Annotated in this window: 214 protein-coding genes, 1 tRNA gene and 7 pseudogenes (2 of these 222 cut by a window edge); 116 read left to right on the forward strand and 106 right to left on the reverse strand. The window is 65.9% G+C overall.

The window, feature by feature from the left end:
* Nucleotides 1-1227 carry the 5' portion of an MFS transporter gene (locus ACQCSY_RS12395; protein ID WP_427129158.1) on the reverse strand. The gene continues 249 nt to the left of window position 1, outside the view, so only the first 1227 of its 1476 coding nucleotides appear in the window; its start codon is at nt 1225-1227; the stop codon falls past the left edge of the window.
* Nucleotides 1228-1311: 84 nt separating this feature from the next.
* Here ACQCSY_RS12395 and ACQCSY_RS12400 point away from each other — a divergent pair, with 84 nt between their 5' ends.
* From ACQCSY_RS12400 to ACQCSY_RS12415, 4 genes are all read left to right on the forward strand, one after another.
* Entirely contained in the window at nt 1312-1689 is a 378-nt protein-coding gene (locus tag ACQCSY_RS12400) for a MarR family winged helix-turn-helix transcriptional regulator (RefSeq protein WP_427129160.1), read from the forward strand.
* A 181-nt stretch (nt 1690-1870) separates the two neighbouring features.
* A complete protein-coding gene (locus tag ACQCSY_RS12405; protein ID WP_427129162.1) occupies nt 1871-2248 on the forward strand; it encodes an ArsR/SmtB family transcription factor in 378 nt (125 codons plus the stop codon).
* 139 nt (nt 2249-2387) lie between these two features.
* Complete coding sequence (locus tag ACQCSY_RS12410) at nt 2388-3554, forward strand: ISAs1 family transposase (RefSeq protein ID WP_427128838.1); 1167 nt, start codon at nt 2388-2390, stop codon at nt 3552-3554.
* A gap of 20 nt (nt 3555-3574) precedes the next feature.
* A complete protein-coding gene (locus ACQCSY_RS12415; protein ID WP_427129165.1) occupies nt 3575-4072 on the forward strand; it encodes an SRPBCC family protein in 498 nt (165 codons plus the stop codon).
* Nucleotides 4073-4155: 83 nt separating this feature from the next.
* Here ACQCSY_RS12415 and ACQCSY_RS12420 read toward each other — a convergent pair whose 3' ends face one another.
* Complete coding sequence (locus ACQCSY_RS12420; RefSeq protein WP_427129167.1) at nt 4156-4368, reverse strand: hypothetical protein; 213 nt, start codon at nt 4366-4368, stop codon at nt 4156-4158.
* 374 nt (nt 4369-4742) lie between these two features.
* The gene (locus ACQCSY_RS12425) at nt 4743-5486 is read right to left on the reverse strand and encodes a TetR/AcrR family transcriptional regulator (protein ID WP_427129169.1); all 744 of its coding nucleotides are present in this window, start codon (nt 5484-5486) and stop codon (nt 4743-4745) included.
* 120 nt (nt 5487-5606) lie between these two features.
* Between ACQCSY_RS12425 and ACQCSY_RS12430 the strand changes: the two genes are divergently transcribed.
* The gene (locus tag ACQCSY_RS12430; RefSeq protein ID WP_427129171.1) at nt 5607-6332 is read left to right on the forward strand and encodes a DUF2306 domain-containing protein; all 726 of its coding nucleotides are present in this window, start codon (nt 5607-5609) and stop codon (nt 6330-6332) included.
* A gap of 1060 nt (nt 6333-7392) precedes the next feature.
* On the opposite strand, the gene ACQCSY_RS12435 is transcribed toward ACQCSY_RS12430, so the two are convergent.
* Together ACQCSY_RS12435 and ACQCSY_RS12440 are read right to left on the reverse strand one after the other, a co-directional pair.
* Nucleotides 7393-8481 (reverse strand): IS630 family transposase, encoded by a 1089-nt coding sequence (locus ACQCSY_RS12435; RefSeq protein ID WP_427129173.1) that lies wholly within the window; start codon nt 8479-8481, stop codon nt 7393-7395.
* A 47-nt stretch (nt 8482-8528) separates the two neighbouring features.
* The gene (locus ACQCSY_RS12440) at nt 8529-8762 is read right to left on the reverse strand and encodes a hypothetical protein (protein WP_427129175.1); all 234 of its coding nucleotides are present in this window, start codon (nt 8760-8762) and stop codon (nt 8529-8531) included.
* A 214-nt stretch (nt 8763-8976) separates the two neighbouring features.
* Between ACQCSY_RS12440 and ACQCSY_RS12445 the strand changes: the two genes are divergently transcribed.
* Together ACQCSY_RS12445 and ACQCSY_RS12450 are read left to right on the forward strand one after the other, a co-directional pair.
* On the forward strand, nt 8977-9570 hold the full coding sequence (locus ACQCSY_RS12445) for a DUF1992 domain-containing protein (protein ID WP_427129177.1): 594 nt from the start codon (nt 8977-8979) through the stop codon (nt 9568-9570).
* Between the two features lie 81 nt (nt 9571-9651).
* Complete coding sequence (locus ACQCSY_RS12450) at nt 9652-10353, forward strand: hypothetical protein (RefSeq protein WP_427129178.1); 702 nt, start codon at nt 9652-9654, stop codon at nt 10351-10353.
* Here the strand turns inward: ACQCSY_RS12450 and ACQCSY_RS12455 are convergent.
* The 4 genes from ACQCSY_RS12455 to ACQCSY_RS12470 form a co-directional block, all read right to left on the reverse strand.
* Nucleotides 10316-10957 carry an NADPH-dependent F420 reductase gene (locus ACQCSY_RS12455; protein ID WP_427129179.1) on the reverse strand — a complete coding sequence of 214 codons (642 nt, stop codon included), beginning with the start codon at nt 10955-10957 and terminating at the stop codon, nt 10316-10318. The two genes, ACQCSY_RS12450 and ACQCSY_RS12455, sit on opposite strands and share 38 nt — an antisense overlap.
* 62 nt (nt 10958-11019) lie before the next feature.
* Nucleotides 11020-12300: an LssY C-terminal domain-containing protein gene (locus ACQCSY_RS12460; protein ID WP_427129181.1), complete on the reverse strand. Its 1281-nt coding sequence runs from the start codon at nt 12298-12300 to the stop codon at nt 11020-11022.
* A 98-nt stretch (nt 12301-12398) separates the two neighbouring features.
* Complete coding sequence (locus ACQCSY_RS12465) at nt 12399-13742, reverse strand: S8 family peptidase (protein WP_427129183.1); 1344 nt, start codon at nt 13740-13742, stop codon at nt 12399-12401.
* 299 nt (nt 13743-14041) lie between these two features.
* The gene (locus tag ACQCSY_RS12470; protein ID WP_427135814.1) at nt 14042-15358 is read right to left on the reverse strand and encodes an ammonium transporter; all 1317 of its coding nucleotides are present in this window, start codon (nt 15356-15358) and stop codon (nt 14042-14044) included.
* Nucleotides 15359-15773: 415 nt separating this feature from the next.
* Here ACQCSY_RS12470 and ACQCSY_RS12475 point away from each other — a divergent pair, with 415 nt between their 5' ends.
* Together ACQCSY_RS12475 and mctP are read left to right on the forward strand one after the other, a co-directional pair.
* Nucleotides 15774-16097, forward strand: a complete 324-nt coding sequence (locus ACQCSY_RS12475; RefSeq protein ID WP_427129184.1) for a DUF3311 domain-containing protein — start codon at nt 15774-15776, stop codon at nt 16095-16097.
* Complete coding sequence (mctP, locus tag ACQCSY_RS12480; RefSeq protein ID WP_427129185.1) at nt 16094-17803, forward strand: monocarboxylate uptake permease MctP; 1710 nt, start codon at nt 16094-16096, stop codon at nt 17801-17803. Before ACQCSY_RS12475 ends, mctP begins: the two co-directional genes overlap by 4 nt.
* 4 nt (nt 17804-17807) lie before the next feature.
* On the opposite strand, the gene ACQCSY_RS12485 is transcribed toward mctP, so the two are convergent.
* Both ACQCSY_RS12485 and ACQCSY_RS12490 read right to left on the reverse strand, forming a co-directional pair.
* The gene (locus ACQCSY_RS12485; RefSeq protein ID WP_427129187.1) at nt 17808-19988 is read right to left on the reverse strand and encodes a transglycosylase domain-containing protein; all 2181 of its coding nucleotides are present in this window, start codon (nt 19986-19988) and stop codon (nt 17808-17810) included.
* A 112-nt stretch (nt 19989-20100) separates the two neighbouring features.
* Nucleotides 20101-20454: an IclR family transcriptional regulator domain-containing protein gene (locus ACQCSY_RS12490; RefSeq protein ID WP_427129189.1), complete on the reverse strand. Its 354-nt coding sequence runs from the start codon at nt 20452-20454 to the stop codon at nt 20101-20103.
* 206 nt (nt 20455-20660) lie between these two features.
* On the opposite strand from ACQCSY_RS12490, the gene ACQCSY_RS12495 reads away from it, so the two are divergent.
* Nucleotides 20661-21731, forward strand: coding sequence for an LLM class flavin-dependent oxidoreductase (locus tag ACQCSY_RS12495; protein WP_427129191.1), 1071 nt, complete (start codon nt 20661-20663; stop codon nt 21729-21731).
* A 10-nt stretch (nt 21732-21741) separates the two neighbouring features.
* Here the strand turns inward: ACQCSY_RS12495 and ACQCSY_RS12500 are convergent, their stop codons facing one another.
* From ACQCSY_RS12500 to ACQCSY_RS12510, 3 genes are all read right to left on the reverse strand, one after another.
* A complete protein-coding gene (locus ACQCSY_RS12500; RefSeq protein WP_427129193.1) occupies nt 21742-22728 on the reverse strand; it encodes a CapA family protein in 987 nt (328 codons plus the stop codon).
* Nucleotides 22729-22765: 37 nt separating this feature from the next.
* A complete protein-coding gene (locus tag ACQCSY_RS12505; RefSeq protein ID WP_427129195.1) occupies nt 22766-23020 on the reverse strand; it encodes a DUF2630 family protein in 255 nt (84 codons plus the stop codon).
* An 84-nt stretch (nt 23021-23104) separates the two neighbouring features.
* On the reverse strand, nt 23105-24979 hold the full coding sequence (locus tag ACQCSY_RS12510; RefSeq protein WP_427129197.1) for a Na+/H+ antiporter: 1875 nt from the start codon (nt 24977-24979) through the stop codon (nt 23105-23107).
* Between the two features lie 189 nt (nt 24980-25168).
* Here ACQCSY_RS12510 and ACQCSY_RS12515 point away from each other — a divergent pair, with 189 nt between their 5' ends.
* The 10 genes and pseudogenes from ACQCSY_RS12515 (at nt 25169) to ACQCSY_RS12560 (ending at nt 34495) form a co-directional block, all read left to right on the forward strand.
* Nucleotides 25169-25759, forward strand: a complete 591-nt coding sequence (locus ACQCSY_RS12515; RefSeq protein ID WP_427129199.1) for a type 1 glutamine amidotransferase domain-containing protein — start codon at nt 25169-25171, stop codon at nt 25757-25759.
* A gap of 170 nt (nt 25760-25929) precedes the next feature.
* Complete coding sequence (locus tag ACQCSY_RS12520; RefSeq protein ID WP_427129201.1) at nt 25930-26343, forward strand: VOC family protein; 414 nt, start codon at nt 25930-25932, stop codon at nt 26341-26343.
* 25 nt (nt 26344-26368) lie between these two features.
* Nucleotides 26369-26578, forward strand: coding sequence for a hypothetical protein (locus ACQCSY_RS12525; protein WP_427129203.1), 210 nt, complete (start codon nt 26369-26371; stop codon nt 26576-26578).
* Between the two features lie 79 nt (nt 26579-26657).
* Nucleotides 26658-27503, forward strand: a complete 846-nt coding sequence (locus ACQCSY_RS12530; RefSeq protein WP_427129204.1) for an alpha/beta fold hydrolase — start codon at nt 26658-26660, stop codon at nt 27501-27503.
* Entirely contained in the window at nt 27500-27685 is a 186-nt protein-coding gene (locus tag ACQCSY_RS12535; RefSeq protein ID WP_427129206.1) for a hypothetical protein, read from the forward strand. Before ACQCSY_RS12530 ends, ACQCSY_RS12535 begins: the two co-directional genes overlap by 4 nt.
* A gap of 46 nt (nt 27686-27731) precedes the next feature.
* Nucleotides 27732-28067 carry a hypothetical protein gene (locus ACQCSY_RS12540; RefSeq protein WP_427129208.1) on the forward strand — a complete coding sequence of 112 codons (336 nt, stop codon included), beginning with the start codon at nt 27732-27734 and terminating at the stop codon, nt 28065-28067.
* Between the two features lie 219 nt (nt 28068-28286).
* Nucleotides 28287-31022 (forward strand): magnesium-translocating P-type ATPase, encoded by a 2736-nt coding sequence (mgtA, locus tag ACQCSY_RS12545; RefSeq protein WP_427129209.1) that lies wholly within the window; start codon nt 28287-28289, stop codon nt 31020-31022.
* Nucleotides 31023-31156: 134 nt separating this feature from the next.
* Nucleotides 31157-32512: a phosphoribosyltransferase family protein gene (locus ACQCSY_RS12550; RefSeq protein ID WP_427129211.1), complete on the forward strand. Its 1356-nt coding sequence runs from the start codon at nt 31157-31159 to the stop codon at nt 32510-32512.
* Nucleotides 32513-32653: 141 nt separating this feature from the next.
* Nucleotides 32654-33526 carry an NAD-dependent epimerase/dehydratase family protein gene (locus ACQCSY_RS12555; protein ID WP_427129213.1) on the forward strand — a complete coding sequence of 291 codons (873 nt, stop codon included), beginning with the start codon at nt 32654-32656 and terminating at the stop codon, nt 33524-33526.
* Nucleotides 33527-33571: 45 nt separating this feature from the next.
* Nucleotides 33572-34495, forward strand: a pseudogene (locus ACQCSY_RS12560) (aldo/keto reductase).
* Between the two features lie 32 nt (nt 34496-34527).
* Here ACQCSY_RS12560 and ACQCSY_RS12565 read toward each other — a convergent pair.
* Nucleotides 34528-35319, reverse strand: coding sequence for a FadR/GntR family transcriptional regulator (locus tag ACQCSY_RS12565; protein ID WP_427129215.1), 792 nt, complete (start codon nt 35317-35319; stop codon nt 34528-34530).
* 139 nt (nt 35320-35458) lie between these two features.
* Between ACQCSY_RS12565 and ACQCSY_RS12570 the strand changes: the two genes are divergently transcribed.
* The 7 genes from ACQCSY_RS12570 (at nt 35459) to manD (ending at nt 42831) form a co-directional block, all read left to right on the forward strand.
* Nucleotides 35459-36748: an ABC transporter substrate-binding protein gene (locus tag ACQCSY_RS12570; protein WP_427129217.1), complete on the forward strand. Its 1290-nt coding sequence runs from the start codon at nt 35459-35461 to the stop codon at nt 36746-36748.
* 83 nt (nt 36749-36831) lie between these two features.
* Nucleotides 36832-37785 (forward strand): carbohydrate ABC transporter permease, encoded by a 954-nt coding sequence (locus ACQCSY_RS12575; RefSeq protein WP_427129219.1) that lies wholly within the window; start codon nt 36832-36834, stop codon nt 37783-37785.
* Nucleotides 37782-38672, forward strand: a complete 891-nt coding sequence (locus ACQCSY_RS12580; protein ID WP_427129221.1) for a carbohydrate ABC transporter permease — start codon at nt 37782-37784, stop codon at nt 38670-38672. Before ACQCSY_RS12575 ends, ACQCSY_RS12580 begins: the two co-directional genes overlap by 4 nt.
* 10 nt (nt 38673-38682) lie before the next feature.
* Nucleotides 38683-39831, forward strand: coding sequence for a galactonate dehydratase (gene dgoD / locus ACQCSY_RS12585; protein WP_427129223.1), 1149 nt, complete (start codon nt 38683-38685; stop codon nt 39829-39831).
* Nucleotides 39832-39836: 5 nt separating this feature from the next.
* Complete coding sequence (locus ACQCSY_RS12590) at nt 39837-40523, forward strand: bifunctional 4-hydroxy-2-oxoglutarate aldolase/2-dehydro-3-deoxy-phosphogluconate aldolase (RefSeq protein WP_427129225.1); 687 nt, start codon at nt 39837-39839, stop codon at nt 40521-40523.
* Nucleotides 40520-41527 carry a sugar kinase gene (locus tag ACQCSY_RS12595; protein ID WP_427129227.1) on the forward strand — a complete coding sequence of 336 codons (1008 nt, stop codon included), beginning with the start codon at nt 40520-40522 and terminating at the stop codon, nt 41525-41527. The genes ACQCSY_RS12590 and ACQCSY_RS12595 overlap by 4 nt, the downstream gene beginning before the upstream one ends.
* Before the next feature lie 74 nt (nt 41528-41601).
* Nucleotides 41602-42831 carry a D-mannonate dehydratase ManD gene (manD, locus tag ACQCSY_RS12600; protein WP_427129229.1) on the forward strand — a complete coding sequence of 410 codons (1230 nt, stop codon included), beginning with the start codon at nt 41602-41604 and terminating at the stop codon, nt 42829-42831.
* Nucleotides 42832-42913: 82 nt separating this feature from the next.
* On the opposite strand, the gene ACQCSY_RS12605 is transcribed toward manD, so the two are convergent.
* Complete coding sequence (locus tag ACQCSY_RS12605; protein WP_427129231.1) at nt 42914-43123, reverse strand: hypothetical protein; 210 nt, start codon at nt 43121-43123, stop codon at nt 42914-42916.
* Nucleotides 43124-43541: 418 nt separating this feature from the next.
* On the opposite strand from ACQCSY_RS12605, the gene ACQCSY_RS12610 reads away from it, so the two are divergent.
* A complete protein-coding gene (locus ACQCSY_RS12610; RefSeq protein ID WP_427129232.1) occupies nt 43542-44324 on the forward strand; it encodes a phosphatase PAP2 family protein in 783 nt (260 codons plus the stop codon).
* A gap of 116 nt (nt 44325-44440) precedes the next feature.
* Nucleotides 44441-45958 (forward strand): glycoside hydrolase family 1 protein, encoded by a 1518-nt coding sequence (locus ACQCSY_RS12615; RefSeq protein ID WP_427129233.1) that lies wholly within the window; start codon nt 44441-44443, stop codon nt 45956-45958.
* Between the two features lie 28 nt (nt 45959-45986).
* On the opposite strand, the gene ACQCSY_RS12620 is transcribed toward ACQCSY_RS12615, so the two are convergent.
* The 4 genes from ACQCSY_RS12620 to ACQCSY_RS12635 all read right to left on the reverse strand — a co-directional run bounded on the left by ACQCSY_RS12620 (nt 45987) and on the right by ACQCSY_RS12635 (nt 50125).
* On the reverse strand, nt 45987-47057 hold the full coding sequence (locus ACQCSY_RS12620; protein WP_427129234.1) for an App1 family protein: 1071 nt from the start codon (nt 47055-47057) through the stop codon (nt 45987-45989).
* A gap of 184 nt (nt 47058-47241) precedes the next feature.
* Nucleotides 47242-48120: a hypothetical protein gene (locus ACQCSY_RS12625; RefSeq protein ID WP_427129235.1), complete on the reverse strand. Its 879-nt coding sequence runs from the start codon at nt 48118-48120 to the stop codon at nt 47242-47244.
* A gap of 86 nt (nt 48121-48206) precedes the next feature.
* Complete coding sequence (locus ACQCSY_RS12630) at nt 48207-48863, reverse strand: response regulator (RefSeq protein WP_427129237.1); 657 nt, start codon at nt 48861-48863, stop codon at nt 48207-48209.
* Nucleotides 48860-50125 carry a sensor histidine kinase gene (locus tag ACQCSY_RS12635; protein ID WP_427129239.1) on the reverse strand — a complete coding sequence of 422 codons (1266 nt, stop codon included), beginning with the start codon at nt 50123-50125 and terminating at the stop codon, nt 48860-48862. The genes ACQCSY_RS12630 and ACQCSY_RS12635 overlap by 4 nt, the downstream gene beginning before the upstream one ends.
* Before the next feature lie 277 nt (nt 50126-50402).
* Here ACQCSY_RS12635 and ACQCSY_RS12640 point away from each other — a divergent pair, with 277 nt between their 5' ends.
* Nucleotides 50403-52247, forward strand: coding sequence for a glycoside hydrolase family 15 protein (locus ACQCSY_RS12640; RefSeq protein WP_427129241.1), 1845 nt, complete (start codon nt 50403-50405; stop codon nt 52245-52247).
* Between the two features lie 241 nt (nt 52248-52488).
* On the opposite strand, the gene nboR is transcribed toward ACQCSY_RS12640, so the two are convergent.
* Complete coding sequence (nboR, locus tag ACQCSY_RS12645; protein WP_427129243.1) at nt 52489-53097, reverse strand: nicotine blue oxidoreductase; 609 nt, start codon at nt 53095-53097, stop codon at nt 52489-52491.
* A gap of 134 nt (nt 53098-53231) precedes the next feature.
* Here nboR and ACQCSY_RS12650 point away from each other — a divergent pair, with 134 nt between their 5' ends.
* The 3 genes from ACQCSY_RS12650 (at nt 53232) to ACQCSY_RS12660 (ending at nt 56592) form a co-directional block, all read left to right on the forward strand.
* Nucleotides 53232-53993 carry an SDR family oxidoreductase gene (locus ACQCSY_RS12650; protein ID WP_427129245.1) on the forward strand — a complete coding sequence of 254 codons (762 nt, stop codon included), beginning with the start codon at nt 53232-53234 and terminating at the stop codon, nt 53991-53993.
* A gap of 206 nt (nt 53994-54199) precedes the next feature.
* A complete protein-coding gene (dctA, locus tag ACQCSY_RS12655) occupies nt 54200-55723 on the forward strand; it encodes a C4-dicarboxylate transporter DctA (protein ID WP_427129247.1) in 1524 nt (507 codons plus the stop codon).
* A 209-nt stretch (nt 55724-55932) separates the two neighbouring features.
* Complete coding sequence (locus ACQCSY_RS12660; protein ID WP_427129249.1) at nt 55933-56592, forward strand: Pr6Pr family membrane protein; 660 nt, start codon at nt 55933-55935, stop codon at nt 56590-56592.
* Here ACQCSY_RS12660 and ACQCSY_RS12665 read toward each other — a convergent pair.
* The 3 genes from ACQCSY_RS12665 to ACQCSY_RS12675 are packed head-to-tail and all read right to left on the reverse strand — an operon-like array spanning nt 56589 to nt 59623.
* On the reverse strand, nt 56589-56978 hold the full coding sequence (locus tag ACQCSY_RS12665; protein WP_427129251.1) for a sterol carrier family protein: 390 nt from the start codon (nt 56976-56978) through the stop codon (nt 56589-56591). The genes ACQCSY_RS12660 and ACQCSY_RS12665 overlap by 4 nt on opposite strands.
* A 2-nt stretch (nt 56979-56980) precedes the next feature.
* A complete protein-coding gene (locus ACQCSY_RS12670; RefSeq protein ID WP_427129252.1) occupies nt 56981-57997 on the reverse strand; it encodes an asparaginase in 1017 nt (338 codons plus the stop codon).
* 36 nt (nt 57998-58033) lie between these two features.
* Nucleotides 58034-59623, reverse strand: a complete 1590-nt coding sequence (locus tag ACQCSY_RS12675; protein ID WP_427129253.1) for a molybdopterin-dependent oxidoreductase — start codon at nt 59621-59623, stop codon at nt 58034-58036.
* Nucleotides 59624-59861: 238 nt separating this feature from the next.
* Here ACQCSY_RS12675 and purD point away from each other — a divergent pair, with 238 nt between their 5' ends.
* Together purD and ACQCSY_RS12685 are read left to right on the forward strand one after the other, a co-directional pair.
* On the forward strand, nt 59862-61172 hold the full coding sequence (gene purD / locus ACQCSY_RS12680) for a phosphoribosylamine--glycine ligase (RefSeq protein ID WP_427129254.1): 1311 nt from the start codon (nt 59862-59864) through the stop codon (nt 61170-61172).
* Nucleotides 61173-61174: 2 nt separating this feature from the next.
* Entirely contained in the window at nt 61175-62152 is a 978-nt protein-coding gene (locus ACQCSY_RS12685) for a phosphoribosylaminoimidazolesuccinocarboxamide synthase (protein ID WP_427129256.1), read from the forward strand.
* Nucleotides 62153-62184: 32 nt separating this feature from the next.
* Here ACQCSY_RS12685 and ACQCSY_RS12690 read toward each other — a convergent pair whose 3' ends face one another.
* Complete coding sequence (locus tag ACQCSY_RS12690; RefSeq protein ID WP_427129258.1) at nt 62185-63453, reverse strand: helix-turn-helix domain-containing protein; 1269 nt, start codon at nt 63451-63453, stop codon at nt 62185-62187.
* A 130-nt stretch (nt 63454-63583) separates the two neighbouring features.
* Here ACQCSY_RS12690 and ACQCSY_RS12695 point away from each other — a divergent pair, with 130 nt between their 5' ends.
* Entirely contained in the window at nt 63584-63802 is a 219-nt protein-coding gene (locus tag ACQCSY_RS12695) for a hypothetical protein (RefSeq protein ID WP_427129260.1), read from the forward strand.
* Between the two features lie 173 nt (nt 63803-63975).
* Here ACQCSY_RS12695 and ACQCSY_RS12700 read toward each other — a convergent pair.
* The 5 genes from ACQCSY_RS12700 to ACQCSY_RS12720 all read right to left on the reverse strand — a co-directional run bounded on the left by ACQCSY_RS12700 (nt 63976) and on the right by ACQCSY_RS12720 (nt 71394).
* A tRNA-Pro gene (locus ACQCSY_RS12700) sits at nt 63976-64052 on the reverse strand.
* A 119-nt stretch (nt 64053-64171) separates the two neighbouring features.
* On the reverse strand, nt 64172-66031 hold the full coding sequence (locus ACQCSY_RS12705; RefSeq protein ID WP_427129262.1) for an ABC transporter ATP-binding protein: 1860 nt from the start codon (nt 66029-66031) through the stop codon (nt 64172-64174).
* A complete protein-coding gene (locus ACQCSY_RS12710; protein ID WP_427129264.1) occupies nt 66028-67851 on the reverse strand; it encodes an ABC transporter ATP-binding protein in 1824 nt (607 codons plus the stop codon). The genes ACQCSY_RS12705 and ACQCSY_RS12710 overlap by 4 nt, the downstream gene beginning before the upstream one ends.
* A 300-nt stretch (nt 67852-68151) precedes the next feature.
* Nucleotides 68152-69099 carry a metallophosphoesterase gene (locus ACQCSY_RS12715; protein ID WP_427129266.1) on the reverse strand — a complete coding sequence of 316 codons (948 nt, stop codon included), beginning with the start codon at nt 69097-69099 and terminating at the stop codon, nt 68152-68154.
* Between the two features lie 3 nt (nt 69100-69102).
* Complete coding sequence (locus tag ACQCSY_RS12720) at nt 69103-71394, reverse strand: transglycosylase domain-containing protein (protein ID WP_427129268.1); 2292 nt, start codon at nt 71392-71394, stop codon at nt 69103-69105.
* 37 nt (nt 71395-71431) lie between these two features.
* Between ACQCSY_RS12720 and ACQCSY_RS12725 the strand changes: the two genes are divergently transcribed.
* Genes ACQCSY_RS12725 through ACQCSY_RS12735 form a run of 3 tightly spaced genes read left to right on the forward strand, consistent with a single transcriptional unit; the run spans nt 71432 to nt 73091 of the window.
* Nucleotides 71432-71587: a DUF4177 domain-containing protein gene (locus tag ACQCSY_RS12725; protein ID WP_009359196.1), complete on the forward strand. Its 156-nt coding sequence runs from the start codon at nt 71432-71434 to the stop codon at nt 71585-71587.
* A gap of 2 nt (nt 71588-71589) precedes the next feature.
* Nucleotides 71590-72162 carry a RidA family protein gene (locus ACQCSY_RS12730; RefSeq protein ID WP_427129270.1) on the forward strand — a complete coding sequence of 191 codons (573 nt, stop codon included), beginning with the start codon at nt 71590-71592 and terminating at the stop codon, nt 72160-72162.
* Nucleotides 72163-72179: 17 nt separating this feature from the next.
* The gene (locus ACQCSY_RS12735) at nt 72180-73091 is read left to right on the forward strand and encodes an NUDIX hydrolase (RefSeq protein WP_427129272.1); all 912 of its coding nucleotides are present in this window, start codon (nt 72180-72182) and stop codon (nt 73089-73091) included.
* A gap of 353 nt (nt 73092-73444) precedes the next feature.
* On the opposite strand, the gene ACQCSY_RS12740 is transcribed toward ACQCSY_RS12735, so the two are convergent.
* A complete protein-coding gene (locus ACQCSY_RS12740) occupies nt 73445-74122 on the reverse strand; it encodes a Crp/Fnr family transcriptional regulator (protein WP_011693220.1) in 678 nt (225 codons plus the stop codon).
* Nucleotides 74123-74367: 245 nt separating this feature from the next.
* Here ACQCSY_RS12740 and ACQCSY_RS12745 point away from each other — a divergent pair, with 245 nt between their 5' ends.
* Nucleotides 74368-75552: a MarP family serine protease gene (locus ACQCSY_RS12745; protein WP_427129274.1), complete on the forward strand. Its 1185-nt coding sequence runs from the start codon at nt 74368-74370 to the stop codon at nt 75550-75552.
* 35 nt (nt 75553-75587) lie between these two features.
* On the opposite strand, the gene ACQCSY_RS12750 is transcribed toward ACQCSY_RS12745, so the two are convergent.
* Together ACQCSY_RS12750 and aroQ are read right to left on the reverse strand one after the other, a co-directional pair.
* Nucleotides 75588-76718, reverse strand: a complete 1131-nt coding sequence (locus ACQCSY_RS12750) for a DUF2332 domain-containing protein (RefSeq protein ID WP_427129276.1) — start codon at nt 76716-76718, stop codon at nt 75588-75590.
* Nucleotides 76719-76720: 2 nt separating this feature from the next.
* A complete protein-coding gene (gene aroQ / locus ACQCSY_RS12755; protein ID WP_427129278.1) occupies nt 76721-77203 on the reverse strand; it encodes a type II 3-dehydroquinate dehydratase in 483 nt (160 codons plus the stop codon).
* A 161-nt stretch (nt 77204-77364) separates the two neighbouring features.
* On the opposite strand from aroQ, the gene ACQCSY_RS12760 reads away from it, so the two are divergent.
* Nucleotides 77365-78327 carry a hypothetical protein gene (locus ACQCSY_RS12760; RefSeq protein ID WP_427129280.1) on the forward strand — a complete coding sequence of 321 codons (963 nt, stop codon included), beginning with the start codon at nt 77365-77367 and terminating at the stop codon, nt 78325-78327.
* Nucleotides 78328-78411: 84 nt separating this feature from the next.
* Here ACQCSY_RS12760 and ACQCSY_RS12765 read toward each other — a convergent pair whose 3' ends face one another.
* The 4 genes from ACQCSY_RS12765 to ACQCSY_RS12780 all read right to left on the reverse strand — a co-directional run bounded on the left by ACQCSY_RS12765 (nt 78412) and on the right by ACQCSY_RS12780 (nt 84095).
* Nucleotides 78412-80685 (reverse strand): alpha-galactosidase, encoded by a 2274-nt coding sequence (locus tag ACQCSY_RS12765; RefSeq protein WP_427129282.1) that lies wholly within the window; start codon nt 80683-80685, stop codon nt 78412-78414.
* Nucleotides 80686-80835: 150 nt separating this feature from the next.
* On the reverse strand, nt 80836-82176 hold the full coding sequence (locus ACQCSY_RS12770; protein WP_427129284.1) for an ABC transporter substrate-binding protein: 1341 nt from the start codon (nt 82174-82176) through the stop codon (nt 80836-80838).
* 47 nt (nt 82177-82223) lie between these two features.
* Nucleotides 82224-83126 (reverse strand): carbohydrate ABC transporter permease, encoded by a 903-nt coding sequence (locus tag ACQCSY_RS12775; RefSeq protein WP_427129286.1) that lies wholly within the window; start codon nt 83124-83126, stop codon nt 82224-82226.
* Nucleotides 83127-83138: 12 nt separating this feature from the next.
* Entirely contained in the window at nt 83139-84095 is a 957-nt protein-coding gene (locus ACQCSY_RS12780; RefSeq protein ID WP_427129288.1) for a carbohydrate ABC transporter permease, read from the reverse strand.
* 323 nt (nt 84096-84418) lie between these two features.
* Here ACQCSY_RS12780 and ACQCSY_RS12785 point away from each other — a divergent pair, with 323 nt between their 5' ends.
* Nucleotides 84419-85438 (forward strand): LacI family DNA-binding transcriptional regulator, encoded by a 1020-nt coding sequence (locus tag ACQCSY_RS12785; protein WP_427129290.1) that lies wholly within the window; start codon nt 84419-84421, stop codon nt 85436-85438.
* 72 nt (nt 85439-85510) lie between these two features.
* Here ACQCSY_RS12785 and acs read toward each other — a convergent pair whose 3' ends face one another.
* A complete protein-coding gene (gene acs / locus ACQCSY_RS12790) occupies nt 85511-87559 on the reverse strand; it encodes an acetate--CoA ligase (RefSeq protein ID WP_427129292.1) in 2049 nt (682 codons plus the stop codon).
* Nucleotides 87560-87746: 187 nt separating this feature from the next.
* Nucleotides 87747-87965: a hypothetical protein gene (locus ACQCSY_RS12795; protein WP_427129294.1), complete on the reverse strand. Its 219-nt coding sequence runs from the start codon at nt 87963-87965 to the stop codon at nt 87747-87749.
* 192 nt (nt 87966-88157) lie between these two features.
* Here ACQCSY_RS12795 and ACQCSY_RS12800 point away from each other — a divergent pair, with 192 nt between their 5' ends.
* The 3 genes from ACQCSY_RS12800 to ACQCSY_RS12810 are packed head-to-tail and all read left to right on the forward strand — an operon-like array spanning nt 88158 to nt 91079.
* Nucleotides 88158-89564, forward strand: coding sequence for a hypothetical protein (locus ACQCSY_RS12800; protein ID WP_427129296.1), 1407 nt, complete (start codon nt 88158-88160; stop codon nt 89562-89564).
* A 10-nt stretch (nt 89565-89574) separates the two neighbouring features.
* The gene (gene nth, locus ACQCSY_RS12805; RefSeq protein WP_427129297.1) at nt 89575-90402 is read left to right on the forward strand and encodes an endonuclease III; all 828 of its coding nucleotides are present in this window, start codon (nt 89575-89577) and stop codon (nt 90400-90402) included.
* Nucleotides 90399-91079 (forward strand): NUDIX hydrolase, encoded by a 681-nt coding sequence (locus ACQCSY_RS12810; protein WP_427129299.1) that lies wholly within the window; start codon nt 90399-90401, stop codon nt 91077-91079. Before nth ends, ACQCSY_RS12810 begins: the two co-directional genes overlap by 4 nt.
* 21 nt (nt 91080-91100) lie before the next feature.
* Here ACQCSY_RS12810 and ACQCSY_RS12815 read toward each other — a convergent pair whose 3' ends face one another.
* On the reverse strand, nt 91101-91427 hold the full coding sequence (locus tag ACQCSY_RS12815; RefSeq protein ID WP_427129300.1) for a YegP family protein: 327 nt from the start codon (nt 91425-91427) through the stop codon (nt 91101-91103).
* A gap of 74 nt (nt 91428-91501) precedes the next feature.
* Nucleotides 91502-93220 (reverse strand): bifunctional 3'-5' exonuclease/DNA polymerase, encoded by a 1719-nt coding sequence (locus ACQCSY_RS12820; RefSeq protein ID WP_427129302.1) that lies wholly within the window; start codon nt 93218-93220, stop codon nt 91502-91504.
* A gap of 112 nt (nt 93221-93332) precedes the next feature.
* Between ACQCSY_RS12820 and ACQCSY_RS12825 the strand changes: the two genes are divergently transcribed.
* The 11 genes from ACQCSY_RS12825 to ACQCSY_RS12875 all read left to right on the forward strand — a co-directional run bounded on the left by ACQCSY_RS12825 (nt 93333) and on the right by ACQCSY_RS12875 (nt 102118).
* Nucleotides 93333-93710 (forward strand): hypothetical protein, encoded by a 378-nt coding sequence (locus ACQCSY_RS12825; protein ID WP_427129304.1) that lies wholly within the window; start codon nt 93333-93335, stop codon nt 93708-93710.
* A complete protein-coding gene (gene ssd / locus ACQCSY_RS12830) occupies nt 93671-94438 on the forward strand; it encodes a septum site-determining protein Ssd (protein ID WP_427129306.1) in 768 nt (255 codons plus the stop codon). The genes ACQCSY_RS12825 and ssd overlap by 40 nt, the downstream gene beginning before the upstream one ends.
* Before the next feature lie 119 nt (nt 94439-94557).
* Nucleotides 94558-95778 (forward strand): TadA family conjugal transfer-associated ATPase, encoded by a 1221-nt coding sequence (locus ACQCSY_RS12835; protein ID WP_427135815.1) that lies wholly within the window; start codon nt 94558-94560, stop codon nt 95776-95778.
* Complete coding sequence (locus ACQCSY_RS12840) at nt 95775-96617, forward strand: hypothetical protein (RefSeq protein ID WP_427129308.1); 843 nt, start codon at nt 95775-95777, stop codon at nt 96615-96617. The genes ACQCSY_RS12835 and ACQCSY_RS12840 overlap by 4 nt, the downstream gene beginning before the upstream one ends.
* Complete coding sequence (locus ACQCSY_RS12845; RefSeq protein ID WP_427129309.1) at nt 96614-97225, forward strand: type II secretion system F family protein; 612 nt, start codon at nt 96614-96616, stop codon at nt 97223-97225. The genes ACQCSY_RS12840 and ACQCSY_RS12845 overlap by 4 nt, the downstream gene beginning before the upstream one ends.
* Before the next feature lie 209 nt (nt 97226-97434).
* Nucleotides 97435-99282 carry a hypothetical protein gene (locus ACQCSY_RS12850; RefSeq protein ID WP_427129311.1) on the forward strand — a complete coding sequence of 616 codons (1848 nt, stop codon included), beginning with the start codon at nt 97435-97437 and terminating at the stop codon, nt 99280-99282.
* A gap of 269 nt (nt 99283-99551) precedes the next feature.
* On the forward strand, nt 99552-99734 hold the full coding sequence (locus ACQCSY_RS12855) for a hypothetical protein (protein WP_427129313.1): 183 nt from the start codon (nt 99552-99554) through the stop codon (nt 99732-99734).
* Nucleotides 99735-100125: 391 nt separating this feature from the next.
* Nucleotides 100126-100329, forward strand: coding sequence for a hypothetical protein (locus ACQCSY_RS12860; RefSeq protein ID WP_427129315.1), 204 nt, complete (start codon nt 100126-100128; stop codon nt 100327-100329).
* Between the two features lie 228 nt (nt 100330-100557).
* Nucleotides 100558-100767, forward strand: coding sequence for a hypothetical protein (locus ACQCSY_RS12865; RefSeq protein ID WP_427129317.1), 210 nt, complete (start codon nt 100558-100560; stop codon nt 100765-100767).
* 12 nt (nt 100768-100779) lie between these two features.
* Nucleotides 100780-101199: a hypothetical protein gene (locus ACQCSY_RS12870; protein ID WP_427129319.1), complete on the forward strand. Its 420-nt coding sequence runs from the start codon at nt 100780-100782 to the stop codon at nt 101197-101199.
* A gap of 607 nt (nt 101200-101806) precedes the next feature.
* Complete coding sequence (locus ACQCSY_RS12875; protein ID WP_427129321.1) at nt 101807-102118, forward strand: hypothetical protein; 312 nt, start codon at nt 101807-101809, stop codon at nt 102116-102118.
* A gap of 92 nt (nt 102119-102210) precedes the next feature.
* Here the strand turns inward: ACQCSY_RS12875 and ACQCSY_RS12880 are convergent, their stop codons facing one another.
* From ACQCSY_RS12880 to ACQCSY_RS12930, 11 genes are all read right to left on the reverse strand, one after another.
* Entirely contained in the window at nt 102211-102666 is a 456-nt protein-coding gene (locus ACQCSY_RS12880) for a hypothetical protein (protein ID WP_427129322.1), read from the reverse strand.
* Nucleotides 102667-103116: 450 nt separating this feature from the next.
* Entirely contained in the window at nt 103117-103395 is a 279-nt protein-coding gene (locus ACQCSY_RS12885; protein ID WP_427129324.1) for a hypothetical protein, read from the reverse strand.
* Between the two features lie 344 nt (nt 103396-103739).
* Nucleotides 103740-104126, reverse strand: coding sequence for a hypothetical protein (locus ACQCSY_RS12890; protein WP_427129326.1), 387 nt, complete (start codon nt 104124-104126; stop codon nt 103740-103742).
* Nucleotides 104127-104702: 576 nt separating this feature from the next.
* The gene (locus ACQCSY_RS12895) at nt 104703-104963 is read right to left on the reverse strand and encodes a hypothetical protein (RefSeq protein WP_427129327.1); all 261 of its coding nucleotides are present in this window, start codon (nt 104961-104963) and stop codon (nt 104703-104705) included.
* Nucleotides 104947-105594, reverse strand: coding sequence for a hypothetical protein (locus tag ACQCSY_RS12900; protein ID WP_427129329.1), 648 nt, complete (start codon nt 105592-105594; stop codon nt 104947-104949). Before ACQCSY_RS12900 ends, ACQCSY_RS12895 begins: the two co-directional genes overlap by 17 nt.
* Before the next feature lie 2 nt (nt 105595-105596).
* On the reverse strand, nt 105597-105800 hold the full coding sequence (locus tag ACQCSY_RS12905) for a hypothetical protein (protein ID WP_427129330.1): 204 nt from the start codon (nt 105798-105800) through the stop codon (nt 105597-105599).
* Nucleotides 105797-105943, reverse strand: a complete 147-nt coding sequence (locus ACQCSY_RS12910; RefSeq protein WP_427129332.1) for a hypothetical protein — start codon at nt 105941-105943, stop codon at nt 105797-105799. Before ACQCSY_RS12910 ends, ACQCSY_RS12905 begins: the two co-directional genes overlap by 4 nt.
* Nucleotides 105944-105945: 2 nt before the next feature.
* Nucleotides 105946-106128: a hypothetical protein gene (locus tag ACQCSY_RS12915; protein WP_427129334.1), complete on the reverse strand. Its 183-nt coding sequence runs from the start codon at nt 106126-106128 to the stop codon at nt 105946-105948.
* A gap of 94 nt (nt 106129-106222) precedes the next feature.
* Nucleotides 106223-106381 carry a hypothetical protein gene (locus ACQCSY_RS12920; RefSeq protein WP_427129336.1) on the reverse strand — a complete coding sequence of 53 codons (159 nt, stop codon included), beginning with the start codon at nt 106379-106381 and terminating at the stop codon, nt 106223-106225.
* On the reverse strand, nt 106378-107676 hold the full coding sequence (locus ACQCSY_RS12925; RefSeq protein WP_427129338.1) for a DUF3631 domain-containing protein: 1299 nt from the start codon (nt 107674-107676) through the stop codon (nt 106378-106380). Before ACQCSY_RS12925 ends, ACQCSY_RS12920 begins: the two co-directional genes overlap by 4 nt.
* Before the next feature lie 728 nt (nt 107677-108404).
* Nucleotides 108405-109847, reverse strand: coding sequence for a recombinase family protein (locus tag ACQCSY_RS12930; protein ID WP_427129339.1), 1443 nt, complete (start codon nt 109845-109847; stop codon nt 108405-108407).
* A gap of 42 nt (nt 109848-109889) precedes the next feature.
* Between ACQCSY_RS12930 and ACQCSY_RS12935 the strand changes: the two are divergent.
* The 3 genes and pseudogenes from ACQCSY_RS12935 to ACQCSY_RS12945 all read left to right on the forward strand — a co-directional run.
* Nucleotides 109890-110009, forward strand: a pseudogene (locus ACQCSY_RS12935) (DUF4244 domain-containing protein); the annotation flags it as partial.
* A 176-nt stretch (nt 110010-110185) separates the two neighbouring features.
* Nucleotides 110186-110638: a TadE family type IV pilus minor pilin gene (locus ACQCSY_RS12940; RefSeq protein WP_427129341.1), complete on the forward strand. Its 453-nt coding sequence runs from the start codon at nt 110186-110188 to the stop codon at nt 110636-110638.
* A gap of 2 nt (nt 110639-110640) precedes the next feature.
* The gene (locus ACQCSY_RS12945) at nt 110641-111042 is read left to right on the forward strand and encodes an Rv3654c family TadE-like protein (RefSeq protein WP_427129343.1); all 402 of its coding nucleotides are present in this window, start codon (nt 110641-110643) and stop codon (nt 111040-111042) included.
* Nucleotides 111043-111157: 115 nt separating this feature from the next.
* On the opposite strand, the gene ACQCSY_RS12950 is transcribed toward ACQCSY_RS12945, so the two are convergent.
* Both ACQCSY_RS12950 and ACQCSY_RS12955 read right to left on the reverse strand, forming a co-directional pair.
* Nucleotides 111158-113611: a DEAD/DEAH box helicase gene (locus ACQCSY_RS12950; protein WP_427129345.1), complete on the reverse strand. Its 2454-nt coding sequence runs from the start codon at nt 113609-113611 to the stop codon at nt 111158-111160.
* Nucleotides 113612-113676: 65 nt separating this feature from the next.
* Nucleotides 113677-114369 carry a GNAT family N-acetyltransferase gene (locus ACQCSY_RS12955; RefSeq protein ID WP_427129346.1) on the reverse strand — a complete coding sequence of 231 codons (693 nt, stop codon included), beginning with the start codon at nt 114367-114369 and terminating at the stop codon, nt 113677-113679.
* 211 nt (nt 114370-114580) lie between these two features.
* On the opposite strand from ACQCSY_RS12955, the gene ACQCSY_RS12960 reads away from it, so the two are divergent.
* Complete coding sequence (locus ACQCSY_RS12960; protein WP_427129348.1) at nt 114581-115474, forward strand: rhodanese-related sulfurtransferase; 894 nt, start codon at nt 114581-114583, stop codon at nt 115472-115474.
* Nucleotides 115475-115573: 99 nt separating this feature from the next.
* Here the strand turns inward: ACQCSY_RS12960 and ACQCSY_RS12965 are convergent, their stop codons facing one another.
* From ACQCSY_RS12965 to ACQCSY_RS12975, 3 genes are all read right to left on the reverse strand, one after another.
* Nucleotides 115574-116119 (reverse strand): hypothetical protein, encoded by a 546-nt coding sequence (locus ACQCSY_RS12965; RefSeq protein ID WP_427129350.1) that lies wholly within the window; start codon nt 116117-116119, stop codon nt 115574-115576.
* Between the two features lie 73 nt (nt 116120-116192).
* On the reverse strand, nt 116193-116555 hold the full coding sequence (locus ACQCSY_RS12970; RefSeq protein ID WP_427129351.1) for a hypothetical protein: 363 nt from the start codon (nt 116553-116555) through the stop codon (nt 116193-116195).
* A gap of 240 nt (nt 116556-116795) precedes the next feature.
* The gene (locus tag ACQCSY_RS12975) at nt 116796-117257 is read right to left on the reverse strand and encodes a hypothetical protein (protein ID WP_427129353.1); all 462 of its coding nucleotides are present in this window, start codon (nt 117255-117257) and stop codon (nt 116796-116798) included.
* A gap of 190 nt (nt 117258-117447) precedes the next feature.
* Between ACQCSY_RS12975 and ACQCSY_RS12980 the strand changes: the two genes are divergently transcribed.
* Complete coding sequence (locus tag ACQCSY_RS12980) at nt 117448-118221, forward strand: MerR family transcriptional regulator (RefSeq protein WP_427129355.1); 774 nt, start codon at nt 117448-117450, stop codon at nt 118219-118221.
* 22 nt (nt 118222-118243) lie between these two features.
* Nucleotides 118244-119926 (forward strand): DUF7059 domain-containing protein, encoded by a 1683-nt coding sequence (locus tag ACQCSY_RS12985; protein ID WP_427129356.1) that lies wholly within the window; start codon nt 118244-118246, stop codon nt 119924-119926.
* Between the two features lie 42 nt (nt 119927-119968).
* Here ACQCSY_RS12985 and ACQCSY_RS12990 read toward each other — a convergent pair.
* Nucleotides 119969-121237: pseudogene (locus ACQCSY_RS12990) on the reverse strand (MFS transporter); the annotation flags it as partial.
* A gap of 79 nt (nt 121238-121316) precedes the next feature.
* On the opposite strand from ACQCSY_RS12990, the gene ACQCSY_RS12995 reads away from it, so the two are divergent.
* The 3 genes from ACQCSY_RS12995 (at nt 121317) to ACQCSY_RS13005 (ending at nt 126096) form a co-directional block, all read left to right on the forward strand.
* Nucleotides 121317-121982 (forward strand): ArsR/SmtB family transcription factor, encoded by a 666-nt coding sequence (locus tag ACQCSY_RS12995; protein WP_427129358.1) that lies wholly within the window; start codon nt 121317-121319, stop codon nt 121980-121982.
* Nucleotides 121983-122176: 194 nt separating this feature from the next.
* Entirely contained in the window at nt 122177-124915 is a 2739-nt protein-coding gene (gene topA, locus ACQCSY_RS13000; protein WP_427129360.1) for a type I DNA topoisomerase, read from the forward strand.
* A 140-nt stretch (nt 124916-125055) separates the two neighbouring features.
* Complete coding sequence (locus ACQCSY_RS13005; RefSeq protein ID WP_427129362.1) at nt 125056-126096, forward strand: type IV toxin-antitoxin system AbiEi family antitoxin domain-containing protein; 1041 nt, start codon at nt 125056-125058, stop codon at nt 126094-126096.
* A gap of 62 nt (nt 126097-126158) precedes the next feature.
* On the opposite strand, the gene ACQCSY_RS13010 is transcribed toward ACQCSY_RS13005, so the two are convergent.
* Together ACQCSY_RS13010 and ACQCSY_RS13015 are read right to left on the reverse strand one after the other, a co-directional pair.
* Nucleotides 126159-126284, reverse strand: a complete 126-nt coding sequence (locus ACQCSY_RS13010; RefSeq protein WP_427129364.1) for a hypothetical protein — start codon at nt 126282-126284, stop codon at nt 126159-126161.
* 93 nt (nt 126285-126377) lie between these two features.
* Nucleotides 126378-127615, reverse strand: a pseudogene (locus tag ACQCSY_RS13015) (IS110 family transposase).
* 358 nt (nt 127616-127973) lie between these two features.
* Between ACQCSY_RS13015 and ACQCSY_RS13020 the strand changes: the two are divergent.
* From ACQCSY_RS13020 to proC, 5 genes are all read left to right on the forward strand, one after another.
* A complete protein-coding gene (locus ACQCSY_RS13020) occupies nt 127974-128450 on the forward strand; it encodes an SseB family protein (protein ID WP_427129365.1) in 477 nt (158 codons plus the stop codon).
* A 49-nt stretch (nt 128451-128499) separates the two neighbouring features.
* On the forward strand, nt 128500-129537 hold the full coding sequence (locus tag ACQCSY_RS13025; RefSeq protein WP_427129367.1) for a Ppx/GppA phosphatase family protein: 1038 nt from the start codon (nt 128500-128502) through the stop codon (nt 129535-129537).
* Between the two features lie 130 nt (nt 129538-129667).
* Nucleotides 129668-130009: a YciI family protein gene (locus tag ACQCSY_RS13030; protein WP_427129368.1), complete on the forward strand. Its 342-nt coding sequence runs from the start codon at nt 129668-129670 to the stop codon at nt 130007-130009.
* 87 nt (nt 130010-130096) lie between these two features.
* A complete protein-coding gene (locus ACQCSY_RS13035; protein WP_427135817.1) occupies nt 130097-131389 on the forward strand; it encodes an RNA polymerase sigma factor in 1293 nt (430 codons plus the stop codon).
* A gap of 417 nt (nt 131390-131806) precedes the next feature.
* Nucleotides 131807-132640 (forward strand): pyrroline-5-carboxylate reductase, encoded by an 834-nt coding sequence (gene proC / locus ACQCSY_RS13040; protein ID WP_427129370.1) that lies wholly within the window; start codon nt 131807-131809, stop codon nt 132638-132640.
* A 46-nt stretch (nt 132641-132686) separates the two neighbouring features.
* On the opposite strand, the gene ACQCSY_RS13045 is transcribed toward proC, so the two are convergent.
* Both ACQCSY_RS13045 and ACQCSY_RS13050 read right to left on the reverse strand, forming a co-directional pair.
* On the reverse strand, nt 132687-133325 hold the full coding sequence (locus ACQCSY_RS13045; protein WP_028277721.1) for a potassium channel family protein: 639 nt from the start codon (nt 133323-133325) through the stop codon (nt 132687-132689).
* A gap of 40 nt (nt 133326-133365) precedes the next feature.
* Complete coding sequence (locus ACQCSY_RS13050) at nt 133366-134799, reverse strand: TrkH family potassium uptake protein (protein ID WP_427129372.1); 1434 nt, start codon at nt 134797-134799, stop codon at nt 133366-133368.
* 103 nt (nt 134800-134902) lie between these two features.
* Between ACQCSY_RS13050 and ACQCSY_RS13055 the strand changes: the two genes are divergently transcribed.
* Nucleotides 134903-136126 (forward strand): acetoin utilization protein AcuC, encoded by a 1224-nt coding sequence (locus ACQCSY_RS13055; protein ID WP_427129373.1) that lies wholly within the window; start codon nt 134903-134905, stop codon nt 136124-136126.
* A gap of 126 nt (nt 136127-136252) precedes the next feature.
* Nucleotides 136253-136810: an ArsR/SmtB family transcription factor gene (locus ACQCSY_RS13060; RefSeq protein ID WP_427129375.1), complete on the forward strand. Its 558-nt coding sequence runs from the start codon at nt 136253-136255 to the stop codon at nt 136808-136810.
* A gap of 87 nt (nt 136811-136897) precedes the next feature.
* On the opposite strand, the gene ACQCSY_RS13065 is transcribed toward ACQCSY_RS13060, so the two are convergent.
* The gene (locus ACQCSY_RS13065; protein ID WP_427129377.1) at nt 136898-138214 is read right to left on the reverse strand and encodes an alpha-hydroxy acid oxidase; all 1317 of its coding nucleotides are present in this window, start codon (nt 138212-138214) and stop codon (nt 136898-136900) included.
* A 107-nt stretch (nt 138215-138321) separates the two neighbouring features.
* Here ACQCSY_RS13065 and ACQCSY_RS13070 point away from each other — a divergent pair, with 107 nt between their 5' ends.
* From ACQCSY_RS13070 to ACQCSY_RS13090, 5 genes and pseudogenes are all read left to right on the forward strand, one after another.
* On the forward strand, nt 138322-139011 hold the full coding sequence (locus tag ACQCSY_RS13070) for a FadR/GntR family transcriptional regulator (RefSeq protein WP_427129378.1): 690 nt from the start codon (nt 138322-138324) through the stop codon (nt 139009-139011).
* Nucleotides 139012-139095: 84 nt separating this feature from the next.
* Nucleotides 139096-140029 (forward strand): annotated as a pseudogene (locus ACQCSY_RS13075) (IS30 family transposase).
* A 327-nt stretch (nt 140030-140356) separates the two neighbouring features.
* Nucleotides 140357-141469 carry a 3-deoxy-7-phosphoheptulonate synthase gene (locus tag ACQCSY_RS13080; RefSeq protein ID WP_427129380.1) on the forward strand — a complete coding sequence of 371 codons (1113 nt, stop codon included), beginning with the start codon at nt 140357-140359 and terminating at the stop codon, nt 141467-141469.
* Between the two features lie 201 nt (nt 141470-141670).
* Nucleotides 141671-141883, forward strand: coding sequence for a helix-turn-helix domain-containing protein (locus tag ACQCSY_RS13085; RefSeq protein WP_427129382.1), 213 nt, complete (start codon nt 141671-141673; stop codon nt 141881-141883).
* Nucleotides 141884-142087: 204 nt separating this feature from the next.
* Complete coding sequence (locus ACQCSY_RS13090; protein ID WP_003792170.1) at nt 142088-142186, forward strand: 30S ribosomal protein bS22; 99 nt, start codon at nt 142088-142090, stop codon at nt 142184-142186.
* A 128-nt stretch (nt 142187-142314) separates the two neighbouring features.
* On the opposite strand, the gene ACQCSY_RS13095 is transcribed toward ACQCSY_RS13090, so the two are convergent.
* The gene (locus tag ACQCSY_RS13095; RefSeq protein ID WP_427129384.1) at nt 142315-143133 is read right to left on the reverse strand and encodes an HAD family hydrolase; all 819 of its coding nucleotides are present in this window, start codon (nt 143131-143133) and stop codon (nt 142315-142317) included.
* Between the two features lie 143 nt (nt 143134-143276).
* Here ACQCSY_RS13095 and ACQCSY_RS13100 point away from each other — a divergent pair, with 143 nt between their 5' ends.
* Nucleotides 143277-143537: a glutaredoxin family protein gene (locus ACQCSY_RS13100; RefSeq protein ID WP_427135819.1), complete on the forward strand. Its 261-nt coding sequence runs from the start codon at nt 143277-143279 to the stop codon at nt 143535-143537.
* A gap of 74 nt (nt 143538-143611) precedes the next feature.
* Entirely contained in the window at nt 143612-144307 is a 696-nt protein-coding gene (locus ACQCSY_RS13105) for a redox-sensing transcriptional repressor Rex (RefSeq protein ID WP_427129386.1), read from the forward strand.
* A gap of 51 nt (nt 144308-144358) precedes the next feature.
* On the opposite strand, the gene ACQCSY_RS13110 is transcribed toward ACQCSY_RS13105, so the two are convergent.
* The 3 genes from ACQCSY_RS13110 to ACQCSY_RS13120 form a co-directional block, all read right to left on the reverse strand.
* Nucleotides 144359-145144, reverse strand: a complete 786-nt coding sequence (locus ACQCSY_RS13110) for a hypothetical protein (RefSeq protein ID WP_427129388.1) — start codon at nt 145142-145144, stop codon at nt 144359-144361.
* A gap of 214 nt (nt 145145-145358) precedes the next feature.
* Complete coding sequence (locus ACQCSY_RS13115; protein ID WP_427129390.1) at nt 145359-146123, reverse strand: hypothetical protein; 765 nt, start codon at nt 146121-146123, stop codon at nt 145359-145361.
* Nucleotides 146124-146360: 237 nt separating this feature from the next.
* Entirely contained in the window at nt 146361-146909 is a 549-nt protein-coding gene (locus tag ACQCSY_RS13120) for a YceI family protein (RefSeq protein WP_427129392.1), read from the reverse strand.
* Between the two features lie 213 nt (nt 146910-147122).
* Between ACQCSY_RS13120 and ACQCSY_RS13125 the strand changes: the two genes are divergently transcribed.
* The 5 genes from ACQCSY_RS13125 to ccsB are packed head-to-tail and all read left to right on the forward strand — an operon-like array spanning nt 147123 to nt 152158.
* On the forward strand, nt 147123-147788 hold the full coding sequence (locus tag ACQCSY_RS13125) for a histidine phosphatase family protein (RefSeq protein WP_427129393.1): 666 nt from the start codon (nt 147123-147125) through the stop codon (nt 147786-147788).
* Nucleotides 147789-147790: 2 nt separating this feature from the next.
* On the forward strand, nt 147791-148408 hold the full coding sequence (locus tag ACQCSY_RS13130) for a TlpA family protein disulfide reductase (RefSeq protein WP_427129395.1): 618 nt from the start codon (nt 147791-147793) through the stop codon (nt 148406-148408).
* Nucleotides 148409-148422: 14 nt separating this feature from the next.
* Nucleotides 148423-149178 carry a cytochrome c biogenesis CcdA family protein gene (locus ACQCSY_RS13135; protein WP_427129397.1) on the forward strand — a complete coding sequence of 252 codons (756 nt, stop codon included), beginning with the start codon at nt 148423-148425 and terminating at the stop codon, nt 149176-149178.
* The gene (gene resB / locus ACQCSY_RS13140; RefSeq protein WP_427129399.1) at nt 149178-151025 is read left to right on the forward strand and encodes a cytochrome c biogenesis protein ResB; all 1848 of its coding nucleotides are present in this window, start codon (nt 149178-149180) and stop codon (nt 151023-151025) included. The genes ACQCSY_RS13135 and resB overlap by 1 nt, the downstream gene beginning before the upstream one ends.
* Nucleotides 151025-152158 carry a c-type cytochrome biogenesis protein CcsB gene (gene ccsB, locus ACQCSY_RS13145; RefSeq protein ID WP_427129400.1) on the forward strand — a complete coding sequence of 378 codons (1134 nt, stop codon included), beginning with the start codon at nt 151025-151027 and terminating at the stop codon, nt 152156-152158. Before resB ends, ccsB begins: the two co-directional genes overlap by 1 nt.
* Nucleotides 152159-152537: 379 nt before the next feature.
* Here ccsB and ACQCSY_RS13150 read toward each other — a convergent pair whose 3' ends face one another.
* Nucleotides 152538-152966: a PLD nuclease N-terminal domain-containing protein gene (locus ACQCSY_RS13150; protein WP_427129401.1), complete on the reverse strand. Its 429-nt coding sequence runs from the start codon at nt 152964-152966 to the stop codon at nt 152538-152540.
* A 130-nt stretch (nt 152967-153096) separates the two neighbouring features.
* Here ACQCSY_RS13150 and ACQCSY_RS13155 point away from each other — a divergent pair, with 130 nt between their 5' ends.
* Nucleotides 153097-153405, forward strand: coding sequence for a DUF4229 domain-containing protein (locus ACQCSY_RS13155; RefSeq protein WP_427129403.1), 309 nt, complete (start codon nt 153097-153099; stop codon nt 153403-153405).
* Between the two features lie 57 nt (nt 153406-153462).
* Here ACQCSY_RS13155 and ACQCSY_RS13160 read toward each other — a convergent pair whose 3' ends face one another.
* The 5 genes from ACQCSY_RS13160 to ACQCSY_RS13180 all read right to left on the reverse strand — a co-directional run bounded on the left by ACQCSY_RS13160 (nt 153463) and on the right by ACQCSY_RS13180 (nt 157878).
* Complete coding sequence (locus ACQCSY_RS13160) at nt 153463-154344, reverse strand: 1,4-dihydroxy-2-naphthoate polyprenyltransferase (protein ID WP_427129405.1); 882 nt, start codon at nt 154342-154344, stop codon at nt 153463-153465.
* Between the two features lie 55 nt (nt 154345-154399).
* Complete coding sequence (locus ACQCSY_RS13165) at nt 154400-155560, reverse strand: AMP-binding protein (protein WP_427129406.1); 1161 nt, start codon at nt 155558-155560, stop codon at nt 154400-154402.
* Between the two features lie 10 nt (nt 155561-155570).
* Complete coding sequence (locus tag ACQCSY_RS13170) at nt 155571-156524, reverse strand: 1,4-dihydroxy-2-naphthoyl-CoA synthase (protein ID WP_427129407.1); 954 nt, start codon at nt 156522-156524, stop codon at nt 155571-155573.
* A 21-nt stretch (nt 156525-156545) separates the two neighbouring features.
* A complete protein-coding gene (locus ACQCSY_RS13175) occupies nt 156546-156986 on the reverse strand; it encodes a VOC family protein (protein ID WP_427129408.1) in 441 nt (146 codons plus the stop codon).
* A 130-nt stretch (nt 156987-157116) separates the two neighbouring features.
* On the reverse strand, nt 157117-157878 hold the full coding sequence (locus ACQCSY_RS13180; RefSeq protein ID WP_427129409.1) for a CPBP family intramembrane glutamic endopeptidase: 762 nt from the start codon (nt 157876-157878) through the stop codon (nt 157117-157119).
* A 200-nt stretch (nt 157879-158078) separates the two neighbouring features.
* Between ACQCSY_RS13180 and ACQCSY_RS13185 the strand changes: the two genes are divergently transcribed.
* Nucleotides 158079-159542, forward strand: a complete 1464-nt coding sequence (locus tag ACQCSY_RS13185) for an amino acid permease (protein WP_427129411.1) — start codon at nt 158079-158081, stop codon at nt 159540-159542.
* Nucleotides 159543-159692: 150 nt separating this feature from the next.
* Here ACQCSY_RS13185 and ACQCSY_RS13190 read toward each other — a convergent pair whose 3' ends face one another.
* Nucleotides 159693-160463, reverse strand: a complete 771-nt coding sequence (locus tag ACQCSY_RS13190; protein WP_427129412.1) for a dienelactone hydrolase family protein — start codon at nt 160461-160463, stop codon at nt 159693-159695.
* Between the two features lie 174 nt (nt 160464-160637).
* Nucleotides 160638-160814, reverse strand: a complete 177-nt coding sequence (locus ACQCSY_RS13195; RefSeq protein ID WP_427129413.1) for a CsbD family protein — start codon at nt 160812-160814, stop codon at nt 160638-160640.
* A gap of 205 nt (nt 160815-161019) precedes the next feature.
* On the opposite strand from ACQCSY_RS13195, the gene ACQCSY_RS13200 reads away from it, so the two are divergent.
* From ACQCSY_RS13200 to ACQCSY_RS13230, 7 genes are all read left to right on the forward strand, one after another.
* A complete protein-coding gene (locus ACQCSY_RS13200; RefSeq protein WP_427128786.1) occupies nt 161020-162237 on the forward strand; it encodes an integrase catalytic domain-containing protein in 1218 nt (405 codons plus the stop codon).
* Between the two features lie 121 nt (nt 162238-162358).
* Nucleotides 162359-162832: an SRPBCC family protein gene (locus tag ACQCSY_RS13205; protein WP_427129414.1), complete on the forward strand. Its 474-nt coding sequence runs from the start codon at nt 162359-162361 to the stop codon at nt 162830-162832.
* Nucleotides 162832-163509, forward strand: coding sequence for a pentapeptide repeat-containing protein (locus ACQCSY_RS13210; RefSeq protein ID WP_427129415.1), 678 nt, complete (start codon nt 162832-162834; stop codon nt 163507-163509). The genes ACQCSY_RS13205 and ACQCSY_RS13210 overlap by 1 nt, the downstream gene beginning before the upstream one ends.
* A 159-nt stretch (nt 163510-163668) precedes the next feature.
* Complete coding sequence (locus tag ACQCSY_RS13215; protein WP_427129416.1) at nt 163669-164898, forward strand: thiolase family protein; 1230 nt, start codon at nt 163669-163671, stop codon at nt 164896-164898.
* Nucleotides 164898-165722, forward strand: coding sequence for an enoyl-CoA hydratase/isomerase family protein (locus ACQCSY_RS13220; RefSeq protein WP_427129417.1), 825 nt, complete (start codon nt 164898-164900; stop codon nt 165720-165722). Before ACQCSY_RS13215 ends, ACQCSY_RS13220 begins: the two co-directional genes overlap by 1 nt.
* A gap of 2 nt (nt 165723-165724) precedes the next feature.
* The gene (locus tag ACQCSY_RS13225) at nt 165725-166597 is read left to right on the forward strand and encodes a 3-hydroxyacyl-CoA dehydrogenase family protein (protein WP_427129418.1); all 873 of its coding nucleotides are present in this window, start codon (nt 165725-165727) and stop codon (nt 166595-166597) included.
* Nucleotides 166598-166746: 149 nt separating this feature from the next.
* Entirely contained in the window at nt 166747-167370 is a 624-nt protein-coding gene (locus ACQCSY_RS13230; RefSeq protein ID WP_427129419.1) for a GNAT family N-acetyltransferase, read from the forward strand.
* Nucleotides 167371-167377: 7 nt separating this feature from the next.
* Here ACQCSY_RS13230 and ACQCSY_RS13235 read toward each other — a convergent pair whose 3' ends face one another.
* Entirely contained in the window at nt 167378-168175 is a 798-nt protein-coding gene (locus ACQCSY_RS13235) for an SGNH/GDSL hydrolase family protein (RefSeq protein WP_427129420.1), read from the reverse strand.
* A gap of 210 nt (nt 168176-168385) precedes the next feature.
* Here ACQCSY_RS13235 and ACQCSY_RS13240 point away from each other — a divergent pair, with 210 nt between their 5' ends.
* Both ACQCSY_RS13240 and ACQCSY_RS13245 read left to right on the forward strand, forming a co-directional pair.
* On the forward strand, nt 168386-169087 hold the full coding sequence (locus ACQCSY_RS13240; protein ID WP_427129421.1) for a tyrosine-protein phosphatase: 702 nt from the start codon (nt 168386-168388) through the stop codon (nt 169085-169087).
* A 33-nt stretch (nt 169088-169120) separates the two neighbouring features.
* On the forward strand, nt 169121-171802 hold the full coding sequence (locus ACQCSY_RS13245) for a hypothetical protein (protein WP_427129422.1): 2682 nt from the start codon (nt 169121-169123) through the stop codon (nt 171800-171802).
* Nucleotides 171803-171810: 8 nt separating this feature from the next.
* On the opposite strand, the gene ACQCSY_RS13250 is transcribed toward ACQCSY_RS13245, so the two are convergent.
* On the reverse strand, nt 171811-173019 hold the full coding sequence (locus ACQCSY_RS13250) for a globin domain-containing protein (protein WP_427129424.1): 1209 nt from the start codon (nt 173017-173019) through the stop codon (nt 171811-171813).
* A 242-nt stretch (nt 173020-173261) separates the two neighbouring features.
* Between ACQCSY_RS13250 and ACQCSY_RS13255 the strand changes: the two are divergent.
* A pseudogene (locus ACQCSY_RS13255) lies at nt 173262-173495 on the forward strand (MFS transporter); the annotation flags it as partial.
* A 248-nt stretch (nt 173496-173743) separates the two neighbouring features.
* Here the strand turns inward: ACQCSY_RS13255 and ACQCSY_RS13260 are convergent.
* Together ACQCSY_RS13260 and ACQCSY_RS13265 are read right to left on the reverse strand one after the other, a co-directional pair.
* Nucleotides 173744-174682: an ornithine cyclodeaminase family protein gene (locus ACQCSY_RS13260; protein ID WP_427129426.1), complete on the reverse strand. Its 939-nt coding sequence runs from the start codon at nt 174680-174682 to the stop codon at nt 173744-173746.
* A gap of 5 nt (nt 174683-174687) precedes the next feature.
* Nucleotides 174688-175104, reverse strand: coding sequence for a PaaI family thioesterase (locus ACQCSY_RS13265; RefSeq protein WP_427129428.1), 417 nt, complete (start codon nt 175102-175104; stop codon nt 174688-174690).
* Between the two features lie 165 nt (nt 175105-175269).
* Here ACQCSY_RS13265 and paaZ point away from each other — a divergent pair, with 165 nt between their 5' ends.
* On the forward strand, nt 175270-177372 hold the full coding sequence (paaZ, locus tag ACQCSY_RS13270; protein WP_427129429.1) for a phenylacetic acid degradation bifunctional protein PaaZ: 2103 nt from the start codon (nt 175270-175272) through the stop codon (nt 177370-177372).
* A 140-nt stretch (nt 177373-177512) separates the two neighbouring features.
* Nucleotides 177513-177920, forward strand: a complete 408-nt coding sequence (locus tag ACQCSY_RS13275; RefSeq protein ID WP_427129431.1) for a VOC family protein — start codon at nt 177513-177515, stop codon at nt 177918-177920.
* A gap of 57 nt (nt 177921-177977) precedes the next feature.
* Here the strand turns inward: ACQCSY_RS13275 and ACQCSY_RS13280 are convergent, their stop codons facing one another.
* The 4 genes from ACQCSY_RS13280 to ACQCSY_RS13295 form a co-directional block, all read right to left on the reverse strand.
* Nucleotides 177978-178877 carry a DUF427 domain-containing protein gene (locus ACQCSY_RS13280; RefSeq protein ID WP_427129433.1) on the reverse strand — a complete coding sequence of 300 codons (900 nt, stop codon included), beginning with the start codon at nt 178875-178877 and terminating at the stop codon, nt 177978-177980.
* Between the two features lie 78 nt (nt 178878-178955).
* Nucleotides 178956-179561, reverse strand: a complete 606-nt coding sequence (locus ACQCSY_RS13285) for a TetR/AcrR family transcriptional regulator (RefSeq protein WP_427129435.1) — start codon at nt 179559-179561, stop codon at nt 178956-178958.
* Between the two features lie 67 nt (nt 179562-179628).
* Nucleotides 179629-180969, reverse strand: coding sequence for a phenylacetate--CoA ligase PaaK (paaK, locus tag ACQCSY_RS13290; protein WP_427129437.1), 1341 nt, complete (start codon nt 180967-180969; stop codon nt 179629-179631).
* Between the two features lie 15 nt (nt 180970-180984).
* The gene (locus tag ACQCSY_RS13295; protein ID WP_427129439.1) at nt 180985-181551 is read right to left on the reverse strand and encodes a hotdog fold thioesterase; all 567 of its coding nucleotides are present in this window, start codon (nt 181549-181551) and stop codon (nt 180985-180987) included.
* 115 nt (nt 181552-181666) lie between these two features.
* Here ACQCSY_RS13295 and pta point away from each other — a divergent pair, with 115 nt between their 5' ends.
* From pta to ACQCSY_RS13310, 3 genes are read left to right on the forward strand one after another with little or no spacing between them, the layout of a single operon-like run.
* Nucleotides 181667-183811 (forward strand): phosphate acetyltransferase, encoded by a 2145-nt coding sequence (gene pta, locus ACQCSY_RS13300; protein WP_427129441.1) that lies wholly within the window; start codon nt 181667-181669, stop codon nt 183809-183811.
* An 8-nt stretch (nt 183812-183819) separates the two neighbouring features.
* A complete protein-coding gene (locus ACQCSY_RS13305; protein ID WP_427129443.1) occupies nt 183820-185001 on the forward strand; it encodes an acetate kinase in 1182 nt (393 codons plus the stop codon).
* A 58-nt stretch (nt 185002-185059) separates the two neighbouring features.
* The gene (locus tag ACQCSY_RS13310; protein WP_427129445.1) at nt 185060-185623 is read left to right on the forward strand and encodes a GNAT family N-acetyltransferase; all 564 of its coding nucleotides are present in this window, start codon (nt 185060-185062) and stop codon (nt 185621-185623) included.
* A 74-nt stretch (nt 185624-185697) separates the two neighbouring features.
* On the opposite strand, the gene ACQCSY_RS13315 is transcribed toward ACQCSY_RS13310, so the two are convergent.
* Nucleotides 185698-186315 (reverse strand): dihydrofolate reductase family protein, encoded by a 618-nt coding sequence (locus ACQCSY_RS13315; protein WP_427129447.1) that lies wholly within the window; start codon nt 186313-186315, stop codon nt 185698-185700.
* A gap of 414 nt (nt 186316-186729) precedes the next feature.
* Nucleotides 186730-188946 carry a S9 family peptidase gene (locus ACQCSY_RS13320; RefSeq protein WP_427129449.1) on the reverse strand — a complete coding sequence of 739 codons (2217 nt, stop codon included), beginning with the start codon at nt 188944-188946 and terminating at the stop codon, nt 186730-186732.
* Nucleotides 188947-189168: 222 nt separating this feature from the next.
* Between ACQCSY_RS13320 and ACQCSY_RS13325 the strand changes: the two genes are divergently transcribed.
* On the forward strand, nt 189169-189531 hold the full coding sequence (locus tag ACQCSY_RS13325; protein WP_427129451.1) for a hypothetical protein: 363 nt from the start codon (nt 189169-189171) through the stop codon (nt 189529-189531).
* Nucleotides 189532-189537: 6 nt separating this feature from the next.
* On the opposite strand, the gene ACQCSY_RS13330 is transcribed toward ACQCSY_RS13325, so the two are convergent.
* Both ACQCSY_RS13330 and ACQCSY_RS13335 read right to left on the reverse strand, forming a co-directional pair.
* A complete protein-coding gene (locus ACQCSY_RS13330) occupies nt 189538-190617 on the reverse strand; it encodes an LCP family protein (RefSeq protein ID WP_427129453.1) in 1080 nt (359 codons plus the stop codon).
* A gap of 55 nt (nt 190618-190672) precedes the next feature.
* Nucleotides 190673-191266, reverse strand: a complete 594-nt coding sequence (locus ACQCSY_RS13335; protein ID WP_427129455.1) for a low molecular weight phosphatase family protein — start codon at nt 191264-191266, stop codon at nt 190673-190675.
* 218 nt (nt 191267-191484) lie between these two features.
* Between ACQCSY_RS13335 and paaA the strand changes: the two genes are divergently transcribed.
* Genes paaA through galU form a run of 7 tightly spaced genes read left to right on the forward strand, consistent with a single transcriptional unit; the run spans nt 191485 to nt 197276 of the window.
* Nucleotides 191485-192504 carry a 1,2-phenylacetyl-CoA epoxidase subunit PaaA gene (gene paaA, locus ACQCSY_RS13340; RefSeq protein WP_427129457.1) on the forward strand — a complete coding sequence of 340 codons (1020 nt, stop codon included), beginning with the start codon at nt 191485-191487 and terminating at the stop codon, nt 192502-192504.
* Nucleotides 192501-192812 (forward strand): 1,2-phenylacetyl-CoA epoxidase subunit PaaB, encoded by a 312-nt coding sequence (gene paaB, locus ACQCSY_RS13345; protein WP_427129459.1) that lies wholly within the window; start codon nt 192501-192503, stop codon nt 192810-192812. Before paaA ends, paaB begins: the two co-directional genes overlap by 4 nt.
* Nucleotides 192809-193738 (forward strand): 1,2-phenylacetyl-CoA epoxidase subunit PaaC, encoded by a 930-nt coding sequence (gene paaC, locus ACQCSY_RS13350; protein WP_427129461.1) that lies wholly within the window; start codon nt 192809-192811, stop codon nt 193736-193738. The genes paaB and paaC overlap by 4 nt, the downstream gene beginning before the upstream one ends.
* 2 nt (nt 193739-193740) lie before the next feature.
* A complete protein-coding gene (gene paaD / locus ACQCSY_RS13355; protein ID WP_427129463.1) occupies nt 193741-194286 on the forward strand; it encodes a 1,2-phenylacetyl-CoA epoxidase subunit PaaD in 546 nt (181 codons plus the stop codon).
* A gap of 15 nt (nt 194287-194301) precedes the next feature.
* A complete protein-coding gene (paaE, locus tag ACQCSY_RS13360) occupies nt 194302-195528 on the forward strand; it encodes a 1,2-phenylacetyl-CoA epoxidase subunit PaaE (protein WP_427129465.1) in 1227 nt (408 codons plus the stop codon).
* Between the two features lie 23 nt (nt 195529-195551).
* Nucleotides 195552-196331, forward strand: a complete 780-nt coding sequence (locus ACQCSY_RS13365) for an enoyl-CoA hydratase/isomerase family protein (RefSeq protein WP_427129467.1) — start codon at nt 195552-195554, stop codon at nt 196329-196331.
* A gap of 51 nt (nt 196332-196382) precedes the next feature.
* Entirely contained in the window at nt 196383-197276 is an 894-nt protein-coding gene (galU, locus tag ACQCSY_RS13370; protein ID WP_427129468.1) for a UTP--glucose-1-phosphate uridylyltransferase GalU, read from the forward strand.
* Here the strand turns inward: galU and ACQCSY_RS13375 are convergent.
* The 7 genes from ACQCSY_RS13375 to ACQCSY_RS13405 all read right to left on the reverse strand — a co-directional run bounded on the left by ACQCSY_RS13375 (nt 197266) and on the right by ACQCSY_RS13405 (nt 205286).
* Entirely contained in the window at nt 197266-197649 is a 384-nt protein-coding gene (locus tag ACQCSY_RS13375) for a VanZ family protein (RefSeq protein WP_427129470.1), read from the reverse strand. The two genes, galU and ACQCSY_RS13375, sit on opposite strands and share 11 nt — an antisense overlap.
* A complete protein-coding gene (locus ACQCSY_RS13380) occupies nt 197649-197816 on the reverse strand; it encodes a hypothetical protein (protein ID WP_427129472.1) in 168 nt (55 codons plus the stop codon). Before ACQCSY_RS13380 ends, ACQCSY_RS13375 begins: the two co-directional genes overlap by 1 nt.
* 26 nt (nt 197817-197842) lie before the next feature.
* Entirely contained in the window at nt 197843-199570 is a 1728-nt protein-coding gene (locus tag ACQCSY_RS13385; RefSeq protein WP_427129474.1) for a transposase, read from the reverse strand.
* 245 nt (nt 199571-199815) lie between these two features.
* On the reverse strand, nt 199816-200409 hold the full coding sequence (locus tag ACQCSY_RS13390) for an LPXTG cell wall anchor domain-containing protein (protein ID WP_427129476.1): 594 nt from the start codon (nt 200407-200409) through the stop codon (nt 199816-199818).
* Nucleotides 200410-200571: 162 nt separating this feature from the next.
* Nucleotides 200572-202317: a DUF4012 domain-containing protein gene (locus ACQCSY_RS13395; RefSeq protein ID WP_427129478.1), complete on the reverse strand. Its 1746-nt coding sequence runs from the start codon at nt 202315-202317 to the stop codon at nt 200572-200574.
* A gap of 137 nt (nt 202318-202454) precedes the next feature.
* Nucleotides 202455-203768 (reverse strand): UDP-glucose dehydrogenase family protein, encoded by a 1314-nt coding sequence (locus ACQCSY_RS13400; protein ID WP_427129480.1) that lies wholly within the window; start codon nt 203766-203768, stop codon nt 202455-202457.
* Nucleotides 203769-203831: 63 nt separating this feature from the next.
* On the reverse strand, nt 203832-205286 hold the full coding sequence (locus ACQCSY_RS13405; RefSeq protein WP_427135821.1) for a sugar transferase: 1455 nt from the start codon (nt 205284-205286) through the stop codon (nt 203832-203834).
* A 253-nt stretch (nt 205287-205539) separates the two neighbouring features.
* On the opposite strand from ACQCSY_RS13405, the gene ACQCSY_RS13410 reads away from it, so the two are divergent.
* Nucleotides 205540-206811, forward strand: a complete 1272-nt coding sequence (locus tag ACQCSY_RS13410; RefSeq protein WP_427129481.1) for a glycosyltransferase family 4 protein — start codon at nt 205540-205542, stop codon at nt 206809-206811.
* 20 nt (nt 206812-206831) lie between these two features.
* Here the strand turns inward: ACQCSY_RS13410 and ACQCSY_RS13415 are convergent, their stop codons facing one another.
* The 11 genes and pseudogenes from ACQCSY_RS13415 to ACQCSY_RS13465 form a co-directional block, all read right to left on the reverse strand.
* Nucleotides 206832-207683, reverse strand: coding sequence for a glycosyltransferase (locus tag ACQCSY_RS13415; protein ID WP_427129483.1), 852 nt, complete (start codon nt 207681-207683; stop codon nt 206832-206834).
* Nucleotides 207680-208702: a glycosyltransferase gene (locus ACQCSY_RS13420; RefSeq protein ID WP_427129485.1), complete on the reverse strand. Its 1023-nt coding sequence runs from the start codon at nt 208700-208702 to the stop codon at nt 207680-207682. Before ACQCSY_RS13420 ends, ACQCSY_RS13415 begins: the two co-directional genes overlap by 4 nt.
* 1 nt (nt 208703) lies before the next feature.
* Nucleotides 208704-209522 carry a glycosyltransferase family 2 protein gene (locus ACQCSY_RS13425; protein WP_427129486.1) on the reverse strand — a complete coding sequence of 273 codons (819 nt, stop codon included), beginning with the start codon at nt 209520-209522 and terminating at the stop codon, nt 208704-208706.
* Nucleotides 209519-210793, reverse strand: coding sequence for a lipopolysaccharide biosynthesis protein (locus ACQCSY_RS13430; RefSeq protein WP_427129488.1), 1275 nt, complete (start codon nt 210791-210793; stop codon nt 209519-209521). The genes ACQCSY_RS13425 and ACQCSY_RS13430 overlap by 4 nt, the downstream gene beginning before the upstream one ends.
* A complete protein-coding gene (locus tag ACQCSY_RS13435; RefSeq protein WP_427129490.1) occupies nt 210790-212193 on the reverse strand; it encodes an O-antigen ligase family protein in 1404 nt (467 codons plus the stop codon). The genes ACQCSY_RS13430 and ACQCSY_RS13435 overlap by 4 nt, the downstream gene beginning before the upstream one ends.
* 63 nt (nt 212194-212256) lie before the next feature.
* Nucleotides 212257-212802 carry an acyltransferase gene (locus ACQCSY_RS13440; protein ID WP_427129492.1) on the reverse strand — a complete coding sequence of 182 codons (546 nt, stop codon included), beginning with the start codon at nt 212800-212802 and terminating at the stop codon, nt 212257-212259.
* 49 nt (nt 212803-212851) lie between these two features.
* Nucleotides 212852-213949, reverse strand: a complete 1098-nt coding sequence (locus ACQCSY_RS13445; RefSeq protein ID WP_427129494.1) for a glycosyltransferase — start codon at nt 213947-213949, stop codon at nt 212852-212854.
* A 68-nt stretch (nt 213950-214017) separates the two neighbouring features.
* Entirely contained in the window at nt 214018-215157 is a 1140-nt protein-coding gene (locus tag ACQCSY_RS13450) for a glycosyltransferase (protein ID WP_427129496.1), read from the reverse strand.
* A 286-nt stretch (nt 215158-215443) separates the two neighbouring features.
* A complete protein-coding gene (locus ACQCSY_RS13455) occupies nt 215444-216955 on the reverse strand; it encodes a polysaccharide biosynthesis tyrosine autokinase (RefSeq protein ID WP_427135823.1) in 1512 nt (503 codons plus the stop codon).
* A 316-nt stretch (nt 216956-217271) separates the two neighbouring features.
* Nucleotides 217272-218024, reverse strand: a pseudogene (locus ACQCSY_RS13460) (IS1634 family transposase); the annotation flags it as partial.
* A gap of 35 nt (nt 218025-218059) precedes the next feature.
* A complete protein-coding gene (locus tag ACQCSY_RS13465; protein WP_427129497.1) occupies nt 218060-218524 on the reverse strand; it encodes an Lrp/AsnC family transcriptional regulator in 465 nt (154 codons plus the stop codon).
* Nucleotides 218525-218683: 159 nt separating this feature from the next.
* Between ACQCSY_RS13465 and pdhA the strand changes: the two genes are divergently transcribed.
* Genes pdhA through ACQCSY_RS13480 form a run of 3 tightly spaced genes read left to right on the forward strand, consistent with a single transcriptional unit; the run spans nt 218684 to nt 222614 of the window.
* Complete coding sequence (gene pdhA, locus ACQCSY_RS13470; RefSeq protein ID WP_427129499.1) at nt 218684-219886, forward strand: pyruvate dehydrogenase (acetyl-transferring) E1 component subunit alpha; 1203 nt, start codon at nt 218684-218686, stop codon at nt 219884-219886.
* Nucleotides 219883-221007, forward strand: coding sequence for an alpha-ketoacid dehydrogenase subunit beta (locus ACQCSY_RS13475; protein WP_427129501.1), 1125 nt, complete (start codon nt 219883-219885; stop codon nt 221005-221007). Before pdhA ends, ACQCSY_RS13475 begins: the two co-directional genes overlap by 4 nt.
* Before the next feature lie 2 nt (nt 221008-221009).
* Nucleotides 221010-222614 carry a dihydrolipoamide acetyltransferase family protein gene (locus tag ACQCSY_RS13480; RefSeq protein ID WP_427129503.1) on the forward strand — a complete coding sequence of 535 codons (1605 nt, stop codon included), beginning with the start codon at nt 221010-221012 and terminating at the stop codon, nt 222612-222614.
* Between the two features lie 71 nt (nt 222615-222685).
* On the opposite strand, the gene ACQCSY_RS13485 is transcribed toward ACQCSY_RS13480, so the two are convergent.
* On the reverse strand, nt 222686-223288 hold the full coding sequence (locus tag ACQCSY_RS13485) for a TMEM175 family protein (RefSeq protein ID WP_427129505.1): 603 nt from the start codon (nt 223286-223288) through the stop codon (nt 222686-222688).
* 196 nt (nt 223289-223484) lie between these two features.
* Here ACQCSY_RS13485 and ACQCSY_RS13490 point away from each other — a divergent pair, with 196 nt between their 5' ends.
* The 3 genes from ACQCSY_RS13490 to ACQCSY_RS13500 form a co-directional block, all read left to right on the forward strand.
* The gene (locus tag ACQCSY_RS13490; RefSeq protein WP_427129507.1) at nt 223485-224300 is read left to right on the forward strand and encodes an MBL fold metallo-hydrolase; all 816 of its coding nucleotides are present in this window, start codon (nt 223485-223487) and stop codon (nt 224298-224300) included.
* Between the two features lie 529 nt (nt 224301-224829).
* On the forward strand, nt 224830-224973 hold the full coding sequence (locus ACQCSY_RS13495; RefSeq protein ID WP_427129509.1) for a hypothetical protein: 144 nt from the start codon (nt 224830-224832) through the stop codon (nt 224971-224973).
* 131 nt (nt 224974-225104) lie between these two features.
* On the forward strand, nt 225105-225246 hold the beginning of the coding sequence (locus ACQCSY_RS13500; RefSeq protein WP_427129511.1) for a MinD/ParA family ATP-binding protein. 1148 nt of this gene lie beyond the right edge of the window; 142 of the gene's 1290 nt are visible here — the first part of the coding sequence; the start codon lies at nt 225105-225107; its stop codon lies off the right edge, out of view.

Below are 225246 nucleotides of genomic sequence, written 5' to 3' on the forward strand. Positions count from 1 at the left end.
GCCCTGTTCCGAATTCCGGATGCCCGCGGTGGCCTGGACGTTGATGGACGGGAAGGCCAGTGCGAAGCCGACGCCCAGCAGCAGGACCGACGGCAGAATATCGGTCACATAGTTCGGTGTGGTGCCCACGCGCAGGAACAGCACGTAGCCGAGCGCCAACGCCGCCAGGCCGGTCAGAATCAGCCGCGGGGCGCCGAACTTTTCAATGAGCCGGTCCGCGAAAGGTGCGCTCGAGGCCACCAGCAGGCCTGTGGGAAGAAGCGCCAGAGCCATGCCCAGCGGGCTCCACCCCAGCACGGACTGCAGGTAGAGCGTCAGGATGAACTGAAAACTCAGATACGAGCCGAACAGCCCCACCGCGCTGAGGTTGGCCCGGGCAACCCAGCCTTCCCTGAGGATGCTGAACCGGATCAGGGGGTGCCTGACGCGGTTTTCGATCACGGCGAACGCTGCCAGCACCGCTGCAGAGACCACGAATCCGGCGATAGTTGCCACAGATCCCCAGCCGTTCCCGGGTGCCGAAACCAGCGTGTACACAAGCCCCAGCATGCCGGCGGCTAGGGTGACCGCGCCCCAGACGTCATGCCCGCTGTCCAGGTCCTTGCCGGCGCCATTGTCCCGCGGGATGTACTTCAGGCCCAGAATCACGACGGCGACTGCCACCGGAACTGAGACCAGGAAGGTCCAGCGCCAGCTCATCGCAGTCATGAGGCCTCCGACGACCAGGCCGAGTGAGAAGCCACTAGCGCCGAAGGTGGTGAAGATGGACACGGCGCGGTTTCGTTCGCGACCCTCCGGGAAGTTGGTGGTGATGATGGAGAAACCGGCAGGAGCGGTGAACGCCGCGGCCAGTCCCTTGACGAAACGGGTGGCGATCAGCAGGGCAGGGTCATCCACGAGGCCGCCGAGCAGGGAGGCTGCGGCGAAGACGCTAAGGGCAATGAGGAAGATGCGGCGCCGGCCGAGGAGATCGGCCATCCGGCCCCCCAGCAGGAGCAGACTTCCGTAGCCGAGCACGTACGCGGAGACGATCCATTGGAGGGATTCGGTTCCAAGGTGGAGTTCGGTGCCAATCGAGGGCAGGGCCACACCGACCATGGAGACGTCCAGCGCATCGAGCGCCAGAACGGTGCACAGGACCAGGAGCAGCATCCATTGTGCACGGGTCCATCGGACGGGTGTCAGCCGTTCTCCGGCAGATCTTTCAAGGATGGAAGATGAAGTCATGGCATCAACTTATATGACACGTCATTGAATGACAAGGAATATTATGACGTGGACTTTTAATTCGTCATGAACTAGAATCGCAGCATGGCAACACCGCAGGACCACCAGCTGGTGGAGCAATGGCGCAGCATCCAGAGCACCTACTTCCGCACGGCGGCGGCGATCGACCGCGCCCTGGAATCGCGGTTCAGCATCGGACTGACTGAGTTTGAAATCCTGGATCTGGTGGCCGAAAGTGCAGACTCGGCGTGCAGGATGAAGCAGCTCGGCGAGCGCACACCCATGACCCAGAGTGCAATGTCCAAGGTCGTGGACAGGCTCGAGAAAGCCGGACTCATCTCGCGCCATTCCTGCGAAGATGACCGGCGCTCACTGTTTCTGGAACTCACCGACGCCGGCCGCGCCCTGCACGGGGAGGCCGCCGTCGAACACCGCGCCCTGCTGAAGGAAAACCTGGCCTGACACCGCCGTCAGGCTTCCGTACGAACGTCAAGTTCGAACGGAATGCAGGCTCGAGGGCGCCGAAATGCCGATAGGTGGATCGAGACGATCCGGGGTTGGGCGGTAAGCGCATTGACGTCCTTCGCGGAGAGACCCTCAAACCCATTGACACGACCCCACCACCCAGCTATCCTACAACCAAATGGTTGTATATCAGATGAGCGATGCCGAAGTTGACCGCCTGTTCCAGGCGTTCGCCGATGCGACCCGCCGGGATATCGTCTCGCGGGTCACGACGGCTGAGTATTCGGTATCCGGGCTCGCGGCCCTGTACGCCATGAGTTTCGCCGCTGTACAGAAGCACGTGGCGGTGTTGGAACGCGCCTCCCTCGTCGCAAAGGAGAAGCGTGGAAGGGAGCAGATCGTGCGGGCAAATCATGACGGCCTGCAGAATGCCCGGCGGCTGCTCGATGAGTACGAGGTGATCTGGCGGCAGCGGGCCGATCGGATCGCAGACATTCTCGCTGAAACAGACAAGACGGAAACAGACAAGACAGAAACAAAGAACGCAGAAGGATAGGAAGGGTCAGGGCTGATGCAAAGTCGTTGAGCATGCCCGGCGAGTAGGCGCTGACACGCGCTGGATGGGTGCTTTTAAAGAAGGGGAACTCCTGTTAAACAGGTGATTGTCTAGATCGCCGCTTAGCAGGAGTTCCTTCATGCCATCTTCCCCCATCCAGGCCCTCGCACGCCACTTGGAGGACATGCCGGCACAGGCGAAGCCGGCCGTGACGCCCGGCACGATGCGGGACGTCCTGGATTCCGTCCCGGATCCCAGGAAACGCCGGGGCATCCGGTACGGGCTGACGGGAATCCTGGCGCTGGCAATCTGCGCCGTCCTCTCCGGGGCGAAGTCCTTCGCCGAGATCGCCGAATGGGCGGCCGACACGGGCCGCAACCCCCTGGCCAAAGCGGGAATTGGCGTCCCGCACGTGACCACGATCCAGCGTGTCTTGGCCAGGATCGATGGAGATGCGTTCGATACCGCCATCGGGGCATGGGTCACCGCGCAGGTGAAGCCGGCCGTCATCGCCGTGGACGGCAAGGAAGTCCGCGGCGCGAAGAACGGCGGCGGCTCCCGGGTGCATCTGATGGCCGCCGTGGACCACGCCACCGGCACCGTCCTGGGGCAGGTCGACGTGGGCGTGAAGACCAACGAGATCACCTTGTTCACGACTCTTTTGGACAAGTTCACGGACCTTGACGGCATGGTGGTCACCGCCGATGCGATGCACACCCAACGCTCCCACGCCACCTACCTGCACGGCCGCGGCGCGCACTATGTCCTTTGCGTCAAGGGAAACCAAAGGAGCCTGCAGCGGCAGCTGAAAGCGCTGCCCTGGAAGGACGTACCCGTCGGGGACCGCCAGCGGTACCGCAGCCACGGCCGCACCGGTTCCCGGGTCATCAAGGTCGTCACCATCGAGGCCGGCATCCTCTTCCCCCACGCGGCCCAGGCCGCCCAAATCACCCGCCGGTCCCGTCCGCTCACCAGCCGGAAATGGAGTGTTGAAACGGTCTACATGATCACGTCCCTGCCGGCCCGGAAAGCCAGCCCCGCGCAGCTCAACGCCTGGGTCCGCGGGCACTGGACGATCGAGAACCGGCTGCATTGGACCCGGGACGTCACGTTCGCCGAGGATGGTTCCCAGGTGCGCACGGGCAACGCGCCGCGGCTCATGGCCTCGCTGCGGAACCTCGCCATCAGCCTCTACCGGATGGCCAAAACGACCAACATCGCCAAGGCCACCAGACACACCGCCAGAAACGCCCACCGGGCCCTCAGACTCGCACGAATCAGGCCATCACCAGCGACTTTGCATTAGCCCTGTAGGAAGGGTTCGTCATGACGGTTACCAGTTCGGTCAAGAATCTTGAGGCACTGAGCCTCACCTTCGTCGCCGAGTTCGACGCCAGCGTTGAGCGCGTCTGGCAAATCTGGGAGGACCCGCGCCAGCTCGAGCGCTGGTGGGGACCGCCTACCTGGCCGGCGACCTTCGCAAAGCACGACTTCGTCCCCGGCGGGGAGTCCAGCTACTACATGACGGGGCCCGAGGGCGAGAAGAGCCGGGGCTGGTGGCGTATCACCGACATCAAAGCCCCACACCACCTTGCGTTCGACGACGGCTTTGCGGACGAGAACGGCGCCCCCGTGGCCGACATGGGCACCATGCACGGAGTTGTGACACTCGAGGCAATCGGCGACCGCACCCGGATGACCGTCATGACCGAGTTCGAAGCGGAAGAGCAGATGGAGCAGATCCTCGCCATGGGCATGGAAGAGGGCATGCAGCAGGCGATGGGCCAGATCGACGCCATCGTCGCCGAACACGCCAACGCCTGACCCCGCGAGCACGCGGCACCGGGCAACAGCACAACGCAAGAGAACGACGGCGGGAGCCTCCCGCCGTCGTCCTCTTGTGACTTTTAGCGCGCAACTTCCTCGAAGGTGGCGCCCTGGGGGGCGTTGCACTTCACGCTGACCGTAAAGGTGTTGGGCCCGCTACAGGTGACCGCGATGCCGCCTTTGGAGGTGTTGGTCCGTGCCGAGAGGTCCTGTACGACTGTCTCCAGAGTGTGGTCCATTGTTGACCGGTCCCAGATCTTCAGCGTTACGGAGTGGGTGGTTTCGAACGTCATTATTCGGTGCCTTCATTCGTAAATTCGGTCACGGGCTTTCGCGACAGTGCGGAGCCCGGAAGGAGTCAATCCACGAACGCTCAGAGACCTAGTGCAGCTCGGCGAGCTCACTGGTTTGGCCTCGTTGCGTCCACCAGGTTGGGTTTATCTTTGCCTCTATGCCACTGCATCCGCTACGCGAAAGAATGAACGTTAGGGCTACTGCGGCTGGGAAATCGTGTTCCCAACCGCCCTTTCCATGATGCACGGCGCGGCACTAACGTCTCAAGCGCGGGGCCGATCATTGCGCGTGAGTCTCATCACAATGCCCAAGCGGACGACGGCGCCACCTCGCGCCGTCGTCCTCTAGCCTTTTGTTGACGGAGAGTTTCGAGCTAGGTCCCGGCCTGGCCGTGGTCCTGCTTCGCGTGCTTCGAGGTCCAGTTCTGCTGGTGAAGCCGCTCAAATCCGTCCAGGAGCAGATCGAGGGCGAACTCGAACTCAAACTGGTCGTCGCAGCCTTGGCCCACCACTGAGTCGTCGTCATGTGCGGACACTGTGGCGACCTTGAAAATATTCGGATACCGCTCTGCCATCTCCTGGAACATGGCCGCCTGCGCCTCCGGTGGCAGAGCGGCCGGGCCCTCCGCATTCTGGCTGGCGGAGTCGTCAAACAGCTCCTGCGTGAATCCCCACATCCGACTGCCCAGGGCATGCATGACGTGGTGGGTCAGGTCGACGGAGAAACCTCCGGCCAGGAACATTCCGATGAACGAGTCCATGTACTCAAGTACCGCCGGCGTCCTGTTGGTTCGGGATTCAAGCACCTGACGGGCCCAGGGGTGCCTCAGGAGCGCTCGTCTTGCCGAGAGCACTCTGAGCCGGACCGTGTTCTTCCAGTCGGCGTCGCGGGCAGGAGGATCGATCTCTCTGACGAGGGCGTCCACCATGCCGTCGAGGAGTTCCTCCTTGTTGGCGACGTGCTTGTAGAGGGCCATTGGCACCACGCCGAGCTCCTGGGCGAGCCTGCGCATGCTGAGTGACTCGATGCCCACCTCGTCGGCCAGCGCGACGGCGGCGACCAGCACGCGGTCGCGACTCAAGGGGGTCCGGCGCGCAGGCTCCATCTGCTGGTTCATCCGAACACCTTTCCCTAGCGCAGTTCTATTGACAAGTGTACGACGTACACCTACATTTAGGCGCATAAGGTGTACGTCGTACACCACGGGCTTTACGTCACATCAGCCAAGGACCAAGCCGTGACAATAAAAACCAGCAGGGCTCCCTCGCCCCGCACCGCCCGCCGAGCCCAGTGGCCCGTGCCCGCCGCCTTGATCCTGCTCAGCCTCATTCCGGTGATCGCCGGGGCGGCGCGCCTGACGGAACTGACGGGCGGTGCCGCCATCACACCGCAGAACGCGCGGTTCTTCGCCTCGCCGGTTCCCGTTGTGACGCACATTGTCAGCGTTACCACCTACTGCCTTCTCGGGGCGTTCCAGTTCGTCCCCGCACTTCGAGGCCGGCGCGACTGGCACCGCGTCGCCGGACGGATCCTGGTACCCGCCGGCCTGCTGGCCGCGCTGTCCGGCCTGTGGATGTCGGCCTTCTATCCCCTACCGCCCGGCGATGGCCCGGTTCTTTTCGTCCTTCGGCTGGTCTTTGGCTCGGCGATGGTGGCGAGCATCGTCCTGGGAGTCGTAGCGATTCTGCGCCGGGACTTCGCGGGGCACGGCGCGTGGATGACGCGCGGCTATGCAATCGGCGTCGCCGCGGGAACCCAAGCCCTTGTGAGCCTGCCTTGGATGCTCCTTGTCGGCCCGCCCGACGAGCTGACGCGGGCAGTGCTCCTTGGGTCGGCATGGGTGATCAACGTTGCGGTGGCCGAGTACGTCATCTATCGGCGCTCCCAGCTGTCCGCGAGGGCGTCCCGTCCCGCCGTGCGAACCGTCGCGCAGGGGCCCCTTACGCCTTCTGCTCGAGGATGAACTTGACGGTCTCCTCCGGCTGGTCCAGTGCGGGCAATGGCCGCAGTTCTCGAACCAGTGCAGGGTCGCATCAGGGTGCAGTGCAGTGCGGTGGCGGCCGCGGCCTCGCTGGCCGGTGTGACCCTGTCCTGCCGTCCCCAGCCGATGGCCAGCCTGCCCTTGAGCGATCCGCGTGGAGCGCCGGGCTGCCTGGGCCCATGGGCCAGCGCCTTCCGTGCCTCGTCCAGGCTGGCGAATTCTTGAAGCCGCGAAGCTCCGTCAGTACCTGCGCAGGGTCGAGTTTCCACGGCTTGGCGGAGAGCTGGGCCAGCAGGGCCGACCGACCTGCGGCGTGCCTGGCAAGGAACGGCAATGCGGGCTGGATGCGCCGCACCAGTGCGACGGACGCGGTCCAAGCAGAGGGAGGTTCGGCGTCGCCCCCTCCCGGTCGGACCGGACAGCCTTCAGAGATTGATTTGCGCGGCATTCCCCACGAGATGGCACTTCGCGGCCATGTTGGCCCGGAGAACACTGGTGTGAAGTGCCATCCCAGGGAGGCTCGGGTCGCTACGCCGTCGTCGTCGGAACAAGTCGTCGTGGCATCGATGGGTCCGCTTGCCTATGCAGCGCGGTAACGTGCGTCTAGCCTGAAGCGGTGATGCCCGAAATGAAGCCGGTGCGATTCCGCAGGCGCGGTCGCCTGTACGCTACTGGTTGCCGTCGCCATCGGGCTGATGGTCGTGGGCGTGGAGCGCACCTTGATGTTCGTGTACTCGCCGGAGCCGTTGCTCGTGGAGCGGCTTCGCGCAGGCAATTTGTTCGTGCCGGCCGGGTCAATCGCATCGCTGGCGGCAGCCGTTTGGTCCGACAGGCGGCATCACCCGCGGTGGGTCTCAATCTACGTGGCCGCGCCGGCTCTGATGGTCGGCGGAATCGCGTTAATGATGCCTGACAGCCTGATTCCGCAACTAGTCGGTCTTTTCGCCTTGCCCGCCGCCTTTGCACGGCTCCTTGGAGGCGTTTTGTCAGGCCCGGGCCAAAGCTACCGGGCCCGGCCGGAACCCGGCGCTAGTGGTGTGTCTCAGTTTTGTTTGACGGCTTCGAGTGCGACGCGGCCGCGGGCGACCTTTGCAAGGATGCTGTCGGCGGTCGCGGTCCAGACCAGGGGCTTGGGCTCGTTGTTGTGGGAGGCGAGGTAGTCCTCGATCGCTGCGATCAGATCCGGTACGGAGTGGAAGGCGCCGCGCCGCAGGGCCTTGTCGGTCAGCTCGCGGAACCACCGCTCGACCAGGTTCAACCAGGACGAGGAGGTCGGGGTGAAATGCAGGTGAAACCGGGGATGTTTGTCCAGCCAGGCTCTGACGTTGGCGTGTTTGTGGGTGGCGTAGTTGTCCAGGATCAGGTGCACGTCCAGTTCTGCCGGCACGTTCTTCTCAACCGTTTTGAGGAACGCCAGGAACTCGCCGTGCCGGTGTTTGGGCAGGCAGGATCCGATCACCTTGCCGGTGGCAACGTCCAGGGCGGCGAACAGGGTCGTGGTGCCGTTGCGCTTGTAGTCGTGGGTCATCGTTTCCCCGCGGCCCTTCTTCATCGGCAGCGAGGGCTGGGTCCGGTCCAGCGCCTGGATGGAGGACTTCTCGTCCATGCACAACACGATCGCCTGCTCGGGCGGATTCAGATACAGGCCCACCACATCGATGAGTTTCTCCTCAAACCTCGGGTCCGTGGAGAGCTTGAACGCCTCAACCCGGTGCGGCTTCAGCCCCCGGGCCGCCCAGATCCGCTGCACCTGCGCCGGGGAAACCCCGGACCTGGCGGCCATGGTCCGCACCGACCAGTGCGTCTTCCCGTCCGGCTTCGAGTTCCGCGTCAGCTCGACGATCTCGTCGATCTTGGACTGCGGGATCACCGGCTTCCGGCCCCGTCCGGCACGGACCCTGCCCAGCTTCGCCAGCCCCTCCTCCTCGAACCGGGCCCGCCACGCGCGCACCGTCCCCGGGGTCACACCGGCAACCTTCGCGATCCACTCGTTCGCCAGCCCGTCCGCGGACATCAGCAGCACCTGGGCCCGCTGCACCTCGCGATGGGAGGCCGTCTGCGACTTCGACAACACCTCCAACGCGGCACGCTGACCATCTGAGACCGAAAGGGCGGGAGCAGGATTCGTCATGCCATCAGATTAACAGACCACCCATTATCTATTTTGGAGACACACCACTAGTGCACGGCCACTCCCTGCGCGTCTTCGGGCTCGACGAAAGCGCAGGAGCCGGAATGGCGTTCCGGCAGCGTGCAGGTGCGTCCGGTGGGAAGGTGGACATTGGCGCAGCGACCTGCCATGGCGACGTCCTCGCGGACGTGGGTGACATGGGTGCTGCTCAGATCCGGCCGGTCTTCGCCGTGCTCGTGCGGATGGGGGCTTACGGGTGCGCTGTCCTCTGGGCTGTTCACGTCTGCAACTCCTCGAAGGTCTGCTGTGCAGGAGGGATGGGCCGTGCCGGGTTGATTCCGAAGCACCATCCTCGCACACACAGGTTAACAGCGGGTTGCCGGGATGTCAGATCGCGGATCGGCGGCCTTCGAGATAAGCCTTTGCCACCGGAAGACAGATCCGCATACTGGAAGACAGATCAGCGATTCGGCCAGGCGAGGACGGTGGTGGCTCATGGGCGGCGGGGCAGGCGGGACCTTCAGGCGAAGGGTGGAGCGCGCCGCCGAGCTCCGGGCCGTCAGGACCAGCGGCCTGACAGCCAGGGAGGACGCCGAGCCGACCGCCGCCGAGGAGGAACTCCGGCGGAAACGCGCGAACATCGACGACGCCGCCAAGGCCGAATACCTGATCCGCGACGCCATGGCGCAGGGGAAGTTCGACAACCTGAAATACGCCGGCAAGCCGATACCGGGGCTGGGGGACGCGTACGACCCCGACTGGTGGGTCAAGGGCCTGATCCAGCGCGAGAACATCACCGGCATGGGCCCGAAAGCCATTCTGCTCCGCACCGAAGATGACGGACTGGATGCGCGGCTCGACGCCCAGTACACCGAGAAGCAGGTGCGTGAGATCCTGGAGGACTTCAACGCACGCGTGATTGAGGCCCGGCGCCAGCTCCAAGGCGGACCGCCGGTGATCACGAAAACCCGCGACGTCGGCGTCGAACTGGAACGCTGGCACGAGCGCCGGGCGGCAGTGGCCGCCGCGGCCCCGCCGGAGCCGCTAAGCAAGCGGCCCTGGTGGCGGCGGATCTGGAGCGGATCCTGATAGAGCGGTGACGGGATGCCGGACGGGGATTTCAGGGGTGCAAGGGGCGTTCCCCCGCTACACAGGAAGACGGCAACTTGCATGGAAAGTATCAAAGCAGAAGACGGAAATACCCGGAGTCCCGCAGCGCTGGCGGGACCGGGTTCTCCCACTGGGGAAGGAAATGCGCTGCGTCTGGGCGCGACCCGGCTGTTCACCGGCGTCGTGGTGTCGCTGGTGGCCGGGCTGTTTCATGCCGACTCAGCCAGCGCGAACGACCACCCGGCCACATTCGCCGAATACGCCCGCAGCAGCATCTGGACGGGCGTCCATCTGTGCCAGTTCGCCGGCATGGCGCTGCTCATCGCGGGACTGCTGGTCCTGCTGTTCGCCCTTTACGGGCAGACACGGGCCACCGCCTGGACCGCCAGGTTTGGCGGACTCGCTGCGGTTGCGGCGCTTGCCCTCTACTGCGAGCTCCAGGCCGTGGACGGGTGGCGCTCAAGCACGCCGTGGATGCGTGGGCGGGTAATCGGTTACCTCATGGCCTTGTCCGGGGTGGCGTACATCGTCCAGGGCTGGGTGATCGGTACCCAGGGTTTCTCGGCTGCTAATACGATCGACGCCTTCGTCTGGGAGTCCAACCGAGGCGACCACGTGTGGTTCCTCGTCGACGCCCAGGAACTCGAATCAAAACTCGCGGCCCGGCGGGTAAAACAGGCTAGCATGAATCACCCTCGCCGCAGCGCCAGGCTCCGGGAACGCGTCAGATGGTGCGCGGTGCCTTGGCCAGGTTCTCGCTGAGCTTGGCGGCGTTCTGCCGCACGACGTAGGCCGGGCGGTCCCGTTCCACCCGCCAGCTCTCGGACAGCGGGCCGATGTTGACGGTGTCGAAGCCGAACTCGTCGTAGAGCCTGGTCACGAGCTCGGCCGCCGCGGGGTAGTCGCTGGCGGTGGCCAGGGCCCGGCGGTTGGGCGTGCCGGCCGGGGTGCCGTCGGTGGTGATCTGGCTGGACATGATGTGGTTGAAGCCCTTGGCCACCTTGGAGTCGGGCAGGTGTTCCTGCAGGAGCCCTGAGCTGGTGGCCTCGCCGGTGTCGAGGGCCGGGAAATGGCCGTCGCGTTCCCAGTAGTAGTTGTTGGTGTCGATCACGATCTTGCCAGCCAGCGGCTCCACGGGGATGTCCGCGATGCTCTTCAGTGGGACGGTGACGACGGCGAAATCGCCGGCCGCTGCGGCCTCGGCAGGCGTGGCGGCCCGGGCCTTCGGCCCCAGTTCCGACACTAGCCCCGCCAGGGTTTCCGGGCCCCGGGAGTTGCTGATCACGACGTCGTAGCCGAGCTGCACCGCCTTGCGCGCGAGCTGGCTGCCAATGTGTCCTGCACCGATGATTCCGATTGTTGTCATGTCCGGGCCAACACCATCACGCCCGCAGATATTTCACCCGGTGATGAGGTTGCCGATGAGGTTCAGTACGGTGCCCGGCCGCCGGGCCGGCCGGAATCCCGTTTGGGTTCCTTGCGGACGCGCAGGGCGTAGTCGCGGGACCGTTCGCTCGAGAGCGCAAGGATCAGCAGGATGTCGAGGGTCAGCCCGGGGAGGTTGGACTGCAGCGTGATGCCGGGGCCGCCGCTGAGGACGTCAAGGGCCTGGAGACAGATGGCCGATGTGCTCAGCGCCATCGTGAGGGTGCGCGCACGATTCCGCCCCAGGAACACGAACCAGGCGAGCAGCATTTCCGCCAGCGCGAATAGGGTCACCACCGCCAGCGCGACGACGAGAACGAGGTCCGCCTGGGCGGGGGCGACGCCGGAGCCGCCGCCGGGCTGGAGCAGCGGCCCCAGATGCTCTTCCCGGAAGAGGAAGATCGAGAGCGCCAGGAGGCCAGCGGCCACTGCCCGGGCCCCGACAAGGACTGCGCCGACGATCGTGGCGGCGGGACGCTTGTTCCGGCTGTCGCTCGGGGGCTCTGCGGCGGCTGCCCGCGGGGCGACGGTCTTCCGGAGATCGACGACGGGGAGATCGCCGTCGGTGATGATGGAGTCGCCCCCGCCGTTGCGCGTGTGATACCCGGTTGAGAAGTCGCGGATCACCCTGAGCCCCACCGCGGGATCGGCCCGGGTGATGCTCCCGACGATGTGATCGCGTTCGGCATCGGTGTGCTCGTCGATCTTGTGCGTGATCTGCAGGGTGAACAGCGACAGCCCGACGCTGCGGTCGTAAGTGCCGGCTGCCAGCCATTCGGACGCCAGCCCTCCGGGGAGCAGCCAGCCGGGCGGGCAGCGCCAGAAGCGGACGTGGTGGCGTTTCCCCGGGGCGCCGTCGACTTCCTGCTGGTAGGCAAAATCCTGCTGGCGGCCGAACAGGAACAGCGGACTGACCGGGGCTTCAAGATAGCTGCGGCGCAGCAGGGTGGAGGAGACGATTCTCCGGCTGCTGGCCAGGGTCACATCATCGGCCAGCGTCCAGTCGCCGGCCCGCATCACGCCGTGCACCTGAGGCTCGGATCCGAGCAAGGCGACGTTGACCGGATCGCCCAGCAGCCCGTCGCTGGTTCGGGCCCGGCCGATGAAGTAGTCGGGGACGTACACGCGGGTCAGGATGCGGTGGAGCCGGGGGAGGACCAGATAGGCGAGGAGGGCCCAGAAAATGAACAGGAACCAGAGCTGCGCCCAGCCCCACTGAAAGCTCTCCTGCAGCAGCAGAGACGTCAGCCACACAGCCGAGACGCCGCCCACCACGAAAAACACTTTGTCTAGCACCGAGTACGGAACCGCGCCGCTGAGGGCGGGGGCCTGTTCCTCTTTCAGTGTTGATCCTTCAGGACTAATCTTTCAGGGCCAATCTTTCAGAACCTGGCGACCTCGGTTAGGTACCCGTAGTAGTGCGCAGCAATCGGATGGACGGGATCGCCGGTGAAGCCGAAGTCGTGGTGCTGCTTGGTGTACGACGCAGTCAGGTCCAGGAACTGCTCCATCACATCCTCGCCTGAGCCCTTGCAGGCTTTCCGGCTGATGCACAGGGCCACCGATCCTGCCACGGCAGGGCTGGCGAAGCTGGTCCCGTTGTTGACGGCATAGCCTCCCGGCTCCGTGGACGTGGACAGCATGCAGACGCCGGGGCCGGCGACAGTGTGGGCCTTGTCCTCGGGCAGAGTGGCGAAGTTGGAGAAGAACGCCGGCTGGTCGTCCTTTTGACCCAAGCGAGTCCAGTCCTGCGCGCCGCAGACCGGGGCTGCCCGGCCGCCCGGCTTTCCGTCGAAGTCCCCGATGGCCGTTGCGGTCAGCACCTGGTCATAGGTGGCCGGTACTGTTCCGGCGAAATCCTCGCTGGCGTTGCCGGCCGCGACGGCATAGACCACGCCGGCCCTGACCGAGCGGCAGATGGCGTAGTGCATCGGGTCCGTGCCCTTGCCACAGTTCGCGGTGTCGGCACCGGATCCGCCGATGCTGATGTTCGCCACCGCGATGTCGTTGTTCCGGTCCTTGTCCTTGCGGGTCGAGGTCACCCAGTCGATGGCGCAGATCAGGCTTTCCTCGGAGATTCCGCCGGCGTCGTCAACAACGCGGACGGACCACAGCGGGGTTCCCGGCGCCGTCCCCACGACGCCGAAGCGGTTGTTCCGGGCGCCGATTACGCCCGCCACGAACGTCCCGTGGCCAAGAACGTCAACGGGGGTCACCGCCACGGGCGAGCCGGACTTGCAGTCAACGCCGCCCCGCACGTTGAGGTCCGGATGGGTGCCGTCGATTCCGCTGTCAATGACCGCGACGTTGACGTCGATGGGGTCCCGGCCGCCGTCCCGGACAATCCGGACGTCGTCCCCGGTGCCGGCGATGCGCTGCCGCCACAACGGCGTCATCTGCGTGCCCGGCGGCTGCGGATCCCGCGGCTTATGGAACTTTCGTCCCACGGTGACGAAGTCGACGCTGGGATCAGCCTGGACGTGCTGCGCCTGGGACGCCGTCATCGTGGCCGCGTAGCCACTCACCGCGTCGCGGTAGACCTTGGACGCCGCGAATCCGTAGGCGCTCTCATGCGCTGCCGCGGTGGCACCCGCGTCCACCACCGTGTCCTTCAGCACCACAATGTAGCTTTGCTCCGCCTCGGCCCCTGCGGAGGGGGCAGCGGCGGCGATCCCGCCGCCTGCGGCCAGGGCAACCGCCGCAAGAGTGGCGAGGACCCGTCGCACCCAGGGTCTGCCCGTTGAAAGATAGGCGGCACCGCGTGGCCGGTGCCTGCGCGGACCCGCGGACACAGATGTTAGCTGCGATTTTGATGCCTGACGGCGGACTTGGCTGAACATCGTGGCCTCCCATTAAGCGTCTTCGCTATTCGAGTGCCCCCCGCCCATATCTTAAGCCTGCAGCCCTGCCTTATACCCGGAACCTTGGGAAAAACTTGGGGCTGGGTTTCGGCTGCCGCAGCGCAACGGCAGGCGCAACGGCAGAGGACGACGGCGGGATGTCCCGCCGTCGTCCTCTCCGCGAGTCAGGCGAAGCTGTCTTCCTTCTCACGCTGCCCCTGCACCTCTGCCGGCACCTGGGCGTGGTGGGCTTGCGTATGGGAGGCCTGGACGTGGTGGCCGAAGGGGTTGAACCGGCTGAGGCCGAGCTCGGCGAAGGCATAGGCGGTCTCGGCGTGTTCGGAGCGGTCGACGCCGGCGATCTCGTCCTCGTGGCTGACGCGGAATCCGAGGGTCTTGTGGATGGCGAGGCTGATCACCGCGGTCCCGAGCCCGGACAGTGCGAGCGTGATGAGTACCGCGACCGTCTGCGCGATGAGCTGGTGGAGGCCGCCGCCGTAGAAGAGGCCCCCGCCGTCGCCGCTGACCGGCAGGGCGATGAAGCCCAATGCCAGGGTGCCGACGAGCCCGCCGCCCAGGTGGACGCCCACGACGTCGAGCGAGTCATCGAAGCCGAACTTGTGTTTCAGGTCCACGAACACGGCACAGGCTGCGCCGGCCAGCAGGCCCAGGCCCAGTGCGGCGAGGGGGCTGATACTGGCGCAGGACGGGGTGATCGCGACGAGGCCGGCGACGGCGCCGGACGCCGCACCGAGGGAGGTGGGGTGGCCGTGGCGGATCTTTTCGGTTACGAGCCAGCTGATCATGGCCGCGGCGGGGGCCGCCAGGGTGTTGACCCAGATCAGTCCGGCCTGCTCCGCCGTGGTGGCAGCGCCGGCGTTGAAGCCGAACCAGCCGAACCACAGGATGCCGGCGCCGAGCATGATGAAGGGGATGTTGTGGGGGCGGTGGGCCGGGTCCTTGCCGAAGCCGTGCCGGTTGCCCAGGATCAGGACCAGGACCAGTGCTGCGGTGCCGGAACTGATCTCAACGACCGTACCGCCGGCGAAGTCGATCACGTGGCCGAAGACGGAACTCACGGCCCCGCCCGCGCTCATCAGGCCGCCGCCCCAGACCATGAAAGCGAGCGGGCAGTAGACGAGGGTGATCCAGACGGGGACGAAGATCGCCCACGAGGTGAACTTGGTCCGGTCCGCGATGGCGCCGCTGATCAGGGCCACGGTAATGATGGCGAAGGTCGCGCTGTAGACGGCCTTGATCAGGTCCGGCGAACCGATGATGCTGCTCAGGCCGAAACTGGCGAACGGGTCACCGAAGACGCCGAGGACGCCGTTGCCGGTGCTCATCGAGTAGCCCCACAGGACCCAGACGACGCCGACGATGCCGACCGAGATGAAGCTCATCATCATCATGTTGAGCGAGGCCTTGGCCCGCGTCATGCCGCCATAAAAGAGGCCCAGCGCCGGGGTCATGAGCAGCACGAGCGCCGCCGATACCATCATCCAGACGTTTCCCGCGGTGAGTTGCACCTTCGTGTCCCTTCTCGTCAGTCTTCCGTACCGGGACGCGCCGCGGCCGGCCCCCCGATCCGGATTCAATCCTCGCGGAGCCGTGTTTCCGGCAATGGGGCGAAAAGTTGCGTGCAGGTTTCAGGAATTGCCGCGACGTGAAGATCACGTGACCGCCGTGTTTCAGGGATGTTAACGGGGGCTCTTTGTCTGCGGGCCCCGCCACACTTCGAAGGCGCTGGATCCCTTGAATGGCGGGGTCTGTGAGGTAATCCTGCGAAAACGGGCCGTTAGGGTCAAAAACCGAACTAGGCCAACCGCGGAAGCGCCTGGGGAGCTATAGGACAGCGGGTCGAGAAGAAGTATTCTGGAACCACCTCGAAAGGCTGCTCTATCCAAGGAGCCCCACGTGCCAACGGCGATTGACCCCCGCGATGTGCCAACCCGTGGGCCGGCGAGACCGGCGCCCTATGTTGTCAGCGGGATCCTGCTGGCACTGGGAATTGTTGTTCCGCTGATCGTGCCGATGTATGCCAGCATCGAGCCGCGTTTGGGCGGCATGCCTTTCTTCTACTGGTACCAGATGCTGTTGGTGCCGATCGAGGCCGCAGCCATCGGCATCTGCTATCTGCTTTTGACACGGGAAGACCAGCGCCGCAGGGACGTCCTCAAGCGGGACGTGTCCGGCCACGGACCGTCGGCAACGAGCCATGGCGGAGGTGACGGGCGATGAGCATGGTTCAGGGACCCGCTGTCGTGTCCTCGGCCGTGATGGCAGAGGGCCCGACCAGAAGCATTGACGGAGTGGCACTGGCAGTCGTCGTGGTACTTTTTGTGCTGGTGGGCGTCCTGGGATTCTATGCCGCCCGGTGGCGCGGCGGCGGCAAGGAGGGCCTGCACACGCTGGACGAGTGGGGCCTGGGCGGCCGCAAGTTCGGTTCCTGGGTCACCTGGTTCCTGCTGGGCGGTGATATCTACACGGCATACACGTTTGTGGCAGTGCCCGCGGCAATGTGGGCCACCGGTGCGGTGAGCGGCTTCTTCGCAGTGCCCTACACGATCGTGCTCTATCCGATTGTGTTTCTGCTGATGAGCCGGCTCTGGTCCGTCTCGCACCGGCACGGCTTTGTCACGACGGCGGACTTCGTCGGCGGCCGGTACGGCAGCAAACCACTGTCCATTGCCATCGCGCTCACTGGCATGGTGGCCACTATGCCTTATATCGCCCTGCAGCTTGTGGGCATCAAGGCCGTGCTGACTGTGTTGGGTGTGGGCAGCCCGGAGAACCCGCTGCTCAACGACCTGCCGCTGATCATCGCCTTCGTGGTTCTGGCCGCCTACACCTACACCTCCGGGTTGCGAGCACCGGCCATGATCGCCGTCGTCAAGGATGTCCTGATCTATCTGGCCGTGATCGTGGCCATCATTTATCTGCCGGCCAAGTTCGGAGGCTGGGGCCATATTTTTGATGCGGCGCAGACCAAGCTAACGGCGCTCAGCCCGGCCACGGGCAAGCCCGTTGGCGCCATCATCCCCGGCGCGGCCAGCTACTCGGCGTACTGGACGCTGGCGCTGGGATCGGCCATGGCCCTGTTCATGTATCCCCATTCGGTCACGGGTGTGTTGGCGACCAAGAGCCGGAACACCATCCGCAAGAACGCAGCACTGCTCCCGCTCTACTCGCTGGTGCTCGGTTTCCTGGCGCTGCTGGGCTACGTGGCGATTGCCGCCGGCACCAAACCGACCGAACTGGACGGCACGACGATCAATCCGCAGCTGGTGGTTCCGCAGCTGTTCCTGGACAATTTTCCGTCCTGGTTCGCCGGTATCGCGCTGGCTGCGATCGCCGTCGGAGCCCTGGTGCCAGCCGCCATCATGTCCATAGCGGCCGCAAACCTGTTCACCCGCAACATCTACCGGGACGTTTTCCGGCCCAACGTCACCCCCAGGACGGAGGCTAAAGTCTCCAAGATAGTGTCCTTGGTGGTGAAGTTCGGGGCCCTGATCTTTGTTATTGCTATGGACCAGTCAACCGCGATTAACCTGCAGCTGCTGGGGGGCATCTGGATCCTGCAGACCTTCCCGGCCATTGTGGCCGGCCTGTACACGCGCTGGTTCCACCGGTGGGCGCTCCTTGGCGGCTGGGCCGCGGGCATTATTTACGGAACCGTGGCCGCGTACAACGTGGTCAACCCGGCGACGAAACAGCATTTCGGCGGTTCGATTGCTTCGATCCCCGGCACGGATGTACAGGTGTATATCGCGGTGGTTGCCTTCGCACTCAACCTGATTGTGGCCCTGCTGCTGACCTTGATCTTCCATGCCATGAAGCTGGCGGACGGCGAAGACATCACTCGGAGCTCGGACTACGGCGCCAATGAGCTAAATCCGAAGGTCATCGAAATGTCCATCAAATTGCCGCGGACGCCGATAGCCTGAACCTTCAGCGGGAAGGACCCGGCGTCGGGCTTGGCGGCTTTGTCATGGACTCGGGCGGCGGGGGAAAAGCGGCGACCGGATACAGCGCGGCCACCTGCATCATGTAGTTGGCCCACTGCGGGCCGGCGAGCATATAACCGTCAATGGCCTTGTAGAACTTGCCGTTGATGGTGACGTTCTGGCCGGCTCGGTTCTGACCTTCCAGGGTGTCTCCGAAGAAGGAAGCGGTGGCAACGCCGGAGGTGTAGCCCACTACCCAGGTGGCGCCGTTGGTGTTGGACGTGCCCGTCTTGGCGGCCACCGGGAACTGGCTCTGGACCTTGGGGTCGATGTAGATGCCCGAACCCCGTTTCAGCACGTCCTGGAGCACGGAGTTCACGCCGCGGGCAACCTCGGGCTTGACCGTGTTGCGGCAGTTGCTGGTCTCGGCCGGAAGCTTCCGTCCCGCCGCATCGGTCACGTCCGTGATGGCGATCGGCGCGCAGTACGTGCCGTCGTTGTCGAACGTGGCAAACGCATTGGCCAGGTGGAGCGGCGCCACGCCGATGGCACCCAACAGGTTGCCCAGCTGGTGCATGTTCACCGGGGCGTTGTCCAGGCCGCTGTGGAGCCCCACGGCGTCCACCATTTTCTGGATGCCGCAGAAGTCCAGTTCGGCGGCCTCAGCGAAGGTTGCCGTGTTGATGGAGTTGTAGAGCCCGTAGTTGACGGGCATGGGGCGGTAGTACCCCTCATCGTTGTTCCGGAGATCGTCCGCGGCGCCCAGGCCGGCATTCTTCTGTTCCGTGCTGTAAGCACCGAGCACCTTTCCGCAGCTGGACTTCCACGGAAAATCCAGCGGATACGACCGCCGGGAGGCGTCCACCGGGGTAGTGATGGATTTGCCTTCATTGAGCCATTCGGCGAACGTGAAGGGTTTCATCGTGGACCCGGGCTGGAACCCGCCGGCACCGTTCAGGTCATTGCCGTGGGCGTCCTTGGAATCGACGTTGAAGTTCAGCTGGGTATCGAACTTCCCGGGTTCGGGAACGAACACGGTGTTCTGCGCCATTGAGAGGATCTTGCCTGTGCCGGGCTGTATGGAGACCAAGGACGCACCCCATTTGTCCGGGTTGGCCCCGGCCGTGGCGTCAACCTGCGCCTGCGCGGCGGCCTGCAGCCGGCTGTCCAGCGTGGTGGTGATGGTCAGGCCGCCGCGGAACAGCTTCTTCTCGCGGTCGGTAAGGTCGACCCCGTAAGCCGGGTTGTTGAGGATGAGGTGGGAAACGTAGTCGCAGAAATACGGTGCGATTTCCGCGGCGGCGCAGCCCTGCCTCCCGGCCGTGATTTTCAGGTCCACCCCGGTGGCGACGGCGGCGTCGTGCTCTGCTTGCGTGATCTTGCCTTGGCGGAGCATGTTGTCCAGCACCTGGTTGCGCCGCTGAATGGAGTTCTCCGGGTGAAGAGCGGGATCATAGAAGCTGGGGCTGTTCACCAGCCCGGCGAGCAGGGCAGCCTGCGGCAGGGTGAGGTCCTTCGCGGAGGTGCTGAAGAAGTGCCGCGCTGCGGCTTCGATGCCGTAGGCGTCCCGGTTGAAGAACACGATGTTGAGATAGCCCTCCAGGATCTGCTCCTTGGTGTACTTCTTCTCCAGCTCAATGGCGAGCTTCATCTCCCGCAGCTTGTCGCCTATGCTCTTCTGTCCGCTGAGGATCACGAGATCGCCCCTGTCCGCCGACAACAGCGACTCGTTGACCACGTTGGTGACATACTGCTGGGTCAGCGTCGACGCGCCCTGCCTGCCGCCACGGGTCAGGTTGTTCGCCAGCGCCCGGAAGATTCCCTGGGGATCCACCCCGGCATGCTCATAGAACCGGCTGTCCTCGATGGCGACGATCGCGGCCTTGATGTACGGGGACATCTCGTCCAACTTGACCTTCACGCGGTTCTCAGCGTAGAAGGTGGCGATCGGCTTTCCGTCCGAGCTCAGGACCTTGGTGGACTGCGACGGTGTCTCAACCGTCAGCTCAGCCGGGAGGTTGTTGAAGAAAGTGATCGACCTGCTGACCGTGACGCCGGCTAAAGCCACGCTGGGGACCACCAGGCTGGCGGCCAGAACGCCGCAAATGGCGCTCACTGTGAAGAATCCGACGAGCCTCCAAAGGGCCGCGGCCAGACGGGATACTATTCGGTTCTTGCGCGCCATTTTCTGTCCAGCTATCAAGCTCACACCGTGTGTCCAGAATACGCCTGCAGGCCACCCGCCAGCCAGAGGTCGACGAGCAGATGGCAGACCCAATCGGCTGATCATTGAGCGCCTACAGCCCGCGCACCGCACCGCCGTCGGGCATGGACGGCTGCGCCACGAACAGCTGCCCCGCCGGCGTACCCAGCGGGGCCACCGGCGCACCCAATGCGGCGGAGAAATCCATCGCCACCTTCGCAGCGAGTGCCCCGGCCTTCTCCAGGTGCCGGCCAAAGCGCTGCTTCGGGGCGCTCACGTTGAACGCGGCCACGATTCTCTGCTTGAAGTCGTACACGGGAGCAGAAACGCCCACTACGCCGAGCTCGAATTCCTCGTCCACCACCGCATAGCCGCGCCGCCGGATCAGGGCGATCTCAGCGCAGAGGTCCTCAAAGGTCTGGATTTTGGACGGCCGGTGGCCGGACATCTGGCCCTGACCGGATTCAAGCGCTAGTGGTGAGAGATCCTGCTGGGCCGATCCCTGGTGTTCCGCCGCTTTGGCCGCGTTGGTGTCGGGCAGATGTTCTAGGGCTGCTCGCCGGGAGCGGCCCTAAGGCGTAGCCCGTCCAAGTCCGTAAGGCAGCTACGGCTTTTGACCTGTGCCAGGAATGAATTCCAATACTTGAATGTTCAATGAATATGGACTTTGGCATCTTCACCTTTGGCGAGCTTTCCCGCAACATCAGCACCGGCAGCACGCTGTCCCCGCAGCAGCGCCTGAAAGAGATCATCGAACTGGCAAAGCTGGCCGAGCAGGCGGGGCTCGGTTTCCTGGGGCTGGGGGAGCACCACCGGCGCGACTTTGCCCTCTCGGCCCCGGAAATCGTCCTGGCCGCGATCGCCCGGGAAACCACGAATCTCCGGCTCAGCACCGCCGTCACTGTGCTCTCGACGCAGGACCCCGTGCGGCTGTTCCAGCAGTTCGCCACCCTGGACCTGATCTCCGACGGGCGGGCCGAGATCGTCGCCGGCCGGGGCGCCTTCGTGGACTCCTACCCGCTGTTCGGCCACCGGCTGGAGGACTACGACGCCCTTTTCGACGAGAAGCTTCGCCTGCTGCTGGAACTGCGGGACAACGCCGTCGTGAACTGGCAGGGGGACCTGACGCAGGGCATCCCCGGCATGGATATCGCGCCCCGCCCGGTGCAGGACAAGCTGCCGGTCTGGGTGGGGGTGGGCGGTACGCCGGCGAGCTTCACCCGGGCCGGACGGCTGGGGCTGCCGCTGTTCATAGCCCTGCTGTCCGGGCCGGCCCGCTTCCGCCGCCTCGTGGAGCTCTACCGCCAGAGCGCCGCCGAGGCCGGCCACGCCGCCGCCGGCTTGCAGATCGGGGCGGGCGGTCACTTCTATGTGGCGCCCACCTCGCAGCAGGCGCGTGACACGTTCTACCCCTATTACCGGGCCTATTTCGAGCAGAACATGCCGCGCCCGGTGGACCATTTCCCGCGCTCGACCTTCGATGAATGGACCGAGCCCGGCGGCGGACTGCTGGTCGGCAGTCCCCAGCAGGTGATCGAAAAGCTGCTGGAAATCCGCCAGGCCCTAGGCAACAGCCGGTACATGGCCCAGATCGGGCTGGGCGGCCTGCCGTTTGCGGAGACGGCGCGGTCCATCGAGCTGCTTGCCACCGAGATCATGCCCGCCGTGAACCGCGAGATCGGCACGTCCGGAAGCGGCGCTCCGGAGATCCGCGCGACCCCCTGACGGCACGCGATTACTCTCCCCGTTCCTGATCCACCCGGATCTCAAGGAAGCCGCCGGTCTCTCTCCAGGTGCTGAGGGTTCCGAGATGCTTGCTCAGCCGTTGCATCCGGCCGGCAATGTCGCGCGAGCTTCCACCCGCAAGGCGGGCCTGGAAATCTTCGATAACGGTCGGATACAGCCGGAGCGTGCGGGGTTCGTTGCCGTCCGTTTCCAGCATGAAGATGAACGACTGGTCATTGCGTTCAACGGGGTCCACGGCGTAATCGTCCACGAAGTCCCCGGCGCTGTAGATGATCGGCCGGTTCCGGTGGAGCCCGACGCCGCGGAAGATATGCGCCGAGTGTCCGAACACGACGTCGGCCCCGGCATCTATCAGCACCCGCGCCAGGTCCCGGTGCCCGGACGGGACCCCGGAGCCCCAATTGGGGCCCCAATGCGCGGAAACGATCAGCAGCTGGACGCGGGCCCTGGTTCCCCGGACAAGGTCCAGGAGTTCAGCCACCCGGCGGTCGGCGTCCGCCACGGGGACGTAGTAGATCCCGGGCGAGGTGTCGGTGGCCTCCCAGTCGGGCTGGTTGTCTGTGAAGGCAATGAAGCCGACGGCGGCTGTGCCCACCCGCCGCACCGCGGGCTGGCGGGCTGCGTCCCTGTCCGGGCCGGCCCCGGCGTGCAGGATGCCGTTGTCGTCGAGCGCCGGCAGCATTTCCCGGAATGCGTCCTCGCCGAAGTCCAGCACGTGGTTGTTGGCCAGGGAGACTACGTCGATTCCCGCGGCAAGAAGGCTTCCCACGTTGTTGAGGTCCGAGCGGAAGTGAAACACCTTGCCGGGTTCCGGCTCTCCGCCGGCCGCCAGAACGCATTCGAGGTTGGCGAACCGGACGTCGGCCTGCCGGAGGACGGCAAGGGTGTCTCCCCACGGATAGCCCGGACCGGTTGTTTTCAGGTGCTGGTTCACCAGCCGGCCCAGCATGACGTCTCCCAGCATTGCGATCTGCATGGTGCCGGCCGCACGTTGCCCGGCAGGGGCGCCGAAGCTAGCTTTGGTAGCCTTCGACCTCGCTGACCGGCCTCACTTCCGCTTCGTTGGGGTCTTCGCCATAATCCCGCTTCGCCCGCCGCTGGCGGAGCAGGTCCCAGCACTGGTCCAGCTGTTCCTCCAGCTGCTGAAGCCTGAGCACATCCGGCGCCTCCGCGGCCTTGGCCTCACCGGGCTGTGCCGCGCCTTCGCGGAGGCCGTGCTCTTCCTCCACGAGCGCCTTGATGCGCTCCAGGATGTCTCGGTTGTCCACTGTGCCCTCTTCTCCTCCGACGGCGGTCCCTTCCCAGGTCCCTTCCCAGCCTACGGAGCGGAACCGACCGTGAACAGAGCGTCCTCAGCCCAGCAGCTCGTCAGCGTAGCACCAGCGCCAGTCTTCGCCGGGTTCGATGCTCCGCATGACCGGGTGGCCGCTGGCGTGGAAGTGCTTCACAGCATGGGTTGCCGGCGAGGAGTCGCAACAGGCCACGTTTCCGCACGCCACGCACATGCGCAGGTGCACCGTCGTCGTGCCTTCCCGTGCGCAAGCGGCGCAGAAGGGATCCGGCGGAATCGCGGGGTCCGGAGCCGACTCAAGGTGCTCGCAGACGCCGCCCGGCCGGGCGATCCCCTCGCCGCCGCCACCGCCGGACATGTCCAGTTCATCGAGCGAGGCGTCGAGCATGGACTCCTCGACGTCCAGTCTGTCGAGCACCTCGCTCAGGACCTCGTGGGCGTACTCGCCGCCGCGCCGCAGTTCCAGGACTTTCGCGCGCTCCGCCTCCAGCATGGCCAGCCGCAGCTGGGCATAGCGCTGGCTGGGCGTGGCAGTTTCCGACGACGGCCGGCCGAGCCGCTCCCACGCCGCCAGCCCACGTTCCTGCGTGCGCCGTTTCAGCATCGCCACGACTTCCGGGGGATCGTTCTCCGAGCGCAGCTCCTGCAGGCGCTGCACCCCGGCGGCGGTGGCCAGCTGCATGAGCGAGGCCTGGTTCAGGGCGTCCTCGCGCTGGTCCGGACCCTTAACCCGCAACAGTCGGACCAGGGCCGGAAGCGTGAAGCCCTGCAGGGTGAGAGTGCCGCCCACCACCACCAGCGCGGCAAGGATCAGGACGGAGCGGTGTTCCAGATCGGCCGGCAGGACCAACACGGCGGCGAGCGTCACCACGCCGCGCATGCCGGCCCAGGAAACGATCGCCGGAAACTGCCAGGGCGGCGCCGGGTCCTTCCTGCGCACGGCCGGGATCAGCCGGGGCACGTAGGTCGCGGGAAACACCCAGACCGGGCGCAGCACCAGTACGGCCAGCAACACCACCGCGCAGCCGGTCCAGATCCTGGCCGGCCCCAGCGAGTCATCCTGGACGCCCTCGATGATGGTGCGGACCTGCAGCCCGATCAGGAGGAATACGGAATTTTCCAGCAGGAACTGGACAGTGTTCCAGTTGCTTCGCTGGCTGAGCCGCGCGGCCCCGTTGGGCATGGACGGCGCCTTGGTCCCCATGATGAGGCCCGTCACGACGACGGCCAGGACACCTGAGGCGTGGATGGCCTCGGCCGGCAGATAGGCGACGAGGGGTGCCATCAGGGAGGTGGAGGTGTTGATGGCCACGTTGCGGATCCGTTTGCGGAGCTCGGTGAGAACGAAGGCTGCTGCGATCCCGACCACCAGGCCACCGCCGGCCGCGAGGACGAACCCGCCGCCGATTTCCGCGGCCGAGACTGTGCCGGAAATGGCGGCGATGGCGGCGCGGAGGCAGACCAGCGCCGTGGCGTCGTTGACCAGCGATTCACCTTCCAGGATGCTGACGATCCTGCGCGGCATGCCCACCCTCCGCGCGATGGCGGTCGCAGCTACAGCATCCGGCGGCGCGATGACGGCGCCGAGGGCCATGGCGGCCGCCAGCGGAATCTCCGGAAACAGCCACCAGGCCACGAACCCGACGGCGACGGTACCGAAGATGACGTAGCCGACGGAGAGCAGGCCGATGGCGCGGCGGTTCGAACCGAAATCGAAAAGCGAGGTCTGCAGCGCGGCGGCGTACAGCAGGGGAGGCAGGAGCCCGACGAGGACCAGCTCGGGATTCAGCTCGATCCTGGGGGCGAACGGCAGGAAGGAACACACGACACCGGCCAGCACCAGCAGCAGCGGGACGGAGACGTTGATCTTCCTGCCCAATGCACTGCCGGCGCACACGATGGCCACGAGGGCCAGCAGCCCCAGAGCTACTTCCATCTGGCCATTGTCTCAGTTCCTCGGCCCGGTGCGGCCGTCCGTCCAGAGCACGGCCGCCCTGTTCATCATCAGCTTGCTTGTTATTTTGGCGCTTTCTAGAGTTGTAGTTGTCAGGCATCACAGTCTCCGCGCGGGCACCACGATGGGCTGAACGCCTTGCGGCCCCGCGCCCCGGCACGAGGAGGACACATGTCCGAGCACAACACCCGGCACAACAGCGGGCACAATATCTCAGGTAAGAAGGTCGCGTTCCTGCTGACCGACGGCGTGGAGCAGATGGAGCTGACCAGCCCGTGGAACGCCGTGATGGAAGCCGGCGGAGTGCCCACCCTTGTGGCGCCCAGGAGCGGGAAGCTGCAGGGTTACAACGGCACCGAGAAAGGCGACACTTTCGCCGTCGACCTCACAGCGGCCGAGGCCAACGCGGCCGACTTCCACGCCCTGGTGATCCCCGGTGGCGTGGTGAATGCCGACCACCTCCGTGCGGACACGGACGCCCAGGCCTTCACCCGCGCGTTCTTTGAGCAGCACAAACCGGTGGCCTCCATCTGCCACGGACCCTGGCTGCTCATCGACGCCGGGGTGGCCAGCGGCCGGAACCTGACCTCGTACCACACGCTCAAGACCGACCTGAAGAACGCGGGAGCCAACTGGACCGACGAGGAAGTGGTGGTGGACCGGGGCCTCGTCACGAGCCGGAACCCGCATGACCTTCCGGCATTCAACGACAAGCTGCTGGAAGAAATTGCAGAGGGCGAGCACGCGGGCCAGACGGCGTAGCCGCAGCCAGCTCCAAGGCCAGGGCCGACGGCGGCGCGTGCCGCCGCCGGCCCCTGCCCTCCCCGGAACACCTACCACGGCGGACCGTTTTGGGGCAGGATATGCGGTGTAAACATGCGCCGCTGCCGCAGGACACCGGGGCGGCGCCCAAGCTGCAAGGAGCCCCGCACATGACCACACTCAATCCCTACCTTGGCTTCCGCGACAACGCGAAGGAAGCCATGGGCTTCTACCAAACGGTGTTCGGCGGAGAACTGAACATGAGTACCTTCGCCGAGTACCATGCCAGCGAAGACCCTGCGGAGCAGGACAAGATCATGCATGCCATGCTGACCACCGAACTGGGCCTCGTGCTGATGGGCGCGGACACGCCCAACAGTATGGACTACACGCCCGGTAACAACTTCTCCGTGTCCCTCAGCGGCTCCGACGAGCCCGAGCTCCGGGGCTACTTCGAGAAGCTTGCCGACGGCGGCACGGTGGCCATGCCGCTGGAGAAGGCGCCTTGGGGCGACACCTTCGGAATGTGCAAGGACAAGTTCGGGGTGGACTGGCTGGTCAACATCGCCCCCGCCGCGACGTAGCGCGGGACGGCCAGAGAGGCATGCCATGACCGAGAAGCTGCACCTCACCCCCGAAGACGACTTTCCCGAGGACCTGAGCAAGGTCGAGGACAAAGAACTGCAGGTCCTCGACAGCCAGGTCCAGCGCCAGCTTGATTACGAGTACGTGGCCGAGGGCGAGCCCAACCCGGAGACCGAGTTCAGGCACTACGATCTCGACGAGGAGTTCGACGAACGGGACAAACGCCACGAGTAGTCCGCGCGGACGGAAATTATCACCATGCGAGTGCCACGCCGCGAAAGCAACCGGTCATCGCCCTGAAGTCGCGCGCGCCGTGAACACGCCCATCCGCTTCGACGTTGAGGCAGGCGGCCATCTGGGTTACGTGTTCGCCTCACGGCGGCCGGCCGGCGATGGTTCCGGCGCATCCGAATCCGGCGAAGGAAACCAGTCCGGCGGTCCTGCCAAAGCCGCACGCGCCGTCGTCCTCATCCACGGGATCGGCGCTTCGCACCGCTACCTGCGCAGGCTCCACGGGCTGCTGGCGGAGTCGGCCGACACCTACTCGATCGACCTGCCCGGTTTCGGCGCCACGCCACGGCCGGAGCATGCACTGACGGTTGCCGACCACGCCACGTACATCGCGGGCGCCATGGAGCAGCTCGGCGTGCTGGAGTTCGTGATCGTGGGGCACTCGATGGGTGCCCAGTTCGCCATAGAGGCCGCGCTCCGGCAGCCGGGACGGATCCCGCACGTGGTGCTGATGGGGCCGGTAGTGGATTCCAAGCGCCGCACCGTGACGCGGCAGGCCCTGGCGCTCGGCCTGGATTCCCTGTGCTTCGAGACTCCCTCCTCGAACTTCCTCGTCTTTACCGACTACTTCCGCTGTGGTCCGGCCTGGTACCTCGAGACCCTGCGGGTCATGATGGACTACCCCACGGCGGAACGCATCACCGGCGTGACGGCGCCGGTCCTGGTGCTGCGCGGCGCCCGCGATCCGGTCGCCACCTCGGACTGGTGCCGCCGGCTGGCCGGACGGGCCACGACGGGACGGCTCCTGGAGATCCGGGGGACCGGGCACGTGGTGCAGCACAACCGCGCCGTTGAGGTGGCCGGGGCCATCACGTCCTTCGCCGGACTTCCCGGTGCCAAGGAGGCACCCAAGGAATTCAGGGCGTGAGCAAGGTGCTGCGGGCCCAGCCCCGGCCGGCCAGGTTCAACCGGCTCTTCGACCGCGACACCGGGCATCCTGGTCGTGGACGACTGGCCGTGGGTGACTGGTCCGTGGACGATGGAGGACAACGGCAATGGTTCGCCGGGTCCGTGGCCTTTGGCCGTGAAGGCTTTGACGGTCCGAGATGAGGGACTGAATCCTATGAATGCTACGCAGACGTTTGCCGGAGCTGCCATGTCGGCGGTGCTGGCGGTGGTCTTGGTCTGGTTGGTGTTACGTGAGAGGCGTCCGATTCCCCTTGTGACAGTGGCTGCCGCCGCTTTTGTCATGCCGGCCTTCTGGAATTCCATCCTGAACTGGACGGGAGCGATCGGTCTGTTCTCCCACGACCTGCCTTTTGTGCTATTCCCCATCAGTTGGCAGGACACCGGGTCCGGGATGTTCACCCTTGCCGGGGTGTCCGCAGCGCTGCTGGTCGGGGCCGGGAGGCGGGACCTTGGGGCGCGCGTCGGCTATGTGGCCCTGTTGACGGCCGCCGCTGCCCTCGTCGCGGATGTGTTCCTCTATTGATCACCCGAAAACGTTTCCGACGGCGGTCCGGCGCTGGGGCAGTCTTTTTCATCGGCGCTGTTGGAAAGGTTTACTTCGGCAGAACCGGCAGTGTTTTGGCCGCCGGCAACACGGCTTAGTGCTGTGGTGACGCTGGTCTTCCGGCCGCGCCTGCTCGTGAATGATTCAGCGTGAGGACGTACGCTGAGCCGTAAGTGAACCTTTCCGAATGGATGCCGCATGTCAGAGCTCGACGTCCACGAGTCTTACTCCAGCCCGCTCGCCATCTCCGAGGCCGCCCGGACGCCGGCGGGTTCGGTGCTGGAGCAGCTGGGTTCCGGCCCGACGGGACTCTCCCGCGCGGAAGCGGACAAACGCCTCGCCGAGCTGGGGCCGAACGCGGTACGGACCCACCAGGCCAGCGGCTGGTCGGTGCTGGGCCGGCAGCTCGGCAGCCCCATCCTGATCCTGTTGCTCATCACCGCGGGGCTCTCGCTGTTCCTCGGGGATGCCACAAACTCGATCGTGATCGGCGTGATCCTGCTGGTCAGCGTCGGGCTGGGATTCAGCAACGAATTCCGGGCCGAACGCGCCGCCGAGGCCCTGCATTCGCGCGTCACGCACCGCGCCGTCGTCGTCCGCGACGGGACTGCCCGGGAAGTCGACGTCACCGCACTGGTGCCTGGCGACGTCGTTCATCTGGGGATCGGTGCGATCATCCCCGCTGACATGCGGGTGCTGACCGCGAAGGACCTATTGTGCGATGAAAGCATCCTGACCGGGGAATCGCTGCCGGTCCCCAAGGACCCGGCGCCGGTGCCCGGCGGCGCCGCGCTGGCGGACCTGTCCTGCTGCCTGTTTATGGGGACCGTGATCCAGTCCGGCAATTGCGCCGGGGTGGTGGTCGCCACCGGCGGGCGGGCCGAGTTCGGCCGGATCGCCCTCGGCCTGGGCGAGCGGCAGCCCCAGACCGAGTTCCAGCTGGGACTCAAACGCTTTTCCTTCCTGCTGCTGCAGGTGGCCATCGGCCTCACCTCGCTCATTTTCATCGCGAACCTGCTGCTGCACCGGCCGGTGATCGATTCGCTGCTGTTCTCGCTGGCGATCGCCGTCGGGATCACCCCGCAGCTGCTGCCCGCCGTCGTCAGCACCAGCCTGGCCACGGGAACCCGGCAGCTGGCCAAGCGGAAGGTCCTGGTCAAACGCCTGGTCTGCATCGAGGACCTCGGCGACATGGACATCCTGGTCACTGACAAGACCGGGACGCTGACGGAGGGCCGGATCAGCTTCACCGCTGCGCTGCCCGCCCGCGCCAGCGCCCCTCCCGGCGAGCTGCTCACACTCGGGCTGCTCGCCACCGAGGCCGACTACGCCGAAGCGAAGGTGTCCACGGTGGGCCTGAATCCGCTGGATGCCGCGCTATGGGCGTCAGCCGACGCCGCGGCCTTCCAGCCGGCACGCTACGAGCGCCTGGACGTCATTGACTTCGATCATCAGCGCCGCAGGACCAGCGTGCTGGTCCGGGAAGACGGCGCCCCCGCCCGCGTCATCACCAAAGGCTCACCGGAAGACGTCCTGGCCCTCTGCAGGGACACGCCGGCGAGCGTGCAGGCGATCCTCGACGAACAGTTCGACGCCGGATCCCGTGTGGTGGCCGTCGCGAGCCGCCCGGCTGACGGGCTGGTGGACCTGACGCCGGCTGACGAGAAGGACCTGGTCCTGGCCGGATTCCTCGTCTTCCTGGACCGGCCCAAAGCCAACGTCCGGGCCTCCCTGGACCAGCTGGAGGCGCTCGGCATCACGGTCAAGATCGCCACGGGGGACAACGCCAAGGTCGCCGAAAAGGTCTGCGACGACCTCGGCGTCCTCTCGGGCGGAACGCTCAGCGGCGCCGCAGTGGAGGCCATGTCGGACGAAGAGCTGAGCGCCGCGGCACGGGAGGCGAGCATCTTCGCCCGCGTCTCGCCCGAGCAGAAGGCCAGGATCATCCGGCTGCTGCGGCAGAGCGGCGGCGCCGTGGGGTTCATGGGCGACGGCGTCAACGACGCCCTGGCGCTGCACGCCGCGGACATCGGCATCTCCGTGGACAGCGCCACCGACGTCGCCAAGGACGCCGCCGACGTCGTGCTGATGGACAAGGACCTGGGAGTCCTGGCCGAGGGGGTGATGGAGGGGCGGCGGATCTTCGCCAACACCATCAAGTACGTCCTGATGGGCACCTCCAGCAACTTCGGTAACATGTTCAGCGCCGCCACGGCCTCCGTTGTGTTGAGCTTCCTGCCCATGCTGCCGGGGCAGATCCTGCTGAACAACCTGCTCTACGACACGGGCCAGCTGGCCATCCCTGGCGACCGCGTGGACAAGGAGCAGCTGCTGGCCCCCTCGCACTGGAACATCGCCTTTATCCGGCGCTTCATGTTCCTCTTCGGACCCATCAGCTCGGTCTTCGACTTCGCCACCTTCGCCCTGATGCTGTACGCGTTCGACGCCGTCCCCGGGGAATTCCGGGCGGGCTGGTTCATCGAGTCCATTGCGACGCAGACGCTGATCATTTTCGCCATCAGGACCCGGCGCGTCCCGTTCTTCCGCAGCAGGCCGTCCGCGGGCCTGCTCGTCGCCTCCCTTGGGGTGGTGGCGCTCGGCGTGTTCCTCCCGCTCTCTCCGCTGGCCGGGGTGCTTGGCTTCGATCCGTTGCCGGTCCCGTTCTTCTTGGCGCTGCTGGGGATGACCGTGGTGTATCTGGTCCTGGTTGAAACCGCCAAGCAGTGGTTCTTCTCCCGTGCGGCGCAGCAGCCTGCCGTTCCCAAGCCGGTTGGTGTGGGGCGCCGCGGCAGCACCCATCACATCGCCCGCCGGGCCGCCCGCTTCAGCATCCCCGTGGCCGCGCCGCTGCTCGTGAACCGCGGCCCGGGCCGGCGTCGCAGGCGCAAAACCGGGCACAAAGGCCCTCGCCCCTCCGCGGCGGCTGACGGATAGTTGGAGGGAGCGGCCACCTGGTCCGCCCCCGGCTTGCGGAGCGCAGAAGTTGCAGTATTCAAGGGAACGCAGCACTCAAGGAACGCAGCGCTGATGAGGCCGACGGCCGACGGTTCGACTGGAAAGCCAATGTGATGACCATCTTTAAAGACAGGGTCGACGCCGGTCGGCAGCTGGGCCGGCGTCTGGCGGAACTGCGCGGCCAGGACATCGTGGTTCTTGGACTTCCGCGCGGCGGCGTCCCCGTCGCCTTCGAGGTCGCCGCGGCCCTGGACGCACCCCTGGACGTGATCGTGGTGCGGAAACTCGGACTTCCTTACCAGCCCGAGCTCGCCATGGGAGCGATCGGAGAGGGCGGGGCCCGGGTCCTGGATGACCAGGTGATGACGCACGCGCGGGTGAGGGACGACGAACTCCAGGCCGTCGAGGACCATGAGCGCGCCGTGCTGGAAAGCAGGGTGATCCGGTTCCGGAAGGGCCGGACCCGCCAGGACCTCACCGGGCGCATTGCGGTGATCGTCGACGACGGGATCGCCACAGGCTCCACGGCCCGGGTGGCCTGCCGGATAGCCCGCAAACTGGGGGCCGCACGGGTGATCCTGGCCGTGCCAGTGGCCCCGGCCGAGACCCTCGCAAGCCTGACGGAACCGGACGAAGTGGTCTGCCTGGCAACGCCCCGCCAGTTCACCGCCGTCGGCTACCACTACCGTGACTTCTCGCCGACCGAGGATGACGAGGTGGTACAGCTGCTCGACCTCGCTGCAAAACGCCTGCAGGATTCGCCGCCGGCCTCCCGGAACGCAGGAGCAGCCCAGGCCTACAACGCCGGCGACGTCGACGAGGAAGTGGAGATCCCGTCCCGCGGCGTGCGGCTCCAGGGTCAGCTGCACCTTCCGGTTCCGGCCCGGGGAGTGGCGTTGTTCGCCCACGGCAGCGGCAGCAGCCGGCACAGCCCGCGGAACCGGTACGTGGCCGGCGTGCTCCAGCAGGCCGGGCTCGGTACCTTGCTGCTGGACCTGCTGACCCCCGTGGAGGAGCGCAACCGGGCCAACGTCTTCGACATCGAGCTCCTGGCCCGCCGGCTGACCTCGGCCACGGACTGGCTAGCAACCCGGGCCGACACCGCATCGTGCAAGGTCGGCTACTTCGGCGCGAGCACCGGCGCCGCGGCTGCGCTGCGGGCGGCGTCCGAACCTTCCGCCCGGATCGCCGCCGTCGTATCCCGCGGCGGCCGCCCGGACCTTGCGGGGCCCCGGCTTTCAGCAGTGACCGCGCCGACCCTCCTGATCGTGGGCAGCTTCGACCACGACGTCTTGGAGCTCAACCGCAGGGCGAAGGCGATGATGCGCTGTCCCAACCAGCTAGCCGTGGTCCAGGGCGCCACCCATCTGTTCGAAGAGCCCGGCACTTTGGCGGCGGCTGCCATCCTCGCGCGGGACTGGTTTGTCACGTACCTGCTGGCTACGGGCGAAACAAGTGGCCATCAGTAATCCATGAGCTACACCTCCCGCCCCACGGAGACACGAGCCGGGGGGCTGGGTGTTCCTAAGACTCGGAGGGCCAGCCACAGGGGCTGCGCAGGACCGGTTGCCGCGTCTAGGGTGGAATGACGTCGAGCAGAGGAGAACCTGATGAGAGTCGCTGTTACCGGAGGAAGCGGAAAACTGGGCCGCAGCGTCGTCCGCCGGCTGAGCGAGGACGGCCATGAGGTCACCAACCTGGACCGCACCGGCGAGCGGGGACGCGGCTTCACCGAAGTGGACCTGCGCAACTACGGCCAGGTGGTGGACGTGTTCCTCGGCCTGGAGGACCGGCACACCGGCTTCGATGCCGTGGTGCACCTGGCCGCCATCCCGGCCCCGGGCCATGCCCCCGACGCCGCCACGTTCGAGAACAACATGCAGGCCACCTACAACGTGTTCCAGGCGGCCCGCCGGGCCGGGATCAAGAAGATCGTGTACGCCTCCAGCGAGACTGTGCTGGGGCTGCCGTTCGACGTCGACCCTCCCTACATCCCCGTTGACGAGGAATATCCCGCCCGGCCCGAGAGCACTTACTCGCTGGTCAAGCACCTCGAGGAACAGATGGCCATCCAACTCACCCGCTGGGATCCGGAGCTGAGCATCGTGGGCCTGCGGTTCTCCAACGTGATGGATCCGGCGGACTATGAGGATTTCCCCTCCTTCGATGCCGATCCGACGCTGCGCAAGTGGAACCTCTGGGGCTACATCGACGGCCGTGACGGCGCACAGGCCGTGGCCCGTGCCCTGGAGAACGGCAAGCCCGGCTTCGACGCCTTCATCATCGCCAACGAGGACACCGTGATGAGCCGCTCAAGCGCCAGCCTGGCCGCGGAGGTGTTCCCCAACGTCGAGGTGGTCAAGGACCTCGGCGAGCACGAGACCATGCTGTCGATCGACAAGGCCAAGCGCCTCCTGGGCTACACCCCCGAACACAGCTGGCGGAACTACCACTCGAACCGCACCACGCCGACCGAAGACTGAACCGAAGACTGACCCCGAATCTGACCCCGAAGACTGAGGAGTCCCATGCAATACCGCACCCTGGGCAATAGCGGCGCCGTCGTCTCCAACTACGCGCTGGGCACCATGACCTTCGGCGCCGAAGCCACCGAGGAACAGTCCCGCGCCATCCTGGATGACTACGTCGCAGCCGGCGGCAACTTCATCGACACCGCCGACGTCTACAGCGCCGGCGTCTCGGAGGACATCATCGGGCGCTGGCTGGCCGAGCGGCCGGACGCCCGGGACCGCATGGTCCTCGCCACGAAGGGCCGCTTCCCGACGGGGAAGGCGCCCAACGACGTTGGCACCTCCCGCCGGCACCTGAGCCGGGCGCTGGATGACTCGCTGCGCCGGCTGGGGCGGAACAGATCGATCTGTACCAGCTGCATGCCTGGGATCCGGTCACCCCGCTGGAGGAGACCCTGGGGTTCCTGCGCGACGCCGTCAGCAGCGGCAAGATCGCCTACTACGGCTTCTCCAACTTCCTGGGCTGGCAGCTGACCAAGGCCGTCCATCTGGCGAAGACCCATGGCTGGAGCGCTCCCGTGCGGCTGGCTCTCCGGCAAGTACAAGCGCGACCAGGAGCCCACCGGCGCCACCCGGCTGGGCGAGAATCCCGAACGCGGTATGGAGGCGTGGAAGGCGCGGAACGCCGATCCCCGTACCTGGGAGGGTGTCGAGGAAGTGGAGGAAATTGCGGGGCGCCATGGCGTGAGCCCTTCGCAGGTGGCGCTGGCCTGGCTGGCGGACCGCCCGGCCGTCACCTCGGTGATCCTGAGCGCCCGGACCACCGCCCAGCTCGCCGACAACCTCGCGGCGGCGGACCTCCGGCTCACGGCCGGGGAGACGGGGCGGCTGACCGAGGTCAGCCGGCCGCGCGTCGGCATCTATCCGTACGGGCCGATGGCCCAGCAGCAGCGCAGCCGGAAGCTCGACGGCGGCCGCTGACTACGCGTTGTGCTTGCGGCCGGGCCTGCAGCCTACGCCGGTGCGGCCTCGACCGGGGCGGCCGGCGCCGCCTCTGCACCGGCCGGTGCGTCGGCCGGGCCGGCGTCGTGGCTGCTGGACCAGATGTCGCCCATTTCTTCGGTGGACTGCTCCACGATCCTGCTCATCGCTGCGTGGGCGGCATTGGCCTCGCCGCGCTGGATCGCGTTGGCCACATCGGCGTGCAGCTGCAGGGCCTCGTGGTGGGGCAGGTGCGGCATCAGGCCGTGCTCCGTGCGCCCCGTCAGGACCTCGGTGACGAGGTTGTGCAGCTGGGAGAACATGGGGTTCCCGGAGGCGCGGAGCACCGCCGCGTGGAATTCGATGTCCAGCCGGAGGAATTCATCCTGGTTTCCGCGCTGTCCCGCCGCCCACAGCCGCGCGGCCTGGGAGACGAGGTCGCTGCCGGTGTCCCACGACGCCCGCTCCGCCGCGAGGCGGGCCGCCTGGGGTTCGATCGCGCCGCGGAGTTCGTTCAGGGCCCGCAGCTGCTCCAGCCGCCTGGAGGAGGCGAGTCGCCAGCGGATGACCTGGGGGTCGTAGGCGTTCCAGGATTCTTCCGGCTGCACCACGGTGCCCAGCCGGCGCCGGGATTCCAGCATGCCCTTGGAGGACAGCACCCGCGTGGCCTCCCGCACCACGGAGCGTGACACGCCGTGCTGGGCCTCCAGCTCATCCAGGCGCAGGATCGAGTGCGGCGCCAGGGTCCCCTCGGCGATCGCGAGCCCCAGGTTCTGGACCAGCACTGAATGCAGGTCAGAGGACTCCGCCTTTGGGGTTTTCATAAATAAATCATACGGGAGGGCCGCAAGGGCTTGTTTAAGTATGCTTTATTTCCCTAAGATCGCTTCCAGAGCAGATGTAACGATGCATTTGCAGGCGGCTGGACGTTTCTCTCCAGCCCTAAGAAGCAAGGGAGTCGTAATGAAGCGGCATTCGATTGTGAAGTACGCGGCCGTTGCCGCCGCCCTTTCGCTGGGGCTCACTGCCTGCGGCGGCGGCAGCAGTGACGCGAAGTCGGGCGGGACCGTGCGGGTCACCCTCGCCAACCATGTGTGGACCGAAGGCATCAAGGCCGCGATTCCGGAATTTGAGAAGTCCACAGGCCTCAAGGTCGAACTCACCCAGCTCGGCGAAGACCAGCTCTCGGACCAGTACAACGTCAAGCTCAACGCCGGCAGCGACGAGATCGACGTCATGATGTACCGCCCGTTGCAGGAGGGCAAGGCCTTCGCCAAGAACGGCTACCTCGCCGACCTGACCAGCAAGGTTTCCCAGGACACCAGCTGGGACTGGAAGGACTACCAGGACGGCCCGGTCAAGGCCAGCACCGCTGACGGCAAGGTCGTGGGCGTCCCCATCATCACCGAACGCGAAGTGCTCTACTACCGCAAGGACCTGCTGAAGTCGGCCGGCCTCGAGGTCCCCAAGACCATGGATGAGCTCCAGGCGGCCGCCAAAACCATCGCTGCCGCTTCCCCCGACACCGCGGGCTTCGTGGCCCGCACCGGCAAGTCCGCTGCGGTCACCCAGTTCTCCAGCTTCCTGTACAGCTTCGGCGGCGACTTCACCGACGCCGGCGGCAAGTCCGCCGTCGGCAGCGACGCCGCCAAGAAGGCCTATGCGTACTACGGCGGCCTGATCAAGGACTACGGGCCGAAGAACGTCAGCACCGACATGAGCTGGCCCGAGGCGATGGCAATCTTCACCCAGGGCAAGGCCGCCTTCTACACCGAGGCCGACTCGCTCTACAAGAACGCCACGGACCCGGCCAAGTCCAAGGTAGCCGACACCGTCGGCTTCGCCGCAATGCCCGCCGGCCCGGCAGGTTCCAAGCCGTACAACATCCCGTCCTGGGGCCTCGCCGTCAACCAGTCCTCGGGCAACCAGGACAACGCCTGGAAGTTCATCCAATGGGCGACGAGCAAGGACCGCACCCTGGCGGCACAGAAGGCCGGCGTCCCGGGACCCCGCGCCTCGGTCTGGGCCGACCCCTCCGGCACCTCCACCTACCCCAAGGACCTGGCCGAGGCCATCGCCGCCAGCGCCAAGACCGGCGTGGGCCACGACCGGCCCGAGGTCGTCACGGTGGGCAAGGCCCGCGAAATCGTCGGCGGCCCGATCGTGTCCACCATCACCGGAGCCGACGCCTCGGCGGCGGCTGACACGGCCAACGACGCCTTCCAGAAGTTCCTGGACAGCGAAAAGAAGTAGCACCCGCACCCCGTGACGGCCGCAAGCGCGGCCGTCACGGGGTGGCCGCCTTACCTCTTCACCCCCAACTCCTTAGGTGAACCATGTCTGTACTGACTCCTCCCCGCAGCGCGCACTCCCGCCGCGCCGGCAGCACTCCCGGTGCGCGTGAGAACTTCTCCGCCTGGGCCAACCGGCACCGCAAATGGCTCTTCGCGGCCCCTGCCATGATCTTCGTGGGCGTCCTGATCGTTTTCCCCCTCGCCTGGACCCTGTACCTGAGCCTCACCGACTCGCAGGGATCCGTCCGGGCCGCGTCCGAGTTCGTCGGCCTGCAGAACTACCTCACGGTCCTGTCCGACGCCGAGCGTTTCTGGCCCGCCGTCGGACGCACGCTGTCCTTCACCGGCGTCGCCCTGGTCTGCGAAGTCGCCCTCGGCATGGGCATCGCCCTGCTGCTGTGGCGCCCCTTCCGCGGCGAAAAGTGGGTCCGCGTGGCCATCCTGATGCCGCTCGTCGCCACTCCGGTGGCGGTCGGCATGATGTGGCGGCTGATCTTCGACCCCAACATCGGCTTCGTCAACCAGCTGCTCGGCCTGGTGGGCATCCCCGCCCAGCCGTGGCTCTCCGGCCAGGACACGGCGCTGGGCACCACGATCTTCATGGACGTGTGGCAGTGGACCCCGATGGTGGTGCTGATCCTGCTCGCAGGCCTCACCTCCCTGTCCGAGGAGCCGGACGAGGCCGCCCGGATGGATGGCGCCAACGCCGTCCAGCGCTTCTTCTTCATCACGCTTCCCCTCATGATGCCGACCGTGATCGTCGCCATCCTCCTCCGGGGCATCGACGCCCTGAAGACCTTCGACATCCTCTACGCCACCAAGGGCAAGGGCGGCGGATCCTTCCACGAGGTGGAGACGCTCAACGTCTACGCCTACGGGCTGAGCTTCGACTACAACCAGTACGGCCTGTCCTCCGCGGTGCTGATCCTGTTCTTCATGATCATCATCGGCTCCATGTGGCTGCTGACCATGCGCAAGAAAGCGGCAAGCAAATGACCGTCCTGACCCAACCCAAGAAAACCGCTGCCTCCCCTCGCGAGCTCAAGCCGGCCCCGCGCCGCCGGAAGCCCGTGCGTACCCGCGCCTACAAGGTGTTCCGCGTCGTCGCCCTTGTCTCCGTGGTGCTGTTCCTGATCGCCCCGCTGTCCTGGATGCTGCTCGCGTCGCTCAAGACCAACGTGGACATCTACGACACCGGCAAGTCGTTCCTCTTCACGCCCACGGTTGAGAACTACGCGAACGTGCTGCAGCGCAACAACTACTTCGTCTTCATCTTCAACAGCTTCTGGGTGGCCTTCGTCTCCACCGCCCTCTCGCTGGTCCTCGGCGTCCCGGCCGCCTACGCGATGAGCCGCTTCACGATGCACCGCTCGGCCCTCGTGGTCCTGATGGCCCGCGTCATCCCCGGCGTCTCGCTGCTGGTGCCCTGGTACTACGTCTTCTCCAACCTGAAAATGGTGGGCGGCTTCGAGGTGCTGATCCTGAGCCACATGTTCGTCTCGCTGCCGCTGATCGTCTACATCATGATGAGCTACTTCGATTCCCTCCCGCTGGAACTCGAGGAATCGGCACAGGTGGACGGGCTCACCCCGATCGGCGCCTTCCAGCGCATCACGCTGCCGCTGTCGGTTGCGGGCATGGCGACGGCGGGAATCCTGTCCTTCATCTTCTCGTGGAACAACTTCATGTTCGCCCTGGTGCTGTCCGGATCTAAGACCAAGACCCTTCCGGTGGCGATCTTCGACTTCGTCTCCTACGCCAGCATCGACTGGGGCGGACTGATGGCTGCCGCCACGGTGGTCACCATCCCGATCATGATCATTGCGCTGTTCACGCAGAAATACATCGTGTCCGGCATGACTGCCGGCGCGACCAAGGGCTAGGAACGCCGCAATGACGCTCATCAGCAGGATTGAAACCTTCCTCGTCGCGCCGCGCTGGCTCTTCGTCCGGATCGAGACCGACAGCGGGATCGTCGGCTGGGGCGAGGCAAGTTGCGAGGGGCGCAGCGAAACGGTCCGCACCGCCGTTGGCCAGCTCTCGGAGCTGCTCCTCGGCAACGATGCGCTCCGGATCGAGGACCACTGGCAGGTGATGACCAAGGGCTCCTTCTACCGCGGCGGCCCGATCCTGGCCAGCGCCGTTTCCGGCCTGGACCAGGCACTGTGGGACATCGCCGGCAAGCACTTCAACACCCCCATCCACCAACTCCTCGGCGGCCACGTCCGCGACCGGATCAGGATGTACGGCTGGGTGGGCGGGGACGAGCCCAACGAGGTGGCCGATCAGATCAGCGCCCAGCTGGAGGTCGGGCTGACCGCGGTCAAGATGAACGCCAGCGGCCGGATGAGCCCCATCGCCTCCGTGGCGGAGCTCGACGGCGTCGTCCGCCGCGTCGCCGCCGCCCGCGAGGTCCTCGGCGAGCACCGCGACGTCGCCGTCGACTTCCACGGCCGCTTCAGCCTCGCAAACGCCCGGCGGGTGGCGCCGCTGCTGGAACCGTACCGGCCCTTCTTCCTCGAAGAGCCCGTGGTGCCGGAGAACACCCACCTGCTGGGAGAGTTCACCTCCTCCACCACGACGCCGGTCTCCACCGGCGAGCGGCTCTATAGCCGGCAGGAATTCCTGCCCGCGCTGCAGGCCGGCATCGCCGTGGCCCAGCCGGATCTCTCCCACGCCGGCGGCATCACCGAGGTCCGCAAGATCGCCTCGCTCGCCGAAGTCTACGAGGTCCAACTGGCCCCGCACTGCCCGCTGGGCCCGCTGGCGCTGGCCGCCTGTCTGCAGCTCGGCTTCGCCACGCCCAACTTCCTGATCCAGGAACAGAGCATCGGGATCCACTACAACCAGGGCGCCGAAGTCCTGGACTACGTGGTGGACAAGTCCCCGCTGAAGTTCGTGGACGGGCACATCGAACGCCTGACCGGGCCGGGCCTCGGGATCGAAATCGATGAGGCGGTGGTCCGCGCCGCCGACAAGCGCGGGCACGCCTGGCGCAGTCCCGTGTGGCGGCACCCCGACGGCTCCTACGCAGAATGGTGAACAACATGTCCCCTGAGATGACCAGGCCGATGACCCCGGACCAGTTCCTGGCGGGGCTCACCGAGTCCCGGCTCGTTGCTATCGTCCGCGGCACCGACGGGCCCGCCGCGGCCCGCGCCGCGCTCGCCGTCATGGCGGAGGGCTTCCGCTACGTGGAAGTCGCGCTGACGACGCCGGACGCGCTCGCCGCCATCCGCCAGATCCGCGACGCCGCCCCGGCGGGCTGCCTGGTCGGCGCCGGCACCGTGTTGACGGAACAGGACGTCCACGACGTCGTCGGCGCCGGCGGGCAGTTCATCGTCACGCCGGCGCTGGCAGAGTCGATCGACATCGGCGCCGGCCTCGGGCTGCCCGTGCTCGCCGGCGCGCTGACCCCCACCGAGGCGCATCAGGCCATGACCCGCGGCGCCACCGCGGTCAAGCTCTTTCCGGCCTCCGTCGGCGGGCCGTCGTACCTCAAGGCCCTGCGCGATCCTTTCCCGCAGATCCCCTTCATCGCCGTCGGCGGCGTGGGCCTGTCCGAAGCCCCGGCGTTTTGGACGGCGGGCGCCATCGCCGTCGGCCCGGGCGGCCCGCTGATCGGCGACGCGGCCTCGGGCGGGAACCTCGCCGCGCTCCGGGACCGCGCGCGGGCCTTTGTGGCCCTCGCGGCCGAAAACGGTCGCCGGATGGCAGCGGAGAGCCTGCGGTGACGGCCGCGGTCGAGCTGTTGACCTTCGGCGAATCCATGGTGTCGCTGCGGTCCGCCGGCCCGCTCTCCGTCGGCGGGAGCCTGCGGATGCACGTGGCCGGGGCGGAATCGAACGTGGCGGTCGGCGTCGCACGGCTGGGCCACAGGGTTGCCTGGGCCGGGGTGGTGGGCGCCGATCCGCACGGCCAGTTCATTCTCCGGCAGTTGCGTTCCGAGGGCATCCGGCTGCATCACCGGGAGGACGCCGGACGCAGCACCGGGGTGATGTTCCTGGAACAGCGCACGGCGGATGTCAGCCGGGCCTTCTACTACCGTGCGGGATCCGCGGGCTCCAGCCTCAGCCGGGAGGACCTGGACCTCGCCTTCGAAGCCGGCGCCCGGGTCCTGCACCTGACCGGCATCACTGCCGCACTCAGCCTCGAGTCGCGCCGGGCCGTGGAATACGCGGCGGCACGCGCCGCCGGCGAGGGCATGGTGGTCTCCCTCGACGTGAACTACCGCGGCAAGCTGTGGTCCCGGGACGAGGCACGCGCCGTCCTCACCCCGCTGGCCCGCCACGCCAGCATCCTGATCGCCTCCGACGACGAACTCGGGCTGGTCGCCTCCGCCCCGGACCCCGGCTCCGATATCGACGACTCCGACGCCGCAGGTGCGGGGGATGCCGACGCCGCCGAGTCGGCCATGGCGGCAGAGCTCCTGGACCGCGGGGTCCAGGAAGTCGTGGTCAAGCGCGGCGCCAAAGGCGCCGGCGTCCACACCACCGGCGGCCGCTGGGAAGTGCCTGCCGTCCCCGTGACCAGCCTCGATACCGTGGGGGCCGGGGACGCCTTCACCGCGGGCTACCTTTCCGCGCTGCTCGACGGCGAGGACGTGGCCCGACGCCTGCAGCGCGGCGCCCTCGCGGGGGCCTTCGCCGTCAGCACCGCCGGCGACTGGGAAGGCCTGCCCCGCACGGACGAGCTCGCGCTGCTCGCAACCACGCCGGGCGGAACCACCCAGCGCTGAGCCGGACCAATCCCGCCTCCCGCCTCAACCCGAACCGACCGTATTCAGACCTACATCGAAAGCCTGGACCAGCTGTGAAAATCATTGCCGCGGAAGTCTTCGTGACCAGCCCTTCCCGCAACTTCGTCACTCTCCGCATCACCACCGATGAGGGGGTGACCGGGATCGGGGATGCGACCCTGAACGGGCGTGAGCTGGCCGTCGCCGCGTATCTGAGGGAGCACGTCGCGCAGCTGCTGATCGGCAAGGACCCGCACCGGATCGAGGACACCTGGCAGTTCCTGTACCGGTCCTCGTACTGGCGGCGGGGTCCCGTGACGATGGCGGCGATCGCCGCGGTGGACATGGCGCTGTGGGACATCAAGGGCAAGGTCGCCGGGATGCCGGTCTACCAGCTGCTGGGCGGGGCGTCCAGGAACGGGCTGCGCGCCTACGGCCACGCCTCCGGGGCGGATCTTCCCTCGCTGTTTGATTCGGTCCGCGAGCACCTGGAGCTGGGCTACAAGTCGATCCGGATCCAGACCGCGGTCCCGGGGATCAAGGCCGTCTACGGGGTCGCCGCGCAGGCCCAGGCCTCCGGGGAACGCTATGACTACGAGCCCGCCGGGCGCGGCGCGTTCCCGGTGGAGGAGGACTGGGACACCCGGGCCTACCTGCGGCACCTGCCCGCCGTGTTCGAGGCGGTCCGGAACGAGTTCGGCCCGGAGCTGCCTTTGCTGCATGACGGGCACCACCGGATGACCCCGATCCAGGCCGCGAAGCTGGGCAAGGCGCTGGAACCGTATGACCTGTTCTGGCTGGAGGACTGCACCCCGGCCGAGAACCAGGAGGCGCTGCGCCTGGTCCGCCAGCACACCACCACGCCGCTGGCGATCGGGGAGATCTTCAACACCGTGTTCGATTTCCAGACCCTGATCAAGGAGCAGCTGATCGACTACGTCCGGGCCGCGTCCACCCACTTCGGCGGGATCTCGCCGCTGAAGAAGGTGATGGACTTCGCCGCGCAGTACCAGGTCAAGTCCGGTCTCCACGGGCCCACCGATATCTCCCCGGTCGGCTTCGCCGCGCAGCTGCACGTGGGCCTGGCCATCCACAACTACGGGATCCAGGAATACATGCAGCACTCGGAGGCGACCAACGAGGTCTTCGAACAGTCCATGACGTTCACGGACGGCTACCTGCACCCGGGCGAGGCGCCCGGCCTCGGCGTCGAGTTCTACGCCGAAGCCGCCGCCGCGTTCCCCTACCAGCAGGCCTACCTGCCCTACAACCGCCTCGTCGACGGAACGGTCCACGACTGGTGACGCAGAAGGTCCCGGGCGGAGAGCCTACGCTCTACTGTCCGGGACCTCCTCGTTAAATTTTCGAAACTGCGCCACGTCCGGCTCAGTGAATGAGCTCCCGGGTGATGCCGAATGGCACCTGGTCCGAAAGCGCCGCCGTGTAGCGAGCCGGGGTGTGCCTGGTGAGCAGGATGCCGTGCGTTCCCGTGACCATCGCGAGCTGCTGCAGCCCCCGCACGGCGTCGTTCAGACGTTCGTCCAGGATCTGCCGGCTGTCGACGTGGATCTCAATGCACTCGGTAACTGTGGTCATGGCACGATCTTTCCTGGCGTTCTTCCTGTCGGCCCCAATGGTTCAGGAACAATAACGTCATATTTATAGGGCGGTCAAATCCCCGCCAGGTGTCCTCGCGGACCAAAAACTCCGCCGGGATGCGGCGCGGCCCGTTGACCTGCGGATCCATTGAGTCCGGTGAAACCGGTCACTTCGGGCCTACAGCTCCGCAGGGGAGGATGAAAGATGCTCGTGGACGCTGAGTCCACCACCCTCCAGCCTGACTGGCCCCAGCTGTCCCACAACGCCCAGTAGGCGGCCCGCGATTGAAGGCGGGTGCCCGGCTCTCACAGCGAGGTCGGCGCCCATGCCGGCTGCTTCGAGTGCCTTCCGGCAGCGAACCGCGGTAATCTTCAGCGGGGGAAGTCCACATACGGTACAGAGGGGGGCGCGGAACATGGCAGAGGATCAAACGGGGAAGCCGCAGGGCTGGTGGCGCGCCTTCCACGAGAAGTTCGTGGTGGAGGAACGGTTCATGAGCGAGCCGGCGCGGAGGAATCTCTACCGCATCGCCGTCGGCCTCATGGTCCTGGGCGCCGTGCTGTTCTTCGTCATCCTCGCCGGTGTCCTCCAGCAGGGAGGCATCTCGGCCAGTGACGAGCCTGTGCGGACTTGGCTCCTGACCCTGCGCTCCGAACCCACTACGACCATCATGATCATCCTCGCGATCGTCTTCGGCCCGATCGGCCTGCCGATCATCGTCCTGGTGGTCACCGTGGCCTGGGGGTTCCTGGCGAAGCACGCCTGGCGGCCGATCCTGTTGGCGGGTGCCATGCTGACCGGCGTAATCCTCGCGGAGATCATTGGCCATGCTGTGGAACGCCACCGGCCTCCGGTGGACCTGATGCTCTTCGGGGCAGACTCCACCTTCTCGTTCCCCTCCGGGCACGTCCTCGGTGCCTGCGACTTCCTGCTCGTCACGACGTTCCTTATCTTCTCGCGCCGGAGCAACTCCAAGTCCGCCGTCGTGGGGTTCATCGTGGCTGGCGTCGGCGTGTTCTTCGCCGCGGTCAGCAGGCTCTACCTCGGCTATCACTGGATGACCGACGCCCTGGCTTCCATCTCCATTTCGCTCGTGGTGTTGGGGGCCGCGATGGCGCTCGACACCTGGCGGACCGCCAGGATCCGGGGGGAACAGGTCACCGGGACACTCTCGGCGGCCGATTCCGGCCAGGACTGAGCCGGCGCCCGCGGGTCCGTTTCAGCCGTTGCGCGGCACCGGCGGGTCATGGCGCCGGGCCCGGCGGAGGCCTAAAATCAGTCAACCACCAGCGCAACTGCATAGGGGATCCCGCCATGACCGCTTCCGCCAAAGACCTGGCCGCACTGATTCCGTCCGGCTTCACCCTCGGCGTGGCTACGTCCGCTTTCCAGATCGAAGGCGCACTGAATGAGGACGGCCGCGGCCCCTCCGGGTGGGACGCCTTCGCCGCGAAACCGGGCTCGATCGTGGAGGACCAAAGCCCGGCAACCTCCTGCGACCACTACCACCGGATGCCCGAAGACGTGGCGCTGATGAAGGAACTGGGGATCGATTCCTACAGGTTCTCGCTGTCCTGGTCCCGGATCCAGCCCGGCGGCAGCGGCCCGGTCAATCCTGCGGGGCTGGATTTCTATGACCGGCTGATCGACCTGCTGCTCGCCAACGGGATTTCCCCGATGGCCGCGCTGTACCACTGGGACACGCCGCTGCCCCTGGATGAGGCCGGCGGCTGGATGAACCGGGATACCGCCTACCGGCTGGGGGAGTTTGCCGCCATCGCCGCGGCCGCCTACGGGGACCGGGTGGTGCGGTGGGTGACCGTCAACGAGCCGGCCACCGTCACCACCAACGGCTACGCCCTAGGCTTGCATGCGCCCGGGGAAGCACTCATGGTCAAGGCCCTGCCGAGCGTCCACCACCAGCTGCTGGGCCACGGCCTGGCGATGCAGGCCCTGCGGGCGGCGAAGGTGCCCGGCGAGATCGGCATCACGAACGTCTACTCGCCGATGGTCCCGGCCTCCGCCAATCCGCTGGACAAACTGAGCTCCGGGCTGATGGATGTGTTCCAGAACCGTCTGTTTGCTGATCCTGTGCTGCTCGGAAAGTACCCCGACGTCATCCGGGCTGCCACGTTCTTCTCCTCGTTCAGCCCCTCCGCCGAGGATATGGAGCTGATCTCCCAGCCTCTGGATTTCTACGGTCTGAACTACTACATGCCCACACGCGTGGGTGCCGGTCCCGGGGACGGGACCGTGCCCGAAGGCATGGCCGAGGCGATGGGGGACGACCTCAGCGATTCAACCCCGGGTGCGCCGTTCCACATTGCCTCCTTCCCCGATACCGAGATCACCGCCTACGGCTGGCCCGTCAAGCCGGACTACATGTCCGTCGCCCTGGCCGAGATGGCCGAACGGTACCCGGACCTGCCGCCCGTCTACATTACCGAGGGCGGAGCGAGCTTTGAGGACGTGGTGGTCAGGGATGCGGGCGCTGACCGGCTCATCATTCCGGACGAACGGCGCCTGCGGTACCTTGCGGACCACATTGGACGCGCTATCGAAGCCACGGCGCCCGGCGGTGCGGCCGATTCCATCGACCTTCGCGGCTACTACGTGTGGTCGCTGATGGATAACTTCGAGTGGTCCGGCGGCTACAAGCAGCCCTTCGGCCTGGTGCACGTCGACTTCGATACGCAGGTCCGCACGCCGAAGGCGTCCTACTACTGGCTCCAGGAACTGCTGGCGGCCCGGAACGGCGCAGCCGCTGCGGGCCCCGACGTCGAACGGCCTGCGGAAACCGCCGACGTCGAACGGCCCCGTCCGGTGGGCTGATGCCCTTCAGCCCCGCTCAGGGCCGGAGTCAGAGGAGGTCCAGGTCCCGCAGGCCTTTCGCCATCCCGGCGCCGTCGGGCGAATAGATCCACGGGACGGCGGAACCGGTGTGGTCCCCGGTGTCGGAATGGCCCCCGGCCAGGACGGCTTCGCTGGCCGAGAGCTGCCGAATGCCGATCGCGGCCACCCGGTCCGGATGCTGCTGCGCGAAGTGCGAGTAAATCACTTCATCGTGCTGGCCGTTGTCCCCGAAGAGCACCCAGCGCATGCTGGGGAACTCCTTTGCGAGCAGTTCCAGGTTCCGGTGTTTGTGTTCCTGGCCGCTGCGGAACCAGCGGTCTTGGGTCAGGCCCCAGTCCGTGAGCAGCAGGGCGCCCGAGGGGTACATATTCCGGGTGATGAAACGCGCCAGCGTGGGGGCGGCGTTCCACGGCCCGGTGGACAGATAGATCACGGGGGATTCCGGGTGTTCCACCATCAGCCGGTCCATCAGCACCGCCATACCGGGCGTCGCCATCCGGGCCCGCTCGTTCAGGACGAAGGTGTTCCACAGTGCGAGGAAAGGCCGGGGGAGCGCCGTGACCATGATCGTGTCGTCAACGTCGGCGACGATCCCCAGCCTGGCTTCTGGGGAGATGACGAAAATGCTGGCCTTTGCGGGCTCAGTCCCTTCGGCCCGAAGGACGGCGGTGTGCCAGCCTGGGGTTAGCGAGACAGGTACGACAGTGTCCACGATGCCGCCGCGGTCCGCCTGCACTTGGGTGGTCACCCCGCCGATCTCGATATCAACCCTGGTGAACTGGATCGGCACGCTGGTGAAGGCGCGCCAGCCGCGGAAGTTCTGGTTGCCGTTCCGTGCCGCCAGCTCCGCCTTGCTGCCGGGAACGGGCCTGCTGGTGAGCACCACCCGGCCGAGCACCCGGACCCATTCCGTGGAGCCGTAGCCCTGGTAAGCGATGGTCTGCGGGATGAAGTGCCAGCGCCGGGCCGCCTTGAGGCGCAGCCGGTTGACCGTGTTCGAGACCCGGTGGGCCAGGTGGAACACCTTGTTTCCGGACACCGGTTGCTGCTGCGGTTGTTGCTGCGACGCCAATTCCATGCCTCCACTCTCCCACAGCGGCACGCCGCCATAATGTTGAGCCCAAGGCCGGACCCCGAGCGGCGCCCCGGGCACCGTATCCGCGGTGCTGCGCACGTAGTCCTTGCCGATGATTCCGAAGTCGGCGGCGGCCTGTCACCCCCGAATGCTGACAGGCCGCCGCCGGCAGTTTCGCCGTAGCGCGCTATTTCGATGCAGTGACACCCAGAGCGGCTGCGTTGGCTCCGGCGGCCCGGCGGATCTCCTTGACCTTTTCGATCTGCGGGGCCAGTTCCTGCATCCGGGTCGTCAGATATTTGTCCAGGACTTTGTCCAGCACGGCTTGGAACCCGGTCTTGTCCCGGCAAACAGCGTCGGTTACGGCGATTTTGAACTCTTCCTGGCCGCCTGTAGCTCTTCCCGCATCAGCGGCCTGCTGAGGGCTTGCATAGGAGGAGTAAGGGGTTTCTTTCATGCATGCGGCCCAGTCCTTGATGGCTTTGGCTATTCCTGAATCGCCGGAAGCGGACAGGCTGGCGGGGAAGAACGAGTTGTACGCGATGCCGGTGGCGAGCATATAGTTTTCAGCGCCGCCGTAGATCCTTGTCATGGCTTCGCCGCGGCACCCGCCCGAGGATGTTCCCTTACCTGCCACCGTGGTCATTGACGCCGTGTCGCTGGGCCCGGTGAGTGCATCGTTGAAAGCTGGATCGGCAAGGAGTTTGCCTTCCGCGGACTCTGGCGCGGGCTCCCGGGGCCCTTGCGGCCTGGTGCCGGCGTAGCCGCTGGCTTTGGCGGCGTCGACCGTGAGGCGTTTGAATCCGATGGCATCGTTGAGGTCCAGCGTCGGGTTCCAGTCGGGCGGGATGTAGTCGAAGCCGGCCTTGGCCATGCAGAGCCGTGTGGCTTCCCGCATGCCCTGTTCGGCGGTCGGATCGGCTTCGGCATAGGCCTCTGCCTGGCGGATGATTCCTAAGACAGGCTCCGGGGACGCGGTGATCGGCGCGGCCGGAATGGCCGCAGCGGCCAGCGCAGCCCCGGTGCCGAGGATCAGGACGGCAGCGCCGAAGATATTCTTCTTCATGTTGGCTCCTTCGGTTGTTTGGGTGATGCGGTGGCCAGCCTTCCCTGTGAGTGAAGACCTCGGTGGTTCGAGCGGGTGTTCGGGGGCTAGTTCAGTACGTTGTTTTCGTAGGCGAAGACAACGAGCTGGATCCGGTTCTTGAGCTTGAGTTTCGCCAGGATGCTGCCCACGTGTGACTTCACGGTGGCCTCGCTGAGCACCAGTGACGCGGCGATCTCGGCGTTTCCCAGCCCTTTGGCGCTGAGCAGAAACACGTCGCGTTCCCGCCCGGAAAGGTCCACAAGCGCGGCGTCGTTCCCGGTTGAGGGCGTGGTGTAGTCGCGCAGGAGCTCGTTCGTGATGGCCGGGGCGATGACCGAGTGGCCCGCGTGAACCGTTCGGATGGCGGCCAGCAGAAAGTCCGGTGTGGTGTCTTTGGTCAGGAAGCCGGCTGCACCGGCCTGGATTGCACGGACGACGGCTTCGTCGTGCTGGATGGTCGTCAGAACAATGATCTTGGTGGCGGCCCCGGTGGGCGTTTCCAGGATCTTCCTCGTGGCTGTGATGCCGTCCATGATGGGCATTCGAATGTCCATCAAGAGCACATCAGGACGCGTCTCCCGAACGAGTTTGACGGCCGACTCTCCGTTGACGGCGTCGCCGACCAACTCAATGTCCGCCTGGCTGCGCAGGATCATCTTCAGCCCGGCACTGAACAGCGGCTGGTCATCGGCCAGGACAATCCGGATCGGCGCGGCCGTCATGGCGTTGCTCCTTCCAAGGCTCGGGTGTGGGAATCCTTCGGAGCAACGCCAGCGGGCTTGCCGTTACCGGTCGATGGGAGGAACGCCAGCACTTCGAAGGTCTCTTCGCCCCGGATCGTTTCGACCCAGCCTCCCGCTGCGGCGGCGCGGGCCGTCATCCCTGCAATTCCGCGCCCCGCCAAAGGGGTCCCGGTCTGGGTCGCTCCGACGCCGCCGCCGATCAGTGAAGATCGGACGCGGAGTTCAACGGAGGTTGCATCCCACGCGAGGTACAGACGTGCACCCTTGGCCCGGTCCGCGTGTTTGAAGGCATTCGTCAGGCTCTCCTGCGCCAGCCGGTAGATCGTCAGATGCTGTGCGGCGGTCATCTCCCATGGCGAGCCCGTCGTTTCAATCTCGACCGGCATGCCGCTGGAGGCTAGACGTTTGGCCAGAGCGACCACGTCCTCGGCCCTTTGCAGCGGATGATCTGTGAACTCGGTGGAAAAGCCTTCGATCAGCCGGCGGGTTTCCACCAGCGCCGACCTGGCCGATTCCGCGATGACTTTGGACGCTTCGTCAACGGACTCCGGCTCGCTGCGGTGGATGAAGCGGATGCCGTCGGCCTGGGCCACGATGATTGTCAGCGAATGTGCCAGGACATCGTGCAGCTCCCTGGCGATCCTGTTGCGTTCCTGTTCAAGGGCCAGTTCAGTTGCAGTTTCCCGCAGGCGGGACTCCGCCGCGAGCTGAGCCCGCCGACTCCTCGAGACGTTGTTTACTGCCATGCCGACGGCCCAGGCGGCGAGGTTCAAAGCGGCGAACGCACCGAAGATCAGAAAAGCGTAGGTAAGAGTTCGCAGTAGCCCCCTGCCGTAAAGCTGGTTGCCGAAGATGTAATTGATCCAGGTCTGGTCGGTAAACCAGTTGATCGTAGTGATTCCGGCGAACACTCCAGCCGCAACCGGTGGAACCCACCGGTGCCGGGTCTTCCAACCAATCGCAGCGAAGAAAATCGCAAGCGGAACGGCCGCGTAGCTCGGGACACCCGACAGAAGCACCAGCGGGAACACCTTGAATGTCTGCAGGACAAGAGCGGCGAAAACACAGCCCAGGGCCGCCCCCGGCAGAATCTCGGCCACAGCGACACCGGTTGGGAGCGCCAACAGCAGGGCGCTGTTGCGATCGAAATGGCGCTCCTCCAGGATCAGAAGTGTCCCCAGAAGCAGCATGGCCATGGCCGGTGCCGCGAGGGGCCTCAGATGCGTGATCGTCTTGAACATGCCTTCCCCCTAAGCGGGCTTTCACACCACTGAAGCGCATTTCGAGTGAGTTCCAACTGGAGGATGAAGAAGTTCACCCGGAGTGATGATCGATCAGCCTGAGTTGACCAGCCAGCGGCTCTTCGCGCCCAAAGCCGAGGGCCGATACCTGCGGGTCCGATGATCCGAAGTTCCGTTTCAACATGGATGGACACTAGCCCAGGGAGGCGGGCCGGCCCCAATCCCGGCCATGCCCGAAACCTCGTACGCAGCGGTGCCGTGTGGCACTGTAAGTGTCATGGCACGCATCGAGGATTATGCAATGGTCGGCGATCTGCACACTGCGGCCCTCATCAGCACCGAGGGCTCCATCGACTGGCTGTGCCTGCCCCGCTTCGACTCGCCCGCCTGCTTCAATGCGCTGCTGGACACCCCGAAGGCCGGCCGCTGGCTCCTGGCTCCGGAGGGCGGCGGCGAATGCACGCGGCGGCATTACCGTCGGGGGACGCTTATCCTGGAAACCGAATGGGAGACGCCCGGCGGTAAGGTCAGGGTCATCGACTTCATGCCGCCCCGCGACGAGGTGGCGGACATTGTGCGGATCGTCGTGGGCGTCCGCGGCACGGTCAGGATGCGCGGCGAGCTGGCCCTGCGGTTCGACTACGGCCACATCGTGCCCTGGGTCCGCCATGATGACGACGGGATCCATGCGATCGCGGGACCGGACGCCGTGTACCTGGTGACGCAGGCTCCGCTGCGGGGCGAGCGGATGCGTACGATCAGCGACTTCACGGTGACGGCGGGGGAGCGCGTGCCCTTCGTGCTGACCTGGAGCCCCAGCCACCTGTCCCGCCCTCGGACGGTGGATCCGGAAGAGGTCCTGGTGTCCACCGAGGCGTTCTGGCAGAGCTGGTCCGCGAAGTGCAAGATCACCGGACCCTACCGTGACGCGGTCCAGCGGTCGCTCATCACCCTAAAAGCCCTGACCTTTGCCCCCACAGGCGGCATCGTGGCCGCGGTGACCACGTCCCTGCCGGAGGAGATCGGCGGCACCCGGAACTGGGACTACCGCTTCTGCTGGCTCCGCGACGCCACACTCACCCTCCAGGCGCTGCTTGCAGCAGGCTACACCGATGAGGCCGGGGCGTGGCGCGATTGGCTGCTCCGGGCCGTCGCCGGAGACCCCGCGGACCTGCAGATCATGTACGGGCTCCACGGCGAACGCCGGATGCCGGAGATCGAACTTCCCTGGCTGCGGGGCTACGAGAATTCCGCTCCAGTGCGGACCGGGAACGGCGCAGCGGATCAGCTTCAGCTGGACGTCTGGGGCGAGGTGCTGGATTGCCTGTCCCTGACGCGGAATTCACTCCTGAAGCACACCGACGACGCCTGGGACGTCCAGGTGGCCCTGATGGAACACCTTGAGACCGCATGGCGCCGCCCGGACAACGGGCTGTGGGAAATGCGCGGCCCGCGGCGGCATTTTACCCATTCCAAGGTGATGGCGTGGGTGGCGGCGGACCGCATGGTCAAGGGCGTTAGGGACTTCGGCCTGACGGGGCCGGCGGACCGATGGGAGGACCTGCGCGACACCATCCACGCCGAGGTCATGGCCAAGGGCTTCGACGCCGAACGCAACACCTTCGTGCAGTCCTACGGGCGGCCGGAGCTGGACGCGAGCCTGCTGCTCATCCCGCGGGTGGGGTTCCTGCCGCCGGATGATCCGCGCATCATCGGAACCATCGACGCCGTCCAGCGCGAACTGACGCACGACGGCTTCCTGCGCCGCTACCGGCCGGCGGAAAGCGACGACGGGCTGCCCGGCGACGAAGGCGTGTTCCTGGCGTGCTCGTTCTGGCTGGTGCAGGCCCTGATCGGCGCGGGCCGGCGCCACGAGGCCAAGGAACTCTTCGAGCGCCTGCTGGCCCTGCGCAACGACGTCGGGCTCCTCAGCGAGGAATGGGGCGTCGAAGCCGGCCGGCAGCTGGGCAACACGCCGCAGGCGTTCAGCCATTTCGCGCTCGTGATGAGCGCCCTCGAACTGCATGGGGACGGCGTGCACCGCAGCGACACCCCGCTGCCGGGAAGCCCGGTACCGAATCACCCGGAGGCGGCAGCCAACCCGGCACGCGGCGCTTCCTGAGGGCCGGCCCCGCGATCGGAAGGCTCGCGGCGGAGTGCAGGGCCGGTAGCGGGAGTCATTCGCGGCCGCGGCAGCAGCATCGAGTTCCTCACCAATCCGTGCGGCGTCCGGCCCCAGAACCAGGTCCTCGGGTTCCGTGGCGAGCAGCTCCCTGAGCCGGGCCTAGACGACGCCGGGATCCCGGGCCGCGCCACTCCCGCGCCGTGATCCACCCGCGTTGGCCTGCCGGCCGGGTCCCGGGTCACTCCAGCAGATGCAGCCGGTCCGGGGTGTCGAGGTCCTCGCCTGACGACAGGGCGCTGCAGTCCACCAGATCAATCAGCTCCGGGTGGGCCTGGAGGAAAAGCCGGGCACCGGCGTCGCCCGTGGCCGCCGTGGCCGCCCCGGCGCGCAGGTCGGCGTCCAGCAGCAGGGGGTGCCCGCGCCTGAGCCGGCCTGATCCGTCCGGGTAGGCGGCGGCCGTGACGCGCCCGGGCCGGTGGGCCGCCAGCAGCGTGGAAACGGCGGCGGGCGTGAGTCCCGGCTGGTCCACGAGCGCCACGAGCACATGGTCGCCGGGCGGGGCCGCCTCCACGCCGAGCCGGAACGAGCCGCCCATGCCGGTCTGCCACGCCGGGTTCAGCAACACCGTGTGCCGGTCCAGGTCACACTGGCTCAATACCCGGTCCGCCTCTGCGCCGAGCACCACCACCACCCCGCTGCAGCCGCCGTCGCGCAAAACGTCCGCGAGCACCTCCACCAGGGTCCGGCCGCGGAACGGCAACAACGCCTTGGGCCCGAGCCCCAGCCGCGTTCCCGCGCCGGCGGCCAGCAGCACGGCCGTGGTGCCCGGCCCGGGGAACTCGCTCATGGCCACACCCTATCTCTTCGCGGCAGCCCCGTCGCGAGATGGCACTTCGCGGCAGTCCCGGCGCGCAACACTGCCGCGAAGTGCCATCTCGACGTACGCTTACCGGGCAGCCCGCAACCGCAAAGGAGCACCGCATGACACCACACCACGCGCCCGGAAGAGTCGCCGTCGTCACCGGGGCCGGCTCGGGCATCGGCCAGGCCGTTGCCCGCCTCATGCTCGCCGAAGGCTACCGGGTGGTGCTCGCGGGGCGCCGGGAAGCGCCGCTGCTCGAGACCGCGGCCGGCCATGCGCAGGCGCTCGCGGTTCCGTGCGATGTGACCGTGCCCGACGACGTCGAGCGGCTCTTCGCCGCGGCGCTGCAGCCCTGGGGGCGGGTCGATGTGCTGTTCAACAACGCCGGCGTATTCGGCCCCGCCGCCTCGGTGGACGAGATCAGTGTGGCGGACTGGGACGCGACCGTGGCCGTGAACCTGACCGGCTCCATGCTGTGCGCCGCTGCCGCGGTCCGGGCCATGAAAGCCCAGTCGCCGCAGGGCGGCCGCATCATCAACAACGGCTCGATCGCCGCGCATTCGCCCCGGCCCCGGACCGTGGCGTACACGGTCACCAAGCACGCGATGACCGGGCTGACCAAGAGCATCGAGCTCGACGGGCGCGGTTTCGGCATCACCTGCGGACAGATCGATATCGGCAACACGGCCACGGACCTCATGGAGACGATCGGCGTCGGCTCCGGGGCGGTCCAGGCGGACGGCACCCGCAAGGTCGAGCCGACGTTTCCGGTGCAGGACGCCGCCCGCGCCGTGCTGCTGATGGCCGGGATGCCGGCGTCGGCCAGCGTGGGATCCATAGTGATCACCGCCGCGGGCATGCCGTTCATCGGGCGCGGCTAGGCACGTCCAGCCTGCGGCCGCGGCGCGGCCCCAGCGCTGCGCCGCCGCCGTTTCGTGCCGCCCAAACAGCGACCTAAAATAAAACGTCCCGTCATGTTATTCCGCATTGTGAAAATTCAATTTCCCCTTGTGAAAAGTGTGAGCGGGGTTACTTTGGAAACAGACCCCGATCTCCGGGGCTGTTCCCGATTGATAGGTACAGATCAATGAAGATCCCAGATTCCTCGGCACTGAAGGCGAGTTCGGTGCCGTCGAAGAAGAAGCCCCTGTATAGGTCGCTCTTCTTCCAAATTCTGATCGCCGTCGTGGCAGGTGTCCTCATCGGACATTTCTGGCCGGACCTTGGTTCCCAACTGAGGCCTCTCGGTGATGGATTTATCCAGCTCATCAAGATGATCATCGCGCCGCTGATTTTCCTGGTGATTGTCACAGGCATCTCGGCCGTAGGCGACGTCAAGGCGGTCGGAAGGGTAGGAGTCAAGGCCCTTTTGTACTTCACCGCGGCCACGCTGTTCGCGCTGGTCTTCGGCCTGATCGTAGGCAACATCGTGCAGCCCGGTGCCGGTCTACACATCGATCCCAGCACGCTCTCCCAGGAGGCGTTGAACCAAAAGACCGGCACCGCGCCCCCCAAGGATGCGGCGCACTTCATCCTGGACATTATCCCGACGTCGGTCATCGGCGCGTTCGCCAGCAACAGCCTCCTTCAGGTCCTCTTCTTCTCTGTCTTCTTCGGCGCAGCAATTGTCGTGATCGGCCGTGAGCGCTGCATGCCCGTGATCAGCCTCATGGAAACGGTCCTTGAACTGATCTTCAAGATCATGTCCTGGATCATGAAGGTCGCGCCGATCGGTGCCTTCGGGGCGATGGCGTTCATCATCGGCCAATACGGCCTGGACACGCTAAGTACCTACGCACTGCTGATCACAGCCTGCTATGCGGCAGCAATCGTGTTTATCGGGCTGCTGTTCCTGGTGGCGTGGGGGTTCGCCCGCGTTCCGCTGTGGCAGTTCCTGAAGTACACCCGCGAGGAATTCCTCCTGGCCCTGGGCACCGCCTCCACCGAAGCCGTGATGCCGCGCATCATGACCAAGTTGACCAACGCGGGCTGCTCCCGTGCCACCACCGGCCTGGTGGTCCCCACCGGCTACTCCTTCAACCTCGACGGCGCCGCGATCTACCTCTCCATCTCGTTGCTGTTCCTGGCCCAGGCATTCGGACACCACCTGGACCTCGGGCAGCAGCTGGCCGCGCTGGGCGTCCTGCTGCTCACGTCCAAGGGCATGGCCGGCGTTCCCGGTTCCTCGTTCCTGGCGCTGTCGGCAACGGCCGCCGCCCTGGGCATCTTCCCCGTTGCCGGTGTGGCCCTTTTGCTGGGAGCAGACCGCCTGATGGATTCGATGCGGGTTGTGGTGAACCTGCTGGGCAACTGCGTGGCGACGTTCGTGGTTTCCAAATGGGAGGGCCAGTTCGACCGCAGTGTCATGGTCCGCGCCTTCCGGGGTGAAATCACCAACCATGATTCCGCGATCATGCTCGGCGTGGAAGAAGTCTTCGAGGATCAGGAGCTCGAACGGATCACTGAAGGGCGGCAGCCGTCACCGAAGTTCCGCGGCGGACCGAACCCGGACGACATCCCCGAGTTCCAGATGAGCAGGCGCTCACCCGCCGGTGCCGGGCATGCCGGACCGCCGCAAGAGCGAAGCTCGGCCGCCATCAACCACGAATAGCCGCAGCCCACACGCAGAACCCCGTCCCCGTCCCGCCGGGGCGGGGTTTTGTGTGCGGTTCTGGGCGGTGCCCTAGCGGATGTCGTTGCTGGTCAGGGTTCCGAGGTGCTCCGGCAGGGAGTGGAAGCTGTAGGCAGGGTGTCCGTCGCCGGCCAGCAACATTGCCCCGGATGTTCCTTGCCGGCGGGTAGTTCGCCTAGGATCGGGGCATGACGGCCAATCGGGGACTCGCGCTCTTCCGCTTTTTCTTCGCAGCAATGTGCCTGGCCGCCGTGGTGGGCCAGTTCGCGTACAACGTCCAGAGTATCCCCAACTACCGGCCGCTGAATTTCTTCAGCTTCTTCACCGTCGAGTCGAATTTCATCGCCACGGCCGCGTTAGGGATTGCCGGCTGGTTCGCGTGGAAAGGCGAAAGCCCGCGCTGGCTCGAACTGCTGCGCGGCGCCGCCACCATGTATATGACCGTCACGGGAATCACTTACAGCCTGCTGCTCAGCAACATCGAGGTGGACACCGCGGTGCCGTGGATCAATGTGGTGCTGCACTACACCATGCCCACGGTGCTGGTGATCGACTGGCTCGTGGATCTGCCCAAGGCCCGGGTCTCCCTGCGGGAATCGCTGACCTGGCTGGCCTTTCCACTGCTCTATCTGGTCTACAGCCTGATCCGCGGGCCCTTCGCGGACTGGTATCCGTACCCCTTCTTGGATCCGAGAGCCGAGGGCTACGGCAACGTGGCCATAATGTCCGTGCTGATCGCGGTGGTGGCCTTTGTGCTGGCCGTGGTCATCGCGCTGTCCACCAGGCTGCAGAACGCCGGCCCGCATCCGGCCTCGGCGCCTCCCCCAAGGCTGAACCTGCCGCTCTAGAGCGGCAGCAGTCCGGACAGGTCGGCGCGGAGCCCCGAGGCGGCCACCCGGCCGGCGGCGACGGCGTCTGCCCAGCTCAGCTGGCCGCCGACCATCGCCAGCCAGGTGGCGGCGTCGCACTCGATGACGTTCGGGGGAGTGCCGCGCGTGTGCCGCGGTCCCTCCACGCATTGCGTCACGCCGAACGGCGGGACGCGGACCTCCACCGAGTTGCCGGGCGCCCGGGCGGTGACTTCCTCCAGCGAGTAGCGGACCGCCGTCGCGATCGTGTTGCGGGAAATGGTGGCGGATCCGGCGGAGTCCGACGCCGGGGTGCCGGCTGCCAGCCAGGCGGCGAGAGCAGCGCGGCCATCGTCCACGCCTATTCGACGCCGCGGTACGGCCACGCCTAGTCCAGCAACGCCGAGACGGCGCGGCCGAGGCGGATCTTGCCCACCGGACGGCCGCCGCCCTGTACGGGCTCCACGACCTTTTCCAGCACGCTGGACACTTCCGGGATTTCGACGGCGCCGGAGGCGGCGAGCAGGGTCAGCCCGATCAGCGTCGTGGCCCGGATATTGCCGTCGAGGATCTTAATCGCGACGGACACGCCCTGGGGGGTGGCCATCGCCAGCACGCCCTCGGCGCCGATTTTGGCCAGGATGCCCAGCTCGTCCATGACGATCGTGTTCGCCTGGCCGCGTCCCTGCACGGCCCACGGGTAGTCCAGCATGGACGTGGCGATCGTGGCGGCGCGCGCGTTGGAGTTCTTGTCCCCCGGGGCCTTGGCCAGCTTCGAAAAGGCCCGGGCCAGGCCCGTCAGCGAGACGGCGGCGACGGGGGCACCGCAGCCGTCGATGCCGAGGTGGGCGATGCGTTCGCCGCAGTACTCCTCGATCGCGGAGCGGACGCGCTGCTGCAACGGGTGGTTGGGCTCGAGGTAGCTTTGCGTGTCCCAGCCGTTCTCGGTGCAGGCCCAGAGGAACGCGGCGTGCTTGCCGGAGCAGTTGGAGGCAAGCCTGGACTTGCCCCGCTCTGTCTGCACGAGCCAGTTCCGCGCGATCTCATCCTGGGGCCAGTCCGCCGGGCACTGCAGCTGATCTTCCTTGACCCCGGCCGCCTTGAGCATCCCCTCGACGACGTCCATGTGGTCCAGCGAGCCGACGTGGCTGCCGCAGGCGATCGCCACCTGGGCTCCGCGCAGCGGGACGCCGGACTGCATGGCGGCGAGGGCCTGCAACGGCTTGAGGGTCGACCGGGCAAAGATCGGGGTGGTGATGTCGCCCAGTTCGATCACCACGGTCCCGTCAGCGGCCATCACGACAGCCGAGCCGATATGCCGGGATTCGACGAAGCCGCTGCGTTCAACGACTGCCAGTTCGACGGCGGACTCAGCGGTGAAGGTCGCATGCGTGTTCAGGGGCATGCAGCAAGTCTATGGTGCCCGGTCCGTATACCCCGGCTATTCCACGGTCACCATCACGGACTGCCAGCCGGAGGCTCCGTCCGGGACGGGATCGGCCCGCTTGTCCGTCTGCAGTTCGCCGGTGCCGTCGGTGGCGCGGGCCTTGATGTAGTGCGGGCCGGGGGTGGCGTCCCAGTCCAGGGACCACTGCCGCCAGGTAATGACGGAGGCCTCGTCGGAGAGGGCCGCCTCCGTCCAAGGGCCGCTGTCGATCTGCACCTCGACCTTGGTGATGCCGCGGGTCTGGGCCCAGGCCGTGCCGCCGATCGCCACCCGCCCGGCGGGAACCCTGGCGAAGGACTTAGGGACTTCCACCCGGGCCATGGTCTTAATGGGGCCGCGCTCGGACCAGCCGCGCTGCGTCCAGTAGGCCTTGTTGTCGGCGAAGCGGGTGACTTCCAGGTCCACCACCCATTTGGTGGCGGAGACGAAGCCGTAGAGCCCGGGCACCACCATGCGCACCGGGTAGCCGTGTTCCAGAGGGAGCGCCTCGCCGTTCATGCCGATGGCCAGCATCGCGTCGCGGTCATCCTGCAGGACCTCCAGCGGGGTGGAAGCGCTGAAGCCGTCGACGGAGGTGGACAGCACCATGTCCGCGCCCTCCTTGGGACGGGCCATCTTGAGCACGTCGCGGATGGGCATGCCCAGCCATTTGGCGTTGCCGGCCAGGTTTCCGCCGACGGGGTTGGAGACGCACGTCAGGGACACATGGGATTCGATCAGCCGGGCGTCCAGCAGGTGCTGGAAGCTGAGCCGAACTTCCTGCTCGACGAGGCCGTGGACGCGCACTTCCCAGTCCTTGGCGTTGATCTCCGGAACGCTGAGGGCGGTGTCAACGCGGTAGAAATCCTTGTTCGGGGTGAGCCACGGCGTGACCCCGGGCGCCTTGGACTGGACGCCGGCCGTCACAGCCGGGGCAGCCTTCGCGGGTGCAGGCAGTTTCAGGGACTCACGGGCCTGGGCCACGTTGCTGCGGGCCGCGCTGAGCAGCCGGCCGCCCGTGGCGGCAATGGCCGATGCGGCGGCGGTCATTGCCGTGGCCGCGAAGAAGGCACGGCGGGTGGTGGCCGGGCGTTCAGGGTCCTTGGCGGCGACGTTAGCGGCCGCGTCCGGCCATTCCTGCATCCGCCACAGCCGCTTGATCAGGAACCGCAGCACGATGAGCCCCGCCACGGTGCCAATCAGCGACGGAATCGCATCCAGCGGCTTGACGCTGGCCCGCGTCACCACGCTGGCGGCGATCACGGCGCCCATCAGGAGCACCCCGGCCACGCCGAGGGCCCACTTCCGGTAAGCCACCACGCCCAGCACGCATGCGAGGACGAGGATGGTCACCGCCATGCCCACGAACAGCGCCGCCTTGTCATTGGTGCCGAAGGTGGCAATCGCAAAATCCTTCATCCACGGCGGCGTGAAGTCGATGAAGGTCGAACCAAGCGCGATCAGCGGCGTCGCCCGCGCAGTGAAGAAAGCCCCGATCAGTTCCGCGACGGACAGTACGACGGCGGCAGCGGCCACGCCGGCCACCGAGGCCAAGGCGGTGGCGCCCCTGAACCTCTTAGTGGTGTTCTTGCTGGGCTTCTTCATACAGGCTGTTCGTAGCCGCACGCCCCGTGGATTGTCCCGCGGATTGTCCGGCCTTCTCCGCGGGACATGACCTCCCTTGGCGCCCGGGGATGGACATGGTGGCATCATGTCCAGTGGCCGCGGCCAGGACTGGGCATGTCCCGTGGGGGCGGCGCGCGGTTCGGGTCCAGGACCGGGCATGTCCAGTGGCAGACACAGCTTAGGAGCCTGCGGGGTGCACCACGTACCCTTGGAGACTGTGAAGGTACTTGTCATCGGCCCCGGCGGCCGCGAACACGCCATTGTCCGATCCTTGCTTGCAGACCCCAACGTTTCCGAGGTCCACGCGGCACCGGGCAACGCCGGCATCAGCAAGCTGGTCCCCACACACGCGGTCGACGCGAACGACCCCGACGCCGTCGCCGCCCTTGCCACCAGGCTCACCGTCGACCTCGTGGTGGTCGGTCCCGAGGCACCCCTCGCCGCCGGAGTGTCCGACGCCGTCCGCGCCGCCGGCATCCCGGTCTTCGGGCCCAGCAAGGACGCCGCCCAGCTGGAAGCCTCCAAGGCCTTCGCCAAGGAGGTCATGGCCGAGGCGGGCGTGCCCACCGCGATGGCCCGGGTGGCCGGCAACGCCGAGGAAGCCGCCGACGCCCTCGACACCTTCGGCGCCCCGTACGTGGTGAAGGATGACGGCCTTGCCGCGGGCAAGGGCGTCGTGGTCACCAACAACCGGGACGAGGCCCTCGGGCACGCGCAGAGCTGCTTTGACGCCGGCGGCACCGTGGTGATCGAGGAATTCCTGGACGGCCCCGAGGTCTCCGTGTTCGTCCTCTGCGACGGACGCAACACCGTGGCACTCTCCCCGGCCCAGGACTTCAAGCGCATCTTCGACAACGACGAGGGCCCCAACACCGGCGGCATGGGCGCCTACACGCCGCTCGAATGGGCCCCCGAAGGCCTCGTCCAGGAAGTCATCGACCGCGTGGCCCAGCCCACGGTCAACCAGATGGCCCACCGCGGCACGCCGTTCGTGGGCGTGCTGTTCGTCGGCCTGGCCCTGACATCCCGCGGCACGCGCGTCATCGAATTCAACGTCCGCTTCGGCGACCCGGAAACCCAGGCCGTCCTGGCCCGGCTCAAGACGCCACTCGGCGGGCTGCTGATGGCAGCCGCCAGGGGCGAACTGGACAAGGTGCAGCCGCTGCGCTGGTCCAAGGACACGGCCGTCGCCGTCGTGGTCGCAGCCGAAAACTACCCCGGCACCCCGCGCATGGGGGACCGCATCCGCGGGCTTAAGAAGATTGAAGCGATCGAGGGCGTCCACGTCATCCACGCCGGCACCACACTCGACGCCGAGGGCAAGGTTGTCTCCGCCGGCGGGCGCGTCCTCGCCGTGGTGGCGCTGGGAACCGATCTCGTCGAGGCCCGGGAACGGGCGTACGACGGCATCGAGCTGGTCCAGCTGGAGGGCTCCCAGTTCCGCACCGACATCGGAGGCAAGGCGGCCCGCGGGGAGATCAAGGTCAAGACGCCCGGCGCCCCGGCCGCGTCGAAAGCGAAGGCATGACCATGACTGAGCCCACATCCCCGACGCCGGAGGCCGCCCACGCGGACGCCGCAAAGCTCCAGGGCGGACTGGACACCGAGACGCTCGACCTGCCGGGCTGGAAGCACGTCTACTCCGGCAAGGTCCGCGACCTCTATGTTCCCGTGGACGAGTCCATCACGGAGCGCTTCGGCCAGGAGTGCGTCCTGGTGGTGGCCAGCGACCGCATCAGCGCCTACGACCATGTGCTGGCCAGCGAGATCCCGGACAAGGGACGCATCCTGACCCAGCTGAGCCTGTGGTGGTTCGAGCAGCTCGGCGTCGAGCACCATGTGCTCGCCTCCACCGTCGACGGCGGTGTTCCCGCCGCCGTCGAGGGCCGGGCGATGATCTGCAAGAAACTGGACATGTTCCCGGTGGAATGCATCGCCCGCGGCTACCTCACCGGGTCCGGGCTGGTGGAATACAAGCAGTCCCGCACAGTGTGCAGCATCCCGCTGCCGGAAGGCCTCGTGGACGGATCCCGCCTCGCCGAGGCCATCTTCACGCCGTCGGCGAAGGCCGAGGTGGGCGAGCACGACGAAAACATCACCTACGGCGCCGTCGTGGACCTGCTGGGCGAGGACATCGCCGCGAGGCTGCGCGAGCTCACCCTGCAGATCTACACCAAGGCCGAGGACATCGCCCGCGGCCGGGGCATCATCCTGGCCGACACCAAGGTGGAGTTCGGCTTCGACGCCGCCACCGGCGTCATCACGCTGGGCGACGAGGTGCTGACCCCGGACTCCTCACGCTTCTGGGACGCCGCCACATACGAGCCCGGCAAGGCCCAGCCGTCCTATGACAAGCAGTACGTCCGTGACTGGCTGACCTCGCCCGCGTCCGGCTGGGACAAGGCCTCCGACGTGCCGCCGCCGGCGCTGCCGGCCGACGTCGTGAAGCGCACCCGCAGCCGCTACGTGGAGGCCTACGAGAAGCTCACCGGCCGGACGTTCGCCTAGTCTTCCGGCTTCCCGCTTCCCGCGGAGGCGGCCTAGGCTTCCGCGGAGGCGGCGGCCTCGGCGCGTCGCTGGGCCAGTCGGATCTCAAGCACCGCGTCCATGGCCTGCTGGACCCGGTCCGAGGCCCCCGCCGCGCTGAATTCCTTCTGGGCTTCTTCGAGGTATACGAGGGCCTCGGCGGAATCCCCGGCGGCCTTGAGGGCCTTCCCGAGCAGCAGCGAGACCTCGCCGGCGGTGTGCCGGGCAAGTGACTGCCGCTCGGCGTGGATCTCGCGCAGCTTCTGGACGGCGGTCACGATGTCCCCGGTGAGGTAGAGCCACCGGGCCCTGATGAAGGCCACTTCCAGCTCATCCGTCTTATTGCCGCCCACGATCGAGAGGGCCAGTTCGGCGCGTTCGATCGAGGACAGGGTCTCGGGTTCCACGATCCCCGAGGAGAGCCGGACGGCGGCGGAGGCCTTGTTGAACCTCGCCCAGAGGTCGATGTCGTTCGCCGGAGAGAGCAGCCGGGCGGCACGCTCGTGGTGCTTGATTCCCTCGGGGTAGTCGTGGCGCATGAAGGCCACGTTGCCGATCACCCAGGCGACCTCGCCGGCGAGCTGGGACATGGAGTGGTCATCCATCTGCTCGTTCATGGCCTGGCAGTACTCCCAGGCTTCGTCCAGCCGGCCGCTCTCGGCCAGGGCGCCGATCAGGGCCCGCAGCGCGCCGATGATCATGGTGGAGCCCTTGGGCAGCTCGGCGCAGAGCCGCACGGCTTCCTGGGCATGCTCGACGGCGGCGGTCAGCTGGCCCTGTCCCTGGGACGCGGCCGCGAGCATCTGCCGGGCCCGCACGCCCAGGCCGGCCGATTCGGCGGCCATGGGGTGGTCCAGCAGGTGCTGGACGACGTCCTTGCACTCCTGCCAGAGCCCCTGCTTGATCAGGCATTCGGCCTGCATGTAGGTCATGTTCCACCATGCGCTGGTGTTCTTGGCTTCCAAGGCGATCTTGGCGGCGGCCGCGGCGTGGGCGGCGGCCACCGGATAGTCCCGGAGGTCCCAGGCCTGGCGGGCGTACAGTCCCGCGAGCACGTATTCGGCGTCGCTGACGGACACTGGCTGGCTCCAGGCCTCGAGCGCCTTGGGTGCCAGTTCGAGCCGGCGGGCCAGCTCCTCGATGACATCGGCAGTGGGCTCGCGGCGTCCGGTTTCCAGCAGCGAGATGTAGCTGGGGGAGTACAGGTCGCGGCCCAGTTCCGCTTGCGTCAGGCCCCGTTCGAGCCGTTCCGCGCGGAGCTTCTCCCCAAATCCGTTCCCCACGGACACCTCCTAATTCCGGACATTCTTTGTACTAAATGCTTGACAGTCTCTGTGGAAAACATTTTACAATGTATGTCAACAAGGGTAATGCTGACTTGGTTAAGGACTCCGACCCAAATTGAGGAACTCTATGTTGAAGAAGATTGCAGCCGGCGCCGTTCTTGCGGCCGCACTGGCATTCTCCGCCGCGGCTCCGGCCGTCCTGTCCGCTGCTTCCATCACTGATAACTCAGGCTTGACCGCCGTCGGCAACTGGCCGGATCCCATGCGTGCCCCCCAGGCGGTCGGAAACTGGCCCGATCCCATGGCCTTCTTCCTCAACGTCGGTAACTGGCCGGACCCGATGTAACACCCACCAAGCTGCTGCTGCACAGCCCCGGGATACGTGGTCCCGGGGCTGTTTTGTGCCACGGCTGTTGCTGGTTTGGGCTGCCGGGGTGCCCCGGCACCGGACGGGTGTGCCCCGGGGGTGACTAGGGGCACAAAAAGAGGGCCCTCCACGTGGAAGACCCTCTTTTTCTCTGGTCGGGATGACAGGATTTGAACCTGCGACCTCGTCGTCCCGAACGACGCGCGCTACCAAGCTGCGCCACATCCCGATCCGTTGCAAAAGCAACTTCACAAGACTATCCGATGAGGGCCCCGGATGTGAAATCGGGGCCCGGCGGCACTGACGGGCGGACGTGCCGCGCAGTGCTTCCTGGCGCGCCGGACCGGCTCAGACCAGGGAGTCTTTCCAGGCACCGTGGAGCCGCGCGAAACGCCCGCCGTCGCCGATCAGCTGCGCCGGCGTGCCGTCTTCCACGATGCGTCCGTCGTGGACCACCAGGACGCGGTCCGCCGTCTCCACGGTGGAGAGCCGGTGCGCAATGATGAGCGCGGTCCGCCCGGCGTCGGGGCCGCTGCCGTCGGAGCCGCTGCCGGTCTCCCGGACGCCGCGCAGGAGTCCTGCGAGCCCGTTCTGGACCAGGCGCTCCGAGGGGATGTCCAGTGAGGACGTCGCCTCGTCCAGGATCAGGACGGCCGGCCGGGCGAGAAAGGCCCGCGCGAAGCTGATCAGCTGGCGCTGGCCGGCCGAGACGCGGCCGCCGCGCTTGTGGACGTCGGTGTCGTAGCCGTCCGGAAGTTCCATGATGAACCCGTGGGCACCCACGGCCCGGGCAGCGTCCTCGATTTCCTCCCTGGCGGCCTCCGGGCGGCCCAGGGCGATGTTGTCCGCCACGGAGCCGCTGAACAGGAAGGCCTCCTGGGTTACCATGACGACGTTCCGGCGCAAGTCTTCCGTCGTGAGCTGGCGCAGGTCCACGCCGTCGAGTGTGAGCGATCCGGAGGAGACATCGTAGAAACGAGCGATCAGCTTCGCCAGCGTGGACTTGCCGGCCCCGGTCTGGCCGACCAGGGCCACGGTCTGGCCGGCGGGGATGTGGAGGTCCAGTCTCGGGATGATGACCGGGCCGTCGCCGTAGCGGAACTCGACGCCGTCGAAATCGATGGTGCCCTTTGCTTCGTTCAGGGCCGCCGGGTCCTTCGGCGGCCGGACGGTGGGCACCTCCTCCAGCAGGCCGGAGACCTTCTCGAGGGCCGCCTGGGCGCTCTGGAAGGAGTTGTAGAACATTGCCATCTGGTCCACCGGCTGGAAGAAACGCTTGGTGGACAGAATCAGGGCCAGCAGCACGCCAACCTCGAGTTCGCCGCCGAGGACCCGGAAGCCGCCGAGGAGAAGGACAACGGCGACGCAGACGTTGCCGATCAGCACCAGGCCGGGCTGGAAGATGCCGTTGAGGTTGATGGAGCGGACGGTCGCTGTGCGGTAGTCCTCGGAGAGCTCGGCGAAGAGGGCGGTGTTCTGGCGCTCCTTCCGGAACGCCTTCACCGCGCGGATGCCCGTCATGGTCTCGACGAAGTGCACGATCAGGCGGGCCGAGACCACGCGGGATTCCCGGAAGGCGATGCGCGAGTGTTTCTGGTACCAGCGGGCCAGGAGGTACATCGGGACGCCCGCGGCCAGCACCAGGAGCCCGCTGCGCCAGTCCAAGGCGAACACGGTGATGGCCGTGAACGCCATGAACAGCATCCCCGAGGCCAGCGAGCTCACGCCGGAGTCGAGGAGTTCGCGCAGGGCCTCGAGGTCCGAGGTCTGCCGGGCGATGATCCGCCCGGCAGTGTATTTCTCGTGGAATTCCAGGCTCAGCCGCTGGGTATGCCGGAAGACCCGGACGCGCAGGTCCAGCAGCATCGCCTGGCTGAGCTTCGCCGTCGACGTCACGTACAGGGCGGTCAGGCCTGCCGTGGCGACCGCCGCCGTGAGATAGGCGACGCCGGCGAGCACCAGCGGGAGGTTGTCGCCGGCGCGCAGGGCGGGCAGCGCCCGGTCGATCCCGAAGGCGATCAGCGCCGGCCCGGCCACGCGCGCTGCCTGGGAGAGCACGACGGCGGCGATCGTCAGCCAGAAGCGCCCCCGGACGGGGCGGATCAGGGAGCCCAGGAGGGCCAGGGAGCGGAGCTGGACGGCCTTGCTCTCGCTCCGGCTGAGGTGGGCGTTGTCCTCATTGGCGGTTCCGAACGTTGTGCTGCTCATCGGGAAATCTCCTCGGACCGGTCCTCGAGGGCTGATAGTTCTGAATCCAGGTCCCGCGGTTCCGGGTCCAAGCTGGCGATCACGTAGCGGTAGTGGCTGTTCTCCGCGAGCAGCCGAGTGTGGGTTCCGACGGCGCTGATCCGGCCGTCCTCCAGCAGCGCCACCCGGTCGGCCAGGGCCACGGTGGAGGGCCGGTGGGCCACGATCAGCGTGGTTGTGTCCGCGAGGACCTCGCGCAGCCGGGCCTCGACGCGTTCCTCCGTGTTGACGTCCAGCGCCGAAAGCGGGTCGTCCAGGACCAGCACTTTGGGTCTGGCGGCGATGGCGCGGGCCAGGGCAATGCGCTGCCGCTGGCCGCCGGAGAGGCTCAGGCCTTCCTCTCCGATCAGGGTGTCCAGGCCCTCCGGGAGGGAGTAGGCGAAGTGCGCCTGGGCGACGTCGAGGGCTTCTTCCAGGGCCTCGTCGCTGCGCTCCGCTGAACTTTTACTTGGGGCGCCGAGCAGGACGTTGTCCCGCACCGAGCTGGAGAACAGGGTGGTGTCCTCGAAGGCCACGGCGACCACGGTGCGGAGCTCCTCCACGCTGAATTCGCGCAGGTCCACGCCGTCGATGGTGATGGAGCCTTGGCTGACCTCGTAGAGCCGGGGGACCAGCTGGAGCAGGGCGCTCTTGCCGCTGCCCGTGATGCCCACCAGGGCCATGGTTTCGCCCGGCCGGATGTCCAGGGAGATGTCCTTGAGGATGGGCTTCTCCGGGGCGTCCTCGAAGGCGAAGCTGGCGTTGCGGAAGCTGAGGGCGCCCTTGAGTTCGGCGGGGACGCGCGGCTGCTCCGGGCTGGTGATCGCGTTCACCGAGTCCATGACCTCGAAGTGCCGGTCCACCGCGGATTTGGCGGTAAGGGCCATGGCCAGAAGCATGCCGCAGAACTCGACGGGGGCGGCGATCACGGCCGCGGTGGCGAAGAACGCCACGAGGGATCCGATGCTGAGCTCGCTGCGGGAGGCGAGCAGGACACCGACGACCAGCCCGGCGCCGAGGGCCAGCTCGGGTAGGAGAGTGACCACGAGGCTGAAGGTGGCCAGGTGCTTGGCCTTGGCGATCTCGGTCTGCCGGAGTTCCTCGGCCTGTTCGTTGAAGTTCTCCAGGGCCTCGCGGCTCCGGCCGAAGGCCTTCAGGACGCGGATGCCGTGGACGGACTCCTCGACCGTGGTGGCGAGATCCCCGGTCTGGTCCTGGCTGCGGCGGGCCACCTTGCTGAAACGGGTCCGGAATCGGAAGCCGTAAATCATGATCGGTACGGCGGCGGCGAGGAAGATCAGGGCCAGCTGCCAGCTCATCGAGAACATCACGACGACGCCGATCACCACCGTGAGGGTGGTGACCACGAGCATGATCGCGCCGAAGGCCATCCAGCGCCGGAGGAAATTCAGGTCCGTCATGGCGCGGGAGAGCAGCTGCCCGGAGCCCCAGCGGTCGTGGAAGGAGACCGTGAGGTCCTGGAGGTGGCCGTAGAGCGACACCCGCATCCGGGTTTCCACGGTAGTGGCGGGGTTGATGACGAACTGGCGGCGCAGGGCCACGAGGCCGGCTTCGGCGATGCCCAGGCCGAGGATCAGGAGCGAGGCGATCCAGACGGCGTCGGTGCTTCCGCCCGGCCGGAGAGACTCGTTGATGAGCACGCGCAGCACCTGGGGGATGGTCAGGGCCACCACGCTCGCCAGCAGCGCAGAGAGCAGGCCCATGAAAAGCCGCGGCACGATCGGCCTGACGTGGGGGTAGAGACGGCTGATGGAGGTGAAGAATGGGGTCTGCTTGGCCATGCCTGCTTCTTAAGACGCACGTGCGAACTGTAGAACTGCTAAATGTAGTTTCCTGTCGCAACTACCCTAGGCCATGAAGTGACCCGTTTCACACGATATCGGACGCCCTCAGGATCTCGCCCAGCAATTACCTTCCGCAATGGCTTCCCGCGCGCCTCCCCGGGGGACATGTCCAGTCCTGGCCGCGAGGATTGGGCATGAAGCCAATATGTCCATTGCTCCGGGTGAGGGGAGGGCATGTCCCGTGCGGGGTCGGGCAGGGGAGGGCATGTCCACCGGTGGTGCCGGGGCGGGGCAGGCTCAGGTGCGGGAGGTGAGCGTGAGCAGCACGGCCTCGGGCCTGCAGGCGATGCGGACCGGCGCGAAACGGGAGGTGCCGATACCGCCGGAGACGTTCACCGGCGTCGTTCGTCCGTTGCTGTCCCAGTTGTTGAGGCCCTTGGCCCGCCAGGTGGGGAGGTCGCAGTTGGCGACGAGGGCGCCGTAGCCCGGGAGGCAGATCTGGCCGCCGTGGGTGTGGCCGGCGAGCAGGAGGTCGGCACCGTCCTCGGTGAAGTGGTCGAGCACGCGCTGGTACGGGGCATGCGCGACGGCGACCCGCAGATGCGGATCGTTGTCCCGGCCTCTGGTGCCGCGGGGCCAGCCGGCATACCGCTCGAGGCCCAAGTGCGGATCATCAACGCCGGAGAAGTCGAAACGCAGACCCTTGAGCACAAGGGACTGGCAACGGTTGGTCAGGTCCACCCAGCCGGCCATGCCGAAGCCTGAACGCAGCCTCGGCCAGTCCAGTTTCTGCTGGTCTTTCCGCTGCGAGGACGGCCCCAGGAAATATGAGGCCGGGTTCTTGAAGCGCGGCCCGAAGTAGTCGTTGGAGCCGGGAACGAAGACTCCGGGGAACTCCATCAGGGGACGCAGCGCCGCCAGCAGGGGGTCCACGGCGCTGGCGTGGCTGAGGTTGTCCCCGGTGTTCACCACGAGGTCCGGCTTCAGCTCCGCCAATGACGCAAGCCATTCGGCTTTCCGGCGCTGGCTGGGCACGAAGTGGATGTCGGACACATGCAGTACCCGGAACGGACCGAACCCGGCCGGCAGGATGGGCAGGGTTTCCTCCCGCAGGACGAACTGGTTCTTTTCCCAGAGCCCGTAGACGGTGGCGGCGGCCCCCGCTGCGGTTCCGACGGCCGCGGTTACGGCAAAGCCGCGCCCGATGCGCCGGACGCGGCCTGCCAGGGAGTTTCCCCCACTCATCGGCTACTTGCCGGGGGAGGGAGTGGGCACCGGTGCCGGCACCGGTGAGTTGCCGGGTGCCGCCGGTGCCGTTGCCGGTGCGGTCGCCGGCGCTGAGTTCTGCGTCGACGGGGTCGTCTGGCGCGGAGGTGCTACCGGTGCGTTGAGCATGTTCGACGGCGGTGCCGGGAACGGGTTCGTGCCGTAAGCCGGTGCCACCTGCGCCATGTAGTTGGAGAACTGCGGTCCCGCGATCATGTACCCGTCAATGCCCTTGTAGAACTTGCCGTTGATGGTGAGGTTCTGGCCCGCCCGCCCCTGGTTGCCTAAGGGGTCGCCGAACCAGGTGGCGGTCGCTAGGCCGCTGGTGTAGCCCACCACCCAGGTGGAGCCGTTGGTGTCATTGGTTCCGGTCTTGGCGGCGATCGGGAAAGTGGTCCTGGTGGAGATCCGGGGCTGGATGAGCGAGCCGGAGCCGCGGTTGAGCACTTCCTGCATGGCATAGGCGACGCCCCGGGCGACCTCGGGCTTGACCGCATCCCGGCAGCTGCTGGTCTGGGCCGGCAACTGGGCGCCGGTCTGGTCCGTCACCGAGTCAATGGCGATCGGCTCGCAGTACTTGCCGTCGTTGGCGAAGGTGGCGAACGCGCTGGCCATGGTCAGGGGCGCCGTCTGGGTGGACCCGATCAGGTTGCCGAGCGTTGTCATCGGCACCTTGGGGTTGGGATCGTCAGCCGTCGGCAGGCCGCCGTGGATGCCGACGGAATCCACGACCTTCTGGATGCCGCACAGGTCCACCTGGGCCGCCGAGGCGAACGTCATGGTGTTGATGGAGTTCGCCAGGCCGTCAAGGACGGACATGTACTTGTAGTAGCCCTCCTCGGCGTTCTGCAGGTCATGGGTGCCGTTGGTCGCGTCATACCAGCCGACGGTCGGCGCCGGACAGGTGTTCCTCCAGGGGAAGTTCTGCGGATACCGCCGCACGGCGCCATTGAGCTGGGTGTTCATGGACTTGCCCTCGTTGAGCCATTCCGTGAACGTGAAGGGCTTCATCGTGGAGCCCGGCTGGAAACCGCCAAGGCCGTTGAGGTCGTTGCCCTTGGCGTCCTGGCTGTCCACGTTGAAGTTCTGGGTCTGGTCAAACTTTCCGTCGGCGGGGAACCAGACGGTGTTCTGGGCCATGGACACGATCTTGCCCGATCCCGGCTGCACGGAGACCAGCGATGCGCCCCATTTGTCCGGGTTCGCGCCGGCGGAACCGTCAACCTGGGCCTGGGCGACGGCCTGGGCCTTCGGATCCAGCGTGGTCTTGATGGTCAGGCCGCCGCGGAAGATCTTCCGCTCGCGCTCGGCGGCGTCGGCGCCGTAGGCCGGGTCGTTCAGGAGCAGGTGCAGCACGTAGTCGCAGAAGTACGGCGCGGTGGCCGAATACGCACAGCCTTGGCGGGCCGGGGTGACCTTGGTTTCCACGGGCGTCGCGACCGCCGTGTCGTAGTCGGCCTGCTTGATCTTGCCCTGGCTCAACATGGAATGGAGCACCAGGTCGCGGCGGACCTTGGCGTTGTCCGGGTTGGTGATGGGGTCATAGAAGGACGGGCTGTTCACGACACCGGCCAGCAGTGCGGCCTGCGGCAGGGTTAGATCCTTGGCGGTGGTGCTGAAGAAGAATTTGGAGGCGGCTTCGATGCCGTACGCGTCCCGGTTGAAGAACACAATGTTCAGATAGCCTTCAAGGATCTGCTCCTTGGTGAACTTCTTCTCGAGGGCGATGGCAAGTTTCATCTCGCGGAGTTTGTCCCCGACGCCCTTGTTGACCCCGTTGAGGAGCACCTGGTCACCCTTGCCCTCGGCCTCGAGGGAGGAGTTGATGACGTTGTTGACGTACTGCTGCGTGATGGTCGACGCGCCCTGTTTGTTGCCGCGGGCGGTGCTGACGAGGGCGCGCAGGATGCCGGTGGTATCCACGCCGCCGTGCTCGTAGAAGCGGCTGTCCTCGATGGCGATGATCGCGTCCTTGATGTACGGGGACATCTGGTCCAGCGACACGCGCGTGCGGTTTTCGGCGTAGAGATTGGCGATCACGCTGCCGTCCGCCGCCAGGATGGTGGTCGACTGGCTGGGCGGGTCGACCTTCAGCTCGGCAGGAAGGGTGTCAAAAAATTGGATCGACCCGCTTGCTGCGCTGCCGGAAACAGCGGCAGCTGGGACCAGGAGCCCCGCCACCAGGACGCCACAAATGGCGCTCACGCCCAGGAAAAGAAGGATCTTTCCGAGGGTGGTGGCCGTGTCGAATAAAGGGTTCTTACCAGTCGCCATGTTTTCCACTTTACCGGCAACGACTAGGCTTTAGATCATGACCAAATGGGAGTACGCCACGATTCCGCTCATCATCCACGCCACAAAGCAGATCCTGGACCAGTGGGGCGAGGACGGCTGGGAGCTTGTCCAGGTTGTTCCGGGACCCGATGGAAACGGCCTGGTTGCCTACCTGAAGCGGGAGAAGCAGTAGCCATGAGCACCCCTGAAGCGGCCACGCCGGCAACACCGTCCAGCCCCGAAAACACCGCCGCCAACACGGCGGACGGCACTGGCGCGTCGTCCGCCGTCGAACAGCGACTGACCGAACTCGGCCTGACACTGCCCGACGTTGCAGCCCCGGTGGCTGCCTACGTGCCCGCAGTGATCTCCGGCAACCATGTTTATACCTCCGGGCAGTTGCCGTTCATCAACGGCAAGCTCGAGGCCACCGGCAAGGTGTCCGCCGGCACGGAGGGTGCCTCGGACGAGCCCACGGTTTCCCCGGAAGCCGCGAAAAACTACGCGGCCGTCTGCGCCGTCAACGCCCTGGCGGCCGTCAAGAGTGTCATCGGTGACCTCGACCGCATCACGAGGATCGTCAAGGTAGTCGGCTTCGTCTCCTCGGATCCTTCATTTACCGGCCAGCCCGGTGTCATCAACGGCGCCTCCGAGCTCCTGGGCAAGGTTCTCGGCGACGCCGGTCAGCACGCACGTTCCGCCGTCGGCGTATCAGTCCTGCCGCTCGACTCACCCGTTGAAGTCGAACTGATCGCCGAATTCGCCTAGAGGGTCGGTCACTTCACTTGCCTCAGTTAGCCCGACGCCTGTTTGTCCTGCCCCCGGATCTTGAGGGGGCAGCCCGCAGCTGGATTGAACACGGCGAACGGACGCCCCGTGCGGCCCGTTTCGCGTCCTCCGTCGTCCTCCTGCGGGACTCGCCGACGGGTCTGGAGACCTGGCTGGGCTACCGGCCCGGGACTTCGCCGCTGGGCGTCCTCGCCTTTCCGGGAGGGTCGCTGGAGGCGTCCGACGACGACGCCGTCGGCTGGCTCGGCCCCTCGGCCCAGCATTGGGCCGAACAAATGGGGACGGCCGACGTCGGGCTGGCGCGCCGCCACATAATAGGCGCCATCCGCGAGCTGTTCGAGGAGACCGGCATCCTGCTGGCCGGCCCGGACCTGTCCACCACGGTGGAGGGGACCTCGAGCTCCGAGTGGATGCGTGCCCGTGAAGCCGTGGCCGACCAGGAGAAGTCCTTCATCGACGTGCTCGCCAAGCGCGGGCTCTCGGTGCGGACGGATCTGCTCAAGCCGCTGGTCAACTGGCTCAGCCCTGATTTCGCGCACCGTCGGTTCAACACCCGCTACTTTGCCGCCACCCTGCCCGTGAACCAGCAGCCCTCACTGCTGGCCAGCAAGGGGATCTGGGGCCGCTGGGTGTGCGTCCGCAATGTAATCAAAGAGCGCGACACCGCCGTTCTGGGCGATGAGGTGGGCCAGGAGAACACCGTCGGCCTGCCGTTGGGCCAGTTGTTGGTGCCAGGCTCGGAGATCATGCTGGAGAAGATGGCCGCGGCCAACGGCTGCATCGCCTACCTCAGCTACAAGCGCAAGGCCCACGTCTACCAGCCCAAGCTTGTCGAGGAAGGCGGAAGGCTCATGCTGGAAGTCGAGGCGGCCAAGACAGTCGCCGGCGAACCCCAGCGGGAACGCTGACGCCACCTTCGCCGGTGATCGTGTCCGCGCCCTCGGACATGTCCCCTCCTGCGCACCACCACTGGACATGCCCTCCTGTTCCCCGAACCGCCGCTGGACATGCCCTCCGCTGCCCAGGGCCGATGGACATAGTGGGCTTATGCTCAGTCGGCGCCGCCAAGAATGGGCATGTCCCGCGCATGATGAAGCGGACAACGGGCATGTCCCGCACATGATCAAGCGGACAATGGGCATGTCCCGCGGAACGTGCCGGCGCCGGAGCCGATGCGGGAAACCTGGGACTCCGGCACCGCAATCGACGAAGGCCGGCTCCGTTTCCACGGGCCGGCCTTCGTCGTTTTGTTGAAAATGCCTTAGCGGGAGCGCTGGCGCAGGCGTTGCATGTCGAGGATGACGACGGCGCGGGCTTCCAGGCGCAGCCAGCCGCGCTGGACGAACTCGGCGAGGGCCTTGTTGACGGTTTCGCGGGAAGCGCCGACCAGCTGGGCGAGCTCCTCCTGGGTGAGCTCGTGGGCGACCAGGACGCCGTCGGTCGCCGGGCGGCCGAAGCGGTCGGCCAGGTCCAGCAGAGCCTTGGCCACGCGGCCCGGCACGTCGGAGAAGACGAGGTCTGAGAGGGAATCGTTGGTCCGGCGCAGACGGCGTGCCAGAGCCTGCAGCAGCTGGGCGGACACCTCCGGGCGGGTGCGCAGCAGGGCGTTGAGGCTCTCGTTCTTCAGGCCGGCCAGGCGGGTCTCGGAGACGGCGGTTGCCGTGGCCGTGCGCGGGCTCGGATCGAAGAGTGCCATTTCGCCGAAGAGTTCGCCAGGGCCCAGGATGGCGAGCAGCGATTCGCGGCCATCCGGTGACGTGCGGCCGAGCTTCACCTTGCCGGAGACGATGAAGTAGAGCTGGTCACCCTGGTCGCCTTCCCGGAATACCGAGGCTCCGCGTGAGAGGTCCACCTCGGTGAGTTCATCCGTCAGCAGACGGAATGCCTCGTCGTCGAGCGTGGCGAAAAGGGGTGCGCGGCGCAATACCTCGATGTCCATGAAATCTCCTGACTAACTGTGTCGGCTGGGGCGCTTCAGCCATTGTTTCAGAATTTTGGCGCGTCTGTGACGTAGTTGGCACCGAAACGCGTGAAGGGCCCCACAAAGGGCGGAGCTCAGGGGGAGTTCGGGGAGAGCCAGGCAGCCCTCCGGAGCCCTCCAGTGCCGTTGGCGTCCGCGGACGGTCGGCAAACTGTCAGCCTTCGCCGGTAGAATCGGGGCTTAACTGTCTGTGAGGAGCCCCGGTGTTCGGCTTGACCATTTTGGACCTGGCGTTGGTCGTGACGCTCTTGTCCTACCTGATCCATGGCCTGCGCAACGGCTTCCTGGTGACGCTCGGCGGCATCGCAGGGTTCGCGGCGGGGGCAGTGGCCGCGTTCGTTTCCGTCCCCGTTGTCAGCGGCCTCGTGCAGGACAGCGGCTGGCGGCTGACGGCGATTGTGGCCACCGCTGTCCTGCTGATGGTTCTCGGGCACGGACTCGGCACCATGATCGGGCGGCAGATCCGCAGCGTGGTGCGGATCAGCCCGCTGCGGGCGGCGGACCGCCTGGTGGGCGGAGGCGTCAATGTGGTGGTGTCCGCCCTCGTCATGTCCATGCTGGCGTTCAGCATCGGCGCCCTGGGCGTCCCCTTCGTGTCGCAGCAGATCGCCGAGTCCAAGGTGATCCGGTTCATCGACGGCGTGACCCCGACGCCGGTCAAGACGTCCATGGCCCAGTTGCGGTCTGCGGTGATCGGCGAAGGCATACCGACCCTCCTTGACGGCTTCGGCCAGGCCCAGCCCGTCGCCGTGCCGGACACCAGCACGGATACCCCCGCGCTGAACAAGGCTGAAGCCTCCGTGCTGAAGATCGCCGGAACGGCCTACCAGTGCGGCCAGAACCAGACCGGAACCGGCTTTGTGGTGTCACCCGGCCGCGTAGTGACCAACGCCCATGTGGTCGCCGGCGTGGCGGAGCCGGTGGTGGAGACGCCCGGCGGGGGCGCCCTGCCCGGGCGTGTCGTGTACTTCGACACCCAGCACGACCTCGCCGTCCTGGCCGTCGACGGCCTGCGCACCGCGCCGCTTCAGCTCAGCTCCGACCTTCCGTCCGGCAGTCCGGCGGCGTTCGCCGGCTATCCGCACGGCGGTCCCTTCCAGTCCAAACCGGCCACGGTGCAGGACATTGCCAGCGTGCTGGTCCCGGACATCTACGGCAACAACCCGGCGCCCGAAGACGTGTACCGTCTCGCCGGTGACGTGCAGCCGGGCAACTCCGGCGGCCCTCTGCTGACCACCGGCGGGCAGGTGGCCGGCGTGATCTTTGCCAAGGCCACCACCGAGTCCTCACTCGGGTTCGCCATCACCATGACGGATCTTGGCCCCGTCGCCGCCGAGGCGCCGGGCCTGGGCAATCCCGTCTCCTCCGGGCAGTGCATCAAGAAATAGTGCAACAAGAAATAGCGCAACAAGAAATAGCGCTGCTAGAGCCACTCCAGGCTCTGGCCGTGCGGGCCGGTGATAGCCACGGGCTGTCCGTTGTGCAGCAGCAGGAACCGGCCGCGGAGCCTGGCGTCATCCATTTCCGGGACCACATTGGAGCCGTCCGCCTGGGCGATCACCATGTGGCCCTCGTTGGATAGCCAGTGGCAGCCGCGCTTGGCCGCGAGTCCGGCGATGCTGCTGCGGAAGCGTTCCCGGCTTTCGGCGTCGAGGTAGGCCATGACCGCGCTGTGGAACACCACCAGGGCGGCGTCGGCCGGAGCCTGACCGGCTAGTGACACGAGCTGTTCGTTGAGGTCTCCGGCCACCAGCAGCGGCGGTTGCGCCTGGGCGATGGCGATCGCCTGGCGCAGGCGCTCGCGCCGGAAGTCCTGCTCTGGCCAGATGAGGGCCTCCAGCCAGGCGACGTCGTCGGGGTTGCGGACATCCAGGGGGTTGAGGTCGATCCCGGCACGCCACACCACCGGGGGAAGTTCCGCCGGGAGCGGTACCGGGCCCGAGATCGCGCAGCGAAGGACGGGGAAGCTTCCTGACGGCGCCCCGGTTGGAACCAGTCGCGTCGGCACTCCGACGCCGTCCCCTGCCCCGCCGTCGGTGCCGGCGCCGTCGAACTCATAGCCGTAGCGGTCCGGAAACAGCGCGAGCCCTGCCGAGGCGCCCACCTCGATGAGGGCCAGCGGCCTGCCTTCGGCGGCGGCGATCTGGGCGAGGGAGGGCAGCAGAGTGGCGCAGCGCCCGGCCTCGTTGGTCTGGGTGGCCCGCGAGAGCACGACCCGCGAGACGTCCGCCCAATGCGCGTCCAGGAAGCTCCGGAATTCCGGGTAGGGGCTGACCTGCGCGCCGAGGAACCGGGCCGCGGCGAGCATCAGCAGCGGCTGGCGTTTGTTGTGCGGCCACTCGTCGATCCGCCGGATGAGCTCGGGGTCCTCCGCGATGCTCGTGGACCACTCGGCGTAGCACGCGGAGGAACCGGGCGCATCGACCGTGCCGAAGTGCCGGTACCATTCCCCGGTGGCCGATGCCCCGGACGATGCCCCGGCCGATGCCCCGGACGATGCCCCGGACGATTCCCCGGACGGTGCCGCGGGTTCCGCGGACTCCGCGGGGGACATGCTCAGTCCTTGCCTGCGTGCAGTGCGGCGAGGTACTCGACGGCGAAGCGGTAGCCCATGATCCCGGCACCGGCGATCACGGCGTTGCTGATGTCCGACAGGTAGGAGTGGTGCCGGAACGGCTCGCGGGCGTGGACGTTGGTGATGTGGACCTCGACGGCGGGCAGTTGCACAGCAGAGATCGCGTCGCGGATGGCCACGGACGTGTGCGTGTAGGCCCCGGCGTTGAGCACGATCCCGATCGCCTTCCCTCGGGCGGCGTGGATGGCGTCCACGAGGGCACCCTCGTGGTTGGACTGGAAGCACTCGACGTCCAGCCCGTGCGCCGCGCCGGCGTCCTTCGCGAGCTGTTCGACGTCGGCCAGCGTCGAGGTGCCGTACTTCTCGGGTTCGCGGGTGCCGAGCAGGTTCAGGTTGGGTCCGTTGAGGACCAGGATGGTGCCGCGGCCGCGGCCGGCGTCGGTGGCGGGGATGGCGTCAGTCATGTCTGCAAATCTATCGCGGACCGCGGCCGTCTGACCCCTTCTTTACGGGGCGTTCGAGTCTGGCCAGTGCACAGGTGGCTGCCTAGACTTTAAGCACCATCGTGCGGAGCTCCCGTACCGGTCAGCTCGCGCGGACAGCCCGATCTGGAGAGAGCGTCAACATGCGCCGCAAATTTTTTGATTCAGGAAAAGCAATTCGCCGTGCAGCGCTGGGCATCGTGGCCCTCGCGGCACTCATTGTCCCGGGACCGGTCGCCTTCGCCGGATCACCGTCAACGGACCACCGGTCCTCGGTGATTGAGCTACCGGGTGCGAGCTCAGCCGAGGGGATAGCGGCAGGGAAAGGGACCACCTTCTTCGCCGGCGACCTCGCGAAAGGGGACATCTTCCGCGGAGACATCCATAAAGGAAAGGCCAGGCTGTTCATCGACGTGCCTGACGGCAGGGCGGCGGTGGGTATGAAGGCGGACGTTCGCCACGACCTGCTCTTCGTCGCCGGCGGCGCCACCGGGCAGGCCTATGTTTACGACACCGGCTCCCGGAAGACCGTGGCGACGTACCAGCTGACCGAGGTCTCGGCGCAACACCCTGCTTTCATCAACGACGTCACCCTGACCCGCGACGGTGCCTGGTTCACCAACTCCCGGAAGGGTGAGCTGTACTTCATCCCAGTGAACCATGACGGCCACCCGGGCGACGTCGAGACCCTCACCCTGACCGGACCGGCAGCGGCCACGCCTGGCGACTTCAACCTCAACGGCATTGCGGCAGCCGACGGCGGACGGACCCTGATCGTCGCCCACTCGGCTGACGGCGCCCTCTACACGGTGGACCCGGAAACCGGTGCCAGTGCCGCCATCACCGGCGTCAGCGTCCCCTTCGTGGACGGGATCCTGGTGAAAGGGAACACCTTGTGGGCAGTACAGAACCAGCTCAACCAGATCAGCCGCGTCCGGCTGGACCCGGGGCTGGATTCCGGCGACGTCAAGGACGTCATCACCAGCCCCGAGTTCCAGGTTCCGACGACGGCGGCCCTGTTCGATGACACCCTCGCCGCCGTGAACGCAAAGTTCGGCGTTCCCGGAGCCAACAAGTTCGAGGTGGTCCTGGTCGACGCCCGTTAGCGGGCGCTGACCAGGAGTGCGCTTGCCTCAGGGCGCTGACCAGGAGTGCGCTTACCGCAGGGCGCTGAACAGGAGTGCCCTGAACTACAGTGCCGTGAACCTGAGCAGCACCGCGTGCTCCGGGTTGAGGACGGGCATCGGCAGCCCCACCTCGGCGAGGAACCGGCCACCGGCGGTGGCGCCGGCGGCCAGCCACGCCGGCGGCTGGACCTGGGTATAGGTGTGCGCGTAGTCAGCGTCGCCCGGGGCCGGGAAAATCGCCTCGACGAGGTATGTCCGGTCCGCGTCGAGCCCGGGAAAACGCACGCGTCCGGGCTGTTCGGCGAAGGCAGTCCGAGTGCTGACCAGCGCAAACAGTGCCGCCGTCGAACCCGCCGAAAGCTGTGCGGTGCCGCCGGTGCCGGCCGCCCCGGCCACGACGCCGTGCAGCATGAGCGCATCATCGGGGACGTCGGCCCGGATCATCCGGCCCGAGTGGATCAGGCCGCGGTGCTCCTTGTAGAGGCCGATGAAGCGCTTGAGCTCCTCGCGTTCCGCGCCCTGGACCTGCCGCACGTCCCACTCCATCCCGAAATGCCCGAACAAGGCCGTGATGGCGCGGAACGAAAGATCGTGGGTCCGGGCCGTGGTGTGGCTGGTGGTGGGCCCGATGTGTCCGCCCACGAGCTCGGGCGGGACCACCAGCCCGGTCCAGCGCTGGATGGTCTGCCGTTCCAGGGCGTCGTTGCAGTCCGAGCCCCAGATCCTGTCCGTCCGCTCCAGGATGCCAAGATCCACGCGTGCGCCGCCGGAGGAACAGCTTTCGATCTCGACGCCGGGGTGGGCCTTGCGCAGCTCGTCAAAGAGCCGGTACGCGGCGTGGGTCTGTTCGTGGACCGAGGACCGGCCGGCGCGGCCGTGTTCGGTCTGGTCCCGGTTCTGGTCCCACTTGAGGTAGCCGATGTTGTTCTCGCGCAGCAGCGCGTCGATCCGGTCGAAGATGTACTGCCAGGCGTCCGGGTTGGCGAGGTCGATGATGTGCTGGTGCCGCCACTCAAGGGGCAGGCGGCCGCCGTCCTTGTGGGTCTGGGCGGAAGGCCCGACGATCCAGTCCGGGTGCTCCCGGGCAACATCGGAGTCCAGGTTGACCATTTCCGGTTCCACCCAGAGCCCGAACTCCATGCCGCGGGACGTCACGGCGTCGACCAGCGGCGTGAGTCCGTCCGGCCACAGGGTCTCGTCAACGTACCAGTCGCCCAGGCCGGCGTGATCGTCGCGGCGCCCGCGGAACCAGCCGTCGTCGAGCACGAAGCGCTCCACGCCGAGCTCGGCCGCCGAGTCCGCCAGTTCGATCAGGGTCTCGAGCCGGTGGTCGAAGTAGACAGCCTCCCAGGTGTTCAGCACCACCGGGCGCGGTTTGCCGTTCCCGGCGTTGGCCGATGGGGCGGGGAGGACATGGTGCGGCCGGTTCCGGAACCAGCTGTAGAAGGCCTCGCTGATGCCGTCCAGTCCGCGGTCCGAGTAGGCGGCGAACAGTGCGGGGGTGGTGTAGCTGCCGCCGGGTTGCAGGATGACCTCGGCCGGGCCCAGCAGCTCTGATCCGCCGATCATGGTCCGCCCGTCCGCGATGCTGTCGGCGAACTGTTCGTGGTTGCCGCTCCAGGCCAGGTGGGTGGCCCACACCTTGCCGTGGCGGTTGCCGAAACCGGCGGTGCCCGCGGCCAGCAGCAGGGAGGAATCGTGTCCGGTGCGGCCGTGGCGGCCGGTCCGGACCCAGGTGCCCTGCTGGATCCCGCGGCGCTGCGGGTGGCGTTCCCGGCACCAGCGGCCGGTCAGGTCCAGGAGCTCTGCGGCATCCGGCGCCACCGGGAGCACCGTGGCCAGTTCGTCCAGCTGGAAGGGCGAGTTTCCGGTGTTGGTGAGGGTGTGGCGCAGTTCCAGCAGACCGCCGTCGTGCAGTCTGAGGGCGGACTCCACAGTGATGCCGGCATCGGCGTCCGACTGGGTAATGACGGCGCTGGTTCCGGCGGCGGAGTTTCCGACGGCGCTGGTTCCGGCGGCGGAGTTTCCGACGGCGGTGGTTACGTCCGCTTTCACCTCCGCCATCTGGAGGAGGACGGAGAAGTCGTAGCCAGGGACGCCGTCGGCTATCCGGTGTCCGCGGAGGGCCGGACGCCCGCGCCAGCTGGATGAAGCCTGCGGAAGGAGCCCGGCGGGGACGGTGGCGTCGATGGCGGAGTGCGGGATCGGTTCGCCGAGGATGGCCAGATCGGGGAGTGAGTCGCCCAGATCGGCGCCCCAATGGATGACCTCGGCCTCCCCGCTGTCGAAGCTGATCACCAGGCTGGTGTTGGCGGAGCGGAGGTGCAGGGGATCCATGGTGGTCTCTTTCGGTGGTGATGGTGCGCGTCCGGTGACGCAGGCTCTTGGTGTGGAGGAGGGAAAGCTCCGGGTGCCGCCGTCACGAGGAGGAAGCGGCGGCACCCGGAGCGGGTGACTGCGGCCACATCCGCAGTCACGGCAGACGCCCTACTTGAAGAGGGCGTTGACCTGGTTGTTGGCTTCCGTGAGGGAGCTGGCAGGCTTCTTGCCCGAAAGGACAGCGTCCATGGCCGGCTTCATGATGCCGTCCACCTTGGCCGCCTTGTCCGCGATGGGGAAGAGGAACGTAGTGCTGTCCTTGACGTGCGTGGTGAAGGCGGACACGTCGGTGCCCTTGGCAGCGAAGGCCTTGGCTGCGAGCTCGGAGGAGCTGGTGATGGCGGGGAAAACGACTGCCTTCTTGGCTACAACGTCCTGGCATGCGGTGGAACCGAGGTATTCGACCCACTTGATGGAGGCAGCCGGGTTCTTGGTGCCCGCCCAGATGGAGTCTGCCAGTCCATTGAACATGCTGGCGCGCTTGCCTTCGGCTCCCTTGGGGGTGGGGGCGAAAGCGGCCTCCACACCCTTGTAGCTCTGGTACTGGCCGATCAGCCAGTCGCCGGTGGTGTTGATGGCGGCCTTGCCCGCACCGAAGTTGTCCGCCAGGCTGGCGCCCACGGTGGTCTCAAGCTTGGGCATGTAGCCCTTGTCAATCAGGCCGGCCCACCAGGCGATGGCCTCCTGGAAACGGGGGTCGTCGTAGTTGAACTTGGCGCCCCAGGGGTTCTTGTCCGTGGCGGTCCAGCCGGTGGTGGCGGTCAGGAAGCTCCACTCGGTCTGGCCCTGGCCCGAGCCGCTGCCGGCCAGTCCGAGTCCGTAGACGGCCACGTTGTTCTTGTCGAAGCCGGCCTCGTCGCCGCGCTTGCCGTCCTTGTCCACGGTCAGGTGCGCGATGGCCTTCTCGTAGCTGCCGCCGTCCTTGGGGTTCCAGTCCAGGTTCGCCATCTGCTCGGCGGTGAGGCCTGCGGAGTCCGTCATGGCCTTGTTGTAGAAGAGGCCGACCGTGTCCCAGTCCTTGGGCAGGCCGTAGCGCTTGCCGTCCTGGCCGACCCAGAGCTCGGGGAGGCCCTTGGTGTAGCTGTCCAGCTTGATGCCGTCCTTGGCGACGGCGTCATCGAGGGTGAGTAGCTGCTTCTTCGCGGCCAGCTCCGGGTACTTGGCGAGGTGGTCGGTGAAGACGTCCGGGGCGGTCCCGGCGACAAAGCCGTTGGTCAGGGTGGTCCAGTAGTCGTCCCAGCCCCGCTGGGTGATCTTGACCTTGATGTCCGGGCTGGCCTTGGTGAAATCGTCAGCGCACTGCTGGTAGGCCGGGAGCTGGTTGGCGTCCCACAGCCAGTAGTTGATCTCGCCCTTGGCTTCCGAGGACGCCGGGGCGGAGCCGCCGCAGGCGGAGAGGGAGAGGGCGATGGCTGCGGCGGCAGCTGCGACGCCGATGGTTTTCTTCATGGTGGGCCTTTCGAGGGGTTTGCGGTGATTCAGGAGGATTGGAGGGATCACTTAATGCCGGAGAAGCCGATGGAGTTGACAACCCGTTTGCCGAAGGCGATGAAGAGCAGGAGCACGGGCACCGCGGCCACCAGCGTGGCGGCCATCAGGCCGGACCAGTCGGGGGCACCCTGCGGGGACTGGGACTTGAAGACGCCCAAGCCCACGGTGAGCACGCGGACGCTCTCGTCCTGGCCGACCAGGAGAGGCCAGAAGTATTCATTCCACTGGCCGATGAAGGTCAGGAGGGCCAGGGTGGCCAGCGGTGCTACGGCGTTTGGCAGCACGATCTGGAAGAAGATCCGAAAATGCTTGGCGCCGTCGAGCATGGCGGCTTCTTCCACTTCGCGGGACATGCTGAGGAAGAACTGGCGCAGGAAGAAGATGGCGAACGGCGTCATGAACAGGAAGGGCAGCGTCATGCCGGCGAAGGTGTTGAGCAGGCCCAGGTTCTTGATCATGAGGAAGTTGGGCAGGGCCGTGAAGATTGGAGGAACCATCATCGTGGCCAGGAACAGGGCGAACACCTTGTTCCGGCCGGGCCAGCGGAGCCGGGCGAAGGCGTATGCGGCCATTGCGCTGAAGAACACCTGCCCGGCGGTGGTAGCGGTGGCGAAGACCACCGAGTTCCGCAGGTAGAGCCAGAAGTTGATGGCTGCGCCGGAGCCGCCTTCGGCGATTGCCTCTTCGGGACTCTGCAGCCCCAGGACCCGTTTGAAGGCGCCCCAGCTGAAGTCGGCGGGCAGCAGGTTGCCGGCGTTGGAGGCGAGCGAGTGGTTGCTGGACAGCGCGGTCCGGAGCATCCACAGGAACGGTGTCACCGTTACGGCGATTGCGACGACGACGAGGGCCCAGGCGCCGACGCGCCGCCAGTCGATGGGCTTCTTGCGGGACAGTGTGGAGGTACTCATGGCTGGGGTTCCTTAGTCCAGATCCGATTCGTTGCCCTTGAGGAACTTCATTTGCACGAAGGCCACGAGAGCGAGAATGACGAAGAAAATGACGGACAAGGCCGAGGCGTAGCCGAAGTCGGATTCGCCGAAGGCCTTCTGGTAGATGTACATCTGGATGACACGGGAGGCATTGATGGGGCCGCCGCCGGTGGTCACTGCCACGGTGTCGAACACCTGGAAGGATCCGATCACCGTGACCACCAGGACCAGCACCAGCACGGGGCGCAGGAGCGGCATGGTGATGCTCCAGAAGGTCCTCGTAGGGGAGGCGCCGTCGAGGGAGGCGACCTCGTACACATGGTTGGGAATGGACTGCAGGCCGGCGAAGATCAGCAGGGCGGTGTAGCCCATGTGGCGCCAGACATTCACGAAGGCGATGGTGGGAATGGCCCACTGCTCGCTGCCGAAGAAGGCGATTCGGGGCAGGCCCAGCCAGTTGATGATCTCGTTGACGATGCCCATCTGGTAGTCGAGCATCCAGAACCACAGCAGGGCAACGATCACGTTGGCGACCAGGAAGGGCAGCAACAGGGCGCCGCGGATAAACGTGGACTTGGCCACCCGGTGCATGAGGAGTGCCAGCCCGAGGGCGATGACCGTCTGGAAGCCGATGTTCAGGGCGACGTACTGGAGGGTCACGCCCATTGCGTTCCAGAACAGCTCGTCACTGAAGATTGCTGTGTAGTTCTTGATGCCGATCCAGGTGGGATCGCCGAGGATGCTGTACTCGGTGAAGCTGAGGTAGATGCCGCGAACCGTGGGAACCAGAAAGAACGCTACGAAGCCGATCATTGCCGGAAGGATGAACAGCAGGGCGATCCGGAGGTCGCCGAGGCGGCGGCCACGGCCGGGCCTGGCGGCATTGCCGCGTTGTGAGTTCCTCGCTCCGCCGGCCACTGGATCCGGAAGTTTGGTGATGGTGGTCATCTTTGACCCTTCCTGATGGTGTGATGTGGGTAACAGCTGGAAATTGAATCTACACGAGTAGAAAACGACTGGCAAGACGTTTCCCCTTATTTAACAAGGCCGAGTCCGACATCATGGTGTGCACTTGTTGACTCGTGTAGATCACCGTGGGAGACTGTCCGGAACGGCACCCGCAGCACAGGGCGCTGCCGCTAGATCAGGCTTTGAGTGAGGTAATTTGTGGAAACGCGCCCGAGCATCCCGCTCGACGATCAATGGTCGGCGGATGTTGCCCCGGTACTGCGGAACGCCTTCCCGACGGCCCGGTAGCTAGCATGGACTCCATGACGACCCCGATAGCGACCGCCCCCCGCAGCCAGGTGACCCGCAAGGATGTTGCCCGCTACGCGGGGGTGAGCACCGCCGTCGTCAGCTATGTGGTGAACGGCGGGCCCAAGAAGGTGGCGCCGGCAACTGAAGCGAAGGTCCAAGACGCCATCCGTATTCTGGGCTACCGGCCCAATGCGGCCGCGCGGGCGCTGAAATTGGGCTCCAGCGAAACCCTGGGCCTCGTGATCCCGGACAACAGCAACCCGTTCTTCGCGCTGCTGGCCCACGCGGTCGAGGACGCGGCGGCGGCGCGGGGCTATGCGCTCCTGCTGACGAACTCCGACGGCAATCTGGCCAAGGAGCGCCAGCATGTGCGCAACCTGGCAGCGCGCCAGGTTGACGGCGTGGTCCTGGCCAGTGTCCTCTTCGAACCCGACCTGGCGGACCTTGAAGCAGCGGAAATACCGTCGGTGCTCCTGAACCACAGCGGCGAGGCTCCCGGCTTCAACAGCGTGGGCGTGGACCTCGCCGCCGGCGCCAGGATGGCGGTCGAACACCTGATCGGGCACGGCCACCAGAACATCGCCCTCGCGATGGGAACCAACACTGCCAACGCGTTCGATCTCCGCGAACAGGGCTGGCTGCAAGCCCTCACGGACGCCGGGCTGCCCGAGGGCCCCGTTGTCCGCGGGGAATTCACCCGTGCGGGCGGCTACGCCGCCGGCCGGAGGCTTCTCGCCTCAGCGAACCGGCCCACCGCCATCTTCGCCAGTTCCGACATGCAGGCGATCGGCATCCTCCGGGCCATCCACGAGGCTGGGCTCTCGGTGCCGGGCGACATCACGCTGGCGTCCTTTGACGGTTCAGCCGAGGCGGAATACAGCTGGCCTGCCCTGACCACCGTCGAGCAGCCGGTCCGGGACATGGCGGAAGCGGCCGTCAGTGCACTCGTGGGGTCAACCCGGGGTCAGCAGCCCGAACACCGGATCTTTCCGACCACGTTGCGCATCAGGCAGTCCTGCGGCTGCCCCTGACCGCGACTGGCTGCCCCTGACCAAGCTGGCTGCCCCTGACGGGGGCCTCCAGCCGGGCAGGGGCGGCCTGGCTTATTTGTTCAGCGAGTGCGCGATCTGGGCCATGACGGTGTTGTCGGCCAGCGTGGTGGAATCGCCCACCTCGCGTCCTTCGGCGACGTCCTTGAGCAGGCGGCGCATGATCTTGCCGGACCGGGTTTTGGGCAGTTCCGGCACCACCAGGATGGTCTTGGGTTTGGCGATCGGCCCGATTTCCTTGCCGACGTGGTTGCGCAGTTCCTGGACGATCGCGTCTCCGGTGTCCACGGCGTCCCCGCGCAGGATCACGAACGCGACGATGGCCTGGCCGGTGGTCGCATCCGCGGCGCCCACGACGGCGGCCTCGGCGACGGCGTGGTGGGAGACCAGGGCGGATTCGATTTCCGCGGTGGAGAGCCGGTGGCCGGAGATGTTCATGACGTCGTCCACCCGGCCCAGCAGCCAGATGTCGCCGTCGTCGTCTTTCTTGGCGCCGTCGCCGGCGAAGTACATCGTTTCGAACCGGGACCAGTAGGTTTCCTTGAACCGTTCCGGGTCGCCCCAGATGCCGCGCAGCATGGCCGGCCACGGTTCGCGGATGACCAGGAAGCCGCCGTGACCGTCCGGAACGGATTCGCCGGCCTCGTCCACGACGTCCGCGGCGATGCCGGGCAGCGGGACCTGGGCGGAGCCGGGCTTGGTGGCCGTCACGCCGGGCAGCGGGGCGATCATCTGCGCTCCGGTTTCGGTCTGCCACCAGGTGTCCACGATCGGGGCCGGATGGTCCTTTTTCTCGCCGTTCTTGCCGGCGTTGGCGCCGATGACCTCGCGGTACCACATCCAGGCTTCCGGGTTGATGGGTTCGCCCACGGAGCCCAGGACCCGGATCGAGGAGAGGTCGTACCTGGCCGGGATCTCCTTGCCCCATTTCATGAAGGTGCGGATGGCGGTCGGGGCGGTGTACAGGATGGAGACCTTGTACTTCTCCACGATCTCCCACCAGCGGCCCTGGTGCGGGGAATCGGGGGTGCCCTCATACATGACCTGGGTGGCGCCGTTGATCAGCGGGGCGTAGGCGACATAGGAGTGGCCGGTGATCCAGCCGACGTCGGCCGTGCACCAGTAGACGTCGGTCTCCGGGTGCAGGTCGAAGACCGCCTTGTGCGTGTACGCGTTTTGGGCCAGGTACCCGCCGGTGGTGTGCAGGATGCCCTTGGGCCTGCCCGTGGTGCCGGAGGTGTAGAGGATGAACAGCGGGTGCTCCGCGTCGTGCCCGACGGCGGTGTGCTCGGGCGATGCGGCGCCGACCGTGTCCGCCCACCAGTGGTCCCGGCCCTCGTGCCAGTCCACGTCCTGGCCGTTGCGCCTGACCACCACGACGTTCCGGACCGTGTGGTCGTCGGCGGCCAGGGCCTCGTCGACGGCGGCCTTCAGGGCGCTGGGCTTGCCGCGGCGGTAGGTGCCGTCGGCCGTGACGACGAGCCTGGCCTCGGCGTCCTCGATCCGGGAGCGCAACGCGTCGGCGGAGAAGCCGCCGAACACCACGGAGTGGATGGCGCCGATCCGGGCGCAGGCCAGCAAGGTGATGACGGCCTCGGGGATCATGGGCAGGTAGACGGCCACACGGTCGCCCTTGGCGACGCCGAGGGACTCGAAGGCGTTGGCGGCTTTCTTGACCTCTTCGGTGAGCTGTGCGTAGGTGTAGGTGCGGGTGTCGCCCGGTTCGCCCTCGAAGTAGATCGCGACGCGGTCCCCGTTGCCGGCCTCGACGTGGCGGTCCAGGGCGTTGTATGCGGCGTTGATTTCGCCGCCGACGAACCACTTCGCGAACGGCGGGTTGGACCAGTCCAGCGCCTGGGTGAAGTCCTTGCTCCAGCTCAGCAGCTCGCGGGCCTGCCTGGCCCAGAAGGCGGGGCGGTCGGCGTCGGCCTCGGCGTAATCGGCGGCGGTGACCACGGCATTCGCCACGAACTCGGCGGAGGGCGCGAACCTGCGGTTCTCCTGGGACAGGTTTTCGAAGGCGTCGCCCTGCCGGGACGGCGTGGCGGAAGACGTCACGCCGGGAGCCGGCGTGGTCATGGAGCCGGGTGTCTGCTGGGACATGGTGAACCTCATCATTCATCGATCCGTGCTGCGGGCCGCCGGATCCCCGCCGCCGCGGGCCGCAGGCGCGGCATCGGGCAACGGCTAATCACGGCGGTACCGCAAAGAGCTGTTCCGCAATAAACACTAATACCTGGGCCGCGCTGATCGTGTGCCCCGTCACAAAGGTCGCAGTGAGCGGTGTTTGTTAAGCGCCGAGTGGCGCCGGGGGTTGCTTGCCGTCCGTCACCCGGCGCACGTGGCGTTGCACGAGGAGCGCCCAAACGCTGAGGAGGAGGGCGACAATGCCCAGGTCGCGGGCGGCGGCGGGCGTCCTCGGTAGGAGAATTCCCGTCACCACCCCTGCCACGGCGAAGAAACCGACGGCCCTCCACAAAAAGACCGGTGTCCCGTTCAGAAGCTCCATGCCCACACCCTACTCCCGGTCCTGATCTTGCAGCGCCCGTCCACGGCTTGTCAGCTAGTGATCGGCCAAGCACTTGGCTAGGCTGAGATGAAGTTGTGACATCCGATGGAGGCGACAGGACCGCGTGCCGTCCGGTCTTTGCCTGCCGTTAGGCGGCACCGTCCAGGGTGGCGCCATGCTAAGGAGAACAGAATGAACGAGCAAGCTAACGGGCGGCTCCAGGCGCCTTCCCAGAACGAGGGCAACAGCGGCCCGGCCAAGCCGGCGGGCTACGGGGAACCGCCCCGCTTCACGGTGGACAAGAAGGCCGGAAAGAAGAACGAGGCAGTCCTCGGGCCGTTCACGATCCGGGATCTCACCGTGTTCGGATCCACGCTGCTGCTCTTTGTCGCCTCTCTGATTCCGATGTTCGACTTCAGCTATAACCTGTGGAACCTCGGCAGCCTGTTCTTCCTGGGCCTGGGGATCGTGTTGCCGCTGATCGTGTCCGCCTTGTTTGTGGCCCGCCGCGTGAGCCCTGAAACGAGGATCCGGATCGGGTCCCTGTCGATGGACCAGTTCGCGTCCGTGGTGGCGTCCTTCGCGGTCGCCTTTTTCTTCCTTGCCGTCGCCGGCGCGTTCGTGCCGAGCATGCTGGTGGCGCTCGTGGGCGCGCTGGGACTCTTCGCGGCCACCGTACTGGCGCGGTTGATCCCGTACTTCGCCGGTGACTTCCTGGGCCGTGAGGAGGCACCCGCCCATGTGGTGGCCCGCGAGGCTGCCGCGCCGGTCCGCATGCCCCGGGCCCCCAAAGCGCCGAAGGCCCTCAAGACAGCAAAAGAAGCCGGGCCCGCCAAGGAAACCGGGCCCGCGAAGGCAGCCGGGGTCGCCGGCTGGGCCAGGCGCATGACCCCTGGCGTCCACTCGGCTGCTCCGGAATCGACCCCGCGCGGGTATGAGTCCTTCGGTGCAGCGTCAGGCGGCGCCGTCCCGGGGGTCGCAGTTCCGGGCGCCGAGGGAGCTGTCCCCGCCGCGGCATCCGCGGAGTCAGCCCCGTCCGCGGCGGCAACTGCGGTTGCGCCGTCACACGGCACAGGTCCCGCTCCGGCCCCCAGCGCCCCGGAAACGCAGGTATCCGGCATTGTGCCGGCGGCCGCGCCGCCTGCCGCTTCGGCCCCGTCAGCTGCTTCCGCTGCGGAACAGACCCAGGCTGCCGGCGTCGTGGCGCCTGCCGCTTCCGCCGCCTCTGCCTCTTCCGCCGCGTCCGCCCCCGCGGCCCCGGCCGAGGAAACCCGGGCCGCCGACGTTCCGGTTGCCGCCGGCGGCAGCGCCCCCACCACGGTCAACCCGCAGGTCCGCCCGCAGGAGCCGATCGGCGCCACCGTCGATCCCGCCAGCCGGCCCGTGGAGGACGATGTCCAGCCCGTGCACGAGGCCTTCTGGTTCGCCGTCGCCCAGCCCCGCAGCGCCGTGGACGAGCACACCGGCGCGCCGGCGTTCGTCATTGAACCCGGCGGCTGGGTGCTTGCCCTGGAGGACCGCGGCCACGAATTCCTGGTCCAGCACACCGACGGCCGCGTGGGTCTGCTGCGCGACCTCAGCAACATCGAACGCGGTTAGCCCGACCCCCGTGGCCACCGAACCCGGCAGCCCCAAGCCCGGCAGCCCGCGGGCGTCAGGGGAATCCGTGCTGGCGCTCAAACGCCGTGCCCGCAGGATCAACCGGGCCCTGGCGGAGCAGTATCCGTATGCTCACGCGGAGCTGGATTTCCGCAGTCCGTTCGAGCTGGTGGTGGCCACGGTGCTCTCTGCCCAGACCACGGACGTGCTGGTCAACCAGATCACGCCCCTGCTCTTCGCGCGCTATCCGGACGCGCGGAGCATGGCTGAGGCGGATCCGGCCGAACTGGAAGCCATCATCAAGCCCACCGGGTTCTTCCGCGCCAAGGCCAGGAACCTGATGGCGCTGTGCAACCGACTCGTCGACGAGTACGACGGCGAGGTGCCGGGGAGACTAGAAGACCTGGTGACGCTGCCCGGCGTCGGACGGAAGACCGCGAATGTTGTGCTGGGCAACGCCTTTGGCATCCCGGGAATCACTGTGGACACCCATTTCGGCCGCCTGGCCAGACGGTTCGGCTGGACGGATTCGGATGATCCGGTACGGATCGAGTCCGACGTCGCCGAATTGTTCGAGCCGAAGGACTGGACCATGCTGTCGCACCGCGTCGTGTTCCACGGCCGGCGGGTCTGCCATTCGCGCAAGCCGGCCTGCGGCGCCTGCGCCGTGGCCAACTGGTGCCCCAGCTACGGAGCGGGCGAGACGGATCCGCAGAAGGCAAAAAAGCTGCTGAAGTACGAGCTGGCTCCGGGACAGGAAGAGCTCCTGGCGAAGCTTCTGGCGGAGACCGACAGGGCCGCCGAAATCCGGATGGAATCGCAGAGGAAGCAACGATGACCGCCCGCCAGGACCTCACGGACCTCGTTGCCGCCGTGGACGCGGGCACGGCGCCCGCGCCGGATCCGCGCTGGCGCGAGCTCGTCGTCGAGCCTGGTGAACGCATCCGCAGGGCCGCCGTCCTGATGCTCTTCGGGGCGCTCGATACCGTTCCGGCGGCCTCCGTCAAGCTGCTGGCTCCCGCCGATCTTGACGTCCTCCTGCTGCAGCGGGCACAGACCCTGGATGACCACCCCGGGCAGGTCGCGTTTCCCGGCGGCGGCATTGACCCCGGCGAATCCGTGGTCGACGCGGCCCTGCGCGAGGCCGAAGAGGAGACGGGGCTGGACCCTGCGGGCGTGGACGTCCTCGGCGTCATGCCGGAACTGGCCCTGCCCCGCGGGAACTTCCTGGTCACGCCCGTCCTGGGCTGGTGGGCTGCCCAGTCGCCCGTGCGTGTGGTGGACTACGGCGAATCCGCCCAGGTGTTCCGCGTCCCGGTCCGGGATCTGCTGGACCCGGACAACCGGGTCATGGCCACCGTCAGCCGTGCGGGTCAGACGTTCCAGAGCCCTGCCTTCACCGTCAACGGAGTGGTGGTGTGGGGCTTTACCGGGATGATCCTGAACCAACTCTTTGAGCAGCTGGGCTGGGCAGTTCCTTGGGACCGCACGCGGCTGTTCGGGATCGATATCTGAGTCGAGCGTGGAGCTGAGCTGCTAGCCGGTCGCCAGCCGGCTGGTGGCCAGGGGAACAGGCATCCGTGGTGCCGGCTTGTTGGTGGAGAGTTTCTTGCCGGCGCCGGAATGGTCAACGACCAAGCCTGTCGCGGCGTTCTCGCGCACAGCAGTAATGCCCGCGGCCGCGCCCTTGATGGTGTTGAACAGCGGCGAAACAGCAACTACCGTTCCATCCGCCGCCGTGAGCCTGAAGAAGTAACCTTTGTCTCCCGCTACAGCGATCTCAAAAATGCCAGCCAAACCGTTGCCTCCCCAATTCCTTGCGTCGTTGCAATGGCCGGCGGAAACGATGGTTTTGCCAGCCATTTCGAGCCTATCCGGGGAGACGGACAGTGCACAACTCTACCGGCGGGTACGTTACCTTGTGTGGTCACGGTCGCCTATTTGGCCTTGTCGTAGGAGTCCACCACGGCCACGCCGACCGGGAATTCCACCGGAATCGGGCCGAACAGCAGTTCCTTGGCCGCAGTCGCGGCGTCCTCGATGGCGCGGATGCAGTCCTCCACGGCGCCGTCGGGGCAGTGGACCATCACTTCATCGTGCAGGAAGAACACCAGTTCGCCCGCGTTGGTGCCGTCCGCGCGCATGGCGCGCAGCCGCCGTCGCAGTTCCGCCAGCCAGCAGGCCGCCCAGTCGGCTGCGGAGCCCTGGACGACGAAGTTCCGGGTGAACCTGCCGCGCGAGCGGGCAAGGGAGTCGGCCCGGCGCTGTTCCTCGGCCGTGGCGGACTGCTGGCTTTGCAGCCAGCGGTCCGACGGCGGCGGGCTGCTGCGGCCCAGGCGTGAGGTGACGGTTTTCCCGGCTTCGCCCTCGCGGGCAGCCTGTTCGACGTATCCCACCGCGCGCGGGTAGGTGCGCGCCAGCTGGGGCATCAGCCGCCCGGACTCGCCCGTGGTCGCGCCGTAGATCGCCCCGAGGAGGGCCACCTTGGCCTTGGCCCGGTCGCCGCCGAAACCCTGTGCTGCAATGCCGGCGTAGAGGTCTTTGTCCCTGGCGGCCTCGGCCATCTTGGAATCCCGGGCCAGCGCCACCAGCACCCGTGGCTCCAGCTGCGAGGCGTCCGCGACGATCAGCTTGTGGCCCGGGTCGGCATGGACGGCGCCGCGGATCTGGCGCGGGATCTGCAGGGCCCCGCCACCGCGGGACGCCCAGCGTCCCGAGACCACGCCGCCCACCACATACTCGGGCTGGAACCGGCCATTCTGGACCCAGGCATCCAGCCACGTCCAGCCGTTGGCCGCGTGGAGCCTGGCGAGTTTCTTGTAGGCCAGGAGCGGCTCGATCGCCGGGTGGGTGGATTCCTTCAGCTCCCACTGCCGGGTGGTTTTCACCTCGATGCCGTTCCGGTGCAGGGCGCGCATGAGCTCCTGCGGGGAGTCGGGGTTCAGCGAGGGGGAATTCAGCAGCTGCCGCAGCTCCGTGGTGAGTGCCTCGAGTTTGGCCGGCCGGTGGCCGAGGGGCGGGCGCGGGCCGAGGTAGTCCGCCAGGATCTGTTCGTGCAGTTCCTCCCGCCACGGGACGCCGGTGTGCTGCATTTCGGCGGCGATCATGGCGCCGGCCGACTCCGCTGCCAGGAGCAGCTGGAGGCGCTGCCGCCGGTTGGCGTCGGTGCCCGTGGCCATTCCGGCCTGCCGGAGTGCCTCCTGCTGGGCGGCGTACTCGGCACGAAGATCCCCGGGCGAGTGCCGGGGTGCCGGGCCGAGGGCCGGGGCATCGAACAGTACTCCCTGCTCGGCCGGCGGGGGAGGCGGCTGAAGGGCGCGCGGAGGCTGTGGCAGCTCGTCGTCCTGCGTCAGCTTCTCGGCGCTCAGGGCATATGCGGTGTGGGCGGTGAACTCCGAATGCGCCAGGATGGCGCCGCAAAGCGTGAGGTCGTAACTGCGTTCGAGCTCCACCCCGGCGCCCAGCAGCGCGGGATACCAGTCTTGGGTGCGGTGCCAGATCCAGCGCGGGCGCCACTTTTCGAGCCCGCGGACGACGCCGGCCAGCTCGCCGGCGCTGACCACGCGCGGTTCCGGGTTGGCCGGGTCGGGAGCACCGTCCGCCGTGAGTTCCTGAAGGGCTGCGCCGTCAGCGTGGGCGGCAAGCAGCAGGTACATAGGGTCAATTCTGCCTTGCGCCGGGGTGTGGTCGGTGCCGGGGCGTTGCGGCTTGTCCACATAGCGCGGGGCAGCAGTTACGCCGCGCTCCCGGCTGGGGCACAGTGGCACCATGAGCAGGCACGAGCTACGGAGTTCCGGGTCCAGGCCACCGCGGGATGCGGGGCCGTGGATTCCTGACGAATCCGCGGAGACGCTGCTGGTCACCGGGTTCGAAGTCCTGCGCAGCGAGGTGGAGCGCATCGTCGCTGCGGCCGGGGGTCACTTGCGGACCGTGCAGGATGTCGTGGAGGCCGCGCCGTTCTGGGACACCGCCGCGGCGGTGCTCGTGGGAAGCGACATCCGCGAGCTGCCGCCACGGAGACGGGCGCCGGCTGTGCTCGTCGGCCTGAACGGGGACGGGGACAGCCTGTGGCACCTGGCTGCCGCCATCGGAGCCGAACGGTCGCCGTGCTGCCCGATGCCTCGTCCTGGCTGGCGGAATACCTGAGCCGGTCCCGCGCGCCCGAAGCCGGCGGACTCGTCCTCGGCATCACCGGCGGCTGCGGCGGCGCGGGAGCCACGACGGCGGCCATCTGGATTGCCCAGGCCGCCGCCAGGCTCGGCGCACGGGTCCTACTGGTCGACGGGGATCCTTCGGGCGGCGGCCTGGAACTGGCCGTGGCCGCCGAAGAGTCGCCCGGTCTCCGCTGGCCGGACCTCGCCGAGGTGAGCGGGAGCATCGATCCTGTCCAGCTGTCCGAGTCCCTGCCGGTGGCCGGCGGATTCTCCTTCCTCTCCTGGCCGGGCAGCCGGGACCGGCCCGCAGGCATGGATACGGCCACTGTGGCCGGTGTTCTCGACGCCGCCCGGCGCGGCTGCGAGCTGGTGGTGCTGGACATCGGGCGCGGACGCGAGGCCTTGCGGACCTTCGCGTGGGAGTGCGACCGGATCGTCGTCGTGACACCCTCCCAGTTGCGCGCGGCCGTGGCATCGGCCCGGCTGTTGCACGAGCTTCCCCCAGTGGAAACCGCACTGGTGATCAGGGCGAAGCCAGGAGCCGCCTTGGACGCGCCCCTGATCGCGGCATCCGTGGGGCTTCCCTTGCTCGGAATCATGCCGGAAATCAGGGGTGTCACCGCCGCCACGGAACTCGGGCGACTCCTGGAAACCGGCCAGCAGCGCAACGTCCGGCGGTTCGCCGCCGGTGTCCTTGACCTGAGCGGAGGAGATCTTTGATGAGCGCGCATTCGGCCCTGGGACCTCCGGATCCGGACCGGGACACCGCACAATCCCCGGGCTACCGGCAGCACGGTTTCTTGGACGAGAGGCTGCTGGAGTCCGTACGCGAGTCCGTCATGGCCGACGCCGGGCCAGTGACTCCCTCACGGGTGGCCGCCGCGGTCCAAGCGAGCGGAAGGCTCCTCGGCACCGCCGGTGCCCTGGCCGCCGTCGAGAGCATCAGCGCGGAGCTGAACGGTCTGGGCCCCCTGCAGGCGCTCACGCGGGATCCCGCGGTGACGGACATCTTCGTCAATGGTCCGGCGTCGGTCTGGCTGGACCGTGGCAACGGCCTGGAAAAGGCGCCGGTGGCTTTTTCCGGGGAGCCGCAGATCCGCGCCCTCGCAGCGCGGCTGGTGGCGGCTGGCGGGCGCCGACTGGATGACGGGTCTCCGTGCGCCGATGTCAGGCTCGACGGCGGCTACCGGGTGCACGCGGTGCTCCCGCCGATTTCCACGGCCGGAACTCTCCTCAGCATAAGAATCCGGCGGGCAACGGTCTTCTGCATGGATGAACTGCGACGGGACGGCATGTTCGGGCCCCTGGTCCAGGCCGTGCTGGAACGCATGGTGGAGCGCCGGCTGAGCTTCCTGATCAGCGGGGCCACAGGCTCGGGCAAGACCACACTGCTGGCCACGCTGCTGAGTCTGTGCCACCCGCGGGAACGGCTCGTCCTGATCGAGGACGCCGCGGAACTGAACCCCGTCCATCCGCACGTCGTCTCGCTGGAATCCCGGCACGGAAACCTCGAGGGCGGGGGCGCCGTGGATCTGGGCGAACTGGTCCGCCAGGCCTTGAGGATGCGGCCGGACCGGCTTGTCGTGGGTGAATGCCGGGGAGCGGAAGTCCGGGAACTGCTGACGGCCATGAACACCGGCCACACCGGAGGTGGGGGAACGATCCACGCCAACACGGCGGCCGCCGTACCCGCCCGGCTGACGGCCCTGGGCGCGCTCGCCGGGATGGGGCAGGACGCAGTGCGCCTGCAGGTGGCCAGCGCCCTCGACGCCGTCGTCCACGTGGCGCGGGGCAAACGCGGGCGGCAGGTGGCGGGCATCGGCGTCATGGAAGAAAACGAAACAGGCCTGGCCGTCACCGTTGCACTGGATGTCCTTGAGGGTGAAGTCCGGACAGGGCCGGCCTGGCCGCGGTTGGCGGCACGGCTCGGCCTCGATTCCTCGCGCGCGTCCGGACCGTCCCCCGCTGCAGCAACGTCGCAAGCCTCGGAATCCTCATCTCCTTCCGTAACGGGTCCTTCCGTAGCGGTCGGTTCCGGCCCGGCCAGGATTCCGGGGTGACTGCCGTCCTGGTCGTCGTGCTGGCCCTCGCTTTGTGGCTGGCGTCCCCGCCGTCAGGCGCCTCGGGCCGCCGGGTCCGCACGGCGTTGCCCGGCCCTGACATGCGGAGCTCCCCGGTCCCGGCCGAGACGCGAGCGGTTCCGAGAGTGCTCGGGCGAACACGACCCGGACAGACCCGGAGGCCGGTGCCCGTCCCGATGACCGTCGTGGTCCAGCAACTGGCTGCGCTGCTGAAGGGAGGGCGAACTCCTGCCCGGCTGTGGGACGAACTCTGGGTGCTGTACGCCGGGGAATCGCCGCAGGGCCGGCCCGCGGACAACGGCGCGGGACGGGCGCTCGGCCGGGATTCCGTGGCCGTGCTGGCAGCTGCCCGCGCGGCAGCCCTGCGCGGATCTTCGGTGGCCGGGGCTATCCGCGGCGCGGTTTCGGGGGCGCCCGCCGACAGGCCCGCCGGCAACGGCGTCGGCAAGGACGCAGGTGCGGTCAGCCGCGGGCGGAGAGTTTGGGGCGAACTCGCCGCGTGTTTCGACATCGCCGAGGCCAGCGGCTGCCCGCTGGCCGACGTGCTGATGCGCTTCGCTGCGCAGCTTGAGGCCGAGGACGACGCCGAGGCCGCCCGGCAGACCGCTCTGGCCGGGCCCAAGGCAACGGTCCGCCTGCTGACATGGCTGCCGCTGTTCGGGCTGGGGCTGGGACTGCTGCTGGGCGTTGATCCGGTGACGACGCTTCTGGGGAACCCTCTCGGCATGGCGGCGCTCGCGGCGGGTAGTGTCCTGACCGCCGCCGGGCGTTTCTGGTCCTCCCGGCTGGTCCGGGCTGCGGCAGAAGGGCCGCAGTGAGCCCGGAACTGGCCGGAGCGGCGGTGGCAGCCAGCCTGGCCGGTGCCGCCTTTCTGGCACTCGCCGATCACGGCCGGGTCCGCCAAAGACTCGGTCGCCGGGTCCTTGCCCGGATGGAAATGGCGGGGCTCCGCACGGCAGAGGAGGGTTCTGCACGGCAGGGCCTGCCCGGCTTCGCCGGCCTCCGGGACACCGCCATGATGCTGGAACTGATCGGCGCGATGCTTGATGCGGGAGCCGGGCTCGGCCGGTCCCTGGAGCTGGTCGCCACCCTGGCGTCCCCGGAGATCGGCCGCCTGCTCCGACCTGTCGTATCAGCTCTCGCCATCGGCGCGGACTGGGACACGGCGTGGCGGAGTTCCGAAGTCCGGTCGCCGCAGCTCCTCGCCCTCCGGGATGCCCTCTGCTTCGCAGCGCTCACGGGCGCGCCGTCCTCTGCCATCCTGTACGCCCAGGCAGCCAGGCTCCGTCGCGAACAGTACAGGACCGCCGAGAAACAGGCAGCGGCATTGGGTGTGAAGCTCGTTGTGCCGCTGGGCCTGTGTTCCCTGCCGGCGTTCGTATGTTTCGGCGTCGTGCCCGTCCTGCTGGCCATGCTGCCGGCCTGATCCGCAGGGCCGTGTCGCCCCGGGTCCCGGACGAGGGGACGGCGGTCCCAAGGTTTACTCAAGTTGGTGGGGGATATCTTTGGGATAGGCACCGACGGAGTATGAGCGGCCTCGTGCGTCGGTCACTCACAGCGCTTCTAGGGGCGCCAGAGTCCCAGTACTTCTGGGACTTCTAACCGAGAGTTGAACCAAGGCAGGGGGGCAGATCAATGATTCGACTGCAACGGGCGGGAGTGATCGCGGCGCTAAACCTATTGGTGTTAGCCGGCCTGGGCATCGGCGCCAGTCCTGCTTCCGCCGCCGTGACCTGTCAGGCCGCCACACCGCAACCGTCCAACCAGTATCCGGGCACCACAGTGGTGGCGACTAACTTCGAATCCGGAAGCATCACCGGGTCCGGCTTCAGTACCCCCTCCACCTCGGGAACCGGCACCGCGGACGTCTCTTCGGCCAAAGCGCATTCAGGACGCTGCGCAGCCCACATTCACGTAACGACAGCCGCCGGTTCCGTCGCCAATTTCGCTGCTCCCCTGCCCGCCGGCAGCAACGACGTTCACGCGGACGGCTGGTTCAACATCACCAAGGCCGGGGTCGTCGGCAACAACGTGCCATATTTCCGGTTCTTCAACGGCGGTACAAGGATCGTGGATGTTTTCCGGGACAACGGCAACGGTAATCTGGTGCTTCGTGTGACATCGCCGACCGGGACATTCACCTTCACGACCCTGGCCCGGGGCGTGCCGCTCAGCACGTGGCATCACCTCGTGATGCACGTCGTCGCCAACGGTCCTGCGACGACCGTGGAGGTGTTGTTTGACGACAAGACCGTCTTTTCGAACCAGGTCGCCACCGGCTTCACGACACTGACCGCCGTACAATTGGGGGCGGAGCATCGACGGCAGGCGGGCGACAGCTACATCGATGACGTCGTCATCAAGGCTGGAAAAGCGGGCCCTCGACTTCCCGGAACGTTCACTCCTGTCGCGCCGACGCGGCTGCTGGACACCAGGACCACCTCGGCCGTCGCCGCGGATTCTCCGGTGTCCTTCAAAGTCGCCGGGGTTAACGGGATCCCTGCCAAGGTGGCAGCGGTGGTGTTCAACCTCACTGTGACCCAGTCAAGATCCTTCGGGTTCATCACTGCCTATGCCTCAGGCGCCACGCGTCCCAATGCGTCCAACCTGAACTTCGCCGCCGGCCAGACCGTGCCGAACCTGGTCACGGTCCCTGTCGGGGCGGACGGAAAGGTCACCCTGTTCAACAGATCCTCGGGCACGTCCCAGCTGATCGCCGACGTCACCGGCTATTACATCACCGGAACACCAAGCACCCCAGGGGCCTTCCAGAATCTCGCGCCATCCCGGCTTCTGGACACCCGGACCTCATCCCCCGTGGCGGCAGATTCCCCGGTGTCGTTCCAGGTCGCCGGCGTCAATGGAATCCCGGCATCCGTGGCATCGGTGGTATTCAACCTCACCGTGACCGAGGCAAGATCCTTCGGATTCGTCACCGCCTATGCTTCGGGCGCCGGACGTCCCAATGCGTCCAACCTGAACTTCGCCACCGGCCAGACTGTGCCGAACCTGGTCACTGTCCCTGTGGGGGCCGACGGAAAGGTCACCCTGTTCAACCGTTCTGCCGGGACCGCCCAGCTCATCGCCGACGTCGCCGGTTACTACCTCCCCGGCACGCCGACCGCAACGGGCGCTTTCAAGGCCGTCGGTCCCACCCGGATCCTCGACACCCGGAACACATCTCCCGTGGCCGCGGATTCGACGGTGTCCTTCCAGGTCGCAGGGGCTAACGGCATACCAGCCGGCGCATTGGCAGCCGTCTTCAACCTGACGGTCACATCGCCCCAGTCCTTCGGCTTCGTCACCGCCTATGCCTCCGGCTCCCCGCGTCCCAACGCGTCCAACCTCAACTTCGCCACCGGGCAGACCGTGCCGAACCTGGTCTCGGTCGCTCTCGGCTCCGACGGCAAGGTCACCCTGTTCAACCGGTCCTCCGGGAAGAGCCAGCTCATCGCCGACGTCGCGGGTTACTACCTCCCTTAGAGGCCCTGCCCTGGGCCTTCGGCTCCGCAGACGTTCAAGCCCACTGGGACTGCTATCGCTTTCTGATAGCAGTCCCAGTGGGCTTCAAACGTCTGCGGCGGATGCGATGCCGGGTTCTCAGGGTGGTGACCGCCCTCGAGTGCTCCTCCACAACCCCGCGAGTCAGCAGGTTTTCCACTTGGTCGGCGTCGGGACTTTCGGGCCTGCTTCCCAGCCGGGAGAGTCGAATCAGCCGGCGATTCTGCCGGAGTCCCGTGGAAGGAATGCACATGTCAATCAATCAAGACACTCCCGCTGCAACCCGCATGGACAGGCGTGAGCCTGGAACCGCGGAAGTGTTTGAAATCTATCCGGGCGCCAGTGCGGTTGTCCCGGTCCAGCCGCGCGGCCCCAAGAGGCCACGTGCTGCCGAGGCAGGAATGGCCACGGCCGAGTACGCAGACACTTGGTGAAGTTACCCGCCTCAAAACGAGTAATGCCCCGGCAGGCTACCAACCTCCGGGGCGCGACAATCAATCTTCACTTGATTGTTAGCCCAGCATACCGGCTGGCCCTGACATTTCATATGGCTGTTGAGCGTCGTAAGCGCGTTCCAGCCCTCCCCGCGCATAACCAGAGGGGCGCGGTCACATCTCCACCGAACGCCTAGAACCGCCTAGGCGAGACGCCCGTTAGCTGCGGTCATCCAGGTTCACAGCTAGACACGTCCCAAAACGGGCCGGGTCTACTCGTTGTGGCCAAAATCGGCTGAGGGGATGACGGGGGCCGAGGGTGTTTGGGGAGGGGATACTCACCAAGAAATCCCTCTCCCCTGGGAGTCCTATATCAGTGAAGGGAACCATCATGGACCTGCAAGAGATGAAAGCCCGGTACGCCGGCCAGCGCGTGAAGTTCACGGGCATGTTCGGCAACGCTGACGGTCCCACCGGTAAAGTCTGGCGCGTTACCAACGGCGGCGTGTGGGTTACGCTCCCGGATGGTTCCCGCCAGCAGTGGCACCCGGAAGACATCACCGTTGTGCCAAGGAATGCCGGCACCAAGCACTAGATTCAACACCAACAACTAAATCCGATGATCCCATGGGGGGAAATCAGCATGAATACGAAGATTGAGCGCCGCGCAACAGAGCCATGGTACAACGCAGGATCCATCGGTCCTGCAAAGTGCCAGCCGTGGTGCTCTCACAAGGAATTCGAGACGTACACACGGACAGTCGAAGACCACTATTGCAGCTCTGAGCGAACCATCCTGTCGCTGTCGTTGGAGGAACCGGCCATGGACCTAGATGGCGTTAGTCGGCCAGCGCTATGGGTCTACGTGCACAAGAATGACGGGGAAGATGTGAAGGTCACGTTCGTGTCCAACGAGGCCATGAGTGAAGGCCAGGGAGCCGACATCGGGTTCTCTATGACGCCGGCTGAAATCCGTGGGCTGAGGTCCACGCTTGACCGTGCCCTTGCAATCATTGACGCCACCCTGAACTAGGACCCGCACACTATGATCCTCTACCACTTCACCAGCACCACGCACCTTCCAAGGATCCTGGAATCTGGCTATTTGAAAACTGTTGAATCGAATGTGTCACTCAAACGTGAACATGCCGGGCCTGATGTCGTCTGGCTGACCACAAAGACTTCCGCAGATGGTGGCCACGGCCTACAAGGAAGCGCCGTAGACAAGACCGCTATCCGTTTCACCGTTGACTTGGACAAGCGGGCAGTACACAAGTGGAAGGAATGGGCCAAGCGGCAGGGCAGCAATGAACAGGTAATGGACACTCTATCCAGGGCGGGCGGTTCGGCATCATGGCGGCTCACAACATCACAGGTACCACTCGAACAATGGGTGGAAGTTCGCAACATGGCCACAGGTGAAGTCCTCCTAGACCGTGAAGCCATAAAGCGAGCAATCGCCTGAACCAAAGTAAAAGGCCCCGGCCAGTCTCAGGACTGATTGGGGCCTTTACTATTTCGCGCTGGTCCTACGCAAGGGGGGATGCGGAGGAACCATGCAACTCTACACGCGGCCCAAAACGGTGATGGTCCGCCGCACCGAACGTGCACTTGGCTTGGCGATCCGCGAAGGACAGGAACGCGGCGAAGTAGCTACGGCCAGGACCGCGGCAAAAGAAAGGGAGTCGAAGAGGCACGGTCTTCGTATCGAAGCTGGTGCCACTCCTAGGGCCACGGACTTTGCTACAGGAGCCGAACTGTTTGGGAATGGAGGGGCCGGCATCTACCAGATAACTGATGGCGTTGATGACGCAGAGTTCGAGGACGCCCTAACAGAGGCGAAGGAAGAGGGCAACGTGTCCCGCGCCAATGTCGTCCGCAAGATCAAGGGCGAACCCGGCCCAAGACAGCCGCATCCAGGAACTCGTAGTCCGGTTCTAGCTCCTCATACGGGGAACGCCGGATAGGCTCGCTGAGGAGTTCGTCCAGCAAACGGCCAACAGCTTCGACGTCTATCTTTACCATGGCCCAAAACCTAGCGCGGAGGTCTGACAGCAAATACACTCCGATGCATGGGGATACTAATTGGGATAGTCGTGGTGTTCATAGTGGGTCTCATAGTCCTATACGGGCTGGGGGGAATGCTCGCTTTCGGCATGGTGTTTGCCGGAGACAAGAGTAAGAAAAAGGCTGAGGCGAATGCTCCCGCGATCTTGGACAAGGCGTTCGTCGGTGAAGACGTGGTATTCAAGATCAACATGGAGTCACCGAAGTACGAGACTGTAGTCCTGGGAGCTAAGGCCAGGGGCTACCGGCTGATGAACGAAACGAACAATACAGCTAGCGGAGATGTAAAGACGCTGATCTTCGAGAAAGCCACTTAGGGCCACCACCACAAGGAAGCCCCGCCAGCGGTTGGCTGACGGGGCTGCCTGTAACCCTGCAAGTCGCAAGCGGGCAGGGGCAATTGTCGCTACTAGATGCAGCAGTCGCCGTCTGCGACAGCGGCCTTTTGCCGATTCAAGACGGTATCCACCCTGTTAGCACTCAGAATGAAGTCCCGAATAGCAGGATCCATGTAGCCGGCCACTTTTGCTATCAAGTCCATTGTGAGAGCAGTGTTCCCTCTAAAAATGGGTTCATGGTGCGCCACGCGATTCCGGAAGATGCGGATCTTGTTTAGTTCGCCGTGCAACTGCTTCCGCTTCACGCCGGCCAGATGTGAAAAGGCGTGCTTGAGCCTCGGCTCCCAAAGCGCTGTGGGGTAGTCCAATTGCGGGTGGCGGGCCAACCCAATATCCAGCAGACCGACCCAAAGGCCAAAACTCGAGGCCCCTACAATGTCGTCCGCTGACGGGCTCGCGTTACCGGCTTTCATGAGTTTCCGGATTGTGCCGTCGAGGGCGCCACCTTCACGGTCCATGAGGTTCACGCTTTGAGCGTTCCACCAGTCCTCTTGCCGGCCCTTGGACAACTGCGCATGCATGCTGTTGCGGAGGAGTACTTCCAGTATGGCGAGAGGGCCCCAGAATGCGGCGCTTAGTTCAATGTTCCAAGCGTAGAGCCGGAGAGCGTGATCTTGGCTTCCCCGATAGTGGTCCAAGTACGTCGAGAAGCGGGGCTGCGAAATCATTGCTGGGAGCGTCGTTACTCCGCTTGGATCCACTTGTGTTCCCCCAAAAAGACTAATGCCCTGGGAGTCCGGACGAATCCGGCGAGTCCCAGGGCTTCACCTGTTCAGGTTAACACACTTCTAGCAGTGTGTTGCAGTCAAACGCAGTGAGTTGCAGTTAGTGACTTCTCGTGCCAAAGTCCTGCGGCCTGAAGCTGCCGTCCAGGACAGAAGCCCAACCCCCGCCATAGGCGGGCTGCTAGGTTCTTGCTATTCAGTTATTCGCTTGGGATCTAAACCCCAATGTGTCCGGCTGCGGTCCAAAAGTCCCGCAAACCGTGGATCCTGGGCGTGATAGGACATGTCGATCTGCCGCGATTCACACCAAGCCCTCAAAGCCGCCGAATACTCCTGCTGCTCTCGCATGTGGAGCGCAGCCTGAGCCACGTCGAAAGCCAACCTGCCGCCGGCAACCCTCACGGTGAAATCATCAAAAAGGCCCACGCTGCTGACCTCCAGCCCCAACAGCGTCAAATCAAACGGCAACACGTCCTCAGACCCAATCTCAGGGCCCCGCTGACGCCGCTTAGCCATGTAGCGCCCAACCCCGTTCGAACGCCTCACGCGCACGTCTCCGCGCATCGTCCACAAGCGCCCGATACCGGGGATCATGCGCCCCGTATGCGGTATTGATCCCCCGACTAGAGCACCATTCCTCCCAAAACGCCTGACACGATGTGCCGTCAGCCCTCAGCCGTGCAGACCTGGCCTTATCCAAGGCCCACCCGTTCGCCGTGGGTATTGAGAACAAGCCCCTGAACTTGCCGGCGGGGCGGAACTGGTGCGGAACCATCGAAACCGGGTACACGTCGCCGGCGCTGACGGCGATGTGCCTACGCCGTGCCACGAGACTTACCCCTGCCACTCCACCGAACCTGAGCAGCCATACGCGCATCCTCAGAAATACGACGCTCAGCCGCCGAACCCTGCCCCTCATCCTCAGACGGCAACGCCAGCGCCTTCACCATCCGCTCAAAAGCAGCCCGCGCCTGGCGGACCTCCAACAACGCCGGATTCACCACCAACTGACCCGTCGATCCCTTCACCATCGGGCCGTGCTCATCAGCCGACGCCTTCAACGCATCAATCTCATCCAAGGTGCGCGCGGCTTCCTTCAATACCTCAAGTTCGGCTGAATCCAGCTCGAAACCATCAGTAATCAGTACCCAAAACGCCTTACCACGGGCATTTAGCCCGCTCGGTGCCCTAACTTTTCCCACAAAAACCTCCTAGAAATCAACGAAAACAAGCCCAAAACGGGCAAAAATGGACGACCATGCGTGCGTCACGAAAGAGCGCTCTCCCCGCCGGTCCAGAGGGCCGGGGCGACCCTGGGACCTCCGGTGGGGGTGGTCAGTCCCGTCTGTTCCATCCGCCCGGACTCCGGGCGGAGGTGGTCTTGCCATGGCAACTAGCACAAAGTCCGCGCCCGTTGGCTGGGTCGTCTGGGTCTAGGCCGAGGTCCACTAGGTCTTGGCGTTCTTTCGGGTAGTGGTCCGCGACGGTTGATGCCCTGACGTTACAGATCACGCAGATACTGTCACGGTCTAGGACGCCGGGTCTGAACCGTTGCGTGTGCCCTGCTGTCTTGTACTGTGTGCGGCCCTTGTCTCTGCGTACCCTTGCTTGCTTGGTGTGTGCGGGGCAGCGTGAGTCGGTGGTGCTGTCGTGGATGGTTGGGCATCCAGGTGTTGAGCAGATGCGTGTTGGCATGTGGCGTCCTCTCTCGTGTGGTGGTCAGTAGTAGGAGTAGTAGCATTCCTACTCCTACTACTGACGCCTGCCGGTCTGTGTGGTCAGGCTGGTGTGTCCTGATCTGTTGGTGTGTCAGCGTCGGCGGCTGGCTCGGTGGTGAGCTTGGCGTTCTCTGCATGGATGGATGCCATGAGTACTTGCGCGGGGGTGGTCACGAGGTGGATGACGGTGTGCTGCTCGGGTGCGTTGACCGTCCGTCCGTTGCCGTCGATCTGCGGCATGCCGGCGTTGATGCGGGCGATGGTGGCGAGGATGTCGCCGGGGGTGTGCCTGATGGTCTGGGTGTCAGATGTCTGTGTCATTGAACAACTCCTGCTTGAGGTTGGTCACGAGGTCCGTCACGTCAACGCGGATCAGGTGGGGGCGGTCACCGTTGCGGGATGCGGTGACCAACTCAGTGAGAACGAATCCGGAGATGGGCTGGTACTGGTGCCGGTGATACCACGCCCGGATTGTGTCGTGGGCGTCGTAAGCCTGGTACGCGGCCTGGAAAGCGTCGAGGGTGGCCCGGACTGCCTTGGCTAGTTCGCGGGCCTTCTGTGCGGCTGCGGGGTCCGCGTCGGCTTCGTCCCTGAGTGTCCAGAATTCGGCGTATGCCTGCGTGATGGCGGCGTTGAGTCCGTCGAGTTCGTGCCGTGCGGTGGTAATGTCCTGGGCGAGCTGGCGCTGTGCGTCCTGAACGATGACGCCTTTCTTGCCGGCTCTGACCTGCTTGCCGTATTCGATGAGGTCGGCGGCTTTGGCTGCTTCGGCCCGTTCGACGGTTTCGAGGTCGTTGACCTTGTTGTGTGCGTCGCGCTGGCGTCCGGTGAGTCCGCGAATTTCGGTGATGATCTTTGCCAGTGCGGGGGGCAGGAGTTCGAGCGGCGGTACGTCGTGGATGGCCGCGTAGGCAATATCAGAGGGTGCGCTGTTGGGGCGGGTGCGAGTCATGGTTAGTTTTCTTCCTGTTCGATTTGCTCTGCTGCGTCCACGAGTTGGTCCGCGAGTGCGAGTGCTTCTGACTGTGTGAGGTGCTGGACTAGGTAGAGGTCGGAGAACACGCCTATGCCTGGCGTGTGGGTGCCGGCTTTCTTGAATACGCGGGGTGCTGCCCGAAGTGTGAATCGGGGTTCTTTGGCGAAGACGGGGACCTTCATGCGGCGGTTTCCTTGGTTTCGGCCTGCCGCTTCCAGTAGGCGGCGCGGGTGGCTTCGTGCTGGGCTTTCAATTTCCAGTACGTCGCTTGTGCCAGGCTCGGCCAGTACGTCTCTAGGTTGGCTTCGTTGTATTCGTAGGCCATGGTCATTTCCTTTTCTGTCGGTCTGCGCGGGCGGCGGCGAGGTTCCCCACGGGGTCACGGGTGTCGTACCGATCCCGGTGGGTTTCCGGGGTGTTGCGTGTTGCCATGAGCTGCTGGTGTAGCCGTTGGCTTAGACCCTTGTAGTGGCGGGCGACGTTCTCCAGGTACTCGATGCGTTCCGCCATTTGCGCCGGTGTCACTGGTGGGCCTCTAAGGCGTCCATGAGGCGCACAAGCTCCCGGTGGAGGCGCTGCAAGCGCTGTAACATCTCCGCCTCGCTCATGACCGCTCCCTGGCGTCGTACATGGACAGCCGCGCTTCCGCCGCCGTCAGCTTGGCTTCCAGCGCGGCGTTTTTCGCGTCCAGTTTGTCAATCAGAAATTGCCGGATCTTGGCGAGCTTGCGCCAGTTCTCAATGGTGTTCCGGGGATCCGTCATGCTGCGGTCCTAACTGAGTCGCAAGTGAAGCAAACATTCGGTTTCGGGACGGAGTGCAGCGGGCAAACCTGCCCGGCGTTCTCTGGCTGGTTACTGTGGTTACCGTGGTTACCGACTTCAGCAGGAACGGGAGTGGCCAGATATCGCTCGAAAGCGTCTGCCAAGTGATGCGCCTGGTAACCCTTCACAGCGCGTCCGTCGATTTTCACCGTGTTATTTGTCGGTATGTCGTACTTTGACAAGACCTTTGCCAGGAAACGCGAGTCGATCGGTTCGCCCTTGATGTTCGCCCAAGGTGCCGTTTCCATCGCGTGCAAACCGTCCAGGAGGTCATTGGTGCTGATGCGGTCTGAACCATTCATGACTTTTCTGATGTCTGCCAGCAGCTTGATTCCGAGCGTTGCGGGCTTTTCCTTGGCTTTGGCAACCATGACCATGGCGGCGTCACGGGCTGTTACAGGCCAATGACCGCCGGCAGCGTCCGCGATGGCAAGAATGGGTTCCCAGATATCCGCGTCCCTATCCTCGATCCCTTCCGGAAGATCGGGCCACGCATCGGATACCTGAGTCCAAACACTTGCTGCGAAGTCCGCTATGCGTTCAGTCAGTGCGATGGCTTCGGGCTGGTTGACTCGGCGGCGGTACGGTTCGACCTTTTGTCCCTGCCTACGGCGCTTCATGTTCACCACGATTGAGCGGGTCATGAGTGTGTCCGGTAGCTGATTCAGTCCAGCCAGGGCAACGGCGCAGAATGACGGCCATTCCTCGGTGACGATCTCTTTTCCCCGGATAGCTGCGCGGCCAGCAGTTGCACCCTTCCGGTAGCCGGAGTTCAGCAGCCCTCTAAGGTCTTCGTTACCGTCGCCCTTGCCGCTACTGAACACTGCGTCTATCTCATCCATGAGCAGTGTTGGTAGTCCGGCCTCGTCGCTGATTTTTCGGAAGACGTAAGCAACAGAACTGTTGACCGAGAGGACGGGGCGCGGGGTGAGCGCTTCCGTAAGCTCCATGCACCGGCTTTTGCCGCTGCCTGGCTCCGGGGATAGGAAAGCGAGTCGCGGGCTGTTCTCAAAGGCTTCTATGAGGTGAGCGTGTGCGATCCATAGCGCGTGGGCTGTGGCGGCTTCCGGTTCAGGGTAGGCAATGAAGCGCTCTAGAAACGTCTGCACGTCGTCAAGCAGTGCGGCGGGATCTACCCCCGCTTCTAACTGAAAGTCGGTAACCACGGTAACTTCGGTAACCACGAGTCCGGCGTCACGCATCTCCGAATCGGACAGCGGTTCAAACCCGTTCATGCGGCGGCTACGGGTACGTATGCGGAGCCGGGTGCACTGCGGGCCTTTTCAACGTCAATCCAACTGCCGGCTGCTTTAGCCATACGGCGGTTACTGTCGGCCTCTAATTCGAGTGCAAGCTGGATCCGGGCGGCGTTCTCGGCGAGCTGCTGAGAGGTGCCCTGGCCTTCAAGATGACCTCGAAGAAAGAATTCCATGCAGTTGGGGCAGGGGATCACTGGGCGGCCCCGGACAGGAGCAGGGAGACTACGCGCTTGGCTTGTGCTGGCGTGATGCCGGGCCAGTCTTCGACGTTGGACGCGTGGCGTGTCGTGACTTGTGCTGTCCGTACAGCATCCGATACTGTATAGACAGTAGATCGGAATGAGCGCTGGTCTATGGAATGGGTCAAGGGTCCTCCTACTAGAGGGTCGTTGGCTTGCGAATATAAAAAAGCTGTTTTAAAGCCGGACGCGCTAACGTCCGGCTACAGCTGTTTAAGGCTGGTGTCTTAAGTCTATCGTGGATGTGTGCGTTTTTCGGGATCCTGGCGGCGTGTCACTTGTGTTTTGCCTGTGGATAGTGTTGGATAACAGCGCACAAACTGTGGACAGCCTGTGGATAACGTTTCAGGGCCTCTGAATGCACCCGCGGAATCTAGGCATTTAGCCTGACCAGTGCGTCACAGCTCCCCGCCGGGTGCAGTCTGGAAAATATTTCCAAACAAATTACATCCGTGTCATTCAGAACTAGCCCTTTGGCCTCATTTTCACGCTGGACTCGTCAAACACCCCCCGGTAAGGGCCAGTCCGCTGCAACTCAATGGTGAACAAGGTACGCAGGATCTCCCGCTGCACTTCGACGTCGGCACCCAGGAACGCTGCCCCGGGGTTCTCTGACAGGACAGCAGCCGCAACGCCGCGACTCCCGCCGTTCGCCACGGCCTGATCTTCAAGCCGCGCCAGCTTGGATTCAACTTCTTTGCTGCCCTCTACCAGCTGAGATTCCGTGATGGATCCCTGGGCAAACAGTCGGGCCAGTGAGTGCTTACGGTCGATCAGATCCGATATGTCTTCGCTGTTCACCGGCTGCACTGCGTCTTGTGCGTCGAACATTTCCCGCAGACCCGCTTTTACGTCGTCACGGTTCAGCCACGCCGCGGCCTTGGCCTTCACAAAGTCATCGAGAGGCTGCATGGCCCTGTGAGCGTGCCCCGGAACGAATCGCCCGCCCTCTTGATGAACCTTGCACCGGTAGGCCCGTTTCGCGGCGACTCCAAACCCGGTCATCGTGCGCCCGCAATAACACTGCGCAACACCGGACAGCAGATACTTGAACTTCGATTCGGACTGTTTGGGCCGGCTGTCATCGGTCAGGATCGCCTCACACTTCCGAAACTGATCCAGCGGAACAATTGCCGGCCACTTATCCGAGACAACCTCACCGTGAAAAGTCATTAGCCCTGCGTTGCGCGTGCGTAGGAGCGTCCGTCTGACCTCTGTTGTGTTCCTGCGCGTTCCGGCGCTATTGACTGCCCCAGCGTCCGCCCATGCCCTCGTGACAGTTGCCAGTGACCGGCCCGCGATTATCGCGGCGGTGCCCTCCCGGATCAGTGCAGCCGCCGGTTCATCAATGACGACAATTCCCCCGCGCATTCTGCCGTGCGTGTCCTCTTTGGCGTCCTCTTTCTTCCAACCAAACGGAACGCGCCCGCCTAAGTACTTGCCCTGCTGCGCCGCATGGGCTTTCTGTGCCGCTATTCGTTCGCCCTTGTGGTCGGATTCGTGCTGATTCCATGCGGCCACCGTCTTAGCCACTGCCAGCCCGGTAGCGGTTGAGAGATCCAGGAGTCCCGCCGTGACTTGATGGGTCACCACGTTACGTGGCCGGCAGACGTCGATGTACCGTTCAAGTTCTTTTGTGCGCCTCATGAGCCGGTCGGAGTGGTAGCAGAGCACCATGTCGATTTGCCCTTGCTGAATATCCGCGAGCATCTGCTCATAGCGCGGACGGGTACGGCCTGAGTAGGCGCTGATGTCGTTATCCTCGTACACTCCGACAACATCGGCGGCCAGTTTTTCCGCTAGTGCCCTGCACAGTGCCTCTTGGCGCTCGACGCCCAACCCTTCGCCCTTTTGGTCGCGGCTGATGCGAGCGTAAATAGCTGCGCGTGGTGCCCTGGCATTCGTCATACAGCTATCCTACGACGCAAGTAACTTGACAGATAGTGCGTATATGCCATCGCCACGCTGGCCGCCGTGGGGTTCGCGGGTGTCCTCGTGTTCATCATGCGCAGCGACGAGGTCCGCGGGTTCCTGCTGAACCTTATCCGCACGGCGCTCGCCCTGCCATGAACTGCGCCTGGCCGGCTTGGGGAAGCGCCCGGCACTCGGCATTCCAGCCCGGAGCGGACTGCCGCGGATGCGGCCCGGTCCCCGACGCTTGTGTCCGGGGCCGGGGCAGGACCTGCGCCCGCGGTCCCCGGCGACGGGCTTCCCCTGGAGCGTCATCGCCACCTGTTACGGACCGGGTGCCGGGCTGGATCTGCTCCGGCGGGGAACCACGCCGCGAATCAAGCGGCGAACCATGCCGCGGTGCCGTCACTGCCGAGTTTGCCGTGGCGCTGCCCGCCGTCGTGCTGTTGCTGGCCATGCTGCTGGCCGGCTCCGCCGCCGGGGTGACACAGCTCCGCTTCGAGGAAGCCGCCCGGGGCGGCGCGAGGGCCCTGGCGAGGGGCGCGGATGCTGCCGAGGTCGGCGGGATTGTCCGCCGGCTCGCCGGCGAGTCGGCGAGGTCGGCGTTGGCCTCCGACGGCGAATGGCTCAGCGTCACGATCTCCGGCGGCGTCCCTGGACCCGTTGGTTCGCTTGTTCCGTGGACGCTCACCGCCCGGGCCTGGGCCCGCGGCGAGGCCGCCTCAGCGGCGGCCGCCGCCCCGATGCCCGAAGCGCCCAGCCACCGGCCCTTGCGGCGGAGCGCGTGAACGTGTCGTGGCGTGCCGGTTCGGACCGGTCGTGGCATCGGCACGGAGAGCGGGGCTCGGGGACTGTCCTGGCCTTGGGGCTGGGACTCGTCGTCATCATGGCAACGGCCTTGATGCTGCTTCTGGCTCAGTCAGCCGTGGCGGCGACCAGGGCGGCAGCTGCTGCTGATCTCGCGGCACTGGCAGCGGCGGATGCCGCCCGGGGAATCACCGGGGGCGAGCCGTGCGCCGTCGCCCGGGAGATCGCACTCCGGAACGACGCCCGAGTCCTCAGCTGTTCGAAAGGCCCCGGCGAAACGGTCCAGGTCCGCACCGAGCTCAGCGCGGGGACGATTCTGGGAGCGGCCAGCGGACTGGCCAGGGCAGGCCCGCCGCCGGAGCGGGAAAACGGCCCTGCGCCGTGAGTGCCGTCCCGCGAGACCGCCAACAGCGCCAACGCGTCATCAGTGCCGACGCGCCGGGTTCGCCGGCCCAGGCCCGGACGCCGGCGTCGGCGTCGGCGCCGGGCCCGGGGTCGGCTCAGGCCTGGAGCGGCGCGGCGGAGTGATCTGCTTGGGGCACCTGGGCAGCCGTCGTTGCTGCCTGGTGCGCCGTCGTTGCCGCCTGGTGCGGCTGCCCGGCGTCCATCCGTTCGGTGGCGTCCTTCAGCAGCACATCGATCAGCGTCACCGCGGCGTCCTTGTCCAGGGGGTTGTTCTTGTTGCCGCACTTGGGTGACTGAACGCAGGACGGGCAGCCTGACTCGCATTCGCAGGCCTTGATGGCGTCCCGGGTGGCGGCCAGCCACACCCTGGCTTTGTCGTAGCCGCGCTCGGCGAAGCCGGCCCCGCCGGGATGGCCGTCATAGACGAAGATAGTGGGCACTCCGGTGTCGGCGTGGATGGCGGTGGACACCCCGCCGATGTCCCAGCGGTCGCTGGAGGCCACCAGCGGCAGGAGACCGATGGCTGCGTGTTCGGCGGCGTGCAGGGCCCCCGGGAACTGCGCTTCGATCAGACCGGCGCCGGTCAGGGAGCGGTTGTCCATGACAAACCAGACGGCCTTGGTAAACAGATCCCTGGCGCCCAGTTCCAGGGGTTCTTCACCCAGGATCTCATTCGAAATCAGGGCCTTGCGCTGGAAGGAGATCACCTGGGTTGTCACTTTCACATCGCCGAAATGCACGGCCACGTCACCCCACTGGGTGGTGCGCTGGGTTTCGAGCACCTCGATCTGGGTCACGTCCCGGGCGGTGGTGTAGTAGTCCGGGTTGGCCCGGCGCACCACCACACAGTGATCGTCCTCGTTCAGGTCCTCCACCACATAGCTCTCGCCCTGATGGACGTAGATGGCGCCTGTGTGGGCCTGGTAGTGCGTCTGTGGCGAATCCATGGTGCCGAGCAGGGAGCCGGTGTCGGCATCCACGATGCTCACCGGACCGCCGCCGTCCGCCCGGAGGTTCACCATGGCCGCGGCACTCTGCGCGTGGGTCCAGAACCACCCGGCGGGCCGCTTGCGCAGATAGCCCTGCGCCACCAGCCGGTCCAGCAGCTTCTCGGCCGTGCCGCCGAACAGGGGCAGCTCGGCGTACGCCAACGGCAGTTCGGCGGCGGCAGCGCACAGGTGCGGCCCCAGGACGTAGGGATTGGAGGGATCGAAGACAGTGGCTTCCACCGAGACGTCGAATATCGCCTCGGGGTGGTTCACCAGGTAGGTGTCCAGAGGGTCGTCGCTCGCCACGAAGGCGGCGATGGCGTCCTGACCGGCGCGGCCCGCCCGGCCGATCTGCTGGAACAACGACGCGCGGGTGCCCGGCCAGCCGGCGACCAGCACGGCGTCGAGCCCGGAAATGTCGATGCCGAGCTCCAGGGCGGACGTGCTGGAAACACCCAGCAGCTCACCCGAGCGCAGCGACTTTTCCAGGGCCCGCCGCTCCTCCGGCAGGTAGCCCGAGCGGTAGGCCGCCACACGCTGCGGCAGGCTGGGGTCCACCTCATCGAGGAGACGCTTCGCGATGGAAGCGATCGTCTCCGCCCCGCGCCTGGACTTGATGAAGGCAATGGTCCGGATCCGCGAGGACACCAGGTTGGCCAGCAGGTCGGCGGTCTCGGCTACGGCGGTCCGGCGTTCCTTGGCGCCGTTCTCGCCCCGGAGCTCTGTCAGCGCAGGCTCCCAAAACGCGACCGTGGTGGAGCCGTGTGGGGAGGAATCTTCGGACACGGCCTGGACCGGCGCGCCGATGAGCCGGCCGAAGGACGCCCCGGGGTCGGATGCCGTCGCGGACGCGGCGATGAAGACGGGCCCCGGATGGGAGCCGCCGGGGCTGTAGTAGGCGCAGATGCGGCGCAGCCGGCGCATGAGGTTCGCCACGTGGGATCCGAACACACCGCGGTAGCTGTGGGCCTCGTCCACGATCACATAGCGCAGCCGGCGGAAGAACCGCGCCCACCAGGCATGGTTGGGGAGGATCCCGAAGTGCAGCATGTCCGGGTTGGCGAGGATGAAGTTCGCATGGTCCCGGATCCAGCGCCTGGACGCGGGGTCGGTGTCCCCGTCGTAGGTTTCGGCCCGGACGGTGGGGAGCTTGAGCGACCGGATGGCGGCCAGCTGGTCTGCAGCCAAGGCCTTGGTGGGGGACAGGTACAGGGTCACGGCGCCGTCGTCGTGGATCTTGCCCGGATCGGCAAGGACCCGGAGTTCGGAGCGGTGGATGGCATCCAGTGCAGGCAGCTGGTAGGCGAGTGACTTGCCGGAGGCGGTGCCGGTGGCGATGACGACGTGCTCTCCGGCGTGGGCCAGCTCGGCGGCCTGGATCTGGTGGCGGTAGGGCTCGTGGATTCCCAGGGACCCGTAGGCGTTCACCAGGTCCGGGTGGGCCCATTCCGGCCACGGCGCATGGACGGCCTGGCGGGCGGGGATGGTGCGCACATGACGCAGCTGTTCCGGGTCCGGGCCGCGGCCCAGCAACGGAATCAGGGATTCATGCGGGTTCACTCATACATTGTTTCACCCGGCCTCAAATCGCAGGGGCAGGGGTGGAGCAACGAGCCGCCGGCCCCTCAGCCGACCGACAGGTCCGAGCCTTCGTCCGAGGCCGATAGCATCAGCACGTGGCAAACCGTGCGCCAGCCCAGGTGCGAGTAGAGCTGCTGGCCATCAAGCGAGGCCAGCAGCAGCCCGGAGTCGACGTCGTGCTCGAACGCCTGGGCAGCCAGCGCCTTCATGATGAAGCTGCCCAGCCCGCGTCGCTGGTAGCCGGGCTCCGTCACAATCTTGTCGAAGATAGCGGTGTGCCCCACCACAAAGACCCGCCCGCTCACGGCCACCTCCGCGCCCGCATGGACCACTGCGTGGTGGACACCATTGGCCTTGGACGTCTCCAGCTTGAGATCGTCGTCGGAAAGCCAGGGATCCTCCGCGTCCTGGGTTTCCATGTCCACGATCATCATGGTCTGGGAAGCCGAGGTGACATTGAGCCCGTGCTTCTGCGCCAGGAAGGTGTACCGGGCCACATCATTGGTCAGGATGGTGAGGATTCTGGCCGGTACTTCAGCCGTCTTGGCCGCCAGCTCAGCGAACTCGGGATCGGAAGGGTCATGGGCAAAATATTCCCATTCGCGCGTCGTGTCCGCGCGCAGTGCCGCCGGGAAGCGTCCCTCCCTGCGGGTCTCATAACCCCGGCAGCCGGCCCATCCGGCAACCCAGATTTCCAGCAGGTGAGTGGTGTCTTCAACCATGGCGTCAAGACTCATGTGATGAGCGTATTCCAGCCGTGCCACAAGCAACAGGGGCCGGGTCCGGGAACGGCGCCTGCTTACCCAATTGTGACCGTCTCCAGGGGACTCCGCCGGACTCCCCTGGCGCCCCGGCGCCCCAGCCCCAGAGGCCGGGCCGGGTCCCGGGCGAACGCCGCAGCAAGGCTGCTGGTCCGCGGCTTTTGGCCCACCAAGTACCCTTAAATACGTGGCTTTGAACAGGATCGTGCTCTTTTACGGCTTTACCCCGCTTACTGACCCCGAGGCCGTCCGGCTCTGGCAGCGTGCCCTGTGTGAAAAACTCGGGCTGACCGGCCGCATCATCATCTCCAAGGACGGCATCAATGCGACCGTCGGCGGAGAGCTGAAAGCCGTCAAGCAGTACGTCAAGACCACGCGTGAATACAAGGCCTTCCACGGCATTGACGTGAAGTGGTCCGACGGCGGTGCCGAGGACTTCCCCCGGCTGAGCGTCAAGGCGCGGGACGAAATCGTGTCCTTCGGCGCCCCGGGCGAGCTCACGGTCGACGGCAACGGCGTTGTCGGCGGCGGCACGCACGTCTCGCCCGAGGAGCTCCACCGGCTCGTGGAGATCAAGAAGCAGGCGGGCGACGACGTCGTGTTCTTCGACGGCCGCAACGGCTTCGAGGCCCGGATCGGCAAGTTCAAGGACGCAATCGTCCCCGACGTCGCCACGACGCATGACTTCATCAAGGAGCTCGACTCCGGCAAGTACGATTCCCTCAAGGACAAGCCGGTCGTCACGTACTGCACCGGCGGCGTCCGCTGCGAGGTGCTCTCCAGCCTGATGGTGAACCGCGGGTTCAAGGAGGTCTACCAGCTCGACGGCGGCATCGTCCGCTACGGCGAGGCCTTCAAGGACCAGGGCCTGTGGGAGGGCTCGCTGTACGTGTTCGACAAGCGCATGCACCTCGAGTTCAGCGACGATGCCAAGACCATCGGCGAGTGTGTCCGTTGCGCGGCACCCACGAGCAAGTTCGAAAACTGTTCCAACCCGAGCTGCCGCACCCTCACGCTCTACTGTGCCGAGTGCGCCGCGAGCCCGGAGACCCTGCGCTGCCCCGACGGCTGCCCCGCCTGAGGCCTCCCCGGCCGGCGTCGGGCCCCGGCTCAGGTCACGCCCTCAGGTTGCCGCCTCAGGTCGACCGCGACTTTCGTCGCGCCAGGCTACCGTTCCTCCTCAGATCCGGGTCACGCGGTACGCGAAGTTCGCCGCCGCCCGGCCGGCCACCTGGATGGTGAGCACCGCATCCGCCGGCAGATGGACCACGTTCACCCTCGACGTCCCGCACCGCAGGCTCAGGTCCACGAGCGGCTCCTCCCCGTTGCGGACGGTGAAGGACACCCGGCCCGTGCTCCGGCAGGCCAACGTCAGGGCGTAGGTGCCGCTGGGTAACTGGGTTGTGGTCTCATTCCGGGTCACGCCGGCGTCCACCGAGCCGTAGCCCGTGTGGAACACCTGGCCCGCGGCGTCGGGTAGCACGTCGTCGACCCAGTCGTCCAGTTCCTTCCCCGACACCGGCTCGTTCAGATGGGGGTCCTGCGGCAGGGCCGCATCCGTGAACGGGGGTGCCGACGCGGAGGGCGTGTCATCGTCCCAGTGGTCGTCGCTGTAGTCATACTCGCAGCCGGTCAGGACCGTGCCGAGAAGCAGCGCAATCGAAAGCACGACGGCGGCAGCCGCGGTGCGCTGTCGCAGCGCCCTCGTTGCCGGCACGGTGGGCATACCCTGACTTTAGGCCCGCCCCCGATGAAAGGCCATAGGTCCAAAGTCCGCTGTGGCGGTCCGGGCCTGCGTGCTAGGGCCGGGGGCTGTCCGGGACGATCCGGATGCCCGCCACGGCCCCGGTGCCGGGGCCTGAGCCGCCGCCGTTGAACCTCATGACGGTGGCAGTGACGGGTCCGGCTTCGAGTTCCACGGTCTCCTGGGCGACGGCCGCGCAGTCGAAAGCAAGCTCGAGGCGGTCGCCGCCGCTGCGGGGATCCTGCTGCAGGAACAGCCGCGCGTCCGGTGCGCCGACGCACGCGACGGTGACGGTGTAAGTGCCCGCGTCCGCGGCCCGTGCCGAACTGCTGAATCCTCCGGAGCCGGCGGCTCCGCCAATGCTGCCCGAACCGCCGATCAGCAGCGTCGAGGGCGCCCGGGCCGAGGATCCGGTCAAGTTCCGCAGTGTTCTTCGCCTCGGCGGCGTCGAGTGCGGGATCCCGGGTGGGGAGCGGGGTCCCGGCCGGGGCGGCGCGGGTGGACTGGCCCGCCGCGCCGGCAGGGGGCGTATCGACGTCGTCCTCATACTCACACCCGGCCAGACCAACAGCCGCGGAGGCCGCAGCCAGCACTAGCGCCCCGCGGGGAATCCAGTGCATACCCACAATAGCTGACATGCCCCGAGCCTACCGGCACGCTACTCGGACGGAACTAGCTGGTAGGCGTAGATGAGCGGGGCGTCCACGCTGGAGGTGCTGAGCTGTACCCTGCCCGCCGCGGGCACCTTGATTCGTGCCGTTTCGCGGCTGCCGTTGCAGGCCGCGCCCGCCTCGGTCAGCTGTTTGCCGTCGAGGGTCACGGCGAAGAACGCCTTGCCGCCGCCGTCGCAGCTCATCGTCAGGGTGTAGCTGCCGGCCGGCACGCCGGACGCGTCCTTGACGATCGGATCCCGGTTGAGGATCTTGCCCGCATCTTCCAGGACGATCCGGCTGGCCGAGGGCATGGCTGTGGCTTTCCACGCCGGGACATCGGCGGATTCAATGGAACCGGCGGGAGAACACGCCGTTGCGGCCAGCACGACGGCGGCCGCGGCAGCCGAGCCGGCGAGCGTCCGCCGGAGCATCCGGGATTCTGGAGTGCGAGGGGAACGGAAAACCATGCCTCCAACTTACCGTGTTGGAGCAGAGTCTCCGGCCGGGGCTGGGGCGCCCCGCGACTTGGCAGGCGGCCTGCCGGAGGCCCGGCCGGGCGGCCCCTTGACCTTGACGCAGCGTCAATGTTTAGAGTCGAAGTGTCGGGCGCGCCATGGCCCGCAGCGGCACCTACCGACACCAACGGAAAGAGGCATTGTGGACTGGTCCGTACAGCAGATAGCGAAAATCGCGGGCACCACGAGCCGGACCTTGCGCCACTACGACGACATCGGACTGCTCAAGCCCAGCCGGACCGGAGACAACGGCTACCGCTACTACGGCCAGGATTCGCTGGTGCGGCTGCAGCGGATCCTGCTTCTGCGCGAGCTGGGGCTCGGACTGCCGGCGATCGCCGAGGTGATCGGCCGTGAATCGGATGCCGCGACGGCGCTGGGCCGCCACCTCGAGTGGCTGGAGCAGGAACAGGACAGGCTGGCCCGGCAGATCGCCTCGGTCCGGCGAACCATTGAAGCAGTAAAAGAAAGAGGAGAGATCATGGCGGAGAAGATGTTTGACGGCTTCGACCACACCCGGTACCAGGACGAGGTGGAGGAGCGGTGGGGCAAGGACGCCTACGCGAGCGGCGACGCCTGGTGGCGCGGAATGGTAGCCAGCGAGAAAGAGGCCTGGAAGCGGCACTCCCAGCAGCTGGGCAGTGACTGGATCGCCGCAGCGCAATCGGGCGTCGGGCCGGACAGCGCCGAGGCGCAGGAGCTGGCGCGGCGCCAGGTCGAGTGGCTCACCGGCATCCCCGGCACCCCCGCGGCATCGCATGGGCCGTCGGGCGGGAACAGGGACGTCAAGGGGTACGTGACCGGCCTCGGCGAGATGTACGTGGCCGATCCCCGGTTCGCCGCGAACTATGGAGGTGCGGCCGGGGCGGCTTTCGTCCGGGATGCCCTCCGGATCTACGCGGAGAAACACCTTTAGGCCACGGGACTAAACTTGTCCGGTGACTCCCTCAGCACAGCCTTCCTCAGCGCAGACTCCCTCAACGCAGTTCACGGCCGGCATCACGCCCGATGCTCCCCGGAGCGACCTGCCGGGCCGGCTTGCGGCGCTGGCCACGGACCTTCAGGCCGTCGGCTACACGGTTGACGGCGTCGCGGCCCTGCTCGGCGGGGCCGCGCACACCGCCCTTGGCCGGGACCAGCTCATCCCGGCGCTGATCGTCACGGAGGCTGCCGCCCAGGGCGAGCCGACGACGGCGGCGCTCGCCGCCGTCGTGCGCCTGTGGCTGCTGGCCGAGCCGCAGAGTTCGAAGACGCTGGACGCCGCGCTGCCCGGCATCCGCACGGAGGGCCTGCTGGAGCTGGGCCTCGTGGAGGCGTCAGCGGAGGGCTTGGTCCAGGCCAAGGCGGACCTGCGCCCTTACGGCTGGGACGGCGAAGGCGCAGGGGACGCCGCCGCAGGGGAAGAAACCGGCAGCGGCGGAGCGGACCTCTGGGTGGCCAGCGACCTTGCGGCCCACCAGCGTCCCGGTATCCTCCGGCACGACCACGTGCTGGGCATCGGGCAGGCCTCCACTACCCTGGTGCAGGTCACCGCCCGCCGGCATGTTGCCCGGGCCCTGGATCTTGGCACCGGCTGCGGCATCCAGACCTTCCACCTCCTGCACCACGCTGACCACGTGACGGCCACCGACATTTCCGAACGCGCCCTGGCCTTCACTCGCTTCAACCTGCTGCTCAACGCCGCGGAGCTGCACGTGGACCCGGCCGATCTGGAAAACCGCGTGAGCCTCCGGCTGGGATCCCTGCTGGAACCGGTGGCAGGGGAGGAATTCGAGCTCGTGGTCTCCAATCCGCCGTTCGTCATCACGCCCAGGAGCCTTGATGAAGCCGTCACGGACCAGTTCACCTACCGCGACGGCGGCCTCGCCGGGGATGACATCGTCGCCTCGCTGGTCCGGGCCCTGCCCTCGGTCCTCGCCCCGGGCGGAACAGCCCAGCTTCTAGGCAATTGGGAGATCGCGGCCGGGACCTCATGGGCCGAACGGCCGCAAAGCTGGGCCAGTCCGGACACGGATGCGTGGTTCATCCAGCGCGAGCAGGTAGGGCCGGAGCAGTACGCCGAGACCTGGCTGCAGGACGCCTCGGAAAACCGTGACCGGCGGCTCTACCAGGTCTCCTACGCGGCATACCTGGACGATTTCGCCTCCCGCAACGTTGAGGGTATCGGCTTCGGCATGATCTGGCTGCGCCGGCCCGCGGCGGGCACAGGACCGGTGCTCTCCCGCTTCGAGGAGATCACCTATCCGATCGAACAGCCCGTCGGACCGAACCTGGGCGCCGCCGTCGAGCGGGCCGACTGGCTGGCCGCCAACGACCTGGAAGCCGCCCACCTCCTCGTGGCCGAGGACGTCACCGAAGAGCGGCACCAGCGTCCCGGTGCCGAACACCCCGGCGTCATCCTGCTACGCCAGGGCGCCGGGCTGCGACGCACCAACCTGCTGAGCACCGAGCTGGCCGGTTTCGTCTCAGCGTGCGACGGCGACCTCTCCGCCGGGCAGATCATCGGCGCCCTCGAAGCGCTTCTCGGCGGCTATGAAGGGTTCGACGCCGGGGCCTTCCGCAGCGGGCTCCTGGCCGAAGTGGGGAACCTGGTCCGCGACGGCTTCCTGCTGCCCGCCTGATACTTCGGCGGCCGCGGCCGTGGCCGTGGGGGCCCCGGCCGGGGCCGCACCCTCGTTGCCGAAGCGTGGCAGGACATATGCCGCGACGGCCAGGGCCACTAGGACTCCGCCCGCGCCGGTGACCAGGAAGCTCAGGCGCACCGGCAGCAGCGCGCCCAGCAGACCGCCCAGGGCCAGTGCGGCAATGGACACGGCCCGCGTCAGTCCGCCGATGATCGCCATCGCCTGGCCGCGGCCGCTGTCCGGAATCCGCAAGATGGCGATCGCGCCGAAGCACGCAGTCAGTACGCCGCAGGCGGTCCCCATCGCGGTGTAGGCCACGAACAAAAGCTCCACCGTCGGCACCAGGGCCATGATTCCCAGGAAGGCCGAGGCCAGGGCCATCGACAGCAGGAGCACCCGCAGCCGGGCAGGCGGCGTCCGGATCCGGCCCGCCAGTGCCGCTCCGGCCGCCATACCAAGGCCAAACGCCGCCGCCAGCAGGCCGTACTGCGTTTCGGTGGCGCCCAGCTCGCCGGGGGCCAGGAACACCTCCGGGACATTGGTCGCCTCGCCGACGGTGATGAAGAACAGCGCGCCGAGGACCAGGGCCCAGACCAGGCTGTCCCGCCGGATCAGGCGCAACCCGTTCAGCAGGGCGGGTTTCTCCGCACCGGCCCGTTCAGCAGCAGTGCCGCGGCGCGTCCCGATCAGCAGGGCGCCCACACCCATGGCCAGGTAGCAGCCGCTGGCAACGGTGAACACCAGGGCGGATCCACCCCAGCCACTGAGCAGTCCGCCGGCGGCCGGTCCGGCCATGCCGGCGATCATGATGTTCGCCTGCATGGTGCCCATCGCCCGCGGAGCGCGCTCCTCGCCCACGATCCGCGGCAGCAGCGCCTGCCAGGTCGGCCCGGCCACCGCCTGCGCCGCGTCCAGCAGGAACGTCATCGCAAAGAGCACCGGAACGTAGTTGTCCAGGTACTGCGTGCCCAGGCCCATCGCGGCGACGGCGGCGGCGCTTACAACGGAAGATGCCGTGGCCAGCGTGCGGGAGTCCCGGGTGTCCGCCAGCCGGCCCGCCCAGGGGGCCAGCAGTACCAGCGGCAGGGCCGAGCAGAGCAGGTAGGCCGCCACCAGCCAGGGCCCGGCAACCGGAGTCTGGCCGGCGGCGGCAAAGTTTTGCAGGTGCAGCATGACGCTGACGACGACGGCGCCCATGCCGGCGGTGGCGGCGAAGCGGGCGCTGCTCGCGAGGAGGAAGTCGCGGTTGCGCCAGAGCGGCTGGGCAGTCCGGGCATCCGCCGGCAACTTATGAAGTACCTGTTTCATAAATTGCAAACTACCCGCTTGCGAATTAAGATGTCAAGCATTTCTTTCATAGTTTGGCGGTGCTCGATAGACTGGCTTCGTGAATGCAGAAACCCCAATGGCGGAGTCGCCGGTTCCGCCGGCCGCCAAACGCCGGCAGCGCCCGGAAAAGAAAGTGGAAATCACTGATCCGAAGGCGATCCGGGCGCTCGCACATGCCGCCCGGCTGGAAGTCATTTCCGAGCTGTATTCCACCCAGGTGAGCCGGACTGCCACCGAACTCGCCGCGCAGACCGGCCTCACCCCGAGTGCCATGAGCTACCACCTGCGCGCCCTGCAAAAGTGGGGCATTGTGGTTCCGGCGGCCACCGCAGGCGATGCCCGGGAACGCCGCTGGAAAGCCGCGGGCACAGACTTCACCATCAAGTCCGGCGGGGGAGTGGCGAGCCCGGAGTTCGCGGTGCTGGACCTCGAGCTGGACGCCTACCGCCGCCGCGTCACCGCCTACGCCAAGACCCGGGACGAGCGGCGCCAGCGCGGCGAACCGGCCGACTCGTCCGTGGTGCTGGCCAGCAACCTGCTGTACCTGACGCCGGCCCAGCGGACCGAACTGACGGAGCGGCTCTTCGACCTCCTGCGCGACTACGAGCTGGAAGACCCCGACAGCGTGCCCGAGGGCGCGGAACGCATGGCGACCATGTGGTCCATGATCCCGGATGACCGCGGCAGGGCTCCGGCCGACAGCGCACCCGGGTCCGGCACCTGACACGCCCGGAATGAGGCCCCTCGGCTGGCCCCTCGGGTGGCCGCCCGGCCGCCACGGACGGGCGCCTCGTTACGTCCGGAAGTCACGGCGGGAAGCCCCCGATTTCCACACGGATGCGCGGGATCCCGCAAAATATGGTGAACTAGGCGGGTATGGGCGCATCTGCCCGAGCAACCTTTTTCTGTAGGAGCACCGTGCCAAGCAAGGCCAAAACCGGCAAGAAACTCGTGATCGTAGAGTCTCCCGCCAAGAGCAAGACCATCGCCAAGTACCTGGGCGAGGGCTTCATCGTCGAGGCCTCCATCGGTCACATCCGCGACCTTCCGCAGCCCTCCGAGCTCCCCGCGGAACTGAAGAAGACCCCGCTGGGCAAGTTCGCCGTCGACATTGAAAACGACTTCAAGCCCTACTATGTGGTGTCCCCGGACAAGAAGAAAAAGGTCGCCGAACTCAAGGCGCAGCTCAAAGATGCCGACGCTCTCTATCTCGCAACCGATGGGGACCGCGAGGGCGAGGCCATCGCGTGGCACCTGCTGGAAGTACTCAAGCCCAAGGTCCCGGTGTACCGGATGACCTTCGGCGAAATCACCAAGGAAGCCATCCACCGCGCCATGGATAACTTGCGCGACGTGGACCAGGACCTCGTTGACGCCCAGGAGACCCGGCGTGTGCTGGACCGCCTCTACGGCTACGAGATCTCCCCGGTGCTGTGGCGCAAGGTGGCGCGCGGGCTGTCCGCCGGCCGGGTGCAGTCCGTGGTGACCCGCATGGTGGTGGACCGTGAACGTGAGCGCATGGCGTTCAAGGCTGCCTCCTACTGGGACCTGACAGGGCAGTTCGGCGCCGGTTCAGGATCCTTCAAGGCGAAACTGGCGGCCGTTGACGGCGCCAAGGTGGCCAGCGGCCGTGACTTCAACGACGACGGCGTCCTCACCTCGCGCAACTCGGTGCACCTGAACGAGGAACTCGCCACCTCCCTGGCAGCCGGGCTGCAGGATGCCGACTTCCGCGTCCGCTCCGTCGACACCAAGCCCTACACCCGCCGCCCTGCCGCGCCCTTCACCACCTCCACCCTGCAGCAGGAAGCCGGCCGCAAGCTGCGCTTCTCCTCCAAGAGCACCATGCAGGTCGCCCAGCGCCTCTACGAAAACGGCTACATCACCTATATGCGTACGGACTCCTCCGCGCTGAGCGACGAGGCGGTCACGGCCGCCCGGCGCCAGGCGTCCGAGCTGTACGGCCCGGAATACGTGCCCCAGTCCCCGAGGGTATACACCAGCAAGGCGGCCAACGCGCAGGAAGCCCACGAGGCCATCCGCCCCGCCGGTGACTCCTTCCGCACCCCGGCCCAGGTGGCCAAGCAGCTCCGCGGTGACGAATTCCGGCTCTATGAGCTCATCTGGAAGCGCACCGTCGCCTCGCAGATGGGCGATGCCAAGGGTTCCACCGCCACCATCCGCCTCGGCGCCGTGACTGTAGGTGGCGCGGCCGATGGACGCGACGCCGAGTTCTCCGCTTCCGGCACCGTCATCACCTTCCCCGGCTTCCTGGCCGCCTATGAAGAGGGCAAGGACGAAAGCCGCGGGGATGACGAGTCCGAGGAAGCCCGCCGGCTCCCCAACGTGGCCAAGGACGATTCCCTGACCGCCTCGGAGGTCGTCGCCGTCGGCCACGAGACCTCCCCGCCGCCGCGCTTCACGGAAGCCTCGCTCACCGCGGAACTGGAAAAGAAGGGCATTGGCCGCCCGTCGACCTACGCCTCCACGATCTCCACCATCCAGGACCGGGGCTACGTCCGGAAGCAGGGTTCCGCGCTGGTCCCGAGCTGGATCGCGTTCTCCGTGATCCGGCTCCTGGAACAGCACTTTCATGACTACGTCGACTACGAGTTCACCGCCGACATGGAAGCCGACCTGGACAAAATCGCCAACGGCCAGGCAGCCGGCTCCACTTGGCTCAAGCACTTCTACTTCGGTGAGGACTCCGATCCCGGCCTGCTGAGCATCGTGAACAACCTCGGCGAGATCGACGCCCGCGAGATCAACTCCATTCCCATCACGGAGGGCATCACCCTGCGTGTCGGCAAGTTCGGCCCGTACCTGGAAAGCTCCATCGCCACGGTGGATCCGGAGACCGGAGAGGTGGTGGAATCGGCCCGCGCCAACGTCCCCGAGGACCTCGCCCCGGATGAGCTCACGGCCGCCAAGGCGATTGAACTCATGGAGACCGCGGCCCCGGAGGAGCGCGTGCTCGGCGCGGATCCGCACACCGGGCACACCGTGGTGGCCAAGAACGGCCGCTACGGCGCCTACGTCACGGAGATCATCCCGGAAATGACTGAGGAACAGCTCGCCAACCAGCCGGTGGAGTACTACAAGAACGGCAAGCCCAAGCCGCCGAAGAAGCCCGTCAAGGCCAAGCCGCGCACTGGGTCCCTGTTCGCGTCAATGGGCGTGGACACCGTCACCCTGGACGAGGCCCTGCAGCTCATGAGCCTGCCCCGGGTACTCGGCCAGGACGCCGAAGGCAACCCGATCACGGTGCAGAACGGCCGGTTCGGCCCGTACCTGAAGAAGGGCACGGATTCACGGTCCATCGGCTCGGAAGAGGAAATCTTCACCATCACGCTGGAGCAGGCGCTGGAGATCTACTCGCAGCCCAAGCAGCGCGGTGCCCGTGCCGCCGTGCCGCCACTGGCGGAATTCGGTCCGGATCCGGTCTCGGAGAAGAACATCGTGGTGAAGGAAGGCCGCTTCGGGCCGTACATCACCGACGGCATCACCAACATCACCGTGCCGCGTGACACCGCGCTGGAGGAACTGACCCGGGAACGCGCCGTCGAACTCCTCGCGGAGAAGCGCGCCAAGGGCCCGGTCAAGCGCACCAGCACCACGCGCAAGGCTCCGGCCCGCAAGGCCACCGCCAAGAAATAGCTCCAACCCTGGCCTGGCTCGCGGGCTCCGTCCCTGCTCGACGTGTGGAGACGTCGACGGCGGACGGACCCCGCGAGCCGTTGTGCACATAGCCCTTTTCCCGGCTGGTCGGCGCCCTCCGCCTACGGGAGGCTGGCACTATGAAACGCGCCGACGCCGACGCCGAGGATCCGCTGGCCGCTGTTTGGGCCGAATCCGCCGGACCGCGCCTCCCGGCCGGAACCAGCGCTCCCTCCGCCGCAGTAGTCCTTTCGCCGGCTTCCCTGCCCGCCATCCTGCCCGCTTCGGGCAATATCTGGCGGACCGAGGAGCTGCTGGATCGCGGCATCTCAGCCCGGCAGATCCGGCGGCTGTCCGACGCCGGCACCCTTTTGAAGCTCCGGCGCGGCTGCTACGTCCGGACTATTTTCTGGGCCTCGCTGGACAAGGACAGCAGTTCCCGGACCAGAATTGACGCCTACGCCCACCGGACGCTCATCTCCTCCAACGGATCGTACGTCTTCAGCCACACCTCGGCGGCCAGGCTGCATGGCCTGTACCTCTGGCAGGTGGATGACAGGATCCACCTCACGGTGCCCTTCCTGCCCTCGTCCGGCGGGCATGCCGGCGACGTCGTTGCCCACACTCGCGCGCTTCCTGCCCTGGATGTCGTCCAACTGCAGGGCTACCGGGTTACGTCCCTGGAGCGCACGGCGGTGGACTGCTGTCTCGTCCTGAACTACCGCCAAGGGCTGATCCTCATGGACCATGCCCTTCGTCTGGGTGCCGGCCGGGAGGAGCTGGAAAGGCAATGCGCCCAACTCCGGGGCGCATCCGGCGTCGGAAACCTCCGGAAGGTGCTGACTCACAGCGACGCGCGGTCCGAGTCACCGGGCGAAACCCTCACGAGGGACCTGATCCGGCGGCTGCAGCTGCCTACGCCGGAGCTACAGTTCGAAGTCCGGACCAGGCTGGGGCTCTTCCGCCTGGATTGCGCGTGGCCGGAACGACTGGTGGCCCTGGAGTTTGATGGCCGGCGCAAATACTTTGAGTATGCCCCCACCGCCGAGGCAGTATTCCAGGAGCGGCGCAGGGAAAAGGCCCTGGTCGAGCTCGGCTGGCGGGTCGTGCGGATCGAGTGGCGGGACCTGTTCAGGGAGCGGGAGTTCAAGACCAGGCTGCTTGAGGTCTTGAAACCATGAGCGGCTCGCGGGTTCCGTCCCGGCTCGGCGGGTGCACACGTCTAATACGAAAGTAGGGTTGGTCAGGCTGCGGTGGCCGGGGTGATGGTGACGTTGAAGCCGAGGCTGTTGAGCTTCTTGATGGCGTTGCTCGGCTGGCGGGTCGTGCGGATCGAGTGGCGGGACCTGTTCAGGGAGCGGGAGTTCAAGACCAGGCTGCTTGAGGTCTTGAAACCATGAGCGGCTCGCGGGTTCCGTCCCGGCTCAGCGGGTGCACACGTCTAATACGAAAGTAGGGTTGGTCAGGCTGCGGTGGCCGGGGTGATGGTGACGTTGAAGCCGAGGCTGTTGAGCTTCTTGATGGCGTTGTTTTTTGCTTTGACCGGGTCCAGGCGGGTGAAGTGGTCCGCGCCGGGGTCGGCGTAGCATTCGCCGTCGGCAAGCATGTGCCAGACCGCGCTGAGGATGGAGTGCTCCACCGCGACGATGGCTTTCATTGGTCCGCGGCGGGCGGCGATGCGCCGGTATTTGGCGGCCAGGTAGGTGTTCTTGGACCGGGACGCGGACAGGGCCGCGATGCCCAGGGCTGCCTTGAGGTATTTGTTGCCGGGCAGGATGTGGGCGGATTTGATCCGGCCGGCCGATTCGTTGGAACCGGGACAGACGCCGGTCCAGGACGCGAGCCGGCCCGGGGATTCGAAGACGGACATGTCCGCCCCGGTTTCGGCGATGATCACGTCGGCGACTTTGAGTGAGACTCCGGGGATGGTGGCCAGGAATTCCCTGGCGGCACGAAAGGGTTCCATCGCCTCCTCGATCCGCCCGGTGAGCGCGTCGATGATGCTGGACTGGGCATCGACCTGGTCCAGATGTAGCCGGGCCATGAACGCGTGATGTGCCTTGAAACGGCCCGTCAGCGCATCCACGAGCTCGGGGATTTTGGACCGGAGGGTGCCTTTGGCGAGGCCGGCGAGGACCTCGGGATCCCGTTCACCCTGATGAGGGCCTCGAGCATCGCCCGGGAGGAGACCCCGGTGAGGTCCGCGACCACGGAGGAGAGCTTGATGCCTGAGCCTTCCAGGAACTTCTCCAGGCGCTGGATTTCACGGGTCCGGTCACGGGTGGCAATCGCCCGGGCCCGGGTCAGGTCCCGCAGTTCACGGATCGGTTCCGGCGGGACAAAGGAACCGCGCAGGAGGCCGTGCGCGCCCAGCTGGGCCAGCCATGCCGCGTCGGAGACATCGGTTTTGCGGCCCGGGATGTTCCGTGCCGCTTTCTCGTTGACCAGCATCACCGGCAGGGTGTCCTCCAAAAGATAAAAGAAGGGCTTCCAGTAATCACTGGTGGCCTCCATGACGACCGTGGTGACATGCTCGCGTTCCAGGAAGTCCCGCAGCGCAAGAATCTGCGCCGTGGTCGCGCCCCAGGTAGTGACCGTGGAAGTGTAGGTCCCGGCCCGCTGCCCGGGCAGCCGGAGACAGACCTTCGCGTCGCGTTTGGAAATGTCCAAACCGGCAGCCCGCTCGTGCACGATATCCATGACTGTTCCTCCCGACACCTCGATTTCACCATGGTGGTGACTGCCGCGGGGAGGACAGGGAAAACAGAGGAATCTAACACTCGTGCTCCAAAGGCAACAATCCACGGTTCCCGTGGAAGCCCTCCGCGCCACGCTAGCCCACAGGCTCAACCACAGCACCATAGACGAACCGGCGTCCACCGTGGCAGACACCTCCATGATCTGCCCAAACCCACATCCGCGGCCAGAGCCCGAGGCGAGGCAACCGCGAACTTTCTCCCACCACGGCGCGGCAGCGACGCTGGACCGCTAGCCCGCAGGGAACCCGCGAGCGGGCCGCAGAATTGCACAGGGCTCCGGGACATGATCGAGTAGGAACATGACTGAACAGCCCGCGCCCCTGGACATGCAGCCGCTGAACGACCTCGAAGAGAAGCTCGCCCGGGGTGAGCAGCCGGACGCCAACCCGGTGGACGTCATCCTGGCCTTCCTCAACAGCGAGGTCTACGTGGTCAGCTCCGACGCCCTCGAAGGGCCCGACGCCCATGTCGAGCCGCTCGTGCTCGCGAACTCCTCTGGCCAGCCGGTCCTGGCCGTGTTCTCGCATCCGAGCCGCGTTGCCGCGCAGTACCTGACGGCCGCTCCCAACGTGCTGGGAACGCAGGGCGCCGCGATCATCGGCAACCTCGGGGACGAACTCGGCATGGTCATCAACCCGGGCGCTGCCTTCGGCTTCGAAATCGACCCGGAAGGCGTGGCCAACATCCGCCGCGACTTCAAGCCCGCCGACGAGCCGGCCGACACCCCCGACGAAGAGCCGGCCGACGTCCACGCGCAGGACGGCGACCAAGCCTGACGCCACGTGGCGGTTAGGTCAGCCGCTGCACCGGGGGAATAATGGCAGCATGCGTCTAGGCGTCCTCGACATCGGCTCCAATACTGTCCACCTCCTGCTGGTCGACGCCCACCCCGGCGCCCGCCCGGTCCCCTTCGCCTCGCACAAACGCCCCCTCTCCCTCGTGCAGTTTCTCGACGGGGACGGCAACATCAACGACGCCGGCCAGCATGAACTGATCGAATTCGTCCTCGAAGCGTGGGAATTCGCCGCCAAACACAAGGCCGACGACCTCCTCGCCTTCTGCACATCGGCCATCCGTGAAGCCACCAACGGCCCGGAAGTTCTGGCCCGGGTGAAGCATGAAACCACCGTCACGCTCCAGGAGCTGACAGGCAGCGAAGAAGCGTCCATGACGTTCTTCGCCGTCCGGCGCTGGTACGGCTGGGGCGCAGGACCCATCCTGAACCTGGACATCGGCGGCGGCTCCTTCGAAATGGCCTTCGGACAGGACGAGCTCCCGGAGCTTGCGATGTCCGTCCCGCTCGGAGCAAGCCGGCTGACCCGCGACTGGCTGCCCGAGGACCCGCCCTCGGCCAAAAGCGTGAAGGAGTTGCGCCGCTACATCCGCGCCACGCTCAAGCCCGCCGTGCGCAGCTTCGAGAAGCAGGGCCGGGCCAACCTCGTGGCGGGCACGTCCAAGACCTTCCGGTCCTTGGCCAGGATCGCCGGGGCAGCCCCCAGCGCCGCCGGCCCCTATGTCAAGCGGGAGCTGCTCGCCACGGACCTGGGGCTGTGGGCACAACGCATCTCGGCCATGGAGATCGAGGACAGGCTCCACCTTCCCGGAGTGTCCGAGGCCCGGGCGCCCCAGCTGCTGGCCGGCGCCCTGGTGGCCGAAGCGGCCTTGGAACTGTTCGAGTTCCCGGGTCTGGAAATCTGCCCGTGGGCGCTCCGCGAGGGGCTGATTCTGCGCCGCCTGGACCAGCTGGTCTTCGACGGCCCGCTCGATCCCGCACCCCATGTGACCCAGACGCCCCCGCCCGAACTGCAGTCGCCGGGGACCCGCGGGGCGGGATCCAGCGCGGTGGTTGCCCGGACTGCCTGACTTATCGCCGACCCGCCGACCGCGGAGAATGGCCGCGTGGACGGGAAGGTGTCGATCCGGAAGGATTCCGTTCGTGTAGTAGCTGAGAGGCCGGTACCGTGCCGGCTGAACCGACAAGGAGGCACCCAAAATGTCGCAGTACCTACTCAGCATTTACCAGCCGGACGGACCAGCACCGGCGCCGGAGATCTTTGAACCGATCATGCGTGACCTGGAGGCCCTCAACCGCGAGCTGAAGGCTGCCGGGGCCTGGGTCTTCGCCGCCGGGCTCCATCCGGCGGAATCCGCCACCGTGCTGCGGCCGCAGGGCGGCGAGGTCCTCATCACGGACGGGCCCTTCACGGAAGGAAAAGAGCACCTCGGCGGCTTCACGGTCATCGAAGCCGAAGACCTGGACGCGGCCCTCGGCTGGGCGCGCAAGCTGGCCAGTGCCACCACCCTTCCCGTCGAAGTGCGCCCCTTCCAGCACTAGCCGCCGGGCGGAGCCACTCCTGTGAACGACCCGGCCGTGAACGCCGATGCCTTCAACGCCCCTGGCGGCGGACCAGGCCCTGGACGGATCCCCGAGCCCGCCGCCGAGGCGCACGTCGCCCGCGTGTTCCGGCAGGAATACGGCCGTGCAGTGGCGGTCCTGACCCGGATCTTCGGCAACATCGACATCGCCGAAGACGCCGTCCAGGACGCGTTCACGGCCGCGGTCCAACGCTGGCCCTCGGCCGGCATCCCGCCCAGCCCGGCGGGCTGGATCATCACAACGGCACGCCACCGGGCCATCGACCGGCTGCGGAGGGAGGCTGCGCGCAAGGACAAGCACGCACAGGCGGCCCTGCTGCAGGCGTCCCTATCCGGCGGCGAAGCCGCGCCCGCCGCGGAGGAGTTGTTCCTGGATGAGCTGGCAGGAAATGACGAAGTGAAGGACGACACGATGAGGCTGATTTTCACGTGCTGCCACCCGGCATTGGCCACGGGCGCCCAAGTGGCCCTGACGCTGCGTCTTCTGGGCGGATTGACGACGGTGGAGATCGCCCGCGCTTTCCTGGTGCCGGAGACCACCATGGCCCAGCGTCTGGTCCGGGCTAAAGCGAAAATCCGGGATGCCAAGATCCCCTACCGGGTGCCGCAGGGCGCCGAGCTGCCGGAGCGGCTGCAATCGGTGCTGGCCGTCATCTACCTGATTTTCAACGAAGGCTACAGCCCGAGCTCCGGGGACAGCCCGGCCCGTGAGGACCTTTGCACGGAAGCCATCAGGCTTGGCCGGCTGCTGTCTACGCTGATGCCTGACGAACCGGAAGTGACGGGTCTCCTGGCCTTGATGCTGTTGATTGAGTCCCGGCGCACCGTGCGTTTCACGCCCGACGGCGGCCTGGTGCTGCTGGGTTCCCAGGACCGGACGCGCTGGGACAGCGCGATGGTCGCCGAAGGCCAGGAGCTGGTGCGTCAATGCCTGCGCCGGAACCGGCCCGGCCCCTACCAGCTTCAGGCAGCCATCAACGCCGTGCACAGCGACGCTGCGACTGCCGCGGCAACGGACTGGGGGCAGATCCTCCGGTTGTACGATCAGCTCCTGGCCGTCTCGCCCGGACCGGTGGTTGCGCTCAACCGCGCTGTTGTCCTGGGTGAGGTGGCGGGGCCGGAAGCCGCACTGGACGCGATCGAGGGCCTGGGACTGGAAAACTATTACGTCTTCCACGCCGTCCGCGCCGACTTCCTGGTGCGCCTGCGCCGCTATGCGGCGGGCGCCGCGGCCTACCGAACCGCCGTCGCCCTTGCCGGCAGTGCCGCTGAACGCCGGTTCCTGCAGGAGAGACTGCTGCAGCTGGAATCTGGAGACCGTGGCCAGGAACGGCCTTAAGCGAGAAATGCCGGGCGGTTGCAGAAGGACTTGGGGGAAGTCTGCTGCAGCCGCCCGGCGCACCGCCGGTCCCGGAGGGGCCGACTATCATCACTCGCACCTGTTGAGGCATTTCCAAAGCTATAGGCCGTTCATGGGCGCACCGGGGGATTTGCCTGTGCATTGGCTGGCAATGCGGGACGCTACCGCCGCGTCGGCCGCAGGGACGCCGTTTAACGGCGAAGGCACCGGCGCTCCGCTACGGGATAATGGGGGAATCCCGCTGCAGACCACCGGTGCCGGGCAGACATCCGCATGTCTGCCGCATCACTCGCACCCTCAATGAGGTGCCTTCCACGCTAGCGGCCGAGTTTGTGAACAGACTGCACTGAACATGTGAACTGGCTGGGAATCGCGCCGGACTGCAATGATGGGGGCATGAGCAACCGAATCGCATTCCTGGGCTGTGGGTCAATGAACGAGGCAATTCTGGGCGGCCTGATCGGGGGCGGCCACGATCCCGCGGATATAGTCGCCACCGTCCGCCGTGCCGAGCGCGCCGCCGAGCTGGCCGCACGGCATCACGGCATTACTGCCATTGCGGGCGAAGAAGAGCCGGACAACAACAGGCAGGCGGTGACGGGCTCCGACGTCGTGATCCTGGGCGTCAAGCCCGTGGGCGTCGCGGACCTGGCACGGGAGATCAGCGGTTCGCTCTCGCCGGACACGATTGTCATCAGCGTGGCCGCGGCGGTGTCGCTCCAGCAGCTGGAGGCGGCCCTTCCGGCCGGCCAGCCGGTCATCCGCACCATGCCCAACACCCCGGCGAGACTGGGCCGCGGCGTCGTCTCCCTGTCGCCGGGCACCAGCTGCTCCGCCGAACAGCTCCGGAAGGCCAAGGACATCCTGTCCGCCGTCGGCACGGTCGTCGAGGTCCCCGAAGAACAGGTGAATGCACTCTCCGCGATCAGCGGCTCGGGCCCGGCGTACGCGTTCTACCTGGCCGAGGCGATGGCGGCGGCCGGCGTCGAACTGGGCCTTGACCCGGAGCTGTCGCTGCTACTGGCGCGTGAAACCGTCGCGGGCGCAGGCTTCATGCTCGCCGAGCCCGGCGCGGATCCGACGGCGCTGCGCAAGGCGGTCACGAGCCCGAACGGAACCACCGAACGCGCCATCGTCACGTTCGACGAGCGCGGTCTGCCGGGGATCATCGCCGACGGCGCCCGCGCCGCCGCCGCACGCTCAGCGGAGATCACCAAGCAGCTCGCCTGAGGAACGTGCCCGGAAGCCCCCGGAAGTCCCCGCCGGCCCGGGGGTGCTACGGCCGCGCGGCGAACCGCTCCAGCAGGTCCACGTGGCCCGAAACAATGAGCATGTCCCGTGAGGACACCTTCGTCTCAGGCCGGGCATACGTGAAGTCCTCGCCCGGGGATTTCACGCCCACAATCGTGACGCCGTACTTGGAGCGGACCTTGGACTCGTCCAGGGTGAAGCCCACGGTCTCCCTCGGCGGGTACATCTTGACGATCGCGAAGTCGTCGTCGAACTCGATGAAGTCCAGCATCCGGCCGGACACCAGGTGCGCTGCCCGGACGCCGGCGTCCGCTTCCGGGTAGATTACGTGGTTGGCGCCGATCCGGGTCAGGATCTTGCCGTGCGAGGGCGTGATGGCCTTGACCCAGAGGTGCTCGATCCCGAGGTCCACGAGGTTGACCGTGATCAGCACGGAGGATTCGATCGAGGTCCCCACACCCACGACGGCGGAGCTGAACTCCTGCGCGCCGAGCTGGCGAAGGGCGTCGATATTGGTGGCGTCGGCTTCCACGACGTGTGTCAGGACGCTGGCCCACTTCTGGACGAGACTGCGGTCGCGTTCAATGGCGAGCACTTCGCGGCCCTGCTTGACCAGCTGCTCTGCGGTGGATGCGCCAAAACGGCCCAGCCCGATCACCAGCACGGGGGCATTGTGGGCGGGGCGGTTGACGGCGCCTGAGGAACTAGCCAATGATCGGTCTCTCTTCCGGGTAGTGGTACAGCTGACGGCGCTGGCGCAGGGCCAGAGCGGCGGCAAGGGTGACGGTCCCGACGCGCCCGGCGAACATGAGGGCGGCGAGGACGTACACCCCCGACGGCGGCAGTTCGGCACTGAGGTTGGTGCTCAGGCCCACCGTGGCGAAGGCGGAAATGGTTTCAAACAGGACCCGGTCCAGCGACGCGCCGCTGATCTGCAGGAGCAGGAAGGCCGAGACGGAGACGAGCGTGGCGCCGGCAACGATGACCGAGATGGCCACGCGCATGGTCCCCTCGGGGATGGTGCGCCCGTAGATCTTCACGTCGGTGTCGCCGCGGGCCTCGGCCGCGATCGCCAGAAACATCACGGCGATGGTGGTCACCTTGATGCCGCCGGCCGTGGAGGCCGAGCCGCCGCCGGCGAACATGAGGGCATCGGAGAGCAGCATGGTGGTGGAATCCATGTGGTTCTGGTCCACGAGGTTGAAGCCGCCGGAACGCATCATGACGGACGCGAACAGCGAATGCGTGATCTTGTCGCCCGCGTCCATGCCGCCGATGGTCCGCAGGTTGTCCCACTCCATGAGCCCCCAGAGCACGGTGCCGGCCGCCAGCAGGATGAGGGACACCTGGATGGTCAGCTTGGTGTGCAGGTTCCATTTCTTCCACCTCAGCCCGTTCTGCCGAAGCACCATGACCACAGGGAAGCCCAGGCTGCCGAGGAAGACGCCGACCATGAGCGGGATGAGGATCCACAGATCGGTCTCATAGGGGACGATCCCGTCAGAATGGGGCGTGAAACCGGCGTTGTTGAAGGCCGAAATCGCGTAGAACATCCCGTGCCAGACGGCCTCGCCGAAGCTCTCTCCGAGGGCCAGGAACCGCGGCACGAGCGCGAGCGACAGGGCGCCCTCGATCGCGACGGAGGTGACGATGACGATCCGCAGCAGGGTGCCGACCTCGCCGAGCCGGCCGGCGCTGTTCATGGCCTCTTGGGCGATCAGCTTGCCGCGGACACCGAGCTTCTTGCTGACCATGAGCGCCAGCAGGGACGCCAGTGTCAGGGTGCCGAGGCCTCCGACGAAGATGCCGACCAGGATGATGAGCTGGCCGAAGAAGGACCAGTGCACGGCGGTGGACACCACCGTCAGGCCAGTCACGCAGACGGCGGACACCGCGGTGAAGAGAGCCTGGTGCAGGGGGGTGACTTCACCCGTGGCGGAGGCAATCGGCAGGGAGAGCAGGGCCGTGAAGACCACGATCACCACACCGAACGTCGTCAGTGTCAGGCGTGCCGGGGAACTGTTGGCGATGTGGTCGATGAAGTCGCGCAGGCGTGTGAAGATCCACAGGCCGTCCCGCTCCGGCGTGCCGGGGTGCCAGCTGGCCGGGCTCGTGGACCTCGACTGGCTTTGCGTCATGGGGTGGCTTTTCCTCGGTTGAAACTTCTTCCTCCAGTAGTAAACCACTAAACCCCGCGCAATGACGGGGGAGCGCCCACCACGCTCGGGTAGCCTGTGATTGATGACATTCCTGCCCGGGCTCGCTCAGACCTCGCTGCCGACGACGGTGGTGTGGGATCCCGCCATGACCGCCTACAACTTCGGTCACGGGCACCCGATGGCACCCGAACGCATGGAACTCACGGCGCGGCTGGCCGGCAGCCTGGGGCTGCTGGATCTGGAGCACGTCACGGTGTCGGCTCCGGACGTGGCCAGTGACGAGGAACTGTGCGCGGTCCACAGCGCCGAGTTCGTGGCGGCCGTCCGGCGCGTCAGCGAGGATCCCGACACCCCCGACCTGGCCCGGGGGCTGGGCACCGAGGACGACCCCGCCTTTGCGGGCATGCACGAGGCCAGCGCCCGGTTGGCCGGCGGTTCGCTGCTGGCGGCCGCCGCGATCCTGGATGGCACCGCGGTCCGTGCCGTGAACTTCGGCGGGGGCATGCACCACGCCGCCCGCGACCGCGCCAGCGGCTTTTGCATTTACAACGACGCCGCCCTTGCGATCCAGCGGCTGCTCGACGGCGGGGTCCGGCGCGTGGCGTATGTCGACGTCGACGCCCACCACGGCGACGGCACGCAGAGCATCTTCTGGGACGATGCGCGGGTGCTGACCATTTCGCTGCACGAGACCGGGCTGACGCTCTTCCCGGGCACCGGGTTCGCCAACGAGATCGGCGGCCCGGATGCGCAGGGCAGCGCCGTGAACGTGGCGCTCCCGGCCGGCACCGGGGACGCCGGCTGGCTGCGGGCCTTCCACGCCGTCGTGCCCCAGCTCATCGGCGCCTTCGGACCGGAGGTCATTGTCAGCCAGCACGGCTGCGACTCCCACCGGCTGGATCCGCTGACCCACCTCAATATCAGTGTGGACGGGCAGCGCGAGGCCGCCATCGCCGTCGGCAACCTCGCCGCCCGCTATTGCGAGAACCGGTGGATTTCCACGGGCGGCGGCGGCTATAACGTCGTCAGCGTGGTCCCGCGGTCCTGGAGCCACCTAATCGCGATCGCGGCCGGCCGGCCCGTCCCGCCGCGCACCCCTGTCCCGGAAGACTGGCGGAGCTACGTGAAGGACAAGTACGGGGCCAAGTTCGGGGTGGAGCCCCCCGAACTCATGGGGGACGACGTCGACCTGTGGTGGCGGTCCTGGGAAGTGGGCTTCGACCCCAACGACGAGGTGGACCGCACCGTCATGGCCACCCGCAGGGAAGTGTTCCCGCTGTACGGGCTGGACCCCTGGTTCGACTAGCGAGCACCCCGCAGCACTGCGCCCGGCGCCGGGGCAATGCCCGCCCCGTGCAGCGAACAGGGGCCGGAGAATAGGGCCAGCAAATAGTGGATGCCATCCGGCGTATATGTCGCTAGTGTGGAGGACATGGTGACAGACGACGTATTTGCCGTCATTGCTGAGGCAACCCGGCGTGACATTCTGGTGTCCCTTCGCAAGGGGGATAAAGCAGTGGGGGAGCTGGTCCAGGAGCTTGAGGCAAGCCAGCCCACCATTTCCAAACATCTCAAAGTCCTACGGGAAGCGGACCTGGTGAGCATGCGCGCCCAGGGCCAGAAGCGCTACTACGCGCTGAACCCGAAGCCCCTCGCCGGGATCGCCAGCTGGCTGCAGTCGTTCGACGTCGGCCCGGCACCAGCGGAGGCGGCACCCGTACGCGTGGCCGACGCCAGGGTTCAGGCCGCGCCGGACAGCCTTGCCGCAGTGGCCGCGGCCACCCCGCAGCCGGCCACCCCGCAGCCGGCAGCCGCGGCGCTTGCCAGCCGCCCCGCGGGCAGCCCGCTGAGTCCCGCCGTCGTCATCCCCGTGGGAACGGCAGGTGAGGACAAGATGCCGCAGCAGATCGGGCGCACGGTGGGCCGTGCCGCCACTAAGGCCGCCGACCTCCTGGCGAACCTGCCGAAATTCGGCCGTAAGAAGCCGTAGGAAGTAGCCCAACTGACTCGTAGTTGGTGTCGTTTTGAGGCCTCAGAACGACAACAACTACGAGTCACTTCGGAGGGGAAGCCGGCCTCACCGGGGAAGCAGCCGCACGTGGTCCGGGGTCAGCTCGGAGATCCTGCTGACGCCCAGCAGGGCCATGGTGCGGAGCATGTCCGTCTCCAGGATCTGGAGCGCCCGGTCCACGCCGGCCCGCCCGCCGGCCATGAGTCCGTAGAGGTAGGCGCGCCCGATCAGGGTGAAGTCCGCGCCCAGGGCAAGGGCCGCGACGATGTCCGCACCGCTCATGATCCCGGTATCCAGGATGATCGCCGCGTCGGTCTGGTCAGCCTTCAGCGCCGCGGAAACCTCGGGGAGCAGGTGGAAGGGGATGGGGGCGCGGTCCAGCTGGCGCCCGCCGTGGTTGGAGAGGACCACGCCGTCCGCGCCGTGGTCCACGACCTTGCGGGCGTCGTCGACGGTCTGGATGCCCTTGACCACCAGCTTGCCTTTCCAGGTTGCCCGCAGCCAGTCGAGGTCGTCGAACGTCAGCGTCGGATCAAACATGGAGTTGATGAGGTCCGCGACCGTGCCCGTGTAGCGGGAGAGCGAGGCGAAGGTCAGGGGCTCATGCGTGAGGAAGTTGAACCACCAGGCCGGGCGGTAGGACGCATCCAGCACGGTCTTGATAGTCAGCGCGGGCGGGATGGTCATGCCGTTGCGGACATCGCGGAGGCGGGCCCCGGCGACGGCGGTGTCCACCGTTACCATGAGGGTGTCGTTGCCTGCCTTGGCGGCGCGCTCGATGAGTTCCAGCGAGCGGTCGCGGTCCGTCCACAGGTACAGCTGGAACCAGTTCCGGCCCCCGGGCGCGGCGGCGGCCACGTCCTCGATGGACGCCGTGCCCATGGTGGAGAGTGTGTACGGGACGCCGGCGGCCTCGGCGGCCCGGGAGCCCGCGTACTCGCCTTCGGACTGCATCATGCGGGTGAAGCCCGTGGGTGCGATCCCCACCGGCAGCCTGGACGGCTTGCCCAGGATGTCGGTGCTGAGGTCGACGCTGGAGACATCGCGCAGGACTCCGGGCCGGAACTCGATGTCCAGGAACGCCTGGCGGGCCCGGTGCAGCGTGATTTCGGCCTCGGCGGCGCCGTCAGTGTAGTCGAACGGCGCTTGGGGCGTGCGGCGCTTGGCCATGTCGCGGAGGTCCCAGATGGTGCTGGCACGGCGGAGCCTGGCGGCCTTGCTGAACTCCGGCTTCTTGAACTGCATCAGCGGGGCGAGGTCCGAGTACTTGGGCATGCGCCGCCTCAGCGCGGCGGGAACAGCGCGGGCAGCGGATGGCGCGCCGGCAGTCGCCTCCGTCGCGGAAGTAACGTCGGAATTGCTGGGCTGGACGATGCGGGTCAAGGTGGCCTCCGGAACGGATCAGGCGGATGATTTGCGGCAGACTTGTCGTCTGTGGTCTAACCACACTGTAGGGTATGTGGTCCGACCACATCAAGTATCATTGGGGCATGCGTACGCACCAGCTTGTCCTGCAGTGGATCGAGAACCAGCTCTCCAGCGGCCGGCTCGCGCTGGGCGGACGACTCCCTTCGGAGCGGACGCTGGCCGAACAGCTGCAGGTGTCGCGCACCTCCGTCCGTGAAGCCATCCGGATACTGGAGGCCCTGGGGGTTGTCCGCGCCGGCGTGGGTTCCGGCCCGGACGCCGGCACGCTGGTGATAGCGGACCCGACGTCCGCCCTCGGCTCGGCGCTGCGCTTCCATGTGGCCACCTCGCATCTGCCCGTGGCGGACATTGTGCAGACTCGTGTGCTCCTCGAATCCTGGGCCGTGGCCCGGGCGCAGCCCGGTTCGCCTGCACTCGTCGAGGCTGCCCGGCTCCTGGACCAGATGGACACCGCCCCGGGTGCAGACGAGTTCCTGGCGCTCGACGTCCGTTTTCACCTGGCTCTGGCCGAGGCGGCGGGCAATGCCGTCGTCAGCGCCATGATGGGCTCCCTGCGCGAAGCCATCCAGAATTACGCCGGCCAACTCACGGCCAAGCTGCCGGACTGGGAAGCTACCGAAGCCAGCCTCCGCGCCGAGCACCGGGACATCCTGGCCGCCATCAACAACCACGACGGCGCCCGCGCGGCCGAGCTCGTGGCCCGCCACATAGAGGGCTACTACGCGCAGGCCGGGCCGGGCTCCGGCGCGTGATCTGCGTCGACATGACACTTCACACCAGTGTTCTCCGGGCAGAATCATACGGTCGTTGCAACATCTGAATTCTTGGAGGTTGCAATGCCGGGTGGTTACCGGGCTTCTGATGCCCTGAAGGACGAGTTCTTTTCCCTGCTGCGGCAGGGGGTGTCGGTCAAGGAGGCGTCTGCCCGGATCGGCATGTGGCGCGGCACTACCCTGCGGTGGCTGGGTAAGACTGGTCGCATGCAGATGCGGATGGGTGTTGAGGGCGGCGTCGTAGGCGGGCCTGTGCCCCGGGGCCGGCCTGGGTCGAACAGGCTTGGTCTGATTGACCGGGCGGTGATCATGACGCGGCTGCGGGGCGGGGCGACAGCCGCGGCGATTGCGCGGGATATCGGCCGGGACAGGTCCGTCGTGTGGCGGGAAATCCGACGCAACCGGGGCGCTGACGGGGAATAGCAGGCCGACGTGGCCCAGATCCGCACCCATCAGCGGGGCCGGCGCCCCAAAGCGTTCCAGCTGCAGAGCCCCCGGCTGACCGTGCAGTTCCAGGTCATTGGGAGGTCTGATCATCGGCAAGGACGGCCGCAGCGCCATCGGCACCCTGGTCGAACGCACCACCCGGTACACCGTCCTGCTCCACCTGCCAGGGCAGCACACCGCCCAGGCCGTGGCCGATGCCATGATCGAGCAGATGCGCCGGCTCCCGGGACGGCTGGTCAAGACCGTGACCTGGGACCGCGGCACCGAAATGGTCCAGTATCCGCGTGTCAGCATGGCCCTGGACGCGGGTGTCTATTTCTGCGATCCGCATTCACCCTGGCAGCGCGGCACGAATGAAAACACCAACCGGCTGCTGCGGCACTGGTTCGAAAAAGGCACAGACCTCTCCGGATTCACCGCCGGGGACCTGGACGTCATCGCCGACAAACTCAACAACCGGCCCCGCCCCACCCTGAACCTGGACACCCCGAAACAACGCATGCGCCAACTCATCGCCACCGCGCCTGACACCCATCGTTGCAACGACTGATTGACTTTGAGGCCGAAACTTGGGCGCGAACTGTCATGTCGGCTAAACGCCCTCGCCACCGGCAGGCGGCAAGGCGCCGCGAGTAGTTGTGTTACGCGGACTGGCCGGCCGTGGTTTGCCGCCGCCGCAGCCCCGGGACTATGCTCAACGCTATGACTAACCGTTGGTATGCGTATTTTTCGTTGGCTCTGGAGGGGCCCGCGTCTAACTGACACGCATCCAACTTTCCTTCAGAGCCAACAGGGCAGAGATCATTCTCTGCCCTTCGCCATTTCTCCGGCGGGTTCTGAACAGGGCCCGCTCCGCATCCGGAACAGGACCCGAACATTGAGCATCGAAGCAGCCCCCGCAACCCAGCAGTCCACCTCGAATTTGCGCGTCAGCGAGTTCACTCCGCTGCCCACACCCCAGGACATGATGGCGGAACTCCCGCTGGACCCCCGCATGGCCGAGGTCGTCGCGCGCGGCCGGGACGAGGTCCGGGCGATCATGGACGGCGTCGACGACCGGCTTCTCGTGATCGTGGGCCCCTGCTCCATCCATGACCCCAAAGCCGGCCTGGAATACGCCCGCCGGCTGGTCAGCCAGGCCGAGAAGCACCGCGAAGACCTGCTGATCGTCATGCGGACGTACTTCGAGAAGCCGCGCACGACGGTGGGCTGGAAGGGCCTCATCAACGACCCCCGGCTCGACGGCAGCCACGACATCGCCGCGGGCCTGCGCGCCGCACGCCGGTTCCTGCGGCAGGTCACTGCGCTCGGCCTGCCCGCCGCCACCGAGTTCCTCGAACCCATCAGCCCCCAGTACATGGCCGACCTCGTCTCCTGGGGCGCCATCGGGGCCCGCACCACCGAAAGCCAGATCCACCGCCAGCTGGCGTCCGGGCTCTCCATGCCGATCGGCTTCAAGAACGGGACCGACGGCGACCTTCAGGTGGCGCTCGACGCGTGCAGCGCCGCCGCGGCGGCCCAGGCGTTCCTGGGGATCGACGGCGAGGGCAGGGCGGCGCTCGTGGCCACCGCCGGCAACCCGGACACCCACGTCATCCTCCGCGGGGGACGCAAGGGTCCCAACTACTCCGCAGCCGACGTCGAGGCTACCGCGGCGAAGCTGGCCGCGAGGCAGCTGAACCCGAGGCTGATCGTGGACGCCAGCCACGCCAACAGCGGCAAGGACCACCACCGCCAGGCCGAAGTCGCCCTCGAAATCGGCTCCCAGCTGGAGAACGCCGGGTCCTCGGCCGGGGCCATTGCCGGCGTCATGCTGGAGAGCTTCCTGGTGGGCGGGGCTCAGAACCTGGACGTCGCCGATCACGCCGCCGGCCTGGATGAACTCGCGTACGGCCAGAGCGTCACGGATGCCTGCATGGACTGGGACGTGACGGCGTCGGTGCTCGGCCAGTTGGCGGCCTCGGCCCGCACCCGCCGGACCCGCGGCTGAGGCTGTGGCGGTAGCGGCGGCGTGGCCGGACAATTTCTGGATTCCTGCGGAAAGTGCGTAGGGATTCCTGAGGAAGTCTTTCACATTGGCACCACGAGCCACTAGAGTTACTACCACATGGTTGTTGGATGGCTCAGCATCGGCACACCGCCATGTCACCAGATGGGGTTGCCGTTCGCTTGAGCAAAGGAATAAAAGGAAATGTCTACGGAGGCCAACTTCTCCAAGGCCCGCTTCTTGACCGTGGCTGAAGTCGCGGAACTCATGCGGGTGTCAAAGATGACCGTGTACCGTCTAGTGCATTCCGGAGAGATGCCGGCCGTCCGTTTCGGCCGCTCCTACCGGGTGCCGGAAAACGCCGTCGAACAGTATGTCAAGGGTGCTGTCGTCGACGGGCATACGGAGACAGGCTGAGTCTTCCGCGGCGTCGACTGCGGACCGAATCAGCGGCTGCGGGCAATCGATAGGGCCTGCGGTCATGGGGCGCCCCGGATAAGCGGTACCCTGTTAAGGAACGTTTTACGTCATTGTAAGAACCTGTCAGTTGTTCAGTCTGTTGCTCAATCCGCGGACGACTTCCAGCAGACAGGTACTGCATCTAGTTTGTGAGGGACTTTCGTGGGTTCAGTTATTAAGAAGCGTCGCAAGCGTATGGCCAAGAAGAAGCACCGCAAGTTGCTTCGTAAGACGCGCCACCAGCGCCGCAATAAGAAGTAGCAATACTTCGCACTGCGTGAATGCCCGTTGCCTTCCCGGCGGCGGGCATTTCTTTGTCTTTTTCGGCCCGGATCCGCGTGCGCACGGCGCAGCGCAGGACCGATTCCGCCGCGGAACGCGGGGAGTTCCTACCGCGTGGGTCCGCGGAAGCGGGAGAACCCGCGCCAGAGGCCGTAGATGGCCCCTCCCACCGTGGCGGCCTTGAGCCCCAGGGTGGCGGCGCGCCGTCCGGACCTGAAATCGTAGACCGGCCAGTTGTTTTCGCGCGCATGGCGGCGCAGCTTGGAGTCCGGGTTGATGGCCACCGGATGCCCCACCATGCTCAACAACGGGATGTCGTTGTGCGAATCGCTGTAGGCCCAGCACCGGTTGAGGTCCAGCCCCTCGGCCTCGGCAATCCCGCGGACGGCCACCGCCTTGGCCGGGCCGTGCAGGATCTCGCCAACCAGCCGGCCGGTGTAGGACCCGTCCAGGATCTCGCCCACGGTGCCGAGCGCTCCGGTGAGGCCCAGCCGCGTCGCAATCACGGTGGCCACCTCGATCGGGGTCGCCGTCACGAGCCAGACCCTGCGTCCCACCCGGAGGTGCTGCTCGGCCAGGGCCTTGGCCCCCGGCCAGATCCGGGATTCAATCATTTCGTCGTAGACCTCTTCGCCCAGGGCCTCGATGTCCGCAACCGTGATTCCGGAGGCCAGGGTCAGGGCGGAGTCGCGGACGGCGTGGACGTCATCCATGTTTTCGCCGCGGAGTACGAACATGAGCTGCTTCCAGGCGAAACCGGCGGCCTCGCGAATGGTGAACGCCCCGCGCTGGTGCATCTTGCGGGCCACATGGAACAGGCTGGCGCCCTTCATGAGGGTGTTGTCGACGTCGAAAAAGGCGGCTTCGCCGTGCTGCGATGACGCAACAGGCTGTCCGGCCACAGCGACATACTTCTCCTCGGGCATGCCACGAGTCTAGTCAATGACCGGCGCGGCCCCGTCGCCAGGCCGTGGACGCCGCCGCGGCCTTCCCTGCGGCCGCGGCGCGGGGGCAACACGCGTCGACGCCGGACCTGCCGCCGGGCTACCGTGTAACCATGGCCAAGCCCGTGCCCCTCCCCGATGTCGTTCTGATCACCAAAGCTGACTGTCACCTCTGCGCCGCCGCGCGCGCCGCCGTCGGCCGTGTCACGGCGGCTCTGGGGATTGACTGGACGGAACAGTCCGTGGACGACGACGCCGCGTTGCGCGAACGCTTCGCGGAGGAGATCCCCGTGGTGCTGGTGAACGGCGTCCAGCGGGACTTCTGGAAAATCGACGAAGTCCGCCTGGCGCGGACCTTGCGGCGGGCACTGGACCAGCAGCCCTGACGGCTGGCTGCTTTGTTGCGTGAAGGGCGGTGGCTCTAGAGTGGGAAGCACAACGCGACGCAATGGAGCAGATAGTGACTTCGCTGGATTCATCTCCCGAGGCTGTGCCCGGGGGAGCCGGGGCTGCCGCCAAGCAGATTCCGCCCGCGGCCGTGGCCCGGCTGACGATCTATCTGCGCGCCCTCACCACGTTGCTGGCCGAAGGCGTGGACCGGGTCTCCTCCGAATCACTGGCAGAGGCGTCGGGGGTCAGTTCCTCGACGCTCCGCAAGGACCTCTCCTATGTTGGCTCCTATGGAACGCGCGGAGTGGGCTACGAGGTGCAGTACCTCAACAGGAATATCGCCGCCGCCTTGGGCCTGACGCACGACTGGAAGGTCGCGATTGTCGGCGCGGGCAACCTTGGCAAGGCCCTGGCCCGCTACGGCGGGTTCGAATCCCGTGGTTTTGACATCGTGGCGATTTTCGACGCCGACCAGATGGTAGTGGGCAGCGAAGTGGGCTGGTTGCGGGTCAGCGACGCCGCCGACCTCGAGCCCGTCCTGCAGCGGACCGGCGCCAACATGGTGGTCCTTGCCTTGCCCGCCGCGGTGGCACAGAGCGTCTGCGACCGGGTGATTGCCGCCGGCGTGCGGAGCATCCTCAGTTTCGCCCCGGTGATGCTGCAGGTACCGCCGGGGGTCAACCTCCGCAAGGTGGACATGGCAACCGAACTGCAGATCCTGGCGTACCACGCACAAAGGGCGCAGGACCCGGAGGATGCTGACTAGTTCCGGTCAGCCCGTCCGGCTCCCACGCCCTGCATGCAGATTCCCGGGGGTCTAGCTCCTGAAGGGGTTCCCCGGCCGCCCGTACGGATTGGCGAAAGGCTGCCGCTTCTGGAAGTAGGGCGACGTCGCCGGCAGGTACAGCATCACGATTGCGGCGATGCCGGCCAGGGCGGCGATGCTTCCGAGGCTCGGCGGGAAGATGCCGAGGATTGACAGTGCGGCGAAGACGGTGCCCAGGATGCGGGCCCAGTTCTTGCCCTTGCGGACGTTGAACGCGACGAGGGCGTAGAGCACGGCGCCGATCACGGCGAACACCACAATGGTCCCTACAAGGAAGCCCTTGATGGAATTGAAGTCAACTTTGGTGCCGCTCGCGGCCATCTGCTCTTCGAACATGTTCCGGACGGCGGGAGTGTCCAGGGTGCCGAGGGACAGCAGCAGGGAGAGCACCCACACGAGGCCTGAGCCGACGATCAGCCAGAACGCAATGTTGACGAGCCTGGGCATGCCGCCCGGCCCCTGGGGCTGTTCGGAGGGGTACTGGGCGTAGGGGGACTGCCCGAATTCGGGTTTCCCGTACGTGGGAGCCTGCTGGCCATACTGCGGAAGCTGCGGGGCGTTCTGCCCGTACTGCGGAGGCTGCGGAGCGTTCTGGCCGTACTGCGGTGCGGAGGGGGCCTGCCCGTACTGCGGTGACTGGGGCGCCTGCTGCCCGTACTGCGGGGCGGACGGGGGCAGCTGACCGTTTTGCGGTGCGTCCTGGCCATGGCCCGGCGTCGGCTGCTCGCCCGGCTCGGGGCCGTCCGGAGGTGAAGGCTGGACTGGAGGGTTGCTCATGAAGCGGTCCTTTGCGTGTCGATCTCTGAATCGGCTACCGGGACCAGCGATCCTGCCCTGCCCCAGCATGGTTCAGATCCACCGTACCGCGGGCGGTCCGCCGTGCGGATCATTCCGGTGAGGTATTCTCAGCCCTTTCGCCGGACGCCGCGCGGCCGCGGCGGGACGCGCTCCCTGCTGCGGCCTCACGGCGGAATGCCGGCGCCGGGGCAGGCTAGGTGCGGCCCCGGTGGCCTGCAAACCACGCCTGCGAGTTGGGCAGCCACATGAGCACGGTCGCCGCAAGGCTGATGACGAAACTCGGCAGGTTTCCGCCACCCCTGCCCTCGGCAGCGCTCGCGCCGATGATCGCCAGAACCAGGGAGATGCCGGCCACGATCGTGAGGGCGAAGCGGGCCCACTCCCGGCCTTCCTTCATCTTCATGGCCAGGATGATCTGGGCGGCCGCCAGGACGAGTGCCACCAGTACGAGCAGCAGGACCACGAGGCCCAGGGCCGGCGCGAAAGCGAAGAGGACAAAAGATCCGAAGAGGCCGATGATTCCGCCGAGAAGGCCCAGGAGGCCGCCGATGAGCCAGATCCAATAGGAAACCTTCAGCTCGGTCGGCATCGCGGTGACGCTGAACATGCCCGAGAAACCGCCCTGGGGCATTGCATCACTGAAGTTCCTGGGGCGGTCCGTCGGCATTTCGAAGCGGATCCCACCGGCCGGGGCCGGCTGGCCCTGCGGGCCCGGGGCTTGATAGCCCCGCGGGCCCGGTGGCTGGTAGCCCTGCGGGCCCGGCGGTTGGTAGCCCTGCGGCGGTGGCTGGTACCCCTGCGGACCCGGAGCCTGATAGCCGGGCGGTGGCGCCTGATACCCCGGGGGGACCTGCGGGTTTACCTGGGGCGGCTCGGAACCGGCGGGCGGAACATTGCTGGCCGGCGGGGACTCGGCACCCGGCTGCTGCTGCGGCGGTACATCATTGGGGTTGCTCATGGCTCTCACTGTAGACCGCGATTCCCCCGTTATCTAGGGAATTTGCGGCCTGTCGCGGGGCTGGCCGGGCGCCGTCACCGCGGGTTTGGATCCTCCCGCGGAAACCTGCACGGGAAAAAGACAGCACCCCGCTTCATCACACGGATGAAGCGGGGTGCTGAGGACGGCTGCCGGGCATCGACCGGGCGGGTCCAAGGCCTAACGGCCTGGGCTAAGGCCTAGCGGCCAAGCTACTGACTACGCTGCGGGAGCGATAAAGGCCAGTTCCAGGTTGATGACAACCTTGTCGCTGACGAGGACGCCGCCGGCTTCGAGAACTGCGTTCCAGGTCAGGCCGAAGTCCTTGCGGCTGATGGTGGTTGCAGCCGTGAGGCCGGCGCGGGTGTTGCCGAACGGATCGACGGCCACCCCGTTGAACTCGGTTTCGAGGGCCACCGGGCGGGTAACGCCCTTGATGGTGAGGTCGCCTTGGAGTTCGTAGCCGTCGCCCTTGGGAACGATGGTGCTGGAAACGAAGGCGATTTCCGGGAACTTCTCGACGTCGAAGAAGTCTTCGCCGCGGACGTGGCCGTCGCGGTTGACGTCGCCGGAGTCGAAGCTGGCGGTCTTGATGCTGGCGTTGACCTTGGAATCGGCGACGTTCTCGGCCAGGGCCAGGGTGGCGTCGGCGTCCTTGAACTGACCGCGGACCTTGCTGATGCCTGCGTGGCGGACGGTGAAGGCGATCTCGCTGTGCGAGTTGTCGAGCGTCCAGATACCGGTGGTGACGTTGGCGGGAAGTGCCATGGTGGTTCTCCTTGTGTCGGGTGGGTCGTGCGGATGTTCGTCTGATCGTTAGTTGAAGCATCATTGGTTGAACTCTCAACTAACCGCTTCACCCAGTATAAACATGCATTTGCATCTTTTATTCCACCCGGGCGGAACTTTTCTCAATACTTTTCAGTTCTACCACTTGTAGAAGATTTCGAATCGACCGACATCTTTGAGAAACTGGTAGACATGCCCCAAGCCACTGTTCATTTGCTCCGCCACGGCGAGGTCCACAATCCCGATCGCGTCCTGTACGGCAGGCTGCCGGAATTCCACCTCTCCGAGCTCGGCCAGCAGATGGCCCGGGTGCTCGCGGACCACTTCAGCGAGCGCGCCGCACAAGGGGCGAAGATCGTCCACCTCGCCGCCTCCCCGCTGACCCGTGCACAGGAGACCGCCCTTCCGATCTCCCAGGCCCTCAACCTCGAGATCGTCACCGAGGCCCGGATCATCGAGGCCGAAAATTACTTCGAGGGGCTTCACGTCTCCCCGGCGGAACTCCTCAGGCCGAAGCACTGGCCCATGCTCCGCAACCCGCTCCGTCCCTCCTGGGGCGAGCCGTACAAGGATCAGGCTGCCCGGGTGATCGCCGCGGTCCAGGATGCACGCCTGCGGGCCATCGAACTGGGCGGCGACGGCGCCGAAGCCATCCTCGTCAGCCATCAGCTTCCCATCTGGGCCACCCGGCTCAGCGCCGAAGGCAAGCCGCTGTGGCACGATCCGCGGAAACGCGAATGCACGCTCACCTCCCTCACTTCCTTGGTATTCGACGACGCCGGCACCCTCGTGCGGGTCGACTACAGCGAGCCTGCTGCCGCACTCCTGCCCGGTGCCGCCAGCACGCCGGGGGCTTGAGCATGACAGGCAGCAATCCAGGAGCAACGCCGTCCCGCCGCAGCGTCCTGACGGCCGGCGGCGCGGCCCTGGCCCTAGTGCTGGGGCTGTCCGCCTGTGCCCAGGAGGATGCGCTCGCAAAGCAGGCCAGGGCCGGGGACAACAAGAACTACGTGGCCGGGGACGGATCGGTGACGGAGTTCGCCGTCGCGGACCGCAAGACCCCGGTCGCCATCAAGGGGACCCTGTTTGACGGCACCGCCGTAACGGCCGCGGACTTCCAGGGTAAAGTCACCGTGCTCAACTTCTGGTTCGCCGGCTGCGCGCCCTGCCGGGTGGAGGCGCCCTCGCTGGAGGCCCTGCACCAGGAATTCAAGAGCCAGGGTGTGCAGTTCCTCGGCGTGAACCTCCGCGACGAGAAAGCCACCGCCGACGCGTTCGACAAGACGTTCAACCTGACGTACCCGAGCTTCAACGACAAGGACGGCGCGGTGCTGCTGGCCGTCTCCGGCCTGGTGCCGCCGGGCGCCGTCCCCACCACGCTGGTGCTGGACAAGCAGGGCCGCGTCGCCTCCCGCGTCCTCGGTGAAATCCAGAAGGGCACCCTCAAGTCCCTCATCGCCGCCGCCGTGGCCGAGTAGCGGCGGCCCGCACCGTGAACAGCCCCTTCGCCGAAGCCATCCTGAACGGTTCGCTGCTGCTTGCCATCCCCGTGGCCCTGCTGGCCGGATTCGTCTCCTTCCTTTCGCCCTGTGTGCTGCCCCTCGTGCCGGGGTACCTTGGCTACGTCACGGGACTGACCGGCGTCGACCTCCAGAAGCAGAAGCGCGGCCGAATGCTGGCCGGCATCGGGCTCTTCGTCCTGGGTTTCTCTGTGATCTTCGTCCTGCTCGGCGGGGCGTTCGGCCAGCTGGGGACCCTGATCACCGGCACTCAGAGCAAATGGATCACCCAGCTGCTGGGCATCCTGGTGGTCATCATGGGGGTCGTTTTCATGGGCGGCTTCGGCTGGCTCCAGCGCGACGCGAAGATCCACGCCAAGCCGCCGGCGGGGCTGTGGGGCGCGCCGCTCCTGGGCATCACGTTCGGGCTGGGCTGGGCGCCGTGCATCGGGCCCACCTATTCCGCGGTCCAGCTGTTGAGCCTCTCCGGCGGATCCTCGGCGGCCAAAGGTGCGTTTCTGGCCTTCGTGTATAGCCTTGGGCTGGGGATTCCGTTCCTGCTGATCGCCCTGGCCGTGCGCCGCGGCATCGGCGTGATGTCCTTCTTCCGCAAGCACCGGCTCGCCATCCAGCGCACCGGCGGCGGCATCCTGATTGTGCTGGGCCTGCTGATGGCCAGCGGCGTGTGGGGAGCCTGGGTCTCCGGGTTGCAGTACTGGTTCCAAACTGATGTGAAATTGCCGATCTGATGAGCGAGCGAGTGAACGTAAAGAAGAAGTCCCCGGCCCCCGGCACCAAGCCCGACGCCGCCACCCCCGTCGCGGACGCTGTGGCCGCCGCAAAGGCCCAGGCCGTCCTGCCGTCGCTTGGCCCGTTGGGCATGCTCCGCTGGGCCTGGTCGCAGCTGACCAGCATGCGCACGGCGCTGTTCCTGCTCCTGATGCTTGCTGTCGCCGCGGTTCCCGGATCATTGTTCCCGCAGCGGCCCGCCAACCCCTCGATCGTCACGCAGTACATCAAGGACCACCCGGACTACGGCAAGATCCTGGAATCGCTGCAACTCTACGATGTCTACTCCTCGGCCTGGTTCTCCGCCATCTACATCCTGTTGTTCCTCTCGCTGATCGGCTGCGTGATACCCCGCGCCATCGTGCACTACAAGGCGATGCGCTCCCAGCCCCCGCGCACGCCCGCACGGCTCTCCCGGCTGCCCGAATACGGCACGCTCGTGATCCCCGCCGACGCCGGGATCCCGGCGTCGGCCGCCGTCACCGGGGCCGCCGGGCTGCTGAAGAAGCGCGGGTACCGTGTCGATATCCGGGACCACGACGGCGCGCGGCCGTCGCTGGGCGCGGAACGCGGCTTCCTGCGGGAAGTCGGCAACCTGGTGTTCCACACGGCGCTGATCGGGGTGCTGGTCTCGGTAGCGATCGGCGGTCTGTTCGGCTACAGCGGGCAGCGGATCCTGGTCGAGGGCGACACCTTTGTGAACACGCTCGTCGGCTACGACCAGTTCACCCCGGGCACCAACTTCCAGAGCAGCCAGCTCCAGCCGTACTCCGTCCAGCTGGACAAGTTCGACATCACCTTCGACCGCGAATCGAAGGGCAAGTTCGGCCAGCCCATCGACTTCAAGGCCGATGTGACCACCAAGGAAACCCCGGACGCGCCCGCCAAGAAGGACGTGCTTAAGGTCAATGATCCGCTCAGCCTCGGCGGCACCAGCGTCTACCTCACAGGCAACGGCTACGCCCCCGTCATCACGATCCGCGACGGCGCCGGAAACGTCGCGATGCAGGGCCCCGTGGTGGCCAAGCTGCAGGGCCAAAACTACTACTCCTCCGTGGTCATCAAGGTCCCCGACGCCAAGCCGGAGCAGCTCGCCTTTGCCGGCTTCTTCCTGCCCACCGCCTTCGTCACCGATCAGGGCGTGACCTTCAGCGCTGATCCCGAGCTGATCAACCCGCAGCTGACCCTGAACTCCTACTACGGCGACCTCGGCCTGGGCAGCGGCGCCCCGCAAAACGTGTTTGAACTCGATGTGCAGAAGCTGACCCCGCTCAACGCCCGCAACCTGCCCACCAAGGGCATCGTCCTGACCCCCGGTGCCAGCTACACGCTGCCGGACGGCAAGGGCTCCATCAGCTTCGACGGTGTCAAGCGGTACGTCGGCGTGGACATCCACCACAACCCGGGCCAGCTCTACGCGCTGATCTTCGCGCTCCTGGCCGTTGCCGGCCTGGTCACCTCGCTGTACGTGAACCGCCGCCGCGTCTGGGTCCGCACCGGAACACACGCGGACGGCCGCACCATGGTGGAGTACGGTCTCCTGGCCCGCGGCGAGGACCACCGGCTGGCCGGCGAAGCCGCCGCCCTCCGCACCCTGCTGGCCGCCGAATGGCGGCTCGGCGAGCAAGGCTCCTCCGCAGCGGCTACCGGCGGAGACTCCCAGTCAGCTCCCAGCGGAACAGCGGACAATGACCGGGCGGATACTGACGCGCCCGGCGCCGGTGCACACCACGCATCCCCGGAACATCCCGAAGCAGACTTCATCCAGTCAACAGCAGGCTCACACGAGCCAAAGAAGGACCAGTAATGCCGTTCCCCATCAACGAAACCATGGGCCAGTACAGCGAGCTCTTCATGCTGCTGGCTGCCGGCACCTACACGGTGGCGTTCATCGCCTTCGCCTGGGACCTGGCCAAGAGCAGCAAGATGCTGCGCGCGGTGGACCTCAAGGCCGCGGAACTCGCCGGGGCAGCCGCCGGTGCTGACACTGCAAGGATTCCCGTGGGAGCTGGCATGGGAACGGGCAGCGTTGGATCGGGCGCAGCCCGGGTCGTCGACCGCGCCGACTCGGACGTCAGCGGACCCGTGGGCCGCGCCGAGCGTCCGTCGTCGCGCACCGCGCAGGCGGGCGCCACCGGCGTCGGCCAGACCGCCGACGGCGGCATGCGCTACGGCGCCGAGCGGCGCGTACCGGCGCGGATCGCCGTCGCCTTGACCGTCCTGGGCGCCGCGATCCACGCTGCCGGCGTCATCACGCGGGCCATCGGCGCGGGCCGGGTGCCGTGGGGCAACATGTACGAATTCCTCACCACCGGCGCGTTCATGGCCGTGGCTGTCTTCCTGCTGGTGCTGATCCGCCGCGACCTGCGCTTCCTGGGAACGTTCGTGATCGGCCTGGCCATAATCATGCTCGTTGCGGCTTCCATCGCCTTCTGGACGCCGGTCGGCCACCTCGTGCCCGCACTGCAGAGCTACTGGCTGATCATCCACGTCTCCATCGCCGTGATGTCCTCCGCGCTGTTCACCCTGACTTTTGCCATGTCCGCGCTGCAGCTCGTGCAGTCGCACCGGCAGAGGACCGTCGCTGCCGGCGGCGGCGACAAGCTCGGCTTCATGCGCCTCGTGCCGACCGCGCTGAGCCTCGAGAACCTGTCCTACCGGATCAACGCGATCGCTTTCGTCGGCTGGACCTTCACGCTCATGTTCGGTGCCATCTGGGCCGAGAAGGCCTGGGGCCGGTTCTGGGGCTGGGACACCAAGGAAGTCTGGACCTTCGTGATCTGGGTGGTCTACGCCGGCTACCTGCATGCCCGCGCCACCCGCGGCTGGACCGGAACCCGCGCGGCCTGGCTGTCGATTGTGGGCTACCTGTGCGTGGTCTTCAACTTCACCATCGTGAACCAGTTCTTCAACGGACTGCACTCCTACTCTGGGCTGTAGCCTCCCGGTAGCGGTTCCGGACCCGCGCCGGACCCTCCGGACCCGCGCCGGACCCTCGGATCCCCGCTCCGGACCCTCCGACCCCGCGATTTGCCACGAACGGCCGCTAAGCCACCACGCTTAGCGGCCGTTCGCGTCAAATGGGGGTTACTTGGGCGTCAAACGAGGGTCAGTTGTGCGGTTGGCGCGGAGGGGAGGAGCCCGGGCGGTTATCCACAGCGCCAGCCGGGTGTGGGGGAGCAGCGGGCGCTGGGCGGGCGTCAATCGACCACGGTGCCGTCCCGCGATTTGCCGGAGACGGCCGCTATGAGGTTCGCTTTCAGGCCGTTTCCGGCAAATGGGCGAAACGCGGACCTGCCTGGCCTACGTGACCTCGTCCCTACTTGACCTCGTCGGTGCCCTGCGTACCGGCGTCGCCGGATTCGTGGGCGTCACCGGAGCTGCCGCTGCCTCGTGCCTCGCCGCTGCCGCCGTCGAGCTTGCGCTCCTTGGCGTCGAGCTCGTCCTTGAGCTTCTTGAGCCGATCGGCTTCGGCCTGGTTGCGGCGGCGGATTTCGAGGTTGCGCAGGAATTCGGGGTCGTCATCCGGTGCGACGGGGTGGCTGTACGTGACCGGGGCGGCCTCCGTGTTACGCGGGCGGCCAACGATGAACCACAGGACGGCGCCGATCAGCGGAAGGACGATCTGCACCACGATCCATGCCGGCTTTGAAATGCCCTTGGTCAGGCGCGGGTCTGTCCGGATCAGGTCGACCAGTCCGTAGACAAATACGACGAGTACGACGATTGGGACCACAACACGGAGCATACATTCAGTCTATCCTTCGGAGGAGTCTCCGGCGTCGGTCCCGGGTTCCAGACGGACGCCCGGCAGCCGCGGAGCCGGCGCTGGAACGCGCAACGAGTCCGGCCGGCCGCCGGGCGGCTAAACTTGGAGTGTGGCTTTCCTCAAATACACCCTGATCCGGCTGGCGCTCTTTGCGCCATTGTTCGCCCTGTTCGCCTACCTGCAGCTGGGATGGCTGCTGGCTGTCCTGTGCGCCGGAATGATGTCATTCGCCATCAGCTTCCTCTTCTTCCAGAAGCAGCGCGACGCGGCCACCGCGACACTCCACCAGCGCTTCGCCGGCAAGGCCAAGCCGCTGCGCAGCGCCGGGGAAGTGGCGGACGCCGACGCCGAAGACCGCCTGGTGGACGCAAACCCGGACATTGCCGTCCGCAAGGACAGCCGCCCCAAGGACTCCTAGAACCCTGCGCCCGGCGGCCTGGGTTACGAGCCCCCTGCCTGGCTCGGAACCCCTGCCTCAGAACCCGTGGCTCAGGACCAGGCCCAGCGAGAACAATGCGGCGTAGCCGAGGTTGATCAGTCCGGTCTGCTTGAGCACCGGAATCAGGCTCTTGCGGCGCCGCCCGGCAATCATCAGCCAGGACGGCATCAGGCTGGCCGGGATCAGCAGCAGCACCATCAGCATCCACGGCCGTCCCGGCGCGAGCACGATGACCAGCAGGATCGCGACGGCAAGCATCAGCACGTAGCTTTCGCGGGCGTGCTTGTCCCCGAGCCGCACGGCCAGGGTCTTCTTCCCGGCCTTCCGGTCGGTCGGAATGTCCCGGACGTTGTTGGCCATGAGCAAGGCGCAGGCGATGAGTCCCGTGCCGATGGCCCCGATGATGGCGGCGAGGCTGAGCTGGCCGGCCTGGGTGTAGGTTGTGCCCAGCGTGGCCACGAGCCCGAAGAAGACAAACACGAACACGTCGCCCAGGCCGAGGTAGCCGTACGGGTTCTTGCCGCCCGTGTAGCCCCAGGCGGCCAGGACACAGCCGATGCCGACCAGGATCAGCCACCACGTCTGCGTGATCACGACGAGGGACAGGCCGAAGAGCATCGCGAGCCCGAACGCGCCGAAAGCAGCCCACTTGACGTGTTCCGGGCGGGCCGCGCCGGAGCCGACCAGCCGGAGCGGCCCCACCCGGTCCTCGTCCGTGCCGCGGATGCCGTCCGAGTAGTCGTTGGCGTAGTTCACGCCGATCTGCAGCAGCAGGGCAACCAGCGCGGCCAGCACGGCGTTGAGGGGACGGAACGCATCCATCTCGTAGGCGGCTGCGGTACCGATCAGAACCGGCGCAATCGCGGCCGGCAGGGTGCGCAGTCGGGCGCCTTGGATCCATTGTGCGGCTGTGGCCACGGTCAGTACCTCGTGTTGGTTGGGTGTCGGTTCGGAAAGGCCGGGTACGGCTTGTCTATTTTCCCTGATGCAGTGAGTCCAGCAGAACAGTCATGCCCAGCCGGTCCGGCTTTCCGTTCGGCAGCATGAGAAGTCCGGCGGCAGGCAGGACGGTTTTCGGGGCCAGCTGCCCCAGCGCCGGACCCCAGGACTCGTGCCAGCGGGCCGTGAAAGCCTCGATTCCCTCCGGTGAGCTGTCGGCCAACGCGATGTACGCGGCCAGGGCCTGGCCCCACTCGGACGAGGGGACACCGGCCACGAAGGCGGCCAGCACGCCGTCGAGCTTCTCCAGCTCTGCCTGCACGTGCGCGGCGGAGACCTTGAGGCCGCCGGTGATGACGACGTCGTCCGCCCGGCCCAGCACGGTGAGCCTGCCGTCGGCGTCCAGAGCGCCGAGGTCAGTGGTGCGGTACCAGCGGACGCCGTCTTCCTCGACGAAAGTGTCCTCCGTTAGTTCGGGGGAGTCCAGGTAGCCGGCGGCAATGATCGCCCCGCCCAACAGGATGCGGCCGTCCCCACCCAGTTTCACCTCGACGCCGTCGAGCGGGACGCCGTCGTAGACGCAGCCGCCGCAGGTCTCGGCGGAGCCGTAGGTGGTGACCACCCGCACGCCGGCCCCGCGCGCCGCGGCGAGCAGTTCAGCGGACGCGGGTGCCCCGCCCAGCAGGATGGCGTTGAAGCGCCGGAGCACCGCGAGGGTGTCCGCCGACGGCGAATCCAGCAGCCGCCGCAGCTGGGTCGGGACGAGCGAGGTGAAGCGGATCTTGTCCGTGAGTTCGAGGGCCGCGGCGGTGAAGGCCTCGGGGGTGAAGCCGCCGCTGAGGTCCATGGCCCAGGGCCGGGTCCCCGCGAACAGGGAGCGGACCAGCACCTGGACGCCGGCCACATACTGCAGGGGCAGGGCCAGCAGCCACTGCCCTTCGCCCCGGAGCGCCTGCGCGGTGGCCATGGAGGAGGCGGCCAGCGCGTCGAGGGTGAGGACCGTGGCCTTCGGCGTGCCGGTGGAGCCGGAGGTCCGCACCACGACGGCGGCGTCCTCGAAGCCCGGCGTTTCGACAAGCCCTACGGCCAGGCCGCCGTCGCGGGCGGCGCAAAGTTCGACGGCGGGTCCTTCACCGCGCAGGGCTGCGGCCAGTGCCGTCAGCGCGGGTTCGATATTCACAGCTCCGGAAGTCACGGTTTCCGCCTTAGAAGTAGTAAGGGAACTTGGACCAGTCGGGGTCGCGCTTTTCGAGGAAGGCGTCCTTGCCTTCCACGGCCTCGTCCGTCATGTACGCCAGGCGGGTGGCTTCGCCGGCGAAGACCTGCTGGCCGGCCAACCCGTCGTCGGCCAGGTTGAACGCGAACTTGAGCATGCGGAGGGCCTGCGGGGACTGCCGGGCGATGTCCGCGGCGTATTCCAGGGCCACGTCTTCAAGGCGCGCGTGGTCCACGGCCTCGTTGACGGCGCCCATCCGGACCATGTCATCGGCGGTGTATTCGCGGGCCAGGAAGAAGATCTCGCGGGCCGCCTTCTGGCCGATCTGGCGGGCCAGCAGTGCGGAGCCGTAACCGGCATCGAAGCTGCCCACGGTCGCGTCCGTCTGCTTGAACTTGCCGTGCTGGCGGGAGGCGATGGTGAGGTCCGAGACCACGTGCAGGGAGTGCCCTCCGCCGGCCGCCCAGCCGTTCACGACGGCGATGACCACCTTGGGCATGGTGCGCATGAGCCGCTGGACTTCCAGGATGTGGAGCCGGCCGGCGCGGGCGGGGTCGATGGTCTCCTGGGTCTCGCCGTCCGCATAACGGTACCCGTCCCTGCCGCGGATCCGCTGGTCCCCGCCGGAGCAGAACGAGTGCCCGCCGTCCTTGGGGGAGGGGCCGTTGCCCGTGAGCAGGACCGCGGCGACGTCGGGGGTCATCCGGGCGTGGTCCATGGCGCGGTAGAGCTCGTCCACGGTGCCGGGGCGGAAGGCGTTGCGGACCTCGGGCCGGTTGAACGCGATGCGGACCGTGGGCAGGTCCCTGACGTGCGAGCCATCCGCGGAGCGTTCCACCTGCCGGTGGTATGTCATGTCCTGGAAGTCGTCGAAACCGGACACGGTGCGCCACCGGGTGGGGTCAAAGACGTCGGATACCTTGGCGGGGATTTCGTTGCTCACAGTCCGAGTGTAGTAATCGGCTCAGCTGATGCAGAACTCGTTGCCCTCCGGGTCCGCCATGGTGTGCCAGGAATGCGGCCCCTGGCTGGCGGTCCAGAGGAAGGTGGCGCCGCGCGCTTCGAGCGCGGCCCGCACGGCGTCCTTGTCCGCGCCGGCGAGGTTCACGTCCCAATGGATCCGGTTCTTGATGGTTTTTTGCTCCGGCACCGTCTGGAAGAGTATGCGGCGGGTGGGTGGTTTGGCGTCGAGGTCTTCGGGCGGGCGGATGGCTGCCCCGGCACCCCACACGAGTTTGCCGTTGTGCCGGAGCGTGTCGGCCTCGGTGGCGAAGCCCTGTTCGATCATGGAGCGGATGAAGTTCTCGTCCTGCGGCTCCACGGCCCAGTCCAGGGTTTCGGCCCACCAGTCGGCAAGCTCGTGCGGGTTGGTGCAGTCGACGGCGATCTGGATGTTGAGTGTCATGGAAAGAAACTACGACGTCGGCGCCCGCGCCGGTAGGGCCCCCACGCCGCGAGATGGCATTTCGCGGCAGTGTTTGGCCGCGCACTGCCGTGATCTGCCACCTCGGCGGCGGCGTCGCGGGACAACGCGGTTAGCCCTGGATCTGCTGCAGCTGCTCCAGGATCTCCGGCGGGATCGCGTAGATGAAGACGACGGCCAGGAGGTTCTTGGCCGCGTGGACGAAGTAGGAGAACATCACGTTCTTCCCGGTCCAGACGTAGACGAACACCAGGACGGCGCCCAGGGCGAGATAGGGCATCAGCACCTGCAGGGTCAGTTGCTCCTGGCCGACGATGTGCAGGGCCGCGAACAGCCCGACGGACAGGGCGCAGCAGACCCAGAGGTTGACCCGCCCGCTCAGCTTGCCGATCAGCAGGTGGCGGAAGATGTACTCCTCCACAAACGGGCCCACGATCACCAGCAGGGGCACCATCAGCCAGGCCGGCACCTGCTGCATGAGGGCCTGGAGACCGGCCTGGTTGGCGGACGTCTGCACGGGTCCGCTGAGCGCCACCAGGACCGCGGTGAGGATGAGCATCGCCACGACCGCCAGCGGGACCATGAGCAGCGTGAACCACGGCCTGGTGGCCAGGACGCGGAGGTCGCGGGCGGCAACGTGCCGGGCGGCGGCCAGGGCCAGGATGCCGATGGTCCCGTAAAAGATCAGGTTCACGGAGTAGGACGCCACTGCCGGGTTCGGCGACAGCTGGAGCAGCAGCGGCGCGAGCAGATCGCCGGCCAGGGCAAAGAACGCGGCCACGGCCAAATAGAGTCCCACGGTGGTGAGATCCAGCCTCGAGAACCGGTAAAGCTCCGGCCTCGGCGCTGGTGGAGTACGGAGAGCTGTGCCCATGCCACCAGCCTAATGCCGGCTCGGATGTTGCCCGCGTCACTGTGCGGCCCGGAAAGCTAGTACGATGGATGAGCCGCGCGAAGCTTCGACCCTTTGTGAGATTCGGTACACATTGTTGCCCCTTTGGGGATTTACTCCGAATTACGTGTGCCCGAATCCACGGTCCAGTCCCGGCCATACCCCGACCACAAGGAATTGTTGTGCCACAAAGTACTTCCACCGAACTCAAGAGCGCGCCGGCGCAATCCGCCGTCGTCGACTCGACTCTCAGCGCCGAGGGTTACAAGAAGACCCTGAGCGGCCGCCACGTGACCATGATCTCCATGGGCGGCGCCATCGGCGTCGGCCTCTTCATGGGTGCCGGCGGGCGCCTGGCCTCGACCGGGCCGGCGCTGATCTTCTCCTACGCCATTGCCGGCGTCATCGCCTACCTGCTGATGCGGGCCCTCGGCGAGCTCATCATGTACCGCCAGACCTCCGGCTCCTTCGTCAGCTATGCCGGCGAAATGTTCGGCAAGAAGGGCGCCTTCCTGTCCGGTTGGATGTACTTCATCAACTGGGGCATGACCGGAATCGCGGAACTCATCGCGATCGGACTGTACTTCCAGTTCTTCTTCCCCAACGTGCCGGTCGAGGCGTCCGCCATTGCGGCGTTGGCCCTGCTCGTGGCCGTGAACCTGCTCAGCGTCAAGGCGTTCGGCGAATTTGAATTCTGGGCGTCCTGCCTCAAGGTCGGCGCGATTCTGATCTTCCTGGCCGTCGGCACCTTCATGGTGGTCACCAACGCCAAGGTGGGCGTCGGCCACGCCTCCGTGGCGAACCTCTTTGACGGCGACGGCGGCATGTTCCCCAAGGGCGCCCTCGTGATGGTGCTCGTCCTGAACGCCGTCATCTTCGCCTACAACGGCATCGAACTCGTCGGCATCACTGCCGGTGAGATGCAGAATCCCAAGCGCGAGGTGCCCAAGGCGATCCGCGCCGTCGTGCTCCGTATCGTGGTCTTCTACGTCGGTTCCGTCCTGCTCCTGGCCATGCTGCTGCCCTCCGACCAGTACAAGGCCGGCGTCTCGCCGTTCGTCACCGTGTTCGGCCAGATGGGCCTTGGCTGGGTGGGTGACGTCATGAACATGATCGTCATTACCGCCGCGCTGTCGTCGTGCAACTCGGGCCTGTATTCGATCGGCCGCGTCTTCCGCACCATGGCCAACAACGGCCATGCCCCGCAGTGGCTCACCAAGATGTCATCTCGCCATGTGCCGTACGCGGCCATCCTCGCCATCGCCGCGTTCTACCTCGTGGGCATCCTGCTCAACATCTGGCTCGGCGGCTCGCACGCCTTCGACCTCGCACTCAACACCGCATCCATCGGAGTCATCTTCACCTGGGGTGCCATCTTCGCCAGCCAGATCGCACTGCGCCAGCAGAAGGGCCGGGTCTCCGGCCTGCCGATGCCGGGTTCGCCGTGGACCAGCTGGGCGGGACTCGTAGCGCTGCTGGCCATCACGGTGCTGATCGGCTTCGACACAATGACGAACAAGGCCACCGGCGAGGTGTTCCAGCTGGGCCTATGGACCCTGGCCACCGTCCCGTTCTTCGCCCTCGTGCTGTGGCTTGGCTGGCAGAAGGTCAAGAACAACGAGCCCAAGAGCGAGCTCTTCAGCTAGTAATCACCGGCTAGGAATCGCGACGACGGCGGCGGTCACCCTCAGGAGGTGGCCGCCGCCGCTCACGTCCCCGCTCATCTCCCCGTCGGTTGCTGCGTAGGTGCCCTTATCAGGCCCCACAGGGGCACTTACGGAGCAGTCGATGAGGGTTTAGCCCAACAGGTGCTTGGCGAAGTGGTCCTCGATCCGTTGCCACGCCTCCGGTGCCGACTGCGGATCCGGCCCGATGCCCAGGACGCGGATCAGCGGCCGCAATAGCCTAGGCCCCTCCTCCGCATCATTGAGGAAGGCGTGCCCGGCAGTGGGGAACTCCTTGATGTCGTGGTCCACCCCTAACTGGTCGAGCACGGACGCCAGTTTTGCCGCCTCGCCGGGCAGGGTGCGGTCCTTGCCGCCGAAGTTGGCCACGATGGGGCAGGCGCCTGACAGGGCCGCCTCAGGGTCTTTGGGCCGCCTGCCGTAGTTGACGGCCGCCGCATCGAAGCCGTCGTTGGCCAGGAGCAGGGCAAAGCCGCCGCCCATGCAGAAACCGATGACGCCGATCTTGCCCGTGGTGCGCCCGGATTCCAGCAGCCAGGCCCGCGCCGTGGCCAGATCCGTGAAAGCGCGCCCCTTGGCCGCCGCGAGCGCGCGCATCGTGGAGACGAGGCAACGGCGGGCCCCGCCGTCGCTGAACAGGTCTACGGCCAGCGTCAGATAGCCCGCGGCTGCCATCCGGTCCGCGTGGCGGACCGTGATGTCGTTGAGGCCGAAGGCTTCGTGGATCATCAGGACCGCTGGAAAGGGCCCGTCCCCCTCCGGCGCCGCCAGGTAGCCGCGGAGCACCGGTGAACCGCCGGCGGCTATGCTGGCCCGGCTGAGATCGACGTTGCTGGGATCGCCGTTGCCGGGATCGTCGCGGCCCGCATTGGTCCTTGGCATGGAAGTCCTCCCGTTTGCGTTGTCCGGCCATTCTTACAAGAACTTTCGGGCGTGCGGCAGCACTGGGACGTATTGGGCATCCATGGGCACAAATGGGCACAAAAAAGCGGCGCCGGACATCCCCCAAAGGAAAGTCCGACGCCGCCTCTATTGTATGAAGTGGCGCTGGAAGGACTAGTCCCTCTTGACGGCGTCCTTGACGTTTTCGCCGACCTTCTTGGCGTCGGCTACGACCTGGTCCTTCTGGCCTTCGGCACGCAACTGGTCGTTGTCCGTAGCGTTTCCAGCAGCTTCCTTGGCCTTGCCGCCAAGGTGCTTTGCTTCGTTCTGAATCTTGTCTCCGATACCCATGGTGTGAAGCACCTTTCGTTTCCGGTTGAAATTCAACGTTCTTTCACCATAACACAAAGCATGCTTACTAATTCAAGGGGCCGCGTTGACTCATCAAAGATGCCCGCGTAGCCGTATTCGAAGAATCATTTGAGAATGCCCGCGTAGCGGCGTGTCCGCCGGGCCGGTGTCCGCCGCTTCGGCATTGTGAGCCATGGAGCTTTCGATGAGTGAACGCAGGGCTGTCACGAAGACCATCGCAACCCGCTACGTCCGTTCGGGCCGGGCGGCGAAGAAGCAGGTTCTGGATGAGCTGTGCGCGACGACGGGCTGGCACCGCGACCATGCCCGCAAGGCGCTGCGGATGGCACTGGTGCTGAAGGTTGCCCGGCCCAGGGCGCCCCGGCCGCCGCTCTACGGGGAGCAAGTGATCGAGGCTCTGCGGTTCTGCTGGGCGGTCCAGGGCACCCCGTGCGGGCGGCTGCTCGCGGCCGCGCTGCCGGATCTGGTGCCGCGCCTGCGACGGTTCAAGGAACTTCAGATTGATGCCGGCACGGCCGCACTGCTGCTGCGGATCGCGCCGGCGACGATTGACCGCCGGCTCCGGGCGGACCGGGTGAAACTGGATCCGCGGGGCCGGTCCCATACCAAGCCCGGTACGTTGCTGAAGGACTCCATCCAGATGCGGACCTGGGCTGAATGGGATGACGCGGTGCCCGGTTTCGTCGAGATTGATCTGGTCGGCCACGAGGGCGGGAACAGTGCCGGTGAGTTCTGTTTCACCCTTGATATCACTGACATCGCGACCGGCTGGACCGAAACCCGGTCCGTGAAGAACAAGGCGCAGAAATGGGTCTTCGAAGCCATCAGGGACGCCACCGCGGCGTTTCCCTTTCCGATCCTGGGCATCGACTCGGACAACGGCTCGGAGTTCATTAATTGGGAGCTGTTCCGGTGGTGCGAGCAGGAGAAACTGACGTTCACGCGGTCCCGGTCCGGGAACAAGAATGACGGGGCGCACGTGGAGCAGAAGAACTGGCACATCGTGCGCCAGACGGTCGGCTACCACCGGTACGACACTGCCCGCGAGCTGGAGCTGCTGAACCGGATCTGGGACCTGCAGAGACTGCTCACCAACCATTTCGGACCCCAGCAGAAACTCGTCGCGAAGGTCCGCACCGGCGCGAAGATCAGCAAGAAATACGACCTTCCCGCGACCCCGTTCCAGCGCGTCCTGGCAGACACCGGCACCGTCGCCCGGGATGTGAAGGCCCGGTTGAAGCGGGAGAACAAACCCTTGAACCCGGCCGCGATCCAGCGTCAGGTCCAGGCCCTTTCCGCAGAGCTCCTGACCCTGACCACCGCCAAACAGGCCGCCAAACCCCGGCCGGCTACCCGGGCAAAATCAGATGATTCCACGAACCAGCCCAGGCGGGCATCTTGACATGATTCCTCGGGGGGGCGGAGTCCCGCGGGTTGACGGTGCGGGGTTGTTGCCGCCGGCCACGGCGGTATGGATCCCGGCGGGGTGAAATTTTCCCGTACCGCGGGCTAGGCTCGACGTCATGGACCACAAGACCAGCCTCACGCAACACATCAACGCTCCGGCGGACAAGGTGTGGGCAGTCGTTTCGGACATTCCGGGATCGGCCGCAATGCTGTCCGGCATCGACTCGATCGAGATGCTCACCGAAGGCCCCTACGGCGAGGGCACCCGCTGGAAGGAAACCCGCAACATGATGGGGCGCTCCGAAACAGTGGAGATGTGGGTCTCGGACTGCGAGCCGCCCTCGCCCGGCCGCGGCGGCAGCGCCACAGTGAAGGCACTCCAGGGCGGCGCCGACTACACCTCCCGGTTCGCGCTGGCGGAGCGCGACGGCGGGACGGACCTCACGCTGACGTTCGGCGCCGAGGTGGTCAAACCCACCCGGCTCAGCAAAATCATGATGGCCGTGTTCGGCCCGCTCGGAATGCGCATCACCCGCAATGCCTTGGCCAAGGACCTGGCGGAAATCGCGGCAAAAGCCGAGTCCCTGTGATGGTGCGGCGCACGCCTGCCGCCAAAGCGTCCAAAGTCGCTCCTCCGCGCCTCACGCCCGTCCAGCCGGGGGAGTTGCGGGATGATCTTTCGCCGGATTTCCAACGAGGTGAGCGGTACGACGGCGTCCGGTACAGCCGCGCGTCAGCCGACGGTCTGGAGCTCAGCGGCACGGATTTCGCCGAGTGTGAATTCGCTGGGGTCTCCTTCAATGAAACCCAGCTGCGCGGCGCCACCCTCCGTGACTGCATCCTGACGGAGGTGTACGCCCCGGTTTTCATGGCGGCCCGGACGAGCCTGCGGGACGTGGAGATCGGCAATCCGCGCTGGGGTTCCGCCGAGTTGTATGAGAGCGCCTGGCAGTCGGTGCGGATCGACGGCGGCAAGCTGGACTACGTGAACCTGCGCGGCTCCAAACTGACCGACGTGCAGATCAGCGATTGCATCATCAACGAACTCGATCTCGGATCGTGCACCGCCACGCGGGTCGCGTTGAAGAACTGCACCATCGGCACCCTGGATTTCAGCGGCGCGAAGCTCAAGGACTTCGACCTCCGGGGCACGGACTTCCGCGTGATCAGCGGGCTGGGCAGCCTGTCAGGTCTCGTGATCGACGACTACCAGCTCACGCTGCTGGCTCCGCTGCTGGCCGGCCACCTCGGCGTCGTCGTCCCGTAATCCCGCGGGATCCGGTTGACCCACTTGCCCCGCCGTGTAATCTTTATAGAACGAACGGTCGGTAAATTAGCTGAGTCGAAGTCAGTTGCCGCCGCCGATTTCTTCGGATGACAGAGACGTTCCGATGACAGAGACGTTTATCGCGTGAAGGGTGTACCCATGGCATCAGCAGTTGCAGGACCACAGGCATTTCTCGTGGGCGGTGCCCGCACTGCAGTCGGCCGCTACGGCGGTGCCCTCTCCGCCGTCCGCCCCGATGACCTGGCTGCCCTGGTGGTCCGCGAAGCCGTGGTCCGCGCCGGCCTGGATCCGGACAGCATCGACGAGGTCATCCTCGGCAACGCCAACGGCGCCGGCGAGGAGAACCGCAACGTGGCCCGGATGGCCATCCTCCTGGCCGGACTTCCCCTGCACATCCCCGGCATCACCGTGAACCGGCTCTGCTCCTCCGGCCTGAGCGCCATCATCATGGCCAGCCAGATGATCAAGTCCGGCGCCGCGGACATCGTGGTCGCGGGCGGCGTCGAATCCATGAGCCGGGCCCCTTGGGTGCAGGAGAAGCCCCGGACGGCCTTCGCGAAGCCGGGCGAAATCTTCGACACCTCCATCGGCTGGCGCTTCGTCAACCCGCTGTTCAAGAAGGGCGGGTTCTCCCGCGACGGCAAAATGACGTATTCCATGCCGGAAACTGCCGAGGAAGTCGGCCGTGTCGACGGCATCTCCCGCGAGGACGCCGACGCGTTCGCCGTCCGCTCGCACGAGCGCTCCCTTGCCGCCATCGCCGCCGGCCGCTTCGCCGCGGAGATCGTCCCCGTGACCGTCAAGTCCCGCAAGGGCGAGACCATCGTGGACACTGACGAGGGCCCCCGCGCCGGCACCACTATGGACGTGCTCGCCGGGCTCCGCCCCGTTGTCGCCGGAGGCTCGATTGTGACCGCAGGCAACTCCTCCACGCTCAACGACGGCGCGTCGGCCATCATCGTGGCCTCCGAGGCCGCGATCAAGAAGTTCGGCCTCACGCCGCGCGCCCGCATCCTCGACGGAGCCTCCGCCGGCTGCGAGCCCGAGATCATGGGCATCGGCCCCGTCCCGGCCACCCAGAAGGTGCTGGCCCGGACCGGGCTCAGCATCGGTGACCTCGGCGCCGTCGAACTCAACGAGGCGTTTGCCACCCAGTCGCTCGCCAGCATGCGCCGGCTCGGCCTGGATCCGGAGATTGTGAACCGCGACGGCGGCGCGATCTCCCTGGGGCACCCGCTGGGTTCGTCCGGCTCACGGATCGCTATCACGCTCCTGGGCCGGATGGAACGTGAAGACGCGAAGATCGGCCTCGCCACCATGTGCATCGGCGTCGGCCAGGGCACGGCCATGCTGCTGGAGCGGGTCTAGTGGCGGCCCCGCAGACGGCCCTCAGCCCGGCCGATTTCAGCACGCTCCTGATCGAGGAGCGTGAGGACCGGCTGGTGGTGCTGCTCAACCGCCCCGAGGTCCGCAACGCCATCGACCAGCAGATGGTGGACGAGCTCCACCTGGTCTGCGCCGCCCTGGAGCGGAATCCCAAGGTGCTCATCATCGCCGGTGTGGACGGGGTCTTTGCCTCCGGGGCTGACATCGCCCAGCTGCGTGAACGCCGCCGCGACGACGCCCTGCAGGGCATCAACTCCACCATCTTTGTCCGGATCGCCAAGCTGCCCATGCCCGTCATTGCGGCGCTGGACGGCTTTTGCCTGGGCGGCGGCGCCGAGCTGGCGTACGCGGCCGACTTCCGGATCGGCACGCCCGGCGTGCGGATCGGCAACCCGGAGACGGGGCTCGGCATCCTCGCCGCCGCCGGTGCCAGCTGGCGCCTCAAGGAGCTCGTGGGGGAGCCGGTGGCCAAGGAAATCCTGCTCGCCGGCGTCGTGCTTCGAGCCGAGCGGGCCCTGGCCGTCAACCTCATCACGGAGATCCACGAGGCCCCCGAGCTGATGGCTGCGGCCCACAAACTGGCCGACCGGATCGCCACGCAGGATCCCCTGGCTGTGCGGATCACCAAATCCGTGTTCCACGCCCCGGCCGAGGCGCATCCCCTGATCGACCAGCTGGCACAGGGCATCCTCTTTGAATCCCAGGCCAAGTTCGACCGCATGCAGGCGTTCCTTGATAAAAAGTCAGCCAAATCCGACAAGAAGTCAGACAAGAAGTCAGACGCGACGTCAGACCGGAAGAAGTAGAAATGAGTAACTCCGCACTCCCCGCAAACCTTCCCGCCGCCGTCGGCGTCCTCGGCGGCGGCCGCATGGGTGCCGGTATCGCCCACGCCTTCCTGATCAACGGAGCCAACGTCCTCGTGGTCGAGCGCGACGAGGCCTCGGCCGAGGCCGCCCGCGAGCGGGTCGAGTCCGCCGCCGCCAAGAGCATCGAACGCGGCGCCACGGACGGTAACCTCGACGAAATGGTCTCCCGGCTCTCGGTGACGGTGGACTACGACGACTTCAAGGACCGCCAGCTGGTCATCGAGGCCGTTCCGGAGGACTGGGACCTGAAGGTCACCGCCCTCCGGGGGATCGAGGAGAGGCTCGCCGCCGATGCCTACCTCGCGTCCAATACCTCGTCGCTGTCCGTCAACGGCCTGGCCCGCGAGCTGAAACGCCCCGAGAACTTCCTGGGACTGCACTTCTTCAACCCGGTGCCGGCGTCGACCCTCATAGAGGTGGTGCTCGGCGAGCAAACCTCCGGGCCTCTCGCCCAGGCAGCCCGCGGCTGGGTCGAAGCGCTCGGCAAGACCGCCGTCGTCGTCAATGACGCCCCCGGCTTTGCCTCCTCGCGGCTGGGCGTGGTGATCGCCCTCGAGGCGATGCGCATGGTGGAGGAGGGCGTGGCCTCCGCCGAGGACATCGACAACGCCATGGTCCTCGGCTACAAGCACCCCACCGGCCCGCTGCGGACCACGGATATCGTGGGCCTGGACGTCCGCCTCGGCATCGCCGAATACCTGCAGTCCACGCTGGGCGAGCGCTTTGCCCCGCCGCAGATCCTCCGGGACAAGGTGGCGCGCGGGGAACTGGGCCGCAAGAGTGGCAAGGGCTTCTTCGACTGGACCGACTGAGACGTCGGACTGAGACGTCGGACTGCGACGTCTGCCTGCGACGTCTGCCTGGGACGCCGCCCCGGGACGCCGGCCCGGGACGTAGGACTGAGACGCCGGCGAACGCTCATTGGGGCGTCCGCGCGCGCGCCTGCCTCTAGGATGGTGCCGTGACTTCCACTGAACCCGCTCCGATCAAGCCGATCACCCTCACCGGCAAGTACGTCGTCCTGGAGCCCTTGAACCACGACCACCACGACGGCCTGGTGGAGGCGGTCCGCGACGGCGAACTGTGGAAGCTCTGGTACACCGGGGTGCCCGCCCCGGAGCAGATGGCTGCCGAGATCGACCGGCGCCTGGAGCTTCAGGACCGCGGCTCGATGCTGCCGTTCACTGCCCGGCTGATCGACCCCGCCACCGGCGGACCCGGCACGGTGATCGGCATGACCACGTACATGAACATCGACGCCGCCACGCCCCGGGTGGAGATCGGCTCCACCTGGAATGCCGCGTCCTCGCACGGCAGCGGCAGCAACCCCGACTCCAAGCTGCTGCTGTTGCGGCACGCGTTCGAGACGCTCGGCTGCCCCGCCGTCGAATTCCGGACCCACTGGCTCAACCACCAGTCCCGCGAGGCGATCGCCCGGCTGGGAGCCAAGCAGGACGGCGTGTTGCGCAGCCACACCCGCACCAGCGACGGCGCGCTCCGGGACACAGTGGTGTTTTCCATCCTCGAGCACGAGTGGCCGATGGTCCGGGCGGGCCTGGAGGCCAGGCTGGCAAAACTTCGTTAGGGCCCCGTCAGGGCGTGGAGTAGGCGCCTGCCGTCAGCAGCGCTGAGTAGTATCCCTGGTAGCCGGCAGCGTTCGGATGGAAGTTGGCAGGGTCCAGCGGAGCAGCCGGGTTGTAGTTGATCCAGGGGTCGACGGAGTTGGCAGCGTGCCCGGCGAAAGCGCCCGTCACGTCCACGTACAGCGCGCCGGTGGCCTGCGCTGCTGTGAAGATCACCCCGTTGAGGCCCAAGGTCACCGCGTTGGCTTTAGCGGTGAACTCGTCAACCGGCGCGAACAGGTACGGGTAGCCGGTGAGAACAATTTTCGCGTTGGGAGCGGATGAGCGGACGGCCTGCACCAGCGCAACCAGGCGGCCGCCCACGGTCCCGATCATGCTCGAGGCGAACGCCACGGCAGCGGCGCAGTCCGGACTGCCGGGGTTTGGTGCGCAGGCGGCCAGGACGGCAGTTGTGTTGAGGTCATTGCCACCGGCCGTGATCGTCACAACGTCGGTGCTCTTTTCCAGTTTCTTCAGCTGCGTCGCCGCGACGTCCAGCGTGGTTGCTCCACTGCATCCCGCATTCGTCACCAGGCGGACGGACTTCTTGACGTCGGCATCGGCCGGGTAGCTACTCGCAGACCGGAGACACACAGGATCCAAATACGGGCCCGCTCCCTGCCCAGCGGCGTAGGAATCGCCCAGCGCCACGTAGGCGATGGGCGACGCAGCCCCGGCCGGTACCGCCGTGAATCCCAAGGCAAGCGCCATGGCAGCCAACCCGCCCGCAAAAGCCGTGCGCCGCCGTCGTAATATCCGTTCACCCATCAGTTTCCCCTTAGCTGTGAATTGTGTATCGAATTGACTGGCCTGGCCACTGGCCACTGGCTGACGCCAGTGCAGCAATCTTAGGGCAACGGTACGCACGCGCCGCAGTCCCGGACACGGTGCGCCCTACTCGTTAATTTGGAAGGACCTTCGGTTGGCCTACCTTGATCACGGCTGTCGGCTACCCGGACCTTGTGGTTAGCTGACGTAGTGGAAGAGTCTCGGAAGCGCGTGGGCTGGGACGGGGCCGTCAACGCCTGGCAGGTCGCCGGCGGCGTTTACCGCATGGGACGCCGGGAATGGCTCACCGAGGCCGGCTGGCAGCAGGCGTACGACGGCGGCATCCGGACCGTCATAGACCTCCGCAATCCGGAGGAGAGACAGCGCCGGGAGACCGATCCGCCGGTGGGCCAGGAGGCGATGGCAGCGTTCGACGTCGTCCTGGCCCCCACCGAAGATCCCGGCAACAGCGAGTTCCGCGAGATCTGCGGGCCGTACCTGAACAATCCCGTGTCCTATGCCGACAACGCGAGGCTCTTCCCGGAGAAGCTGGCCGGTGTGTTCAAGGCAGTGGCTGCCGCGCCGGGCGGCGTCGTCATCCATTGCTCGGCCGGCCGGGACCGTAGCGGAATGATCGCGGCGATGCTCCAGGACCTCGCCGGGGACAGCGACGAAGCCATTGTGATGGGCTATCAGCGCGCTATGAGGGGCATCAATGAGCACCGCCGGCAGTCGGCAACCCCACATCCGCATGAACGGTACCTGCAGGAGGAGGTCCTGGTGCCCCTGCTGGAAATTCGCGGCGGAAGCCTGCTGAAGTTCGTTCGCTCCTTGAAGACCGGGGAATACCTTCGCCGACATGGGGTGACCGCGCCGGAGCTCACTGCCGTTCTGGCCAAGCTGGGCAGATAAGGTATCGGAGTGAAGACTCCGAAGTTTCAGCTGGTGAAGTTTCAGCCCGTGGTGCGGGCTGCCGCGGCTGTCGCGATTGCGGTTGCCGGTTCGTTCTGGGCAGTTCCGGCGCTGGCCGAAGCCGGGGTAGCAGAACCGGCGCCGGCCGAAGCCTGGGTAGCAGAACGGGCGCCGGCGACGACGGTGCTGGCGGCGCCGCCGGCGACGCCGACCCCCTCGACCTCTGTGGCTGAAGCCTCTTCGCCTGCAACAGCGGCGGCGCCTTCGCCGGCAACAGCGGCGGCTCCGGCCGTCAGCGACGCCGGACTCGCTCCGGCCGTCAACGACGCCGGACTCGCGGAAGCCATTCGGCGGGACCTCGGCATGACGCTCGAGGGATTCAACGCCGCGGGCGAGCAAGCCAAGCGCGCTGCCGACGCCGTGCCCTTCTTGCGGGGACTCCCCGGCTATGTGGGGATCAGCCTAAAGGACGGGAAGATTACCGTCGAAGGCAGCGGAACGCAGCTGCAGGCACGGGTGGATGAACTGAACCAGGCGGGACCGGCGGATTTTGTGCTGGCGGCCCCCTCAGCTGCCGCGCCTGCCGGCCCCTCAGCTGCCGCGCCTGCCGGCCCTGCAGCTGCCGCTGCCGGCCCTGCAGCTGCCGCTGCCGTGCCCGCGGCACCCTCGGCCGCGGAGCTGGTGGCTTCCAGTACGGACCAGCTGTTCGAGGCCTACGTCCGCGAAGTCGGCCCCGCCGGGCTGCAGGCCGTTGCCTATGCCGACGGCCACTTCGTCGTCCGCACCGGCGGATTCAATACGCCTGAAGCCGGTCTTCCCCTCGCCCTCGACAAGCAGCTTCCCACGGGGTCGTCCGCGACGCCGGCGGCTGCGATCCCGGCGGCTGCGCCGGGCAAGATCTCACCGGCAGACTTCGTGGCCCGCTACGCCAACGTCCAGCTGGAAAAAGGTGCGCCGATAAAGACGGAAGAGGACTTCTTCGGCGGCCAGGGCTACGTTATCGACAAATCCGCCATCTGCTCAGCGGGGTTCGGCGCGTACAGTCCTGACGGACTGCCCGTGGTGCTGACGGCGGGACACTGCGCCGGAGACGGAGCGGCCAAGGCCGCAGAAATTGAGTCCCCGAGCTCGGCTCCGGCAGGCGGATCGACGACGCCGCTGACGCGCCCGCTCGCTTCCCTTGGCAGTTTCGGCTTCAGCCAGTTCGGCGGCCCGAGCAACTCATGGATCACCGGCACCGAGACCAGCCCCGGCAACGTGGGCACCGACATTGCCGTCATCGAGTCCCTCCGGACCGGAGTCAACGTCCAGCCTGCTGCGACGCGCTGGTCCCTCAGTGCAGCTGACGACCCCGCCAACCCGGGTCCGACTGCCGTGAAGATCATCGGCATGCTCTCCCCGTTCCAGGGCCAAGACGTATGCCGCTCCGGACGGACGTCGGGTTGGTCCTGCGGCACAGTGAAGGAGCTAGGGACCTACGTTGTGGGGGGTGGTACCAGCATCACCAACCCCGCCGATCTTCGGGCTTTCCGCGGCTTCCTTTCCACGGACGTCCAGTCCAGCGGTGGAGACTCCGGCGGGCCCTGGATCAGCGGCAACTACGCGGTCGGCACCCACTCCGCCGGGGACGCTCCCCCCGCACCCGGTCAACCTGTAGAAAACTTTGCCATCGCTACGGCGCTTGAGGACTCCATCACCCAGATCCCGGGCGGCGTGCAGCTTCAGCTCTTCCTGAACAAGCCCGAGTTGGTAGCACCCGCGAACGGCGCGACTTTCACGGCCGGGACGCTCATCACGGGGCGCGTCCCGGCGGCTCCGGCGTCCGCCGTCGCCGCCAATTCGAAGGTGCGCATTACCGTCGCGGGCCAGCAGCCCGACCAGCAACCGCTGGAGGTGCCGGTCGACGCCGCGGGAAACTGGTCCTTCGCCGCGCCGTCGTCCACTGGGCGGTTCCAATTCTCTGCGGAGACTGTGAACGGATTCAGCCGATCAGGCGCGGCATCCCTGTCGATCACTGTCTCGGACCTTGTGGCACCAGTAATCACCACTCCCGCAGAGGGGGTGGCACTGCATGCCGTTGACCGCATTGACGGCACAGGAACGCCCGGGCTGACGGTGCTGCTTTCGGGCGACGTCACAGGTTCGGATACGGTTTCGGCGGACGGCCACTGGAGCATCAACGTAGCCGGCCCGCCGGCCTTCGGCGAACTCTCGGTCGGCGCCGTGCAGAGGTCCCCAGGACATGTGGACAGTCCCTCGACAACCCGGAGCTTTACGGTGACGCCGCCTGCGCCCGCTGTATCGACCGTTCAGGACGGTCTGCACTTTCCCCACGATGCAGTTCCGCAGCGGATCTCCGGTACGGGGCTGGCCGGCGCCGTGGTGGCCGTAAGGATCGATGGTGCAGATGCGGGCCAGACTGCTTCGAACGGGAGCTGGAGCGTGCCGTTCCCTGCGGGGCTTGCGGCAGGGTCGCACACCCTGTCTGTCAGCCAGTCAGTCGACGGCGTCACCTCGGCTCAGGCTGAAATCACCTTCGTCATTGACCCGGTTCCGGTTGTGGCGCCGGCTGCGGCCGTCGCGCCGGCAGCGGGTTCCGGCCAGCTTGCGGCCACGGGAGCCGGCACCCTGCTCCCTGCCGGCGCGATCGGTGCCGGTGTGCTGCTCCTGGGCGGGGTGGCGTTGGTAGTGGCCAGGCCCCGGTCCCGCCGGTAGCTGTCGCGCTACTGGAAATCCGCCAGCCAGAGGTCCGGGCCAAACACTTCATATTGGATGTCTTTAGCCGGTACGCCACGTGCAACGAGGGCGCTCCGGACTGCCTGCAGAAACGGCAGAGGCCCGCACAGGTAGTACTCGGCGTCGTCGGGTAGCTCCACGGCGTCGACGTCCATGAAACCCGAGAACTCGTTGTCGGCAGCCGTCCCGCCCTCCGACGGTTCCAGGAACCACGTGTGCAACGACCCGTCCGTCAGCTGCGCGAGATCCTGGCTGACCTGCTCCCGCAGCGGGAACGAGGCCGCGCTGTCATCGGCATGCAGCAGCATGACCCGTCGCTGTGAGCCGGACTTCACCAGATGGGAAAGCATTCCCGCCATCGGCGTGATGCCGATGCCCGCACTGGCCAGGACCACAGGCCTGTCCGTGTACTCCAGCACCACGTCACCGAAAGGTACGGAGAGCACCACTTCGTCGCCCACCTGGACTTCGTCGTGGAGCAGGCTGGACATCTCGCCGTCAGGAGTGGCCAGCCCATGAACCCTCTTGACCGCGAACTGCCGGTGCAGCCCGTCGTCGGCCCTCGTCAGGCTGTACTGCCGTGGCTGCTGCACGCCGTCGTGCATGGCCATCTTGATGGTCACGTACTGTCCGGGCAGGGATGGCTTGACTTCGCGTTCGTCGGTCCGTTCAACGATGAACGTGACCACGTCGTCAGTCTCCTGGATCCGCTGGGCCACCCGCCAGGTCCGCCACACGGTGTCGGGCGAAAGGCGCACGGCGTTGTAGAGCCCACGTTCTTTGTTGATGAGGGTGTTGGCCATTAGCCAATACACCTCGTCCCACGCAGCGGCAACGTCGGCGGTGACAGCGTCCCCGAGGACGTCCACGATGGCCCACATCAAATGGTCGTGGACAATCTGGTACTGGTCCGGGCCCAGTCCGAGCGAGACGTGTTTGTGGGCTATCCGCGAGAGCAGATGGTCCGGCAGCTGATCAGGTTTGTCCACCAGGAAACCGGCGAACGCAGCGATGGATCCCGCCAGCGCCTGCTGCTGGCGCCCATCCGCCTGGTTCCCCCGGTTGAAGAGGCCATCCAGAAGGTCCGGCCGCGCTTCGAACATGTGTTTGTAGAACCGTGTGGCAATCTCCTCAATGTGCTCGCCCACAACAGGCAGCGTTGCCTTGATGACAGGAACAGAGGTGTCTGAGAGCATGGTGAATCCCTTCCGGTGTGACCGGTTATTCCAGGCGGTTTTGGCTGACTCAGCTCTGCCAATCTAACAGTCCGGGCCGGTGCCGTTCCGGGTCAATTGGCCCTTCAACACGGCGGGATTTGGGTGTATCAGGGGTTCAGCTTCCGCGGCCGACGCTGCCCGCGGCCGGGCGATGCTGCCCGCGGCCGGGCGATGCTGCCCGCGGCGCCTCAGGCGTCCGGTTCGACAACACCGATGGCCGCGCCAGCAAGGACTCCCTCAATGACACCAGCTGGCTGCACGCGGCAAACCCGATACTGGCGCGGCCCATCACTGGGGGTTTCGCCCAGTCGATCCACGCCGTGATGCTCACCGCCGCCGTGCTCACAGGCATCGCGTTCCTGGTCAGCTTCGCCGTGCCGAACAGGAAACTCACCGACCCGAAGGCTTCTGCGGTGCCGACGGCGGCTGACGCCGGGTCCGCGGTCGCCCACTAGAGCGCCACGGCGGCTCCAGGGCGCTGACCCGTCACGGCAGGCAGTGTTTTGGAACTGCCTGCCGGTTCGTTTCCCGCCTATTGCAGGGGACGGGGACCCGGCGGGCGTTGAAAGTCTGCCTGGCGTGACGCACGGAGTGACAAGCGGGGGCCGGACGGCGGGGCGTGGGCCGTCATCTCGCTTCCCGGAGGAAGCCCGCCGTTCCGTCAGCCCGCGCGTCCGAGTTTGATGATCTGCCCGGCCGCGACTCAGGCGTCCGGATCGACAACACCGATGGCCACTGCCAGGTCCTGCCAGGACATGCCGACGCCCTTGAAAACATTCGGCCGGTCATCCCGGCGAACGACGGCGCCGGTGACCACAGAGCGGATCGGCACCAACGCGTCCTCACGCAAGGTTGCTTCGGAAATGGCCATCACCACGTCGCCGGCTTCGCGCAGCGCGGTGGCGGTGTCTTCAACCGTCACCAAGGACCGTCCCAGCAGTGCGGCGTCCAGTTCACGCCGGTCTGTTTCATGCGAGCCCATCGCGACGACGCAGGCGCCGTCCTTCACCAGTCCGCCGTCGAACAGCGGCTCGGCGGCGGAGGTGGCGCAGACAATAATGTCCGCAGTGCCGGCGTCGGCCGCGCTGCCGACCTCAGCCGGCAGACCCCAGTCCTGCGCCTGTTTGACTGCCGCGCGGACCCGCTCCGGGTTCCGCCCCACCACGGAGATCCGCGTCAGGGGGCGGATTTCCGCGAAGGCGCGGATGTGGGCCACCGCCTGCGGGCCGGTGCCGAAGACCATCAGGTGGGCCGCGTCCGGCGCCGACAGATGATCGGCAGCGACGGCGGACATCGCCGGCGTCCGCAGCTCGGTCAGCACCGAGCCGTCCAGCAGCGCCTGTGTGGTCAGGGTCGCGGTGTCCATCAGAACATACGTTGCCTGGATCCGCGGCAGGCCGGCTGCAGAGTTGTCCGGCGAGACGGATGCCACTTTGGTTCCGGTCCAGTCACCGAGAACCGACGGCATCAAAAGCAGGTGCCCGGTGCCGGCCGGTATATTGATCCGGTCCGGGTCCGAAGCCGGGTCAAAGCCGCCCGAGAGCGCCTTTTCCAGCAGCAGGCGGGCCCGCGCAGGGCTGACGCTGGCATGCACGTCAGCGGCACTGTGCCACTGCGGCCCTGCCCCGCTTCGTCGTTCCACCGGTCTCAGGCCTTCCGGTCCAGCAGCAGGTTGGTGATCCGCATCGTGCACAGCCGCTGGCCGGCGTCGTTGGTGATCACAACCTCGTGGGTAGTCAGCGTCCCGCCAAGATGGATGGGAGTGGCCGTGATCGTGATGATCCCCTCCCTGGCCGACCTGTGGTGGGTGGCCGAGACGTCCACGCCCACGGCCGTCTTGCCCAGGGTGCTGGCATGGATGACGGCGGCCCAGGACCCCACGGCCTCGCCCACAGCCAGCGAAGCCCCGCCGTGCAAGAGCCCGAACGACTGCCGGTTGCCTTCCACCGGCATGGTCGCTACGACGCGTTCCACGGATTCCTCGACGATTTTCACGCCCATCTTCTCGTCAAGCTCGCCGAGGGTGATTTTCCACGGCTCGGTACTGCCGGGCTCGGGCGTCATGGCGTCTCCTTTGTGGCCTGGCGGCCAATGGCTCAGACCGATCAGTGCTGCCGCCGCTAGTGTGCGTCAGGCCTCATTCATGTACTGTAGATATATTACCGAACGGACGGTCAGTAATGTTCTGGCCGTGTTGATCTTGCCCCGCGTTGGAAGGACCCGTCAACGATGACCACCACTGCCCTACCCACAGTAAACACTGTAGAGATCGTGCCGAGCTTCATCCGGGATTCCTGGTGGACCCCCGGCGCAGCCTCCGCAGCCGGCGCAGCCCCCGTCCTCGACGCCAGCACCGGCGAACTCCTCGCCAAGGTGAGCACCGAAGGACTCGACCTCGCCGCCGTCGTGGACTACGGACGCACCACCGGGCAGGCGGAACTCGGGAAGCTGACCTTCCACCAGCGCGCACTCAAGCTCAAGGAATTGGCGCAGTACCTCAACGGGCGCCGTGACGAGTTCTACGCCCTCTCGGCGCAGACCGGTGCCACCAAAATCGACTCGATGATCGACATCGACGGCGGCATCGGCGTGCTGTTCACCTTCGGATCCAAGGGCCGCCGCGAACTTCCCAACTCCCAGGTGGTGGTGGACGGCCCCATGGAGGTGCTGTCCAAGGACGGTTCCTTCGCCGGCGAGCACATCTTCACCCGCATCCCGGGCGTGGCCGTGCAGATCAACGCTTTCAACTTCCCGGTGTGGGGCATGCTCGAGAAGCTCGCCCCCGCCTTCATCGCCGGGGTCCCCACCATCGTCAAGCCCGCCACCCCCACCGGCTACGTGGCCGCGGCCGTGGTGAAGGCGATCGACGAATCCGGCATCCTCCCCAAGGGTTCGCTGCAGCTGATTTCCGGCTCCGTGCGCACCCTGCTGGACCACCTCGACTACCGCGACCTCGTGGCCTTCACCGGCTCCGCCTCCACCGCCAACACACTGAAGTCCCACCCGAACGTGGCCAAGGGCGGGGTCCGCTTCACCTCGGAAACCGACTCCCTCAACGCCGCGATCCTGGGCCCGGATGCCGTCAAGGGCACGCCGGAATTCGACGCCTTCATCAAGTCCCTGGTCACCGAGATGACCGCCAAGGCCGGCCAGAAGTGCACCTCGATCCGCCGCGCCATCGTCCCCGAGGGGCTGGTGTCCGACGTCGTGGCCGCCGTGGGGGACCGGATCCAGGAGCGCGTGGTGTTGGGTGACCCCCGCGCCGAGGGTGTCACCATGGGCGCCCTGGCTTCCCGTGAGCAGCTCGCCGATGTGCGCGCCGCCGTCCAGGCCATGCTCGACGCCGGCGGAGAGCTCGCGTACGGCACCCTGGATTCGCCCAGGGTGACCAGCGCCGACGGGAGCGTCGGCGTCGTCGGCGACGGTGCCTTCATGTCCCCTGTGCTGCTCAGCTGGGCTGATCCGGAGGCTGAGGAGGTCCACTCGCTCGAAGCGTTCGGCCCGGTTTCGTCGGTGATCGGCTATACGGACCTGGCCGACGCCGTCCGCCTCGCCGCCCGGGGCGGCGGCTCGCTCGTCGCCTCGGTCTGCACCAACGATCCTTCCGTGGCGCGGGAGCTGGTCACCGGCATCGCGGCGCACCACGGCCGGGTGCTCATGCTCAACCGCGAAGACGCCCGCAGCTCCACCGGCCACGGCTCACCGGTTCCGCACCTGGTCCACGGCGGCCCCGGCCGCGCAGGCGGCGGCGAGGAACTGGGCGGCATCCGTTCCGTCATGCACCACATGCAGCGCACAGCCATCCAGGGCTCACCCAACATGCTGACTGCCGTCACGGGCATCTGGCATACCGGGGCTAACCGCAACTTCACCCTCGAAACCGAATCCCAGCACCCGTTCCGGAAGCACCTGAGCACGCTGCACATCGGCGACGCGATCCGCTCAGAACTGCGCCAGGTTTCGCTGGAAGACATCACGGCGTTCGCCAACTCCACCGGCGACACGTTCTACGCCCACACCAACGCCGAAGCCGCGGCGGCCAACCCGTTCTTCCCCGGCATCGTGGCGCACGGCTACCTGCTGCTGGCCTGGGGCGCGGGGCTGTTCGTGGAGCCAGCTCCGGGCCCCGTGCTGGCCAACTACGGCCTGGAAAACCTGCGCTTCATCACCCCCGTGGCTGCCGGCGATTCCATCCGGGTCACGCTGACGGCCAAGAAGATCACCCCGCGTGAGACCGACGAGTACGGCGAGGTGGCCTGGGACGCCGTGCTGACCAACCAGAAGGACGAAATCGTCGCAACCTATGACGTCCTGACCCTCGTGGAAAAGTAGGCAGTTCGGGATCTCGCCGAGGTGAGACTTCGCGCCCATGTTTTTGAAAGCATTGGCGCGAAGTCTCACCTCGCCGAGTCAATTCGCGGGCTCTTTCTGCCCCGCTCCGGCGTAAAATTTTGAACGTAGGAGGTGGCGAAATGACCCTAGTATTGAACAAAGCCACAACGGTCCTGCCAGTCGATGATGTAGCGCGCGCCCGCAGTTTCTACGCGGACACGCTGGGGCTCCCACACCGTGGAGTGGCAGACGACGGAAGTGAACTATTCGGCACAGACGGCGGCCCGATGCTGCAGCTGATGCCCGTCAGGGACGGAAAGCATTCCGAGCACACGTCCCTGAGTTTTGAGGTCAGCGGGATCGAGCGGACCGTCCAGGAGATGGAGTCCAAGGGCATCAAGTTCGAGGACTATGACCTTCCGGATCTCAAGACAGAGAACCATATCTGTACAACGGATTCGGAGAAGTGCGCCTGGTTCATGGACTCGGAGCACAACATCCTCTGCGTTCACGAGAGCATCACCTCGGTGGCTGACTACCAGCTCTGATCGGCTCCCAAGTCTGATCGGCGGACAGATATCAAGGCTCTGATCGGCGGACAGATATCAAGGCGTCCCGGCTGGCCGGGGCGCCTTCCCGCTGTCCGGGTCAAAGCCGTCCCGACGGTCCTGCGGCCGGGACCACGGCGTGACGGGCCTGGGCTGGAGCACGCCGCCAACCGTCACATCCATCCGTTCGTTGAAGAAGCTCACCAGGCCGTGGATCTGGGCTGCGTCGCGGAAGCGCCTGTCGTAGCTCCAGGCGACGTTCCGGCCACTCTCGGAGCCCGGGTACGTCCAGTAGCTGGCTTCGCCCTTGTAGGGGCAGACGGTCCTCTTGGGGCTTTCCTCCATCAGGTCCATCCGCACGTCCGCGGGCGGGATGTAGTAGCGGACCGGGAGTAAGGTCTCGTACAGCAGTTGTGCGCCGTTCGTGCTGGCGAGCGTGACGCCGTCGAGCGCTATCTGCACGTCCACGGAGGAAGCCCGGATGTCCACGCGGTGGAACGGGTCGCGGGGGTGGCCGATGATTTCTTCGTCGTCCTCCAGCCACTCGAAGGCGCCGAAATCCAGCACGACATACCCGGACAAGTCCGGGTCGTCCGGGCGGAAGGCGGCCCCGGGCGCCGTCGTCGTTCCCGTGACGACGTCGAGTTGTTCGCCGGGGGTGGTGTGCCTGCCGAAGCCCGTCCTCGGGTCCAACGACGGAGGGGCATCCGCGGACAGTTTGACCCCGAACTCGGGGACATCGGCTCCCAAGCTGCCCGGAATCGCGAGACGCGCCAGCAGTTCCTCCTCCGGCACTGCAAAGATCGGGGTGATGCGCCGCGGTTCCCAGACGAGGTAGGCATGCAAAGTGTCGACGACGGCGTCCCCGCCAAGGCTCGCGCGGATCCTTTTGGCGGTCGGTTCATAGCGCAACTGGGGAAATGTCCCCAGGATCACTCCGGATAGTTTCGTGGCCATGGTCCAAGGGTGGGCGCAGTGCCATGTGCCGTCAATGGGCATCGCCGGACGCGACAGCGCATCCGGCAAGCGGGGAAACTAGCGGGGCGCGTGGAGGCCGTGGAACGCCATGGTGATGACGTCGTCGGCCAGCTTCTCCGGGGACAGCGAGCCGCCCGGCTTGTACCACTCAACGATCGAGTTGATCGTGCCGAACAGCAGGCGCGTGACGGTGCGGGGATCGATGTCCTGGCGGAGCGAACCTTCATCGCGGGCCGCAGAGATCAGGGCCGCCACCTTGTGGTCGAAGGTGCGCCGGCGCTCCATCGCGTTCCGTTCAATCTCCGTGTTGCCGCGCAGGCGCAGCAGCAGCGTGACGAACGGCAGCCGTTCCACCAGGACCGAAATGGTCCGGCGGAGCACAAACTCCAGCCGGGCCTCGGCCGAGCCGCGCTGTGCGTCGGGCTGGTCCAAGATGGCCTCCAGCCCGCCCAGGGCGTGGTCCAGGGCGAGCTTCAGGAGATCGCCCTTGGACGGCACATGGTGGTAGATCGCGGACTTTGAGATGCCCAGGTTCTCGGCGAGGATGCCCATGGATGTGGCGTCGTAGCCGTGGCGGTTGAAGACGTCGACGGCGATCAACAGCACCGACTGCTGGTCATAGCCGGGACGGCCGCGCTTGGTGGTGGTTGCTGTGGTGGGCATACTCGCTAGTTTCTCATGAACGGTCGGTCGGCCCGGCCAGGGTGGCCGGGCCGACACGAGGACTGGTTCAGGCCTTGGGGCGCATGTCGTAGATCCGGCGCAGCTTGCCGTTGGACCGCTCAAGAGTGCCCGGCTCGACGACGTCGACCGTGCAGGAGGATCCCACATGGATCTTGATCTGCTGCTGCAGGACCTTGGCCGCCGTCGCGCTCTGCTCGACCGAAACGGATTCACGGCGCTCAATCTTGACGGTCAGCCGGTCCATGCGCTGGCCCTCGGGGCGGGTGAGTTCCAGCTGGAAGTGCGGGCTCAGCTCCGGGATGCGCAGGGCGATTTCCTCGATCTGCGAGGGGAAAAGGTTCACGCCGCGCAGGATGATCATGTCGTCGCTGCGGCCGGTGATCCGCCCCATGCGGCGGTGCGCCGGGCGGGCGGTGCCGGGCAGCAGCCGGGTGAGGTCCTTGGTGCGGTACCGGATGATCGGCAGCGCCTCCTTGGTCAGCGAGGTGAAGACCAGTTCGCCGTGTTCGCCGTCGCCCAGGACTGAGTCCACGCCGATGGCGGGACTGAACGCATCGACGATTTCGGGGCGGAAGTGGTCCTCCCAGATGTGGCTGCCGTCCTGTGTTTCCACACATTCGCCCGCCACGCCCGGGCCCATGACCTCGGAGAGGCCGTAGATGTCGCAGGCCTTGAGGTTCATGGTCACTTCGAGTTCGTGGCGCATCTCCTCAGTCCACGGCTCGGCGCCCAAGACGGCGTACTTGAGCGAGGTGGAGGCCGGGTCGATACCCTGCTTGATCATGGCGTCGGCGATGGTCAGCAGGTAGGTGGGGGTGGACAGGATGGCGTCGGGCTTGAAGTCCTGGATGAGCGTGATCTGGCGTTCGGTCTGGCCGCCGGAAATGGGGATGACCGTGCAGCCCAGGGCTTCGGCGCCGGCGTGGGCGCCCAGGCCGCCGGTGAACAGGCCGTAGCCGTAGGCGTTGTGGACCTTCATGCCCGGTCGGACACCGGATGCGCGCAGCGAGCGTGCCACGAGTTTGGCCCAGTCGGCGAGGTCCTTCTTGGTGTAGCCCACCACGGTGGCGCGGCCGGTGGTGCCGGAGCTGGCGTGGATGCGGGCCACCTCGTGCTGCGGCACGGCGAACATGCCGAAGGGGTACTCCAGGCGGAGGTCTTCCTTGGTGGTGAAGGGGAACTTGCCGAGGTCGGAGAGCTCGCGGAGGTCCGTGGGGTGGACGCCGGCCTCGTCGAACTTGCGCTTGTAGAGCGGAACGCGGTCGTAGGCGTAGGCCAGGGTGTGCTGCAGGCGGCTGAGCTGGAGCGCCTCGAGTTCGTCGCGGGAGATGGTTTCCTCGCGGTCCAGGACGGCGCCAGTAGTGGCGGCGACGGTTTCTTGGGTCATCTGTGTTCCCTGTTTCTATTTCTTGGAGATGGTGCGGCTGCGGCCGCGGAACTCGGCGATGAGCTCCCCCGGAGGGGTATCGGCAGCGGCAGCTGCGGGGGTATCTGCAGCGGCGGCTGCTGGAGCCGCGCCGGCAGGGGGCGTTGCCGGGGCTGGTGGGGCCGGATCGGCGGCGTAGATCTGGACGTCGTACAGGCCGCTGCGCCCGGTGCTGGCGCGTCGGTTGGCGACGGCCGTCAGGACCTGGCCGCGGAACGCCGGCTTGAGGAAGTTGATGTCGACGCCGGCGGCAACCGTGATGGTGCCTGTGTCACCGACTGCGTCAGTCCCGGCTGTGTCAGTCCCGGCTGCGCCAGGGTCCGGGGTCGCCGGGTTGCAGGCGAGGGCGAATGCGGTGTCGCCGAAGGCGAAAACCATTCCGCCGTGGGCCATGCCGAAGCCGTTGAGCATTTCCTGCCGGAGCGTCATGCGGATCGTCGCATGTCCGTCGCCCAGTGACAGCACTTCGATGCCCATCCATTCGGAGGCATAGTCGTCTTTCAGGATGGGGTGGGTGTCACCGGAAATCGTCAGTTCAGCCATGCGTCGTTGCCTCCAGCTTTATTTACCGAATGTTCATTAGGTAATCCCATTTGGGTGCCTGCTGTCAAGAGGTGAAAGTATGTGGGGACACACCACCGGCAGCAAAGGGCGGGCCATGGCTAAAGGAATCTACGTCAGTGCGACCACTCCGGGCTCCGGCAAATCGCTCATAGCCCTGGGTCTGGCGGACACGTTGCACCGGCATGCGGACCGGATCGGCTTCTTCAAGCCGGTGGTCAACGGTCATGATGCCGCCTCGGACCCGATGGTTGCCGTGATGAAGGCCCGCTTCGACCTCGACGACGATCGCTGCCGCGGCGGGTTGACGTTCGCCGAGGTCCGCGGGCTGCTTGCCGAAGGAAAGCGCGAGGAAATCGACTCCCGCTGCGTGGAGATCTTCGCCGAGATGGCCCGGCACTGCGACGTCGTGATCGTGGAGGGGACGGACCTCACCGGCCAGGACGCCGCCGTCGAGTTCGATCTCAACGCCCGGCTGGCGAACAACCTGGCGGTTCCGGTCGTCGCCGTCGTCGGGGCGAGGGGCCGCACCGTGGCGGAGGCCGCGGACGCCGTCGCGGTGGCCCGCAAGGAGCTCCTTGCCGAGCGGTGCACGCTCCTGGCCATCATGGTCAACCGTGCCGATCCCGAACAGCTGGACGCGATCGCCGCGGCGGTCCGCCCGGGCGCCTCCGGCCGGCCCGTTTACGTCTTACCGGAACTGGACGACATCGCCAGGCCCACCACGGGCGAGGTGGCCTCCGCCCTGGGCCTCGGCCAGGTGGCCGGGCTGCCGGACCTGGAACGCGATGTGCGCTCCATCAAGGTGGCGGCCATGAGCGTGGCCAATTTCCTGCACGAGCTCGACGACGGCGCGCTCGTCATCGTGCCCGGTGACCGTGCGGACGTGCAGGTTGCCTGCCTGGCCTCGTCTTTCTCGCCGGAGTTCCCGGTTCCCTCCGCGCTGATCCTCACCGGTGGCCTGGCCCCCGATGCCAACATCTACTCACTGCTGGCCCAGGCCCCGTTTCCGGTCTTTGCCGCGTCCGACGACACCTACGTCACGGCCAAGCGCGTCTCCGAGGTGCGGAGCGAGATCTGGTCCGGGCACCGCCGCAAGGTGGCCTCGGCCCTGGGACTCTGGTCCCGGCGGGTGGACGAGGCCGAGCTCGTGGAACGGCTGCACCTGCCGCGGCCGGAACGGATGACGCCGCTGCGCTTCTTGCACGAGCTCATTGAACGGGCCCGGTCCCAGCGCCGGCACATCGTCCTGCCGGAGGGCAAGGACGTCCGGATCCTGCGGGCCGCCGAAATCCTGCACCGCCGGGACGTCTGCGAGCTCACCGTTCTGGGCCGCGAGGCCGATGTCCGCGAGGCCGCGTCGACCCAAGGCATCGACCTCTCCGGCATCAATATCGTGGACCCGGCCACCTCGGAGCTGCGCCAGGAGTTCGCGCAGAAGTACGCGCAGCTTCGGGCGCACAAGGGGGTGGACCTGGCGAAGGCCCTCGAAGTGATGCAGGACGAGAGCTACTTCGGCACCATGATGGTCCAGCTGGGCGTCGTGGACGGCATGGTTTCCGGCGCCGCCCACACCACGGCCCACACCATCCGGCCGGCGCTGGAGTTCGTGAAGACCCGCGACGGCGTTAAGATCGTCTCCTCCGTGTTCCTCATGCTGATGCCGGACCGGGTGCTGGTCTACGGCGACTGCGCCGTCAACCCCGAGCCCAATGTAGAACAGCTCGCGGACATCGCCGTGGCCTCGGCGGAAACGGCGGCCCAGTTCGGCGTCGAGCCGCGAATCGCGATGCTCTCCTACTCGACGGGCGGCTCCGGCGCCGGCGATGCCGTGGACGCGGTCCGCCAGGCGACCGAACTGGTGCGGCAGCGGCGCCCCGACCTCGCGGTGGAGGGCCCCATCCAGTACGACGCCGCGGTGGACGCCGCCATCGCCGAGTCCAAGATGCCGGGCTCGTCCGTCGCGGGGCAGGCGACCGTGTTCATCTTCCCCGACCTGAACACCGGCAACAACACCTACAAGGCGGTGCAGCAGTCCTCCGGCGCGGTCGCCGTCGGGCCCGTGCTGCAGGGGCTGCGCAAGCCAGTCAACGACCTCTCCCGCGGCTGCACAGTGGAAGACATCGTGAACACGGTGGCCATCACCGCCATCCAGGCCCAGTCAGTAGAGGCCCAGTCAGTGGAACCCGCGTCGGTGGAACCCGCCTCAGTGGAACCCGCAACTTCAGAAGCCAAGGCTTAGGAGTCCCCATGCTCGTGCTCGTCATCAACTCAGGATCGTCCTCGCTCAAGTACCAGGTGCGCGACGTCGAAGCCGGCAGCGTGCTCGCGGAAGGACTCGTCGAGAAGATCGGAATGGGCAACGGCGGGGACGGCGACGGCGCGCTCGAGGGTCCGCGGGACCACGCAGAGGCCCTGGAGCTGGTGGACGCGGCCATCCACGCCGCTCTCGGCGACCGCGCACTCGACGCCGTGGGCCACAGAGTGGTGCACGGCGGGGAGCGCTTCGCCGAGCCGGTGCTGGTCAACAACGAGATCACGCGCGCCATCGAGCGGCTGAACCCGCTGGCGCCGCTGCACAACCCGGCCAATGTGCTCGGCATCCGTGCGATCGCCAAAAAGTGGCCGGAACTGCCGCAGGTGGCCGTCTTCGACACCGCCTTCCACCGCACCCTGCCCGAGCACGCCTGGCGCTATGCGGTTCCGGACGAGCTCTACACCAACCACGGGATCCGCCGCTACGGCTTCCACGGCACTTCACACGAGTACGTCGCGCACCGGGCGGCGGCCCTGCTGGACGTCCCGGTGGAGGAGTTCGACGCCGTCATCGCCCATCTCGGCAACGGCGCCTCCGTCACGGCGATCCGCGGCGGCAAGTCCGTGGACACCTCCATGGGGTTCACCCCGCTGGAGGGCCTCGTCATGGGCACCCGCTCCGGCGACCTGGATCCTTCCATCCTGGTCTTCCTGGGCCGGGCCGGCTGGTCCCCTGAGGACCTCGATTCCATGCTGAACCGCCAGTCCGGGCTCAAGGGACTCGCCGGGAACAACGACATGCGCACGGTGGTTGAGGCCGCCGATGCCGGCGATGCCAGGGCGGCCATGGCCCTCGCCGTGGCCTCCTACCGTCTGGCGAAGTACATCGGCGGCTACCACGTGGCCGTCGGCGGGGCCAAGGCCCTTGTGTTCACGGCCGGAATCGGCGAGAACTCGCACCAGTTCCGGTCCCTCGTGGCGGAGCGGCTGGGTGCCCTCGGGGTGCAGCTCGACGCCGGCCTGAACCGTGAACGGTCCAAGGAGCCCTGCGTCATTTCCACGCCCGCCTCGGCCCTGCCGGTGCTGGTGGTGCCCACCAACGAGGAACACGCCATCGCCGAGGCGACGGCCGCCGTCGTCCACCATTCATCGACTGCTCCGCAACGGCCCTTTTGACGCCTCAGAACGGCGGTTGCGGAGCAATCGATGGAGGAGTGGGTCTTAGGCTTGGATGATGACAAAACTTGAGCTGCCAATCCACACGGACCGGCTGGTCCTGCGCCGTTTCGAAGCCGGGGACCTGGACGCTTACCATGCCTACCATTCGCTGCCGGAGACCGCACGGTTCCTGCCGCGTGAGGCCAAGAGCTACACGCAGTCCATGGAGATGGTGGGCCGCTATGCGAATTTCGAATTCGAGAAGGAAGGCGACTGGGTCTGCCTGGCCATCGAGGCCGCGGACTCGCCGGGGCTGCTCGGAGAAGTCGTACTGAAGTGGATGCCCGGTTGCGGGCAGGCCGAGGTCGGCTGGAGTCTGGCCCCGGAGGCACGCGGCAGGGGCATCGGCAGGGAGGCTGCAGGGGCACTGTTGAAACTCGGCTTCGAGGAACTCGGCTTCCACCGGATCGACGCCAAGCTGGATGCCCTGAACACCGCGTCCGCCGCGCTGTGCGACCGCCTCGGGATGCGGCTGGAATCCACCCAGATGGACAAGTGGCACTACAAGGGACAGTGGGCGACGGAAGTCGTCTACGCCATCCTTGCGGAGGAATGGAGTGCCAGGAACGCCGGCGCTTGACGCCTAAGCCCGCCCGACGTCAAGACTACTTGAGTCCAGCTACCGCCCCGCCGCGCATGACCCGCTGCCTGACTCTACGCGCCAGGCTCATACGTCCCGTACTTCGGAAGCCCTGCCGACTCATAGACAAGAATCGCGAGTCCGCCCGGCGTCGTCTCGCTGCGGACCAGACGCAGGCCCGCCGCGGCGCCTCCCACAGGAAACAGCCGCCGTCCGTTGCCTAGCACCACCGGGGCGATCACCAGCCTCAGCTCGTCGATCAGTCCTGCGCTCAGAAGCGACTGGGCCAGCCGGGCACTCCCGTGGATCTGTAACTCCCGGCCGGGCCGCCGCTTCAACTCAGCGACCTGTGCGGGGACATCCCCGGACAGGATCGTCGTCGGTGCCCAAGCAGCCTGCGCCAGGCTGCGGGAGGCCACGTACTTCGGTAAACCATTCATCTTTTCGGAGAATGGATCATCAGGGTCCGTGATCTTCGGCCAGTCCCTCGCAAAGTTGTTGTAGGTGCGACGGCCGAACAGTAACGCATCCGCCTCGCTGAGCCAGTCCGCGGCCTGTTGCACGAAATCCTCGTCCAGATGGGGGACGAACCAACCTCCCTGTGAGAAGCCGTCGCTGGTGTCCTCCTCGGGGGACCCAGGACCCTGCGCCACGCCGTCCAACGTCAGGAACTCCGTCAGCGTAAGTCTCATCGCGTTACCTCTCCGTGTTGGTTTCAGAAGACGACCGCACAACTGAAAGTGTCCCGCGGCGGCGCTCAGCAGTCCATGCTCCATGGAGTAGCCTCAGCTCAACCTTGAGGACCGAGGAGGACCGAGCCAAACCCGCATCGATTGCTCCGTATGTGCCGTTATGAGCGTCCAAAAGGGCAGTTGGGGAGCAATCGACGGGGAAGATGGGGAGGAGGGCTGGTTCAGCCCGTCCAGGCCGCGGCGATTTGACGAATATGGCCGGAATGAAGCCCTCATAGCGGCCATATTCGTCAAACGGGTGCGCGTCCGTGGCTCGTTCCAGGCCCATAGCGGCCACAATCGTCAAACGGGTGCTCGGGCGGTCCGGGTGCTCGGGTGCTCGGGTGCTTGTCCCGGGCCCGACCAGCCACCCAGCTACGTGAGGCCGGCTCCCGGCAGCAGCTGCGTGGCGCCCAGCGAGTCGGCGACAAACGCGTAATCCCAGGCCCGTTCGCGCCACTGCACGTAACGGCCCGACGCGCCGCCGTGGCCGCCCTCCATCTCGATCTTCATGACAATCGGCTCGCTGCCGGTGTTGACCTCGCGCAGCCGCTGCACCCATTTGGCCGGCTCCACATAGAGCACCCGGGTGTCATTGAAGCTCGTAACCGCGGCGATTTTGGGGTAGGCCACCGCGCGGACATTTTCGTACGGCGTGTACGACTTCATGTACATGTACACGGCCGGATCCGTGATGGGGTTTCCCCATTCCTCCCATTCCAGCGCGGAGAGCGGCAGTTCCGGGTCCAGGATGGTGGTCAGCGCGTCCACGAACGGGACCGCGGCAACAATCGCCGCGTACTTTTCCGGGGCGAGGTTGGCGGCGGCGCCCATGAGCAGGCCACCGGCGGAGCCGCCCATCGCCGCGACCCTGGCCGGGTCCACCCAGCCGGACTGCGCCAGCCAGTCCGTGGCCGCGATGAAGTCCGTGAACGTGTTCTTCTTGTGCAGCTTCTTGCCCTCGTCGTACCAGCGCCGGCCGAGCTCCCCGCCGCCGCGGATGTGGGCGATCACGAACACGATGCCGCGGTCCAGCAGGGAGAGCCGGGGGATGCCGAAGCCCGGATCCATGCTCAGCTCGTAAGACCCGTAGCCGTACACGAGACCGGCCGCCGTCGAATCCTGCCGCACCGAGGCGTGGCGCAGTACCGAGAGCGGGATCCGGGTCCCGTCGTCGGCGGTGGCCCACTCCCGGGTGGCGACATAGTCGGAAGGCGAGTAGCCGCCCAGCACCGGGCTTTCCTTGCGCAGCAAGAGCTCGCCGGCCGGCTGCTCCGCGGTGGGCAGCACGAAGTCGTAGACCCTTGACGGGGTGAAGTAGGAGGTGTAGCCCATGCGGATGACGGGGGCCTCGTAGTCGGAGCCCGCAACCCCGGCCGTGTAGAGCTCCTCGTCGAAGGCCGGCTCCACCGGCGCGCCCTGCTCCGGGGTTCCGAGCCCCGCCAGCGGCAGGACCTGCACGCGCTCGATGGTGTCCTTGCGGACGGAGACGACGAGGTGCGTCGAGGTGACCCCGGCGCCGTTGACGCGCACCTCATCCGAATGGGCGACGACGGTGGTCCAGTGCTGCTCGGCCAGCGGCTTGGCGAGCTCGGCCGGGTCCACGAGGGACACCATGGAGTTGATGGCGTCCTTGTTGTGGGTCAGCAGGATCTGTTCCTGCGGCCGGCCGGAGGCGTCCGCCAGGACGAACGGCTCGGCCTCGTACAGGATGTGCTCGTCGCGGGAAATCACGGTGCTGAGCCCGGCGTCGGGCGCGTCAAAGCGCAGCAGCCGGGTTTCGCTGAATTCGGAACAGCCGATGCTCAGCACGAGGTGGCGCCTGTCGGCGGAGAGCTCGAAGCCCAGCCACATGGCGACGTCGTCCTCCTGGTAGATGACCTCGTCCTCGCTGACGGGCGTGCCCAGCACGTGGGACTTCACTTGGTAGGGCCGCCAGGAATCGTCCACCACTGTGTAGAAGATCCGGGTGCCGTCGGGGGAGAAGGAAATGCCGTAGAAGACGTTCTCGATCACGTCCGGGAGAAGTTCCGCGCTGCGGAGGTCCTTGATGCGCAGGGTGAAGCGCTCGTCGCCGGCGTTGTCCACGGCGTAGGCGTAGAGGTTCCCGTCAATGGTCGTGGCGGCCCCGCCCACGGCGAAGAACGGCTTGCCCTCCGCCTCGACGTTGCCGTCCAGCAGGACTTCCTCGCCGGGGATATCGACGCCGACCTCAACGGCCGGAGGAGTCCAGTCCGCGACGCGGTCGCCGGTGTCCTGTGCCTGGACGCGGCACTGGATGCCGTATTCCTGGCCCTCTACCGAGCGCGTGTAGTACCACCAGCCGTCCTTGCGGTTGGGGACGGAGAGGTCGGTCTCCTGGATGCGCCCCTTGATTTCCTGGAAGATGGCCTCGCGCAGCGGCTCCTGGTGTGCGGTCACCGCCTCCTGGTAGGCGTTTTCTGCCTTGAGTAGTTCCACGACCTCCGCGGATTCCTTGTCCCGCAGCCACTCGTAGTTGTCCTCGAATGAGTCGCCGTGGTGGGTGCGCACCGTGGGAGCCTTCCTGGCGACGGGAGGTTGCGGGGTCGGCTGCACGGGAGTCTGGGTCATGGACCCAATATATAAAGCTATTCCGGCGCGGGCAGCCCGCGTTCGCTACCGGGGTATCGCATTGGCGTGCCCTTTCGGCCGCCACGGCAGCCCTTACAGCAGCTTGGTACCGGTATTCAACAGTTCAGGCCGTTCATAACGTGTGGTTGTTCGGATATGAAGCAAAGTGTTGCCTGCGTCACATTATCTCTTTAGGCTGGGTGCGGTCGCAGCGTCGCGGCCATGCAGCAAATGCAAGAACAGGGGAAGCATTTGAACGACAAACTCAGGGTTCTTGTCCGGCTTGACCTCGATTGCGGTGAGGCAGAAGTAGCGGCCCAGGGCCATGTGACGGCGGAGAGCCTCCAGGCTCTTTATGTGGTCGTAAAACGAGCCAACCACTTAAAGGAAGGACTCCGCCTGGTGGTGGATGTCAGCCACGCCTGGGTGGAGCCGGCCGCCATGGAGCAGTTGCGGGCGTGTTCGGCATCCCACCACCTGCCCGCCTCCATTGATCCGATGCAGTCCGAGTGCCAGCTCAGCATCCTGGCACCCGCCGATACCGGGGTCGGCGCCCGGGCGAAGGCACTGCGGATGGCGGCGTAGGCCGCGTCAGTTCCCGCCTTCAAGACGGTTCGCGGCCACATACTCCGCCAGCTTGCCCCCGGCCAGCGCGGCGGCCACGGCCGCGATCGCGGCGTTGTCCGGGAGCACTATCGACTGCCCGTCCGGGCTGGTGCCCGTCCCTGCCGTCGGGAGCGTGAAGAAGACACCGTTGCCGGGGGCCGTGTCGCGGAGGCTGAAGGCGAGGCGTTCCAGTGTCTCCAGCGTGAACCCGGCGTCCACCGTGATGTGCGGAAGTACGGTCGCGACCAGCTTCCGGACGGTGTCGCGGTCGGCCAGGCCGCCTTCGTTCGCTATTTTGGCCAGCACAGCCTTCAGGAAAGTCTGCTGGTTGCGGACCCTCTGGTAGTCGCCGTCGGGGAAGGCATGGCGCTCCCGGACAAACGCCAGCGCCTGCGCCCCGTTGAGCCTGTTCACCCCCGCCGGAAAGTGCTCTATGTCATCCACCGTGGTGGTGAACGGCTGCTTCACATCGACGTCGACGCCGCCGAGGGCATCGGTCATCGCAGCAAACCCCTGGAAGTCCAGCATGACCGTGTGGTCGATGTGCTGGTTGAGCAGTGCCTCGACGGTCTGCGTCATGAGGGGCAGGCCGCCGAGTTCGAGCCCGGCGTTGACCTTCGCTGTGCCGTGTCCGGGGATGTCCACCCACAGATCGCGCATGATGGAGATGCCGTAGACGCTCTGGCGGTCCGCCGGGAGGTGGACGAACACAAGGGCGTCCGCGCGCTGGTCAGACCTGTTGCCAGCGGCTGCCTCGGCCCGCGCGTTCACGCGGCTGTCGCTGCCCACCAACAGGATGTTAAGGGCGACGGCGGGTGGATCCGGCGTCGGGGTCGGCGTGGCAGTGGGTGTCTCTGCCGGCGTAGTGGCTGGCGCGGGGGCGGAGGTCTCGGCGGGAGCTGCGGTCTCGGCCCGTGGGCGGCTCAGGACGTACGCTGCGGCTGCAATTGCCAGGACCAACAGGCCGGCCACCAACGCTGTCAGCAGGGTCCGACGGCGGCGCTTGTCCCCGGGCGCGGGCGTTGGCTGCGCAGCTTCTTCAGCCGGATCCGGCGGTTCTCCCATGGGCGCACCGTACCACCGCCGGCCCGTGCGGCACATAGGTACAAGGGCCCCGGCCTCAGCTGCGGCGGCGGGCGAAGCGCAGGATGGTGAGGATAGCCGGCGCGAGCTCATCCTCCATCTGCTGATACCTTTCCGGGCCGCGGCCGTATGGATCCACCACGTCGTTGTCGGACGCGTCCTCGGCCATTGCCAGGTGCCGGACGGAGGCCGCCCGGGCGGGCAGCTCCCGCCACATTGCAGCCATGTCGGCGGCCGGTGCGGGGCTGTCGTCCCGTTTTTCGAGGACTTCCAACATACGGGCGAACTCCCGGATGGTGAAGGTCCGCCTCAGCAGCGACGCATCCATTTGCATCACTTCACCGCGGTGCATCGACGTCATGGTCAGGACAACGTCCGCCTCGCGCAGGATCTTTGGGGTCAGCTGGCGGGCGGCAAATCCCCCGGCGGTGCCACCGTAGAGATGGACGATATCCGCGGACAGGGGCTGGATGGGATCGCCCACCATGGCCCGGGTGCCGGCGCTCCGGACCTGGAAGGCTCCCGGCAGCACCTGGTCCAGCCCGGCTTGAAGCAACCGTTCAGCCACGGGGGAGCGGCAGATGTTGCCCGTACAGACGGTGAGGATCCGGATGGGTGTAGGCGATTCCACGGTGAGGCTCTTTCCGGGGTGGCTGGCAGATCGGGGTGATCCCTAATCGTTCAACTTAACACGCAGGGGCCAACGGGCCGGGGTGAACCGCCCTTGGCGGATCAGGCCGGTGGATTTCGGTGCGCTCCACGCGGCGCGGCGCTTGACGGGTCTCCCGCCTTCCGCATATCCTGAACGAACGGTCGGTAATTATTTATCGGAAATGCATAGGAGCAACCATGGCATCGCAGACCCTGCGGTCAGTGCCCGCAGAGCCAACGCCGGCACGGCAAGAACAGAGCCTCGAAGATGCGGCCCGGCGTGACGCTGAAGGCCAGGCATACTTTGACAAAGTCATGGCGGACGACTCGCGGATCGAGCCGCGCGACTGGATGCCCCCGGCATACCGCAAGACCCTGCTGCGCCAGATCTCACAGCACGCGCACTCGGAGATCATCGGCATGCAGCCGGAAGCCAACTGGATCTCCCGCGCCCCCAGCCTCAAGCGCAAGGCCATCCTCATGGCCAAGGTCCAGGACGAGGCCGGCCACGGCCTGTACCTGTATTCCGCGGCCGAAACCCTCGGCCAGCCGCGGGATGCGATGATGCAGGACCTGATGGACGGCAAGGCCAAGTACTCCTCCATCTTCAACTACCCCGCACGGACCTGGGCGGACATGGGCGCCATCGGCTGGATGGTCGACGGCGCCGCCATCGCCAACCAGGTGCCGCTCTGCCGCGCCTCCTTCGGCCCCTACGGCCGGGCCATGGTCCGGGTGTGCAAGGAAGAATCCTTCCACCAGCGCCAGGGCTTCGAGATCCTGCTGGAACTCTCCAACGGCACGCCCGAACAGAAGCAGATGGCCCAGGAAGCGGTCAACCGCTGGTACGCCCCTGCCCTGATGATGTTCGGCCCGCCGGACGATGATTCGCCCAACTCCAAGCAGTCCATGGCCTGGAACATCAAGCGGTTCAGCAACGACGAACTGCGCAACCGCTTCGTCGGCATGATGATGGAACAGGTCAAGGTCCTGGGGCTCACGCTGCCGGACAAGGACATCCGTTTCAACGAGGAAACCAAGAAATGGGAGCACGGCCCGCTGGACTGGGATGAATTCCATGAGGTCCTCGCCGGCCGCGGCCCCTGCAACGCCCAGCGCCTGGAGCGCCGCCGCGAAGCACACCAGAACGGCGCCTGGGTGCGCGAAGCAGCAGCCGCGTACGCCCGCAAGCAAGCAGAGAAGGAATCCGCAGCATGATCCCCAACGCTCCCGAATCCCCGGCAGGAAACGTCTGGCCTATCTGGGAGGTCTTCGTCCGCTCCAGCCGCGGCCTGTCCCACGTCCACGCCGGATCCCTGCACGCGCCAGACGCGGCCATGGCGCTGCGCAACGCCCGTGACCTCTACACTCGCCGCAACGAGGGTGTGTCCATCTGGGTTGTCCCGGCGGACGCCATCGCCGCGAGCGATCCGGACTCCAAGGGCTCGTTCTTCGAGTCGCCCCAGGGCAAGGACTACCGCCACGCCACGTATTACACCAAGAGCGAGGGCGTGAAGCACCTGTGAGCACTCCCGAAACAACTACCGAGGACAACGTGCACGCCGACGGCCACGGCGACATCTCCGTTGGCGTGTCCGGGGCCGGCGCGAGCGGCGACGGCGCGGCCAGCGCCACCCGCATCACGCCCGGCAACGCCCTCCGCCCGGAGGACATCGCCCTGGCCGTCAGCCGCGGCACCGCCAGGCCGAGCGAAGACGCCGCAGAGTTCGCCCTGCGCCTGGGCGATGACGCCCTGATCCTGGCGCAGCGCCTGGGCCACTGGATCTCCCGCGCACCCGAGCTCGAAGAGGACGTCGCCCTGGGCAACATCGCCCTGGACCAGCTGGGGCATGCCCGTTCCTTCCTCAGCTACGCCGGCGGACTCAACGGAAAAAGCGAGGACGACCTCGCCTACTTCCGCCGCGAGCCGGAGTTCCGCTCGGTGGAGCTCTTCGAGCAGCCCAACGGGGACTTCGCCGTCACCATCGCCCGGCAGTTCGTGGTGAGCTACTACCAGTTCGAGCTGTACCGCCGGCTCACCGCCTCCACCGACGCCACCCTGGCCGGCATCGCTGCTAAGGCCGTCAAGGAGGTGGACTACCACCGCGACCACAGCGCCCAGTGGGTCCTGCGCCTGGCCCTCGGCACGGACAAGTCCCGGCAGAAGATGATCCACGCCTTCAAGGTCATCTGGCCGTACGTGGACGAGCTGTTCCGGGACGACGAGCTCACCGCCCGCCTCAGCGAGTCCGGTGCCGCCGTCGAGCCTTCCAGCCTGAGGGCGGACTTTGACCGCCTCACCGGCGAGATCCTGGCCGAAGCCGAACTCGACGTCCCGCAGGTGCAGCCCGCGCACGGAGGCGGCCGCCGCGGCCTGCACTCCGAACACCTCGGCTACATCCTCGCCGAGATGCAGGCGCTCGCCCGCGAGTACCCCGGGGCAAGCTGGTGACCATGGTGGATACCGACCTCGGCCAGAAGACGGCCGAGCAAAAAGCCTGGGACATCGCGGCCACGGTCTGCGACCCGGAAATCCCCGTCCTCACGGTCGCGGACCTGGGGATCCTCCGCGATGTCCGGCTGTTGCCGGCTCAAGCCGACGACGACGGCGGGATCACCCCCGCGGTCCAGGTCACCATCACGCCCACTTACTCGGGCTGCCCGGCGATGGACGCCATCCGCGATGACCTCCAGGCGGCCTTCAAACGCGAAGGCTACCCGAGCGTCAACGTTGAGCTCGTCCTCTCCCCGGCATGGACCACGGACTGGATGACGGAGGCCGGCAAGGCCAAGTTGCAGGAGTACGGCATCGCCCCACCGTCCGGCAGATCCGCGGCCGGCGGCCACTCCGGGCCCGTCCGGCTATCCCTCGCCGTCAAATGCCCCCAGTGTTCATCCCTGAACACCAAGGAACTCACACGGTTCGGTTCCACTTCCTGCAAGGCGCTGTACGTGTGCCAGGACTGCAAGGAACCGTTCGACTACTTCAAAGTTTTGTAAGGAACAGGTGCTCCTATGACTGTTGTCCGCCAGACCGCCGCCGAATCGGCCGCAGCAGCCGGCCGCCGTCGTGCGTCCTTCCACTCCCTGACCGTGGACGAAGTCCGCCGGCTCACGGACGATGCCATCGAGGTAACGTTCGGGGTTCCGGCCGGGCTGGCCGGCCAGTACGACTACCTGCCGGGCCAGTACGTGGCGCTGCGCACCACCCTTCCGGATGAAGCCGGCGAGCCGCACGAGATCCGCCGCAGCTACTCCATCTGCGCCGAGCCTCGGAGCTTCGCGGACGGCAGCAGCGAGATCCGGGTGGCCATCAAGAAGGACCTCGGCGGGCTGTTCTCCACCTGGGCCAACGCCGAGCTCAAGGCAGGCGACATCCTGGACGTCATGAGCCCCATGGGCGCGTTCGTCTCCAAGCACGGCAGGGACGGCAAGGCCGTGGAGCAGAACGTCATGAACTCCATGAACCACCCGGAGGACTTGGCGGGGGAGCCGGGTTCGTTCGTGGCCATCGCCGCCGGTTCCGGCATCACGCCGGTGATTGCCATCGCCCGCACGCTGCTCGCGGCGCACCCGGAAACCCGCTTCGACCTGGTCTACGCCAACAAGGCCGCCATGGACGTCATGTTCCTCGAAGAGCTCGCCGACCTCAAGGACAAGTACCCGGCCCGGCTGGCCCTGCACCATGTGCTGTCCCGCGAACAGCGGATCGCGCCGCTGCTGAGCGGAAGGATCGACGCCGAGAAGCTGCAGGCGCTGCTGGGGACCGCCATCCACGCTGACGACGTCGACGAATGGTTCCTCTGCGGGCCGTTCGAGCTCGTCCAGCTGTGCCGCGACACCCTGGCCGAGCGCGGCGTCAAGCCGGAGCACATCCGCTTTGAACTGTTCACCTCCGGTAAACCAGACCGCCCCGAGGGCAACATCGGTCGCCCCGTGATTGCGGACGAATCCAAGGACACCTACAAGATCACCTTCAAGCTCGACGGCCTCCAGGGCGAGGTGGCCAGCCCCACCCACGCCCGGGAATCCATCCTCAACGCCGCCCTGCGGGTGCGCCCCGATGTGCCCTTCGCCTGCGCCGGCGGCGTCTGCGGAACGTGCCGCGCCAAGCTGATCACCGGCAAGGTCACGATGGACGAGAACTACGCGCTGGAGCAGGATGAACTGGACAAGGGCTACGTCCTGACCTGCCAGTCGCACCCCACCACTCCGGAAGTCACCGTCGACTTCGACGTCTAAGCTTTTCGAATCCTAGGAGCCCCATGATTTCCCTCTCCATCGCCGACGGCATCGCCGAGGTTGTGCTCGGTGCCCCGCACAAGCTGAACTCGCTGGACGAGCAGGCGCTGGCTGATCTGGCCCAGGCGTACGACGACGCCGCTGACGCCGCCTCGCGCGGCGAGGTGCGGGCGCTGCTTCTCCGCGGCGAGGGGCGCGCCTTCTGTGCAGGCCGGGACATCGCGGGAGTGACGCCGGAGACCGACGACGCGCAGGCCTACCTGGGCGGGCTCGTCCAGCCGCTGCTCAAGAAGATGAGCGCCTTTCCTGCACCGACCTTCGCGGCGGCCCAGGGCGCCTGCCTCGGCGTGGGGCTCGGGCTCCTGCTGGCCACGGACGTGGTGTACGTGGCGGAGAACGCGAAGTTCGGCTCGCCGTTCGCCAAGCTCGGCGCCACCCTGGATTCCGGCGGGCACTGGTACTTCACCGAGCGGCTCGGCATGCACCGGACGCTGGACCTGATCTACACGGCCGAGCTCATGAGCGGCGCCGACGCCGTGGCGCAGGGGCTGTTCAGCAGGGCCATGCCCGCGGCGGAACTGCTGGACAACACCCGGGCGATCGTCGCCAGCGTGGCCACCGGCGCGACCGGTGCGTTCAACGCCAGCAAGGAGCTCGTGGCGCACATCCGGGACCAGCGGCTGGGCCTGTGGGAAGCCATGGAAGAGGAGAACGCGGAGCAGGCGCGGCTGTGCAAGAGCGAGGACTATGCCGAGGGTTTCCGTGCCTTCCAAGAGAAGCGCAGCCCGGTCTTCAAGGGATAGCCACCGGTCAAGGCCATTCTTTTTTGGGAGAGGCGCTTGTAAGGTTCGGTTATGACTCTGGGGAAATCAGTGAGCAAAGCTGTCATACCCGCCGCCGGACTCGGAACACGCTTCCTGCCGGCCACCAAGGCCATGCCCAAGGAAATGCTGCCGGTGGTGGATCAGCCGGCCATCCAGTATGTCGTGGAGGAAGCCGTCCGGGCGGGGCTGACCGATCTGCTGATGGTTACCGGGCGCCAGAAGCGCGCGCTGGAGGACCACTTCGACCGTGAGCCCGCGCTGGAGCGTGCCCTCGAGCTCAAAGGCGATCTGGACCACCTCGAAGCGGTCCGGCACGCCTCCAGCCTGGGGCCGCTCTACTACGTCCGGCAGGGCGATCCGAAGGGCCTGGGGCACGCCGTCCTGTGCGCCCGCCAGCACGTGGGCGACGAACCGTTCGCCGTCCTGCTGGGCGATGACCTGATCGACGAGCGCGACGAACTGCTGAGCACCATGATCGAGGTCCAGGCCAGGACCGGAGGCTCCGTCATCGCGCTGATCGAAGTGGACCCGGCCGAGATCAGTGCCTACGGCTGTGCCGACGTATCGGCGATTCCGGGCGAGGACCACATGCGGGTCAATCGCCTCGTGGAAAAGCCGGCCGTCGCGGAGGCACCCTCAAACCTGGCCGTCATCGGCCGCTACGTCCTCCATCCGGAGGTGTTCGATGTCCTGGAAGAAACCCCTCCAGGCCGCGGCGGAGAAATCCAGCTCACCGATGCGCTGCACACCCTTGCCACCTCCGACTGCGAGGGCGGCGGCGTGTATGGCGTGGTCTTCAAGGGCCGCCGCTACGACACCGGCGACAAACTGAGTTACCTCAAGGCGGTGATCTCGATCGCCTCGGAGCGCGTGGAGTTCGGCGAAGAGCTGCGGGCGTGGTTGAAGGATTTCGTCAACGAGTAGGCCGCTTCATGCCCACAGACCGTGCCACTAAGGCTCCGATGACAGAGCCCGCGGTATTCGTTACAAGATCAACAGGGCTTGAAAATCGGTTGTGAAGAAAAAGCTGCTGGCCGAGCTCCATGCAGCCGGACACCATCAATCCGAAGGCTGCGACTTGCCACCACCTTTTCTTGGGGAAGGCCAGCGAGGCCACAATTCCCAGAGGCACAAAGAGCGCCACGTTGGCGGCTCTCTCCAAAAACGCGTAGTTGACCCACCCCGGAATTCCGTGGGTGTGGAGAAAAAACAGGACACCGGCAATTTCGCCCTGGACGGGCTGGTCCACGGGATCCGGCCCAAAGCCCACTATCCCGAGAAGGGCTAGGAATGCCACTAGGTGGCTGGTGTCGAACGGGCGTTGCGCGGGGCGGGGCTGAGAGGGATACCGGCTGCGGAATAGTTGAACGCCGGCTTCTGGGTCGCTGATTTCCGGCGAGGGATCCCCATCATGGGCTGAGCGGCGGCGTCCAGGGCCGTCACAGGCGCCTTGGCGACGTCCATGTGTCCCCGTGGTCTGCCCCTGGGCCTCAGGCCGGGGCGACTACCCATCCTGAATGGGTGGTTTTGCTCAATCCCAGGACGCCGAGGCGTGCGAGGTTGGTCGCGGCTGCCAGGATGGAGAAATCTGCTGCGACCTTGTCCCGGCCGCGGACTCTGGCTCTTCGTCCGCCGTGTTTACGGCGCATCAGGTGCCCGATTTTGCGTTCGACCTTGGGACGGGTTGCCCGGTATTCGTCACGCCAGGCCGGGTCTTTCTGCGTGGTCCGGGCCCTGGCCAGCTCGGCCTCGTACGGGCTGATCGTGATGGTGCGCCCGGTCCTGGCACTGGTGCAAGCAGACGCCAGCGGACAGGTGGCACACGCCGTGCCGAAGGCGGCGGTGCCCCCACCGGCCTTGGCCGGGCGGATGGGCACCGATACCTCCGCCGGACAGGTCACCGTACCGGCGCCGGTATCGATGACGAACCGGTCCTTCGCGAAGCGCCCGCCCGCGGCCGCCGGCGGCTGGACCTTGACCATCACCGCGGCCCCTGCCGTCTCCAGCTCCCGCAGCAACGCCCCCGCCCCGTAGGCGGCGTCACCATAAACAGCCAACGGCCCGGGCCCGGCACCGGCGTCCTGTGTCCCGTTCACGGCACTATCTGCCTCCCGATCGATTACGTCGGTGGCTGGTCCGTCGGGGCGCGCAATACTGTCGCCTTCCGCCTCCCCGGCTCCGGCCTCCCCAGGCTGGGCCTCCCCGGCTCCGGCGTTCGGGGGTGCGGGCATGTTCAGATCGGAGGCGAGCAGATCCGCCGCCGGTGCCGCATCGCCGGTGTTGCCGGCGGTGACCTTCGTCGCGGTGATGATCTCGGTGTCCGGGTCGATGGCCAGGTGCCCCTTGTAGCCGTCGAAGCCGCGAGCCGCTGTCTTGTGCCCGTGGCGGGCCTGCGGATCGACGGTCGAGATCACCCGGTCCTTTGCGACCCGCCGGGCGATATGGAACACCCCGTCCTCGTGGCAGTCCAGGTCCTGGCCCACCACGGTGGCCAGCAGGGATGCGGCCTCGAGGACCGCCGTCCCCGGCTCGCGGCCTTCCAGCAGTGCCAGGGCCGCCATCGCGTCCCTGGCCAAAGCGTCCACCAGTCCCTTCCGGGCGGCGGCATCGTCGTAGTCACAGACCGGTTTGCCGGCCTGGGCGTAGTCGTCATCGCGGGTCAGTACGGCGCGGAGTTCGGCTTCCAGCCCTGGCTCGGCGGCTTTGAGCAGGCCCCGGATGCCCGAGCGCACCAGCGTCACGGTGTCCATGGTGGCCACCGCATCATAAAGCGGCGTCGAATCCAGCACCCGCTTGCGCCCCACCAGACCGGCGGCTTTGGCCGCTTCCAGCGTCACATCGAAGATCCGGTCCGGGCGCGTCGAGGCGGCCAGCCGTGCCCGCATGTCCACCAGCACCGTGTGCACGAATCCCGGGTAATCAAAGGCCAGCCCGCCGGCAGCGTATTTCCATCGTGCATCGAAGCAAAACCGGTCTACTGCCTCCCGGTCCGAGCATCCCTCGATGCGCTGCAGCACCATCACGACCGCCACGATCATAGGTGGCACGCTGCGCCGGCCCACGTCGGTGAACAGGTCCCCGAACAGCCCGTCCGGGAACAGGTTGAAGCACTCCCGATGAAGAACGGCGTAAATCGAGTCCTGCCCGATTCGTCCCTCACAAAAGGACACTGTCGTGCGCAGCAGATCACCCTGTGTAGGCGCCAAACCTAAAGTCATTGACCGCTCCGGGACTTGATGGTTCACTCCACCACCATTTTCCCAAAGTGATCACCGCAACCCGGTCAGCGCCACGCGAAAAACACCAGCCACCTAGGACTCCATGCCACGACCGTGGCTTTTCTAGAACTTTCAAGCAGTCCTCAGGACGGGTATCCGGGATTGATAGGAAGAAAAACAAAGGTGGGTGGTTCTCCGGTTACCGGAGAGCCGCCCACCTTCTTTGGTGCTTGGTGGTTTTGCCCTTACGCGGCGGCCTCTGCCTTGGCGCGGCGGCGAACCACAACCACCGAGGTCATTCCGGCTGCAAGTGCGCCTGCGCCCACCAGGGACCACAGGAGCAGGCTTGCATCCGCACCGGTGTTGGCGAGGGCTGCGGCGTCGCTGGTGCTCGTGCTGGTGCTAGCAAGTGCGGCGCCCTCTACGGTGACAGTTGCGGTGGCGGTGACGCCGGACGTCAGGCCGGTGGCGGTCAGCGTGTAAGTTCCCGTTTCGCTGAGGCTGAGCGGGAAAGCGAATGCACCGCTATCGTCGGCGCTGGAGGCGAAGTTCTGCGGTGCCAGCGGCAAAGTGATCTTGCCAGAAACGGTCTTGCTGCCATGGGAAATGCTTGCACCGGATGCGGCAGGCCTGCCACCGGGTGTGACGCTGATGCTGAGTCCTTCGCCGGCTTTGAAGCCCTTGCCGCGGAAGACGAACTGATCGCCTGGGCCCACGGTACCGTCAGAAACGGCAGCGTTCGCCGGCGGCGCCGGGTACTTATCAGCGGCCATGGCCGGCACTGCGCCGATGAGTGCGATGGAACCTGCAAGTGCGATTGCTGTGAGTGATTTCTTCATGTGTCCCCCTGAGACCGTAAATTGCAATGTCATGCTGCCGAGATTTCCGATCCTCGAGTAACCGCAGGTTGAAATCTGATGTGTGCCCACGCAAACGGTAACACCCTGCAACGCGTGTTACCAAAGTGAATCAAGTCGCTTTACATACAATTAATGCGGCGTCTACTTCGACGCAACACACTCCGCAGGCTCCGTATTGAGAACCACGTCTTTGACAGCCTGGACAGTCGGCGTAACAACCACGTTAGGTTCTGTTTGCTGGACAATCTTGCTGAAGGTCAACTCAACAGTGCTGCTCTGGCCGGGTGCCAAAGTGACCGTCACAGAGCCCACGGGGCGCCCGCTATGACGGTGGGCGGCGAAGTCAGTCTTCTGCCCATCAACCATCGCGGTTTCCACGTTGCCCTGGACCGGACCGTACGCAATCACATTGGTCTGGACCATCCCGGCCGGAACGCCGAAGGAGCCGCCGCCGGTGACGTACTCCGGCAAGGACGTTGCCGCATCAGCGGGCGCCGTGTTGGTGCTGGTGACCCGCACCTTGACCTGCCCGTAGCCATTCGTCGCGCATTCCTCGACCAGCTGCACCGTCCGCTTGACGTAGTAGTCCATTTTCGCGCCGGTTCCGTCATTGAAGTAGACACCGAATTGTGCGGGCGGGACGCTTGAGCCGGCGATTGAGCCGCTCAGAGGATATTGCGCGATGACCGCCTGCTCATCGGCGGCGCCGGACCATACGAGGACCCTTCCCTCCGCCGTTCCGCGGGTGATGCCCTCGATCAGACCCTTGGCATTGCCCTTGCCTGACGACAGCGCCCCGAAGATTTCCTTCGCGACTCCAGCGAAGTATGCGTCCTGAAGATGAGGCTGCGCGATCTTCGCGTAAACATCGGAGAGAAGTGTCTGTACGAGATTCTTGCCGCTCAGTTCGGTCGGTAATCCGCCTCCGGCGATGGCGACTAGCTCGGGGCTGGTGATCTTCACTGGGCCGGTCGCGTCCAGGACATAGCCCAGCGCCACGGGGTCCATGGAAATGACACCGTCCACGTGCTGTCCGGTCTTCTTCTCCCACATGGTCTGCGCCGTGCTGGCTGCGGTGGGAAAGTCCGGAGTGAGGTTGACGTCCTGCATATACGTGCCCAGGCGTGACGAGTAGATCTGCTGCTGTTCCGGGTCCACGGGAAGCGCCGGCGACCTTATGCCGACGTCGCCGGCGTTGCTTTGCGCGCCCAGCGTCAGTTTGCCCTTATCGAGGGTGAGCACCGCAAGCGCACCTGGGATGCCACCCGACGCGCGGGCTTCAGCGTTGTTCTGGATCATGAGGAGGTAGTTGCGCGGGCCGTCGGCCCCCAACATGCCAGGGGCAAGCTGGGAGGCGTTAGCGGAAGCGTCCAAGGCGCCGGTCACTGCCCGCAGCTGTTCGCGAGCTCGCGTCAATGGTTCAGCAACCTGCGGGAAAAGACCGCCCGCGTCAATACTCTCAAGTCGTTCGGCGGAAACTCTCACTGCGTGGGCTGCCGAGGCAACACTGGGCGCGGCCTCTTGGATTGGCTGAAGGCTTGACCCCACGCTGCTTGGAAGCAGGCTGTCCCAATTGAGCGAATCGAATACCTTCACCAAGGGGGCCAGGCCCAGCGTGGCCACGTCGTCGGCCGAACGCGCAACCTCGGACACGGCGCTGAAGTTCGCGCCGAGGACGGGGATAGCGGAGGCCAAGGTCCAGAGGGGGTCTCCGGAGGCCTCTTTGGCGGCCGCTGTGTGGGCCCTAATTTGGTCGACCGTCTTAACTGCATCTTGTGGATTGTCGCTGGCGATATCTTGCTTGAGCAATGGGATCAGTTGAGCAGTGGCTTCAAGTTCATCCTTGATGTTGGAGGCCTTCATCCCCAGCCAGGCCGCTGCAGCCACGGCGATTACGGCTAGGGCGGCTAGCCACGCCACACTGACTAAAATCCGACGGCGGCGGCGATCCCTCACACGTGCAGGGGTACGCATTTTTGATCCAAGCGGGCTGGACGCGGGTGTCTCGTGCAGGTCGATCATCCTTACGGGCGTCCGAGGCCGCGGTACGTCCAGCCGGCTGCACGCCACTTGGCGGCATCCAGCACGTTGCGGCCGTCCAGGATGCGGGAAGAGGCAACTACGCCAGCGAGTGCGTAGGGGTCGAGGTCGCGATACTGCTGCCATTCAGTAAGAAGAAGCACAGCATCTGCTTTCGCAACTGACTTGTCTAGATCCGATTCGTAATGAAGTTCAGGGAATCGCCTCGCAGCGTTTGCCAGTGCCTTCGGGTCCGTCACAGTTACCACGGCGCCCTGCAGCTGGAGCTGGGCGGCGATGCTAAGCGCGGGGGAGTCGCGGACGTCGTCACTCTCTGGCTTGAAGGCGGCGCCCAGGACGGTGATCCGCTTGCCGAGCAGCATGCCGCCGCAGAGCTCTCGGGTGAGTTCAACTACGCGTGAGCGGCGCCGCATGTTGATGGCATCCACCTCTCGGAGGAACGTCAAAGCTTGGTCCGCGCCTAGTTCTCCCGCGCGGGCCATGAAGGCGCGGATGTCCTTCGGCAGGCATCCTCCTCCAAATCCGATTCCGGCATTCAGGAATTTGCGTCCGATGCGGTCGTCCATACCGATCGCGTCGGCTAAGCGTGTGACGTCCGCGCCTGCGGCCTCGCAGACTTCTGCCATGGCGTTGATGAAGGAAATCTTGGTTGCGAGGAAAGAGTTTGCGGCCGCTTTGACAAGTTCGGCGGTCGGGTGATCCATCACCAGGCGAGGAACGCCATCGGCGAGCGGAACGGCGTAAACCTCATCCAGCACGCCCACGGCCGCATGATGCTCGGATCCGTCCGGCACACCATAGACAAATCGGTCAGGCTGCAGCGTGTCGGCGACCGCGTGGCCTTCGCGGAGGAACTCGGGGTTCCAGACCAGATGCGCGTCCGGTTCCTGGTTCCGGACAAGGCTGGACAGGCGACCCGCCGTGCCTACCGGGACGGTCGATTTCCCCACCACCAGATCACCGGGTGAGAGGTGGGGGAGCAGGCCGTTTGTTGCGGCATCCACGTAGCTCATGTCAGCGCCGTTCTCGCCCTTCTTCTGCGGAGTACCAACGCAAATGAAGTGGACGTTGCTGCCGGCGGCAGCAGACATGTCAGTGGTGAAGGTCAACCTGCCGGTCTCCTGGACTTCCTTCAGTAGCTCGTCGAGCCCCGGCTCGAAGAACGGAGCCCGCGCCGCTGACAGCTCCGCGATTTTCCGCTCGTCCACGTCGATGCCGACCACTTCATGGCCCAGTTTCGCCATGCAGGCAGCATGAACTGCCCCGAGGTATCCGCAGCCGATGACTGATATGCGCATTTTGTACCTTCCCCAAAGCCAGGATAGGCGGCATTGAGCCGCAGAAGTTTGACCGGACCCTGGTTAGACCGCGCCGGTACTTGCGAATACTGCTTTGAAAGTCTTGAACAGGATGACCACATCACCCATGAGTGACCAGTTTTCCACATAGTAGAGGTCCAGTCGGATGCTCTCCTCCCAACTAAGGTTGGAGCGTCCGCTGACCTGCCATAGACCGCTCATTCCTGGACTGACGTACAACCGACGCTTGGCGGCGTCGTCATACAATGCCACCTCACCTTCGCGCTGGGGCCTGGGCCCAACCAGACTCATGCTGCCATTCAGGACGTTCAGGAGCTGTGGCAGCTCATCCAGAGAGTACTTTCGCAAGAAACGGCCCATTGGGGTAATACGGGGATCATTTTCAACTTTGAACAGAGGTGTGTCACCGGAGCCTTGGGCATCCAGGAGTGCCTTGAGCCCGGCATCCGCGTTAACCTTCATTGACCTGAATTTGAGCATGTGGAAGGTAGTCCCGCGTAGACCGATTCTTTCCTGCCGATAGAACACGGGACCGGGATCCGTAAATCGAACCAGGAGCGCAAGTGCTAGGAAAATGGGCGAGAGGCACACAACTAGCACTCCAGAAATCGCTAGATCAAAGGCTCTCTTGGCCACCTTCCTGCCGCCGGTCAGCTTGGGGGTCGACACATGAATGAGGGGCAACCCCGCAACGGGTTGCGTGTGGATCCGTGGACCGGCGATGTCTGTCAGGGCTGGCGCCAAGATCATGCCGATGTCGCGCGCGGCGAGCTCCCAGCCAAGTCGTCGTAGGGCCTGCGGATGCATATTTACTCCGGCTGAGATTGCCACCGCGTCGACCTGGGCTTTAATGATGGTCGCTAGTATCGAATCGAAGTCGGACTCCGTCCCGGTGACCGGCACCGTCAAACTGACAAAATCACGAGATGCTGCCCCGGGCAAGTGGACGGCGATCGGACGGTACCCTGCCTCAGGTGCGCTTCTCAGCGAACGGACTAGGTGGGCGGCTGAGAACGGGCCGCCGATGATGAGGACTCGCGAACCGCTCTTTCCTTGCTTTCTCTCCAGGCTCAGGTGCTGCCGAACGAGCCAGCGGGCTATAAGAAGACCGAGAGCCCCGGCGGGGAACGCCAGGCCCACAAACCCACGGGCTGTGTCAATCCTCAGGGCGTAGGAAACAATTGCTACGAAACCAAATAGCCAGGCAGAACTTGCCAGCACTCTCCTGTACTCTTCCGAGCCTGAACCGAGCACCATCGGGTCTCTAGATCCCCAAAATCCCAACATCAGCCACCATGCAACCACAAGGGTCCCGGAGAGGAGGATATAGTCTACGTCCCGTGAAGTGCCGCCACTAATGTCGGAGAATCCGAATCTGATTCCAAATGCCCCGGCGACGGCCCACGCCACTACTCCCGCGTCCAAGAGCAGAAGGCGTGTCGAATACCGGCGCTTCCACAAACTCTGAATCTTGGGTGGCCCCACGCCGATCCCCATGGTCTTCACATCTCCCCCTTGCCCCAAACGCGTGGCGTCGATCTGAATGATACGCTGCGGACGAAGACGCCAGCGAATCCCGCAAGGTGATGTGCACGTGAAGTTATCTGCACATTTGGTGGGTCTCCGCGAGGCAGGCATGACGGGATGGCCGTAGGCGAAGTGGCGGGTCAGCCTGTGGTATCTATTGTCGCAGTGATTCCGGCGCATCCCATCCGTCACACCACGGGGGTCTAGCCGTCAAGCTGCGTCGTTGAAGACCATTCGCAAATGCAGCCAACTGGAGGATATTTTGGAAAACCGTGCGGAGCACTCTGGCCTTCATGTTTCTGTGTGTTTGAGACGCATAGCCTTTGGGGATGGTGTCGGTGGCATGGAACGTGCAGCTTCTGACCACATCAAGCAGCTGTTGCGGCAGGGAGTCCGCGTTACTGTTTATACGCCCGTTCGGTTCCAATCCGGTAGCGCTCCGGAAAACGTCACCGTCGTAGACGTTCCATGGCCGAGATGGAACGCCGGAACAGGTGTGCCTTCGTTCGGGCTGGCCTACGCGGTGTGGATCCACGCCCTCAGAAGGCGATTGGAGAAGGACTTACACAACGGTTCCCTTCTCCATCTGCACGGGGCGGCGGCAGGCGTTCTCGCGACACTGTTTCGCCCCCGTCTCCGTCACTTAATTAGTGTTGTAAACCCGCATGGCATGGAAGAATTCGGGAAACTCTCGGTCTTGCGTGCACCAAACCGCATCATTTTGCGCAGCCTGGTGAGGCGCTCGAGGCATGCACATGCCGTTATCGCAACCGACAAAGGATTGATACGACAAGTGCAGCGGAACTTGGGCGCGCCGGAGGAAAAGATCCATTGCATTCCGAATGCCGTCGACATCGAGAGGCTTCAAAGCTTCGATGCAGTTGAGAGGGAATCGTCGTTCACAATCGTGTCCGTTGGGCGGCTAGTGCAGAACAAAGGTTACGATCTGCTGCTCGAAGCACTTCGCCAGAGCAACGTCCGGCGGCACCTCCCCATCGATTACCAATGGGTTCACTTTGGTTCGGGTCCCGACGCGAAAAAACTCATTCGGGATGCGGCGTTCGAGCCGTGCGTTCCGTTGACGATTCTCCCGGGAAGATCCGACGCCCATGTCCAGGGTTCGGTAGGAGGGTGCGATCTATTCGTGCAACCCTCCCGGTACGAAGGAAGTAGCTTGACGACCTTGGAAGCAATGGCGCACGGGTCGAGAATTGTTGCGACGCCCGTCGGAGGCATCCCCGACAAGATTGATAACGGAACGACCGGCTTCCTTGCTTCGGCTGTATCGGCTTCGGCTCTCGGCGCGGCGATAATCGAAGCCGTCACCGGCACCTTCGATGTCGGTCGAGCGGCCCGGCTTTTCGTCGAGGAGAATTTCAGTCTCGACGCTTGCGGCAAGCAGTATGGAGACCTATACGCACGACTTGTCGGCCACGCCTATGTAGCCAGTCACCCACCGAAAGATAATCGCGGTGGGGTTGCGATGCATCCGTGACCAAGTCGGCACGGCTTCGGTTATGTTTGCCGTAATCCGCGTCTGCGCTTGTTAATACCATCGAAGAATTGTTTTAGGCTGACTACCCTCGGCCGAAAAAGCGGGTTTGTCAGAATGATCGCTAGCCTCCACAACGCATCCAGCGCTGCTTCTAGCCCGGTGTAGTGTTTTCCAATGAATTGGACGTGAGCGACAGCCCGCTCGACATTGCTCCAGCGCTTTGTAACACCGATTGAGCTGGCGCCCCCTGGCGTTCGGACCTTTACGCGGTTGCTCACGCCAACGCGCCCGCCGGCCTCGGACAGGCGCTTGTGTAGGTCTATTTCCTCGCAAAACATGAAGAATGCTTCGTCAAAGCCACCCAGCTTCTCGAACCAAGACCTCTCAATGACCATGCAACATCCGCTCACGGAAGCGGCTTGGAAAACCTCCCCTCCCCGCTCGATTGGGCCATTTCTCTTCCTCCAAGGCGGCGCTGCCAGGTCGTGCCATGTGACTTGTAGCTCGCCGTCAGCATTTAGGACATTTGGGCCGATGCACTGAAGACCGTGTTGCATGGCGTCGGAAGCGAGATTCTCAAGGTCTGAGAGAGTGGTGTCTACGTCCGGGTTCACCAGAGCGATCCATGACGAACGAGAATAACGAGCGCCAAGATTAGACCCGGAGCCATAACCGATATTGTCCGCACTACGGATGAACTGGACACCGCGTGTTTGAGCGTTCTTTTCAGTTGTGGCAGCATCTGATGATCCAGAATCAACCACAACGATCCGGTGGGCTTCGTCGGACCGTCCCTCAAGAAGTCTGGCAAGGAAGTTATCGACTAGGTGTGATGAATTGTATGTCACAGTAACCACCACTAGGTCGTTCACTTCATGCCCCCCAACGCCACACGCGCAACGTTTGCCCAGTCGGTGGCTCGGATGTTGACGCGATTCCATCTTCCGGCAGTCGCTCTAAAGCTGTCTTCGTGAAGAAGCATTTCAATGGAGCGAGCGATGTCTGTCGTCGAGTGAGGGTCGAAGACTTGGCTGGTGGGTGCATCCTTGTAAACGAGTCCGAGATTTCCGCTGCTACTTACCGCCGATGGAGCTCCAGCTGCGGCCAAATCAAGTGCAGGTATGCAGAGCCCTTCGTACAGAGACGGTTGAATGTATCCCCAGCAGCCGTTTAGTAACTTGAGGTATTGAGCATCAGTCAGCCCGGAAGTGACCGTAACGGACTGAGCTTTGCTGGATGCCTCAATTGCAGAAAGCAGAGGTTCACTGCCATCTCCGGGTCTACCGCAGATGATCAACTTGAAGTCCTCGGTCTCTGCCTGGGACCACGCCTGGACCAACCGCACAAGGTTCTTGTGCGGTTCCTGGACTGCGATGCAAAGCAGGTATTTCTCAATCGGGTTCGGGTCCCAAGCAAGTTTATGAATCGCCTGAATCGGAAGTGCCTGAACTCTATCCGAAACGCCCGCCTTGGACATTTCGTCTGCCGTAAACTGAGAAACGGCCAATGCATGGCGCGCGGTTGCGGCCATTCTTGTTGTGAGGCCGATACGTGTTGTTTTTGAGTAGACGTCTGCTGCCCGGAAGAAGCCGATGTCATGAAACAAGGGGACCGCGGGGACCGGACTCAGCACAGGTTTCGTCTGTCTTGGGATGAAGATTCGGTCGGCGCCTAGACGCCTGGCGGCCAATGGGATTCCGGCGTGCATAAAGAATCGATCGGGAATAACGTGATCAAAGAATGATTGGCGTCCAGCATCGCTGCCGATAATCATGAAATCCAGCAGGCCCCTGCTGTCCAATTCTTGGAACCCTTCCACCATGCCGATAGCAATGTCGCGAACACCTGAGGGCTTCGCGGCGAGAACGCGACCATCCATTAGAACTCTCATGCTAAATGCCCCTTGCCGCGTGATAGATATCAGCAGCTCCGTCGGTAACATCTGCCAGGGTTGCCGCCAAGAGACCAGGCGTTCCGAGCCACTTTCGAGCATATTTTCTTCGGCTAATTCGACTTTGACGCCGAAGGAAGGAAGATGTCTTGACTCCATGTCCTTGATCGTGAACAGCAACTGAAGCGCCATCAATCGCGACGGTCCAACCGGCGTCTAATGCGCGGCGACATATGTCGATGTCCTCGAAATACAGGAAGAACTCTTCTGAAAAGCCTCCGAGCTGTTCAAAGGCGTCTCGCCGCCAAAGCATGGAGGCGCCACAGATCCAGTCAACCCGGGTTAAAACGCCGTTGGGGTTGGCGTCCACGTTGTATCGCCGAGCAATGCTGTGCGGAGTAGGAAAACTCCGAGCCGACGATACGGGTGTGCCCGTGGATCTTCGGAGAACCGGGCCTACAGTGCCGAGGCCGGCATCTCTATGAAGATGACTGCTCAGTGCCTCAAGCGTGTGCTCAGCGATATCAACATCGGGATTAAGGATCAAGATTTGGCTATGTGGATCTTCTTGCTGGAATACGCCGACATTCATAGAGGAACCAAATCCTGGATTGGAACCGCGAAGAATGATGGTCGCGTCACGCCCCCAATCCTCTTGTTTCGCCACGGCAATTGTTTCGTCTGCTGAACCGTTGTCAACTATTGTTACAGTAGAAATAACTGACGAATTCCGAAGACATTTGGCTAGTCGGGGCAGATAGGCGGCAGAGTTGAAGCTAACCACGACAACATCTATTCCCATTTGAAATTCGCGGATCATTGAGAACCTTTCATGATCAGGGCTAAATGCCTTGGTCTGATGAACAAGTAACGCCAAGGGGGCCTTCGACTAACGTATCTCTGCGAGAGGAAGATTAACGTGCAAAAGCTAATTACGTTTCCGGATAGATTCGCCCACGCTGCGGCTGTTATTCCGAATTGAGGGACGAGAATCACTACTATCGATGCCGTTGTTACGAGAGCAAATATTTCACCGTAGAAAGGCAGGCTCGGTTTTCCGACCCCGATAAGTGATTGTGTCATGATCACAATGCCTGCCATGGGGACCTGGGCCGCAAGAAGGATGATCATGACCGGCATAGCTGGGAGGAAACTAGGACCAAGTACAAAGTTAACGAGTGCTGGCAATACGAGGATCACGGCCCCAGCCACTATGAGAGTTGCGGCCATTGTTGCCGCGGTGATGGGAGGGACCACTTCTTGCTCCCCCCGAGAGACACGATTCCTCGTCGGCATGGCTACCGAATTAGATACTGCCGTCAACACTGCCGCTAGAGTCGTCGCGACTGCGTAGTATCCGAGCTGTTCTTTGGAGGCCAAGGCTGTCAGTATGAGCAGGTCGATTCGCTGGTTCATCAAGGCAAAGGCACCAGCTGGCCATCCCCTAAGTCCGAAGGACAGAGCAGTACGTAAATCTGACCTGGTCAATTGCCCCATCGGCCATATGGCCCTGCGCGTCAGGGGAAGCAGTAGACCTACCACGCTGGTGGCGATCAGTAGGGCACCGACGGTTCCTGGCGAAGCTCCTGGCACAGACAAAGCTGCTAGTCCGAGAACAGCGAGGCACTGAGGCGCGAGTTTTGCAATCGCTACAGTCTTCCACCACCCGGCTCCAACGGCGAGTGAAACGATGCAGTAGCCAAACGTCGTTACTGGCGTAAGTGCTGCGTACGTAACCAACAAGTACCAGGCTGGCGTTCCCGCTGGCACCAGAAGTTGTGCCGCCCAGATGTATGGCACAACTACGACTGCTCCCACTGATAAGCCCAACGCTGCCGCAGCCAAGGCTAACGGGCGCAGGGCTTGTCCTTTGGCGGCTTGCCGTGCGAAATAGTCTGGAAGGCCAAGACAAAGAAGCATTCCGGCAATGCCTGCTGGAACCATGGCAGTAGCCAGCTCGCCTCGGCCTTCGGGTCCTAGAAGGCGGGCTTGGAGCGCCGCCGAAATCAAGCCAAGGCCCAGGCTGCCAAAGTTGGCCATTATGAGAATTGAGGCGGGTCGCTTGAGCTGTATCATCAGCCGCTCTGTCATTGATTGACCCGATGCTTCACAGTGCTGGTGCCGACCAGATGCCAAACAGCAAGAGTGGCAAGGGCGAGCAAGCCCGCCAAACCGGACACGGTGGATGCGAAGGGAACCGTCAAGCTCAACACCGCAATGGCCACCAGTGAACCCGCGAGCGATCTTTGGAGAGCATCTGATCGTCGCAGCAGACGAGACATGAGAACGAGGAAGCCGCCCGCGAACATAAGCAATCCGAGTACGCCCGTCTTGAGAATTACATTGTTGTAAACGTTGTGAGTAAGGTCTTTGATTTCGTGTAGCGCACCTTCATTGAAGGTCACGAGTGATCCCGGTCCAGTCCCGATCATGAAAACGAGAGGTTCGTCTTCATAGATCCGGGCCACTGTTTCGGCCTCGGTTACACGGTACTGAGCCGATGTCTGGCCGATTCTCTCTGCGAGATTAAACCTTGATGATATGTCCGCATCCGCTCCAGTTGACGTTCCAGTTCCGCTGAGTGCCATGAATCCGCCGCCAAACAATATGACGCAGATGAGCATGCGACTCGCCAAAGAAGTTTGTCGCCAGTTCGTAAAGAGTGCAAGGCAGATGCCAACAGCCGACGCAATTGCAATACTCAAGGTCTGACTTACAAGGATCTCACCAAATACGATGCCTAAGGAGGCTATTCGGCTGTTGAAGAGAAGCGGAGCTTGCCTAAAAACCAGCAGAACGGCGAGTATCGGAATCAGTACCTCGCCCCCCGGCCGCACATCTTGAGCGGCGCCCAAAGCCAAGTTAGCCAGTGGGTAGCTCCCGCGTGGAACAACATGCATCTGCGCGAGCGCCCAAGCAATTATTGCAATACCGCAAGCAGCATAGGCCGAGTAGCAGATAATGCCTAGGAGTGCAGGCCCCCCTCGGCGTGACGCGATGGTCCAGAGTGGAACGATTAACAGGAACGCCGAGAGAATCCTCAGGTCCACGAGGGGGGACCCGAATCCGACATCTCCAACCGAAGGCATGATCGACCGGGCTAGCATCCAGCTCGGCCACGCGAGTATTGGCCACCAGTCACTAAGTCGAGAATGAACCTGAAGTATGCCTTGCTTTCTGCTGATTCGGCTGCATGCAATCAAAGCTAGCAATACTAACGCATCGATCTCGGTCACATTGAAGCCGGCAAAGGTGCCTTGAATGAGCCGGGTATTCGGCCTGACGAGCAGAACCCACGCGACGCTGGCCACGGTTGCCGGCATTGGAAAGAGGAACGCGAGTAGGAGGCCGAGACTAGTCACCGACACAAACATCAATAATCCGGAATATGCAGCGACGCAGATCGTGATAATGGTCGCTGCGAGAGCGATAACCCAAATGCGGTTAACGAGAACGGGTCGGGCTCCTTGCCATTCCCTCAGCGGCAGCATCCTTCCCCCCATGTCACGAAATTGAAACAGCTTGAGGCCGGCGTGATGTATCCCCGGTGCCGGTCACTGGAACAGTGCTCGTTTCGCTGTCTGAAGCGTGTAACCGACGCGGGGACGATCCTTTACTGACCTCGCTGGAACGCCGAATGCGATCGTCCAAGGCGCTATGTCCTTTGAAACGACAGCGCCTGCGCCGATAACGGCGCCTTCGCCAATAGTCACGCCAGGAAGTATTGTCACCCGACTTCCAATGAACGCATGACTCCCGATCGTGACTGCTCCGCCAATTTGGGCGAAATCATCCGAAAAAACGTCGTGTTCCGCTGTCCAAATCCGAACCTCAGACGCAATGTTCACACTGTTTCCAATGTTCACTCCATTGCGACAATCCAAGAACGCGTGATCTCCAATGATGGAATTCTCACCAATGATCAGTCCGTTCAGACCAAAAAAGCGGGCCCCCCAGTAAATGATTGAGGACTTGGGCAGTTCGACGCCGAGCCCGTGGCGATAAAATGCATTGCGAATCGCATGGCTAGGGCACTTGCCCAGCAGTGTTGCCAGCCACAGCAGGCCCCAGTACTTGAAATGACTAAGTTTTTCTCTCATCACGCTGGCTTTCAGGAGGGATAACGGGGGATGAACCTTGAAGACACGACTAGGATGTGGTGGTCGGCGCCCGCACCAACATGGAAGAGAGCAATTCACGGGCTTCCTCGCCCCGGCCAGCCCAACTGTGTTGCTTGGCTAGTAGAGCACGTTCCTGCAGCGAGTTGCCATCGCCCGGGCCAATGCCGCTCACTACGGCGAGCACGAAGCCCTGGTTCGAGGCTGCAACACTTACATGTCCTTCGATTGCCTCGACGCTTGGAATGGGGGTGGATACTACTCGTAGCCCGGCAGCTAGGTACTCGTAGACTTTCAAAGGACTGACTCCGCGGGTGTATGCATTGAGTTCGTATGGGATTAATCCAACACTGTTGCTAGCCATAAGCTGGGCCAACGACTCAAGCGGCAACATGCCGTGATATTTTGCGCCCAAGGATACTAGTTCTTCAAGGTACTCTTGGGAGTCCCCGCCGCCCTGAGAGACAGGACCGGCCAGATCTAAATTTACGCCCGCTTCCAATAGCTCGCGAAGAAGCAGAAAGTTAACTTTCTTTGTTGTGAAGTTTCCGGCAAACACTGCGGACGGGGCTCGCTGAGCCGTGGAAGTGACCGAACTTTCAATTATTGTCTCTGCATCTGCCACGTTGGGCCAGAAGACGGGATCTCGAAAACCTTGATTCCTCAGGTGTTCCAAAACGACCTCGCTGCTGGCTGCGGCAAGTACACCCGCCTCAGCCAGACGTCGTTCGTTATGGTCCACTAGGTTGCGGTCGATTCCCGGAAACTCGCCAAGCAAATCGACGCAGTGGTAAATGGCAACATCAGCAAACTCTTCAAGTCCATAGGTGACGGGGGAATACGTCCAAAAAACTCTGGCCGAGTCGCTTTGTGCCCATTCCTTGATCCCACCCCTCAAAAGTAATTTCCTGTTGACTCCTTGAAACGGACGACTGTGCATCGGAATAACGACGGGTGAGACGACTCGGGTCGACGGGGGTAGCGGGCGACGTTGCGTAGCTGGAGTCGACTGATTGGATGACACACGTTTCAGTATCCGCCGGAAATCGTTCATCCTCAGCTCGGGTCGTCGCAGGCCCAATGATTCAACGAACGTCGCGTCGTACGCTTTGGCCAATTCGCGAGTCATATAGTGTTGATTCGTTGCGATTGGTTGATTCCAATCGGCAGTTCCCAGGATCAAAATCTCAGGCCTAGTCACGGTGCGCTTCTCTCGCCAACGTTCATAGATGCATGTCCTGCTTTCCACTTTAGGATGTTTGTTATGAACGCGGATTCAGACAATAAATCGGCATTTCGGACTGCATGCGACATGTCTTTCCCCAGCGCCGTCGCGACGGCTTCCTGCAGATCAGATGGAGAACCGTTGGGCAGAACTTCCCCTCCGCCCAGGAGGTGGACGCTTTCGACGGCGCCACCAATTGGATTGACGAGCACCGGCGTACCCAGCGCCATTGCTTCAACGGGCATGATTCCGAAGTCTTCAATTGGTGGGAATACGAACAGCATTGCACGTTGATACAACGCGTAAAGCAACTCGTCCGACGGGCTGTGAACAAAAAAAACCGGGATCGGAGATTCAGAGGCTCTTTCCCGCAGGAAGGACTCTTCAGGTCCACTCCCAGCTAGGACCACGGGAGTCTGGCAAGCATTGCCAACCTCGATGACTCGCTCCAGCTTTTTGTACGCAACGAACCGGGATGCTCCGAGAATAAATTCCCTGGGGAGCCCTTCGAGAATTGCTGCATCTTTTTCCGATAACACAGTTGACCAGTCCGTTACGGAGCGCAGCTTCTCTATTCGTACTGGCGGATGAATAACTTCGGACGTTTGCTCCCACGCGTCCTCAATGCGACGACGAACGAAGTGGCTGTTGGCGGCGAACCGCGGTCCCTCGCTGGCAGCTCTCTTGTCCAGAATTCTAAACATAGGCGCCATTGCCCGGGCGAGGGGATGGAGCCCTCTTGCGTCTAGGTCGGCAGCCCAGATGTATCGTGCGGGGGTATGAACGTAGACATGGATAGGAATTACGGCCCTCAACTTACGCAGTCCGACGTGGTGCGCGAACGCATGCGAACTTACTACGACTGAATCGTAAGAGCTGAGGTCAACAGCTCGCCAGGTTGCAGCCATGAAAGGAAGCGCTGCTGCCTTTGCTCGCCGAAGCGGAGATCTGGATAACCAAGACTCCCGGATGGTTCGTCCCGGAAATCGGTCAGATGCATCACTCCAGAGACAGAAAATTTCATCGTCAGGCAGTGCCTTGGCCATTATTTCGAGTACGTTTTCTGAACCACCATGACGGGAGATCCATTCATGAACGATCAAGCCGGACATGCGGTCACCGACTCCCCGAAGTGCGTGGCGGGCATCGAATGCCGACCAAGTGCACGCGGACTAGCCGCCACTCGATTTCCCGAATTAGTCATGTTTCTTCCATCCCCCAGTCTTGCCGTATCGCAATCTATTTGTAGCAGCCGGCGAAGTCTCTCGATCCCGGCATTCTGCTGATTCTGCTGGAACTCAAACGAAATCGGCATGGTCCGGCTAGCCGCATCGTGACTGAGTCGTCTTGTGGTGCGAAGTAGTCCCAGACGCTTAGTTGCTGCGAGAAGACAGTCAACTAGAGATCGAGGCGTTGCCGTGGAAAGACGTTGGGCTTTCGCGGTTCCGGGTGTCTGGAGTAGCTCTCGACTCCGCTCCTTCTGGGGTGAGCATCATCAGATGAGCTCACTAGTTCAGCTAGATCGATATCCCTGCTAGCGCGGGTTCTAGAAGTCGGTTGCTCGTTGTAGCTGTAATAGGTGTAAGAATACGCGTCGGCGCCTTTCATGGGCAAAAGGTTGAGTACGACGCCCAGTACTTTCGCGCCAACTAAATTGAGTGCACTGAGGGATTTTTCGAGGTCTTGTTGTTTAATTCTCTGGGAGCCTACGATGACGACCACGCCCCCTACATGTTGCGCCAAAACGGCCGCATCGGTAACCGGGAGAAGGGGCGGGGCATCAATAATCACCGTGTCGAACACGTCCTCGAGACGCGTAATGAGTCGCTTCATTTCTTGGGATCCCAAAAGTTCACTGGGATTTGGTGGTATTTGTCCAGATGTCAGGACATAGAGAGTATCCTCACCCCAGGGCTGCAACAGGTGGTCGACGTCAGCCGCTCCCAGAAGGGCGGTAGTGAGGCCTACTGACCGGTCAAGCCCGAGATATTCGCCAACCATCGGGCGCCTCAAGTCAGCGTCTACGAGGCAAACAGTCTGGCCAGCTTGAGCCAGAGCGATTGCCAAGTTTGTTGCAGTCGTGCTCTTACCTTCACCTGGAAGGGAGGACGTTATCAGTACTGATTTGGCTTCCCCCGTGACGTTGGCGAACTGGAGGTTCGTGCGGAGCTGACGGAATGATTCCGCTCGCGGACTTTGCTGATGTGCCTGAGTCAGAAGTGGCTTCTTTGCCGAGTCAGGGTCGAAGGCAATTCCTCCAAGCACGGGCGAATCTGTGGCACGCCGCACGTCGGCTTCACCCCGAATGCGATTATCGAGCGCCGTTCGGAGCAAGGCGGCTCCGATCCCGAATGCTAGCCCCAACACGAGGCCGAGGATAAGATTGAGATTAGGATTTGGGGCTGATGGCGAAGTGGGAGCCTGAGCTGGTGTGATGATCGAAAGACTGACAGGCGACGTTCCGCCAGTCTTTGGCTTTTCAAGACTGTCTACTGCCTTAATTAGGCTGTTGGCGACAGCCTGCGCCGTTGCCGCAGCTTGAACTGGCGATGCGTCAGCAACCGAAATATTTATGAGAACTGTATTCAAATCGGTGGTAGCCGACACGCGCTTAGAAAGCTGTTCTGAGGTCGTGCCGAGCCCCAGGGCGTCAATAGCCGGCTGAAGGACCACTGGTGTCGAAACCGTCTTGACGTATGACTGAACTCTGGCTTGGCTGAAGTTATTGCCCTGCTGCAGCTCGGTAACCGATCCTGAACTCTGGATAGCGACAAAAAGCTGAGTCTCGGCAGTGTATGTGGGCTTGACGAGTATCGATGCTGCCCCGCCTCCGAGAATTCCGACCATGGTTACGGCTAGCACAAGGGCCCAATTGCGGCGTAAGACTCGCAGATAGTCGTGTAAATCCAAAGCCACGGTCCCCCTGTGTTGATCGCTGGGGGCAGCCTATTGGCAAGCCACCAGCACGGTAATAGTCGTGCGGTCGAACCGATTCTACCCATCATTGGTTTCAACGACGTTCCACGAGTGAGAAGTTGACACTCGTCGTGGGCGGGGCGTCATGGCTTGTGAGCCGGGGTGGAAGTCGTAGACCTCGGCACCTCCGTCATCATGCCAGCCATGTTTCCAGGTCCCGCATCGGACTAGTCCGAAGTTACGTTCGTGAGAGCGTGCGAAATCCCGCCCGTGGCGGGGATTTCGCTGTTTTCGGGGGCTGTGGTTCCGTCTACTTGATGTGAATGGGCTGGCCGATGAGGTCGAAAGCTTGGCGTTGGATGGGGGTGGGTATCGCGAGGGTTGGGATGGTTGGAAGGTCCTGGGCGGTGCCGTAGCGGATGTCGTTGCGGGTCAGGGTGGCGAGGTGGTCCAGCAGGGACCGGAAGCTGTAGGCGGGTTCCCCGTCGGTGGTGGTGCCGATGGAGGCTTGGCCGCGGCCGCCGTGGAGCGTTTCGCGGCGGCGACGGGGTCGGCCGGGGCCGGCCGGTGTTCGTCGGTGAAGGTCAGCGGGGCCCAGGCGCGGCGGAGGTGCCAGACGAGGTAGGCGGCGAGCATGCAGATGAACACGTGGGCGCGGACCCGGGTGTCGGTCCAGTGGCGGATCGGGCGCAGGTCCAGGTCGATGGCTTTGATGGAGCGGAAGTCCCGTTCGACGCCGGCGAGGGACTTGTAGGTCGCCACGACCCGTGCCGCGTCCATCGCGGCGGCGGCCACGGAAGTGCGGATGATGTAGATCCCGTCCAGGGCGGCCTCGGCCGCGATCTGCTGCCCGTTGCGGGCGTAGCCGAAGGAGGTGTCCTCGATGGTGAGGGTGTGGTGCTTTTCCATGTTGTATTTGCCGATGATTTTTCCCGGCCCTGACCCCGATCTTCCCGGCACCGCGGATCCGGCCGGCGTCCGCGGCGGCGGCGATCTTGGCCAGTCCGGTCCCGGTCGCGGCGAGCAGATCGCCGCGTTTGCGGGTCCGTTCGGCGGCCAGGGCCTTGATTGCCGGGGCGCGCAGCGCCGTGACCGCGCTTATCGCGTATCCACATCCTCAAAGACGAGGAACGTCTGGGTGTCCAGCACCCCGGGCATGGACTGCAGCTGGTCGAAGATCACCCGGCGAAGGTCGATGTTGTCCACGGCGCGCACCAGCAGGATCACGTCGAAGTCCCCGCCCACCAGCGCGATGTGGTGCACCTCGGGGATGGCGCGCAGCAGTTCCCGCAGTTCGCGCCAGGAATGCTGGCGCACTTTCAGCGTGACGTAGGCCGAGGACTTGAGCCCGGCCTTGATGGGGTCAACAAGGGCAGTGAACTTGGTCAGGACGCCCTCACCGGTCAGCCGGGCAATCCTTGTATAGGCGTGGGCGCGCGAAATATGGACGTTCTCCGCCACCTGCGTCACAGACATCCGGCCGTCCCGGGTCAGCTCCGCAATGATGTTCCGGTCCACAGCGTCCAGCGGCACCGCCACCTGTTCCGCCTCGATCTCTGCCATTCGTCTACAACCCCCGCCGGTAATCCAGCTCACACTTGCAATTTGTCTTCCAGATTAGGTGAATATTCTGGACTTCTCCACGATTTTGTGCAGAGGTGGATACGAAACATCGTCCGGCACCATACTGGGAAAGATTAGTGGCTACAGAAGGACGGACCAATGACGATCTCCGCAGACCACACTGCGCAGCAAGACGCCGCCAGCGAGGCCGTGCGTAAGTTCGGCATCAGCGTTGAGGACTACATGCTGCCCGCCCGGCACCAGATCCAGATGGTCGGCCCGGACGGCACCCTGAACCCCCACACCGAGCAGGGCACCCAGCCCGGCCACGAGTACAGCCTCCCCGGCGAGGCGGAACTGCTCGCCGCGTACGAGCAGCTCGTCGTCGGACGCCGCGTCAATGACCAGAACTCCGCCCTGGTCCGGCAGGGCCGGATGGCCGTCTATCCCTCCAGCCACGGCCAGGAGGCCTGCCAGGTCGCCGCGGCGCTGTGCCTTGCCGAGGGCGACTGGATGTTCCCCACCTACCGTGACTCCGTCGCCGTCATGGCCCGCGGCGTCGATCCCGTCCAGACCATGACGCTGTTCCGGGGCGACTGGCACTCCGGCTACAACCCGGCCGAGCACAAGGTCGGCATCCAGTGCACGCCGCTGACCACCCAGCTGCTCCACGGCGTCGGCGTGGCCCACGCCGCCAAGCTGCGCGGTGAGGACACCGTGGTCCTGGCCATGTGCGGCGACGGCGCCACGAGCGAGGGCGACTTCCACGAGGCCCTGAACTTCGCCGCCGTGTTCCACCTCCCGGTGGTCTTCTTCGTCCAGAACAACCAGTACGCCATCTCCGTCCCGCTGGCGCACCAGTCCGTCGCGCCGTCCCTGGCCCACAAGGCCGTCGGCTACGGCATGGCCGGCGAACGCGTGGACGGCAATGACGTCGTCGCCCTCCTCGCCGTGCTGGGCCGGGCCGTCAAGCTCGCCCGCGAAGGCTCCGGCCCGCTGCTCGTGGAGGCCCACACCTACCGCATGCAGGCCCACACCAACGCCGACGACGCCACCCGCTACCGCCAGGACAGCGAGGTCGCCCAGTGGGTCGCCAAGGATCCGCTGAGCCGGATGAAGACCTACCTGACGGACCGCGGACTGCTCGACGACGCCGCCGCCGCCCGGATCGCGGAAAAGGCGGAAGCCGTCGCCACGCAACTGCGCGAAGGCTTGGGCGAGGACGTCCCGGTAGACCCGCAGGACCTCTTCAAGTACGTCTTCTCCGCCCCCACCCCGCAGCTAAAGGAACAGTCCGCCATGCTCGCCGACGAACTCGCCCGCGACGCCGCATCGTCCAAGACAGGGGAGGCCGCGAAATGAGCCCCACCGTCTCCACCTCCTCCGAGGCGAACGGCAACGTCAGCGCCGCGACCGCGCAGGCAGCGGCAACGGCGGCCGCGAAGGCCGCGGCCGCGGCAGAAATGGCCGGGCCGCAGACCATCACCCTGGCCAAGGCCCTGAACACCGCCATGGCCGACGCCATGCGCGCGGACCCATCGGTCCTGGTGTTCGGCGAGGACGTCGGTCTGCTCGGCGGCGTCTTTCGCATCACGGACGGACTCACCAAGACGTTCGGGCAGAGCCGCTGCTTCGACACCCCGCTGGCAGAGTCCGGCATCGTGGGCATGGCCGTCGGCATGGCGATGAACGGCATGCGCCCGGTTATCGAGATGCAGTTTGACGCCTTCGCCTACCCGGCGTTCGAGCAGATCGTCAGCCACGTGGCCAAGATGCACAACCGCACCAAGGGTGCCGTGAAGCTGCCCATGGTCATCCGTGTCCCCTACGCCGGCGGCATCGGGGGAGTGGAGCACCACTGCGACTCCTCCGAGGCCTACTACGCCCACACGGCCGGCCTGAAGGTCTTCACCCCGGCCACCGTCGCGGACGGCTACCGCATGCTCCGCGAGGCCATCGACTCCGACGACCCCGTGATGTTCATGGAGCCCAAGAAGCTCTACTGGTCCAAGGACCAGGTGGACCTGGACGCGCTGCGCGCCGAGCACGCCGCGAACACCGAACGCGGGACCTCCTCGGAGGGCCGGGCCGCCGTCGCCCGCCCCGGCACGGACGCCACCCTGATCGCCTACGGACCCTCTGTCCCGACGGCGCTCGCCGCCGCGGCCGCGGCCGCCGAGGAAGGCCGCTCGCTGGAAGTGATCGACGTCCGCTCGATCGTGCCGTTCGACGATGAGACGGTCTGCGCCTCCGTCCGCAAGACCGGCCGCGCCGTGGTCATCGCCGAAGCCCACGGCTTCGCCTCCGTGTCCTCCGAGATCGTGGCCCGGGTCCAGGAACGCTGCTTCCAGTACCTGGCAGCGCCGATCCGCCGCGTCACGGGCTTCGACGTGCCGTACCCGGCGCCGAAGCTCGAGCACTACTACCTGCCCGGCGTGGACCGAATCCTCGACGCCGTTGACGACCTCCAGTGGGAAGACTGACCATGAGCGAACCGAAAGTATTCCTCCTGCCGGACCTCGGCGAAGGCCTCACTGAGGCCGAACTCGTGCACTGGCTCGTGGCCGTGGGCGACGAGATCCGCGTGGACCAGCCGATCGCCGAAGTCGAGACGGCCAAGTCCATGGTGGAGGTGCCCTCCCCGTACGCCGGCACCGTCGCCGTGCTGCACGGCGAACCCGGCCAGACGCTCGACGTCGGCAAGCCCCTGATTTCGGTGACGCCGATCGGTGCCGCCGCTCCCGCCCCCGGTGGCGCCGCCCGTGGGGCCGGCACAGATGATGCCGCCCCCGCCCCTTCGCCGGACGGCATTGCTGCAAGCAGCATGCCGTCCGGCTCCGGAAGCGGCCCCGGACTACCCAATGCTCGCAAGCTCGCATCGGGACCCTCGTCCGGTTCCTTAGATGCCACTCCCGGGGCGGCATCATCTGCGCCGGCTGAGATCGCGGGTTCCTCGCCGGCCGCTGTTGCCGCTGAGGTGTACCGCGAGGAGGAGAAGGCCGGGTCCGGGAATGTCCTGATTGGGTATGGGACTCCGGGCGGGCATGGGGTTGCCCGGCGGACCCGGGCTCCCAAGCGGGTCGCGGTGGCTGAGTCTGTCAGTCAGGTGTCGGAGGCCGAGAAGGCTGCCGATGACCTGGTGCTGCTGCGGACCCGGGTGCCGGGGAAGCTGGGTGCGGTTATTTCTCCGCTGGTCCGCCGGATGGCGCGCGATCATGGGGTCGATTTGGGGGAACTCCAGGGGTCGGGGGCCAGCGGGCTCATCATGCGGCGCGACGTCGAGGCCGTGATCAAGCCCCCGGTGGTTGGGCGCCCGGTGGTTAAGCCTGTCGAAACCCCGGCGGTCTCGACCACCGACGCCCGTACCGGGCTGGGCATCACCGGGCGCACCGCCGTCCGCGGCGTGCGGAAGGCCGTGGCTGCCAACATGACGCGCAGCCGGTCCGAGATCCCCGAAGCCACGGTTTGGGTGGACGTGGACGCCACCGCGCTGGTGGAGATGCGTGCGGCGCTGAAGAAGTCGGACCCGCACAACACTCCGGGGCTGCTGGCCTTCATCGCCCGGTTTGTCACCGCCGGGCTGAAGAAGTTCCCGGAGCTCAACACCCGGATCGTCACCACCGAGGATACGGCCGGTGGGGCCATGCAGGAGATTGTGGCCTTCGACGGCGTCAACCTCGGCTTCGCGGCGCAGACGGACCGCGGGCTCATGGTTCCCTCGGTACGCAACGCGGACAAGCTCAGCGCCCGCGAACTGGATGCCGAGATCCGCAGGCTCACCGCCGTCGTCCGCGAGGGTAAGGCGACCCCGGCGGAACTGGGCAGCGGCACCTTCACCCTGAACAACTACGGCGTGTTCGGGGTGGACGGCTCGGCCGCGATCATCAACCACCCCGAGGTGGGCATCCTCGGCGTCGGGCGGATCATCGACAAGGCCTGGGTGGTCAACGGGGAACTCGCCGTCCGCAAGGTCACCGAGCTGACGCTCACCTTCGACCACCGCGTCTGCGACGGCGGAACGGCCGGCGGGTTCCTGCGCTACGTGGCCGACGCGATCGAGAACCCGGGATCGGCGCTCGCGGACATGTGAACTGCGCCGGCAGCCTCCGGCGGGTACGTGGGGGGACCGCACGGTCAGCCCTGTGCGGTCCCCGCGCGCTTCTACTTAGTGGCGGAAAACCGGCGAGTCAGCCATGACACCGGCAGGAGCAGCAGCCACAGGAACGGCGTAAAGGCGTTGAAGGCAAAGGCCGCAGGAATCGAGAGCAGGAAGACCAGCGCCCCGGCCACCCGGGCGTTGAATACCTGCTGGTGAGCGTGGGCGGCCATTTCCCGGTCCATCAGGCCGGCGCGCTTGGCATAGCCCCAGATGGCCGCCATCGTCAGGTAGACCGCGGCGATGTTGGTGGCGTACAGAACACTCGGCCAGGGTATGGGGTCGTCCCCGTAGTCGCTGAGCACGGACGTGGGGCCGGGCAGCATGGCGATGAAGAATAAGAGGGCCAGATTCAGCCGGGCCAGGTTCACATTGAAACGGTGGATCCGCAGGAAATCGGAGTGGTGGGACATCCATGTCCTGGCGACGATCACAAATGACAGCGCATACGCGAGCAGCTGCGGGAGGGCCGCGATCAAGGCGTCGTCCACCTGATCCGCGGGAATGCCCTCAGGCAGCTTCAAGTCCAGTGCCAGGAGGGTCAGGGCGATGGCAAATACGGCATCGCTGAAAAACACCATCCGCTCCAGTGAGGTGCCGGAATTCAACAGGAACCACCTCCAATCTTTCGGCGGAGCAACTGGCGGAGCAATGGAAGTTGCCCACAGGCTACACCGTCGCGTGGCCCACGGCGATGGCTCCGGGCGGACCCGGGGCGGGCATGCCCTCCGGGAATTGTCAGCCAGGCATGGGTAGAATCAAGGCCTGAACATCGCAACGCCTACGCCGGAATACGGAGATTTAATGTCACGATGGCTCGAGGTCGGTCCGGACAACTACGTACTGACAACCAAAGGTTCCCTGCTCAACACGGGCCTGGTGGTCGGCTCCGAGCGCGCCATGGTGATCGACACCGGCGGCGGGCCCCGGCAGGGACGCGAGATCCTGGACGCCGTGCGTGAGAAGACCCAGTTGCCGCTCGTCGTCGTCAACACGCACGCCCACTACGACCACTTCTTCGGCAACGCCGTCTTCGCCGACGACGGCGTCACGGAGTTCTGGGCGCACCAGAACTGCGCCGTGGAGATCGAGGAAAACGGTGACGAGCAGCGCAACCTCGTGGAAGCGCTTGAGCCCGAGATGGCCGCGGGTGAAGGCAGGAACGTCGAACTGGTGGTTCCGAACGCGATCGTGAAGGACCAGCCTGTCCTCGTGGACCTCGGCGGCCAGACCGCCACACTGTTCTACCTGGGCCGCGGGCACACCGACGGCGATCTGCTGGTGGGCACTGCCACCACGCTGTACGCCGGCGATCTGGTGGAGCAGGGCTCCCACCCGTCGTTCGAGGACTCCTACCCCGAAGAATGGGCCGACGCCCTCCGCCACCTTTCCGCGCTACGGCACCGGTACGAATTCCTGATTCCAGGGCACGGCGAGCCCTGTGGTGACCAGTTCGTCAAGACCATGGCCAACACCATGACGACGGCGGTGCGGCAGGCGATCCAGGCCACGCGGGAAACTCCGAGCGACGCCACCAAGGCTGTTCCGATCCTGCCGTACGGCCCGGAACAGTCCCGCTGGTTCATCAAGCGGCTGCAGGAGACGCGGGCCCACCACTGAGGTCCGATCTGTGAGTTGGACAACACCGGGGGACTCAGTATCCTCTGAACGGGCCCTACCATCGGACCGAAATTCACCTGCATTTGGCTCGTCCGCGGAATGGGGATTCAGGGACGCGCTGCAACGATGATGCAACTCTCAGAAGGTCTCATCTGTGGCTCTGTTCGACTTTGCCCTTGGTCTGTGCGCGCTCTTTGCAACCCTGGCGGTTCCCTCCCTCGCCTTCTACTTGGTGCTTCGGCGGAAGCGCCGCGGGAACGCATCAAGCACACACAGTCCGGAGCTCTAAGGCATGCCCTACATCGACATCAACCCCACCGTGCACGGCCTAGGTGGCGGGCCTACATGGGGTTGGGAATCCTCCCGGTGGTCACTGTTTGCATTGTTTTCCTGGCACTCGCACGCTGAAAACGTGGGTCCCTGGCCCGGCACGCATCGCGAGGCCGCCGTCGTCGCCTGCCCGAAATGGTTTTCGAATTAATCGCTTGACTTGCCCTATTTGAAACATTGTGCATGTACTATCGCCCGCATGGGGACAAACATGGGCGGGTACCACTCAAGGGATGCGAAGCGGGAGTTCCGGAGGAGGCGGCTCAAGGTGCTAGCCTACGTGGGGCTGGCGGCGCTGGCGGCCGCAACGGCCGTCGTCGTCGTGCTCGCACTGAAGGGGTGAATCGGTAACCGGATCCGGCCATGGTGCACATGGTGGTCGGATAATGAACGTGCCTGCGCCTAGACTTGCTGTTTGGACCAATTCAAACGACCACCGCAGCGGCCTGCGCTGTGAGTCCTGGGGGAACAAACATGCCCGAACCGGTGGACAACAAAACAGCCAGCGCTGCCGCGGAAGCAGAAGCAGAACCGGCAGCAGAGCAACCCGAACTCCGGCGCCGGCGTGACCGCCGCAGCGGCGATGACTCCGACACCCGGACAGGAACCATGCCCA

Origin of the sequence: Pseudarthrobacter sp. S9 (assembly GCF_050156545.1) — a bacterium.
GTDB lineage: Bacteria > Actinomycetota > Actinomycetes > Actinomycetales > Micrococcaceae > Arthrobacter.

What these genes read in the sequence shown, in the direction of transcription:
- ACQCSY_RS12400 (WP_427129160.1), top strand. Translation starts at nt 1,312, where the DNA reads ATGGCAACACCGCAGGACCACCAGCTGGTGGAGCAATGGCGCAGCATC.
- ACQCSY_RS12405 (WP_427129162.1), top strand. Translation starts at nt 1,871, where the DNA reads ATGGTTGTATATCAGATGAGCGATGCCGAAGTTGACCGCCTGTTCCAG.
- ACQCSY_RS12410 (WP_427128838.1), top strand. Translation starts at nt 2,388, where the DNA reads ATGCCATCTTCCCCCATCCAGGCCCTCGCACGCCACTTGGAGGACATG.
- ACQCSY_RS12415 (WP_427129165.1), top strand. Translation starts at nt 3,575, where the DNA reads ATGACGGTTACCAGTTCGGTCAAGAATCTTGAGGCACTGAGCCTCACC.
- ACQCSY_RS12420 (WP_427129167.1), bottom strand. Translation starts at nt 4,368, where the DNA reads ATGACGTTCGAAACCACCCACTCCGTAACGCTGAAGATCTGGGACCGG.
- ACQCSY_RS12425 (WP_427129169.1), bottom strand. Translation starts at nt 5,486, where the DNA reads ATGAACCAGCAGATGGAGCCTGCGCGCCGGACCCCCTTGAGTCGCGAC.
- ACQCSY_RS12435 (WP_427129173.1), bottom strand. Translation starts at nt 8,481, where the DNA reads ATGACGAATCCTGCTCCCGCCCTTTCGGTCTCAGATGGTCAGCGTGCC.
- ACQCSY_RS12445 (WP_427129177.1), top strand. Translation starts at nt 8,977, where the DNA reads ATGGGCGGCGGGGCAGGCGGGACCTTCAGGCGAAGGGTGGAGCGCGCC.
- ACQCSY_RS12450 (WP_427129178.1), top strand. Translation starts at nt 9,652, where the DNA reads ATGGAAAGTATCAAAGCAGAAGACGGAAATACCCGGAGTCCCGCAGCG.
- ACQCSY_RS12455 (WP_427129179.1), bottom strand. Translation starts at nt 10,957, where the DNA reads ATGACAACAATCGGAATCATCGGTGCAGGACACATTGGCAGCCAGCTC.
- ACQCSY_RS12470 (WP_427135814.1), bottom strand. Translation starts at nt 15,358, where the DNA reads ATGATGGTATCGGCGGCGCTCGTGCTGCTCATGACCCCGGCGCTGGGC.
- mctP (WP_427129185.1), top strand. Translation starts at nt 16,094, where the DNA reads ATGAGCATGGTTCAGGGACCCGCTGTCGTGTCCTCGGCCGTGATGGCA.
- ACQCSY_RS12485 (WP_427129187.1), bottom strand. Translation starts at nt 19,988, where the DNA reads ATGGCGCGCAAGAACCGAATAGTATCCCGTCTGGCCGCGGCCCTTTGG.
- ACQCSY_RS12490 (WP_427129189.1), bottom strand. Translation starts at nt 20,454, where the DNA reads ATGTCCGGCCACCGGCCGTCCAAAATCCAGACCTTTGAGGACCTCTGC.
- ACQCSY_RS12495 (WP_427129191.1), top strand. Translation starts at nt 20,661, where the DNA reads ATGAATATGGACTTTGGCATCTTCACCTTTGGCGAGCTTTCCCGCAAC.
- ACQCSY_RS12500 (WP_427129193.1), bottom strand. Translation starts at nt 22,728, where the DNA reads ATGCAGATCGCAATGCTGGGAGACGTCATGCTGGGCCGGCTGGTGAAC.
- ACQCSY_RS12510 (WP_427129197.1), bottom strand. Translation starts at nt 24,979, where the DNA reads ATGGAAGTAGCTCTGGGGCTGCTGGCCCTCGTGGCCATCGTGTGCGCC.
- ACQCSY_RS12515 (WP_427129199.1), top strand. Translation starts at nt 25,169, where the DNA reads ATGTCCGAGCACAACACCCGGCACAACAGCGGGCACAATATCTCAGGT.
- ACQCSY_RS12520 (WP_427129201.1), top strand. Translation starts at nt 25,930, where the DNA reads ATGACCACACTCAATCCCTACCTTGGCTTCCGCGACAACGCGAAGGAA.
- ACQCSY_RS12525 (WP_427129203.1), top strand. Translation starts at nt 26,369, where the DNA reads ATGACCGAGAAGCTGCACCTCACCCCCGAAGACGACTTTCCCGAGGAC.
- ACQCSY_RS12540 (WP_427129208.1), top strand. Translation starts at nt 27,732, where the DNA reads ATGTCGGCGGTGCTGGCGGTGGTCTTGGTCTGGTTGGTGTTACGTGAG.
- mgtA (WP_427129209.1), top strand. Translation starts at nt 28,287, where the DNA reads ATGTCAGAGCTCGACGTCCACGAGTCTTACTCCAGCCCGCTCGCCATC.
- ACQCSY_RS12550 (WP_427129211.1), top strand. Translation starts at nt 31,157, where the DNA reads ATGACCATCTTTAAAGACAGGGTCGACGCCGGTCGGCAGCTGGGCCGG.
- ACQCSY_RS12555 (WP_427129213.1), top strand. Translation starts at nt 32,654, where the DNA reads ATGAGAGTCGCTGTTACCGGAGGAAGCGGAAAACTGGGCCGCAGCGTC.
- ACQCSY_RS12565 (WP_427129215.1), bottom strand. Translation starts at nt 35,319, where the DNA reads ATGAAAACCCCAAAGGCGGAGTCCTCTGACCTGCATTCAGTGCTGGTC.
- ACQCSY_RS12570 (WP_427129217.1), top strand. Translation starts at nt 35,459, where the DNA reads ATGAAGCGGCATTCGATTGTGAAGTACGCGGCCGTTGCCGCCGCCCTT.
- ACQCSY_RS12575 (WP_427129219.1), top strand. Translation starts at nt 36,832, where the DNA reads ATGTCTGTACTGACTCCTCCCCGCAGCGCGCACTCCCGCCGCGCCGGC.
- ACQCSY_RS12580 (WP_427129221.1), top strand. Translation starts at nt 37,782, where the DNA reads ATGACCGTCCTGACCCAACCCAAGAAAACCGCTGCCTCCCCTCGCGAG.
- dgoD (WP_427129223.1), top strand. Translation starts at nt 38,683, where the DNA reads ATGACGCTCATCAGCAGGATTGAAACCTTCCTCGTCGCGCCGCGCTGG.
- ACQCSY_RS12590 (WP_427129225.1), top strand. Translation starts at nt 39,837, where the DNA reads ATGTCCCCTGAGATGACCAGGCCGATGACCCCGGACCAGTTCCTGGCG.
- ACQCSY_RS12605 (WP_427129231.1), bottom strand. Translation starts at nt 43,123, where the DNA reads ATGACCACAGTTACCGAGTGCATTGAGATCCACGTCGACAGCCGGCAG.
- ACQCSY_RS12610 (WP_427129232.1), top strand. Translation starts at nt 43,542, where the DNA reads ATGGCAGAGGATCAAACGGGGAAGCCGCAGGGCTGGTGGCGCGCCTTC.
- ACQCSY_RS12615 (WP_427129233.1), top strand. Translation starts at nt 44,441, where the DNA reads ATGACCGCTTCCGCCAAAGACCTGGCCGCACTGATTCCGTCCGGCTTC.
- ACQCSY_RS12620 (WP_427129234.1), bottom strand. Translation starts at nt 47,057, where the DNA reads ATGGAATTGGCGTCGCAGCAACAACCGCAGCAGCAACCGGTGTCCGGA.
- ACQCSY_RS12625 (WP_427129235.1), bottom strand. Translation starts at nt 48,120, where the DNA reads ATGAAGAAGAATATCTTCGGCGCTGCCGTCCTGATCCTCGGCACCGGG.
- ACQCSY_RS12630 (WP_427129237.1), bottom strand. Translation starts at nt 48,863, where the DNA reads ATGACGGCCGCGCCGATCCGGATTGTCCTGGCCGATGACCAGCCGCTG.
- ACQCSY_RS12635 (WP_427129239.1), bottom strand. Translation starts at nt 50,125, where the DNA reads ATGTTCAAGACGATCACGCATCTGAGGCCCCTCGCGGCACCGGCCATG.
- ACQCSY_RS12640 (WP_427129241.1), top strand. Translation starts at nt 50,403, where the DNA reads ATGGCACGCATCGAGGATTATGCAATGGTCGGCGATCTGCACACTGCG.
- nboR (WP_427129243.1), bottom strand. Translation starts at nt 53,097, where the DNA reads ATGAGCGAGTTCCCCGGGCCGGGCACCACGGCCGTGCTGCTGGCCGCC.
- ACQCSY_RS12650 (WP_427129245.1), top strand. Translation starts at nt 53,232, where the DNA reads ATGACACCACACCACGCGCCCGGAAGAGTCGCCGTCGTCACCGGGGCC.
- dctA (WP_427129247.1), top strand. Translation starts at nt 54,200, where the DNA reads ATGAAGATCCCAGATTCCTCGGCACTGAAGGCGAGTTCGGTGCCGTCG.
- ACQCSY_RS12660 (WP_427129249.1), top strand. Translation starts at nt 55,933, where the DNA reads ATGACGGCCAATCGGGGACTCGCGCTCTTCCGCTTTTTCTTCGCAGCA.
- ACQCSY_RS12670 (WP_427129252.1), bottom strand. Translation starts at nt 57,997, where the DNA reads ATGCCCCTGAACACGCATGCGACCTTCACCGCTGAGTCCGCCGTCGAA.
- ACQCSY_RS12675 (WP_427129253.1), bottom strand. Translation starts at nt 59,623, where the DNA reads ATGAAGAAGCCCAGCAAGAACACCACTAAGAGGTTCAGGGGCGCCACC.
- ACQCSY_RS12685 (WP_427129256.1), top strand. Translation starts at nt 61,175, where the DNA reads ATGACTGAGCCCACATCCCCGACGCCGGAGGCCGCCCACGCGGACGCC.
- ACQCSY_RS12695 (WP_427129260.1), top strand. Translation starts at nt 63,584, where the DNA reads ATGTTGAAGAAGATTGCAGCCGGCGCCGTTCTTGCGGCCGCACTGGCA.
- ACQCSY_RS12705 (WP_427129262.1), bottom strand. Translation starts at nt 66,031, where the DNA reads ATGAGCAGCACAACGTTCGGAACCGCCAATGAGGACAACGCCCACCTC.
- ACQCSY_RS12710 (WP_427129264.1), bottom strand. Translation starts at nt 67,851, where the DNA reads ATGGCCAAGCAGACCCCATTCTTCACCTCCATCAGCCGTCTCTACCCC.
- ACQCSY_RS12715 (WP_427129266.1), bottom strand. Translation starts at nt 69,099, where the DNA reads ATGAGTGGGGGAAACTCCCTGGCAGGCCGCGTCCGGCGCATCGGGCGC.
- ACQCSY_RS12720 (WP_427129268.1), bottom strand. Translation starts at nt 71,394, where the DNA reads ATGGCGACTGGTAAGAACCCTTTATTCGACACGGCCACCACCCTCGGA.
- ACQCSY_RS12725 (WP_009359196.1), top strand. Translation starts at nt 71,432, where the DNA reads ATGACCAAATGGGAGTACGCCACGATTCCGCTCATCATCCACGCCACA.
- ACQCSY_RS12730 (WP_427129270.1), top strand. Translation starts at nt 71,590, where the DNA reads ATGAGCACCCCTGAAGCGGCCACGCCGGCAACACCGTCCAGCCCCGAA.
- ACQCSY_RS12740 (WP_011693220.1), bottom strand. Translation starts at nt 74,122, where the DNA reads ATGGACATCGAGGTATTGCGCCGCGCACCCCTTTTCGCCACGCTCGAC.
- ACQCSY_RS12750 (WP_427129276.1), bottom strand. Translation starts at nt 76,718, where the DNA reads ATGTCCCCCGCGGAGTCCGCGGAACCCGCGGCACCGTCCGGGGAATCG.
- aroQ (WP_427129278.1), bottom strand. Translation starts at nt 77,203, where the DNA reads ATGACTGACGCCATCCCCGCCACCGACGCCGGCCGCGGCCGCGGCACC.
- ACQCSY_RS12760 (WP_427129280.1), top strand. Translation starts at nt 77,365, where the DNA reads ATGCGCCGCAAATTTTTTGATTCAGGAAAAGCAATTCGCCGTGCAGCG.
- ACQCSY_RS12765 (WP_427129282.1), bottom strand. Translation starts at nt 80,685, where the DNA reads ATGGATCCCCTGCACCTCCGCTCCGCCAACACCAGCCTGGTGATCAGC.
- ACQCSY_RS12770 (WP_427129284.1), bottom strand. Translation starts at nt 82,176, where the DNA reads ATGAAGAAAACCATCGGCGTCGCAGCTGCCGCCGCAGCCATCGCCCTC.
- ACQCSY_RS12775 (WP_427129286.1), bottom strand. Translation starts at nt 83,126, where the DNA reads ATGAGTACCTCCACACTGTCCCGCAAGAAGCCCATCGACTGGCGGCGC.
- ACQCSY_RS12780 (WP_427129288.1), bottom strand. Translation starts at nt 84,095, where the DNA reads ATGACCACCATCACCAAACTTCCGGATCCAGTGGCCGGCGGAGCGAGG.
- ACQCSY_RS12785 (WP_427129290.1), top strand. Translation starts at nt 84,419, where the DNA reads ATGACGACCCCGATAGCGACCGCCCCCCGCAGCCAGGTGACCCGCAAG.
- acs (WP_427129292.1), bottom strand. Translation starts at nt 87,559, where the DNA reads ATGTCCCAGCAGACACCCGGCTCCATGACCACGCCGGCTCCCGGCGTG.
- ACQCSY_RS12795 (WP_427129294.1), bottom strand. Translation starts at nt 87,965, where the DNA reads ATGGAGCTTCTGAACGGGACACCGGTCTTTTTGTGGAGGGCCGTCGGT.
- ACQCSY_RS12800 (WP_427129296.1), top strand. Translation starts at nt 88,158, where the DNA reads ATGAACGAGCAAGCTAACGGGCGGCTCCAGGCGCCTTCCCAGAACGAG.
- ACQCSY_RS12810 (WP_427129299.1), top strand. Translation starts at nt 90,399, where the DNA reads ATGACCGCCCGCCAGGACCTCACGGACCTCGTTGCCGCCGTGGACGCG.
- ACQCSY_RS12815 (WP_427129300.1), bottom strand. Translation starts at nt 91,427, where the DNA reads ATGGCTGGCAAAACCATCGTTTCCGCCGGCCATTGCAACGACGCAAGG.
- ACQCSY_RS12820 (WP_427129302.1), bottom strand. Translation starts at nt 93,220, where the DNA reads ATGTACCTGCTGCTTGCCGCCCACGCTGACGGCGCAGCCCTTCAGGAA.
- ACQCSY_RS12825 (WP_427129304.1), top strand. Translation starts at nt 93,333, where the DNA reads ATGAGCAGGCACGAGCTACGGAGTTCCGGGTCCAGGCCACCGCGGGAT.
- ACQCSY_RS12835 (WP_427135815.1), top strand. Translation starts at nt 94,558, where the DNA reads ATGGCCGACGCCGGGCCAGTGACTCCCTCACGGGTGGCCGCCGCGGTC.
- ACQCSY_RS12850 (WP_427129311.1), top strand. Translation starts at nt 97,435, where the DNA reads ATGATTCGACTGCAACGGGCGGGAGTGATCGCGGCGCTAAACCTATTG.
- ACQCSY_RS12855 (WP_427129313.1), top strand. Translation starts at nt 99,552, where the DNA reads ATGTCAATCAATCAAGACACTCCCGCTGCAACCCGCATGGACAGGCGT.
- ACQCSY_RS12860 (WP_427129315.1), top strand. Translation starts at nt 100,126, where the DNA reads ATGGACCTGCAAGAGATGAAAGCCCGGTACGCCGGCCAGCGCGTGAAG.
- ACQCSY_RS12865 (WP_427129317.1), top strand. Translation starts at nt 100,558, where the DNA reads ATGGACCTAGATGGCGTTAGTCGGCCAGCGCTATGGGTCTACGTGCAC.
- ACQCSY_RS12870 (WP_427129319.1), top strand. Translation starts at nt 100,780, where the DNA reads ATGATCCTCTACCACTTCACCAGCACCACGCACCTTCCAAGGATCCTG.
- ACQCSY_RS12875 (WP_427129321.1), top strand. Translation starts at nt 101,807, where the DNA reads ATGGGGATACTAATTGGGATAGTCGTGGTGTTCATAGTGGGTCTCATA.
- ACQCSY_RS12895 (WP_427129327.1), bottom strand. Translation starts at nt 104,963, where the DNA reads ATGACACAGACATCTGACACCCAGACCATCAGGCACACCCCCGGCGAC.
- ACQCSY_RS12900 (WP_427129329.1), bottom strand. Translation starts at nt 105,594, where the DNA reads ATGACTCGCACCCGCCCCAACAGCGCACCCTCTGATATTGCCTACGCG.
- ACQCSY_RS12905 (WP_427129330.1), bottom strand. Translation starts at nt 105,800, where the DNA reads ATGAAGGTCCCCGTCTTCGCCAAAGAACCCCGATTCACACTTCGGGCA.
- ACQCSY_RS12910 (WP_427129332.1), bottom strand. Translation starts at nt 105,943, where the DNA reads ATGGCCTACGAATACAACGAAGCCAACCTAGAGACGTACTGGCCGAGC.
- ACQCSY_RS12915 (WP_427129334.1), bottom strand. Translation starts at nt 106,128, where the DNA reads ATGGCGGAACGCATCGAGTACCTGGAGAACGTCGCCCGCCACTACAAG.
- ACQCSY_RS12920 (WP_427129336.1), bottom strand. Translation starts at nt 106,381, where the DNA reads ATGACGGATCCCCGGAACACCATTGAGAACTGGCGCAAGCTCGCCAAG.
- ACQCSY_RS12925 (WP_427129338.1), bottom strand. Translation starts at nt 107,676, where the DNA reads ATGAACGGGTTTGAACCGCTGTCCGATTCGGAGATGCGTGACGCCGGA.
- ACQCSY_RS12930 (WP_427129339.1), bottom strand. Translation starts at nt 109,847, where the DNA reads ATGACGAATGCCAGGGCACCACGCGCAGCTATTTACGCTCGCATCAGC.
- ACQCSY_RS12955 (WP_427129346.1), bottom strand. Translation starts at nt 114,369, where the DNA reads ATGAGTCTTGACGCCATGGTTGAAGACACCACTCACCTGCTGGAAATC.
- ACQCSY_RS12965 (WP_427129350.1), bottom strand. Translation starts at nt 116,119, where the DNA reads ATGCCCACCGTGCCGGCAACGAGGGCGCTGCGACAGCGCACCGCGGCT.
- ACQCSY_RS12975 (WP_427129353.1), bottom strand. Translation starts at nt 117,257, where the DNA reads ATGGTTTTCCGTTCCCCTCGCACTCCAGAATCCCGGATGCTCCGGCGG.
- ACQCSY_RS13005 (WP_427129362.1), top strand. Translation starts at nt 125,056, where the DNA reads ATGAAACGCGCCGACGCCGACGCCGAGGATCCGCTGGCCGCTGTTTGG.
- ACQCSY_RS13020 (WP_427129365.1), top strand. Translation starts at nt 127,974, where the DNA reads ATGACTGAACAGCCCGCGCCCCTGGACATGCAGCCGCTGAACGACCTC.
- ACQCSY_RS13025 (WP_427129367.1), top strand. Translation starts at nt 128,500, where the DNA reads ATGCGTCTAGGCGTCCTCGACATCGGCTCCAATACTGTCCACCTCCTG.
- ACQCSY_RS13030 (WP_427129368.1), top strand. Translation starts at nt 129,668, where the DNA reads ATGTCGCAGTACCTACTCAGCATTTACCAGCCGGACGGACCAGCACCG.
- proC (WP_427129370.1), top strand. Translation starts at nt 131,807, where the DNA reads ATGAGCAACCGAATCGCATTCCTGGGCTGTGGGTCAATGAACGAGGCA.
- ACQCSY_RS13050 (WP_427129372.1), bottom strand. Translation starts at nt 134,799, where the DNA reads ATGACGCAAAGCCAGTCGAGGTCCACGAGCCCGGCCAGCTGGCACCCC.
- ACQCSY_RS13055 (WP_427129373.1), top strand. Translation starts at nt 134,903, where the DNA reads ATGACATTCCTGCCCGGGCTCGCTCAGACCTCGCTGCCGACGACGGTG.
- ACQCSY_RS13060 (WP_427129375.1), top strand. Translation starts at nt 136,253, where the DNA reads ATGGTGACAGACGACGTATTTGCCGTCATTGCTGAGGCAACCCGGCGT.
- ACQCSY_RS13070 (WP_427129378.1), top strand. Translation starts at nt 138,322, where the DNA reads ATGCGTACGCACCAGCTTGTCCTGCAGTGGATCGAGAACCAGCTCTCC.
- ACQCSY_RS13085 (WP_427129382.1), top strand. Translation starts at nt 141,671, where the DNA reads ATGTCTACGGAGGCCAACTTCTCCAAGGCCCGCTTCTTGACCGTGGCT.
- ACQCSY_RS13095 (WP_427129384.1), bottom strand. Translation starts at nt 143,133, where the DNA reads ATGCCCGAGGAGAAGTATGTCGCTGTGGCCGGACAGCCTGTTGCGTCA.
- ACQCSY_RS13110 (WP_427129388.1), bottom strand. Translation starts at nt 145,144, where the DNA reads ATGAGCAACCCTCCAGTCCAGCCTTCACCTCCGGACGGCCCCGAGCCG.
- ACQCSY_RS13115 (WP_427129390.1), bottom strand. Translation starts at nt 146,123, where the DNA reads ATGAGCAACCCCAATGATGTACCGCCGCAGCAGCAGCCGGGTGCCGAG.
- ACQCSY_RS13120 (WP_427129392.1), bottom strand. Translation starts at nt 146,909, where the DNA reads ATGGCACTTCCCGCCAACGTCACCACCGGTATCTGGACGCTCGACAAC.
- ACQCSY_RS13125 (WP_427129393.1), top strand. Translation starts at nt 147,123, where the DNA reads ATGCCCCAAGCCACTGTTCATTTGCTCCGCCACGGCGAGGTCCACAAT.
- ACQCSY_RS13130 (WP_427129395.1), top strand. Translation starts at nt 147,791, where the DNA reads ATGACAGGCAGCAATCCAGGAGCAACGCCGTCCCGCCGCAGCGTCCTG.
- resB (WP_427129399.1), top strand. Translation starts at nt 149,178, where the DNA reads ATGAGCGAGCGAGTGAACGTAAAGAAGAAGTCCCCGGCCCCCGGCACC.
- ccsB (WP_427129400.1), top strand. Translation starts at nt 151,025, where the DNA reads ATGCCGTTCCCCATCAACGAAACCATGGGCCAGTACAGCGAGCTCTTC.
- ACQCSY_RS13150 (WP_427129401.1), bottom strand. Translation starts at nt 152,966, where the DNA reads ATGCTCCGTGTTGTGGTCCCAATCGTCGTACTCGTCGTATTTGTCTAC.
- ACQCSY_RS13175 (WP_427129408.1), bottom strand. Translation starts at nt 156,986, where the DNA reads ATGACACTCAACATCCAGATCGCCGTCGACTGCACCAACCCGCACGAG.
- ACQCSY_RS13180 (WP_427129409.1), bottom strand. Translation starts at nt 157,878, where the DNA reads ATGGGCACAGCTCTCCGTACTCCACCAGCGCCGAGGCCGGAGCTTTAC.
- ACQCSY_RS13190 (WP_427129412.1), bottom strand. Translation starts at nt 160,463, where the DNA reads ATGCCAAGGACCAATGCGGGCCGCGACGATCCCGGCAACGGCGATCCC.
- ACQCSY_RS13195 (WP_427129413.1), bottom strand. Translation starts at nt 160,814, where the DNA reads ATGGGTATCGGAGACAAGATTCAGAACGAAGCAAAGCACCTTGGCGGC.
- ACQCSY_RS13200 (WP_427128786.1), top strand. Translation starts at nt 161,020, where the DNA reads ATGAGTGAACGCAGGGCTGTCACGAAGACCATCGCAACCCGCTACGTC.
- ACQCSY_RS13205 (WP_427129414.1), top strand. Translation starts at nt 162,359, where the DNA reads ATGGACCACAAGACCAGCCTCACGCAACACATCAACGCTCCGGCGGAC.
- ACQCSY_RS13210 (WP_427129415.1), top strand. Translation starts at nt 162,832, where the DNA reads ATGGTGCGGCGCACGCCTGCCGCCAAAGCGTCCAAAGTCGCTCCTCCG.
- ACQCSY_RS13215 (WP_427129416.1), top strand. Translation starts at nt 163,669, where the DNA reads ATGGCATCAGCAGTTGCAGGACCACAGGCATTTCTCGTGGGCGGTGCC.
- ACQCSY_RS13225 (WP_427129418.1), top strand. Translation starts at nt 165,725, where the DNA reads ATGAGTAACTCCGCACTCCCCGCAAACCTTCCCGCCGCCGTCGGCGTC.
- ACQCSY_RS13235 (WP_427129420.1), bottom strand. Translation starts at nt 168,175, where the DNA reads ATGGGTGAACGGATATTACGACGGCGGCGCACGGCTTTTGCGGGCGGG.
- ACQCSY_RS13250 (WP_427129424.1), bottom strand. Translation starts at nt 173,019, where the DNA reads ATGCTCTCAGACACCTCTGTTCCTGTCATCAAGGCAACGCTGCCTGTT.
- ACQCSY_RS13265 (WP_427129428.1), bottom strand. Translation starts at nt 175,104, where the DNA reads ATGACGCCCGAGCCCGGCAGTACCGAGCCGTGGAAAATCACCCTCGGC.
- paaZ (WP_427129429.1), top strand. Translation starts at nt 175,270, where the DNA reads ATGACCACCACTGCCCTACCCACAGTAAACACTGTAGAGATCGTGCCG.
- ACQCSY_RS13275 (WP_427129431.1), top strand. Translation starts at nt 177,513, where the DNA reads ATGACCCTAGTATTGAACAAAGCCACAACGGTCCTGCCAGTCGATGAT.
- ACQCSY_RS13280 (WP_427129433.1), bottom strand. Translation starts at nt 178,877, where the DNA reads ATGGCCACGAAACTATCCGGAGTGATCCTGGGGACATTTCCCCAGTTG.
- ACQCSY_RS13285 (WP_427129435.1), bottom strand. Translation starts at nt 179,561, where the DNA reads ATGCCCACCACAGCAACCACCACCAAGCGCGGCCGTCCCGGCTATGAC.
- paaK (WP_427129437.1), bottom strand. Translation starts at nt 180,969, where the DNA reads ATGACCCAAGAAACCGTCGCCGCCACTACTGGCGCCGTCCTGGACCGC.
- ACQCSY_RS13295 (WP_427129439.1), bottom strand. Translation starts at nt 181,551, where the DNA reads ATGGCTGAACTGACGATTTCCGGTGACACCCACCCCATCCTGAAAGAC.
- pta (WP_427129441.1), top strand. Translation starts at nt 181,667, where the DNA reads ATGGCTAAAGGAATCTACGTCAGTGCGACCACTCCGGGCTCCGGCAAA.
- ACQCSY_RS13305 (WP_427129443.1), top strand. Translation starts at nt 183,820, where the DNA reads ATGCTCGTGCTCGTCATCAACTCAGGATCGTCCTCGCTCAAGTACCAG.
- ACQCSY_RS13310 (WP_427129445.1), top strand. Translation starts at nt 185,060, where the DNA reads ATGACAAAACTTGAGCTGCCAATCCACACGGACCGGCTGGTCCTGCGC.
- ACQCSY_RS13315 (WP_427129447.1), bottom strand. Translation starts at nt 186,315, where the DNA reads ATGAGACTTACGCTGACGGAGTTCCTGACGTTGGACGGCGTGGCGCAG.
- ACQCSY_RS13320 (WP_427129449.1), bottom strand. Translation starts at nt 188,946, where the DNA reads ATGACCCAGACTCCCGTGCAGCCGACCCCGCAACCTCCCGTCGCCAGG.
- ACQCSY_RS13325 (WP_427129451.1), top strand. Translation starts at nt 189,169, where the DNA reads ATGCAGCAAATGCAAGAACAGGGGAAGCATTTGAACGACAAACTCAGG.
- ACQCSY_RS13330 (WP_427129453.1), bottom strand. Translation starts at nt 190,617, where the DNA reads ATGGGAGAACCGCCGGATCCGGCTGAAGAAGCTGCGCAGCCAACGCCC.
- paaA (WP_427129457.1), top strand. Translation starts at nt 191,485, where the DNA reads ATGGCATCGCAGACCCTGCGGTCAGTGCCCGCAGAGCCAACGCCGGCA.
- paaB (WP_427129459.1), top strand. Translation starts at nt 192,501, where the DNA reads ATGATCCCCAACGCTCCCGAATCCCCGGCAGGAAACGTCTGGCCTATC.
- paaD (WP_427129463.1), top strand. Translation starts at nt 193,741, where the DNA reads ATGGTGGATACCGACCTCGGCCAGAAGACGGCCGAGCAAAAAGCCTGG.
- paaE (WP_427129465.1), top strand. Translation starts at nt 194,302, where the DNA reads ATGACTGTTGTCCGCCAGACCGCCGCCGAATCGGCCGCAGCAGCCGGC.
- ACQCSY_RS13365 (WP_427129467.1), top strand. Translation starts at nt 195,552, where the DNA reads ATGATTTCCCTCTCCATCGCCGACGGCATCGCCGAGGTTGTGCTCGGT.
- galU (WP_427129468.1), top strand. Translation starts at nt 196,383, where the DNA reads ATGACTCTGGGGAAATCAGTGAGCAAAGCTGTCATACCCGCCGCCGGA.
- ACQCSY_RS13380 (WP_427129472.1), bottom strand. Translation starts at nt 197,816, where the DNA reads ATGGACGTCGCCAAGGCGCCTGTGACGGCCCTGGACGCCGCCGCTCAG.
- ACQCSY_RS13385 (WP_427129474.1), bottom strand. Translation starts at nt 199,570, where the DNA reads ATGACTTTAGGTTTGGCGCCTACACAGGGTGATCTGCTGCGCACGACA.
- ACQCSY_RS13390 (WP_427129476.1), bottom strand. Translation starts at nt 200,409, where the DNA reads ATGAAGAAATCACTCACAGCAATCGCACTTGCAGGTTCCATCGCACTC.
- ACQCSY_RS13400 (WP_427129480.1), bottom strand. Translation starts at nt 203,768, where the DNA reads ATGCGCATATCAGTCATCGGCTGCGGATACCTCGGGGCAGTTCATGCT.
- ACQCSY_RS13405 (WP_427135821.1), bottom strand. Translation starts at nt 205,286, where the DNA reads ATGGGGATCGGCGTGGGGCCACCCAAGATTCAGAGTTTGTGGAAGCGC.
- ACQCSY_RS13420 (WP_427129485.1), bottom strand. Translation starts at nt 208,702, where the DNA reads ATGAGAGTTCTAATGGATGGTCGCGTTCTCGCCGCGAAGCCCTCAGGT.
- ACQCSY_RS13425 (WP_427129486.1), bottom strand. Translation starts at nt 209,522, where the DNA reads ATGATCCGCGAATTTCAAATGGGAATAGATGTTGTCGTGGTTAGCTTC.
- ACQCSY_RS13430 (WP_427129488.1), bottom strand. Translation starts at nt 210,793, where the DNA reads ATGACAGAGCGGCTGATGATACAGCTCAAGCGACCCGCCTCAATTCTC.
- ACQCSY_RS13435 (WP_427129490.1), bottom strand. Translation starts at nt 212,193, where the DNA reads ATGCTGCCGCTGAGGGAATGGCAAGGAGCCCGACCCGTTCTCGTTAAC.
- ACQCSY_RS13440 (WP_427129492.1), bottom strand. Translation starts at nt 212,802, where the DNA reads ATGAGAGAAAAACTTAGTCATTTCAAGTACTGGGGCCTGCTGTGGCTG.
- ACQCSY_RS13445 (WP_427129494.1), bottom strand. Translation starts at nt 213,949, where the DNA reads ATGACTCGCGAATTGGCCAAAGCGTACGACGCGACGTTCGTTGAATCA.
- ACQCSY_RS13450 (WP_427129496.1), bottom strand. Translation starts at nt 215,157, where the DNA reads ATGTCCGGCTTGATCGTTCATGAATGGATCTCCCGTCATGGTGGTTCA.
- ACQCSY_RS13465 (WP_427129497.1), bottom strand. Translation starts at nt 218,524, where the DNA reads ATGGCAGAGATCGAGGCGGAACAGGTGGCGGTGCCGCTGGACGCTGTG.
- pdhA (WP_427129499.1), top strand. Translation starts at nt 218,684, where the DNA reads ATGACGATCTCCGCAGACCACACTGCGCAGCAAGACGCCGCCAGCGAG.
- ACQCSY_RS13475 (WP_427129501.1), top strand. Translation starts at nt 219,883, where the DNA reads ATGAGCCCCACCGTCTCCACCTCCTCCGAGGCGAACGGCAACGTCAGC.
- ACQCSY_RS13480 (WP_427129503.1), top strand. Translation starts at nt 221,010, where the DNA reads ATGAGCGAACCGAAAGTATTCCTCCTGCCGGACCTCGGCGAAGGCCTC.
- ACQCSY_RS13490 (WP_427129507.1), top strand. Translation starts at nt 223,485, where the DNA reads ATGTCACGATGGCTCGAGGTCGGTCCGGACAACTACGTACTGACAACC.
- ACQCSY_RS13495 (WP_427129509.1), top strand. Translation starts at nt 224,830, where the DNA reads ATGGGGACAAACATGGGCGGGTACCACTCAAGGGATGCGAAGCGGGAG.